A 223,188-nucleotide genomic window follows, 5' to 3' on the forward strand; every position below is an offset into this window, starting at 1 on the left:
AGCCGGCCAAGTGGGTCGCGCGGCTGCGCGCCACCATGACGGGCGGCGGGCCGGTGCTCCTGCGGATCAACATGGAGGCCGGCCACGGCGGCGCCGCCGGCCGGTTCGACCGGCTGGAGGAGGTGGCGCTGATCTACGCCTTCGCGCTCATGGCGGTGGGGAAGGCTTGAGCGCCGTCGTCCGTGCGGGCGCATGGCCCATGACGGCGATGACGGGGCCATGACGGGGCCATGACGGGGCGCGGCGCCTGAGGCGTTCAGAGGGGCCGGTCCCACGGAGATGGGAGCTGCCTCAGGATGCGGCCGGCCTCACGGTCGGACCTCGGCGGGAGCCGGCGGTTGGGCGATCCCCTCGTCCGGATTGCGGGCCCGCTTCGCCGCCTCCTCGGCGGCCTTCTCCCCGGCGGCCTTCTCCGCAGCCGCTTTCTCGGCGGCAGCCTTCTCGGCCGCGGCCTTGAGAGCCGCCGCGCGGGCCCGGTCCATCTCGATCCGGGCGCGGCGGCGCTGCCGCTCCACCTGGTCGGCCTCGGTCAGCTCGATCGTCTCCAGCTCGCGCTGCAGCACGAAGGCGGCGAGGCCGTTCGACAGGGTGCCGACATCCAGCACCCGCTCCGGCGCGCCGAGGGGCCCGGTCAGGCCGAACTGGACCGCGGGCGGGCCGGCATTCCAGCCCCGGGGGACCGGGCCGCCCACGAGCGTGCCGCGGACGTCGAGGCGGCCGGCGCGCAGGTCGTAGCCGACGGTGCCGGCCCAGCGGGCCGGGCCGAGATCGAGGTCGAACGGCCCGGCCCGCAGGACGCCGCCCACGATGGTGGCGGCGGCCCGGGCGGATCCCCGCGCCTGCCCGCCGCCCCGGGCGAGTTCCTCGGTGACCAGGGCCTGGAGCCGCCCCTCGCGGAGCGGGTCGTCCATCTCGGCCGCCCGGGCCAGCACCCGGCCGAGGGCCGCGGGATCGGCCGCGGGCAGGCTCAGATCGGTCAGGGTGAGCGCGCCGCTGCCCGAGAGGCTGTCGGCGAGGCCCGGCAAGGTCTCGGCCGTGGCGGCGAACCGCAGATCGGCGCTCAGGCGGCCGCCGATCGGGCCGCCGGCCAGCGTCGGGAGCGCCGCACCGTCGAGGCTGCCCGAGCCGGAGACCGCGGCGCCGGCCCCGAGACGGGCGATCGTCACCGAACCCACGAGCCGTCCCCCGGCGAGCTTGCCGGACAGGTCCCGCAGGATCAGGTTCCCGTCGGTGAGGCCCAGGGCGGCCGTCGCCTCCGTGGCGACGAGGCCGCGCCCGAGATCCAGGCTGGCGACGCGGGCGTCGAGGGACAGGGCCGGATGGGCCGTCGGCGGCCCGAACGTGCCGTTCGCCCCCGGCGGGATCACCAGGGCGGCGGCGAGCTGCGGCACGGACAGGCGGTCGAGGGCGAGGCGGCCGTGCAGGGCGCCGCCCGCCGCCCGCAGCAGCGTCCCGTTCACCCCCGAACCCGCGACCGTGCCGGCGATGGCGGCGGCGGCCTCGCCCTGCTGCCGCGACAGCGTGACGGTGAGGTCGGCCGGCCACGCGCCGGGGGCCAGGGTCGCGGCGCCGGCGAGCGTCAGGAACGGCGCCAGATCGGCCGTGTCGGCCCGGACTTCGCCGCCCGTGGGCACGAAGTCGGGACCGACCAGGATCGGGCGGCCGGTGGAGAGCCGGAGGCCCGCGACCGTGCCGTTCGCCGTCAGGGCGAGGGCCTGCCCGTCCGGCCGCTCGGCCGTCACGTGCAGTTCGGCGGGCTGCTGGAGGCCAACGATGTCGGTGCGGCCGAACCACGCCCCCGCCCGGGGCGCGGTGAGCGTGGCGGTGCCGCCCTCGATCCGCGTGCCGCGGCTCGCCAGGGTCAGGTCGAGGGTGCCGCCGCCGGCGCTGCCCCGCGCCTGGGTCCGCAAAGCCGCGGCCGCGCCGCCCGCCCGGTCGAGGGTGACGGCGAGGTCGAGGGGCGCGTCCCGCAGGACGGCGGGCAGCAGGCGGATCTCGCCCACCCAGACCCGCTCGAGCAGGCCGAGCAGCGGCGCCGCCGCCGGGGCCTTCAGCCGTCCGGAGACGCGGCCGGTCCCGTCCGCGCCGATCTGGCCGGACAGCCGGGCGCTGGCGCCGGCGAGATCGGTGACGTCGAGGCTGTCGACCGTGAGGCCGGCGCCGTCGGACTGGATCCGCGCCGCGATCGTCCCGGTGCCGGAGCCCGTGGCGCCGAACCGGACATCCTTCGCTTCCAGGGTCAGGGCGAGGTCGGTGTCGCGCAGGGTCCCGAGCGTCGTCCCGAGGGGCGGCAGGCCGGCGATGTCGAGGCCGCTGGCGCGGATCTGGGCCTCGAAGCGGCCGCGCTCGGTGCCCTCGGCGGCGGTGTAGCGGGCGTTGCCGGTGATCCGCGCCGGTCCGAGGCCGAGGCGCAGGTTGCGCAGGGACAGGCCGGTGGCGGCGGCCGACAGGTCGGCGGCGGCCTCGACCGTGCGCCCGTCGAGGAGCGCGACGAGGGGCCCCTCGGCGCCGAGGCGGCGCAGATAGCGGCCCAACGCCTCCGAATCGGGGGCGGTGAGCGCCACCGGGCCGGTGAAACGCAACGGGGCCGTCTCGACCTGCCCGCTCGCCGCGACGGTGGCGTCGGCCGGGCCCGTCACCGACAGGCGGCGCAGCAGCAGGCCGCCGGCCCGTTCCAGGGTGCCGGTGAGGGCGAGGTTCGACCAATCCTCGCCGCCGAGCACGGCGCTGCCCACCGTGAGGTCGAGATCGAGCATGGCCGGCAGGCTGCCGGCCGAGCGCGGCAGGCCGCGGCCGATCAGATTCTGGCCCTCCGCCGAGGTCAGGAAGGCGTCGAGGTCGAGGCGGCGGGCCTCGAGGGTCAGGCCGCCGCGCCACTGGCGCAGATCGAGCCGGCCGGTGCCGCCGAACCGCAGGCTCCGGCCCCCGGGATCGATGGCGAGGTCGACGCCCTCGAACCGCACCTGCGTGCCCCGGGCCTTGAAGGTGCCGGCCAGCGAGAAGGGCAGGTAGGCGCCCGCGGCCTGGGTCGGCGGCCCGACGACGAGGCGCGCCGAGCCCTCGGCCTCGACCAGGGAGCCGCCGGCTTCGCTCGGCGCGAGGCCGAAGCGTGCATCCGCCTCGAAGCGCGGAGCCGCGTCGCCGCCGCCGGAGATCTTGGCGGCGAGGCGCCCGTCGGGTCCCGGCGTGCCACTCACCGCCCGGAACGGGATGCCGCCGCTCGTCCCCTCGACCCGCCAGGGGCCGACCAGGGCCGGCGCCTGCAGGTGCAGGTCCTGGACGTAGAGCTGGTCGGTCCGCCCGGTGGCGGGCACCTGCGTGGTGACCAGGAACTGCTGGATCTGCAGGTTCTCGATCGCGAGGTCGCGGTCGCGCAGGGCGCCACCGAAATCGGCCGGCAGCTTCAGGGCGTCGGGGCCGGCGACCGGGAGCTTGATCTCGGCCCGGCCGATCCGGGTCTCGGTGAAGCGGAACTCGCCCTTCAGGAGCGGCGCGAGGGCGATCTCGGCCTTGACGAACCGGGCGTCCAGGCTCGGCCGGTCCGGATCGGCGCCGAGATGCAGGCGGTCCACGCGCAGCCGCGGCGAGGGCAGCAGCCGGACCTCGATCCGGCCGTCGGTCCGGACCGGGACGCCGAGGGACCGGGCGAGCGCCCGGTCGACGAGCGCGCGATGGGCCTGCCAGTCGACGAAGGGCGGAACGGCGAGCGCCGCCACGAGAACCAGGATGACGGCGCACGCCAGCGCGGTCAGAAGATCACGCAATGGTCCTGTTCCGCACCATCTCTCCGCGAGGCCGCGCCATCACCGTGCCGCCGTGCCCCGCGTGCCCCCGCGAGTCAGTTGTCACGGCCATAGCACGATAAGCCCCCGGGAGCGCCAGCGGCGATGCCACGGTCCGGAGCGGCTCTCGGCGCGCGCGCGGCGGCCCGCGGCACCCCGGGCCATGAGCTCCGGACCGGGCGCGGATCCCCTCTCCCGTGCGGGAGAGGGACAGGGTGAGGGATGCGACCTCTCCGGAAAGACCTGATCCCTCACCCCAACCCTCTCCCGCACGGGAGAGGGGGCTTGTCGCGCTCCGCCGCCGCTGTCGGCCCCTGATCACACAGGTGCCGATCCGCGGCCACCGGGGAGACGGGGGCGCCCCGCAGCCGGCCGCGGGCCCCGAAGGGCGCGGATCGTCCCGGCGCAGACAGCCGCGCTTCATGGCTCCGCGCCCCCTCGGCGGCGCGAACGGCCTCGACGCCGTTCGCGATTTGGTCCAGGGATGCGGGATGCAGAACCGCCCGCAAGCGCAGCCCGCCGGGGACGGCGCGCCCGCCACGTCCATCACCGCCCGCGCCATGGGCGCCCTCCGCCGCGACGCCGCCGGCTATCTCGAGGGGCTCAATCCCGAGCAGCGCCGCGCCGTCGAGACCACGGAGGGCCCGATCCTCGTGCTGGCCGGCGCCGGCACCGGCAAGACCCGGGTGCTGACCACCCGCATCGCCCACCTGATCGCCACCGGGCGGGCGCGCCCCTTCGACATCCTGGCGGTGACCTTCACCAACAAGGCCGCCCGGGAGATGAAGCACCGGATCGGCACGCTGATCGGCCCCGCCGGCGAGGGCATGCCCTGGCTCGGCACCTTCCACGCCATCGGCACCAAGATCCTGCGCCGCCACGCCGAGCTGGTTGGGCTCAAATCCGACTTCACCATCCTGGGCACCGACGACCAGCTCCGGCTGATGAAGCAGGTGATCGCCGACCAGAACGTCGACGAGAAGCGCTGGCCGGCCCGGGCCCTGTCCCACGCCATCGACGGCTGGAAGAACCGCGGCCTCGGCCCCGAGCAGGTGCCCCCGGGCGAGGCTGCCTCGTTCGCCTTCGGAAAGGGCGGCGCGCTCTACACCGCCTACCAGGCCCGGCTCGCGACGCTGAACGCCGTCGATTTCGGCGATCTCCTGCTGCTCTGCCTTAAGCTCTGGCGGGAGAACCCCGACGTCCTGGCCAATTACCAGGACCGGTTCCGCTACATCCTGGTGGACGAGTACCAAGACACCAACGTCGCGCAGTACCTGTGGCTGCGCCTGCTGGCGCAACAGCGCAAGAACATCGCCTGCGTGGGCGACGACGACCAGTCGATCTACGGCTGGCGCGGCGCCGAGGTCGACAACATCCTGCGCTTCGAGCACGATTTCCCCGGCGCGGTGGTGGTGCGGCTGGAGCGCAACTACCGCTCCACCGGCCATATCCTCGCCGCCGCCTCGGGGCTGATCGCCAAGAACGAGAGCCGCCTCGGCAAGACCCTGCGCACCGACGACGAGCCGGGCGAGCGCGTCACCGTCACGGGCGCCTGGGATTCCGAGGAGGAGGCGCGGATGCTCGCCGAATCGATCGAATCCCTCCAGGTGAAGCAGCATCCCCTGTCGGAGATCGCCGTGCTGGTGCGGATTTCCGCGCAGATGCGCGAGATCGAGGATCGGTTCGTCCAGCTCGGCCTGCCCTATCGGGTCATCGGCGGCCCGCGCTTCTACGAGCGCGCCGAGATCCGCGACGCCCTGGCGTATCTGCGCGCCACCGTGAATGTCAGCGACGACCTCGCCTTCGAGCGGATCGTGAACACGCCCAAGCGCGGCCTGGGCGACGCCACCCTGCAGCAGCTCCACACCTACGGCCGTGCCAACCGGCTGCCCCTGCGGATCGCCGCCGAGCGCCTGTGCGAGACCGACGAGCTGAAGCCCCGCGTCCGCTCGACCCTGCGGGCGCTCACCGAGAGCTTCGCACGGTGGGCGCGACTGGTGGAGGCGCAGCCGCACAGCGAGGTCGCGCAGACGATCCTCGAGGAATCCGGCTACACCGAGATGTGGCAGAAGGACCGCTCGGCCGACGCCGCCGGCCGGCTGGAGAACCTGAAGGAATTCGTCCGCTCCATGGAGGAATTCCCCGACCTCGCGGCCTTCCTGGAGCACGTCTCCCTGGTGATGGAGGCCTCCGAGGCGGAGGGCGCCGAGCGGGTCTCGCTGATGACGCTCCACGCCGCCAAGGGGCTCGAATTCGACACCGTGTTCCTCCCCGGCTGGGAGGACGGCCTGTTCCCGAACCAGCGGGCGCTGGACGAGAGCGGCCGCGCCGGCCTGGAGGAGGAGCGGCGCCTCGCCCATGTGGGCCTGACCCGGGCGCGCAAGCGGGCGAAGCTGTCCTTCGCGGTCAACCGGCGCATCCACGGGCTCTGGTCGTCGACCATCCCGTCGCGGTTCATCGACGAGTTGCCCGAGACCGCCGTCGACGTGGTCGAGGCCCCCGCCCACTTCTCGGCCGGCGCCTCGCGGTTCGACCGCAACCCGGCGCCGTTCGGATCGAGCTACGGCACGCCGGGGTGGCAGCGGGCGCAGGCCAACACCGCGCCGGGTGGCCGGTCCGGGTCCGGCGGCGGCTTCCGGTCGGCGGGCCCGGGGGGCCGCTCCGGCGGCCAGTCCGGCGGACCTCGCCAGATCGAGGGCGAGCTGATCGCCAAGTCGACGGGCGCGCCCTCGGCCTTCCAGGCCGGCCAGCGGGTCTTCCACACCAAGTTCGGGCCCGGAACGGTCGCGGGCGTCGATGGCAACAAGCTCACCGTTGACTTCGACAAGGCCGGCCAGAAAATGGTGCTCGACAGCTTCATCCAGGCCGGGTGAGGCCCGTCCCGCCGACCAAGCCCGGACGTTTCAGGGCGGCAGGGTCGGCCGGCTTCGCCCCTGCGGGCGGGGAGGATCGTGATCGTGCCGGATGCCGCGTCATCGCGTCTCCCCCGTCCCGAACCTGATGCATCCGCGCCAGCCGCGCGGCTTTTTCGAAGCCCCCTTGCCCACCGTCACCCCTTGGTCACACCCGGCGCGCATTCGTCGGATGCGAATCGCACTGGTGCGCCAGTTGCATCGTGTATTCGGCCGCGCACGGATCGTCGTGACGCTCTCCACAGGCGGACGAGCGCGGGGCGGAACCTTCGGCCTGGGGCCGGTATTAAGTTTCGCAAACGAATAGAACCGGGAGCACGCAGGTAAACGGCAGTTCAGATACAGATCCAGGTTGGCTAGTCCCGTTGGAGTGTACATCCATGAAGAGACGCCGCGCACGACTTGAACTGGTTGAAGACCGCACGTCCCGCATTCACCGCACACGCTTCGACGAAGAACGCAACCTCGCCCCCATCCAGCCGCTCACCGAACGCCAAGCCGAGTATCTCGACGCCCTCGCCCGCTCCCCGCAGGTCATCGTCCTGGGGCCGGCCGGCACCGGAAAGACCTTCATCGCCGGCACCCGCGCGGCGGACCAGCTCCGCCAGCGCCGGATCGCCAAGGTCGTCATCACCCGCCCGAACGTGCCCTCGGGCCGGTCCCTCGGCTACTTCCCCGGCACGCTGGAAGAGAAGATCGCCCCCTGGGTCGCTCCGCTGACCGAGGCTATGAAGGAGCGCATGGGCGCCGCCGCCTTCGAGATCGCCCTCAAGACCGGCGACATCGAGATCGTCCCCTTCGAGGTGATGCGCGGGCGGACCTTCAAGAACTGCCTCGTGATCCTCGACGAGGCCCAGAACACCACGATCAACGAGATCAAGATGTTCCTGACCCGGATCGGCGACGATTGTCAGGTCATCATCAACGGCGATGTGTCGCAGACCGACCTGCGCGAGACCTCCGGCCTGCGCACCGTCATGCACATGGTCAAGAGCCGGATGATGCCGATCCCGGTGGTGGAGTTCACCCGCAACGACATCGTGCGTTCGGGAATCTGTGCCGAATGGGTGAAGGCCTTCGAGGAAACGAATCTCTGACTTGGCAGTTGATGGCGGCGGGTCCTCGCAGACCCGCCGTGCCGCCCCGCGGCACGAGACGACTCTCCGCACCTCCCGTCCGGGAGGAGGAACCGGGCACCCGACCCGGCCACCAGAAAATTGGAGTCTCCTCGTGAGGAAACTGACCTTCGCCTTTGCCGTGCTGGCCTCCCTGGGCGGCGCCGCTCTCGTCCAGCCGGCCTCGGCGGCTCCGGCGATGCCCGGCGCCGTCACGGCGCCCGACGCCGTGACCCATGTCCGCATGACCCCGATGGAGCACCGCATGATGCACCGCCGGATGGAGCGCCGCATGATGCACCGCCGGATGGAGCGCCGCATGATGCATCACCGCATGCATCGCCGCATGATGCGCCACATGTGATCAGCCGGCGAAGCGGGGGCCTCGCGCCTCCGCCTCGCCGTCCCGGACCGACCGGGCGTTGCTCCCCATCGCGAAGATTCCTATCTCGTCCTCTCGAATCGCGCCGTCAGGCGGCCGCCGCGGCAGCCGGCCGATCCGGGAGACCTCGATGCCCCCCTCCAATCGACTGTTCGACGACCTCGCCCGCCTGATGACCGACGCGGCCGGCGCCGCGCAGGGCGTCCGCCGCGAGGCGGAGACCGTGGCCCGGGCGCAGCTCGAACGCGTCATCCGCGACCTCGACATCGCCTCGCGCGAGGAGCTCGACGTGCTCCGCGACCTCGTGACTCAGCTGCAGGCGCAGAACGAGGCCCTCTCCGCCCGAATTGCGGCCCTGGAGGCGAAATCCGGTGCCGCCGGAGCGGGCGCCGCGGGCCTGAGCGAGGCCGTCTGAGTCTCCGCGGCAACGCCCCCGGCTTTTACACAGGAAGCCGCGGCGACGATCCGGTTTCCTGTTCACCGATTGTGACCTGCACTTTGTGTCGCGAGTCACGGCCGGTCTATAGTCGGGCATAGGGTGATTCGGGGGCTGCAGGGCGATGTCCGCAGAGCTTCGACAGTCGATCGCATCACCACCGGCCTAGATCTGCCGATCGTTCCAGTTCTCGGAGTGTTCTCACGCTCCGGTTTCGCGTCACCGTCACGTCGGGCCGGATCTCGTCCGGGCCGTCCTTTTGGATCGTCATGCCGCTTCTCAACGTCGACTTCCACGACCCGGACCGGAACGAGCATCCGCTCGACGTCGTCGAGCGGCTGGCCTCCCTGCGCGATTGGATCTTCGACCGGGCCGAGACCGACGAGATGTCGGTCACGAGCCCCGGCCGGTGGACCGACTACAACGTGGCCTTCACCTGGATCGAGGATGTCGAGGCGCTTCACGTCGCCTGCGCCTTCGACCTCAAGGTGCAGGAGCGGCAGCGCACCGAGGTGATGCGCCTGATCGCGATGATCAATGAACAACTGTGGGTCGGCCATTTCGACCTTTGGACCACCGACAACGTCGTGATGTTCCGGCACGCCCTGCTGCTGACGGGGGGCGCGGTGCCGACCCACCCGCAATGCGCCACCATGATGAAGACCGCGGTGGACGCCTGCGAACGCTACTTCCAAGCGTTCCAGTTCGTGCTCTGGGCCGGCAAGAGCGCCCGCGAAGCGCTGGACGCTGTCCTGTTCGAGACCGAAGGCGAGGCGTGACCGGCCCGATGCCGATGCCCGCCTCGCTGGTCCTGGCCGGGGCCGGCAAGATGGGCGGCGCGATGCTGGCGGGCTGGCTGGATGCTGGCCTCGACCCGCGCCGGACGACGATCATCGACCCCGTGCCGTCCGGCGCGATCGTGGACCTCTGCACCGAACGGGGCATCGCCCTGAACCCCCCGGCCCCCGAGCCCGGCGCCGTTCTGGTCCTCGGCATCAAGCCGCAGGGTCTGGAGACGGCCGCCCCGGGGCTCGACCGGCTGATCGGCCGCGACACGCTCCTCGTCTCGATCCTGGCGGGCAAGACCATCGCGGATCTCCGCGCCCGCCTGCCGCGGGCGCGGGCCGTCGTCCGGGCCATGCCGAACCTGCCGGCGAGCATCGGCCGGGGCGCCACCGGCGCCTGCGCGAATCCCGAGGTGACGCCCGCGCAGCGCGCGGCCGCCGAGGCGCTGTTCGCGGCGAACGGCACGATGGCGTGGCTCACCGACGAGGCGCAGATCGACGCCGTGACGGCGGTCTCGGGCTCCGGGCCGGCCTACGTGTTCCTGCTCGCCGAGACCCTGGCGGATGCCGGCATCGCGGCCGGCCTGGATCCCGACGTGGCCCGCAACCTCGCCCGGGCGACGGTGGCGGGGGCCGGTGCGCTCCTCGACGCAGACCCGGCCGAGGCGGCGGACTTGCGCCGCAACGTCACCTCCCCCGGCGGCACCACGGCGGCGGCCCTCGACGTGCTGATGCGGCCGGACGGCCTCGGCGCGCTGATGCGGGAGGCCGTGGCGGCGGCCCGCAGACGGGCGGAGGACCTCGCCGGCTGACACGGTGCGGCGTCCGTGCGGCATGGCCGCGCGACGGCCCTGCCCTTCGCCGCCGGCTCGCCTACATGAGGCGACACGACCGACAGACCGGGCGACCGATCCATGACCGACAGCAGAGCCACCTCCAAGCGTCCCCGCAAGGGCGCGACGTCCCCCAAAGCGAGCAGCGCCACCGAGAGCGTCGCCCCCGCGGCCTCCGCTCAGGATGGCGCGGCGCGGAGCGCCGGTGCGGCGCCGGAGGATAGCGCGCCGAAGCTGCCGCCCCGGGAGGCCGCCGTCGAGGCTCTGATGCGGCTCGCCGCCGAGCAGCCCTGGAACGACATCGAGGTGAGCGACATCGCCCGGGAGGCGGGTCTGACGCTCGCCGAACTGCGCGACCTGTTCCCGTCGAAGGGCGCCGTGCTCGGCGGCCTGACCCGCATCATCGACCGCAAGGTCCTGGAGGGCGATCTCGCCGGCCTTGAGGAGGAGCCCACCCGCGAGCGGCTGTTCGACGTTCTGATGCGCCGCATCGATGCGATGGAGCCCTACAAGCCCGCCCTGCGCCGGATCGCCTACGCGCTGCGCGGCGAGCCGCTGTCGATGCTGGCGCTGAACGGCGTGATGCTGAACTCGCACCGTTACATGCTGGCGGCGGCCGGGATCGACACCGAAGGCCCCCTCGGACAGTTCAAGCTGCAGGGCGTGGTCATCGCTTTCGCCCGCGTGACCCAGGTCTGGCTCGACGACGACGACCCGGCCCTGGCCCGGACGATGGCGAAGCTCGACAAGGAAATCCGCAACGGCGAGCGCGTCATGGAACGCGCCGAGGATGTCCGTCGGTTGACGGCGCCCCTGCGCGCCCTCGGCCGCTCCTTCCTCGATCGACGCCCCCGCGAGCGGCGGTCGCGCGACGGCGACGAGACCGACACCGCCGCCATCTAGGCCGCCCTGGCCTTCACGCCGCCTGAATGTCGTCGAGGAAGCTGTCGACCTCGCGCTTGACCGTCAATGACTGGGTGGCAAGCTCGGACGCAGCGCTCTGGACCTGCGCGGCTGCGCTGCCGGTCTCGCGAGCGGCGGCCAGCACGCGCGTGACGTTGGCCGACACATTCTCCGTGCCCCGCGCCGCTTCACCGGCATTGCGCGAGATCTCGCTCGTGGCGGCCGTCTGCTGCACCACCGTCGCGGCGATGGCGCCGCTGATCTCGTTCACGGCGGCGATCGTGCGGCCGATCTGGGCCATCGCCTCCGCGGCCTGCCCCGAGGCCGCCTGGATCGCGGCGATCTGGCCGCCGATCTCCTCGGTGGCCCGCGCCGTCTGCGAAGCGAGCTCCTTCACTTCCGAGGCCACGACGGCGAAGCCGCGCCCCGCCTCGCCGGCCCGCGCCGCCTCGATGGTGGCGTTGAGGGCCAGCAGGTTGGTCTGGTTCGCGATGCCGGAGATCATGATCACGGCAGCGCCGATCTGCTCGGCGGCGGCGCGCAGGCTCGCCATGGCGGCGTTGGTCGCCTCGGCCTCGTGGGCGGCGTGACCGGCCACCTCGTTGGAGCGCACGACCTGCCGCTCGATCTCCTGAAGCGAGGAGACCATCTCCTCGGCGGCCGCCGCGACGGTCTGGACATTGGCCGAGGTCTGCGCGGCGGCCGAGCTCGATGTCACCGCCTGACTGTTGGTGTTGTCGGCCACCCGGGTCATCGCCTGCGCGGTCGCGTCGAGTTCGCTGGTCGCCGCCGTGACGATGGCGAGCGAGGCGGCGATCTTCGCCTGGAAGGCTTGGACGCGCTGCTCGACCCGCTCGGCCCGGCGGAGGCGAGCCTCCCGTTCGGCGGCCTGCGCCGCCTCGAGCTCCGCTCGGGCGACCGCGTTCTGCCGGAAGATGTCGACGGCCTTGGCCATCGCGCCCATCTCGTCGGCCGCGTCGCGGTACGGCACAACGACCTGAAGGTCGCCGCCGGCCAGCCGCGTCATCGCCTCCGTCATGCCGGCGATCGGCCGGATGATGCTGCGGGCCAGCATGAAGGCCAGGACGCCCCCGAGGAGCAGGGCCGCGCCGACGAGGCCGATCAGGATGTAGCGGGCCCGTGACGCGGCCGACGCGGTCTCCCGGGAAATCCTCTCGCCGGCGGCCACGATCCGGTCGCGCAGCGCGATGCCGAGCCGTTCGATCGCGTCGGTGTGGGGCTTGATCCCGGTTTCGAACGTCGCCTTTGCCGAAGCCACCGCCTGATCGTACGCACGGAAGCCGGTCGCGGCGGCGACCAGCGCGTCGCGAACGGCCCTGACCTGCTGCGCGAAGACCGCGCCGCCCTGCGTGTCCTTGAACGCATCCAGGGCCGCCAGAGCCTGCTCGACCCGCTGCTCGAAGGTGCTGCGGTCCTGCGGATCCAGGCCGATCACGAAGCGGGCCGATGCGATGCGGGACCGCAGGACGGCATTCTCGATGTGCTCGATCCGCGCCAGCATTGCCTCGCCGCCTCGGGCGCGCACGTCCGCGAGCAGGTTTCCGAGAAGAACGGTGAGTGTATTGCCGGTCTCGTAGAGTTTCGCCCTGGCTTCACGCAGGGTCGCGCCCGAGGCCGCGAGGCGCTCCAGCTCCGGCTTCATCGCGCGGGCGGCCTCCCGCACGTCGTCGTACAGCTTCCGCCCGCCGTCGGTCATGGCCAGCGAGAAGTACTTGTCGCAGGTCTGCTCGATCGCCCGCCGGGCCTGCTCCATCGCGACGATCAGATCGGGATCCGGCTGGAGCCGGTACCGTTCGGCGGTTCCGATGAGGCGTGCGGCGTGACCGTCGATCATCAGGACCGATTGCGCCCCCCGCTCCACCCGCTCCCGGAGCGCGTGGTCTTCGCTGATCACTCCTTGCTGGTAGATCGCTAATGCACCGATGATACCCGTGATCATGACGAGCATCGCAAATCCCGCGTAGAGGCGAGAGCGTATCCCAGTTCTCACAGGCGCATCTTCCACGGAACAGGCCAAGTTCTCGGCCGAACGATAGACGCCTCAATCATGACAACATCGTGTCACGCGATCAAGTTCAACTTGTACTATATATATTTGGCGGCAATGTATTGAGATATATTTGATATTCAGGCCAGGCAAGTCAGCCGCAGACGCAGGGCGGTACGCGCAAACGGCAATCGGGGCGTTCTCGTCGCGATGGACCAGTTCTGACAACGCGTCCTGGGCCGCCAGAAAGCTTCGACTTGCGCGTGTCCGCTGCTGAGCCGCGCTAAAACTGCGCGGGGATCCCTCTTTCACCGGATCACGCGGCCGCTGCATTTGGATTGCCGTGCGGCCCGGCCCGCGTTGCTGACATCGAGCGGGCCGTCCCGATTGCAACAGTACCGAACCGGCACGGAGGCGCGGCGACGTCGTGAGTCGCGTCGGCCGCGATTCGCTCGACGCCTTGCGAGGCCCCTCAGGCCGTCGCGCCGGACCTCAGGCCGCGCGGTTCGCCAGCGCCTCGCGCATCATCGTGGCGACCATGCCGTTCTGAAGCTGGTCGCGCGGGACGAGCAGCGCGTCGGGCACGCGGGCCGACGCCTCCGGCTCCATCGCGTCCACCGGGTCGCTAGCGAGGATGATGCGCAGGGCCGGGCGCAGGGCCCGCGCCTCGACGGCGAGCTGCGCGCAGCACAATCCCCCCTGGAGCGCGGTATCCACCACGATCACATCCACGGGGAGGCCGAGGGCCAGCACCGTCATGGCATCGACGCCGCGATCGCAGGCGGTGACCTGATAACCCAGCATCCGGACTTGCGCGGAGACCTCGTCGCGCCAGCGCTTGTGGCAGCCGACCACCAGAACCTGGATTCGATAGCAGCTGCCCTGGGGAAGGCTGCCCGAGGCAGTCTCGACGTCGGCTGGGGGCATTCCGCACTCGACCTCGCGCTGACTTTGCGATGCAGCATGCTAGGCTGGGATGCAATCCACACGCAAGCCCGACGCCGTGATACCGCCGTATTCGGCGCCGTCGGTGCACAAAACCGAAGCAGCTCGAAGCGTGGCCATAGGCTGAGCACACGGTTGACGCCGCAGGGGTCGCGCGGGCAACACCGGGCCGCCGCGGAACCTGAGCCGCGCGTGCCGGAGCCTGAGCCGATGTCATCCGCGAAAGCCCCTCCCGTCTCCCCGCTGGCGCCCACCGCGATGCCCGAGCTGCCCCCCCTGCCGGGCGTGCGCATCGCCACCGCTCAGGCGGGGATCCGCTACAGCGGCCGAACCGACGTGCTCTACGTCGCGCTGGAATCCGGCACCCGGGCCGCGGGGGTGTTCACCCGGTCGAAATGTCCCTCGGCGCCGGTGGATTGGTGTCGCGACGCCCTGGCCGACGGATCCGCGCGGGCGCTGGTGGTCAATTCGGGCAACGCCAACGCCTTCACGGGCCGGCTCGGACGCGACGCGGTGGCGCGCACCGTCGAGATCGCCGCGCAGGCGGCGGGCTGCCGCACGGGGGAGGTGTACGTGGCGTCGACCGGCGTGATCGGCGAGCCGCTTCCGGCGGAGCGGTTCGAGGGCGTGCTCGCGGAGTGCGCGGCCCGGGCCGAGGATGGACCGGCCGCCTGGAATGCGGCGGCCCGCGCGATCATGACCACCGACACCTTCCCGAAGCTCGCCACCCGCACGGCCGAGATCGCCGGCGTGCCCGTGACCATCAACGGGATCGCCAAGGGCGCCGGCATGATCGCCCCCGACATGGCGACGATGCTGTCCTTCGTCTTCACCGACGCGGCCCTGCCGCAGGACGTGCTGCAGGCGCTCCTGTCGGCGGGCACGAAGACGAGCTTCAACTGCGTGACGGTGGACGGCGACACGTCCACCTCCGACACGCTGATGCTGTTCGCCACCGCCAGGGCCGGCCATCCGGCCATCACGGATCCCGCCGACCCGCTTCTCGCCGGCTTCCGGGAGGCGCTCGACGGCCTGCTGATCGAGCTGGCCCAGCTCGTCGCCAAGGATGGTGAGGGCGCGCGCAAGTTCGTCACCGTGCGGGTCACCGGCGCCGAGAGCGACGCCTCCGCGCACCGCATCGCGATGTCGATCGCCAACTCGCCGCTGGTGAAGACCGCGGTGGCCGGCGAGGATGCCAATTGGGGCCGCGTCGTGATGGCCGTGGGCAAGGCCGGCGAGCCCGCCGACCGCGACCGGCTCGCGATCTGGTTCGGCGACGTCCGGGTGGCCGTCCAGGGCGCTCGCGACCCCGATTACAGCGAAGCGGCTGCCAGCGCCGTGATGCGCGAACCGGAGATCGAGATCCGGGTCGATCTCGGCCTGGGCGACGGCCATGCCCGCGTCTGGACCTGCGACCTGACCAAGGCCTATGTCGAGATCAACGGGGATTACCGCTCGTGAGGGCCATCCTGTCCGGCGCCCTGCTGGTCACGGTCCTGGCGGCCCCGGTTCAGGCCGACGACGCGGCGTGCAAGCGGCATATCAGCGTCGTCGGACGCGCGGCGGAGACGCGGGCACCGGACTTCGCCGAGGTGACCGTCGGCATTGAGGCGCGCGCCGCGACCGCGGCAGCCGCCCTCGACGCGGCCTCGAAGGCGGTGTCCGGCGTCTCGGCGCAGGCCCGTGCCCTCGGAGTCCCGCCGGCCGATATCGGGACGGCCGCCGTCACCCTGCAGACGGCGACCCGCACCGTCGCCCGGCCCGGAGGCGCCGTGACCGAGGAGCCCGACGGCTACCGCGCCAGCAACCTCGTCACGGTCCGCCTCGCCGATATGGACCGCCTCGGCGACCTTCTCCGGCAAGCACTGGACTCCGGGGCGAACCGCATCGACGGCGTGAGCTTCGGACTGCGCGACCCGGACAAGAGCGAAGCAGCCCTTCAGGTCGCGGCGACCCGGGACGCCCGGAGCCGGGCCGAGGCGCTCGCCGAGGCGGTCGGGGCCAAGCTCGGCGCGCTCTGCACGCTGACCACCACGGTCGGGACACCGTACCGCCCGGCGCTGGAGATGGCCCGCGCGGCACCGATGGCCGCCAAAGGGCGACGGGTGCCGATCGAGGCGGGCACGATACAGATGTCCTCAGAGGTCACGGCCGCTTTCGCGGTGGCGCAATGAGCGGGCTCGAAGGCGGCGCGCTGCGCCTGCTTCTGGTGGTCGCCGTGGCCCTCGTCGACGTCGACGGCCGGGTGCTGGTGAGCGAGCGTCCGGCGGGCAAGCAGCTCGCCGGCCTGTGGGAGTTCCCCGGCGGCAAGGTCGAGCCCGGCGAGCGCCCCGAGCAGACCCTGATCCGGGAGCTCGCCGAGGAACTCGGCATCCGGGTCGAGGAGCCCTGCCTCGCGCCGCTGACCTTCGCCAGCCATGCCTATCCGGACTTCCACCTTTTGATGCCGCTCTACGTCTGCCGGCGCTGGACCGGCACGCCGCGCCCGATGGAGGGACAGGCGCTCAAATGGGTCCGGCCGAAGGCGCTGCGCGATCTCGCCATGCCGCCCGCCGACGCGCCGCTGATCCCGTTCCTGGTCGACCTGCTGGGAAGCTGAACGCCTCAAGGTCCGGGTCGCTCGGTCCCGGTCCGCTCCGTCATCGCGAGCGCAGCGATCCAGGGTAGCGAGAGGCCAACCCGCGTCCCACGGCCTGAATGGCCGCCCTCCGCTCGAAGACGGCGGAGCCTCGGCGGGTTCGTTCTTCGGGCGCGGGCCCGCGCCCGGCCCTCACAAGGCCAGGATACCCTCGACGACCTCCTGCACGGCGAGCGCCTCCGCGAAGGTGGCGAGGGGATGGGGTTCGCCGCGGGCCATCCGGACGACGCCCTCAAGCTGTCGCCGGAGGGTGATCGGCCGCAGCCGCTCGTTGGGGATCGCGTCCGGCTCCGGCTCGAAGCGCCCGTCGGCGCCCCGACGCTCCGCGATGGCCCAGTCGCGCAGCCGGACGGCGCCCGCATCGCCCTCCAGCGTCCACGTGTTGTGGTCGTCGGCCTCGACGCCCCCGACCCGGCCGGTCAGGGTGACGGGAATCCCACCCGCGGTGAGCGTCACGTCGATCGCGCGCTCGGACCGGCCCGGCTCCGGGAACGCGATCCGTCCCGCGAGACCCTGGAGCGGGCCGAGTTGGCGGCGGGCCAGGAACAGGAAATGCGAGACCACCTCGCGGGTGAAGCCGCCCTCCGCCCGGGCGTCGAGCCAGTGCGCGGCGTCGGCCTGCCAGGGGCGCGGCCAGCGAGCGAATGCCACCGCGATGGTGAGCGCCCGGGGCGTGCCGACCGCGCCCGCCTCGATCCAGCGCTCGATCGTCGCCACGCCCGGCGACGAGGCGAACGGGAAATTGACCGCGCCGGCACCCGTGGTGTCCGCCACGAAGGCGCGGGCATCGGCCAGATCGATGGCGAGCGGCTTCTCGCAGAAGACGCTCCGGCCGGCGGCCAGGGCGGCACGGGCATAGCCGAGATGCGAGGCGGGCGGCGAGGCGACGTAGACGCAGTCGCTCGCCGCCACGACCGCGGCGGCGTCGGCTACGCGCGGCACCGCCGGGAAGGCCGCGCCGATCCGGGCCAGGGCCTCCGGGGCCGGATCCCAGATCGCCGCGACCCGCACGGGCGAATCCGCCGCCCCGTGGATCGCGCCGAGCAGGCGCTCGCCCATGATGCCCGCGCCGATGATCCCGAGGGCGAGGGGTGCGTCGGAGGTCGGCATGCGAGGATCCGTGCGGAGGTTCGGGTCTGACGGACCGCGGCGTGCGGCCCGTCGCAGGCTTTAGGAGCCCGGACCCGCGCGGGAAAGGCCGCCGGTCTCCTCAACCTTGGATGAAGGCGAGCAGGTCTGCGCTGAGCCGGTCCTTGTGGGTGGCGGCCAGCCCGTGCGGGGCGCCCGGATACTCCTTCAGCACGGCGTTCGGCACGAGCTTGACGGCGGCGCGCGCCGCGGCGTCGATCGGCACGATCTGGTCGTCGTCGCCGTGCACGAACAGGGTCGGCACGTCGATGCGCTTCAGGTCCGCGGTGAAGTCGGTCTCCGAGAAGGCCGCCACGCAGGCGTGCACGTTCCGCAGGCCGGCCATCATGCCCTGCATCCAGAACGTGTCCCGCAGACCGTCGCTGACAGCGGCGCCCGGTCGGTTGGCGCCGTAGAACGGGCCGCTCAGGTCCTTGAAGAACTGGGACCGGTCGCGGAGGACCGAGTCGCGGATGCCGTCGAACACCTCCCTGGGCTGGCCGCCCGGATTCGCGGGGGTCCGGACCATCTGGGGCGTCACGGCCCCGACCAGCACCGCCTTGGCGATGCGCGCCGTGCCGTGCCGCCCGATGGTGCGGGCGACCTCGCCGCCACCGGTGGAGTGGCCGACCAGCACCGCGTCGCGCAGGTCGAGATGGGCGATCAGCCCGGCGAGATCGTCCGCATAGGTGTCCATGTCGTTGCCGGACCAGGGCTGCTCGGAGCGACCGTGCCCCCGGCGGTCATGGGCGATGACCCGGAACCCGTGCTGCCCGAGGAACAGCATCTGATCCTCCCAGGCGTCGCCGTTGAGCGGCCAGCCGTGGCTGAAGACCACCGGCTGCCCGGTGCCCCAATCCTTGAAGTAGATCTGCGTGCCGTCCTGCGTGGTGAAGTAGGGCATGGTGGTCTCCCGATAGTCGCAACAGTCGAAGGACGGGTCAGGCCCGGCCCTGCCGCGCGTCGAGGCTGAACGGACCGGCCCCGAAGGCCGCGACCTGAAGCAAGCCGCCGGCCATGGCGAGGTTCTTCAGGAAGTGGAACATCTGGTTCTGGTCGCCGAGGGCCGCGTGGAAGGTCACCGCGGTGGCGACCGCGAAGAGCGCGAGGATCAGGGCGACGAGCCGGGTGCGGTAGCCGGCGATGAGCAGCAGCCCGCCGACGACCTCCACGCTTGTCGCCGCCGCGTAGGCGAGCGGCGGCAGCGGCAGATGGGCGGCCTCGATGGTGGCGAGCGTCGCGGCGGGGGCGGCGAGCTTGCCGGCGCCGCTCACGAGAAAGATCGCGCTCATCAGGACCCGGCCGGCCACCGGCAGCAGGGCGGTCGCGCCGGGAGAGGAAATCGGGGACATCGTCAATCGCTCCATCCTGTCGTCAGTTGCGGAATCAGGCCGCTTCGGGGCGTTGGAGGCTGCGAAGCCATGCGAGGGCCTGACTGACATCGGCCTGCGACAGGCCGTGGCCGGCCGGCAGGATCCTATGCTCCACGCGCGCCCCGGAGGCGGAAAGCTGCTGCGCGAGGCGCCTTGCATTCTCGACGGGTACGATCGGGTCCATCGCCCCGGAGAGGATCAGGACCGGCCGGCCCGCGAGGTCCGCGGCCGGGGGCTCGGCGAACGGCACCATCGGGCGGATCAGCACGGCACCCGTCAGGGTCTCCGGCCGGAGCATCAGCAGCGAGGCGGCGATGTTGGCGCCGTTCGAGAATCCCAAAGCCAGGGGGGGCCCGAGGCCGTACCGTTCCCGGGACGCCGCCACGAAGGCGGCGAGGTCGCCGGTGCGCCGACGGAGATCCGCCTCGTCGAAGACGCCTTCGGCCAGGCGCCGGAAGAAGCGCGGCATGCCGTTCTCGCTGACGCCGCCGCGCGGCGCGAGCAGGGCGGCCTCCGGCGCGACCATGCGGCCGAGGGGCAGGAGGTCGTTCTCGTCGCCGCCGGTCCCGTGCAGCAGCAGCAGGGGACGCGCGGTGTCGGGACCGGGCTCGAAGCGGTGGATGAAGCCGGTGGTATCCTGGGTCATGATGGCCTCACGGCTGATGGGGCGCGGTCCCGCCCCGCACGGATGCGGGGCGGGCATGATGGTGTCGCGGCTCAGGCGACCTTGGGCAGGACGGCCTCGATCTCGGCCCGGTGCGGCTCCAAGCCGGCGGGGAGCTTGAGCGCCTGGCCGAGGGCCTCGATCGGCTCGTCCACCGCGAAGCCGGGCGCGTCCGTGGCGATCTCGAACAGCACGCCGCCGGGCTCGCGGAAGTAGACCGAGCGGAAGTACTGCCGGTCGCGCTGCTCCGTGACGTGCAGGCCCCGCGCCGCGAGCGCCTGCCCCATCGCAGCCTGCGCGGCGTCGTCCGCCGCCCGGAATGCGATGTGGTGGACCGAACCCGCCCCCGGCCGTCCGGGCAGGAAGCCGCCCACCGCCCGCAGGGTGACGAGCCCGCCGAGTTCGGCGCTGCCCGCGAAGCGGATCAGGCTGCCCTCGCGGCCGACCTCCTGCAGGCCGAGCACCTCCGTGAGGATCGCGGCCGTGGGCTCGGCCCTGTCGAGGAGCAGCGTCACCCCGTGGAGGCCGCGGATCGCGTGCTCGGCCGGTACCTCGCTCGACGCCCAGCCCTCCGCATCGCCGACATCGACGCCCACCAGGGCGAGCATCATGCCGTCCGGATCGCGGAATCGCAGGGTCGGCGCGCCGAAGACCTGAACGAGCGGCTCGTGGGCGACGCCCTTCTCGATAAAGCGATGGGTCCACCAACCGATGGAGGCGCGGGGAACCCGGAAGGCGGTCTCCTGGGTCTCGCCGATCCCGACGCGGCCCGGCGCGGCGTGCTCGATGGGGAAGAAGGTCAGGATCGTGCCCGGGCGCCCGGCCGCATCGCCGTAATACAGGTGATAGGTGCCCGGATCGTCGAAGTTGACGGTCTTCTTCACCAGACGCAGCCCGAGGACGCGGGTGTGGAAGTCGAGGTTGCGGAGGGCCGGGCCGGAGAAGGCCGTGACATGATGGAGGCCGGTCTGAACCATGGCGATGTCTCCCGACAGGCCACCGCGGAGGGCGGCGTGTTTCGATGACGGGAATGTGCCCCTTGCCATGTCTCGCGAAAATAGAAACGATGGAAACCTATCGTTTCTGGAAATGACCGATGCGATTGCCCGATTTCGAGGCCTGGGCGGTGTTCGCCAAGGTGGTGGAGACCGGCTCCTTCGGTCGGGCTGCCACGGAGCTCGGCCTGTCGAAGGCCACGGTCTCGAAGGCGGTGAGCCGGCTCGAGGTCCGGATCGGTGCCCGTCTGTTCAACCGCACGTCCCGGAAACTCGCCCTCACGGCGGCTGGGCAAGGCGCCAAGGACAGCGCCGCACGCATCCTGGCCGAAGGTGAGGCCGCCGAGGCCCTCGCGACGGCGAGCGCCACAGAGCCGCGCGGCCTCGTGCGCCTCGCCGCGCCGATGACCTTCGGGGTGATGCACGTGGCGCCGATTCTGCCGGCCTTCCTGCAGCAATACCCATCCGTTTCGGTCGACCTGCACCTGTCCGACGCGGTCGTCGACTTGGTCGGGGGCGGATTCGATGCCGGGCTGCGCATCGCCGCCCTGCCCGACTCATCGCTGCGGGCGCGCCGGCTCTGCGGGATCCGCCGCTCGCTGGTGGCCACGCCCGCCTATCTCGACCGGCACGGCAGGCCCGAACATCCGGACGATCTCATCCATCACACCTGCCTCGGCTACGCCTACCTGCCGACGCCCGATCGCTGGCGATTCGTGGACGGAGCCGGGACCGAGGCCGTCGTGGTGCCCGCGGGCCAGCTTCGGGCGAACAATGCCGAGGCCCTGACACCGGCGCTTCGGGCCGGTCTCGGCCTCGCCCTGCAACCGGACTTCATGATCTGGGAGGACCTCGAGGCCGGGCGCCTCGAACGGGTGCTGCCCGCTTGGTCGCCGCCCCCGATCGCGCTGCATCTCGTCATGCCCCCCGGCGATCCGAGGCCTGCGCGGGTGACGGCGCTGATCGCATACCTGGGGCAGACCCTCGCCCAGTCGCCTTGGGCCGATCCGCACCACCGGCGCGATCCACCAGAACGATAGGCCGCGCGACGGGGCCGTGCCCCACCCGGTTTCGGTCCTGGTTTTCGCAATCTGGATCAGTGCCGTCCACGTCGGCGTGCGTTATCGGCGATCAGCAGGTGAGTCGCATGATGTTCCTGCTGGCTGAATGACATCGCGGGCGGGGGCCGAGACGTACAACCCAACAGCAGGGGCCCGTAAATTTGCAACCTCAAGTTCGATCAGGACAATCTGGCATTGGACATGCGAGCGTTTCCGCGGCATGACGGTGTCCTGCATAAATGTATACATTCGGCGAGGCGTTGATGTCCCCTGCGGTCCCCGGACGACCGGCGCCAGATCGGCTGCGGCACAAGACCGTATCCGCGGCCGTCGCGGACTCGTTGCGTCAGCAGATCCTGAACGGGGACCTGCCGCCCGGGGTGCAGCTTCGCCAGGATGCCCTGGCTGAGGAATTCGGGATCAGCCGGATCCCGATCCGCGAAGCTTTGCTCCAGCTGGAAGCCAGTAATCTCGTGAAGATCATGCCGCATCGGGGTGCGGTCGTGACGGGCCTGTCGCTGCAAGAGGTCGAGGACATCTTCCAGCTGCGCGTCCAGCTGGAGCCGCAATTGCTGCTGCTATCGGCCCCTCACCTGTCGCACGACGAGATCCGGGATCTCGACGCGCTCGCGCAGGAGTACGGCGCGGCGCTGGAGACGGGCGAGGTCCTCCGATGGGGCGACCTGAACAGCCGTTTCCATCTCGACCTGCTCCGCCACGCCAATCGCCCGCGGTCGCTAACGATCGTGTCCGGGCTGCTGCAGGATTGCGAACGGCCGACGCGGCTGCAGATCTCGACCTCCAACGACGCGACCCGCGCCCTCAGCGAACATGCGCAGATCCTCGACCTGTGCGAGGCGCGTAGGTTTGAGGAGGCCGCGGCCTGCCTGCGCGGCCATATCGAGCATGTCGGCACTTCCCTCATCGCCCTCTACCGGCGTGCTCTCGCCAGGGCCTGATCGGACCTGACAAAGCCGTGCGCCCCGGCGCATCCGGCCGACTCAGTCCGGCTTGGATGCCCGACCGCCGATCCGCCCCGGCAGACGGGTCAGGCGATCCTTCATCTCGAGCACCTTCTGGACCTTTGCGCCGAGGGTGAGGAGCTGGACGAGGCGCTCTGTTTCGAGGCGGCGCACGTCGGCGTACCAGCCCGCGAACAGCTCGAAGAGGTCATGCATCTCCTTGAGACGCTCCTGGGCGTGCCGCTCCTCCTCGGTGGCGGCGTCCTGCATCAGGAGCTCGCGCAGGAGGGTCAGCGTCGGATCGACTTCCCGCTTCTTGCGCTCCTCGACCAGCGTCCGAACGATCTGCCAGATGTCCTCGGGCGTCGTGAAGTAGTCGCGTCGGTCGCCCGGCCGGTGCTGGAGGCGCACGAGATTCCAGGCCTGCAGTTCCTTCAGGCCCATGCTGACGTTGGAGCGCGACACGCCGAGCCGTTCCACGATCTCGTCGGCGTTGAACGGCCGCTCGGCCACGAACAGCAGGGCGTAGATCTGCCCCACGGTCCGGTTGATGCCCCAGCGCGAGCCCATCTCGCCGAAGTGCAGCACGAAGGTCTGGACGAGGGGAGGCAGCTGCACGGCGAGGGTCCGACGCGGGGAAGGTACGGGGTCGCCCCCGGCTTATCAGGACTTGAGCCAGAACCGGAGGAGCGTCGCCACGAAGGCGAGGCCGACGACGCTCGAGGCCCAGAGCACCGCGAACCAAGCGAGGCGCTTCCAGAGGGGTTGTGCCGATGCGGGTGCCATCAGTGATATCCGTGCGCGTCGACCTTGCCGCGGAAAACCCAGTACGCGTACGCGGTGTAGGATAGGATGATCGGGATCAAAACCGAGGCGCCGGCGAGGAGAAAGATCTGGCTCGCCTCGGGAGCGGCCGCCTGCCAGATCGTGATCCGGCCCGGCACGATGTCGGGGAAGATGCTGATGCCCAGCCCCAGGAAGGTCAGGGCGAACAGGCCCAGCGCAATCAGGAAAGGCGCCCGCTCGGCGCCGCTGCGCAGGGCCCGCCACAGGGCGTACGCGGCGAGCGCCACGAGCAGCGGCACCTGCGCGGTGACGAGCACGTTCGGCATCGCCAGCCAGCGCTCGGCGTAGCGGCCCTGGAGGAACGGCGTCACGGCACTGACGAGGGCGATGGCCGCGACCGTCGCCACGGTGAGGCCCAGGGCATAGCGACGGGCCTGCGCCTGGAGCTGGCCCTCGGTGCGCATCACCAGCCACGTCGCCCCGAGCAGTGCGTAGGCGACGACCAAGCTCGCGCCGACGAGGATGCTGAAGGGCGTGAGCCAGTCCCACCAGCCGCCGGCATAGGCCCGCCCCTCGACGGTGATGCCCTGCAGGAGGGCGCCCAGCGTGATGCCCTGGGCCAGGGTCGCCACCAGCGAGCCGCCCGCGAAGGCCACGTCCCAGGCGGCGCGGTGGCGGGGATCGCGCCAGCGGAACTCGAAGGCGACGCCGCGGAAGATCAGGCCGAGCAGCATCGCGATGATCGGCGCGTAGAGCGCCGGCAGGATCACCGCGTAGGCCAGGGGGAAGACGGCGAACAGGCCGCCGCCCCCCAGCACGAGCCAGGTCTCGTTGCCGTCCCAGACCGGGGCGACCGAGTTCATCGCGGTGTCCCGCTCCGCGCCGGGCCGCAGGAGGGGGAACAGGAGGCCGATGCCGAGATCGAAGCCGTCCATGACGATGTAGGCGAAGACCGCGAAGGCGATCACGAACGCCCAGACCACCGTGAGGTCGAAGCTGTAGGCCATGGGTTCCTCACTCGGCCGGCTGGAGATGGCGGTCGGGATCGATCGCCGGGGCGGGGGTGAGGCCCGCCGTCCGGATCGGCACGCCGGGCTCGATGCCGCGCTCGCCGGCATGCGGGGGCTTGGCCATCAGGCGGAGGATGTAGGGGGTGCCCATGGCAAAGACCGCGAAGTAGATCACCACGAAGGCGGTGAGCGAGGCCGCCACCGCGGGCGCGTGGAGCGGCGAGGCGGACTGCGCCGTGCGCAGCAGGCCGTAGACCGTGTAGGGCTGGCGCCCGACCTCGGTGGTGATCCAGCCGGCCAGCACCGCCACGAAGCCGGCCGGGCCCATCGCCACCGCGAAGCGGTGCAGCGGCGGCCACGTGTAGAGCGTCCCGCGCCAGCGGGCGAGGAGGCTCAGGGCGCCGAGCAGCAGCATCAGCATCCCGAGGCCGACCATGATGCGGAACGACCAGAACACGATCGGCACCGGCGGCCATTCCGCCCGCGGCAGGCTGTCGAGCCCCTTCAGGGGCGCGTTCGGATCGTGCTTCAGCACCAGCGAGGACAGCTTCGGGATCTCGACCGCGTAGCGGACGGTGCCGGTCTCCTGGTCGGGCAGGCCGAACAGGATCAGCGGCGCGCCGTCCGGGTGGCTCTGGTAGTGCCCCTCCATGGCCATGACCTTGGCGGGCTGGTGCTCCAGCGTGTTCAGACCGTGCGCGTCGCCGGCGAGGATCTGGACCGGCGCCACCAGCGCGGCCATCCACATCGCCATCGAGAACATCGTCCGGGCAGCCGGATTGGACCGGTCGCGCAGGAGGTGCCACGCGCCGACCGCGCCGACCACCAGGGCGGTGGTGAGATAGGCGGCCAGCACCATGTGCACGAGGCGGAACGGGAAGGACGGGTTGAACACGATCGCCCACCAGTCGAGCGGCACGAACTGGCCGTCTGCGTTCGTGCCGTAGCCCGCCGGGGTCTGCATCCAGGAATTCACCGACAGGATCCAGAAGGCCGAGAAGAAGGTCCCGAACGCCACCATCAGCGTCGCCGCGAAGTGCAGCCGCGGCCCGACCTTCGTCATGCCGAAGAGCATCACGCCGAGGAAGCCCGCCTCCAGGAAGAAGGCCGACAGCACCTCGTAGGCCATCATCGGGCCCAGCACCGGGCCGGTCTTGTCGGAGAAGACTGACCAGTTCGTGCCGAACTGGTAGGACATCACCAGCCCCGACACGACGCCCATGGCGAAGGCGATCGCGAAGATCTTAATCCAGTACTTGAACAGGTCCATGAAGACCTCACGCCCGGTGGCGAGCCAAAGCCCTTCCAGCACGGCGAGGAAGCTCGCGAGGCCGATCGAAAAGGCCGGGAACACGATGTGGAAGGCCACCGTGAACCCGAACTGCATGCGGGCGAGGATCAGGGGATCGAGATTGGCGAGCACGTCGGGCCTCCGGCACTGAGCGCGACTCGGCATATAGCAATTTCAGAAATATCTGAAAAGTCAGAATGCAGAACGGCCGCGCGTCGGGGCGGCCGCGCGCGTCGGCCTCCGGGGCTGATCCGGGCGACGCGCGGGTCTGGACGTCCGCGCTTGAACGCGGCAGGGTCGCGGCCTTCCCCACAGGTCGGGATCCTGCAGGCGCTCCGGTGCATGCCGCGCCACGGCACGCCGCGTCCCGACGCAAGCAGAGCACGCGCCGCCATGGCCGATATCCCCGCATCCGCCGCGCCCGTCGATCTCGCCTCCGCCCTCTCGGCGCGCATCCGCGGCATCGGGACGAGCCAGATCGGGCTGGTGGCGGATCGTGGGCGGGACGACCCGGAGGTCGTGAAGCTCTGGATCGGCGAGGGCGATCTGCCGACCCCGCCCTTCATCGTCGAGGCGGCCCACAAGGCGATGCTCGCCGGGCACACCCGCTACACGACCTCGCTGGGGCTGCCGGCGCTGCGCGCGGCGCTCGGCGCCTATCACGCCCGCCATTGGGACGTGGAGATCCCGCCCGACCGGTTCGCCGTCACGGCGGGCGGCATGAACGCGATCATGCAGGCCGCCCAGGTGCTGCTGGAACCGGGCGACGAGATGATCATCCCGTCCCCGGCCTGGCCGAATCTCGGCGAGGCGGTCCGCATCGCCGGCGGCGTCCCGGTGACGGTCCCGTACCGCAGGCTGCCCGACGGACGCTTCGCGCTGCCGCTCGCCGATATCGAGGCGGCGCTCACCCCGCGCACCCGGGTGATCATGGTGAATTCACCCTCCAATCCCACCGGCTGGACCATGCCGCTGCCGGAGATGAAGGCCCTGCGCGACCTCGCCCGGGAGCGCGGCCTCTGGATCCTCTCGGACGAGGTCTACGCGCATTTCACCTACGGCAACCGGATCGCGCCGTCCTTCCTGCAGATCTGCTCGGAGGACGACCGGCTGATCGTCACCAACACCTTCTCGAAGAACTGGGCCATGACCGGCTGGCGCGCCGGCTGGGTGATCTATCCCCGTGGCCTCGCGCCCACCTTCGCCAAGCTCGGACAGTACAGCACCACCTCGATCCCGACCTTCGTCCAGCACGCCTGCATCGCGGCCCTCGAGGAGGGCGACGGCTTCATCCGCACCATGGTCGACCGCTGCGCCGAGGCCCGGGCGATCCTGATGGAGGGCTTGTCCCGTCTCCCGGGCGTCACGGTCGCACCGCCTGACGGGGCCTTCTACCTCATGGCCCGGATGGGCGGCGACGAGCCCAGCCTCGACCTGGCACTGCGCCTGCTGCGGGAGGCCAAGGTCGGGGTGGCGCCGGGGACCGCCTTCGGGCCGGAGGGCGAAGGTCTGGTCCGGATCTGCTTCGCCATCAGCCCGGCCCTGGCGCGAGAGGCGGTGCGGCGGCTCTCGGGCGCGCTCGGGACCCGCGCCCCGGCCGCGTCGGCGTATTGAGCCGGGCGGGTTAGGCGGCCCCGCTCGCCTTGCACGCGCGGCGACGTAGCAGGACGGTGAAGCAACGACGGTGAAGGCCTACGGGCCGTCCTTGCTCAGGGAGTCACCTGTCCGAGGCCGCAGCGCCCTCTCAGCGCCCCCAGCGCAGGACCAGCGCATCGTTCCGGCGCGCCAGTTCGATCAGCCCGGCGCGCGTGTCGGGGTGCAGCGGCTGGATCGGCAACCGCGCGGTCTCGTGGGCGATCACCCCGCCCTCGGCCATCAGCGCCTTGCAGGCCAGCAGCCCGCATTGCCGGTTCTCGTAGTTGATCAGCGGCAGCCAGCGCGCGTAGGCGTCCATGGCCTCGTCCCGGCGGCCCGCCGCGTAGGCGTCGGTGATCTGCCGGATCCCGTCCGGATAGGCCCCGCCGGTCATCGCTCCGGTGGCGCCGGCATCGAGGTCGGCCATCAGGGTGATCGCCTCCTCGCCGTCCCAGGGGCCCACCACCGCTTCGCCGCCCAGCGCGATCAGCTCGCGGAGCTTGGCTGCAGCCTGCGCCGTCTCGATCTTGAAATAGGCGACGTTGGCGATCTCCCGGGCCATGCGCGCCAGGAACGCGGCCGAGAGCGGCGTCCCCGAAACCGGAGCGTCCTGGATCATGATCGGGATCGAGATCGCGTCCGAGACCGCGCGGAAGAACTCGTAGATGCCGAGGTCCGGCACGCGGATCGTGGCCCCGTGATAGGGCGGCATGATCATCACCATGGCGGCCCCGGCCTCCTGCGCCAGCCGCGAGCGCTCGGCACAGACCTGCGTGGCGAAGTGGGTCGTGGTGACGATCACGGGCACGCGGCCGGCCACGTGCTCCAGCACGGCGTGCATGACGGTCTCCCGCTCCGCGTCGGTGAGGACGAACTGCTCGGAGAAGTTGGCGAGGATGCACAGGCCCTGGCTGCCGGCGTCGATCATGAAGTCGATCGCCCGGCGCTGCCCGTCGAGGTCGAGGGCGCCCGCGGCGTCGAAGACCGTCGGGGCGACCGGGAAGACGCCCCGGTAGGATTGGGCAGGCGAGGTCATGCGCGCTCCTTCCATCGAGAAGGCCGCGTTCCCCGGCGCGTGAATCGGTCCGGATTCGAGACCCGCTTCCTCCTAGCACGGAGCCGGCCTGTCCGCGGCCGCATCATATCCCCGGGACGATGCCCCTGTCGGTAGGCGTCCCGGGTTCCCCTTGATATGGGAAGCGCGGCCTTCCGGAGCGTGGCGCCATGCGGCGGCATTTCCTGACGGTCCATCAAGTCCCGGCCACGCGCTGGCCGCCCGAAACCTTTTCTGCGTCCCGCGTCGACAGCTGAGAGCGACCTCGGCGACAGCGGCAGGACCTTCTATCGCGCTGGAGCCAACCACGATGCGCTTTGTCTCGACCCGCCTCGCCCTGGTCCTCGCCGCTGCGGCATGCCTCCTCGGAATGCCCGCGCAGGCGGACGACCTCGACGCGATCCGTGCGTCCAAGACCCTGCGCATCGGGACGGAGGGCACCTACGCGCCGTTCACGTTCCACGACGCCTCCGGGGCGCTCGTCGGCTTCGACGTGGAGATCGGCCGCAAGGTCGCCGAGAAGCTCGGCGTCACGCCGCAATTCCTCGAAGGCAAATGGGACGGCCTGATCGCCGGCCTCGACGGCAAGCGCTACGACGTGGTGATCAACCAAGTCGGCATCACCAAGGAGCGTCAGGCGAAGTTCGACTTCTCCGAGCCCTATATCCGGGCGCGGGCCGTGCTGATCACACGCGCGGACCGGGCGGACATCACGTCCTTCGCCGACCTGAAGGGCAAGAAGGCCGCGCAGAGCCTGAGCAGCAACTTCGCGCGCCTTGCCGAGCAGTCCGGTGCCGAGCTCGTCGGCACGGACGGATTCGATCAGTCGGTTCAGCTCGTGGCCACCGGCCGCGCCGACGCGACCGTCAACGACAGCCTGTCGTTCCTCGACTTCCACAAGCAGAAGCCGAATGCGCCCGTGAAGATCGTCGCCGAGCAGACGGACGCGGACGCATCCGGGATCATCATGCGCAAGGACAACCCCGCGCTGAAGGCTGCCATCGACAAGGCGCTGGAGTCGATCAAGGCCGACGGCAGCTACGCGGCGATCGCCCAGAAGTACTTCGGCGCCGACGTCTCGAAGTAGCCGTCCGGAAGGGGCCCGTCGCGGCGCGCCTGCGGGTCGCCTGCAGGCCCCTGCAAGCCTGAAGGCTGCGAGGATCCGGGCGCGCCTCTGAAGGCAGAGCGCATCGGGATCCCTCCCCGAGGGGACGCGGGGATCCGCACATATCCTTCGGCGAAGGCCATGCCCCGAGGCCGACCCTGCGAAACCCGTAACCCTGTCCGACCGAAAGGAAACGTCGCCCCGTGCCGCACTGGCTCGACCTCATGCTCCAGTCGCTGGGGCCGCTGCTCGCGGCCGGCCTCCGCTTCACGGTCCCGCTGACCCTGATCGCCTTCATGCTGGGGCTCGGCCTGGGGCTCGGAACCGCGCTCGTGCGCCTGTTCGCCCCACGCCCGCTGGCGGCACTGGCCTGGTTCTACGTGTGGATCTTCCGGGGCACGCCGCTCCTCGTGCAGCTCTTCGTGATCTTCTACGGGCTGCCGAGCACCGGCATCCTGATCGACGCCTTCCCTGCGGCCGTGATCGGGTTCACGCTCAATGTCGGCGCCTACACGTCCGAGATCATCCGCGCCGCCATCGCCTCCATTCCGAGGGGACAATGGGAGGCGGCCTACGCCACCGGCATGACGCCCGCTCAAGCCCTGCGGCGCACGATCCTGCCTCAGGCAGCGCGGGTGGCGGTGCCGTCGCTCGCCAACTCCTTCATCGCGCTGGTCAAGGACACCTCGCTCGCGGCCGCGATCACCGTGCCGGAGCTGTTCCAGGCCGCCCAGCGCATCGTGGCCGTCACCTACGAGCCGCTGATCCTCTACATCGAAGTGGCGCTGATCTACCTCGTCCTGTCCACGTGCCTGTCCTGGCTCCAGACGCTGTTGGAGCGGCGGCTCGGGCGATACGGCGGATATCTGGAGGCGCGCGCATGATCGCCCTGTCGGCCATCGAGAAGAGTTTTGGCGGCAACGCGGTCCTGCGGGGCATCGATCTCGCAGTGCCCGAGGGCCGCGTCACGGCGCTGATCGGCCCGTCCGGCTCGGGCAAGTCGACGCTCCTGCGCTGCGTCAACCTGCTGGAGATGCCGCGGTCCGGTACGCTCGACCTCGGCGATATCCGACTCACCTTCCGACCGGACCGGCCGCCGACCCGGCGGGAGATGCTCGCGGTGCGCCGCCAGACCGGCATGGTGTTCCAGAATTTCCAGCTCTTTCCCCATCGCACCGTCCTCGAGAACGTCACGGAGGGGCTCGTCACCGTCGCCAAGTGGCCGCAGGCCAGGGCGCGGGCGCGGGCGCTGGAGTTGCTGGAGCGCGTCGGCCTCGCCCACAAGGCGGGGGACTGGCCTGCCAACCTGTCAGGCGGCCAGCAGCAGCGGGTCGCCATCGCCCGGGCGCTCGCCCCCTCCCCGCGCCTGCTCCTCTGCGACGAGCCGACCTCGGCCCTCGACCCGGAGCTCGCAGCCGAGGTGGTGGATGTGCTGGCCAGCCTCGCGGGGGAGGGCATGACCATGCTGATGGCGACCCACGACCTGCGCCTCGCGCGGCGCGTCGCCGACACGGTGGTGTTCCTGGAGAGCGGCACGATCGTCGAGCGGGGACCGGCGCCGGACCTGTTCGCCCACCCGAAGGATCCGCGCACCCGCCGCTTCATCCGGACTCTGCTCGGTGAAGCCGCGGAGGAGGCGTGAACGGCGATCCGGCCCGGATCAGATCGTCCAGCCGCCGTCGATCATGACGGCTTGGCCGGTCGTGTAGGTCGCGCCCGCCAGGTAAACGGCGAGGTCGGCGATCTCCTCGGCGGTACCCAGCCGCCCGATCGGCTGCCGCGCGATGAAGGCCGCGCGGGTCTGCGCGTAGTCGCCCTGCGCGCGGATGCGCTCTTGGAGCGACGGGCTCTCCACCGTGCCGGGGCAGATCGCGTTGCAGCGGATGTTGTGGCCGACATAGTCGGCCGCCACCGCCTTGGTCAGGCCGATCACCGCTGCCTTCGTCAACCCGTAGGCGAAGCGGTTGGGCACGCCCTTCACCGAGGAGGCAACCGACGCCATGTTGACGATGGCGCCGTCGCGGCGCTCCAGCATCCCGGGCAGAACCGCGCGGATCGTACGGATCATCGCCTTGACGTTGAGATCGAGGGCGACGTCGAGGTCGTCGTCGCGCATCTCCAGGATGGTGCCGGCGTGCACGATGCCGGCGCAGTTGAACAGGACGTCGACCACGCCGATCCGCGCGACCAGGGCGCTGACGGCGCCCGTATCGAGAACGTCGAGGATCGCGGTGCTGAGACCGTCGGCGCGCAGCCCGGCGAGGGCATCCGCGTTGATGTCGGTGGCGTGGACCCGAGCCCCGGCTTGGGCGAAGGCGAGCGCGCTCGCCCGCCCGATCCCCTGCCCCGCCGCCGTGATCAGGACCGTCTTCCCGGACAGATCTGCCATTGTTCGCTCCCAGCAGGCTGCACTTCGCCGCGTCGGCTCCCGGACCGGGATACGCCGGCCAGATCCGGGCATCCGGGCTGAGTGCCCCCCAGCGTTGTAGGTTCCGGATGGGCGGGGCTCCAGGCCCGATCGCCCCGTCCATCCGACCCGACGCCGCCGCCCGGAGCGACGCGATCCACCGACCGCGCGGGATGACCGGCCCGGCGGCGGATCTCTGGATGCCCGTCCGGCGTTCTCACGACGAAACCGTTTCGTGGAGGATCGCCGTGGGGCTTGCCGCCTTCGTCTTCTTCGTCGTGCCCTGGATGGCCGTGGCGATCTGGCTCTCGCTGCGTCCGTCCGGCGCCCGCCTGGGCGCCCCGGCTGCTCCCTGGCGTCCGCTGACGGATTATCCGCCGCCGACGCGGGACCAGCAGGACAGCGCAGAGACGCAGAGCCTGGATTCGGGTGCGGCGCATGACGGCAAGCACGCACCGATCCAGGCCGTGTAGGGCCCGCTGAGGCGGCGGATGGTGGAGGTGGGGATCTCCACTTCCCGGCCAACAAGCGCCGCATCATCCCATCCGCCGCGCCTGCCCTGCGCCTCGATCCGTTCGGACCCTGGGCGGCACCGAAGGGGGCGGCGGCGACGCGCATCTGGACCGGTCCGGACGGTCCGGCTCTCGGACGGGCCTGCCACGCGCCGACACGATCCTCAGGATCGTGAGCGCGCTTCGACGCGCCGTCCTGGCTCCTGTGAGGAGGTCGGGCGCGCCGGCTGCGGCGGGGGCGTGGTCCGCCGGCCTGCGGCGATCCATCCGGGAAATCCGTTGCGCTTCCGCGGTTGCACAGGTTCGTGGGCGCGACGTTGCGCGGCCGAGGGAGAGACCGGGACTTGCCCGAAGCCACCTATCCACCCCTCGACGTCCTCAAGCCGGTGGCCGATGGCGTCTGGATCGTCGACAGCGGACCGCTCCGCGTCCTCGGCATCCCCCTCCCGGTCCGCATGACCGTCGTCCGCCTAGGCGACGGCGGACTCTGGCTGCACTCACCGACACGGTTCGATCCGCACCTGTACCGCGAGATCGCCGCATTGGGGCCGATCCGGCATCTGGTCGCCCCCAACATCGCCCACTGGACCTTCCTGAAGGCGTGGCAGGCGCATTGCCCGGAGGCGCTGACCTGGGCGGCTCCGAATCTCCGCCAGCGTCGCCCGGTCCGCCGCTCCGGCCTCCGCATCGACCGGGTTCTCGGGGACGACGCTCCCTCCGATTGGGCGGCCGATTTGCGCCAGATCGTCGTGCCGGGCGGCTTCGGGTTCCGGGAGGTCGCGTTCGTCCACGGGGCGAGCCGGACGCTGATCCTGACCGATCTCGTCCTCAACCTGGAACCGGAGAAGATGCCGGCGCTCCTGCGTCCGCTCCTGCGCCTCGCCCGCATGACGCGACCGCACGGCCAGCCGCCACCCTACCTGCGCCTCGTGATCAAACTCCGCCGGCACGACGCCGCGAGAGCAGCGAGCGATCTTCTCACCTTGGCTCCCGAGCGGGTCATCTTCGCACACGGCCTCTGGTTCGCCGGGGACGGCGCAGCGCGCCTCAGACACGCGCTCCGCTGGCTCGCGAAAGGCCTCTGAGGGCGGGCGGTATCGGGATCACGCCGCAGCGATCAGCCGCCGCATGATCCAGGCCCGGGCGGCCGCGAGATCCGCGAAGAGCGGCGGACAAGCCGGTGCGAGCGGGCCGAATCCGGCCTCCAGGAACCACTTTCCGGTGTCCTCGCCGTGCTGCGCCGAGAGGCGGACCAACACCGCGACCAGAAATCCGTCGGCGAAGACGAGCTGGCTCTCGGTATCGTCGCTGCTGGTCGCGACCTGCACGGCCTGCAGGCTCAGGATCATTCGGCCATCGACTTCAAGGCGAAGACTTCGGCCGGATCAGTCCATCGCACGTTGGCGACGGGCGCAGATCTCCGTACCGATCCCTCTGGTCAATCGACCCTTCGCGCCGAAGTTCCGACGTCGATAGGGTCCGGCCGGCAGCCGCCCCCCGCGATGGCGCAGTCGGGGATCGCCCGCCCCGCGCAGCAGGCGTGCAGATGGATGACGGCCCGCGCGCCGATTCGGTCCGGGCTCGGCCCGGCGGACGCCTTCGCGCGGGGCACCGACGATGCGTCGACCGGGAGACGGGCGGCCGTTCAGGGCTCTTCCGGCGGGTCAGCCGCGACGGTGACGGCCCCCTCGATCGAGCGGGCGAGTTCGGTCAGCACCTCCTCCACCATCGGCGGCCAGGGTGCCTTCTCCTCGTCCATGAGGCGGGCAGCGCCGACCAGGGCGGCGATCTGCGCCTCATAGACGGGACGGCCGACGAGCTGCGCGTAGCGCACCCGCGCCGCAAGCGCCGTGGCGAGGCGCTGGACCTCCGCGATCTTCACGCTCGGCGCGCCGCTGCCGTCGCTCATCCGTCCATCCCTTCGGATCCTCGCCGATCCTCATAGGCCATGGGCGGGATACAGTCAGGACCGGCTACCAAGCCTGGAGGATCCAGCCGCAGGCGAGGGCGACGACGACGCCGGCCAGCAACGCCAGGGCGATGTCCCACAGCGGAGCGGTGAACGCTCCCGGCTCCGAGACGAAGCGTGTCAGACTCTCGGGCAGGACCGGTGCCGGCGGCCCGCGCCGCCAGCGCAGGCCAGTGCGGATGCGGCGCATGCGCAGATCCCCCGACCCTCTCAGGCGGTCTCGGCCAGGCGGCCGGCGGCGGCCTGCGCCTTCCGCGCCCCGCCCTTGGTGCGGACGAATTCGCCGAGCGGCTTGCAGGCCGGAAGGCCGATCACCTCCGCGGGCCGCATCCCGGCCGGCGGCACCGGATCGCACCGGGTCAGGGTGCCGGCGGCCTCCGCGGTCCCGGCGGATCCGCCATCCGCGCTCGGCAGGTCGACGCGATGCCCGATCAGGTACGCTTCGAGGTCGATCAGGCGGTGGCGCAGGCGCCAGATGTCGTTCTCGACGCCGTTGATCTGGACCAGCAGGTCGGAGACCGTGCCCTGGCGCGCCGCGATGGCCGACAGCACGGCGGCCCGCTCGTTCAGCAGAACGGCTTTGACGGTCGGGTTCATGACGCACGCCTCCGAATGTTACTGCGCCACGATCCGCCAATTCTGCCGGCGAAATACCTCTCAAAATTGATTAGCCATTACGCCCGAAGGTTAACCGCGGAATTCGACGGCATCGCCACGAAACGACGCCTCCGAATGCACCACATGCCGGCGCGGGCGCGGGAACTTCATGAACGGACAGGCGTCGGTTTCTCGCAGACCGACGCACGCAGTTCCGGGAGCTTCACATGCGCAGATCCGCAACCCTCGCCATAGCCGCCACCCTGAGCCTGGCTTCAGCCACCGCCTGGGCCGACCCCGTCGGCAGGACGGGAACCGGGGGCGGCCCCGATACGACCGCCAAGGCGCCCCACACCGCCGCGACCGGCCAGACGGTGCCCAACCCCGGCGCCCTCGGCCCGAGCGAGACCGGCAGCATCGAGCGGCGGGATGCCATCGAGGAGCGCAACGACGCGATCACGCGCGGAATCTGCATCGGCTGCAGCCGCTGAGACCGCAGGCCGTCCGGCCCCATCGCGCCCGGCTAGGCGGGCCATCTGCAGGGCGCCCCCAAGGGTATGACGAACCGTCATGGCCGGGGCGCCCTGTTCCGGGCGGGGGTTGAAGCCGCGGCCGCCGCGGCCCAAATCATCGGCCTTCACCCACCATGAACAGGAGTCGAAGCGTGGCGAACGAGTCTGTCGAACAGGCGACAGAGAAGACCTATTTCGGGCTGACCCTCGCGCAGCATGCGGAGCGGATCCGAAAGCTCGCGACCGAGCGCGGCCTCACCGGCGATGTCTTCGACCGCGTGACCGCGAAGGCCGTCGCGATGATCCCGACCGTCAAGGTGAACGACGCCGCCCAGCGGTGAGCCCGGACGGGCCGGATCAGCCTTCGGCCCGCAGGCCCTTGATGATGCGCCGGGCGATGGTTCGCACAGCCTCATCGTCCCGCGCCTCGCCCTCGACCGGATCCCACAAGTGGGCGAGGCTGCCCTCAAGCTCGTCCAGCAATTCCGGATGACGCTGCGCCAGAAACCGGACCGTCCCGAACAGCAGATGCTCGGTCGCCATCTCGCGACGACGGGCCTCGGCGACGGCATCGGGATGTGGCTTGGGATTCTGCGCGCTCATGGATGCCCAACGATCGGTGGCGGCGGCGGTTCGTCCCGCAAGGCGTGGTGCGACGCCGCGGAGCGGGCCTCAGCGAACGCGATATCCGCGACGGTTCGTGAGCGTTGCTGACACGCAGCGCACAAAATCGTGCCGGCCAGATCGTGCCGGCCAGGCGGGACTGGATCGGACGCGAGAAACGCGGCGCGGGGCGCCCTCAGCGCCGCAGCGCCCCGAACCAGGTGACAAGGGGCTCCGCGAACGCGGCCCAGGTCCGCGACCACACCGTGCCGGTGCGTGCGTCCGCCGGGCGGGCGCCGGCCATCAGGGATGCCACCAGGGCATCCTCGCGGGACTTGCACTCGTCGAGGGCGTTGCGCTCGTCCCCGGCGCGGCTCTGACCCGTCGGCTGATGCCCGGAGGCGTCTCGAAGGCAGCGGTGCCACGCGCGCTCCAGCTCGGCCGGATCGGACGCTCCGGCGACCGGACCCGCGACGGCAGGACCGGTGGTCAGGAGGAGCATCGCGGACAAGCTGAGCACCGGCATGCGCATGATCGCTTTATGCCCGATTCGCGCCCAGCTCGGATAGAACGTAGCAGCAACAGTGGCGGTGGCTCGGGACGGCGGCCGATCAGCCGTGCCGGCCGGACTTGGCCATCCGGCAGCTGTGATCCATCAGGTACTCGGCGCTGGCCTCCGGCTCCCGATAGGCCAGGAGGATCATCCCGCCCTGCGGATCCCCGGGATCCGCCTCCACCGCCGCGAAGCTCGCGTCGTGCAGATGCCCCTGCCAGCCCGGCACCCGGGCCAGAGCCGCGAACGGGTTGAACTCCGCCACCGCGTCCGGGGGAATCCGCAGCGCGACGTAACGCGCCTCCGCCAGCGGCACGGGGAACGGGGCCCAGGTCTCGCCGACGGCGCCGCCATGGGCCTTCAGGGCCGCCATGACGCTCCGGTGCATGCAGTCGAGATGGATGTGAAGCTGGTCCTGGCTGCGGCCGCCGACGGAATTCACCTCCAGACCCACCGCCGCGACCGGCAGCCGGCCCGGCAGCGCATCCGACACAAAGTGCCGGGCCGCGAGCGCCGCGCGCCAATAGGCGGCGCCCCGCGGTCCCTGGAGCACGGGCGCCTCGATGCCCGAGATGCTGTCGGTGGGCATCACCACCGTGTGGGTAGGCTGTCCCGGCGCGCGCAGCACCGCCGTCCCCGGGCGCGTACCATCGCCGAGGTCGACGGAGAGGCAGGGAAAGCTCCGGCCCGCCGCCTTCTTGGCGAGCACGCAGCCCTGCAGCGCCACCCAGAGCACGTCCCGCACCGGGTTCGCCGCGATGGCGGCCGGCACCGTGGCGAAGGCGAACAGGATCGCGGCGACCAGACGACGAAGCATGAGCAGATGTTCCGGTCCCCGGCCGCCGTTATGCTACAGGCGGCAGCGCGCCATCACTGTACGCGGGCGCCGTCGGCGCGAGGTTACGATTCCGCGATGCTGAGAGGGAAGGTGCCGCGGCTCGGCCTGATCCGGATCGCGGCCTGGATCCTGGTGGCCCTGATCGCCGCCGTCACGCTGGTGCCGATCGGGCTCCGCCCCGTCGTCACGGCCGAACCCAGCATCGAGCGCTTCGCCGCCTACGCGCTCGCCGGGCTGCTGATGGCCATGGGCTACCCGCGGCACGGGCGCTGGATCCTCGTCGGCAGCATCCTCCTCGCCGGCGGCCTGGAGTTTGGGCAGACCCTTACCGGGACCCGCCACGGCCGGTTCGACGATTTCCTCGTGAAAGCCGTCGCGGCCTTGGCCGGCGCGGTGGCGGGCCGCCTGCTCGCGGTCCTGGGCCGCGGGCGCCCGGACGACGCGACCTGCCGATAAATCCGGCCCGGCCGGACCGTCGCGGCGGACGCGGACGTTTGCACATGTCCCAATGCATGTCGCCGATGCATGTCTGCGCCGCCAGCCCGGCATCCTGCGGTCGGTCTCCGGCGGAAACCGCCGAGCTTGACCCACGTTGGCTCAGGGGGCTCTCACGCGAGGTGCGGCATGTTCGGCGCAGCCAAGCTCACGGGACGGTTCTGGTTTCGCAAGACGTGGACGGGCAAGCTGGTCCTGCTCGTCGAGGAAGAGAAGCCCCGGTGGCTCAGCCGGACCGGCCTCACCAAGCGCCGCTGGCGCGACGCGCGCCTTCTCGACCTGGCTGAAGCCCCGATGCACGCGCTGATGACGCTCGAGCGCGGTTATCGCGGAGATCCCGCATCCGGTCCGGCGCGGATTCTGCAATCGGTGGTCCCACCCGGGACGCGCGGCGCGATCGCCACGCCGATCGGGACCGCCGTCAACGCGTGAGCGCCGCAGGGGCGCGGGCCGAGCATGGAGGGGCAGGGCTCGGCCCGCCTGCCGTTCGGCTTCTTACCCCCAAAGCCGGAGCGACCCTGCCACTGATCACGGCAGGATTAACACTTCCTGAAGCCGCCCGCCCGGGCCCGCGCCGCAGGCCCCCGTGCGGACGATCCGAGGGAAGCCGCGCTGCCAGCTCCGACCGGAATGATCCAGCGGCAGAATCGCTACTGATCTATGTTGGTATTCGCCCAGACATTCGGTAGATAACAGCCATAATAGGTTATCTTCGCTCATATATGGACTTGACTGTCGAGAGGCGGATCAACGTTCATGCATCACTCCAACGTGAGAGGCGTTCATGGAAGATAGCAATCCCGCACCGCATCAGGATCCAGTCGATTTCGTGGAGCTGACGGCCGACATTGTTTCCGCTTACGTCGCCAACAATTCCGTCCCGGTCCCCGATCTGCCGTCGCTGCTGTCCGGCGTTCATGCCGCACTCGCCGGCCTGAGCCAGACGACGGTCTCGGCCGAGCCGGAATTCAAGAAGGCGACGCCTGCGCAGATCAAGAAATCGATCACCCCCGACGCCCTGATCAGCTTCATCGACGGCAAGCCGTACAAGACGCTGAAGCGGCATCTCACCGGCAACGGCATGACGATCGAGCAGTATCGGCAGCGCTACGGTCTGCCGCCGGACTATCCGACGACCGCATCCACCTACTCGGCGATGCGGGCCGAGTTCGCCCGCAATGCCGGCCTGGGCCACAAGCGCCGGAGCCCGGCCGCGAAGCGGGGCGAGCCTGCGGCGTCCGCCGCGGCGCCGGATGCGGACGGCACGAAGGTGGCCAAGGGCCGCAAGACCCGGAAGGCCGACGCGGAGGCGTGAGCCCTGAGGTTGCGGGCCCTGACGTGCAATCCCGGGGCCCGGACTCGGAATGACGGGATCGGGCGCGGCCAGGGCGGCCGCATCCACCCGTCAAAACCGCGGCGCGGAGTGCCGGAACGACGCCTGCGGCCATCCGTTGGCCCTGCGGAACGCCCGGCTGAACGCCACGGAGCCCAACGTGAACCGACCGATCCCCGCCCTTCTCCTCGCCGCCGCGACCGTGGCCGCCCTCCCGGCCGCAGCCTGGGCGCAGGATCGGCCCGGAACCGGACCGGCGCCCCGGACCGAGACCGCACCGAAGCCGGCGGCCGATACGAAGGATCCCGGCCGGACGGCGACGGAAGCCGTCACCCATCCGTCGGCCGTTCCGCCGACGGAGGGTCAGGTCGGCACCGGCAAGCCCCCGGCCACCGGGACCCCTCCGACGACGAGCCGCTAGCGTCCCGTCACAGCCCCGGCGCCCCCAGCCGAACTAGCGCAGCCGCACGGGCCTGTCCCCGCCGGGGCGCGACTTCGAGGGATATCGGTCCGGCGGGACAGACGCGGCGTGGGCCCGCCGCCGTGGCCGTCGCGCCCAGCGGATCGGGCCGCCATCACAGGCCGCGCCTGCCGGTGGGGCCAGAGCGGGTGCACGGAACCGGGCCCGTCTGCCGCGAGCGCTGCGGCACGCATCGGTGGAAACGACCCGGCCGGCCGGCGGTGACGCGATCGACGAGCTCCTTCAGGCTTCCGCTTGTCCCCCGCGCCCACCGTCCATAGATCCCGACGATGACGGCACTCCCCTTCGACAACAGCTACGCCCGCCTGCCGGAGCGCTTCTACGCGCGCCGGCCGCCGACGCCCGTGGCGGCCCCGCGTCTCGTCCGGCTGAACCGGGCGCTCGCCGCAGAGCTCGGCCTCGATCCGGACTGGCTTGCCGGCCCGGACGGCGTGGCGGCGCTTGCGGGAAACGCCGTCCCGGAGGGCGCCGATCCGATCGCGGCGGCCTATGCCGGACATCAGTTCGGCCAGTTCGTGCCGCAGCTCGGCGACGGCCGCGCGGTCCTCCTGGGCGAAGTGCTCGACCGGACTGGGCAGCGCCGCGATATCCAGCTGAAGGGCGCGGGCCCGACGCCGTTCTCCCGGCGGGGCGACGGGCGGGCGGCGCTCGGTCCGGTGCTGCGCGAGTATCTCGTCAGCGAGGCCATGGCGGCGCTCGGCATCCCGACCACCCGGGCGCTCGCCGCCGTGACGACCGGCGAGCCGGTGGTGCGCGAGACGCTCCTGCCGGGCGCGGTCCTCACCCGCGTGGCCGCGAGTCACATCCGGGTCGGGACGTTCCAGTTCTTCGCGGTCCGGGGCGATGTCGAGGGTCTGCGGGCGCTCGCCGACCACGTCGTGGACCGGCACTATCCCGAGGCCGCTTCGGCCGCGAACCCCTACCGGGCGCTGCTGGAGGGCGTCATCGCCGCCCAGGCCGAACTCGTCGCCCGCTGGCTGCATGTGGGCTTCGTCCACGGGGTCATGAACACCGACAACATGTCGATCGCCGGCGAGACGATCGATTACGGCCCCTGCGCCTTCCTCGACGCCTACGATCCCGGGACCGTCTTCAGTTCCATCGACCGCAACGGCCGCTACGCCTACGGCCAGCAGCCGCGCATCGCGCTGTGGAACCTGACGCGGCTGGCCGAGACCTTGCTGCCGCTGCTCGCCGAGGACGAGGCGGGCTCGGTCGCCGAGGCCGAGGCGGCGCTGGCCTCCTATGCGGCGCGCTTTGAGACGGCCTATCACGGCGGCCTCGCCCGCAAGCTCGGCCTCGCCAAGCCCCGGGACGGCGACGCCGCTTTGGCGGGCGACCTCCTCAAGCGCATGGCCGAGAATCGGGCCGACTTCACCTTGACGTTCCGCACGCTCTGCGCCGCCGCGGAGCGGCCGGAGGCCGACGCGGGCGTGCGCGACCTGTTCGTCGATCCAACGGCCTACGATGCCTGGGCGAAGGACTGGCACGGGCGGCTCGCGCAGGAGGCCCGCGACCCGGCCGAGACCGCCGCCGCAATGCGCCGGGTCAATCCGGCCTTCATCCCGCGCAACCACCGGGTCGAGGCGATGATCGAGGCAGCCGTGGAACGGGGGGATTTCGCCCCGTTCGAGACGCTGCTGACCGTGCTGTCCCGCCCCTACGTGGATCAGCCGGATCAGGCCGCCTTCGCCATGGCGCCCGAGGACGGTGGCGTCGGCTACCGCACCTTCTGCGGCACCTGAGGCGGCGCGCCGGCGGTCACTGCCGCGGCCAGGTGAAGATCTCGCGCACCCCGCCCTCGTGCCGAAACCAGTGGACGCGGGTGGCGGGGTTGAAACCGTGATCCCGGTACGACGTGGCTATCACGGAAACGAGAGTCTCCGCCGCCGACCGGTCGTGAATGTCGTAGGCCAGAAGTTTGGGAGCACCGCCAGGTTCGCGGGCGAGATCGCGGACCAGAATCGAATACGACATACTCCCCTCCTTTCGACGCAAACGATCTACTCAACATTATATCTCTAAGGCTAGGATTGTTCGCGTCAGGATCGCGTAAAGGTTAAACATTATTAACCGGAGTGCGTTGATTTGATACAGTCGAGGTCGGAGGCGCCGGGCGCGGAGGTCATCCCTGTCGTCACGAGCCTCGCGAGGGGACCGAGAGCGGCGCGGGAGCGATGAGCGGCGCGTGGCCGGATCCCTCAGCTGCGCGTGCAAAGGCGGCGAAGCCATCCCCATGAAACGGAAGTCGAATCGCGTCGCGACCGTGGCCGCCGGCCTGTCTCTCGGGCTCAACGGGATCATCGCCCGCCCCAGCCGGACATCGCGCGCGGCAGGCGCCCGCCGAGACCGGACGACGCGAACGGGGGATCCGAAGGCCAAGGTGAGGCGGATCCTCGCGTGGTTCGTCGCGCCGGCCCTGGCGCTGCTGGTCGCCCAATGTGGCCCGACGCCCGGCGCGCCGGCGGCCGGGATCGTCGTGGCCTCCAAGATCGACACGGAGGGCGGGGTGCTCGGCAACATCATCCTGCAGGCCCTGCAGGCCCGGGGCCTCCCGACGGTCGACAAGATCCAGCTCGGCGCCACCGCGATCGTGCGCCAGGCCCTGATCGAGGGTCAGATCGACATCTATCCGGAATACACCGGCAACGCGGCGTTCTTCTTCGGGAAGGCGGATCTCCCGGTCTGGAAGGATCCCGAGGCGGCCTACCGGACGGCCCGGGACCTGGATCGCGCGGCCAACGACCTCGTCTGGCTGACGCCCGCCTCGGCCAACAACACCTGGGCGATCGCGGTGCGCCAGGAGATCGCGCAGGCCGCGGGCCTGAAAACCCTGAGCGACTTCGGCCGCTACGTAGCGGGCGGCGGCGCGATCAAGCTCGCCGCCGCGTCGGAATTCGTGACCGCCCCGGGCGCCCTGCCGGCCTTCGGCAGGACCTACGGCTTCACCCTCAAGCCGGAGCAGCTCGTCATCCTGGCCGGCGGCGACACGGCCGCCACGATCGCCGCGGCGGCGCGGGGCACGTCCGGCACGAACGCCGCCATGGTGTTCGGCACCGATGGCGCCCTCGCGGTCGCGCGCCTCGTGACGATGGACGACGACAAGGGCGTCCAGCCGGTCTATCAGCCGGCGCCGGTGGTCCGCGGGGCGGTCCTCATGGCCCATCCCGAGATCGCCACGGTGCTGGATCCGATCTTCCGCAGACTCGACCTGGCGACGCTCCGGGATCTCAACGGCCGCGTCCAGATCGGCGGCGAGCCCGCCTCCGCGGTCGCGGCGGACTTCCTCCGGCAGAACGGATTCGTGCGCTGACACGCGTCGACAAGCCGAAGCTCTGCCGGCATGGGTTCTCGGCGGGTCGCGGGGACTCGTCGCGAGGCCGGCCACTTTTGCGCGGGCCCGCGCGCGCCGGCGCCGTCGGAGCTTGAGGATGGGGGGACATTCCGCGACGGGGCTGCTCCGCCCGGGCGTCGATCCGCTGGGCTCGGCCTTCGCGGCCCTGCTGGGACTGAGCCTGCTCGCCCTGCCGCTGATGACGACCCGGCCGAACCGGATCGCGGCCGGCACCGGGCTGACGGCCTGGTCCGCCCTCCCGTCGGGTGCGGTGCTCCTCCTCGGAGGCGTCGTCGCCCTCGGCCTGCCGCTGCTGGCGCTCCGGGCGGCGGCGCCCCTGCGCCTCGCCGCCGCCACCACGATCCTCCTGCTCCTCGGCCTGTCGGCCGGCTGGGCGGCCGATCACCTGACCCTGCCGGGCGACCGGTACGGCCGGGTCTCGCCGGATGCAGGCTGGTGGCTCGCCTTCGCGACGGCGGCCCTCGCCGTCGGCGACGGGCTGGCGCGGCTGCGGCCGGGACCGATCCTGCGGATCGCCCTGCTGGCCCTGCTGGTCGCCGCGACGGGCCTCGCCCTGCGGACCGGGTTCTGGAACAACCTCTCGGTGCTGCGGGAATATGCCAGCCGCTCCGACACGTTCGGCCGGGAGTTGCGGACCCATGCCGTTCTCGCCCTCACCTCGGTGGCGGCCGCCGCCGCTCTGGGGATCCCGGCGGCCATCCTGGCGCGCCCGGTTCCTGCGCTGCGGACGGGCCTGCTCGCGACCCTCAACGTCGTGCAGACCATCCCGTCCATGGCGCTGTTCGGGATGCTGATCGCGCCCCTGGCCTGGATCGGCCGGGCGGTCCCGGGCGCGGCCGCCCTCGGCATTGCGGGAATCGGCGCCGCGCCGGCCTTCGTGGCGCTGTTCGCCTACGCGCTCCTGCCCGTGGCCGCCGCGACTGTCGCGGGCCTCGATGCCGTGCCCTGGCCGGTGCGCGACGCCGCCCGGGGCGTCGGCATGACCGCGCGGCAGCGGCTGCTCCAGGTGGAGCTGCCCCTCGCCCTCCCGGCGATCCTGACCGGAATCCGGATCGTCCTCGTCCAGAACATCGGGCTTGCGGTGATCGCGGGGCTCGTGGGCGGCGGCGGCCTCGGCGTGTTCGTCTTCCAGGGCATCAGCCAGAATGCGGGCGACCTCGTCCTGCTCGGCGCGCTGCCGACCGTCGCCATGGCGACCGGCGCCGCGGTGCTGCTCGACGCGGTCGTCGATCTGAGCCGGGGCCGGGCGGCGGAGCGGGTTCCATGATCGACCTCGCCCAGGTGAGCCGCGTCTTCGAAGGACGCACGGTCGTGGCGGACGTGACCCTCCGGGTCGAGGCCGGGACGATCCTGACGGTGGTCGGCACCTCGGGATCGGGCAAGACCACCCTGCTGCGGATGATCAACCGCCTGATCGAGCCGAGCGCCGGCACGATCCGGATCGCAGGCCGCGACATCCGGGACGTGCCCCCGCATCTCCTGCGGCGCGGGATCGGCTACGCCATCCAGGGACACGGGCTGTTCCCCCACCGCACGGTCGCGGAGAACATCGCGGTGGTGCCGAAGCTGCTCGACTGGGACCGGAGGCGGATCGCCGCCCGGGTCGACGAACTCCTCAGCCTGTTCAACCTCGATCCGGCGGCCTACCGGGATCGCCTGCCGGCGGCGCTCTCCGGCGGCGAACAGCAGCGGATCGGCGTGGCCCGGGCGCTCGCCGCCGAGCCGCCGATCCTGCTCATGGACGAGCCCTTCGGCGCCCTCGATCCGATCATCCGCGGTCGGGCGCAGGAGGATCTGCGGACGATCCAGCAGCGCTACAACACCACGATCGTGCTCGTGACCCACGACATGGACGAGGCCCTGCACCTCGGCCACCGGATCGCCGTGATGGATGCCGGGCGCCTCGTGCAGGAGGCGCCGCCCGCAGACCTTCTCGGCGCACCCGCCACCGCCTTCGTCGGCACCCTCCTCGGCAGCGGCGACCGGGCCTTCCAGCTCATGGCCCTGCGCGTGGTGGACGATCTGGTGGAGCCCGGCCCGGCGCCGGGCCCGCCCATCCCGGCCGGGACCTCGGTGCGGGCCGCCCTCGCGGAGAGCCTGTGGTCCCGGCGCCCGGCCCTCCCGGTCAGCCGCGACGGCGTCATCCTGGGACGGGTGACGCGGGCGGCCCTCGAGGCGCAGGGCGGCCGGCCGTGAGCCGGGCCCCGCCTCTCGCCTGGGCCGCGTTCCTCGCCCTCCTCGGCGTGTTCCTGGTCGCTCCAGGCCGATTCGCGCCCCTGTTTCAGCCGTTCGCCCCCGGCGACACGCCGCCGATCTACGCGCAGACGCCGCTGCTGACCCTCGCCGTCAACCACCTCCTGCTGGTCGCCGCCGCGACCCTGACGGCCGCCGCGATCGCCCTCGGCCTGGCGGTCGCGGCCACCCGGCCGGCCGGGCGCGACGTGCTGCCGTTCGCCCGGTCGGTGGCCCGGATCGGGCAGACCTTTCCGCCAGTGGCGGTCCTGGCCCTGGCGGTGCCGATCTTCGGGTTCGGCGCCGTCCCGACCCTGATCGCCCTGGTGCTCTACGGGCTCCTGCCGATCTTCGAGACCGCGCTCACCGGGCTCGACGGGCTCGATCCCGCGCTGATGGAGGCCGCGCGCGGCATGGGCATGACCGACCGGCAGCGGCTCCTCCGCGTCGAGCTGCCCCTGGCGCTGCCGATGATCCTGTCGGGGATCCGCCTCGCTGCCGTCATCGGCCTCGCGACGGCGACCATCGGCTCGACGGTGGCGGCCAGCACCCTCGGCGAAGTGATCATCTCCGGCCTCCTCACCGGCAACACCGCCTACGTGCTGCAGGGCGGCCTCGTGGTGTCGGCGCTGGCTCTCCTGATCGATGCCGGCTTCCGCCATGTCGAGCGCAGGGCGGCACGCCGGGCTGGATTTCGTTCCTAGACGCGACTAAAACGCCAGCGGGGCCGTACGCGCGGCCCTGGGGCGTGGAACCCCCTGTCTGATGGTTGGTGCCGACCAGAACGGCACCCGCATCCTTGGCCATACGGTCGGGGAGCCTGCGACGCATGTCCAGGCGTTCCGGCGCTAAAGGTCGTAGGGACCGTTCAGACACGGTTTTCCAACTCCCCGACTCGGGATGGTCGAAGGCTCGTTCGCGGGGGCGCACCGCGGATCAGAGCCCGCCGGGGGGATGGACCATGGGCTCCAGCGATCCCGAAACGCGCAGACGTCAGCTCGCCCGGCTGCGCGCGGCCTACGAGGGCCGTCCGGGGCGGCCGGACCGCGCCGGCAGTGGCGAGCGGCACTCGCGGGCGCTCTTGGGACGGATCCTCGTGGTGCTCGGCGGCCTGCCGGACGGGACCGGCTTGCCGGTGATCGGTCCGGGCGGGGACGGACGCGCCCGCTCGTAGCATCGGCCCGCCCACGCGCCGGAATCGCGCGGCATCACCGGCCCCAGACGCGCGGCGGGCCAGGCGCATATGGACCGCCAGCCGGCCCGGCAGCGATGGCGACGCGCAGATCGAGCGACAAAAACTGTCAAACTCCAAACATATTGAATATTTAAACTCGCTATAACAATATTAACTCGACGCACACGATTCGTTCGGCCGTCGTCCAATTGCGCGATCGATGCCGACCGGTCTTGAAAGCGTCGGACTGGGAGGTCGCCATGACACGAAGGACCATCCACACAGCATTCGCCCCAGGACTCTCCGCTGTCGCGCTCGTCCTGATGCTGCCCGCTGCCATAACGGCCCGCGCCGAGGACATGCCGCGACAGGGCGATTTCAGGATAACTTACACATCGACAAATATCTCTGCGCCGAAACCTGTCACGATCGGCGACAACCGAACGGCTTCGGCAACGATCAACATGATGACCGCCGTCAACGAATCGGGCGGGCGGCTCCTGCACAACATGGCCGGACGCTGCACCTCCGCCCCGCTGATCGACACCGCCGCCAAGACCCTCGAGAATCACGGCTATTGCGACTACGTCGACGCCGACGGCGACCACGTCTTCGAGAAGTGGGACTATCCGGTCCAGCCCCTGGGCGCGGTCAACGAGGGCACGGGCGAGTGGATCGGCGGAACCGGCAAGTACGCCGGCATCTCCGGGACCATGAAGATCCGCTCCCGACGGCTGAACTCCCTCACGGACGGCGCCATCCAGGTGGTCGGCGAGAAGCTCGGCAGCTACAGCTTCACCAACGCGGTGGCCAGCGCGAAGCGGGACTGACGGGTTCGGGGCGACGGGACAGGCGGGCCGACTTGGCGGTAAGACGCCGTTCATGACGCCCGCCGACCGAGACCGGTTCGAAAAATGCCTCGCCCTCGCCGCCCAGGGCGCCACGATGGGCGAGCGCGCGGCCGCCCGGGCCGCCGCCGAGCGCATCGCCCGGGGCGCGGGCCTCACCTTCGCCGAGGCGGCCGAAGCGCTCCGGCGGACGGGACAGGAATCCGCCCACCGGGCGACCCGTCCGCCACCGCCCCGGCAGCCCTATCCCTGGGCGCAACCCAAGGCGCCGGTGACGCCCATCACGGTCGAGGAACTGCTCCGCCAGAAGGCCGAGACGGAGGCGTGGCAGAAGCGGTCGGCGGCCGCCGCCGACCGCCGGCGGAAGCGGGAGCGCGCCGACCAGGACGCCTACGTGGCGGAGCAGCGCGCCCGGCAGGCGGAGCGCGACCGGGACTGGGCCCGCACCCGCACGGATCCTCCGGCCGCGCCGGGGGACGAGGCCTGAGCGTCCCTCGGCCGGCGGAGAGCCGTCTCAGCGGCGGGGCTGCGGACGCGCGCTCCGGTGCGCCCGCGCCCGGCGATGGCGCGGGGCGACCCGCGGCGTGGCCTGCGGCGCCGCTGCGGCGGCCGGGGGACCGGGCGCGACGCCGTCATGGGCCGCGACGATCCGGCGGGCCTCCTCGACGCTCATGTCGCAGGCGCTCGTCATGCCCTGCAGGGCGCCCAGGGCGCGGTTGTATTCGGGAAGGTTGGTGCATCCGGGAACGCCCCACGCCCAGGCGGACGCCGGCACAATCCCCGCCGCCGCCAGCACGAGGGCGACAAGACCGTTCCTGATCGACACGGATGCTCCTCCGCTCCCCTAGACCCGATTCCGGCTCCCGGCGGGGAAACGCGGTCACACCGGTGGCGGGTTCACCGCCGCCGGGTCAGGCCCCGCCGCACATGTGCTGGGAGTCCGGCAGAGTCCAGGAATCCAGCGTGCGCAGGTTGGTCGTCGTATACATCTTGCCGCGATCGTCGCCCTTGGGGCAGCCGGTCGGCAGGGCCACGAGGCAGGTCATCACCCGATCGCCAACGCGCGACCGCGCGATCGCGTCGATATAGGCGTAGGAGATGCCGTAGACGCCGTTCTTGAGATCGACGCTCGTCCCCTCGTCGATCCCGTCGCCCTTCGGCTTCACGAGCTTGTCGCTGAACCGCGTCCCGATCCGCGAGATCGTGGTCGCCACGCAGGTGCCGACCCGTGTCGGCATCTGCGCCGCGGCGGTGCCGGGGGCGAGCCCGAGACCGACGACGAGCGCGCCCGCCAGAACCGCACCGGCCCGGCCCCCCATCAGGCGGCTTCGAGCAGGAAATTGGCCCGCCGGAACATCAGCTCGCGCCGGTAGAGGTAGACGCCGCCCCGCCGCATCGCCGCATGCGCCGCGTCCGCATCGAACCCGTACGGCTTGTCCCGCGCGGTATCGATGCAGCCGACATACATCCAGCGCACACCGTCGATGATCGCCGGGATCGGCTGGTCTTGTCGGACGGCGCAGAACTGCTCACCGTCCGTGGCCGCCACGAAAATGTAGAAGGTCTTCCGCGCGCACATCCGAACCTCCAGAGGTCTCGGGGGTGTAACCGCAAGGCAACGGTCAAGGGATAAACTGATTCCGCTGCAATAGTCAAGCTTCTGCCACATTTTCGTCACGCCCGAGACAGAACCGGCGCAGCCTCACACCCGCCACCCTTCGAAGATCGGCCGCGCCCGAGAGCCCGCCCCGTCCGGCGCGCCTCCCATCGCGAACGAGGCATGACCCGGCAAGGTCCGGCGCCGGCCTGGATCCATCGACGGCTCGGCCCCGTCGGACCGTCGCATCGGCCGCGCTCCTTCGCCCGGCTTCAGGCAGCCGCACATTCCCTGCGCCCGACGGTGGACCACCCCGGCGCGAAGGCCGGAAACCTCAGACAACAGCGCAGACCGATAAGCCTTCGGATCCGTCTCTCTAAGATCTCAATAAAATTTTGTATGCATAATAAAAGGGTTACCGGACATGCGAACAAGTATTGACAGGCCATAATGTACGAGTAGTCATAAGGACCGAGCGAGGTTGCCGGGACCAGAGATGCGATCGATCGCGTTGCCGAAAGACCAAGACCATCTCGAATCGACGATCAGCGAGGTCGCGGTGCGCGTCGTCACGGCCTACCTGTCGAACAACGCAATTCCTCACACCAGCCTGCCGCCGCTTCTGGCCACCGTGCACGGCGCCCTGTTCGCACTGACAGACCGGCCGAAGGCCGCCGAGATCCCCTACGAGCAGCCGACCCCCGCGCAGATCCATCGGTCGGTCCGCCCGGACGGCATCGTCAGCTTCATCGATGGCCGATCTTACAAGACCTTGAAGCGGCATCTCACGGCGCATGGGCTGACGCCGGCCTCGTATCGCGCGCGCTACGGGCTGCCGGAGGACTACCCGATGACCGCGCCCGGCTATGCCGAGCGACGTTCGGAAATCGCCAAGGCGATCCGGCTCGGCCGCAACGCGGCCTGACCGGCGCGATCCCCGGCGCCTTTCCCGGCTGCCGCGCGGCACCCCGACCGCGCCCGCGCACGATGGCCGGGCGGGCTCCCGCCGGGAGCCTCACCGGGCTCGGCGGACCAGCCTCGCGCTCGCTTGTGAACCGATCGTCCGCGTGGACGTAGATACCCTGGACTTATGACGCGCGCCGGCGATGCTGGAACCGTCCGCTGGGACGGCGCGATCAGGCGAGGGGAATGCGGGCATGAAGGGTCTGTCGGGCTGCGTCGTCATCCTGTCCCTGCTCGGCGGGGGAGCGGCCTCCGCACAGACCGTCCTGGCGCCATCCGGCGACTCGGCCGTGACGCAGCCCGGTGGGACGGCCGGTCGCTCCGCACGACGCAACATCCGGGAGGCCTACCGCAACGGCGACGTGATCGGCCATCGGCCCGGCCCGGTCGCTCCCGTATCGCAGCGCGATCGATCTCGGCACACGCAACCGCGCTTCTAGCCGGCGGCTGCGGACCCTATCAGCGCGGCGCGCGCCCAGGCCGGCTTCGCTCCGTCGGCGAAACGAGCGGGAGGCAGGGACGTCCGCGGCAGCCGGCCGGCCTGCGCGGCGCCGGATCTCGTGTGACCCGCGACAGCAGCGCATCGTGCGTTTGTGAGCGCCACCACGTTTCCCGGTTCGAGGCGCGCAGCTATGGCGGTGCGGCACCGGTTGCGCGCACGCTCCGGTCGGGAGAGGACAAACGCCCGTGATGGACGCCCGCCTGCAGGCCGCGACGCCCTCCCATAGCGCCGCGCCCGCGGCCGGATCGGTGGCGGTCGTCACGCGGCGGCTCGATTCCCTCCCGATCACGCGGCTCCACGTGGCGGCGCTCGCTGTCTGCACGCTGGGCCTGTTCACCGACATCGCCGAGGTCGCCTTGAGCAACGCCTTGGCGGCCATCTTCCTCGCACCGCCCCACAACATGCCACGGGGCAGCCTCTCGCTGCTCCTCGCCTCCGTCTTCGCCGGTGGGGCGGTGGGCGCCCCCTTCTTCGGGATCCTGGGTGATCGCTTCGGCCGCAGGCGCGCCCTTCAGGCCTCCCTGGCGCTGATGGCCGCCGGATCTCTGGCGGCCGCCGCGAGCCAGGGGCTCACGGCGCTGACGCTCGCCCGCACGGTCTCGGGTTTCGCGATCGGCGGGTTTCCGCCCCTCGTCGCGACCTACCTCGCCGAGGTGACGCCGGCGCGCCACCGCGGCGCGACACTGATGGTCTGTGCCGGGATCGGGCTCCTCGGCGGCTTGGCCGTCCTCCTCCTGGTGCAGGCGCTCGCACCGGGGGCTCCCCTCGGCGTCGAACCGTGGCGCTGGGCCCTGATCCTCGGGGGCGCCCTGGCGGCCCTGGGCAGCATCCTGTTCGCGGGGCTGCCGGAATCGCCGCGATGGCTGGCCTCGGTCGGGCGACCCGTCGAGGCCGACGGGGCCTGCCGCCGGTTCGAGCGCGCGGCCGGCCGGGCGCCGGTCGTCGGAGCAGCCGACCTCGCCCCAGCGCCGGCGATACACGGGCCGGCGATACACGGGCCGGCGGGCTTTCGCGCCCTGTTCACCGGGACGCGCCAGACGCGCCAGACGGCCCTGTTCGTGGGCCTCTTCACGCTCGCCCCCCTGGCGACGATCGCCTTCCCGCTGCTCAGCGCCGTCGTGATGGTGGAGAAGGGCTTCCGGGTCGATCAATCCCTCGCCTTCGCCGCGCTGTCGATGCTCGGCCCGCCGCTGGGCACCCTCCTGACCGCGCTGGTGATCGACCGGCTCGAGCGGCGCGCCTGCCTGACGGCCCTGGCGGCCGCGATGGCGGCCCTGGGCACGGCCTTCGCGGCGAGCGGCACGTTCCTGACGCTGGTTCTCGTCGGCATCGCCTTCAACACCGCCGCGGCGACCTACGGCAGCGTCCTCGCCGTCTACGCCACGGAACTCCTCCCGACGCCGCTGCGGGCCTCGGCCATGACCTGCGCCTGGGCCGGCGGCCGGGTCGCCGCCGCCCTGGCGCCGCTCATCCTCCTGCCGGTCCTTTCGGCCTACGGACCGCACGCGATGTTCGCGGTGATCACGATCGTCCTCGGGGCCAGCGCCGCGCTGCTGCTTGCCGGACCGCGCGGCCTGTCTGGCCGGGCCGTTGCATAGGCCGCGCGGGGACGCCCCGCATCGTCAGGCCCGATCGGCGTCGGTTGCCAATCCGGCAAGATTCACACGATAGAGTTGCACAGGCGCTGGGACAGCGCCGCCGGGCCGGACGGGAGTGTCACACGTGTTGAGCCCGGTGCTCGTCCCAAGCCTCGTCGAGACGACCAATCACGTCGAGCCCAAGCAGGCCTTCGAATTCTGGCGCTGCACGGCCCTGGCCGCTTTCGGCGACATCGGCCGGCGGCATCCCCGGGAGCGCTTCGCGGCCAAACGCCTGACCGTGGCGTCGGCCGGCTGGTCGCTGACCCATACGGTCAGCAGCCCGGTGGAGCTGGAGTTCCGGTCCCGGCACGTCGACCGGAACGCCCGCGCGATGGTGGTGATCGGCCTCGGGCTCGACGGCATCGGCTATCACGAGCAGCACGGCCGCGGCGCCCAACTGAACCCCGGTGATATCAGCTTCCTGTCGCGGAACCGGCCCTTCGTGGCCGGCACCCAGAGCGCCTACGGCGAGATCCGGCTCGCCGTGCCGCGCGAGGTCTTCGAAGCCTGGGTCGGCGATGCGGACGCCTTCGCGGGCCGCAGCCTCAACCCGCACCCGGCCGGGGTGGCGTTCCGGACGCGCCTGTGCACCGTGGCCGCCTCCATCGCCTGGATGTCCGAGGGCGAGGCACAGACCGCGATCGAGGGCGTGCTGCACCTTCTCGGCCACCTCGTCGACGGCACGGCCCGGCGCACGAAGCCCGCGGAGGTTTCGCAGGCGGCGGTGGTCTCGCTCGCCCGCGCCCATATCGCGCGCCGGATGCACGATCCCGACCTGACCCCGCAGGACATCCAGAGGGCGCTGGGCCTGTCCCGGACGAGCCTGTACCGCGCCTTCGCGGAGACCGGCGGCATCGCGACGGCGATCCGCGACGCGCGCCTCGACCTCGCGCGCCGACGGCTGGAAGCCGCCCGCGACGGCAAGGTGCGGATCGCCTCGATCGCCTATGCGTGCGGGTTCACCGACGTGCCGACCTTCAACCGCGGGTTCCGCAAGCGCTTCGGCCTGGCACCGGGCGACCTCCGGCCCGCGCAGCCTCAGGCGAACCGCGTCAGCCCGCGGCAGCCAGATCCGCCGCGCCCCTGACCTGGGCGGGGAAATCGAACACCGCGTCCGCATGGGCGATCGTCGCCGGGCGATGGGCCACGATGACCCGCGTCATGCGCAGGTCCCGCAGAGCCTCGGCGATCACCGCCTCGGTGGCCTCGTCGAGATGGCTCGTAGCCTCGTCGAGGAACAGGATCTCGGGCCGCCGGTAGAGGGCGCGCGCCAGCACGATGCGCTGCTTCTGGCCTCCCGACAGGGTCGAGCCCATGTCGCCGACGAGGCTCTCGAAGCCCATCGGCATGCGGCGGATGTCGTCCAGGATCGCGGCCCGGGCCGCACATTCGGCGATCCAGCCGGCATCCGGATGCTCGTCAAAGGCAGCGATGTTCTCGGCGATGGAGCCCGCGAACAGGCCGTCGTTCTGCATCACGCCGGCGATCCGGCGGCGGTAGGATCCGGCGGCGGTGCGGATGTCCTGGCCGTCGGCGGCGACGATCCCCTCGGTCGGGGGCGTCAGCCCCATCATCACCTTCATGAGCGAGGTCTTGCCGCATCCCGAGGGACCGGTGATCGCGAAGCAGGCGCCGGCCCGGACCGACAGCGAGACCCCGCGGAAGATCCAGGGCTCGTCCGCGCCGTAGCGCAGCGCCAGGCCTACGCCGGCGAGCGCCCCGACCTTCAGGGCGACGACCGGCGCCGCGGGCGGCGCGGCGGCGGCGAGATCCTGCTCCTCGGGCTCGCACAGCACGATGTCGGCGAGCCGGTCGGTCTGCACGTCGAGCATGCGCAGCTTGAACCACGCGTCGATCAGGCTGCCGATCCGCGTGGCGAACTGGTCGCGATAGGCCAGGAACGCCACCAGCATGCCGAGCGACAGCGACCCGCCGATCACGGCGCGGGCGCCCAACACCAGCAGGATCAGGCGGTCGAGGCCGAACAGGAACTCGTTCGCACGGCCGAACACGAGGTCGAGGCGCTGCAGCCGCAGCCGGGCGTTCAGGGCCGTGACGAAGTGGTTCATCCAGGCGCCGCCGCGCCGCTCGCGCAGGTCGAGGAGCTTGACGCTCGCCATGCCGCGGACCGTCTCGATGAAGTGCGTCTGCTGGCGGGCCTCGGCCACGAGGGCCTCCTCGCTGCCCTCGCGATAGGCGCCGTAGGCGAAGACCCGGAGGATCGCGTTGAGTGCCGTCGAGGCCAGAACCACCGCGACCAGCCAGCCGCCATAGACCATCAGCATGGCCAGCATCCCGATCGCCATGAGGCCGTCGAGGACGGCCTGGACGAGGTCGGTCGTCAGGCCCTTCTGGATGGTGGCCAGGGAGCCGAACCGGGAGATCACGTCGCCGACATGGCGCTTCTCGAAATAGTCGAGGGGCAGCCGCGACAGGTGGTCGAACAGGCCGGCCGACCATTGGTAGTTCAGCCGGGTCCCGGCCAGCATGATCGCCCAGGTCCGGGCGATGCTGAGGCCCAGCTGGAGCAGCAGCAGCAATCCGAGGCCGATCGCCACCACGAGGAGCAGGTCGTGGTCGGCATTCACGATCACCTCGTCGATCACGACCTGCGAGGCGATGGGCATCAGCAGGGCGACGAGTTCGATCCCCAGGGAGAGGGCCAGCACCTGGGCCAGGGCGGCGCGGATGCCGGCCATGTTGCGGAACAGGTCGCGCAGCCGCAGGCCCGGGTTGGCCCGCTCGCGCTTGAAGCCCGGGTTCGGCACCGCCTCCAGGGCGACACCGGTGAATTCCCGCGAGGCCTCCGCGAGGCTGATCCGGCGCCGGCCGCGGCCCGGATCGTTGATGACGAGGCCGCCGCGCTCGACACGGGTCAGCACCACGAAGTGGTTGAGGCCCCAGTGCAGGATGCAGGGGAGCCGGAGCCGGGGCAGATCCGTGAGCTCGACCCGCAGGGCGCGGGCGGTCAGGCCCTGGGCGCCGCAGAGGTCGATCAGGTTGCGCAGGGTCATGCCCTTGAGCGACAGGGGATGGCGCCGGCGCAGCGTGGCGAGGTCAAGCTGGCGGCCGTGATAGGCCAAGACCATGGCGAGGCAGGCCATGCCGCATTCGGCGGCCTCGGCCTGCAGGACGACCGGCACCCGGCGGCGAAGCCCGAAGTCCAGCCGGGCGGCACGGGATGGCGCCGTCACGGGGCCGCCTTCCGGACCGGCAGGGCGTCGAGGCCGCCGCGCGTGACGAGGGCGAGGCTTTCCCGGACATGCGCGACGGGATCGAGCAGCCAGCGGTAGAGCGACCGCTTCTCCAGGGCGATATCGGCCTCGACCCGCATGCCCGCCTCGAGGCTGCGCCGCTCGCCATAGGCCAGCACGGTGTCGGAATCGGGCCGGACGACGATGCGGTACAGGTCGGTCCCCTCCCCCCGGGCGGAGGCGCGTCGCGCGAAATCCGGGGCGTCATCGCTGCCCAGCGGCGCCCGCGTGACCTCGGTGACGACGCCGCGATGCAAGCCGAAGCGCTGGAACGGGAAGGCGGCGTAGCGCAGCATCACCGGCGCGCCGGCCTCGGCGAAGCCGATGGCCGACGAATCGACGAACAGGTTGGCCTGGAGGCGCCCCGCGCTCGGCAGCAGGGTCAGGAGCGTCGCCCCGGCCGCCACGGTCTGGCCGACCTGCGCGCGGATCGACGTCAGGGTCCCGGCCTCCGGTGCCCGGACCTCGATGGCGCGGCGCGCCTCGCTCTCGGCCTTCTGCTGCGCCAGCTGGGCGGCGGTCCGGTCGAGGTCGGCGAGGTCGCGGGCCAGCCGGTCGTCGTAGGCGGCGAGCTGGGATTTCGTGTCGGCGAGCTTGCCGTCGACCTGGAGGCGGCTCTGCTGGAACTGCGCGAGCTGCGCGCTCGCCTGCATGTAGAGGTAGTTCTGGCTCTGGAGATCGGCGGCGCGGGCGAAGCCGCGCGCCACGGCGTCGGCGAGCTCCTCGACCCGCGACCGGAGCGGCGGCACCAGCTTCTCCTGCAGGTCGATCTGCTTGGCGAGCTGGGCGGATTGCTCGCTCAGATTTGCCACCTGCTCCCGGAGGGCCTGGCGCTCCGTCCAAGCCAGATCGGCCCGGGCGGCCCGCTGCCGCTCCACGCTCTGCCGCTGGCGCTCCAGCTCGGCGATCACCCGTTCCTGCGTAGGCCCGCTCGCCGACACGGCGTCGAGGTCGATCGTGTACAGGAGCTGCCCGCGGGCGACCTTGTCGCCCTCGCGCACCCCCGTCGAGCCGACGCGGCCGGCGACCGGGCTGGCGAGACTGATCAGACCGATATCGGGCGCGAGCAGGCCGACGGCGTGGATGCGGCGGGTATAGGTGCCCTGCCAGGCATAGAGGCCGACGGCCGCCACCATGGCCACGCAGGACAGGGCCACGATGCGGATCGGCAAGGGCTGGATGATCTGCGCCTCGCCCAGCCACGCATTGCGTCGTGCCTCTATAACTTCCAGTCGAAAGAGCGGACTTGGCACCCGGCTAAAGCAACCTTCCCAGAACGAGACCACATCTTCGAGGATAGCGCGCCTCGACGTCATCCGGCTTGTTCGGTCGCATCGTACGAGTGCTGTGTCAACACTGCACGGGAATGCGAATTTTGTATTCCCGATGCCGCGTCAGATCGTCGCAATTTTCTACAAAAATTCAACGATCTCAATTGCTTGAACGAAATGAGGGTCCGGCTTGTTTTGCGACGCAAAACAAGGTCAATTTTTGCGCGCTCTCGTGCTGCAGCGCAAAGATCGCGTCTTCGCGATGCTGTCGAGAGGCACGCGGCCCCAGCGAAGACGGCGCTCGATGCGAAAGCGCCTGGAGCGCGCCCTGGGAAAGGCAAGCCCGGTCAGTTTTTGCGCATTCGCCGAATTCGAGAGAACTCGATACGTATCGGGAGCCAGATACCGATTGACACGAAGCACATCTCTGTAATCCTAAAGGCAGGCGCCGACGTCCAAGGCGCCTCGACGCTGCGATCAGACAATAGATCGAGCAGAATAAACTTCTTCTTGAATCTCAATCAGGAGAACGATCATGCAGGACAGCATCGATACCGTCCGCGAGCTGAGCGCCACCGAGCTTGACCAGGTGGGCGGCGGCCTCGGGGTCGGCCTCACCGTCGGCCTGGGGGTCGACGCAAGCCAGGAACTCGGTGCGGTCTCGGGGGTCGTCGGCCAAGCGGGCAGCCTCGTGAGCGGCTTGGTGGGCAGCGTGCTCGGCGCGGTTGGCGGCCTCGTAGGCGGCGTGACCGGCGCCCTTCGCTGACGGAGGAGAATCGGGAGGGCGGCCGCGAGGCCGCCCTCCTCAGGCGCCCGAGGGCGACGAAGCCGGAACCGACTGGCCCGCATGGACAGCACGCCCGAGACCATCACGTACGCCACCAGCGGCAGTTCCGGACATCTCTCCGGCCGTCCCGAGCTGACCTGCTGCGCGCCGGGCGACCGCGGTCTCCCGGAGATCACCTTCATCGATTTCCGCTTCGCCACCGGGGGCTGGAGCACGCATGCGGTCTCCGGTCTCGAAGTCGCGGCCAGCACGCAGCCCGCGGGGGCGCATCACGAGGTCGATTACGAGATCGCGGCGCGGTTGAGCGACCGCGAGGGCCTGCTGGTCCGGCGCCCCGGTCTGCACGGCACGACCCGGTGGGTCGGCCCGTATACCGGCCGGGTCCTGTCCTTCTCGGCGGCGGCCGTCGAGCGGCTCGCGGAAGCGCCGATCGGGAAGATCGCGTTTGCGACCGACGGGCGCGACCTCCGCGCCTGCCGGAGCACCTGTCACATCCTCAGCGCGCTGAGCTACGCGCATCGGGACGATCCTTCGCCAGACCCGCTTTTGATCGAGAGCCTCCATCTGGCGGTCCTGCGCTCGGTCATCGCGGTCCGCATGGCGGGCCGGTCGGCCGGACCCGATCTGTCGGCATCGCAGGCCGGGCGCGCCTGCGCGTATATCCGGGAGCACCTGGACCGGGAGATCACCGTGTCGGCCCTGGCCGGGATCGTCGGGCTCAGCGAGGGCTACTTCATCCGGGCCTTCCGCCAGAGCACCGGGGTGACGCCGTACCAGTACATCATGCGCGAGCGCGTCGGCCGGGCCGAGGCCCTGATCCGTTCCGGCGCGGGGTCCATGGCGGAGGTCGCCGCGCGGTCGGGCTTCACGAGCGCCGGCGCCATGAGCCGGACGTTCCGGAAGCTGGTCGGGCGCTCGCCGACCGGGCGCACGGCCGGCCGGCGCGCCTGAGCGCCTAGCCGGCGGCCCGCCCCGTCGCCCCGCGAAACAGGTCCTCCATCTCGCGCCGGACGCGGATCGCCTCCTGGTCGGCCTCGTACGCGACGTCGCTCCAGCGCACGGCCCGGCCGGCGGGCACGTCGGTCTTGAGGACCATGTTGTGGGCGAGCCCGATCGGCAGGGCGTCCTGCGCCAGGGCCTCCGCCGCCGGCATCAGCTTGCCGTAGACGGTGAACCCGCCCTCGCCGTCGAGCCGCTCGCCGGCCCGCAGGGCGCGCTTGGCGGTGGCGGCGACGTCGCCGCGCCAGTCGCCGGTGGCACCCGTGGCCTCGCCGCGGACCGCGATGGAGGCCACCGAGATCCCGAGTTCCAGCCCGATCAGGTGATAGGGCTTGTAGGTGGCGGCGAACCGGCCGCTGGCGTCGGTCTTGAGGCCATACTGGGCGAAGCAGTCGCGCACGTAGGGGCTCGGCGCCTCGAACACCGCGTAGACGCCCCAGCGCAGGTCCCGGAACACCGGCCGCCCGTCCCGCTCGACGGACGAGACCACCTCGACGGTGCCGCGCTCGGTGAGGAGGCCGCCATCCGCCACGGGCTTCAGGATGCTCGGCAGGTCGTCGACGCCGCAGGGCGGGAAGGCGAGGCCGTCGCGCGGGGGGGTGAGCCCGCAGGCATTGGCCACCGCGGCCATCTCCAGGGCCGACTTGGTGCCGTCGAGGAAGGAGTTGAACATCTGCGGGTTGAAGTCGCCGCCCGCGACCTGGCTCTCGCTGAAGCCGTAATGGCCCCAGACCGTGTCGGGCGTGGAGGCGTGGTAGGCCGGCAGGTACTTGGTGCCCTTGCCGGCGCAGATCACCTCCAGCCCGATCGTGCGCGCCCAGTCGACCAGCTCGGCGATCAGCGCCGGCTGGTCGCCCGAGGCCATGGAGTAGATCACACCGGCCTCGGCCGCCTTGCGCGCCAGCAGCGGCCCGGCCAGCACGTCGGCCTCGACGTTGACCATCACGATGTGCTTGGCCGCCGCGAAGGCCCGCAGCGCGTGGCGGATTCCGGCGGCCGGGCTGCCGGTGGCGTCGATGACGATATCCACGAACGGGCTCGCGATCATTGCGTCGGCATCCTCGGTGACGAGGGTCGTGCCGGCCCGGGCAGCCTCCTCCATTCCGCGCGCCGCGAACCGGGCCTCCTCCCAGCCGACCCGCCGCAGCGACGCGCGCGCCCGGTCAGGCGACAGATCGGCCACGGCGATCAGGTGGATCCCGGGCGTGCGTGGCGCCTGCGAGAGGTACATCGCGCCGAACTTGCCGGCCCCGATCAGGCCGACCCGGACGGGCCGGCCCTCGTCGGCGCGCCGCTGCAGCTTGGCGAAGAGGGACATGGGGCGTTCTCCCTGGGGGCGCACGGTCGGGCTCGGGTCCCGCCGCGTTTGCCGCGTTGTTTGGACCCGCACCTAGCGCGGCTCCCGATCCCGTTGAGACCCGCCGCATGACAAGACTGGCACAACCGTTTCGACCGGGGGGACGCGCGCCGGACCCTGCGCCGCCCGTGTCTCCGGGTTCCGGGCTCGCCTCCGGCGCCCCGGACCGACGGCGTGAGGCGCCCGCCTGTCGCCGAAGCGATCCGGCCGACGACGATCACCGCGCCAATGTCTTTCCGCGCCAACATCTTTCCGCGTCAGGCCGGAACCGCCCGGCTCTCCATCTCCACGTCGAGCAGCCAGCGGCGGAAGGCCCGGATCTTCTCCAGGGCCCCGTCGCGCTCGCGGTAGCAGATGAAGTGCAGGTCCCGGGACAGGCTCTCGAACCGCCCGCCGCCGAGGCGCACCAACTGCCCGGCGGCGAGTTCGTCCCGGGCGAACCGCAGGGTCTCCAGCGCCACGCCGAGCCCCTGGACGGCCGCCGAGATCACCAGCGAACCCCGGTCGAAGGCCGCGCCCGATGCCCCGGTCGGGACGGGCAGGCCGTTATGGGCGAACCAGTCCGGCCAGCGGATGGGGCTGAAGGACGAGTCCAGCCGTATGAAGGCCCCGGCCGACCCCGCGGCCCGGGCAACCTCCGGCGTGCACAGGGCGGCGATCTCCTCCGGCCCCAGGGACTCGACGGTCAGGCCGGGCCCGCGCGGCGGCCGGCCGTAGGCGATCAGGATGTCGATCTCCTCGTGCCGGGCGAGATCCACCGGGTCGGCGCTGGTGGAAAGGCGGATGGCGATGCCGGGATGCGTCTCCACGAAGGCGGGGAGCCGCGGCCCCAGCCACTTCGCCGCGAAGCTCGGCGTGCAGTGGACGGCCAGCGACGAGGGCGGCGGCGGGCTCAGCTCGGCACAGACCGCCTCGATGGCGTCGAAGGCGCTGGAGAGCCCCGCGAGCAGGCGCTGGCCGTCGGCGGTGAGCGTCGCCTGACGGTTCGCCCGCCGGAACAGGGCCCGTCCGAACCAGCGCTCCAGGGCGCGGATCTGGTGACTCACCGCCGAGGGCGTGAGGTGCAGCTCCTCGCTCGCCCGCGCGAAGCTGCCGAGGCGCGCGGCCGCCTCGAAGGCCCGCAGGGCGGGGAAGCTCGGGATCCGGCGCATGGGATAATCCGTGAATTGAATTCACGAAAAGCGTGAAAAATCGTCGTTTGTCAACGATTGGACGCAGCACGATAGTGCCGGCCGCGCCGCGCAGACGGTGGCGAAACGATAAAGTCTAGGGAGACATCGGAATGGCACAGGGGGTCATGACCCTCGTCGAGCCCAGTATCGACGAGACGACGCGGGTCTACCGCAAGGTTACGTGGCGCCTCGTGCCGTTCCTGTTCGCCTGCTACGTCGCGGCCTATCTCGACCGCGTCAATGTCGGTTTCGCCAAGCTGCAGATGCTGAGCGACCTGCAGTTCAGCGAGACCGTCTACGGCCTCGGCGCCGGGATCTTCTTTCTCGGCTACTTCCTGTTCGAGGTGCCGAGCAACATGATCCTCCACAAGGTCGGCGCCCGGATCTGGATCGCCCGGGTCATGCTGAGCTGGGCCGTCATCTCGGCGGCCATGATGTTCGTGACCTCGCCGACCTGGTTCTACGTCCTGCGCTTCCTGCTGGGCCTCGCCGAGGCGGGCCTGTTCCCGGGCGTGATCCTGTACCTGACCTACTGGTACCCGTCCGAGCGCCGCGGCGGCATCATCGCCATGTTCATGACCGGCATCCCGATCGCCGGCCTGATCGGCGGACCGGTTTCCGGCTGGATCATGAACGCGTTTGCCGGCACGGGCGGCCTCGCGGGCTGGCAGTGGCTGTTCCTGATCGAGGCGCTTCCGTCCGTCGTGCTGGGCTTCTGCGTCCTCGCCTATCTCGACGACGGCATCCAGAAGGCCAAGTGGCTGAGCGCCGACGAGAAGGCGCTGCTCGCCCACAACGTCGCCGCCGACGGCGCCTCCGTGACCGCGCACCGGTTCCGGGACGGCTTCACCAGCGGCTGGGTCTGGCTGCTCTGCGGGATCTACTTCTTCTTCATCATGGGCCTCTACGGCGTCGGCTTCTGGCTGCCGACCCTGATCAAGGGCGCGGGCGTCTCCGACCCGCTGCAGATCGGCCTCCTGACCATGCTGCCCTACGGCGCCGCCGCCGTGGCGATGATCACGGTCGGGCGCCTGTCCGACGCGGCCCGGGAGCGGCGCTGGCACATCACGGTGCCGGGCCTCGTCGGGGTGGCGGGCTGGCTGGTCAGCATCCGGTTCAGCACGGACCTCGTGATCGCCGAGGCGGCGCTCACCGTGGCGACGATCGGCGTGCTGGTGACGCTCGCCCAGTTCTGGTGCCTGCCGACCGCCATCCTGGCGGGGGCGGCCGCCGCCACCGGCATCGCGGTGATCAACTCGGTCGGCAACCTCGCGGGTTTCGTGAGCCCCTACCTGATCGGCTGGATCATCGACACCACCAAGTCCACGAGCCTCGGCGTCTACACCCTCGCCGCGTGCCTCGCCCTGGGCAGCCTCCTGGCGCTGACGGTGCCCAAGCGCCTCGTCAACCGCTGACGCCCTCCCCTCACCCGACGAAAGGATACGCCATGCTCGACGATCATTCCCACGACGCGCCCGTCGCCCTCGACCTGCCGGACGACGATGCCGGCCGCAAGCGGACCTCGATCTACCAGCCGGAGCAGGCCGGCCTGATCTTCCCGGAGATCCCGGAATTCGCCAACCACGCCGAGGCGCGCGAGTACCGCAAGAAGCACCTCGTGGCCGCCTGCCGCGCCTTCGCGATGCACGGCTTCGACTACGGCTTCGCCGGGCACCTGACGATCCGCGACCCGGAGCGTCCGGAGCTCTACTGGACCAACCCGATGTGCGTGCACTTCTCGCAGGTGCGGATGTCCAACCTGATCCTGGCCGACCACAAGGGCCGGGTGGTCGAGGGGCGCCACGCCATCAACCGGGCGGGCTTCGTCCTCCACGCCGCCGTGCACGACGAGTACCCCGAGGTCATGGCGATGTGCCACGCGCACACCACCTACGGCACCGCGTGGTGCGCCACCGGTCGGCCCCTCGACATGATCAGCCAGGACGCGGCGGCCTTCTACAACAGCCACGCGGTGATCGGCGCCTCGGCGGGCGCCGTGGCGGTGGAGAAGGAGAGCGGCCTCTCGGTCGCCCAGCAGATCGGCCGCAACCGCGGCGTGCTGCACCAGAACCACGGCCTGCTGACCTGCTCGCACCACAGCATCGACGACGCGGCCTTCTGGTTCATCGCCCTGGAGCGGGCCTGCAAGCAGCAGCTCCTCGTCGAGGCCTCCGGCATCAAGCCGCAGCTCCTCTCGGAGAAGACCGCCCGCTACAGCCGCGAGCATGTCGGCAGCGACTATATCGGCTGGCTGCACTTCCAGACGCTGTACAACCACATCGCCGAGACCCAGCCCGACATGTTCGCCTGAGGCCGGCCGGGCGCCGCCCCCGCGCGGACGGCGCCGCGACGCCCATCAGGGCCGGCCGCAAGGCCGGCCCTGCCGCTATGGGCCGGTATGGGCCGGCGCCCGGACGGCGCCGTCCGGATGGAGCGGGGAGCCGGTCCGTCCTGCCCATCAGCGGTACAAGATTGATTCATCCGTCGGCGGCCGCCACCCTGCACAGGTCATGTGAGGGCCGCGACCATGCGCAAGCGACACACCGACGAGGACGCCCTGCGGTCGATCTTCGCGGAGGCGCTGGCAGCCCTGGCGCTGCCGCCCGATGCCGGAGACCGGCTGACGGTCACCGGCACGGAGAGCCTGCCGTCCTGCTTCCCCGTCACGGAGCTGGCGACGGCGGCGATCGGTGCCGCCGGCCTCGCCGTCTCCGAACTTCTGGGCCTGTTCGGAGATGCGCCCGCCGTGACGGTGGACCGGCATCTCGCCTCGGCGTGGTTCGGCCCGTCGGTGCGGCCGCGCGGATGGACGATGCCGGCCGCCTGGGACCCGATCGCCGGCGACTACCGGGCGGCGGACGGCTGGATCCGGCTGCACACCAACTCGCCCCACCATCGCGCCGCCGCCCTCTCGGTGCTCGACTGTCCGGGCGACCGGCAGGCGGTTGCGGCCGCCGTGGCCCGGGAGACGGCCGAGCCCCTGGAATCGGCGATCCTGCGCGCGGGGGGCTGCGCCGCGGCGATGCGCAGCCTGGAGGCGTGGCAGCGACTGGACCAGGGCCGGGCGGTCCGGGCCGAGCCCCTCGTGGCGGTCACGGAGGCGCCCGGCCACGACTCCGGACGGTGGCGCCCGGACCCGGCCCGTCCCCTCGCGGGGATCCGGGTCCTCGACCTGACCCGCATCCTGGCGGGGCCTGTGGCCACGCGCTTCCTGGCCGGGCTGGGCGCCGACGTCCTGCGAATCGACCCGCCCGGCTGGGATGAGCCGTCCCTGGCGCCCGACGTCACCCTGGGCAAGGTCTGCACCCGGCTCGACCTCCATCGGGCCGCCGACCGACAGCGGTTCGAGGGGCTGCTCTCGGAGGCGGACATCCTCGTGCATGGATACCGCCCGGATGCCCTGGAGCGGCTCGGCTACGGGGAGAAGCATCGCCGGGCGCTCAATCCGAACCTGATCGACGTCACGCTCTGCGCCTATGGCTGGACCGGGCCCTGGGCCGGCCGGCGCGGCTTCGACAGCCTCGTCCAGATGTCGGCCGGCATCGCGGCGGCCGGACAGCGCTGGAAACAGGCCGACCGGCCGGTGCCGCTGCCCGTCCAGGCGCTCGACCACGCCACCGGCTATCTGATGGCGGCGGCGTCCATACGGGGCCTGATCGCCCGGTTGCGGGAGGGGCGCGCCGTCACCGCGAGGCTCTCCCTGGCCCGCACGGCGTTTCTGCTCACCGACCATGCCGGCGGCGCACCGGGGCCCGCCTTCAGCGGAGATCAGGACCGGGACTTCTTACCAAAGATCGAACACACGGCGTGGGGACCCGCCCTCAGGCTGTACGCGCCCGCGCGGATCGGCGGCGTTCCCCTGCGATGGGATAGGCCCGCCCGAGATCTCGGATCTACGGAGGCTGCACTGGTTTCCAATTTCGATAGCGCGCAATTTTCCAGCCCGAACAGCAGCCGCGCTATAAATTGATCAATCCATCTAATATTTTTGCACCGGCGACATTACGCGACCCTTGACATCGATCCGCGTCGTCTGGCAATCGGCACGTACGATATGCATGACACTATGTTAATATATACAACAATTTGCAAAAATGAAACGATAAATTCCTAAAAACCTCGATTTAGCAACAGTCCATCAAGCAACAGGGAATATTAATACGATTTACCTCAAAGCACATCCGTTTCGCCGACCCAGACTTGCTCTGTGCCATACGGTTCGACACCGAGAAGGATGACGATGCCCGCGTCTGCCCCGGACCATCCTGTCCTGCGCGAAATCCCGATCGGCATCTCCGCCACGGGGACACGCCGCGAGACGGATTCGATGGGGGCGATCGACGTTCCGGCGGACCGCTACTGGGGGGCGCAGACGCAGCGCTCGCTCCAGCATTTCTCGATCGGCAACGATCGCATGCCCAAGCGGGTCTATCACGCCTACGGCTACGTCAAGAAGGCCGCGGCCCTGGTCAACGCCGCGGCCGGACGCCTGGAGGACTGGCGGGCGCAGGCCATCGTCCGGGCCGCCGACGAGACGATCGCGGGAAAGCTCGACGCGCATTATCCGCTCTACGTCTGGCAGACCGGCTCCGGCACCCAGTCCAACATGAACGTCAACGAGGTGCTGTCGAACCGCGCGATCCAGCTCCTCGGCGGTGAACTCGGCTCCAAGAGCCCGGTCCACCCGAACGACCACGTCAACATGGGCCAGTCGTCGAACGACACCTTCCCGACCGCGATGCACATCGCGACGGTGCTGGAACTCGACGAGGTGCTCCTCCCGCAGGCGCACGCCCTTGCCGACGCGATCGACGCGAAGGCGCAGGCCTGGATGGATGTGGTCAAGACCGGCCGGACTCATCTTCAGGATGCGACGCCGTTGACGGTCGGCCAGGAATGGTCGGGCTACGTGGAGCAGATGCGCGACGCGCTGGCCCTAGTCGCGGCGTCGCGGGCCGGGCTCTACAAGCTCGCGGCCGGCGGCACCGCGGTCGGCACCGGCCTCAACGCCCCGGAGGGCTTCAGCGCGGAGATCGCCGGCCAGATCGCCGCGCTGACCGGCAAGCCGTTCGTCACGGCGCCCAACAAGTTCGCCGCCCAAGGCTCCCTCGACGCCATGGTCGCCGCCATGGCGGCGGTGCGCGGGCTCGCGGTCGCGCTGATGAAGATCGCCAACGACATGCGCTGGCTCGCCTCGGGGCCGCGCTGCGGTCTCGGCGAATTGCTGCTGCCCGCCAACGAGCCGGGCTCCTCGATCATGCCCGGCAAGGTCAACCCGACCCAGTGCGAGGCCATGGTGATGGTCTGCATTCAGGTGATCGGCGAGGACAACGCGGTCGCCTTCGCGGGCGCGCAGGGCAATTTCGAGTTGAACGCGATGCGCCCGATCATCATCAACAACACGCTGCACGCGATCCGCGTGCTGGGCGATGCCTGCGAGAAATTCCGGACCTACTCGGTCGCGGGCACGGAGCTCAACCGGAAGCGGATCGACGAGACCGTGAACCAGTCGCTGATGCTGGTCACGGCCCTGTCGCCGGTGATCGGCTATGACCTCGCCTCCAAAATCGCCCACCGCGCCAACGACGAGGGTACGACGCTGCGCGAGGCCGCCCTGGCCGAGGGCGTTCCGGCCGAGCGCTTCGACGCGGTGTGCGATCCCAAGACCATGACCGGCCACGGGCTGGCCGGCGCCTGAACCCGCCGGGACCATCCGTCGGGCCCTCTCAGCTGAGCGAGACACCATGAGCACGAAGGTCGCCGATCTGTTCGTCCGGGCGCTGGCGCAGGCCGGCGTGAAGCGCATCTACGGCGTCGTCGGCGACAGCCTCAACGGGCTGACCGAGGCCCTGCGCCAGGACGGCTCGATCGCCTGGATCCACACGCGCCACGAGGAGAGCGCCGCCTTCGCGGCCGGCGCCGAGGCGCACCTGACCGGCGACCTCGCGGTCTGCGCCGGCTCCTGCGGGCCGGGCAACCTCCACCTGATCAACGGCCTGTTCGACGCGCACCGCTCCCGCGTGCCGGTGCTGGCCATCGCGGCCCAGATCCCCTCGGCGGAGATCGGCCGGGGCTACTTCCAGGAGACGCACCCGCAGAACCTGTTCCAGGAATGCAGCCACTATTGCGAGCTGGTCTCCTCGCCGGCCCAGCTGCCCGGCGTGATCGAGACCGCGATCCGCGTCGCCGTCGCCGAGCGCGGGGTCGCCGTGGTGGTGATCCCCGGCGATGTCGGCCTCATGGCCATGCCGGGGAACGCGCCCGAACTCTCCGCCGCCCTGGTGCCGCCCCCGCCCGTGGTGCACCCGCGTGACGCCGACCTCGATGCGCTGGCCGGGATGCTCAACGATGCCGGCCGCGTGACCCTGTTCTGCGGCCGCGGCTGCGCCGGCGCCCACGCGGAGCTGCTGCAGCTCGCCGAGGCGCTGAAGGCGCCGGTGGTCCACGCGCTGGGCGGCAAGGAATACGTCGAGTGGGACAATCCCTACGACGTCGGCATGACCGGGCTGATCGGCTTCTCCTCGGGTTACCGGGCGATGCTCGACTGCGACACCCTGCTTCTGCTCGGCACCGGCTTCCCCTATCGCCAGTTCTACCCGGAGGACGCCAAGATCGCGCAGGTCGACCTGCGGGCTGGGAGCCTGGGGCGCCACTGCCGGATCGATCTCGGCCTGATCGGCGACGTCGGCGCGACGATCACGGCGCTGCTGCCGAAGCTGCAGGCGAAGACCGACCGGGCGCATCTCGACGACAGCCTCGCCCATTACCGCAAGGCCCGCGCCGGGCTCGACGCCCTGGCGGTGGGCAAGCCCGGCGGCAAGATCCACCCGCAATACGTCGCCCGGACGCTCAGCGAGGCGGCCTCCGAGGACGCGGTCTTCACCTTCGACGTCGGCACGCCGACGATCTGGGCGGCCCGCTACCTCGCCATGAACGGCAAGCGTCGGCTGATCGGATCGCTGAACCACGGCTCCATGGCCAACGCCCTGCCGCAGGCGATCGGCGCGCAGGCGGCCTATCCCGGGCGGCAGATCATCTCGTTCTCCGGCGACGGCGGCTTCGCCATGCTGATGGGCGACCTGCTGACCCTCAACCAGCACAAGCTGCCGGTGAAGATCGTGGTGCTGAACAACGGCACGCTGGGCTTCGTCGAGATGGAGATGAAGGCCGCGGGCTTCCTCGAGACCGGCGTCGAACTGGTGAACCCGGACTTCGCCGCCATGGCGCGCGGGGCCGGCATCTTCGCCCGGCGCGTCGAGGATCCGGCCGAACTGCCGGACGCGATGCGCGCGCTGCTCGACCACGACGGTCCGGCCCTCCTCGACGTCGTCTCGGCCCGCCAGGAACTGTCGATGCCGCCGAAGGTCGGCCTCGAGCAGGTGACGGGCTTCGGGATGTGGCTCGCCAAGGCGGTGATCGACGGGCGCGGGACCGAGATCGTCGACCTCGCCAAGACCAACCTCTGGCGCTGACGCGCCGATCCCAAGCTGGAGATCAGCCCGATGATCCGCTGCGTTCGCATCTGGACCGGTGACGACGGCAATTCCCACTTCGCGGAGGGCGTCATCGACCTGCCCCATGGCGAGCGCGGCGACCTCCTCAGCGGCACGACCGACGTGGTCTCGATCTCCTTCCGGGAGACGCAGGCCGGCGGCACCTACGCGTGGCACACGGCCCCGACCCGCCAGTTCGTCATCACCCTGCGCGGCACCCTCGACTTCCAGACGAAGGCCGGGGCGCATTTCACGATCCGCCCCGGCGACATCCTCATCGCCGAGGACACGGCCGGCTCCGGCCATTCCTGGCGCCTCGTCGACGACGAGCCCTGGTGCCGGGCCTACGTGATCCTCGCCCCCGGCGCCGAGGCCCGGCTGCCCTTCGTCCCGAACGCCCAGTGAGTTCCCCCGAACCGGTGCCAGGAGTTCAGCGATGGCCGGCCTAAGCGACGACGACACTCCCGACGTGGTGCTGATCGGCGCCGGGATCATGAGCGCGACCTTCGGCACCGTCCTGAAGGAGCTGGAGCCGTCGCTGCGGATCGCGATGTTCGAGACGCTCCACGACTGCGCGCAGGAGAGCTCGGAGGGCTGGAACAATGCCGGCACCGGCCACGCGGCCAACTGCGAGTTGAACTACACGCCCCAGCGCCCCGACGGCAGCGTCGACATCGCCAAGGCCCTGGAGGTCAACACCGAGTTCGACATCTCGCGCCAGCTCTGGGCGCATCTCGTGCGGAAGGGCGCGATCCCCGATCCCCGCGCCTTCATCCATCCCTGCCCGCACATGAGCTTCGTCTGGGGGGCCGAGAACGTCGCGTTCCTCAAGGCGCGCTACGCCGCGATGTCGGCGCACCATTGCTATCACGGCATGGAATACAGCGAGGATCCGCAGGTCATCGCCGGCTGGGCGCCGCTGATCATCGAGGGCCGCGCCCCCGGCGAGCCCATCGCCGCCACCCGGATCGTCACCGGGACGGATGTCGATTACGGCGCCCTCACGCACCTGCTGGTCAAGCAGCTCGCGGCGCAGCCCGGCTTTTCCGTGCACTACAACCGGAAGGTCGTCGCCCTCGACCGGGTCGACGACGGCCGCTGGGCCGTCACCGTCGAGGATACCTACGACGGCACGCGCCAGACCGTGACGGCGAAGTTCGTGTTCATCGGCGCGGGCGGCGGCTCGCTGCCGCTGCTGCAGGCCTCGAAGATCCCGGAGGGGCGCGGCTACGGCGGCTTCCCGGTCTCCGGCATCTGGCTGCGCTGCGACGTCGACGCGGTCAGCGCGCGCCACCACGCCAAGGTCTACGGCAAGGCGGCCTCCGGCTCGCCGCCGATGTCGGTGCCCCACCTCGACACCCGCATCATCGGCGGCAAGCGCTCGCTTCTGTTCGGACCCTATGCGGGCTTCTCGTCGCGCTTCCTCAAGCACGGCGCGCTCACGGACCTGTTCACCGCGCTGACCCCGCACAACATCGTGCCGCTGCTCGATGTCGCCAAGGACAACGTCGCGCTGACCGAGTACCTCGTGGGCCAGGTGCTCCAGAGTTCCGACCACCAGTTCGCGACCCTGAAGCAGTTCTTCCCCAAGGCGCTGAAGCAGGACTGGACATCGGCGGTCGCCGGCCAGCGGGTGCAGACGATCAAGCCGACCGGCCAGTCGAACCCGCTGGAGGAGGGCTACCTCGAGTTCGGCACCGAGCTCGTGGCCGCCGCCGACCACTCGATCTGCGCGCTGCTCGGCGCCTCGCCGGGCGCCTCGACGGCGGCCTTCATCGCGGTCGAGGTCCTCGAGAAGTGCTTCGCCGACCGGCTGACGCCGGAGGGCTGGCTGCCCCGCCTCAAGGCCGTGATCCCGACCTACGGCATCGACCTCAAGCAGGATGCCGAGGCCTGCCGGCGCAGCCGGGCCGAGACGGCGCCGATCCTGAGGATCGACACCGTCTGACACTTCCGCGAGGCGCGGTTCCCCGCGCCCCGCCGGTGGACATCTGAGGGTGCGACGCGCCCGAGCGGGGGCGGCGGACCGGCGAGCCTCGGCTGGAGAGAGGAACGATGGACATCTCCGCCCTGATGCTGTCGCGCATCCAGTTCGCCTTCACGGTCTCGTTCCACATCATCTTCCCGGCCTTCACGGTCGGGCTGGCGGCCTGGCTCGCCTTCCTCCAGGCGCGGGCGATGATCTCGGGCGAGCCGGTCTACGACCGCCTGTTCGACTTCTGGCTCAAGATCTTCGCGGTCGCCTTCGGGCTCGGGGTCGTCTCCGGCATCGTCATGGCGTTCCAGTTCGGCACCAACTGGAGCGAGCTCGCCCGCCGCACCGGGCCGATCCAGGGGCCGCTTCTCGGCTACGAGAGCTTCACGGCCTTCGCGCTGGAGGCCTCGTTCTTCGGCGTGCTGATGTTCGGCCGGCGGCGGGTGCCGCGCTGGTTCTACCTGTTCGCCTGCCTGATGGTCTGCCTCGGCACCAGCCTGTCGTCGTTCTGGATCCTCGTGAACAACTCGTGGATGCAGTATCCGACCGGCTTCGCCCTGCGGCCGGACGGCGTGTTCGTGCCGACCGACTGGTGGGCGATCCTCTTCAACGGGGTCGTCTGGGTCCGCTTCCCCCACATGGTCCTGGCCGCCTACGTCACCACCAGCTTCTGCGTGGCGGCGACGGGCGCGTGGTCCATGCTGCGGGGCCGGGACCGCGTCGAGGCCCGCGCCATGGTCCGGATGGGGCTCGGCCTCGCCGCGGTCCTCGTGCCGCTGCAGCTGTTCTTCGGCCACCTCACCGGCGACTACGTCGTCCGGCACCAGCCCTCGAAGATCGCCGCCATCGAGGGCCACTGGGAGAGCCGGGCGCCGGCCGGCGAGATCCTGTTCGCGTGGCCCGACGAGGCGCAGGAGACAAACCACTTCGTCATCGCCCTGCCCGCCCCCGCCGGCAGCCTGATCGACGACGGCACCCTCACCGGCAAGGTGATCGGCATCAAGGACATCCCCAAGGCCGACCGGCCGCCGGTGCTGATCCCGTTCTTCGCCTTCCGCATCATGGTCGGCTGCGGGCTGCTGATGCTGGCGCTCGCCTGGGGCGGGATGGCCTTCTACGCCACCGGGCGGCTGGAGCGGGCGCGCTGGCTGCAATGGGCGATCTTCCTGTCGTTCCCCCTGGGCTTCGTCGCGACGCTGACCGGATGGTTCACCGCCGAGGTCGGGCGCCAGCCCTGGACGGTCTACGGCCAGCTCCGCACTGCCGATGCGGCGACGCCGTTCCTGACATCCCCGCAGGTGGCGACCTCCCTCGCCGTGTTCGGCGCGGTCTACGCGCTGATCTTCGCGGCCGGCACCGTCTACATCTACCGCATGCTCAGGGCCGGCATCCTGCCGACGCCCGCGCATGCGGGGAGCGCCGCCAACCCCAAGCGGCCGCTCGCCGTGCCGGGCGACAGTCCCGGCACGCCCGGCGCCACGCCGACCGGCACACCGGCGGAGTAAGCGGCCATGATCGAATTCTGGGCCGCCGCCCTCGCCCTCACCCTGATGCTCTACGTGCTGCTCGACGGATTCGACCTCGGCGTCGGCATGCTGTTCGGGATCGCCCCGGACGAGGCGGCGCGCCGCCACATGATGCAGGCGATCGCCCCGGTCTGGGACGGCAACGAGACCTGGCTGGTTCTGGCCGCGACGATCCTGTTCGGGGCCTTCCCCGCGGTCTACGCGCTGCTGCTCTCGGCCTTCTACCTGCCGCTCCTCCTGATGCTCGCTGCCCTGATCCTGCGCGGTGTCGCCTTCGAGTTCCGCTACAAGTCCCGGCGGCTGCGGCGGGTCTGGGACGCGGGCTTCGTCGGCGGCTCCTTTTGCGCGGCCTTCGTGCAGGGCGTGACGGTCGGGGCGCTGGTGCAGGAACTGCCGGTCCGGGACGGGCTCTATGTCGGCGGGGCGTTCGGGTGGCTCACGCCCTTCTCGCTGCTCTGCGGGCTCGGCCTGTGCCTCGGCTACGCGCTGCTCGGCGCCGCGTGGCTGTGCGGCAAGACCGAGTCCGACGTGCGCGACCTCGGCTTCCGGCTGCTGCCGCGGCTCCTGCTCGGGGTGCTGGCCTTCCTGGGCGCGGCCTTCGTGTACGCGCTGGCGATCAACCTGCGGGTGCTGCACCGCTGGATCGAGCGGCCCGAGATGCTGGTCCTGCCCCTCGTGGGGGCCGCGGCCTGCGCGGGGCTCCTCTACGCGGCGCGGCGCCGGAACGACGCCCTGCCGTTCCCGCTGGTGGCGCTGATCTTCGCCGCCGCCTTCGCGACGCTCGCCGCCTCGTTCCTGCCCTACATGGTGCCGTTCAGCGTGACGGTGACCGAGGCGGCGGCGCCGGAGGCGAGCCTGTCCTTCATGTTCTGGGGCGCGGGGATCGTGGTCCTGCCGATCACCCTGATCTACACCCTGGTCGTCTACCGGGTGTTCAAGGGGAAGGTCGACGTCGCCGAGCATTATGAGTGAGCCCGCGACCGGGCTCCCCGACCCGCCCCGGCCGCTGAGGCCGCGCCGTGGCCGGTGAGGTCGCGCTCTCCGAGGACGCGCCGGGCCTCCTGCAGCGCCTCGCCGCGTGGTGGCCGCGGGAGGCGGCCGAGGCCGTGCGCATCGCGCTCACCGCCATCGCGGCGATCTGGCTCGCCATGTGGCTCGAACTGGCGCTGCCGCACTGGGCCGGCTGGACGGTCATCTCGGTGACGCTCGCCACCCGCGCGGCCTCCCTGCGCAAGAGCCTGTGGCGGGCCGGCAGCACGCTTGTCGGCGTCACCGTCGCGATGGTGCTGGTGGCCAATTTCGCCCAGGCGACCCTGGCCTTCGACCTCGCCCTGGCCCTGTGGATGGGCCTGCTCACCGCGGCCTCCAGCGTCGAGAGCGGCCAGCGCGCCACGGCTTCGCCTCCATGGGCTTCACGGTGCCGATCATCGCCCTGGCCGACGTGCAGAGCCCCGAGATGGTGTTCCAGATCGGCGTCGACCGCTGCTCGACGATTCTGCTCGGGATCGGCTGCGCCTACGCGTCGAACGTGTTCGTGGCGCCGGGCGTCCCCGCCGTCAGCCGCGCCCTGGCGGGGCGGCTCGAGGCGGCCGCGCAGGCCTGCGACGCCTGGATGGCCGCCCTGCGGCGGGGCGAGCGGCCGGGCCCGATGCCCATCGCCGCCGTGATGACGCTCGGCGAGGAAGTCACCGACACGTTCACCGAGCAGCCCTCCCTCCGTTCCGGCGGCCGGGGGATCCGCAACGCCGCCCCCCGGCTGCGGCGCGTGCTCGCCGCGGGCCTGCTGCGGGCCCTGCTGCCGGACCGGCCGGGATCGCGCTCGACCGACCTGATCGGGGCCGGCGGGGCGATCGCCGTCCGGCAGATCGGGCGCGTCCGGGTCTCGGCGCGGCTCCTGCGGGCCGGGGGCCGGGTGGGGCGGCGGCGCGTGCCGTTCCGCCCGCACCTGCTCCTGTGGAACGACCTGGACTGGGACGGCTGGCACGCCTTCGACAACGGCCTGCGCACCGCCGCCGCCGTCCTGCTCGTCAATGGCTTCTGGTACGTCACCGGCTGGTCGCACGGGGCCGGCGCCGCGACCTGGGCGAGCCTCGTCTGCGTCCTGCTCGCCGCCCATGCCGACCCGCGGGCGGAATCCCGCGCCTTCCTGATCGGCGCGCTGCTCGCCGCCGTGGTCGGGCTGACCCTGCGCTACACCCTGCTGACCACCACCGGGAGCTTCGCGCTCCTGGCCGCCGTGCTCCTGCCGGTGGCGATGCTGGCGGTGGTCGGCCGGGCCGACAAGCGCGCGATCTACGGCATCGGCTTCGGCTTCTTCGTCTTCGGCGTCCTCGATCCCAAGAACCCGATGACCTACGACCTCGCCGACTCGCTCAACACCGTGCTGGCCGAGCTGCTCGGGATGGCGGTGGCGGCGGTCGCGTTCGCCGCCCTGCCGCCGCCGGTGAGCCCCGCGACGCTGCGGCTGCGGGCCCGCCGCCGGCTGGTCCGGTCGGTGCGCGGCGCGGCCCTCGACCCGGCGCTCCTGCTGCCGCCCCGCGATCGCTATCTCGCCCGGGGTTTCGGCCGGCTCGCCCTCATCGGCGCGGATGAGGCGATGGCCCGGGGCGGCGAGCGCCTGCTCGTCATCGGGCTCCTGCTGCTCGCCCTGCGGGAGACGGACGACCGGGAAGGCCGCCGGGTCGGCCGGGCGGTCTGGGCCCGGCTCGCCGCGTCCCGTCCGGCAGAGGCGGATGCGGTGCCGGATCCCTTGCGCGAGCTCGCCGGCCGGGCGACCCTGCCGCTCCAGGCGGAGCGCATCGGGGCGCTGGCCGCCCTCGTGTCGGATCTCGACCGCGCGGGCTGGCCGAACCTCGATCCGGGGGTGCGGGCGTGATCGGATTGCGGGCGGTCGACGTGCTGGGGCTCTACGTCGAGCCCGCGGTGATCTGCCTGCTCGCCGCCCTGGTGATCACCTGGGGCCTGCGCTGGATCCTGGACTGGATCGGCATCAACCACCTTGTCTGGAACCGCGCCCTGTTCGACTTCAGCCTCCTGACCGCCGTGACGGCTCTGCTGATCCTGTCCCTGCGCGTCCAGGGTCCGTGACATGGCCACGACCCCGCGACCGTCCCTGCGCGACTGGCAGCCGCCGCCCGCCTACAACGTCGCCGCCACCCTGCTGGCGCTGGCGGCGGCCGTGGGCCTCGCCTACCTTGCCTTCCTCTACTACGCCTACACGCCCTGGACCCGGGACGGGCGCGTGCGCGTCTACACCGTGCAGGTGGCTCCCGAGGTCTCCGGGACGGTGGTGGCGGTCCGCGTCCGGGACAACCAGTTCGTCCGCAAGGGCGACGTGCTGTTCACGATCGATCCCGGCACGTTCAGGAACGCCGTGACCCAGGCGGAGGGCGCCCTCGCCAGCGCCCGGGCACAGGCCGGCTACCTCGCGGGGATCGCGCAGCGCACCGCCGAACTCGACGATCTCGCCACCACCCCGCAGCAGAAGCAGACGACCAGCGGCCAGGCGCAGGCCGCCCAGGCCAACGTGGTCCAGGCGGAGGGCGCGCTGGCGCAGGCGCGGCTCAACCTGGAGCGCACGACCCTGCGAGCCACCGTGAACGGCTGGGTCACCAACCTGCTGCTGCAGGAGGGCGGGTTCGCCGCCACGGGGCTGCCGGCGCTGACGCTGGTCAACGGCGACAGCTTCTGGATCGAAGGCTACTTCGAGGAGACTCAGTTGCCGCGCATCGGCGAGGGTGACGCCGCGCGGGTGTCGCTGATGGCGTGGCCGGACCGTCCGATCCAAGGCCGGGTGACCGGCCTCGGCCGCGGCATCAGCGTCGCCGACGCCGCCCCGGGCGTTCAGGGACTGCCGACGGTCAACCCGATCTTCACCTGGGTCCGGCTGGCGCAAAGGGTGCCGATCCGGATCGACCTCGACGACGTGCCGTGCCCGATCGTGCTGGCGGCGGGGATGACGGCGAATGTCGCGATCCTGCCCGAGAAGGCCGGATCCCCGGACGCCCTGCCGCCCGACCGGCGCACGGGCGCGGCCGCCGGCCAGCGCTGCGAGGGGGCGCCGGTCGTCGAGTCGCGGCGCTGACGCGCACGGCCCTGGTCGTGCCGTCCCAGCCTCCGGGAAAGCCGGGGCGGCGGCCGCGTTAGACCGGCAGGCGCGCCGACATGCGGCGCCCGCGATCGCGATGAGGATCCGATGGACTACAGGCAGTTCGGACGCTCCGGCCTTACCGTGCCGGTGCTCAGCTTCGGCACCGGCACCTTCGGCGGCACGAACGAGTTCTTCCAGCGCTGGGGCCAGACGGACGTCGCGGAGGCGACCCGCATGGTCGATCTCTGCCTCGATTCCGGGGTCAACTTCTTCGACACGGCCGACATCTACTCGGGCGGCGCCTCCGAGGAGATCCTGGGCCAGGCCCTCAAGGGCAAGCGCGACCGGGCGCTGATCTCCACCAAGGCGACGTTCCGGTTCAACGACGACCTGAACCAGGTGGGCTCCTCGCGCTACCACCTGGTCCGCGCCTGCGAGGCCAGCCTTAAGCGGCTCGGCACCGACCATATCGACGTCTACTTCATGCACGGGTTCGATGCGCTCACCCCCGTGGACGAGACCCTGCGGGCGCTGGACGACCTCACCCGCGCGGGCAAGATCGGCTACATCGGCGCCTCGAATTTTTCCGGCTGGCAGCTCATGAAGGCGCTCGCGACCTCGGAGCGCCACGGCCTCGCCCGCTACGTCGCCTACCAGGGCTACTATTCGCTGATCGGCCGCCACTACGAGTGGGAGTTGATGCCGCTGGGCCTCGACCAGGGTGTCGGCCTGATGGTCTGGAGCCCGCTCGGCTGGGGCCGCCTCACCGGCAAGATCCGCCGCGGACAGGCCAACCAGAGCGGCCGCATCGCCGCCGGTGGCGCCGAGGGTGGGCCGCCTGTCTCCGACGAATACCTGTTCGGTGTGGTCGACGCCCTCGACGCCGTGGCGGCCGAGACCGGCAAGACGGTGGCGCAGGTGGCGCTCAACTGGCTGCTGACCCGGCCGACCGTGTGCAACATCGTGGTCGGCGCCCGCACCGAGGAACAGCTGAAGCAGAATCTCGGCGCCCTCGGCTGGACCCTGACCGCCGAGCAGGTCGCCCGCCTCGACGCGGCGAGCCACGAGACGCCGATCTATCCGTACTGGCACCAGAAGGGCTTTGACGAGCGCAACCCGAAGCCGACGGTCTGGTAGCCCGCGGCGCGCGGCCGGGACCCTGAGGGCGGAAATCGGAAACGATGCGTTTCGATCGTTTCTGTTTCAACTCGTGCGGTCCCGGTCCAGGATGCCTGCGGATGGCGGGCCGATCCCGAACGATGTCGGCTCCGCCATCCGGGGCGCCGCGCAGCAGCCGATGGCGCTCCTCCCTCCCCCGCGCGAAGGAGCAAGGCGATGAGCTGGCACAGTGCCGAGGATCCGATCCCGGGCGACCATTTCAGCTGCGACGCGATCCGGACCCTGATCGTGCCCCGCTCGCGCGATCTCGGCTCCTTCGCGGTGCGGCGGGCGCTGCCCTCCACCGAGTGCCGGATGGTCGGCCCCTTCATCTTCTTCGATCAGATGGGCCCCTCCGAGTTCCTGCTCGGGCAGGGCATGGACGTGCGGCCGCATCCGCATATCGGCCTCTCCACCGTCACCTACCTGTTCGACGGCGAGATCATGCACCGCGACAGCCTCGGCACGGAGTTGCCGATCCGGCCGGGCGAGCTGAACTGGATGACCGCAGGCCGCGGAATCACCCATTCGGAGCGCACGGCCCCGACGCTGCGGCAGACTGGCTCCCGGCTGTTCGGCATCCAGAGCTGGGTCGCCCTCACCGACCGGGACGAGGAGAACGCCCCCGCCTTCGAGCATTACGACGCCGCCGCGCTGCCGGTCCTCACCGGCGAAGGCAAGACCGTCCGGCTGATCGCGGGCGAGGCCTTCGGCGCACGCTCGCCGGTGCGCACCTCGAGCCCGATGGTCTACGCCGACGTGGCGCTCGAGGCCGGGGCCGTCCTGCCCCTCGATCCGACCTACGACGAGCGGGCGATCTACACGGTGGCGGGCGCCATCGAGATCGCCGGCGACGGCTTCGGGCCCGGCCAGCTGCTGGTGTTCCGGCCCGGCGACCGCATCAGCGTGCGCGCCCTGGAGGGAGCCCGGTTCATGGTGCTGGGCGGCGAGCCGATGGATGGTCCACGCCACTTGTGGTGGAACTTCGTCTCCTCCCGCCCCGAGCGGATCGCGCAGGCCAAGGAGGATTGGCGCCAGGGCCGGTTCGACACGGTGCCGAACGACGCCGAATTCATCCCCCTGCCGGAGGATCCGCAGCCCGTCCGCTACCCCTGAGCCGACAGCCCGATCCGGCGGTCCGGCGTGCAGCGACAGGCGATCATGGCCGCTCGAACGCAACCCTAGCGCGAGTGTTAAGGAGTTGTTAACCATTTTCCATCGGTGTGGGACGGACACCGATGCCTCATCGGAGGCTTGCGCTGCACCCTGCCGGCAGGACGCGTGATGGAACAGACGAAGCACCCCAAGGCCGAGACGCTGACCCCGATCGAAGCCGCCGCGTGCGACATCCGCGAGCCGACGACCCGGATCCGGACCGGCAACCTGGTCCTTCTCGCCGCGGACGAGCGCGCCACCGCGCAGGGCCGGAACCCGAACCCGTCGCCGGTAGAGCGGTGGCCGGACCTGCTGGAGCGGGTGCAGGGCGCGGCCCGGTACATCCGGGACGTCGAAGACCGGGCGCAGGAGCAGGAGACGCACGTCCAGGATCTCCTGCGGCAGGTGCGGGCCGACATGGATGCGGCCCGCGCCCAGGTGCAGGCGGCCGAGCGGGAGACCCACGAGGTCCATGCGCAGGCGATCAAACTGATCCAGGCCGCCGAGGACCGGGCCGCGGCCGCCGAAGAGCGGGCTGCAGCGGCGGAACTCATGCTCCAACGCATCGCCGAGACGATCGACGCGGAGTTCGTGACGCAGGCGGGCCCACAGGACGCCCGGACCCGGGCCTCCGCCACCCGGGCGGCCTCGTGACCCGCGCGGGCCCGGCCGGATCGCGGCGGCGATGAACGCGGCCTTCTGGGCAGAGCTCGACGCACGCATCGCGCGCGCGGAGCCGGCCCCGTCGACCGCCGACGGCAATCCGGCGGTCGCCGGGCCGCTCCCGGTGGCGGCCTCCGGAGCGGGTCCCGAGACGCCGTCCGAGCCACCGTCCGAGCCACCGTCGCGGCCGGATGCGGACTGGAGCCAGGTTCTGGACACGCTGTCGGCCGCGAGCATCGCGGCCCAGGAGCAGGATCAGCGCCTGCGCCAGCGATCCGCCACCTGCGAGACCCTGTCTGCGGAGCTGCAGGCGGCCCGGCAGGAAATCGAGGCGCTGCGGGCGCATCTGCAGGAGGTGCAGACCCAGGCGGCACTGCGCGTCCGCGAGGTCGAGGCGCTGGCCGACGGGCGGGTCCGGGACGCCGACGAGCGCGCCGAGGCCGCGATCGTGCGGGCGGAGTCGGCCGAGGACTGGCTCAAGCGTATCGAACAGGCCAGCCGGGATCTGCTGCCGGACGGCCGGCATGCGGCCGCCTGAAGCGCGGGACGCCGGGCCTTTCGGAAACGCCGGTCTCCCGGTGGGTCATCGGCCCCGGGAAGACGGCCCGTTGCCCGGTCAGGAGAACCTCCTCGTCGGAATCCGAGGTGGGTCGGCCTCAGCCCGTCGGGATCCGTCTGCTCAGGCGGCCCGGTCGCGGGGCACGCCCTGGGCGATCGCACGCGCCAGCGCGGCCCGGCGTTCGGCATATTCCCGCGCGACCATCGGATAGTCGCCCGGCAGGCCGAAGCGGGCGCGATAGCTCTGCGGGTCCAGCCCATGCGCCGTCAGATGGCGCTTGAGGGTCTTGTAGACGCGCCCGTCGATGAAGCTCATGATGCCGTCGGGCCGGACCGAGCCGCGGACCTGTGCCGCGCTCGGCTTGTCGAGCCGCACCTGCAGATCCGGGGCCGCCGTCACCGGCCCGCCCCCGGGATACGCCAGCGCGCTGATCGCGCTGTGGCACTGCGCGATCAGGGCCGGCAGTTCGCTCACGGGGACCCGGTTATTCGACACGTAGGCAACGACGAGCCCAGCAACCAGCTCGATATTGGATTGGGGGCTCATCGGAGTCGATGGGGACACGGGGCGGCCTCCTGAATGGGATGAAAACCTTCATAGGTTGGTCCGTCCCATTGCGCTTGCCTGGAAGCGTGCTACCGTTTTCCTGAGCGCGCACGCGGGCGCCCGAATACAAGAAGTTGCAATGAGGACTTTGTTCTCGACGGCGGATTACGCGCCAGAAGACAGTTTCCGCTTCTGGCGTGAGACGATCTTCGATCGCATTGTGCCTGTCGAACTTACGCCCACCGCCGCTCACGGATTCGCCGGCTCCCTGGAGGCCGCCGAGGTCGGACCTCTGCTCATCACCCGGGTGACGCAGAGTGCCGTCACGACCGTCGCGACCCCGGACACGATCCGGCGGCACGGCAAATACGAGACGCTGAACGTCGCGATCACCCTGAAGGGCCGCGTGTTCAGCGCGCAGGACGATCGCACGGCGATCCAAAATCCCGGCGACATCGTCGTGATGGATCGGCGGCCAGCCGTCATGGGTTCGGATGGCGACACGCAGACGCTGTTCATCGAGATGCCGCGCGCGTGCCTGGAACGGGCGCTCGGCTCGACGCGCCGCTTCACGGCCCTGACGATCGGGGCCGACCAGGTCGGCACGTCGATGGTCACGACCTTCTTCCAGGAACTCGCCCGCACCGCCGGTCAGATGACCCCGGACATGGCGAACCGCATGGCCTCGATCGGCGTCGATCTGGTGGTCGCCAGCATCGCGGAGCGCCTCGCCCACGAGCCCCCGAGGAACATCCAGGGGATCCTCATCTTTCAACGCGCCTTGGCCCATATCGAGGCCAATCTGGGCGACGTGAATCTCGACCCCGCCCAGCTCGCGGCGGCGGTCGGCGTGTCGCTGCGCCACCTGCAGACGCTGTTCCGCGAGCAGGACCGCAACATCGCAGACTGGATCTGGCGGCGGCGTCTGGAGAGCGCCGCACAGCGGCTCACGGATCCCGGCTTCAGCCACCTGTCCGTGGGCGAGCTGGCCTATAGCTGCGGCTTCAGTACCCAGAGCCACTTCAGCCGACGCTTCAAGGAGAGCTACGGACTCTCACCGAGCGATTACCGGAGGGCGCCCGGGATCGCGGGCTGACGGCCGGCTATTGGGGACGGGCCCCCGCGGAGTTCGCCCGGATCCATCCCGGCGCGAGGATGTCGCCGTCCTCCGTGATGATCCACGGGCTGGCATCCTCGGCGTCGATCGCCGCGACCGCGGCGGCCAGGGCGGCCCGCAGCGTCGGGAAGCTGCGCGAGTCGGCGACCCGGGCGGGCGCGTAGCCCGGCCAGAGAGTCAGTTCGGCGGGTCTGTCGAGGTCGGTCGGCATCATGGCGTAGGCGGGTCTGGAGGGGCACGCCGCCGATGCCGCGGACGTGCAGGGGAAGCGAGCGGAGCGCGGGAGGCCTCCCGGGCCGCCCGCCGAGCGGAACGCGACGCGCGTTCAGGCGGCTTTCGGCTTCGGCCGGGGAACACGCACCTCGACGGTTTGTCCGGTCAGCGGATTCAAGATCAGCATGGCAGCACGTCTCCGGTGGAACTGCCCGTAGAACGCCGGCCGATCGCATCCGGATCGGGGCGGTCGGTGCAAGTTTGCCGATTGGGTAAACCAATCGTTCACCGTGGCGGCGGGCCGTCCATCCGCCCCGTGATCGCCCCAGGATAGATCCGGGTCGCCGCGCCGATGGAAGGCCGCGCGCATACCGCTTTAGGAGGAGGTCCGACCCGGGCGCAGATCGCGCGCAGATCGCGCGCAAGCGGGCCGACCGGGCGCCGCCGCGACGCGACCGCGCCGGCGGTGCGACGGGCCCCGCCATCCCGAGCGCGGCAGTCACGGGCCGAACGGCCCGGTTCGATCAGACCCGTTCGGGCTCCGCCAGCAGGATGGCGGCGCGGATCGCCGCCCGGCGCAGTCCGGTATCGGCCCAGGGCTGATCGATCAGCGTCCGGGCGAAGGGATGCGAGGCCACCGCCACCGCAGGGTCGATGCGGAAGCCGTCCCCGAACGCCACAGAGCCGGGCGTGGGATCGGCCAGATACGCGTCCACGACGGCCGAGACGTCGTCATCGACGATGTCGAGGGTCGTGAACAGGTCGAGGGTCATCGGGCGCTTCGCCATGGCGGCGCTATAGCGGCGTCTGCACGACAGGATCACGACTCCCGCCCCGGGCCGCGGCGCCCCGTTCAGTACGCGTCCGGCACGTACATCTCGGCGGGGACCGGACCGCGCACGTAATCCGCATGCCGCAGGCGGGCCGGCAGGTGGACCGGCGGGTGCTCCACGCTGCCGTACGGGATCTGGCCGAGCAGATGGCTGATGCAGTTCAGGCGGGCCCGGCGCTTGTCCACCGCCTCGACCACCCGCCAGGGCGCCTCGGGGATGTGGGTGCGCGCCAGCATGTCCTCCTTCGCCCGCGTGTAATCCTCCCAGCGCCGACGCGACTCGACGTCCATCGGCGACAGCTTCCACTGCTTGAGCGGATCGCGGATCCGCATCTGGAAGCGGAATTCCTGTTCCGCGTCGGTGATCGAGAACCAGTATTTGAGGAGGACGATGCCGGAGCGCACCAGCATCCGCTCGAACTCGGGCACCGAGCGGAAGAACTCCTCGACCTCCGCCTCGGTGCAGAAGCCCATCACCCGCTCGACCCCGGCGCGGTTGTACCAGGACCGGTCGAACAGCACGATCTCCCCGCCGGCCGGCAGGTGAGAGACGTAGCGCTGGAAGTACCATTGCGTCCGCTCGCGCTCGCTCGGGGCCGGCAGGGCGGCCACGCGGCAGACGCGGGGGTTGAGGCGCTGGGTGATCCGCTTGATCACGCCGCCCTTCCCGGCCGAATCGCGGCCCTCGAAGAGGACGACGACACGCAGCTTCCGATCCTGCACCCAGTCCTGGAGGCGGACCAGTTCGTGCTGCAGGCGCAGCAGTTCGCGGAAATAGACCTTGCGGTCCAGGCGCTCGGGCTGTGCGCCGTCGGCGGCGAGCCGATCGAGGCGCTCCTCCTCGAGCCCGAGTTCCACCTCCTCATCGTAGCTGTCGGCAAGGTCGCGCCGGATCGCCTCCAGGGCGGCATCCAGGGCAGCACTGTCGTCGAGCCTCATCGCGGGTCCCCCTGCGTGTCGGACGGCCGAGCTAGAGCAGCCTTCCGTGACAGGCCTGAGAAGCGATCGGCCCGCGGGCGGACGATCCGGTATCGCACCCGTGATCGTTCCGTCATACGCTTCGGCCACGGAGCACCGCGACCGGAGACGCGTCATGGCTGGAGAAGCGACGAAGCCCCCGCCGGGGCGGGCGCCGGACGATCTGGATCCGGCGCGGGCCGAAGGCGAGAAGGTCGGCGCCCGGATCGACGCGGCGTTCGAGAAGCTCGCCAGGAAGATGCGCGCCCGCGCCGACAAGGCTCATGGCAAGCTCGATGCGGCGACGCCGGCCGAGAAGCGCGCGGTCCTGCTCCGCCGCTACGAACTCTACGCGGATGCGGCGGCCTATCTCGAAGAACGGCTGGTGCAACGCGGGGAGCGGTCCACGTGATCTGCACCGACCCGGCCCGGCGCGTCGCCGCCGGCCGCAGCTGACGGCGAGGCCCGACCATGTTCGACGCGACCAAGATGCTCGCCGATGCCCTCGGCGAGCATCTCGCCGTCACCTACCAGCGGACCTTCGGCAGCCGGGAGCCGCGCTATGCCGAGATCATCGAGGCCTCGGCGCGCCTGACGATCGAGCGGATCGTCGGGAGCGATGCCCTCTACCATGACGGCGATCATACGGCCCTCGTCACCCTGGTCGCCCAGGACATCCTGCGCGGCCGCTTCCTGCACGAGGGTGTCACACCGGAGGACTGGCTGCACATGATCCTGGCCGCCCTCTACCACGACATCGGTTACGTGCGCGGCGTCTGCGCGGGCGACCGGGCCCAGGCCTTCGTCATCGACGCGCGGGGCGGGACCGTGTGCCTGCCCCGCGGGGCCTCCGATGCGGCGCTGGCGCCGTATCACGTCGAGCGCTCGAAACTCGCTGTCCAGGAGCGCTTCGGCACGCACGATCTCGTCGATGCGGGCCGGGTCATCCGGGCGATCGAGCTGACCCGCTTCCCGGTGCCGGAAGACGACGCGCATCGCGAGACCGGGACCGAGGCGGGCCTGTTGCGGGCGGCCGACCTGATCGGGCAGCTCGGCGACCCGCTTTATCCGCGCAAGTTGAATGCGCTGTTTCACGAATTCGCCGAGATCGGCGTCAACGCGGAACTCGGCTACGACAGCCCGGCCGACCTTGCCGAGCGCTATCCGTCCTTCTTCTGGGGCAAGATCGAGCCCGTGATCGGGGATGCGATCCGCTTCCTCGACCTCACGGTCGAGGGCCGGGGCTGGGTCGCCAACCTCTACGCCCATGTCTTCGCCATCGAACACGACCGCCGCCGCATGGGCCCGCATCCCGGATCGGGGCCCGTCTGAGGCCGGCGGGGCGTCCGGCGGGAAGACGCGGTGGGCCGGCCGGGCGAGGCCGCGGTCGCACTCGACGCGGCCGCCGGGGCGCGGCGTCCGGCCTATCGCCGCGGGCGCCGGTCGCTCACGGATGCCTGTGGATCGGATCGACCCAGTAGACGGTCTCGGGCGTCTCGGCGGCCTCGACATCGGGCAGGTTGACGACCACCGCCTCGTTGTCGGAGCGCACCAGCACGCAATGCAGGGGCTCGTCGGTCGAGGCGTTGATCTCCTGGTGCGGCACGAAGGGCGGCACGAAGATGAAGTCGCCGGGGCCGGCCTCGGCCACGTATTCGAGCTTGTCGCCCCAGCGCATCCGGGCGCGGCCGGAGACCACGTAGATCACGCTCTCCAGCTCGCCGTGATGGTGCACGCCGGTCTTGGCGTCGGGCTGGATCGCCACCGTGCCGGCCCAGATCTTCTGGGCGCCGACCCGGGCGGCGTTGACGGCCGCCTGCCGGAACATGCCGGGCGTCTGCGCGGTGTTGGCATCGAGCCGGTCGCCCGGGATGACCCGCACGCCGTCGTGCTTCCACCGCTCCGGGGCACCCGGCTCGTGGGCCTCGTCGTGCGCATGCGGGTGCGTGTGATCGTCGCCGCTGTCGTGCATGTCGAATCCTCCCGCGCCATCATGGCATGGCGGCGCGGGATCGCCGAGGAGGCCGGTCGCGGGATCGACGGGCGGCCGGACGGTTCCCCGCAGCCTCAGCCCCCCGCCACCGACGGGGCCGGGCCGACGGCCGGCGGCCGCGACGGGTGCCGGCCGATCCAGAAGACCAGGGCACAGCCGATGCCCGTGAGGGCGCAGAGCGGCAGCAGGGCGACGGGGAAGCTGCCGGTCTGCTCGCGCAGCACCCCGATCAGCGAGGTGATCGCTCCGGTCCCCAGATGCGCCAGCGTGTTGATCGCCGCGATGCCGGCCGCCGTCTGGGCTGGCGGCAGCGTCTCGGTCGCCAGGGCGAAGAACGGGCCCTTGATCGCGTAATTGCCGAGCAGGACCAGCGAGAGCAGGACCAGGGTGATCCAGAGGGAGCCCGTCAGCAGGGTCAGGGCGAAGCTCAGCGAGGTCAGTGCCAGCGGCAGGGCCGTGCTCCAGATGCGCTCGCCGCTGCGGTCCGCCCGCAGGCCCCAGACGATCATGAACACCGAGGCGATGCCGAAGGGGATCATGTTCAGCAGGCCGGTCTCCAGGTTGCTGAGGCCGAACCCCTTGAGGATCTGCGGCATCCACAGCGACAGCGTGTTGCTGGTGGCCGAGCTGCCCGCGTAGATAACGGCGAGGAGCCAGACCTGACGGCTGGCGAGCACCGCCCACACCGCCGCGAGGCCGTGGGCGTGGTGGGATGAACCCGCCTCCGCGGCGCGGCGCTCGGTCTCCAGCCGGTCCGCCAGCCATCGGCGCTCCACCGGGCTCAGGAAGGCCGCCTCGGCCGGCCGGCTCGGCAGCAGCGCCAGGGCGGCGATGCCGAGGAGAACGGCCGGGATCGCCTCCATGATCAGCAGCCACTGCCAGCCGCGCAGGGACGCGGCCCCGTCGAGGGTGAGCAGCGCCGCCGAGAGCGGCGAGCCGAAGAAGCTGGAGAGCGGGATCGCGACCATGAACATCGCCACGATCCGCGCCCGGTAGGCCTTGGGGAACCAGTAGGTCAGGTACAGGATCACGCCGGGGAAGAAGCCGGCCTCGGCCGCGCCGAGCAGGAAGCGGGCGGTGGCGAAGCTCGCCGGACCGGTGACGAAGGCCGAACCGATGCCGACGAGCCCCCAGGTGATCATGATCCGCGCGATCCAGATCCGGGCGCCGACCCGCTCCATGGCGAGGTTGCTCGGCACCTCGAACAGCACGTAGGCCACGAAGAACAGGCCGCCGCCCAGGCCGAAGGCCGCGGCGGAAAGGCCGAGGTCGCGGTTCATGGTCAGCGCCGCGAATCCGACATTCACCCGGTCGACGTAGGCGATGAAGTAGCAGAGCACGAGGAAGGGGATCAGGCGCAGGCCGACCTTCCGCATCGTTCGGCTCTCGAAGGCGGCCGCGTCCGCCCCGTGAGGCATGGTCGGTGTTGCCATGGTCCTGTCCTCGTTGAAATCCGGGCTGGCGCGCGCCGGGCGGCTCAGTGGTCGAAGCGGAAAAGGGCGGCGGGCGTCTCGCCCAGGATGATCCGGCGCTCGGCCGGGTCGGGTACCCAGGCGTCGAGGTCGCGCCGCGCCTCGGCGGGGCTGGCCTGGGTCTCGAACTGCGTGTGCGGCCAGTCGCTGCCCCAGAGCAGGCGCCGCGCACCGAAGGCACCGCGCAGGCGCTCGGCCGCCTGCAGCGCCGTCTGCCGGCCGGCCGCGCCGCTGCCGATGCGGTAGGCGCCCGAGAGCTTGACCCAGACGCGGCCGCCGCGGCCGAAGCCGAGGAGGTCGGCGAAGCCCGGATCGGCGATGCCGAGGGCGGGGTCGATCCGGCCGAAATGATCGACCACCACCGGGACGCCCGCTTCGATCAGCGGCGGCAGCAGATGCGCGAGGCGCCGCGCCTCGGCCTGGACCTCGATCTGCCAGCCGAGATCCGCCACGCGGGCGAGGTGGGCCCGCCAGACCGGACTGCTGAATTCCGGGTCCGGCCGGCCGATCAGGTTGAGGCGCAGACCGACGACGCCCTGGTCGGCGAGATCGCGCAGGGTGGCCGTCTCCGCCGCGGGGTCCAGCACCGCGATGCCGCGCAGCCGCTCCGGGGCGGATCGCAGGGCCGAGACCATGTAGCTGTTGTCGGTGCCGAGGAAGCTCGGCTGGATCAGCACGCCGCGCGCCATGCCGTTCCGGTCCAGCATGGCGCGATAATCGGCGATGCTCGCGTCGTAGGCCGGGGCGTAGCGCCGGTCCCCGACCAGGGTGAGGGTCCGGGTGAAGACGTGGGCGTGGGTATCCACCGCCGCCACGCCGTCGCGCGCGTCGAGGCCCGTCTCGGCCGCCCGGCCGCGGACGGGGAATGCGAGCGCGACGCCGCCCGCGAACAGGGTACGGCAGAACAGGCGCCGGTTCATCGGATCATCTCACGGTCTGGGGGAGCAGCGCGCCGCCGGACTGCCGATCCGGCAGGAGCGCGACGGCGAGGAGGACGAGCCCGTAGGCGCCGATGGCCGACAGTCCGATCGCCGTCCCAAGGCCGCAGATCTCGCTGAGCAGGCCGACGCCGAGGGGCAGCACCCCGGAGGCGAGACGGCCGGCATTGTAGCAGAAGCCCATCCCGGTCCCGCGCAGGCCGTCCGGGAAGAGCTCGCTGAACAGAGCGGCGAGACTCGCGGGGATCCCGGCCGTGCAGAAACCGAGCGGGGCGCCGAGAAGGAGCAGCCCCGTGCCGCCGACCGGCACCAGCAGGTAGAGGACGACCAGGGCCATGCAGCCGGCGGCGAACAACGCCACCGTCCGCCGGCGGCCGAGCCGGTCCACGAGGCCGCCCGCCACGAGGCAGCCCAGGCCGAAGGCCGCGATGATGATCGCGAGGTAGAGCCCGGTGCCCGCCACGGAGGCGCCGCGCTCGACGCTCAGATACGTGGGCAGCCACGTGAACAGGGCGTGGAAGCCCCCGTGCGCCCCCAGCCCGAGCAGTGTCCCGATCACCGTGATCCGGCGCAGGCCGGGCGAGAAGATCAGGAGCGGCCCGATGGCCGGCCGGATCGGTCCGGCGGCCGGTCGGACCGGCTCCGGGACCGAGCGGCGGAGGTAGAGGACGAGGAGCGCGGGCGCGAGGCCGCAGGCGAACAGAGCCCGCCAGGCGGTCTCCTGATCCAGGACGGAGAAGGCCGCGGTAGAGAGGAGCACGGCCGCGCCCCAGCCGAGCGCCCAGCCGCCCTGGACGGCGCCCAGCGCCTTGCCGCGATGCTCGGGCCGAATGGCATCCGCCATCAGGACCGCGCCGGCCGCCCATTCGGCGCCGAAGCCGATCCCCTGCAGCGCCTTCACGATCAAGAGCTGGCCGAAGCTCTGCGCGAAGGCCGCCAGGAAGGTCGCGACCGCGAACCACAGCACCGTGATCTGGAGGGCCCGGACGCGGCCGATCCGATCCGCCATGAGGCCGCCGAGCCAGCCGCCGATCGCCGCCGTGACCAGCGTGACCGCGCCGATCAGGCCGGCCTCCGGGCGGCTGAGCCCGAAGCTCGCGACCAGGGCGGGGATGGCGAGGCTGAACATCTGCACGTCCAGGGCGTCGAGCGACCACCCGCCCAGACAGGCCCAGAAGGTGCGACGCTCGGCCGGACCGACCTCACGGTACCAGCGGAACACGGGCTTTCCTCCGCCCTCTAAAGAGGACTAGTCATTTATATGACTTAATGAGCATGGGCCCGATGGCCCGTCAAGCCGGCGGCCTTTCACCGGATGTCGATGTGGTACCGGAAGTCCTTGGCGGCGCCGCGCGTCACGCGCCACTCGATCGGGCGGGCATCGAAGCCGAAGGCGAGGCGCGCGATCACGACGACGGGCTCGCCCTCCGCGATCCCGAGGCGCTCGGCGTCGGTCGCATCGGCGATGCCGACCGTCAGGGTCTCCTCCGCCCGGGCGACGATCTCGCCGCACAGGCGCTCGTAGGCGGGGTAGAGGAGATCGCCGATCTCCGTCAGCGGAGTCTCGAGGAGCGGTGCGAAGCGTGCGGCCGGCAGCCAGATCTCCTCGGACAGGATCGGTCGGCCCTGCAGGAGCCGCGTCCGGATCAGGCGGATCGCCTCGCCGCCTGCGTCGGGGCCGAGGGCTTCGCGCACGGCCGCGGGCGCCGGCCGGGCCTCGCGCAGCAGGATCCGCCCTTCCGGCACGGCCTGGCTCCCATCCGGCCCCAGATGCCGGAAGAACCGGAACAAGGATCGGTCGAAGCGCGGCCGGCGGACGAAGGTGCCGCGGCCCTGCTGGCGCTCCACCAAGCCGTCGGCGACCAGGACATCGATCGCCTTGCGCACGGTGCCGATGGCGACACGATGGGTCGCCGCGAGTTCCGCCTCCGTGGGAATCGGTTCGCCCGACCGCCAGACGTTGCGCGCGATCTGGAAGGCGATCGCGTCGCGCAGTCGCTGATAGAGCGGCAGACGGAGATCGGGCTGCGGCGCGGGCGTGAAGGTCATGTGTATGACTGTATGATCCTCGCGCATCGCCGCCAATGGGGCCGAGGGAGGCGGCGGTGCACAGCGTCGCAGGGCGGGACCCAGGCGCAGCGTCGCGGGTTTGAGCCCGGATGTCTGAAGACGGGCTCAGCGAGGAGCGGATGATCGAACGTCGCACGGCTCAGGAGAGCCGCCAGGGCCGGCGGGGCAGGCCGGTTCTCGTCGTGCTCGCCGTGAGTGTGGCGCTGATGATCGCCGCATGGGCCGGTCTGCTGATCTGGCAGGGCGCGGCATCGCCGCCCGATTACGTCAGCCAGAGCCAGGCCGCGGCCCGAAAGGTCGTGACCGGTTCCGAGACGGGCTCCGCCGGAGCCGCCCCGGCAGCCAGCGCGCGTCCGGCGCCCTGACGAGGAGCGGATTCACGCCAGAGGGTGCGCCAAGTGGTGCGCTGAGACGCCGAGACACAGATTCGCGAGGATCAGCGCCCCCCGGGCGGGTATCCGTGTCGACGTGGAATCCCCGCGCGCCCTCGGCGCCTGCGGCGGCGTGTCGGATCACGGCAATGTCATCGGCACTATTGCGAGGCCGCCTGCCCCGGTCCTTGGAAGGACTTCGCTGCTCCGAACTTGATCCCGGGAGCGACTGCCTCATTTCGTCACCAGCCTCGAGCGCGACGGGGATTCCCCGGAGGTTCGAACTGCCTGCACCGCCCCGCCGCCTTCGATGCCCGAGCCTCGGGCGGCCGGCGGCTTAATGCCTAGGGGACCACTGATGAGCGAGACGATCGACAAGACGGACACCACGACGTTCCCGATGGCGGGCAAGTGTCCGTTCGGCGGCGACCGGATCGGCGGCGCCCACGGCAACCGGCCGACGCTGGAGAACTGGTATCCCCATCGCCTGCGGGTGGAAGTGCTCCACCAGAACGGGCTGGCGGCCGATCCCCTCGGGCCGGATTTCGACTACGCGGCTGAGTTCGCCAAGATCGACTTCGAGGCGCTCAAGCGCGACATCAAGCAGTTCCTGACCTCGTCGGTGGACTGGTGGCCCTCCGACTACGGCAATTACGGCCCGCAGATGATCCGCATGGCCTGGCACTCGGCCGGCACCTACCGGATCGCCGACGGGCGCGGCGGCGCCGGCACCGGCATGCAGCGCTTCGCGCCGATCTCCAGCTGGTGGGACAACGGCAACACCGACAAGTCGCGCCGCCTCCTGCAGCCGATCAAGCACAAGTACGGCAACGCCCTGTCCTGGGCCGACCTGATGGTCCTGACCGGCAATTGCGCCCTGGAGATCATGGGCCTGCCGACCTACGGGTTCGGCGGCGGGCGGCTCGACGCCTGGGAGGCGGACAACGCCACCTACTGGGGCCCCGAGGTGGTCGAGATGGGCTCGGTCTCGAGCTTCGACGACATGGTGAACCGCGACAAGCGCTGGCGCGGCAAGAACGGCGACGCCGACTACGACCTGGAGAACCCGCTCGCCGCCTCCCACCAGGCGCTCATCTACGTGAACCCCGAGGGACCCTACGCCAACGGCGATCCGCAGGGGTCGGCCAACGACATCCGGGTGACCTTCACCCGCATGGCGATGAACGACGAGGAGACCGTGGCGCTGATCGCGGGCGGCCACGCCTTCGGCAAGAGCCACGGCATGACCCCCGCCAAGGAGATCGGTCCGCCGCCCGAGATGGCGCCGATGGAGGCGATGGGCCTCGGCTGGCACAATCCGAAGGGGTCCGGCTCCGGCAAGGACACGATGACCAACGGCATCGAGGGCAGCTGGACGCCCGATCCGACCAAGTGGGACAACGCCTATCTGGAGAACCTCTTCAAGTTCGAGTGGGAACAGACCAAGAGCCCGGCCGGGGCGCTCCAGTGGACGCCGAAGGACCCCAACGCGCCGAAGACGCCGGACGCCCATGTCGCGGGTCAGATGCACCCGCTGATGATGATGACGTCGGACATCGCCCTCAAGGTCGATCCCGAGTACCGCAAGGTCTGCGAGAAGTTCCTCAACGACTTCGACGCCTTCACCCAGGCCTTCTCCAAGGCGTGGTACAAGCTCACGCACCGCGACATGGGTCCGAAGCACCGCTATCTCGGCCCGGAGGTGGTGATCGAGGACGGGCTCCTGTGGCAGGATCCGCTGCCGGAGCGCGACTACGACCTCGTCGGCGAGGCCGAGATCGCCGTGCTGAAGCAGGCGATCGCCGGGACCGGCCTGTCGGTGTCCGATCTGGCCTTCACGGCCTTCTCGGCGGCCTCGACCTATCGGGACAGCGACAAGCGCGGCGGTGCCAATGGCGGCCGACTCGCCCTCGCCCCGCAGAAGGATTGGGCCGTCAACCGCCGGGCCGCGCCGGTGATCGAGGCCCTGCGCAACGTGATGTCGACCTTCAACGGCGGGCGCAGCGACGGGAAGAAGATCTCCCTCGCGGACCTGATCGTGCTCGGCGGCTGCGTCGCCGTGGAGAAGGCGGCCCGCGATGCCGGAGTCGAGACGCCGGTGCCGTTCACGCCGGGTCGGGTGGACACGACCCAGGCGCTCACGGACCTCGAGATGTTCGAGTGGCTGAAGCCGGTGGTGGACGGGTTCCGCAACTACGTCGATGACGGCTTCGGGCAGATGACCCGCACCGTCTCGCCGGAGGAGATGTTCCTCGACAAGGCCAACCTGCTGACGCTGACGGCCCCGGAATGGACCGTCCTGACTGGCGGCCTGCGGGCGCTCAACGCCAACCACGACGGGTCGAACCGGGGCGTCCTGACCGATCGGATCGGGGTGCTGACGACCGACTTCTTCCGCAACCTGACCGACGTCGATCTGGTCTGGGAGAAGGCGGATGCGGACGGGATGACCTTCGCGCTCAAGGACCGTGCGAGCGGCCAGACGAAGTTCGAGGCGACCCGCAGCGACCTCGTCTTCGGGTCGAACGCACAGCTCCGGTCGATCGCCGACGCCTACGCGGGCAGCGACGGCCAGCGGCGCTTCGTGGCGGACTTCGTCAAGGCCTGGGACAAGGTCATGATGCTCGACCGCTTCGACGTGAAGGGTCACAAGCGCTACGCGCCGATGGCGGCCTGACACCCGCCCTCAAGATACGCCCGCGCGACCTGCGCGGGCGTTATTCCGGAGCATGCGCCGCGGACGGACCGACGATGTCCGCGGCCGCGCCTTCCGTCCCGCAGACTCAGGTCCCGAGGCTGTGTGTGGCCAGTGCAGCCCAGTAGGCCGCGCCGACCGGCAGGGCCTCGTCGTTGAAATCATAGCCCGGATTGTGGAGCGGCAGGCTCGGCCGCGTCCCGTCGGTGCCGATCCAGGCATAGGCGCCTGGGCAGGCTTCGAGCATGTAGGCGAAATCCTCCGACGCCATGGAGGGGCCGACATCACCACGGCGCGCGGTGATGTCCGGGACGGTCCCGGCGGCCGCGAGGGCGGTGCCGACGGCATCGGCGGTGTTGACCGTGGCCGGGTATCCGAACCGGTACGCCACCTCCGCGCGGGCGCCGTGCGTGCCGGCGGTCCCGCCGGCGATGGCCTCGATGAGCTCCGCGACGCGCTTGCGCACCACCTCGTCCAGGCAGCGGACCGTGCCGCGGATGACGGCGTGGTCGGGAATGACGTTGTAGGCGTCGCCGCCATGGATCTGCGTGACGCTGAGCACGACCGGCTCCGTGGGGGCGATGCGGCGGCTGACGATGGTCTGCAGGGCGAGGACGATCTCGGAGACGACCACGAGCGTGTCGGTGCCGCGCTCCGGCATGGCCGCATGGGTGCCGAATCCGGTGACCGCGATCTCGAACGTGTCGAGGGAGGCCATAATGGCGCCGACCCGGGTCGCGAAGGTCCCGAGGGGCAGGCCCGGCCAATTGTGCAGCCCGTAGACGGAGTCGCAGGGGAACAGCCGGAACAGGCCGTCCTCGACCATCGCGCGCCCGCCGCCCTCGCACTCCTCCGCAGGCTGGAAGATAAAATGAACCGTCCCGGTCAGGTCGGTGCGGGCCGCGAGATGCCGCGCCGCCCCGAGCAGCATCGCCACGTGGCCGTCATGGCCGCAGGCATGCATCACGCCGGGCGTCCGGGAGGCGTAGGCGACGCCTGTCGCCTCCTGGATCGGCAGGGCGTCCATGTCGGCCCGCAGGCCGATGGTCGGGCCGTCGCCCCGGCTCAGGGTCCCGACCACGCCCGTGCGCCCGAGCCCGGTCTTCACGGACAGGCCGCAGGCGGCCAGTTCCCGGGCGACGAGATCCGCCGTGCGGACCTCCTGGTAGGCCAGTTCGGGATGGGTGTGCAGGTCGCGCCGCCACGCGACCATCCGCTCCACGGTCTCTGCCTCGATCCCCATGTGGTCTCTCACCCATGCCAGAGGCCGCCGGAGCGCCTCGTTCCCCCTGCCTCACCCTACGCCGGACGGCGCGGCGGTTCACCCCAGCGGCGGATGCATGAAGAACTGCGCGATCAGGGCCGCACCGAGGAACGTCCCGGCATTGGCCATGAACGAGACCACCACGATCCGCCAGCCGAGGCGGCGGAAGGCGGGCACGTCCTTGGCGACGGAGAGGCCCGCGAAGGTCAGGATCGGCGTGGCCAGGGCCAGGAAGTTGATCTTGCCGGTCAGGGCGGCGATCTCGGCGGCGTAGGGCGTGCCGGGATAGGTCAGGGCCATGCCGATGATCGAGACCCACAGGACCGCCGGCAGGCGCCGGCCGAGGAGCAGGTAGACGATCCAGCCGGCCAGCACGGTGCCGATGATGATCGCCATCCCGCCGACGACCTTCGCGTCCGGGACGACGCCGTAGGTCAGCCAGTTGCCGATGAGCCCGTAGGCACCGATCAGGATCCAGGCCAGGACGGTCTCGGCGAGGCCGATCCGCACCTCCTGATGGACCGGTGCCTCCGCCTGCGGGTCGACCGCCGCCGGGCGGGCGGCATCCGGCCGGTTGCGGCCGAGGATCGGCTCCAGCTTGCCGTAGGCCCAGATCGTGAAGGGCAACGACAGGAACAGGGTGAAGTACGTGCCGATCGTCGTGGTGACGAGGTTGCTGGCCGCCGCGAAGGTCGCGACATCCTTGGCGACCTCGGGGGTCTGCTGAGCGGCGATCGCCCCCGAGGCGGCGGCCATCATGCTGCCGGAGCCGACGCCGGCGCCCATCGCCAGGGCCAGCGGGTTGAAGACGCCCAGGCTGGCGATCAGCCCGGCCAGCAGGGCGATGAACACCGCGCCGAACACCGTGCCGGTCAGGTACTCCGCCAGCACGCCGCGGCCCTCCGGAGAATCCATGCCGTAGCGCTCGCCGATAATGGCGAGGCTCGGCTCGCGGCCGACCGAGAAGGTCGCGCCGATCGCCTCGCGCTTGATGCCGAGGAGGAGCGCCACCGGCAGGCCGAACACCATCGTCCCGAAGAAATGGCCGAATTCCTGGAAGGCGAGCGCCCAGCCCGAGGCCAGGATCTTCGGCAGCGAGCCCCCGACCAGCAGGCCGAGCTTGGCGATGAAGATCAGCAGCGCCGGCTGGAGATAGGCCCCGGCCGCGTTCTGCAGGGCGCCCGTCAGCCGCAGGGGCGCCGGGAGGCGCGGGCTCATCAGCCCCAGGGCCCCGCCGAGGAGCAGGGCCCAGAGCAGCGGCAGCAGGACGATCTTGCCGGCCCCCACCGGGATGCTGACGTTGCCGATCGCCTCGGCGATGATGACGATGACCAGGGCGAGCAGGAACAGCGTCAGCTTCCCGCCGCCGGAAACGGGCGGCGCGTCCGGCCGCGTGTTCGTCGCAAACAGTTCGCCCGCCATCGTCATCCTCCCCGCCCCTCCGGGGCTGCTCATCGCCCTGCCTGCCGGACTTGGCCGCCGGTCGTGTCGGTTGATCCCGTCCGTCGCCCCCCCGCGCCCGGCGCCTAGCCCACGTAGCCGAAGGTCACCGCCGGCTGGGCCGCGGTCTCGACCCAGACGCTCTTGGTCTGCGTGTAGGCCATCAGCGCCTCGCGGCCCGAGGAGCGCCCGAAGCCCGAGCGGCCGAAGCCGCCGAACGGCGAGGCCACGTTGATGGTCTTGTAGCCGTTGACCCACACCGTTCCGGCCCGCAAAGCCGCCGCGACCCGGTGGCCGCGGCCGCCGTCGCCGGTCCAGACCGCGCCCGCGAGGCCGTAGGGCGTGCCGTTGGCCAGCGCCACCGCCTCGTCCTCGCCGTCGAACGGCAGGACCGTGAGGACCGGGCCGAACACCTCCTCCCGGGCGATCGCCGCGTCCGGCGCGACGCCGTCCACGATGGTCGGGCCGAAATAGAAGCCGCCCGTGTCCCGCAGGGACGCGGGGCAGGCCCCGCCGGCCGCGATGGTTGCGCCGGCGCTCGCCGCGGCCTCGACCATGCCGGCGATCTTGTCGCGCTGGCGCCGGTTGTTGATCGGCCCGATCTGCGTCGCCGGGTCGGTCGGCGCCCCCACCGGGATGCGCGCGGCGGCGTGGGACAGGCGCTCCACGAAGGACGCGTGGATCGAACGGTGCACGAGGAGGCGGGAGCCCGCCACGCAGCTCTGGCCGGCGCCGCCGAAGATCGCGGCCTGCGCGCCGATCAGCGCCCGGTCGAGGTCGGCGTCGGCGAACACGATGTTGGCCGACTTGCCGCCGAGCTCCAGCACGCTCGGCACGATGGCGCGGGCCGCCGCGGCGGCGATCTGCGCGCCGGCCTCGGCCGAGCCGACGAACACGACGAGGCGGGTGTCGGGATGGGCCACCGCGGCGGCCCCCGTGGTCGGACCGGCGCCGGCGAGCACCGAGACGATGCCGCGGGGCATCCCCTCGGCGCGGTCGCAGAGCAGGCCCAGCGCCAGCGAGGTCAGCGGCGTCAGCTCGGAGGGCTTCAGCACCACGGCGTTGCCGGCGCAGAGGGCCGGGGCGATCTGCCAGCCGGCGGTGAAGATCGGTGCATTCCAGGGGGTGATCTGCACCACGGTGCCGAAGGGCTCGTGACGGGTGTAGTTCAGGTGCGAGGTCGGCACCGGGATGACGTCGCCGTGGAGCTTGTCGCACCAGCCGGCATAGTATTCGAACATCTCGGCGACCTTGGCGACCTCGCCGCGCGTGTCGCGGATCGGCTTGCCGGCCGAGAGGGTCTCCAGCTCGGCGAGCGCCCCGGCGTGCTGCCGGACCAGGGCGGCGACCGCCCACAGGGCCCGGCCCCGGGCGGCGGCGCTCATCCCCCACCACGCGCGCTGGGCGTCGCGGGCCGCCGCCATGGCGGCCTCGACCACCGACGGCCCGGCATCGGCGAAGGTCGCGAGCACACCGCCGTCCGCGGGGTTGACGAGGTCGAGGGCGGCGCCGGTCCCGGCGAGGACCTCGCCGGCCACGACGCTGCCGATGCGGCCGCCCGGCAGGAAGTCGGTCAGGAGGGCGGCGACCCGGTCGGCGGCGGGCGAGTGCGACGTGCCGGACATCAGTGGGCTCCCTTGGGATCGCGGTAATCGGCCATGCGGGTGAAGTCGGCCGTGTCGGGGATGGCGGCCTGCGTGGCCTGCCAGATCCGCTTCACCTCGGCGGAGAGCGGCAGGTCGATCCCGCATTCGGCGGCGAGCTCCAGGGCGAGGCGCACGTCCTTGCGCATCAGGCCGGCCGAGAAGCCGCTGTCGAAGGTGCCGGACTGGACCCAGCGCGGGACCATGACCTCGCTGATCGCGCTGCGGCCGGTGGCGGTGTTGACGACCTTGACCGCCTCGTCGGCCGAGAGGCCCGCGGCCTCCGACAGGCGCAGGGCCTCGCCGGTGGTCACGAGATGGGCCGCCACCAGCAGGTTGTTGACGAGCTTGACGATGTTGCCGGCGCCCGAGGGCCCGACATGCGGCGCGCGGGCCGACATGGCCTCCAGGACCGGCCGGGCCAGGGCGTAATCCGCCTCCGCCCCGCCGACCATCATGGTCAGGGTTCCCTCGGCGGCGCCGGACGGTCCGCCGCTCACCGGCGCGTCGAGGAGGGCGTGGCCGGCCGCGGCGAGGCGCTCGGCCAGGCGCCGGGTGGTGCCGGGATCCGAGGTCGAGGTGTCCACCACCACAACCTTCCGGTCGGTCCGGGACAGGAGGCCGCCCTCCGCGGTGACCACCGCCTCCACGTCCCGCGCCAGCGGCAGCGAGAAGACCAGGGCGTCGGCCGCTTGCAGGACCTCGTTGAGGGTGTTGAGTGTCGTCACGCCGGCGGCCTCCGCGGCCGGGCGCCGGGCCGGGCTGAGGTCGTAGCCCAGGACCGTGAAGCCCTTGCGGGCCAGGGTCGCGGCCATGCCCAGACCCATATTGCCGAGCCCGACGACCCCTACCGTTGCGATGGTCATGCCGATCCGTCCTCACGATGCGGCACTATCGTTCCGGCAATCGAGCGTTGCGACAACAACCGATTTCTGCACGATGCGTGCGGAAATTCAGCACGGTCCCGGTCAGGCCGGCGGCGGCCGGAACGCCACCATGTGGTCGGCCAGCCAGCCCAGCAGCCGGGCCGCCCCCTCGGGCAGCCGTCGCCCGGCCCGGATGACCAAGTGGGCGCTCGCCTCGGACAGGATGGCGTCGCGCAACGGCACCGCGTCCAGAAGGTCGGCGCGCAATTCGGCCGCGACCACGAAGCGGGGCAGGAAGGCCACCCCCATGGCCGCCATGACGAAGCGGCGGTGCAGCTCGAAGGACGCCGTCTCCAGCCGCGGCACCAGCCGGAACCCGCCATCCGCCTCGACGCGGCCGAGGAGCTGGCGCACCCCGTGGTCGGGCGGCAGCAGGGCGGCCGGCTCGGTGGCGAAGCTGCGCAGGGGAACCGGCGCCGACCCATTGGCGAGGGGGTGCCCCTTCGGCAGGACGGCGAGCAGGGGCTGCCGGGCGGAGACGACGCCGCGGACATCCGGATGCGCGGGCGGATTGTAGACGAGGCCGATATCCGCCTCACCCCGCGCGATCGCCGCGAGGATGCCGTCGGTGGTGCCGATCTCGACCTGATAGGCGATGCCCGGATGGTCCTGCGCGAAGCCCGCGAGGGCGTTGTCGAGGAGGTCGATCAGGAAGCCAGCGCCGCAGCGCAGGCTGATCGTCCCCCGCTGCACCCCGCGCAGGCGCTTGAGCTGGTCCTCGAGGAGCGCCGCCTCGTCGGCCTGCCGCTGCGCGTGCTCGGCGACCAGACGGCCGGCCTCGGTGGGGACCACGCCCCGGGGCAGGCGTTCGAGCAGCGTCTCGCCGACCTGCGCCTCCAGCTCGATGATCTGCCGACTGACGGCCGAGGCGGCGACATTCAGGCCCTCGGCGGCGGCCCGGACCGAGCCCGCGCGCACGACGGCGAGGAGATAGCGCAGGGCGCGGTCGTTCACGGCGGCGGGCCTCCGGCGGCCGCACCGTGCCGGTCGACCGCGACGGTCCCCCGCGCCACGACGAGCACGGGCGCCTGGCGCTCGACGATCACCTGGGGCACGTTGCCGGCGCGGAAGGCGACCAGGTCGGCCCGGGCCCCCGGCGCCACCACGCCCGGGCCCAGCCCCAGAACCCGCGCCGGGACGGTTGTGACGGGATCGAGCAGCGCGGCGAGCTCTCCGTCGGTGCGGAGATCGAACCGGTAGGCGGCGAGCTGGGCGCGGTCGACCATGCCGGTGACCGTGGCGGGATTCCAGCAGTCGCGGACATTGTCGGTGCCGAAGCAGACCGGGACGCCGAGGTCCCGCAGCCGCGGAATCGGCGGGCACCGGCGCCCGCCCGGCACGCTGCTGAGGATCGCGACGCCGGCCCGGTTCAGGCCTTCCGCGATCCGGCCGAGTTGGAGATCGTCGGCTTCCGCGAGGGCGAAGGCGTGGCTGATCGTGACCCGCCCGCCGAGGCCGGCCGCCGCCGTGCGGGCCGCGATCGCCGCGATCGTGTCGAGGCCGGCTTCGCCGCCGTCGTGAAGGTGGATGTCGATACCCCTTCCGTGACGCTCGGCCAGGGCGAAGACGATGTCCAGGTGACCGTCGCGATCGCCGTCGATGCCGACGGGATCGAGGCCGCCGACGAGATCGGCGCCCATCCGCAGGGCCTCGTCCAGGTCATCCGCGACCGGCGGGCATCCCAGGATCCCGCTCTGCGGGAAGGCGACGATCTGGATCTGCATCCGGTCGGACCAGCGCGCCCGCAGGTCGAGGATCTGGGCGAGGTGGTCGAGCCGCGTGACGTCGTCGATGTCGACATGGGTCCGCAGGCTCGTCGTGCCGCCGCGGAGCATGCGTTCGAGGAGGGCCTCGGCGCCCTGCGCGGCGAGCGGCACCCGCGTGGTCCGGCGGAAGGCCTTCTCGTCCGCGATGATCGCGCGGACGGATCCCTGCGCCCGGTGGGGGCGCCACGCGAGGCCGAGCAGGCACTTGTCGAGGTGGACGTGCCCGTCCGCCAAGCCCGGCAGCACCAGGGCGCCGCCGAGGTCGATCGTGCGTGCAGCGGGGGGCAGCGGCGCGCCGGGATCGTGCAGGATGGCCACGCGGCCGTCCCGGATGTCGATGGTCGCCCGGCGGCCTTCGGCGAGCGTGACATCGCGCAGGCGCAGGTCGCAGGGGGCTACCGTGTCAGAACCGGGACTCGACGTCATGCCGGGGCTCCTCTCGCATCCTGATCCGCGGCGGCCATCAGAGGGGCCGGCCCGCCGCCACGACGGTCCGGATGGCGAAGCTCGATTGCAGCCGGGCCACGCCGGGGAGACGCGACAGGACATCCTTGTGCAGCCGCTCGTAATCGGCCGCGTCGACCACCTTGAGCTTGACCAGGTAATCGGCCGTCCCGGTCATCAGATAGCAATCCTGCACCTCGGGACAGCGCCGGACGGCCGCCTCGAAGCGGTTGAGGTAATCCTCGGTCTGGCGGTCCAGGGTGAACTGCGTGAGCACCACGAGGCCCGGCGCGTCGGCGCCGCCGCCGATCAGCGCCGTGTAGCCCCGGATGATCCCGGATTCCTCCAGCAGGCGCACGCGGCGGTGGCAGGCGGAGGCGGACAGGCCGATTGCGGCGGCGAGGTCGGCATTGCTGATCCGGCCGTCGACGCGCAGGGCCTGGATGATGCGGCGGTCGATCTCGTCCACGGCGGGTCACGAAGGATCTTCGAAATCGCCGTAGAAAATTGCACGAGCCGCCAATCGTCGCAAGACGCTTCGACACATCGCACGCCTGTTCGACGATCCTCCGTATAGCTTGGCGGCAGCGCATCAGGGAGCCGCCCCGGGGGTCGCCATGAGCAGGATCGATCGCGATCACCGGCCCGATGCCGGTCCCGCAGGCACGGCAGCCGCGCTCCTGACGATCGACCTCGGGGCCATCGCCGACAATTACCGTGCCCTCGCGTTGCAGGCCGGGCCGGCCGTCTGCGCGGCGGTGGTCAAGGCGGACGCCTACGGGCTCGGCGCCGAGCGGGTGGCGCCGGTCCTGGCCGCCGCCGGCTGTCGGCACTTCTTCGTGGCGCAGGTCGGCGAGGGCGTCGCCCTCCGGGCGATCCTCGGCCCCGGCCCCGTGATCGCCGTGCTCAACGGCGCCTCCCCGGGCAGCGAGGCGGCCTGCGCGGCCCACGACCTCGTCCCCGTCCTCAATGACCGGTCGCAGCGCGACGGCTGGCAGGGTCTCGCCCGGCGCCTGGACCGGCGCCTGCCCGCGATCCTCCAGATCGATTCCGGCATGGCCCGGTTCGGCTTCGCGCCGGACGAAGCCTGCGCGCTCCTCGACGCGCCGGACGCGCTCGCGGGCCTCGACCTGCAGCTGGTGATGAGCCACCTCGCCTGTGCGGGCGAGTTGGACAGCCCCGTCAACGCGGCGCAACGCGCCGTCTTCGAGGTCGTCCGGCGGCGCCTGCCGGCCGTGCCCGCGAGCCTCGCGGCCTCCTCCGGGATCTTCCTCGGGCCGGACTTCCGGTTCGACCTGGTGCGCCCCGGCGCCGCCCTCTACGGGATCGCCCCGCAGGCGGACGCCCCGAATCCGATGCGGCCGGTGATCGGTCTGCGGGCGCGGGTGATGCAGACGCGCAGCGTCCCGGCCGGAACCCCCGTCGGCTACGGGCACGCGGCGACCGTCGGCCGGGACAGCCGCCTCGCCACCGTGGCGATCGGCTACGCGGACGGGTTCTTCCGCAGCACCGCCGGTGGGGCGGCCTGGTTCGGCGGCACGCGCCTGCCCGTGGTCGGGCGGGTCTCGATGGACAGCCTCGTCCTGGACGTCACCGACCTGGCCCCCGGCACGATCGGGCCGGGGGCGCTCGTCGACATCATCGGGCCGGAGCGCGACGTCGACGCCGTCGCCGCGGCGGCCGGCACGATCGGCTACGAGGTCCTGACCAACCTCGGCCACCGCTTCCACCGCGTCTATCTCGGAGCCTGAGGCCCGCCATGAACGTCCTCATCCTCGGCGGCGGCGTCGTCGGCGTCACCTCGGCCTATTACCTCGCCCGGGCCGGCCATCAGGTCACCGTGCTGGAGCGCCAGCCCGGCGCCGGCCTGGAGACCAGCTTCGCCAATGCCGGCCAGGTCTCGCCGGGCTACGCGGCGCCCTGGGCGGCCCCCGGGATCCCCGTGAAGGCGCTCAAGTGGCTGATGATGCGGCACCGCCCCCTGGTGCTCTGGCCGCGCCTGGAGCCCCGCCTCTACGGCTGGCTCACGCGGATGCTCGCCAACTGCACCGAGGAGGCCTACCGGCGGAACAAGGGCCGCATGGTCCGGCTCGCCGAGTACAGCCGCGACGTGCTGCGCGACCTGCGCACCGAGACGGGCATCGCCTACGACCACCGGGAGAAGGGCACGCTGCAGCTCTTCCGGACGCAGAAGCAGCTCGACCATGTCGGCGACGACACCCGCGTCCTCGACGCCTACGGCGTGCCCTACACGGTTCTGGATCCGGCGGGCTGCATCGCCGCGGAGCCCGCGCTCGCGGCGGTGCCGGACGTGTTCGTCGGCGGCCTGCGGCTGCCGGGCGACGAGACCGGCGACGCGCACCTGTTCACGCAGCGCCTCGCCGCGATCTGCGAGGGCCTCGGCGTCACCTTCCGCTACGGGACGGCGATCGCGCGCCTGCACCATGCCGGCGACCGGGTAACGGCGGTGGAGACCGCCGATGGTGAGCTCCTGCGGGCGGAGGCCTACGTGGCGGCGCTCGGCAGCTACACGCCGGCCCTGCTGCGCCCCCTCGGGATCCCCCTGCCGGTCTACCCGGTGAAGGGCTATTCCCTGACCCTGCCCATCACCGATGCGGCCGCCGCCCCGGTCTCGACGGTGATGGACGAGACCTACAAGGTGGCGATCACCCGGCTCGGCGACCGCATCCGCGTCGGCGGCACCGCCGAACTCGCCGGTTTCAGCAGCGCCCTGCGCCTGCCGCGCCGCGAGACCCTCGCGCGCTCGGTGCAGGACCTGTTCCCCGCGGGCGGCGACCTCTCCCGGGCCGCGTTCTGGACCGGCCTGCGGCCGATGACGCCGGACGGCACGCCGATCGTCGGGGGCACGCGGATCGCGAACCTGTTCACCAACACCGGCCACGGCACCCTCGGCTGGACGATGGCCTGCGGCTCGGGCCGCCTGCTCGCCGACCTCGTGTCCGGCCGGGCGCCGGAGATCGCGAGCGACGATCTGGCGCTCGACCGCTACGCCGCGTGAGCCGGCCGGGCTTTCCGCGCCGCGTGGTGACGGCGGTGCCGGCACGCGGCGCCCTGGGGACGTGGCGCACGGGCACAGCCTCGCCTCGTCCTGCGCCGGGCCGGCCCCGACCCTGCCGGCGCCGAAGCGGCCGCCGCGAGCGGTCGCCGCGAGTGGTCGCGAAGCCCTGCCACGGGCCTGCCCAATGATTCGGCACTCTTCGCGACACGACTGCAAGTTGATTACATCGCGTTCATGAAGCGCCGATGTCCGACATCACCGGACGACTTCACAACGGCCTGAGCAACCCTTCGCATCCCGTCGAGTTTAGGATCTGAACCAACGATCCGGGTGCGCAGATGAGTTTCATCGTCGTACAGGGCAGGGAAGATCAAGAGCAGGCGGATGCCGTGCTCAGAGGCGTCGCCGACGGGCTGGCCAGCCTGTTTCCCGTGCCCGATCATCCGCCCGGTGTTCAGGACCTGCTGGATGCCCGGACACAGGAGGCCGGCATCCGCGCAGGCAGCATCGCAACGTCGAGCGGGCGGAGTACGAAGCGCGCGAAAGCGGGTGCGCGCCGCAGCGGGGATATGGGGCCGCCTCCGGCCCGCTCCGTGAAGACTGCTCCCGCCGGGGCGCTGCGCGGATCGCCTCCGCAATACAGCCGCACGCGGGCGCGGCGGGCGAGATCCGAGGCGAAGTCCGAGCGTCGCGACCAGTCCTGAGCCCGAGGCCGGCGGTCACACCGGCCTCAGCGCGGCCCCGCCACGGTCAGGCCGAACCGCCGGATCTCCCCGGGCATCTGCTCGAGCGGCAGGACCTTGGCGGCCGCGCCGCGATCGATCGCCTCCTTGGGCATCCCGAACACCACGCAACTCGCCTCGTCCTGCGCCACGGTCTGCGCCCCGGCCCGGCGCATCTCCAGCAGGCCGTTGGCGCCGTCGTCGCCCATGCCGGTCATCAGGATGCCCAGCGCGTTCGCGGCCGCCGCCCGGGCGGCCGACCGGAACAGCACATCGACGGATGGGCGATGGCGCGCGACAAGCGGACCGTCCTTCACCGACACCGCGTAGCTGCCGCCCCGGCGCTCGACCATGAGGTGCCGCCCGCCCGGGGCGATCAGGGCCCGGCCCCGCAGCACCGGATCGCCGTCCTCCGCCTCCTTGACGGTGATCGCGCAGAGCCCGTTCAGGCGCTTGGCGAAGGCCGCCGTGAAGTGCTCCGGCATGTGCTGCACGATGACGAGGCCGGGGGACTCGGCGGGCAGCACCTCGAGCACGTCGCGCAGGGCTTCCGTCCCGCCCGTCGACGCGCCGATGCAGACGATCCGGTCGGTCTCGACCACGACGCGTCCGGGCACGGGCGGCGGCAGGACGACATCGGCCGAGAGCTTCGCTTCGACGAGCTGTCGCGGCGGCCGGCTGCCGCGCAGCTTGGCCCGGGCGGCCGCGCGCACCGCGTCGCAGACCCGCACCGTGGATTCGAGCAGGAACTGGCGGGTGTCGACCCGCGGCTTCGGCAGCACGTCGACGGCGCCCGCCTCCAGCACCTCGAACAGGATCCGGGAACCCGCCTCGGTCAGGGTCGAGCAGACGATCACCGGGAGCGGCTTCTGCGCCATGATCTTGCGCAGGAAGGTCAGGCCGTCCATGCGCGGCATCTCGAGATCGAGGATGATGACGTCCGGGATCTCCTCCTGGATCCGGCGCGCGGCGATGAACGGATCGGCCGCGGTACCCAGGACCGCGATGTCGGGCGCCGTCTCCAGGATGCCGCACAGGGTCTGGCGGACGGAGGCCGAGTCGTCGACGATGAGGACGCGGATCGGTCTCGACGCATTCACCGGCCGGAATCCCTCAGCTTGCTGAAGACGGTCGAGGACATCTGGTCGAGGCCCGCCACGCCGACGCCCGCCATCGATTCGGAATGGCCGACGATCAGGTATCCGCCGGGGCGCAGGTGCCCGGCCAGGCGTGCGACCACGGCCTTCTGGGTCGGCTTGTCGAAGTAAATCAGCACGTTGCGGCAGAAGACGAGGTCGACGTCCCGGTCGATCGGGTAGCTTTCGTCCATCAGGTTGAGCCGCTGGAACCGCACCCGGGCGCGCAGCTCGGGCACGATCCGCCCCTCGCGCCGGGCCGGATCGCGCGCGACCATCACGTAGCGCCGCCGCAGGTCCGGCGGCACCGCCTCCAGCATCTCCTCCGGGTAGATCGCCGTCCGGGCGCGGTCGAGCACCTCCGAGGAGATGTCGGTCCCGAGGATGGCATAGCGGAACCGGTCGGCGGCCATGTCCTGCAGGACCATCGCCAGCGTATAGGCCTCCGCCCCGGTCGAAGCCGCCGCGCTCCAGACCTTGAGCAGCGGCCGGTCGCCCCGCGCCGCCAGCCGCGGGACGATCGTCGTGCGCAGCAGATCGAAATGCGCGGGCTCGCGGAAGAAGTCGGTCTTGTTCGTCGTCACGCAGTCGACGAGGTGCGGGAACTCGTCCGCGAGATGGCCCGCCTCGAACAGGTGGTGGCCATAGGCCTCGAGGGTCGGAAGATCGAGGGCGCGCATGCGCTTGCGCAGCCGGCCCTCGACCATGGTGCGCTTGGCCGGCGGCAGCTGGATGCCGGCATGGTGCTGGACGAGGTCGGCGACCGAGCGGAAATGCCGGTCGCTCAGGTGACCCGGATCGGTCTCCATGGGCCCGGGTCCGCTCAGGCGGCCTGGGGCGACGCGGCGAGCGCGGGCCCGTCGCCGTCCATGAGCGCGACGAGGTCGAACACCACCACGAACGCCTCGCCCCGGCGGCCGATCCCGGCGATGTAGCGCGCGTTCCAGCGGCCGCCGACCTCGGGGGCCGCCTCCATCTCGGTCCCGTCGAGTTCCGTCACCTCGATCACCCGGTCGGCCACGAACCCGACCCGCAGCGCCCGGCCCGGCATCGGCACGTTGAGCAGGATGATCCGCGTCGCCGGCGTGCGCGCCACGGGCGGCAGTCCGAGCTTGGTGCGCAGGTCCACCACCGGGTAGCTCTGCCCGCGCACGTCGATCATGCCGAGCAGGAAGGCCGGCGCCTGCGGCAGGGCCGCCGGGACCCGGTAGTCCAGGATCTCGTGGACGTGCTCGACGTCGATCCCGAAGGTCTCGGCGCCGAGACCGAGGGTCAGGTACTGCCACACACTGGACATGCAGGGTCTCCGGATGGACTGCGACGCGCGCCGACGGCGGGATCCGCGCGGGGACGAGCGCCGCGCGGATCCGGGCCTCGCCCGACAGGTCGGGCGACCTGTCGGATGACCTGTCGGGCGAGGTGTCAGGCGACGCGGGTGAAGGCGGCGTCCTGCGCGTCGCCCTCGCCCATGTCGAGGGCGAAGCCCCCGGCCGCGGCCGGGTTGCGCCCCACCGCCCGCTTCGGGCTCGGCGAGCGGATCGCCGCCGAGGGCGCGCCCATCCGCGTCGCGGTCGCGCGCAGCCGCGTCACCGCCTGATCGACACCGGCCAGAGGCCCGACCGGTGCGGCCGCCTCGGTGATGCGGAAGTAGGCGATCGTCGCCTGCAGCTTCTCGGCCTGGGTGGCCAGTTCCTCGGAGGTGGCCGAGACCTGCTCGGAGGCGCTGGCGTTCTGCTGGGTCACCTTGTCGAGCTGCTGGATCGCCTGATTGATCTGGCCCGAGCCGACATCCTGCTCGCGGCAGGCGGCGGTGATCTCCTCCACCAGGCTGGCGGTCTTCTTGATGTCGGGCACGAGCTTGCCGAGCATGTCGCCGGCCTGCTGGGCGGCCTTGACGGTGTCGGACGACAGCGTGCCGATCTCGGCCGCGGCTGCCTGGCTGCGCTCGGCGAGCTTGCGCACCTCGCTGGCCACCACCGCGAAGCCGCGGCCGTGCTCGCCGGCCCGGGCCGCCTCGACGGCGGCGTTGAGGGCCAGCAGGTCGGTCTGGCGGGCGATCTCCTGCACGATGGTGATCTTCTGCGCGATGGTCTGCATGGCCTCGACGGCGCGGCCGACGGCGACCCCGCTGGCCTCCGCGTCCTGGGCCGATTGCCGGGCGATCGTCTCGGTCTGGCTGGCGTTCTCGGCGTTCTGCTTCACGTTGGCGGCCATCTCCTCCATCGAGGCCGAGGCCTCCTCGGTCGAGGCCGCCTGCTCGGTCGAGCCCTGCGACAGCTGCTCGGCCGAGGCCGACAGCTCCTGGGACCCCGCCGACACGTTGCTCGCCGCCGCGCTCGCCTCGGCCACGACGGCGCGCAGCTTCGTCAGCATGGTCTGCAGGGCGATGCCCATCGTGTCCTTGTCGGAGAGCGGCCGGGCCTCGACCCTGAGGTCGCCCTGGGCGATGGCGTTGGCGAGCGCGGCCGTCGCGTTCAGGTTCTCGGTCATGCGGCCCATGGCCCCCACCAGGTCGCCGAGCTCGTCGTTGGAGGTGACCTTCGCGGTCTGGCTCAGGTCGCCCATCGCCACCGCGTCGGCGAGGGTCACGGCGCGGCCGAGGCCACGGGAGATCGAGAAGGCGAGCCAGGTGGCGATGCCGAGGCCGAGGAGGAGCGCCGCCGCAACGGTGGCGAGCAGGATCGTCTGGCCCTCGCTCGCATCGGCCTTGGCCCTGCCGACGGCGTCGATCATGCGGCGGTTCTGGAATTCGGCCAGCGCGTCGAAGGCCCGGTTCGCCGCGAGGCTCAGCGTCGCGTATTCGCCGGAGGCGAGGTCGGCGGCCTTGACGGCGGCCCCCGTCTCGATGGTCGCCAGCGCCTTCTGGAACGAGGCCGACCAGGCGGCGTATTTCTGGCGCACCCCCTCGGTCGAGATGCCCTGCGCGGCGCTCGCGCGCAGGAGGTCGTCCATGGCGTGCGCGACCTCATCCCGCACCTGCTTGGCCGCGTTCACCCGCTGCTCCAGCACCTCGAGGGTCGTCGCACCGGTCGCCGATTGAAGCTGTCCCCAGGCCCGCTCCATGCGGATCTGGAAGGCGGCCGCAGACTTGGCCAAGTCGTCACCCGATGTCTCGCCCGAGCGGCCCTTGGCCAAGGTGTCGAGTTCCGAACGGAGCGCCGCCGTCGCCGGCCGACCCGTCGTGTTGATCTCGGCCCAGGTCCTGACGCCGGAATTCTGCTTCGTCAGATCGATGATCTTCCCGGCCAGGGCGCGCTGCTTCTCGTACTTGTCGGACAGGTCATCCAGCAGCCGCTTGCCCTCATCCGCGACGATGTAGCCCTTCGCCTTGGCCAAGCCCGCCACGGCGTCGTTGCGGTTGTCCGCAGCGCGCTTGCTGAACTCCGTCATCTGGGCGTCATCGGTGCTGATCACCGCCGCCCGCACGTTGCTGACGCCATTGATCGCGTGGCCCTTCGCGTCCAGCACGAGGGCCTGCAGCTCGGCGCGGCTGATGACGAACTTCATCGACTCCTCGGAAGACATCAACTTCTGATAGCCGACGCCGCCGGCCGCGGCGGTCAGGAGCAGGACGGCGCCGAAGCCGCCTGCGAGCTTGGCCTTGATCGAGAAACGCATCGTACTCACCCCACGCACGCAACACTTGGACAGGACAGCCACAAGACTTCAGTTGAGGATCTGCTCGAGTTCGGGGACGATGATGAATTCATCCCTCGCCTTGACGATCGACCGGATGTATTCAGGGCGCCACGTCGTGCCGACCGGCGGCACCGCCTGGCAGCTCGCCGGATCGATCTCCGTCACCGCGAACACCTTGTCGGCCACCAGCGCGACCACCACCGGATCGCCCCCCACCGCAACCTCCAGCACCAGGAAGCGCGTGTCCGGGCTGTCCGCCGCCGCCGGCATCCCGAACCGCTCGCGGATGTCGGCCAGGGGGATGACGTTGCCGCGCACGTTCACGATCCGGTCGATATGCGGCCGTGCCCCCGCCACCCGCGTCGCCGGGATCGGATCGATGATCTCGCGCACCATCCCGGCATCCAGCGCGAAGCTCTCCGTTCCGATCCGGAACATCACCACCTGCTGGCCGCCCCGCGACCCCGCCTGCGGTCCGGTTCCGAGAGAACCGCTCGTCACGCCGCCGCTCATCACGCCACCTCCTGATACGCGCGCGCGCCCTCGGCGCCGCCGCCGCTCACCAGCCGGCCGACATCGATGATCAGCGCCGCCGTGCCGTCGCCCAGGATCGTCGCCCCCGAGAACGTCGCCACGTCCGCGTGCAGCTTCGACAGCGACTTGATCACCGTCTGGTGGTTGCCGATGATCTGGTCCGCCACCAGCCCGACCCGGGCCTCGCCCGCCGCGACGATGATCACCTTCTGGTGCAGCTCCGGCTCGCCCGCGGCCCCGAACAGGCTGCGCAGCCGCAGGAACGGCACCAGCGCGCCCCGGATGTTCAGGAAGTCCCGCCCGCGCCCGCCGCGCTCGCCGGCGGGCAGCTCGACGCATTCCTCCACCGCCGCCAGGGGGATGACGTAGCGCCCCTCCCCCACCCGGATCAGCAATCCCTCGATGATCGCCAGCGTCAGCGGCAGGCGCAGGGCGACCGTCGTGCCGCCCCCCGGCTCGGTCGCGATGTCGATCGTGCCGCGCAGGCTCTCGATCGTCTTCTTGACGACGTCCATGCCGACCCCGCGCCCCGACAGGGCCGAGATCTCCTGGGCGGTCGAGAAGCCCGGCGCGAACAGGAACTGGTAGACCTGCTGGTCGGTGAGCACCGCGCCGGGCGCGCACAGGCCCTTCTCCTCGGCCTTGGCGCGGATGCGTGCCGCGTCGAGCCCGGCGCCGTCGTCGCGCACGCTCACCAGCACCTGGGCGCCGACATGCTCGGCGGTCAGCGTGATACGCCCGGTCGCGGCCTTGGCGGCGGCGGCCCGGCGCCCGGGCGCCTCGATGCCGTGGTCGATGGCGTTGCGGATCAGGTGGACGAGCGGGTCGGCCAGCCGCTCGATCACGGTCTTGTCGAGTTCGGTGTCCTCGCCGCCGGTGACGAACTCCACCGGCTTGCCGAGATCGCGCGAGAGATCGTGGATCAGGCGGCGGAAACGGCCGAACAGCGCGCCGATGGCGACCATGCGGATGCTCATCGTGGTGTCGCGCAGCCGCGCCGACAGGCGCTCGATCTCCTCCGCGATGCCCTTGAGGCCGGGATCGGCGCTCAGGCCGGCGAGCTGGCTCAGCCGGGCCTGGGCGATGACCAGCTCGCCGACCCGGTCCATCAGCTCGTCGAGCCGCTCCGCCTCGACCCGCACGCTGCTGGCCGGCCGCTCCTCGGCCCGCCGCGCCGGGCTCCGCTCAGCGGTCGGGGCCGCGGGCGCGATCGCCGGCGGCGCGACGGGTGGGGCTTCGACGGAGGCGATGGCGGCGAGACCCGCCGCCGGAGCCGTGACGGTCGGCGGCGCAAACGGCCCGGGCGCGGCCTCGACCGGTTCGGGTGCGGCGTCCGGCTGCGCCGGCGAGACCGGGACCAGGGTCAGGGTCATCTCGTCCCGCACGAACAGGAAGACATCCTCGATCGCCTCGCGGGTCACGGCCGCGCGCAGCGTGACGTCCCAGCCGATGGCGAGGCTCTCGGGATCGAGGCCCGGCAGTTCGGGCAGCGCGTCGAGGCGCGGCACGATCGTGCAGGCGCCGAGGTCGCGCAGTTCGTCGAGGAGCGCCAGGGGATTGGTACCGTTGCGCAGCACGTCGGGCGCGAAGGCGATGCCGATCTGCCAGCCGCCCTCCACCATCGGGATGGGATCGGCGACCGGCTCCGGATGGGGGGCCAACGGCGCGGCGGCGGGGCGGCCGGTGGTGCCGAGGAGCTGCTCGAGTTCGGCCAGGATGGCCTCGCCGATGATGGGCGCGCTGGCCTCGGGCTCCTCGATGAGGCCGCGGATATAGTCTTTGGCCGAGAGAGAGACGTTGACGAGGTCGTGGCCGACCGGAACCTCGCCGCGACGGACGCGGTCGAAGGCGGTCTCGAAGTCGTGGGTGAAGGCGGCGACCTGCTCGAAGCCGAACATGGCGCCCGAGCCCTTGATGGTGTGCAGGGCGCGGAAGGCGGTGTCGATCAGGGCACGGTCCTCGGGCCTGTCGCCGAGGTCGAGCAGGGTCGTCTCCAGGCAGGCCAGAAGCTCGGCGGCTTCGGCCCGGAAGACGTCGGCGGGATCGAGAGCAGTCATGGGACGGTCGGACCCGCTCACGCTAGACACAGATGCAGAATGAACCGCCCGGCTTCGAGCGAACGCGAAGACTTCGACTTTGTCACCGGGCGAATGTCTTTGAACTCAAGCGTTCGGCTGGATTGCCGAGTCGCGCCGCACCCTCACGGCGACGCGAAACGACGATCATCCGCCGCCCGATTTCGCCGGTTGTATATAATCCGACTAAAAATTTTCGGTTAACGCCGAGGTTTCGATGCCTGACGGACAGTATATCCGCCCATTGCCCAGAGGATTTGATTATCGGATACTGAGATCGCGTGAGCCGTGGATCACAGGATCGCCGTGTCCGGCATCCTGCGCCGGTCGGTCCGGCACGGGCTCTCGTCGTGCATCCCATGCGGATGCGGGCCGCGGCCCTGCTGGGTGCGGCCGGCGGAGAGACGGGGATGAGACGTGGGGCCGGTCGCGGCAGATCCGACGCCGAAGCCCCGGCCGCGGCGCAACCGCCGACCGGGCCGGACCGGATTGCCCGCGGACCGCGCCTGGCGGCGCGCTCGGGTTCAGAACAGGTCGATGCCGTCCAGATCGTCGGCGGCCGGGCGCTGCGCGACCGGGGCGACCCCGAGCAGTCGCTCCGTCAGGCGCGCCCGGACCTCGCCGAGGGTGCAGCGCGCGATCGCCGCCTCGATCCAGGCCGGGTCGGCGCCGGAATCCGGCACCGCGCCGTCGCCCGCGCTCGCTCCGGAGAGACGGCCGAGTTCCGCACCGGCCGCGCGCAGCAGGCCTTCGACGTTCTCGATGCGCTGCTTGGCCCGGTCCTGGAACTGCATCGCCACGATCGCCGCCGACACGTCCTCGGTGATGGCCTGCGTCGTCTCGGCGGTCTGGCGCAGGACGCCGGCGACCTGGGCGTTCTGCTCGACGAGGGCCCGCATCACCATGCGGACGCGCAGCTCGGCGGTGCGGCTCTCCTCGGACATGTCGATCGCCGCGATGTCGCCCAGCAGGGCGTGGCTGCTGCGCAGGTCGGCCGCCATGGTGCCGATCTGCTGCTTGATCACGTCCGACAGGGCGTTGATGGTCGTGGCGAGGCCGCGCACCTCGTCGGCGACCACCGCGAAGGCCGCGCCGCTGCTGCCGGCCCGGGCGGCCTCGATCTTGGCGTTCAGGGCAAGCAGGTTGGTCTGGCGGTTGATCTTCTCGATCTCCGCCACGCTGCCCTCGACCGACGACAGGCCGTCGAGCGCCCCCGCCAGCCCCTGCGCGAGGGTCGTCCCGCGGGAGGACATCAGCGTGATCCGCGCGATCAGCGCGGCGAGCGTCTCGCCGAGGCCGGCGGCGACATCTCCGAGGTCCAGGGTCTTGTCGTCGATCCGTACGGTCTGAACCGAGGCGACGAGGCCGCGCACGATCTCCGACTGCTCGCAGGTCGAGGCCGCGATGTTCTGAAAGCGGTTGGACAGGCCGTGGACATTCGCCTCCACATCCGCGGAGACGATCCCGAGCTCGGCGATGAGGGCGTCGAGCAGCGTCCGCTGCTGCGCCGAGAGGCCGAGCCAGGCCTGCAGCAGATCGGCCGACCGCGTGGCGGCCGCCGGGTCGGCCGGGATCTCGATCTGCGGCGCCGGCGACGTATCGGCGGCAGGGGATGCCATCGTCTCGGGACGATCCGGCGGCGCGAGCGCGGAGCCGGACACCGCGCCGGATCCGCGCCGTCCGTCGGCCCGCCGGAAGCGGGCCGGGACCTGCCTGAGAATGTCGTGGGCAGCTTGGAAGGACATCAGATGTCGGATCTCTCGGCGTCGACCGTCGCGCGCCGGTCAAGCCGCAAACCGATGGACGGCGTCGGCCCGACAGTAAGGATCGCCGTTAAAGAAAGCGTTATCACCGGCAATGAAGCGCAAGAGCGAGACAACATATTTCTGTATTGACGCTTGAATTCCGTTCCATGCTGAATCGAATTCCAGCTGTGCAGCGTCCGGCGGCGGCGGCAACAGCGGTGGATTGGTCTGCCGTCGGTCAGAAAGAATTTACCCGCCGCGGTGTTGTCTCCGCCGGAGAGGCGCAGCGGCGCCCAATCCTGTCGTCGAGGGCCTGAACCCGCATGTCCGAGGCTTCCGTCCTCACGCTCGAATCCGACTGCACCATCCGGACGGTCCGGTCGCTGCAGGGCGCTTTGGCGGCGGCCCTCGCCGGCGCGACGCGCCTCACCCTGGACTGCGCGGCGGTCGAGCGCGCGGACATCACCTTCGTCCAGATCGTGCTCGCGGCGGACAAGGCGGCACAGCGTCAAGCCACGGAGATCGCGCTGGCCAATGTGCCGCCGGCGGTCAGCGGCGCGTTCCAACGCGCTGCGATCGCCCTCCCCGGCCAGGCACTCCGCTAGGCCCACGCTTCAGGCACAAGAACGGAATCCTTGTCATGGCCACTGTCCTCGCCGTCGACGACTCGCCCAGCATCCGGCAGATGATCAAGGTCGTCCTCGGCCCGGCCGGCCACACGGTGATCGAGGCCGGCGATGGCGCCGAAGGCTTGGCGAAAGCCAAGAGCGCCAGCCTCAACCTCGTCATCACGGATCTCAACATGCCGGTGATGAACGGGCTGGAGATGATCAAGCAATTGCGGACGTTGCCCGCCTGCACGGGCGTTCCGATCCTCTTCCTGAGCACGGAATCGGACGAGGGCATCAAGCAGCAGGCGAAGGCGGCCGGGGCGACCGGCTGGATCACCAAGCCGTTCAAGCCCGAGCAGCTGCTGGCCGTCGTGTCCAAGCTGGTGCGCGCCTGAGGGCGCGGGGCCGGTCCCGGCGGCGCGGCCTTCCGGGACGCCGGCCCCGAGACGTCGGCGCCATCCCCCGCACCGCGAGCGGGGACGCGCGTCGCCGTCACTTCAGGTGATAGGCGACCCCCGCGATCAGCGCCTTTTCCTCGGTGTTGATGGTGCGCCGCGGGTCGGCGCCGAACTTGTTGCGCCAATACTGGAACCCGGCGAAGACCTCGACCCGGTTGGGGGTCCCGGCGAGCAACTGCCCGACATCCAGGACAAGGTTCGTCTGTGAGGCGAACTCTAATTGCGTGTCGTTCTGGTTGATCGTGCCGTAGCGCCCCTTGGGCAGGATGATCGTGTTGAAGCCGGCCAGGGACAGCGGCAGCCCGGTGAACGGCAGCGGGATCGTGTAGGTGATCTCGAATTCCGGGGTCAACTTGAACTCGACACTGCGGAAGTGCGAGTAATCGAAGCCCGGCACGGCGCCATTCCCGGGAATGCCCGGCGTGGGCCCGTTCCCCGCAAAGCCGTTGCGGGAGAAGTCCTTGTAGCCCTGGACCTTCAGGTTCACGAACCCGGCCGGCACGTCGAAGGCGAAGCTGAGGCCGAAGGTGCCGGCCCGCTTCTCGGCGTCGAAATACGTGTCCTTGGTGTTGATGTCGGCACCGAACGACAGGCCTACATCCTTGACGAAGCCCGGAATCGCGAAGGTCTCGGTATCGAAGATCTTGTTAAAGCTCAGGACGCCGCGATAGATCAGGTAGATTTCGGTCGCGCCGTAATCCTTGAACGGGCGCCGCTTGTCGCCCGCAGGATCCTGGGAGCCGGATGTGAGGATGTCGAGGGAGATGAGGTTGGTGCCGTAAGCCCATGAGTCGGCGTGAAACACGTTGACGACGTTCTTCGGCACCTCGCGCGGGGCGAACCCACCCTGCGCCGTGCCGTCGGGACGCCGCACGAAGAGCCCGGGCTCCGCCGACGGGCCCTGGAAGCGGTAGCTGACCACCGTGTCGGAGAAGCCGAGGTACGAGGGCGGCGGCGCCGCCATCACGGTGGCGGCCGCCACGGAAATTCCGGCCTCCTGGCGCTCCGCGCGGGCCGGAGCCCGCGCCCCGGGAACGCGCGTGCCGCCTGCCGCCCCGGCGATCTCCGGAGCCGGGGACGTGGCCGAATCCGGCGAAGGCTCGGCCCGGGCCGGCTCGACCGGCCCGGATCCGCAGGCCAGGATCAGCAGACCCGCCGCGGAGAACGGCCTCATCCGGGATAGCAACCGGAGCCCGGTCAAGACAGCTTCCAGAAGGCAAGGATCATGATCGCGTAGGCGGCGATCAGCAGCGCAGCGCCCTGAAGGTTGGCCCGGGCCCGCCGCCCCGGAGCCGGCGACAGCCACCAGCCCAGCCGCCGGGCCGTCCAGGGCACCATCTGCGCGGTGAGGAGCACGCTGAACACGTTGCCGATGAACAGGGCGACCGGGAAATCCAGCTTCAGCATCCCGGAGAGGATCGGCGTGCCGACCAGGACCCCCCACAGGAACACGGTGGGGTAGAGCGTCAACACGACGATCATGTTCATCTTCCACGCCGCGGGCGCCGGGCCTCCGGCGGGGGCGACGGTGCGGAACCATTGCTCGAAGCCGCTCTGCACCGTCCGCGTGTGGAATTCCGCGGTCAGCGGCGCCGCTTCGGCGACGAGGGCCCGCCGCTCGGCCGAGTCCATCCAGGTTTGCAGGTTCGCCTCGCCGTCGAAGCGCAGGATCGCGACGTAATCCTCCTGCACCCCCGGCACGGCCGGTTCGAACCGGTAGCCCTGCATGCCGGGCGCCTTCGACTGGGCGGCGGCGATCTTCTGCTCCCACTTGAGGTAGGCGGCCTCCAGGCCGGGCTTCACGCGGGTGCTGATCACCGCGCTGACCGGCGACGTGCGGGCTGCACTGGCATCGTCCTTGACGATATGGACGTCGTCGCGGCCCACGAGCATGGGCGTGGCGCCCTCGATCCGGGCCTGCCGCTCGGGCGAGGCCAGCCACGCCCGCGCCTGCTCCAGGCCGCTGAAGCGCTGCAGGATGACCCAATCCACCTGCAGCGGCGGCCGCGGCGGGATGAGCTGCTGCTCGATGAAGCCCGGAAAGGTCGCCACGACGGCATGGGTGTCGGACTGCCATCGGGCGAAGGCGTCGGCGCTCTCCGGCCGGATGGTCGTCTGCGTCACGATGGTGACGGACGTCGAGGCACCGCTCATGAACCGACGCACTTCCGTTGCACGACGCCCTGCCCTCGCCCGCTCGTGCGAAGCGGGGTGCGGCCCTCGGCGCTAAACCGAGCCACACCGCCGGGCGGATCGAAGCATCGGTTCGGGGACCATCACACCGCGACCGCGGCAGACTTGAAGAAGCCTTCCGCCCACAAAAGACGAGGAGGAACAGCCGAAGATTGGTCTCGCATCGCATAGCCGCCGTTCCGCCGGCGGCGTCGCTCTGCATGCTCCCATCAGCAAGCCGACACCAGTTAAAGTCAAGGCCTTGGCAGAAAATGCCAATGTAAATATTGTAAATATAATACAATACAGGTATAGATCGTTCTTTGAACCAAAACATCGAAAGGATAGTTATATCTCGGGGACGCAGCCAGAATCGCCGGACTTTTCCAGCGCGCCGGCGCCTCGCGTGCCGCAGGTCTGGGACGGAGCGACAACAAAAAGGCGGCGCGCTGGCCAAACGGACGAGGCGGAGGCGGAAATATTTTTTCTTGTTCCTGCGTCTCAGACCGAGCGCCATCCGACTTCGCGAACTCCACGGCGCGACTGCAACGCCTCGGATCTGCTGCAGGAACCGGGACCCCGGCGAATCTGATCGTCTATGCTTCAGATATTTATTGCATTCGTGAATATTTACAATTCAATTGCGGCGGATGTCTTGACGGCGTTGACGCGTCTCGCGGTGCCATGTCTAGTCAGATCGTCGTCGGATCATGACCATCCGGTATTGGCGAACGGACATGCGCTTCACGGGACGCACGGCCTTGGCGGGACGACCTGATCTGCGAGAACCATCGCGGCGGATGCGGGCGCGGCTCGATCCCCCCCCGCAACCTGCGCCGTTTCATCGACCCACGAGACCATCTGTCCCGAACCGAAGGCGATGCCGGTCTCCGAGGCAGGATTCTTGATCATACGGCGCCAAGTTCAAATCCGTTGATCGACGATCATACCCCCGGACATCGACAAGAACATCGCCGCAGATCATAGTCGCACTTGGCCTGAAAACATGACGAAGCAGAGGATTCGATGACCGAAAAACACGAACAGTTCATGGCCCGCGCGATCGCGCTGTCGGAGAAGACGTCGCTGGTCGACAGTGCCGGCGGCGTGTTCGGCTGCGTGATCGTCCAAGACGGTGAGATCATCGCGGAGGGCGCCAATCGCGTCGTCGCCGAGAACGATCCGACGTGGCACGGGGAGATCGAGGCCATCCGCAAGGCCTGCAAGTCGCAGGGTACCTTCAAGCTGCGGAACGCGACGCTCTATACCAGCGCCGAGCCTTGCCCGATGTGCATGGCGGCCGCGTATTGGGCCGGGATCAAAAATGTCTACTATGCGGCTCAGGTCGAGGACGCGCTCGAATACGGCGGCTTCGACGACAGCATGATCTACGCCGAGCTCAAGAAGGATGTCGGGGAGCGCTCGATCCCGACCCAACAGATCATGCGCGAAGAAGCCGTCGAGGTGTGGAAGAAATACGCCCAGAAGGCGGACCGCGTCCCCTATTGAGGGTCGGGCCGGGCGACCGCCCGCAACCTTGCACCCGCTCAGGCAGATCGGTCCGGGCGGGTTCCTCGCTCGTGCAGGGCTTGGCCATGAATGCTGAGGATCTGAGGACGCTCTGCAAGGGTCCCGTCATCGACGCGGGCGATGCGCAGTTCCGGAACGCCCTTCATGGGAATCTGTGGAACCGGCTGATCCCGGACCGGGCGCCGCGCATGATCGTGAAGGCGGCCGACGAGGACGACATCATCGCCACCGTAAAGTTCGCCCGCGCGCATGGCCTCAAGGTGGTCGTCCGCGGCGGCGGCCACAACTGGTGCCAGCCGACGCTGCGCAACGGCGGCATCCTGATCGACCTCGAACGCCTCAACAGGATCCTCTCGATCGATGTCGAGCATCGCAGGGCGGTCATCCAGCCCATCCTCAGCAATCGCGAGATCCAGACGGCGCTCAACGCCCACGGGCTCGCCTTTCCGACCGGCCATTGTCCGCAGGTCAAGGCCAGCGGCTACTTCCTCGGTGGCGGCATGGCCTGGAACCCCACGGTCTGGGGATACGGCACCGAGAGCCTGGAGGCGATCGAACTCGTCACGGCCGAAGGCGCGCTGATCCGGGCGAGCGAGTCCGAGAACGCGGATTTCTTCTGGGCCGCACGCGGCGCAGGCTCGGGTTTCTTCGGCATCGTCACGAAATACTTTCTGAAACTTCACCCGCTGCCGAAGGCGATTCATGGCAGTCAGTCCTTCTATCGGCTCGCGGATGCCCCGGCTGTCGGCACCTGGCTGGGGCAGGCCGCACCGGCGATCTCGCCCAGCGTCGAGCTGACCCTGTTCCTCGTCCAGCCCCCGCCCGCGCTGGCGGACAGGGCGGCCGGCAGCAACGGCTGGGTCTGCATGGTCACCGCGACCGCCTTCGAGGACGATCCGGAAGCGGCCCGGCGCGCCTTGCAGCCGCTGGACGATGCGCCGGTCGAGCCGCTGTCGCGTTCCCGGGTCGCGCCCCTCGATTTCGAGCAGCTCTTCGATGCCTCCGGCGCGCTTTTCCCGGAGGGCGTGCGATCCAGAGTCGAAGCCACCTATTCCGACCACTGCCCCGGCGCGGTGATGGCGGCCATCCTGCCGGCCTGGCAGCGGGCCCCCTCGGCGATCTCGGTGTTCCTGACGACGATCTTCTGCGGGCCCCATGTTCCGGGGCCGCAACGGGACATGGCGCGCTCGATCACCTCCAAGATCTATGGCGGCCCCTGGACGATGTGGCACGATGCGGATGCCGACGCCGTCAATGCCGAATGGCATCGGGCGGTGACCGCCGTCTTGAAACCGTTCAACGTCGGGTACTACATCGGCGAGACCAACACGGTCGAACAGCCCGAGATCGTCGCCCAGGCCTTCACGCCCGAGAAGTGGCGGAGGCTGTGCGACCTGCGGGACAGGTACGATCCGGACCGCGTCTTCTTCGATTATTTCGACGGCCTCACCGCCGAGCCGAGTCGAGAGGTCGGATAGGATCGGACGTCGCGACGGTCGACCCGACGACGCAGGCCGGCCGCGCGATCGGACGAGGCCCTAGGCGTCGACCTTCGTCAGGAAGTCGAAGTCGCAGCCGTGCGGGGCCTGCGTGACGGTGCGGCGGTAGAGGGCCTTGTAGCCCCGGGCCGGGGCCGGCGGCGGCCGGTGGTCAGCGAGCCTGCGGGCGATCTCGTCGGCCTCGACCAGCAGGTCGACCCGCCTGTCCCGGATCGACAGGCGGATCCGGTCGCCGTCGCGCACCGCCGCCAGCGGTCCGCCCACCGCCGCCTCGGGCGCCACGTGCAGGACGATCGAGCCGAACGCCGTACCGGACATCCGGGCGTCGGAGATCCGCACCATGTCCGTCACTCCCGCCCGGGCGAGCTTCTTCGGGATCGGCAGATACCCGGCCTCCGGCATGCCGGCGGCGTGGGGACCGGCGTTCTGCAGCACGAGGATATCGCCCGGCTCGACGTCGAGGTCGGGATCGTCGATGCGGGCGGAGAGATCCTCCAGGCCGGTGAACACCACCGCCCGACCCTCGGATTCGAACAGCGCCGGGGTCGCGGCCGCGCGCTTGAAGATCGCTCCGTCCGGGGCGAGGCTGCCCGACAGGGCGACCAACCCGCCCACGGCCGAGACCGGCTCGGCGAAGGGGCGGATCACCGTGCGGTCGACCCAGCCGGCGGGCTCGTCCAGGCGCTCGGCGAGGGTGCGGCCCTCCACATCGACGGTGTCGAGGTGCAGGAGCGGCCGCAGCTCGCGCAACAGCGCCCCCATGCCGCCGGCGGCATGGAAATCCTCCATGTACCCCTGACCCACGGGCTTCAGATCGACCAGAACCGGGGTCTCGTCCGAGATCTGGTTGAAGCGCTCGGGGGAGACCCGGATGCCGAGCCGCCCGGCGATCGCCGTGAGATGCACGATGGCGTTGGTCGAGCCCGAGACCGCCATCAGCACCCGGATCGCGTTCTCCACCGACTTCTCGGTGATGACCTGGGAGGGCCGGATCTGCGTCTCGATGAGACGCACGGCGGCCCGGCCGGTCTCCTCGGCGGCCACCAGCCGGTCGGAATGCACCGCGGGGATCGCCGCGGTGCCGGGCAGCGATAGGCCCAGCGCCTCGGCGATGCACGCCATGGTCGAGGCCGTGCCCATCACCGCGCAGGTGCCCTGCGTGACCGAGAGCCGTCCCTCGACTTCGGCGATCTCCTCCGCATCGACGGTGCCGGCCCGGTACTTCGCCCAGAAGCCCCGGCAATCCGTGCAGGCGCCGAGCCTCTGCCCGCGGTGGCGCCCGGTGGACATCGGCCCGGTGACGAGCTGGATCGCCGGCAGGTCGGCGGAAGCCGCCCCCATGAGCTGGGCCGGCACGGTCTTGTCGCAGCCGCCGATCAGCACGACCGCGTCCATGGGCTGGGCCCCGATCATCTCCTCGGTGTCCATGGCCATCAGGTTGCGATACATCATGCTGGTCGGGTTGAGGAAAACCTCGCCGAGCGACACGGTGGGGAAGGGCCGCGGCAGGGCGCCGGCCGCCAGCACGCCGCGGGAGACCGCCTCCACCAGCTCGGGCATGCCCCGGTGGCAGTTGTTGAAGCCCGACGGCGTCATCGCGATGCCGACCACCGGCTTGTTCAGGAGTCCGACCGAGATGCCCATGGAGCGGGCGAAGGACCGGCGCAGGTAGCGCGCGAAGTCGCGGTCGCCGTAATTGGTCAAGCCGCGATCGAGGCCGTGCGGTTCGTCGGTCATCGTCGGATCCTGTTTCGAAGGCGCGGATGTCTGCGGTGTCGTCCCGGGCCTCGGGCACCCTGTCGGTCATGCCCTTCGCGACCGGAGACCGTGCCGGCCGTCGGAGCCTTCGCGCAGCCGATCCGGCCGGGCGCGGCCCGGCATCCGGAGGTGCGCGCCGAAGCCTTCGGCAGGTGGACCGGGACCGCTCGTCCGGACCGGGCCCGGCGGGAGGCTACCGCATGGCGTTTGCCCTGGGTAGCCGGAAGACCCGCTTCGGGCGCTGCCCGGCGCGGGCCGCCGACCCAACGCCCCGCGCGGCCGGAACCGGTGGCGTGTTCCGCCCGGCAGACACCCCGATCCGCGGCGCCGCGCGCGCATAGGCAGACCGTCACCGTGTCCCAGTCGAACCGCGCGGGACGAGACAGCCGCTGAGGACCACGCGCCGGACCGGCTGATCCGGCCTCTCGATCCGCTCGAACAACAGGCGCATCGCCTGGGTGCCGATCTCGGCGACCGGTTGCTCGATCACGGTGAGGCCCGGTTCGGCGAGTTCGGTCCACGGCTCGTTGTCGAAGCCGGCGAGCGCGAGATCCCGCGGGAGCGCGAGATTCAGGGCACGGGCCGCCCGCACGGCCCCCATCAGGATGAGCCCGTTCGAGACCACGAGCGCCTCCGGCCTGTCGGGCTCCTGGAACCAGCGCGTGGCCTCCGCCATCGCCGCGGCCGCGTTCGGGGGCACGCTGCGGATCTGCGGCGCCAAGCCGTGCCGCCCCATCGCCTCCAGATAGCCGGCACGGCGCTCCTGCGCGGTCGAACTCGTCGAGCCAAACAGGCCGCCGATCCGCCCGTAGCCCTGGGCCGCCAGATGATCGACGAGGGTCGCGCAGGCCGCCACGTTGTCGAGGACGACGCTGTCGTAGGCCCCCGGCGGTCCGGCCCGGTCGATCAGCACCACCGGGAAATCGAACCGGCGCGCGCCGAGCCCCCCGCGGTCGGCGGAATCGACGCCATGGCGCCGGACCACGCGGGAACCCTGGGCTACGCCCTCGGGCAGATCGGCGCCAAGGCGGCCTTCGCCCTGATCGTCCCGGCGCTCGCCGGCTACATCGCCTACTCGATCGCCGACCGGCCCGGGATCGCCCCCGGCATGATCGGCGGCATGCTGGCGGCCAATCTCCAGGCCGGCTTCCTCGGCGGCATCGCGGCCGGGTTCATCACCGGCTACACCGCCCGCTTCCTCAACACGCATATCCGGCTGCCCAGGAACCTCGAGGGCCTGAAGCCGGTCCTGATCCTGCCGCTCCTCGCCACCACGATCACCAACCTCCTGATGATCTACGTGGTCGGCGTGCCGGTCGCGGCGGTGCTGTCGGCGCTCACGACCTGGCTCAAGGGCATGCAGGGGGCGAGCGCCCTGGTGCTCGGGCTCGTCCTCAGCGGCATGATGGCGGTCGACATGAGCGGCCCGATCAACAAGGCCGCCTACGCCTCGGCGGCGGCCCTGCTCTCCTCCGGCGTCGACGCGCCCATGGCGGCGGTGATGCTCGGCGGGATGACCCCGCCGCTGGGCCTCGCCTTGGCGACCCGCCTGTTCCCGGCCCGCTTCACGCAAGCCGAGCGCGAGGCCGGCGGCGCCGCCGCCGTGCTGGGGGCGGCCTTCATCACCGAGGGGGCGATCCCCTTCGCGGCGGCCGACCCCCTCCGGGTGATCCCGTCTCTGGTCGCGGGGTCCGCGGTGGCGGGCGCCCTGGCGCTCACCCTCGGCGTGACCCTTAAGGTGCCGCATGGCGGCCTGTTCGTCCTGCCGATCCCGAACGCCGTCACGAACCTGCCGGGCGCCGTCCTGGCGCTCGCCGCCGGCACCCTGGTCACCGCGCTCACGGTGGGCCTCATCAAGAAGCGCCCGGGCTGAGGCCCCGATCCGGAGCCCGGCGCACGACCGGGCCCGGACACCACAGAGCGTCACGGGGGGATCCGTCATGAAGGGTTTGGCGACGCGCGCCGCGCTCGCGCTCGCGTTGGGCTTGGCGCTGCCGCAGCCCGGATGGAGCCAGGAGGCGGGGGCCCGCCGCGCCGTGCCGGCCACGGCCGTCGGCCCGGTGCTGCGGCGCCGGGCCAGCCGCCCGCCGCCGCGATCGGACGGCCCGGGCTCCGACGGGGCCGACAGCGCGGCCGGCGCCGCCGACACGCTCGGGCAGACCGCGACGCCGCCGACCCTGCCGCCCGGCACCCTGGATCTCGGCAACGGCCTCAGTCTCCTGGCCAATTACACCGGGCAAGGGGCGATCAACCCGGTCGGCGGCCTGCGGCAGGGCGCGGCTTATGCCGGCCAGCTCGTCCTCGGCATCGACGGCGACCTGCAGCGCCTCGCCGGGATCGAGGGCGGCGCATTCCACGTGGCGGTGACGAACCGGCACGGACGCAGCCTGTCGAACGATGTCATCGGCAACAACACCAGCGTGCAGGAGATCTACGGCGGCGGCCAGACCACCCGGCTGACGCTGCTCTCCTACCAGCAGAAGCTGTTCGACAATCGCCTCGACGTCGAGGCCGGCCGCTTGGTCGCCAATATCAGCTTCCTGAACTCGCCGCTTTATTGCAACTTCCAGTCTAATTCAGCCTGCGGCAACCCGACCTTCGTGTTCAAGACCTCGAATTTCACCTTCTGGCCGGTCTCCAGTTGGGGAGCGCATGCCAGGGCGTGGCTCACCGACACGACGTTTTTCCATGTCGGCGCCTACGAGGTGAACCCGCGGCATCAGCAGCCGGGCGACAACGGCCTCGACTTCTCGCTCGAGGGCGCGACGGGCGCCATCGTGCCGTTCGAACTCGGCTACACGACCACCTTCGCCAACGACGTGCTGCCCCGCAATTACGGGATCGGCGGCTGGTACGACGCCTCGGATTACGCCGATCCGGTGCGCGACGTGACCGGGCGGCCCGCGGTGCTCACCGGCCTGCCGGCGATGACCCGGTTCGGCCGCTCGGGTGTCTACGCCCGGTTCGACCAGATGGTGTGGCGGCCGGATCCGAAGGCGATCCAGGGCCTGACGCTGTTCGGCGTCGCGATGGCCGGCACCTCGGGCCGGCTCGTCGAGGACCACTTCCTGGAGATCGGCGCCCTGCAGACCGGCACCTTCGCGGGCCGGCCGTTCGATACGGTCGGCTTCGTCATCAACACGCAGGCCTTCAGCCGGCTCGCCCTGTCCAACATCGCCCTGGCGCAGGGCACGCTCGGCCTGTTCCGCAAGATCCCGACGCAGCAGGTGATGATGGAGCTGAACTACGGCATCCAGGTCAATCCGGCGATCCGGCTGACGCCGAACCTGCAATACATCGTCGGTCCGGACCAGACCCGGTTCCCATTCTACCGCAAGACCATGCCCGACGCCTTCGTGGTCGGCGCCAAGCTGTCGATCGATCTGTTCACCCTGGCGGGGCTCGCGCGCGGTCCCGGCAGCCGGTGACCGCCGGCCGGGTGTCCCGGTCGGCCCAGCATCGCGCAGGCCGGCGGCGTCTGGGCCCGGCAGGTTCTCCGGCGCGCGCATGTCGATCCCGCGGGCCGCGATGTCGGTGTTTCCAGGCGGGATAGGGCTGCATCACGCCCGTCGGCTTGTCCGTCGACTTGTCCGTCGCCTTGCCCGTCGTCCCGCCGGTGAGCGCGATGGCCTGCGGGCCGAGGCGTGGCTGCGGGTGGAGGCGCGGCGCCGGGTCGGCATCGCCCCGCGCGAGGCCGCCCGCCGTTCCCGGTCCGTCACCCGGATCTCGGCCGCGTTGTTCTCCGGAGAGGGCGGGAGCCAGGCCTTCCCCGCCGCCGTGCACCACGCCGCGCCGTGCGCGACATGGCCGGAGCCGCAGATACCGACACACGATTGCGAAAACGCCGATCGACCACCTGTGCCCGGACAAAACCCTTCATGAATACTGCATTTTAGTTGCATATTCAAAACATGTAACAGATTTTTGGACAATATTGATCCAGCGCAATGCCGCCGGGAGGACAAGATTTTGAATTGAGCCCGAATTGGAGAAATGGGATTTGTGCAATGACCAGTCGCCTCGCTCTCGCGCGCGAAGACTCTTGTGACAGTCTCGAATTCTTCCACCCATCGGATGCGGGTCTTTCCCCCGCTGTCAAAACCGTTCATGGCGGCGTCGCGAGCGCGACCCGTGCCGCTCTCCGGGAACTCGGCGCCGATCCCGTCCACATCCTGCGCGAGGCCGGTTGCGATCGCTGGGCGTCCGGAGACGATGCCAGCCCGATCTCGAACGCCGCGCTCGGCCGCGTGCTCCAGTTGGGGGCGAACCGCACGCGGTGCGGCCATCTCGGCCTGCTGGTGGGGCAGCGCATTGCCCTCGCCAAGCTCGGGCCCAGCAACATCCTGATCCGGAACGCGGCGACCATCGGCGACGCCCTCCATGTGCTGGAGACCCGGCCCTGGGCCTGGACCTGCGGCTCGGCGGTCCGACTCTTCGTCGAGGCCGACTTGGCGCTGCTTCATTACTTTCCCTACGAGACCGGCGCGACGGCGGTCGGCCTGCAGGCGGAGGGGGCCCTCGCCACCGTCGTCAATATCGTGCGCGCCCTGTGCGGCGCCCGCTGGTCCCCGTCGGAGCTTCTGCTGCCGCGGGCACCGCCGGAGCAGACCGATCCCTATTGGCACTTCTTTCGCGCGCCCGTCAGGTTCGATCAGGAATGGGCGGCCCTCGCCTTTCCGGCGCGCCTTCTGGAGCAACCGGTCCCGGGCGCAGATCGGACGGCACACCGGATCGCCGAAGGCTGCATCCGACAGGTCGGGGCGGCAGCTCCGCTTCCGATGTCGGACCGGTTGCGGCGGCTGCTCCGCGCGGAGTTCATCCAGGATCCGTGGTCCGGCCAAGCCGTCGCGCGCCATCTGGCGGTGCATCGGCGCACCCTCAGCCGCCGCCTGAGGGCCGAAGGCACGAGCTTCCGGTCGGTGGCCACCCAGATCCGGTTCGAGACGGCGCAGCAGCTCCTGGCCGATACCAACATGACGCTGGCGCAGATCTCGGCCTGTCTGGGCTTTTCCGAAGCCGCCGCCTTCACGCACGCGTTCAGACGCTGGTCCGGTACGACGCCCAGCATCTGGAGGCGTGGGAGCCGGCCTCCGGATACGGCAGCCGATCCGGGGCCGCCCGATCCCGTACCCCTTCCTGAATGGACGGAACGGACCGGCCTTTCAGGCCGCCCTTGGGCGCCAAGGCCGCGATCGCCGGACGACCGCTTTCCCATGGACGGCAGACAGCATTGGTCAATCGAGCACAAGAATCCGGATTGCATGGCATCACCCGGCGAATTCAGGAGATCCCGATGAAAGCGACACGGACAATCTCGCTCGCAGCCCTCACCCTGGCTGCCATGCTGGGCCTGCCTCCCATCGGCTCGGGCGGACTCGGCATTGCGGCCGCGCAGGCCGCCGGCGGCTGTGGGCCCGGATTTCATCGGGGCCCCTACGGCGCCTGCCGACCGAACGTTTCCGGCGCACCGGGCTACTATGGGCCCCGGGGTGGCGGCGTGTACGGATACCGCGGCGGCGCCCGCTACGGATACCGCGGCGGCGCCCGCTACGGATACCGGGGCGGTGCCGTCTATCGGGGTGCGCGGGTGTATCGGGGGGGCCGCGTATACGGGGGCCGCGCCGTTTACGGACGGCGCGTCGGCGGGTTCCGGGGCGGCTTCCGCCGCTGACCGCGCCGGCCAGACTTAACCGCGCCGGCCGGACTTGGCTGCCCCGCAGCCTTGTCCGGCCGACGCAACCGGAGGTCGTGCCCTAATAGGCCCTAATAGGCGCGGTAGACGGCCCGATGGACGCGAGCCGGAGGAACGTCGTAGCGCACGGAGGCCGGAATCCGCACGGCCACCGGGGCATTCGGGTCGAACGGCAAGATCGCGGCCCCGGCTGCGATGAAGCCCGCCAGGGCGCGGATATCGTCCGGCTGCCGCAGATCGCGCGCGATGCGGTCCGTCTCCCATTGAAGCCGCAGATTGCAGGCCCGTGACGGCAATCCGCCGACGGGGGTGCAGGCGTCATGACGCGCACAGGCGGCATCGAGCGCATCGACGGGCGGCAACGGGGCATTGCTGCCGAGGCCACAATAGTTGCCGTGAATGAGCGCCGCAGGCTGCTGCAAGCCGGACGGCTGCGCCAGGGCTGGTGTGCTCAGGCAGGCGGCGAGGAGGAGCGGGGCGACGATTCGGGAGGTCATGGCTTGAGCCGAACCCATTCTGGGGCCACTCTGCCGGGGCGGGCCGCCGGCTCGGGCCGGATGATCGGGGGTTGGGGGTCGGGGTCTGCCGGCCTCGACCCTCTCGCGGCAGGATCAATACGGGCGGCAGACGCCCGCATAGGCATCGTAATAGGCGTAGGGTCCGCAGCGGCCGTAGGTGGCACCGTATCCGGTGGCGGCGGCAGCGCCCACGGCAGCCGCGCCCAGGCCGTAGCCGTAGGGACGGACGCCGTAGCGGCCATATCCGTATCCGTAACGGCCAACCCCGCCGTATCGGCCGACCGCGCCGTAGCGGCCGACCGCGCCGTAGCGGCCGCGATAGCCCATCCCCCCGCGATAGCCGCCGACCCGGACGCCCTGGACGCCGCCCGCGCGGAAACCACCGCCGCGGAAGCCCCCCCGGCCGCCGTAGAAGCCACGCGCTTCGGCCACCATGCCGCTCATGATCAGGGCGGCACAGGCCACCGACGCAATCTGCAGAGTTCTCATGGATGGTCTCCGTTCAGGAGAACGACCTGCCGAGGGGCGCCGGACACGAAGCCCTGCGGCCCCTCGGACACGTCTCGGCCGTACCGTACGCCGAGCTGCCGACGCCGCTTGATCCGCGGGGACTCGCGTGCCGGTGAACCGGCGCAGCCGCGTTGCGCCGCTCGGACCGCAGCGTTCCATCCTGAACGTCGCTTCCGTCCGGCGCCCAGGCGGCCCGAAGCCGTTGTCAATCGCGCCGGCGGCCGGTGTCTTCCCCGATCAAGCATGGGATCGCCGCGACTGCATAATGGGCCCTCCGCTTCGGTGCGGTGAGGCAGGGAACTGACCTTGCGTGCCCGGTCAGGGCGCGACCGATCGGGCTTCCTGGCGGTCGGCGCGTTCCGCACATCCCGGCGATCGGAAGAACGCTGCCTCCGGTCCGCTCAAGGACGCGCGAAGCGGTCTCGGCATTTGAGAGATGCCTCGGTTGATCACGATGCAGCGTGAGGAGATGACCATGCCGATCAAGTCACCGAAGGAGCTTTTCGTGCGCATGTTGAGCGATGCGCGGCATCACGCGGAGCGCGCGACGAAGATTTACGAGGAGCTGGGCCAAGCCACGCAGGATCCGGCCATCCAAGAGGCGCTCCAGTCACGCGCCTTCATCCAAGAGAAGACGGTCAAGTCGCTCGATCGCTGCTTTCAGCTGATCGGCGAGAAACCGATTGCCTCCAACGGTCGGCTTCAAGAAGTCTTCCTCGAAGACTTCCGGCGCGAGCTGGCCGAGATCCAGGCCCCGGCCGCCAAGGCCCTGTTCATCCTGATCAAGGCCAATCACCTGATGCATCTGCGCATCGCCGAGTATGTCGCCCTCGTCGCCATGGCCGATGTGAGCGGTCACTTCGGGGTCGGCGTCCTGCTGGAGAGCTGCCTGGCGGACAAGATGGCCTTCACCGAGCGGACCCGTCGCCTGATCCGGCGGACGATCGAGAGCAAGCACGCCGTCAAGCTCGCGGCCTGACCCGCGGCCTGTCAGACCCCGGACCGGGCAGCCCGGTCCGGGGCTTCGGGTGCGCATGCGGAACCGGCCCATGGTCCACGCGGCCGGCGCGCGGACCATGGGCGCACGGGAGCCGCGGAGAACGAGCCATGCCCCCTGTCACGTCTCGAGAGGCGTTGGCGGCTGCCCCTGCCCCGCGGGAGCTGCCGGGTGCCGACGGGCGCGCAAAGTCCCGATCCCTGGGACGTCGGGCCGCCGCCGAAGCGAAGCGCTACCTGGCCTTCGCGATCTACCTGATCGTCGTTTTCGGTACCCTGATCCTGTTCAGCATCAACATCTACGCACGGGTCGATCAGGATATCCCGCACTATCCGAGCTATCACTTCTACGCACTCGGGCTGATCAACGCCCTGGTCCTGGCCAAATTCATGCTGATCGCCGAGGCGGCGAAGCTCGGATCCCTCCGCCTCGGCCGGCGCATCACGCGCGGCCCCCTCGTCTACGGGATCCTGTATCGCTCCCTTCTGTTCACCGCCGTCCTGGTGGCGGCCTACGGACTCGAAGAGGTGCTGGTGGGGGCCTGGCACGGGAAGGCGCCGGGCGCCGTTCTTCCGGAGATGGCCGGCGGCCCGCGGGGCGTGCTCACTTTCGCCTGGGTGATGTTCGTGGCGCTGCTCCCGTATTTCGCCTACCGGGAGATCGGCCGCGTGCTGGGCGGCGGTCGCCTGCGCGTCCTGCTCCTCCGCACGCCGGCGGCGCGCTAGAGCGCCTTCACGGCTTCGGTCGCTCGATCGCCGGCCGCAGCCGGCCCGAGCCACCGCCCGGGCCCGGGCCCGCCGTCAATGGGCGACCACGAGCGTCGGCGCGGACGGGAGCGCCGTCTCGGGGCCGAGGCTTGCGCGCCGGCGGTCGAGGGCGTCGCGCGCATGGGCCAGGGCCGTCGCGAAGGCCGACAGGCAGTCGGTGCTGACAGCCCCGGTCGTGCAGCCCAGCATCGCCGTGACGATCGCCCGAAATTCGCCCTCCAGGGCGGCGAGCTCCGTACGGTCGGCGCCGGGCGCCGCGTCGGCAATCTCGACCAGGCGCCGGACCGGGCGCCATTCCGCCTCCGATCGGCGCCGGGCCCAGCCCGCCGAGGCGGCGGCGAGGAGCGATCCGGCGAGGCTGATCACCACGCCGCCGAGATAGAGATATTGCTGGGCTTGGTCGAAGAAGCTCTGGTCCCCGTTACTGAGATAGGACGCGACCCCCGGATGGACGGGCAGGATCGGGCTCTTGTCGTCCGGATCAGGCGCCTCGATCTGCGCGGCGAGCGGCGTCACGGCCGTGAGCTTGGCCTTTGTGGTCAGGATCGACCGGGCGATGGCGGCCGCGACGACGTTGGGCATCAGCTCCGAGGCGGCGAACCGATAGGTGACCGCCAGCGTCGTGACCGACTCGCTGGGCGTGGCGGGACGCGCCCGGAACGCCCCCACGGGCACGTCGATCGCCTCGAAGCCGGGGAACCGCTTGCCGATCGCCTCCGCCTCGTCGAGCGCGAGGATGCCCGGCGTGCCCTTCGTGGCGCGCGCGACGGCGGCGACCCCATCGACGATCTCGCCCGGCGCCATGGGACCGACCGCCAGGATGGCCGCCACCTTCTTCTGCCGGACGGCCTGGGCCAGCGCGTCGATCGGTAGAATGGCCCTGCCGACATCCTTGGCGGGGATGTTGAAGTAGCTCAGCACCATGTCGAGGACACGCGTGTTAGTGTCTTGCAGCGGCCCGGCCACGAGGCCGACGGTCTTGCCCGCCAGGTTGGCGACCGAGCTGACAGGGCTGTGCGGGGGCACGATCAAGGCGACCACGTCCCGGCGCAGGATGACGATGGTCTGTGCGTTGGCGGGTGCCCCCGCGTCGCTGCGCACGATGGCGAGATCGGTCCGGCGCTCCTCCAGAGCCTTGGCGCTCCCCGCGAGGTCGTCGACCCGCACGAGGTCGAGATTGACGCGGGGATGCTGCACCCGGGAGACGGACACGAAGGCTGTGATGAACCGCTCGGCCGTGCTGCCGGGGGGGCCGAGCGTGATGCGCAGGTTGGCGTGCGGCGACCAGACATGCGCAACCGCGAACGCGCCGGCGGCCACGAGCAGGATGGCGACGGCCACGAGCGCCCGGCTCCACCGCCGGGGCGGCTTGGCGCGGTGCCGCGGGCTTTCCGATCCCGTCCGGTCGGGATCGACAGCGACAGGCTTGGCATCCTGCATCGTGACCTCACACCGGGATTTCGGACCGGGGGCGTGTCGCGCGGAGGCGCCGGCCGGAACCGTTCAGCACGCCTCGCAGGCGCCCCCCTCCCCCGGGAGCCTGCGGTCGTTGCGGCGATCCCGCGGGTCCCGATGCCGCCTCTGCGTGCCCGGTTCGACGCCCGGCGGAGGATCGCTCACATCGAGGGGAGGCGTGGTGATCGCCTCGCGTTCGAGGGGGTTGAGCTGCGCCTCGCTGGGGATGGCGATGCCACCCTGCGCGAGGCGGATCTGCGCTTCCCCGCGGGTGGCCGCACCCGCGACTCCGCTGGGAAGGGCGAGCATCAGGAGGGCGGCCCCGGCCCGTGAAAACGGTGAAAACGCCATGGCGACCTCCTCGGCAGCCGCTGAACGGACGATACTCCGCTCACATAGCCCGTCTCGGCGGGCGCTCCTTGACCGAACCGGACAGGGACTGCGCTCACCGCGCGACGCGCGCCGTATTCGGCGATGTGTCCTGGGAGGCGACCCACGAAGTCCCGCGCACGCCGAGCGCCCGACCTGATGGGGAGATCGAGCTGGCGGCTTGCGCGAAGCGGCCATTTCCCGCCGCGGCGTTCGGGGCGGGCCTCATGGCCGATGCGCGGCCCTCCGGGCGTGGCGAGGGCCGCCTCTCCGGATCTCAGGCCGAGGCGCGGATCGGACGAGCGGCGACCGTGACGAATGTCACCGGAGCCGCCCGGCGCAGGCGCCCGATCTGAGCCGGCGCAAGCCGTTCGACGATGTGCGGCAGAGCATCACCCCGGCCACCACGCACCGCGACACGGCCGGATCCACAGAGCACTTCAGGGGGACGACTGGCGGAGAAGGGGGACGCTCCGCACTTCCGGCCAAGTTCCTCGACACTCCGCCAAATCCGCTCCGGACACGCAGCGGAGGGTATAATGGAATGTGCATTGCGTTGGCGCGGAGCCCTGCAACTGCTCGGTTCCACTCTAGGGTGTGAACCGAACCAAGCCATTGCACTGTTTGGCATTTTATGATTCCAGGCGGCCGTTTGCGGCTTGGAGGTAACGATGGCGAACCTGTTTTGGCTCTCGGACGAGCAGTGGGCAGTGATCGAGCCGTTCATGCCCAGGGACCAGCCCGGACCCGAGCGGAAGGACGACCGGCAGATTATCTCGGGCATCCTGCATGTCCTGACGTCGGGCTGCCGCTGGCGCGATTGCCCGGCCGCGTTCGGCCCGCGCACCACGGTCTACAACCGCTTCAATCGCTGGTCGCGGCGCGGCTTCTGGAAGGCGATGCTGACCGCGCTGGCCAAGGCTGGGTGGGCTGGCGATGCGGCGGCTCTCGACAGCAGCTACGTCCGGGCTCACCGGTCTGCCCATGGCGGGAAAGGGGGGCAAGGGCGCAGGCTATCGGCCCATCGCGCGGTGGTCAAACGACCAAGATCCACGCACTCACCGATATCCTCGGCCGGCCCGGCGTCCTCCTGCTGACGCCGGGCAACGCCAGCGACGTGACGACTGCCCCAGCGGTGCTGGCCGAGGTGCCCGGCCGGATCCGCCGCCTGAGTGCCGACAAGGGCTACGACGCCGATTGGCTGCGCACCGACCTGCGCCGGAACGGCATCACGCCCGTCATCCCGGGCAAACGCGGCCGCAAACGCCGGATCCGCCATGACAGGTCCCGCTATCGGGAGCGCTGGCGCATCGAGGCGATGTTCAACCGCCTCAAAGACTTCCGTCGCATTGCCACGCGCTACGACAAGCCCGCCCGCAACTACGCCTCAGCCATCGCTCTGGTCGCCGTCGTCGCGTTCTGGTGCTGATCGAGTCCAGACCCTAGAGCGCGATCCGAGCGAGTTGAGTCGTCTGGGGTTTTGGCACGGACGGAGATGTGATTCGATGCACGGCTTTCTGATCAGGAGAGCCGGATGCCCTGTCCGCCGATCTGCGTGAACGCGTCGTGACGGCCATCGAAGCGGGAGCCTCGCGCCGTGCTCTAGCCTGACCGTCTGGCGGGAGCCCCTCGGCCAAGCCTCGGGTCAAATCTCAATCCAGGCCGACCGCGAGTTTTTCAACGAAATCGGTCGTGAGCGGGCGGAACGGTGACGTCCGCTTCATCGCGAGGCCGGTGTTTCGGTTGCGACCCGATGCGGTCATGTCGCGACACGCGTTGCTGTCCTGTTAGCAGACACCCCCGCTGCCGTGTTGCGGATCAGTGACACTGAATTGGCTGACTTTGGCGACGGCCTCGCAATTGCGCTACGCAGCTTTCAGCTGGCGGAGGTCGAACTCGGCGTGAACGCCTCCGGGCTTCGCCATCCGTTCCTCGCGATAGGGTCGCCTCGGCGTTCCTGGTCAATCGAATGAGCCACCTCATGGCGCATAGATCCGGCACCGGGCTCTCGCGTGGTAAAATTGAATTTTTCCGCGATACTTACGCCACCTTATTCTTGGAATGCTCGACTTTAAATAGGGCATCGACTTCCTGCGCAGGGCGCGGAGGACTGAACAGAAAGCCCTGCATCTCATGAGCCCCCTCGGAGAGGACAGCGTTACGCTGGATGTCCGTCTCGATACCCTCCACAAGGGTCGTCATATTGAGGCTCTGGCCGAGACCGATAATAGCCCGAATGATCGCGGCCGCCTCGGGCTTCTCGCCGATCTCGCGCACGAAGGACCGATCAATCTTGATCTTGTCAAAGGGGAACCGACGCAGGTAGCTGATACTGGAATAGCCGGTGCCGAAGTCGTCCATGGCGATGCGGATACCAAAACTGCGCAAGACGTGCAGCGTCTCAAGGTTCGAATCGGTTTCTTCCAGAAGTACGCTCTCGGTGATTTCCAGTTCGAGCCGGCTCGGATCGAGGCCGCTTTCTGATAGAATCGAGAACACCATCGTCGCGAAGTTGCGCTGGCGCAGCTGATGGGCCGATACGTTGACCGCGACACCGACGTGAGCGGGCCATCGCTTGGCATCCTCGCACGCCCGCCGCAACACCCACTCGCCCAACGGTACGATCAAGCCAGTTTCTTCTGCGATGGGAATGAACACCGCAGGGCTCACGAGGCCCCGCTCGGCGTGCCGCCACCGAACCAGGGCTTCAACGCCAGTTACGTCGTTGCTGCTGAGTTTGACGAGCGGCTGGTAGTGTACCTCAAAGCGCTCATTGGTCAGCGCCTCGCGCAGTTCCCGCTCCAAGTTGAGGCGGGCTCGTGCGCTTTCGTCCATCTGGGGTTCGAAGACCCGAAACGTCCCCCGCCCGTCCGATTTTGCTTGGTAGAGCGCCAGATCGGCGTTCTGCAGAAGCTGAGTGACGTCACGATCCATCTCGCCGGACAACACAATTCCGGCACTCATACCGATCTCAACCCGCAATCCGTCGAGCTCGTAGGGCGCGCTGACTGACGCGATCAGTCGCCGCGCCAGCGCTTCCGCCGCCTTCAGGTCCTTGACCCGGTGCAGGACGACGAACTCGTCTCCCCCCATCCGCGCGACGGTAGTTCCTTCACGAACTTCTCGCTGAAGCCGCTGAGCGACACACCGTAGAAGTTGGTCGCCCACCGCGTGGCCGAACCCATCGTTGACGAGCTTGAACCGATCAAGGTCGAGACACAGCACGGCGAGGGAACGACCCGGCATAGGCTGCCCCAGCATTCCGTTGCCAAACTCATGCAAGGCCATGCGGTTGGGCAAATCGGTCAGGGCGTCGTGCCGCGCCATGTAGGTAATACGGTCTTCGTTGCGGCGGCGCTCAGTCACATCCTCGAAAGTTGCGACCCACCCGCCGCCGCTCATCGCCCTGTGAGTCGCTGAGACCGTTCGCCCATCCGCGAGCTCCCGCAGGATTGACGTAGCCTGCCCCTCGATAAGCGAGGTCCGAGTGCCTTCACTCAGAGCATCGACCGTGGTGCCAGCTGCGTAACGTCCGAGGCCAACCAAGATCTCGATGATCTGTCGCTGGCTCATTCCGACATGCAACTGGTCAGCCTCAAGTCCGAAGATCTCCAGATATCGCTTGTTCCAGACCAACAAACGTCGGTCCGCATCGAACATGCACAAGCCTTGGTTCATATTCTCCAAGGCCGCATCGAAGCGTCGATTTTGTTCAATCAGTTGCTCGTGCGGCACAGAGGACTGACTAAGCCACGGCACGAAGGCAGCTGTGGCATTGGAATACCAACACCAAATGCCACAAGAGGTTGGTAATTCCCAAGCATCGAGAGCAGACATGGAATGCGGTCAGCGTGTTGAATTTGGCATACGATAAGATAGATATCTTAATTTATTAGCTGCCCACTCGATGGGCATATGCACTTACAATCATCAACTTAGCGAACCAAAGACAGGCGCTTACTACAGCTTGTCCGATTGTATCACGGGCCGGCCTCTGCACGATGCGCACCGGCAAGCGCTGCAGCGTCGGGAGCGGGACCCATCCGGTCGTCTGCTTTTGCCTTGCTCAGTAAAGGAAGCGGAAGAGCTGAAATTCACCCCGAGCCGCCATTCCGGAAGCGACCCAAGCCGGCCGTGCAGGCCGTTGTTAGGTTTTTCCGAAAGCGGTCCTTTGCAGGAACCCATCGACCTTGGCTCGCGGTATGGCGCGAACCGAGACATAGCGGCTGGATAGGGCCTTGACTTAGAGCGCACTCAAACTCCTAGCCTCAGATGCGTCGTGGCGAGAACGGTGCTCATGAAGATTGGTGAACTGGCGAAGCGTTCGGGACTGTCCGCTCACACCATCCGCTATTACGAGCGGATCGGACTGCTTCCCTATGCCGACCGGGACCAATCGAGCCAACGTGACTACGACGCATCGATCCTGATTTGGATCGCGTTCCTCGGCCGTCTCAAGACGACCGGAATGCCGATCCGGGAGATGCTGCGCTACGCAGCCTTGCGGGAGAGCGGCGTCGTCACCGAGGCTGAGCGCCGGGACATGCTGGAGAAGCACCGCGAGCGCGTCCGCGCCCACGTGGCTGACCTGCAAGCCTGCCTCCTCGTCCTCGACACCAAGATCACCGGCTACGCCGGTCCGGACGAGAGGACACAGGCCTATGACGAAATTCCCCCACAGCGGCGGCGAAAGCCGGCTCGAACGCGGACGACGGGCACTCGCTGAGATCGACGGCGAGGCCGGAGAGAAGGTCGTCGCCTCGCTCGCCGACATTGCCCCCGACTTCGCGACCTACCTGTTCGAGTTCCCCTTCGGCGACATCTACAGCCGCCCCGGCCTCGACCTGCGCGCCCGCGAGATCGCCACCATCGCGGCTCTGACAGCGATGGGCAACGCGGCCCCGCAGCTCAAGGTCCACATCGAGGCGGGCCTTAATGTTGGTCTCTCGCGCGACGAAATTACCGAGATCATTATGCAGATGGCCGTCTACGCAGGCTTTCCTGCGGCACTCAATGGCCTGTTCGCTGCCAAGGAGGTATTCGCGAAATGATGCGCCGACCGATGTGATTGCGGCGGGTCGAACGCAAACGTCATAACGAGGTCCGCTTCGAAGCGTTTGTCGCCCTAAAGCGGACCAGCGGAAAATCACCGAGAGCCGCCATTCCTATAACGACCCAGATCGGGCGTCATGGACATGTCCCGGGCTTCTTGAAAGCCGTCAGTCGCCGGCTGCCACACAAAGTCGGCTCAGGGGGATTGCGGGCCTAGACGCATGCCGAGCTTGCTCGTGTCGTTCTTCGAGAGCGAGCAACCGTGATCTACACTGTGATACCGCGTCCGGCCCTTCAGTCGAGCCGACCCTGTCGGCAGAAACAGATCTCACGGTTGCGCGATACCCGTAGCCGTTTAGGCAGGTGGTAACCCTTGCTGGATGGTATGCCATCGGACGCCTCGTAGCGTTCCACTATCCGCCGGATCATCGATGCGTATCTCGATCAAGGCCGCGCTTGCCGGCCTTTTTGCTTTACTGGCAGTCATTATAGCCGGCGAGAGTGCCCTCACGCTGCTCAAGCTCAGCGCGATCCGTCACAGCGCGACCGAAGTCGCAGGCAACTGGCTGCCCTCCGTTCAAACGCTCGGCGAGCTGAACTCAGCCGTCGATAAGGCTCGCGTGCGCCAGTACCGGCTCGTAGCCGCGACGCGTGACACACAGCAACTGGCCGAGCATCGTAAGCAGTACTTGTCGGCAATCGAAGCCGCTGAACAGGTCAGCAAACGCTATGAAGCGCTTATCTCCTCGCCCCAGGAGCGCGCTCTCCACGATCGGTTCGTGCAAGAGTGGACCGAGTTCGGAGCCATCGGCAAGCATGCGGTCGAGCTGATGGATGCAGGCCGCCAGCCGGAGGCGCTAACCGAGATGACGCAGCCTGAGATCGTGAGGCTCTACTCAGGCCTGTCTCAGATCATCACACAAGCTGTGGCCCTCAATCGAAAGGGTGCTCAAGACGAGGCGGACACGACCGTGTCCAACGTCGACGAAACAGCACGCGTGACCTACGTCGCGATGGTCGTCGCCCTTGTCCTTGCGCTTGCAGCGACGCTGTTCAGCCTCCTCCGCGTCGCGCACCCGATCACCCGCATGACGGCCACGATGGGCACGCTCGCGGCCGGCGATACCTCTGTCACGGTTCCCGGAGCCGACCGACGCGACGAGCTTGGCGCGATGGCCGCCGCCGTACAGGTGTTCAAGGACAACCTGATCCGCACCCGGCAGCTTGAAGCAGAGACTGCCCAGGCCCGTTTGGCTGCCGAGGAACAACGCAAGGCCGGCATGCGGCAGATGGCCGACAGCTTTGAGGCCGCCGTCGGCGGCATCATCGGCCTGGTGTCGTCCTCAGCGACCGAGCTGCAGGCGACCGCGCAGACCATGACCGCCACGGCGACGGAAACGGCGAGCCAGTCGACCACGGTGGCTGCGGCCGCCGAGGAAGCCGCCTCGAACGTCAACACCGTCGCTGCGGCCGCTGAGGAACTCGGTTCGTCCGTTCAGGAGATCGGTCGGCAGGTGGCCGGCTCGGCGGGTCTCGCGCGGACCGCTGTTACCGAGGCCGGTCAGACCGGCGGACTTGTCCAGGAGCTGAGCGCCGCGGTGTCGCGCATCGGCGATGTGGTCACAATGATCTCCTCGATCGCTGGGCAGACGAACCTTCTGGCTCTGAACGCGACGATCGAGGCGGCGCGCGCCGGCGCGGCAGGGCGCGGCTTCGCGGTCGTGGCGTCTGAGGTCAAGGCGCTCGCTGAGCAGACCGCCAAGGCGACGGGTGAGATATCGGGTCAGATCGCTCAGATCCAGGCCTCGACCGGTCAAGCTGTCACGTCGATCACCGGGATCACCGAACGGATCCGCGAGATCAGCGGCGTTGCGACCTCGATCGCCGCAGCCGTCGAGGAACAGGGTGCGGCGACTCAGGAGATCGTCAGGAATGTCTCTCAGGCGGCGCAGGGCACCGGTGAGGTGACAAGCAACATCGCGGGTGTTGCCGGTGCGGCCGAGGAGACGGGCGCGGCGGCGAGCCAGGTCCTCGGCGCGGCCTCGGAGTTGTCGCGCCAGTCAGAGCACCTCAGCGCTGAGGTTGCGCGCTTCCTAGCCACCGTGAGGGCGGCATAGAGCCTAACGAGGCCGTGCTTTTCAGGAGCACGGCCTCAACCATGCTGTCCGCTTCGCCACATCCCCTTACGAAAGCGGATCGGCTTAAAGCCGCCCGCTCAGCTCGAAGGTCTCGGCTGCAGGAGCTAGGGCGATCAGCGCCGTGGCGGTGATCGGACCGATACCTGGGATGGTCATCAGCCTGCGCGCCATCTCGTCCTCGCGAGCACGCTCGGCGATCTCGCGGTCGAGACTCGCAGGCCTGGATCTCCTCGCCCGAGACGTAGCCCCGGTCCGCGCCCATTACGAAGCGTCCATCCCGCCCTACCACCCTGGCGGACACTCTTAACAACCCAGGCGTTTCCCCACAGCCATTGTCGAGACCAGCCGTAAATGTCGGTTTGTGAAAGGCGTACGCAAATCGCCCGGACGTTCAGGGCGGCAACAACGTAATGAGAAAAAGGCCACTCCCGAAGGAGCGGCCCAAGTCAGGGAGGAAACGCCCACAAATGGGCTGCACGGTGTTGAGACGTGCGCCGCAGCAACTTTTATGCACTGCGGCGGTTCCGGAATGAACCATGCGGGTGACGGTCGACTGAGCGACGGCGCGCGTCCATGATCCGTTCTGGTCGACCGAACAGGTATCCCTGCAGCTCGTCGCATCCCTCAGCGACAAGGAAATCGCGCTCCTCGACGGTTTCAACCCCCTCGGCGAGCACCGTGATGCCCAACGCGTGACCCAGGGCGATGGCGGCGCGCATGACGGCGACGCCCTGGCTGCCATTCGACAGGTTCCGAACGAAGGTCTGGTCGATCTTGATCTTGTCGAACGGGAAGCAACGCATGTAGTTTAACGAAGAGTAGCCCGTACCGAAATCGTCCATGATGATGGACACGCCCATCCGATGCAAAGCCTTCAGGATCTCCAGGTTCGTCAGGTCGTCCCGAAGGAGCACGCTTTCGGTGATCTCGAGCTCCAGCAGCTTCGCCGGCAGATCCGAACGTGCGAGTGCGCGTTCCACCACGGCGACGAGTTCCTTCTCTCGGAACTGCACGGCCGAGAGATTCACGGCCACGCGCAGGCCGGGCAGCCAACCGGCGGCGTCCTCGCAGGCGCGCTGTAGGACCCACGAGCCGATCTCGCGGATGAGGCCGGTCTCCTCGCAGATCGGAATGAACGCGGCGGGCGGGACGAGGCCGCGCGTGGGATGGCGCCAGCGCAGCAGCGCCTCGTACCCGGTCACCGCGCGGCTCGCCGCTCCGACGATGGGTTGGTAGTGCAGCTCGAACTGACCCTTCTCCAGAGCACAGCCGAGATCCTCCTCCAGCCGCCGCCGTTCACGGTTCTCGCATTCCATCTGCGGTTGGTAGAGGCACCATGTGCGCCTGCCGGAGGCCTTGGCCCGGTAAAGGGCGATGTCGGCGTTGCGCAGTAGCGTTTCGGGCGAGCCGTCCGCCACGTCCGCCCGCGCCACTCCGATGCTCGTCCCGATCGAGAGGTGGACGCCCTCGATAACGAACGGGGTTCCGAGAGCGGAGACGATGCGTTCGGCCAGTCGAACGGCATCCGCCTCTTCGTCCTGCCCGAATCGCACGACGGCGAACTCGTCCCCGCCGAGGCGCGCCAGGACGTCGGGGGCGGCGATCAGAGCCGAGAGCCGCGCCGCGACCGCCCGAAGCAGCGCATCGCCGAGGGGATGGCCGTGGACGTCGTTGACCTGTTTAAAGCCGTCCAGGTCGAGCAGGAGCAATGCCCCCCCGCCGCCATCCATCGGCGTGCGCCCGCGTTCGGCCAGCAGCCGACCGGTGGCTTCCTGCAACAGGACGCGGTTCGGCAACCCGGTCAGCGCGTCGTGATGCGCCATATGGGCGATCATGGCCTGGGCGCGGTGCCGTTCCGTGATGTCCTCGAAGGTGCAGACGATGCCGCCACTCGGCACGGCTGCGGTCGTCACGCCGACGATGCGGCCGTCGGTCAGATCGCAGACCAGTGCCGCCGGGCGGCTCTCCCTCACACTGGCGGCGAGGATATCCGACAGTCGATCTCCCTCGGCCTTCGACATGGAGGCGATGATCTGACGGAGCAGGACATCGAGAGGGCTACCCGCTTCGCGTAGGAGCGGAGGGATGTCGAACAGCTCGGTCATGCGGGCGTTCAGGACGACGAGCCTGCTCTCGTGGTCGAGCAGCAGCACCCCCTGGCTCATGCTATCCAATGCGGTCCCGAACCGGGCGTATTCGTCCCGCAGGCGGCGGTCCGCCGATGCCCTTTCCTCGGCGGCAGCCTGCGCCGCGCTGGACGAGGCGAGGCGCTCTTGGGCGCGAAGCTGCGCCTTGGCGATCCTGACGATGAAAAACACGCCGCCGACGAGCAGCGCCACCGTCGCGGTCAAGGGCAGGGTCTGCGCCCGCCATGGGGTCAGCGTCGCCGAGATGGTGCGGCTCGTGCCCATGATGATCGGATAATGCTCCATGAGCTGGGCCGCGACGATCCGATCCTGCCCGTCGATCGGTGTCGTCATGCGTTCCACGCCGGAGGTGGGACGTTCCGCCCCTTGGACCCGCATCCATTTGAGCGGCGGGACCTTGCGTCCGATCGCGCCGGGCGGACGCGGATGGCGTGCCAGCATGGTCAGATCCGTGTGGACGAACGAGATGACGTCGGCCTCGTCGGGGGAGACCCTGGCATAGAGCCGCTCGAAGTAGCGGAGGTCTACGGCTCCGATCATGTAGCCGACGGATCGGCCATCGATGTCCGCGATGCGGTGGGCGACGATCAGATCCAGGCCTGAACCGTCCGGCCGGGCCGTGCCGGCGACGATGATCTTCCGTTCGGAGGGATCACGGCCGAGATCTTCGAGGAAAGAAGGACGGGACGATTCTTTATCTGCAGGCCGGTCGATCGAGGAGTTGATCGTCCTGCCCTGGAGGTCGATGATTGATATCTCCTTGACCTGGGGTAGGGCCGAGACGCTGGCACGAAGCTTGTCGTGCATGGCCGTGCTCGAGCCAAGCGACGCGAACGAGCGGTCGGCCGACGATCGAGCGCTGGCAAGCTCCCTCGCCACGTCCAGCTGAATGACCTCCATCGCCTGCATCGACCTGTCGGCCTGCTCGGAAAGCAGGGTCGTGAGGCTGACAAGGCTTCGCTCGGTGCTGCGGATCTCCAGGTCGTAGAGCTTTTGCGCCACGAGGATCCCGGCCCCGGTGAGGACCACGGCAAGGACGATGCCTGCAGTCGTAAGCGACGTTGCGGACAAGGTTGGATGTCGTGCCAATCGGATCGCCCGGCGCGCTCTGGAGGATCCTCGCAACGTCCAAGTCGAAGGCATGTCCGCTTAGCGTCCGTCTGGGCAGTTGTTTGACACAAGCTCGACGAAGCGCCTTGCCATCCGTGCGGCTTCACCGTGGCATCCCGAAGTTGAGGCGGTGTGAACAGCGTCGACCCTCGACCAGACTGAGAATTCCGAGCCCGTAGAGCGCCGCGAACAGGCAAGCGACCGCCGGCGCGCTGCTGTCGCGACCACTCGTGACGCGAGTGCAGCCACCGTTAGACTCAGCTCGCAGAGCGCAGCCCCAACAATGCCGGTGGTGAGCTTCCGGCGTCGCACGCCCGGAGCATCGATGCCGTCGTCCGGTTTTCCGGATGCGGCGGAGGCGGGCTGGAGGGCAAGGTCGAGGCTCTATGCCGCGGGCAGAACATTGCCCGCAACGACCATCGAGGCGTGTCGACCAGCGTCCGCTTTTTCATCGGTGCGTCTGGAAGCAGATGGCGTGGATGGCGCCCGCTCCGACTGACGGCACCTGAGTGCCACGATGTGGTCGCTGTCGACGCAGCAGCCACGCGGCTGCAGGAGCCATCCCCCTGGAGATTACCACCGTCGTGGTGACCGGGCCGGCCGATCAGATCGGCGCCGTGCAGATCCCGCTCACCCGGCTCGAGAAGGCGCTGCTGGCCTGGCATCGGGACAGTGACCTGTCGCGGCGCCTGGCGACGATCCCCGGTCTCGGCATCGTCTCGGCGACGGCGACGGCGCTGGCCGCTTCGGTGAGTGAGCCCGAGCGCTTCCGCAATGGTCGACGGTTCGCCCCCTCGCTGGGCCGGACACCGCTGCAGAACTCCAGCGGCGGCAAGGAGCGCCTGGCCCGGGTCTCGCGCATGGGCGACCGCGACCTGCGCCGCCTGCTCGTGATCGGCCTGACCCCTCTGGTCCGGCGCGCGAAGGCGATGCCGACCTCGATCGACCCGCGGCTGCCGGCGCTGCTCCAGCGCAAGCCGGTCCGCGTTGTGACTGTTGCGGCGGCCAATCGCACCGCACGGGTCGCCTGGGCGATCATGACCCGCGGCGGTAGCGACACCGCATACCGGCGGCCATTGCCGCCTGACGGCACGGCGAGGAGACTTTTCCAGGTTGCGCGGACGATGAGACTTGATGGCGAACCGGTCAGACCGGGAGGCGGGACACCCCGGAATACGTCGTCGGCGTCATGGCCCGCAAAGCAGAGTGGGACCCAGCGCGCGGATACCATCAGGGCCAGCGGTCAACATCAATGCCTGCATCGACAGGCCGGACACAAGACTGCACCCGACCAACGCGTCCGAAGCCCAACTCGTCACTTGCAATGCGGGCGCCTTCCACACAGGACGCTCCACCTTCGATTGTCGAAGAGCGTGTCAGCCCGCGAGTTTGCCTGCGATCCCATAAGGTCCGATTCCGCCATGATGTGGATGCTGTCCTGTCCTGCGATCGTCTGCTCGGCCAGGGTTGCCAGCATTCGTGGCGACGCCCGCCACTTCCGCGGCTCAAGCGAACGAACTACGCTTCGATCGGCTCAGGGCGCGGCATGTTCGATTGGAATGACCTAACCTTCTTCCTGGAACTCGCCCTCACGGTCGGGGGAAGCGGGTTTTCGGCTTCATCTGCGCCGTGGCGTTCGCGACGATGCTTGCGGTCGTCGCAGGACTGACGCTGTCCGGGGTGGCGACGGTCTGCCACGACCTCTGGGTCAACGTCGTTCGCCAGGGGCATTCCTCCGAGTCCGAGCAGCTCACGGTCGCGCGGATCGCGACGGTCGCCATCGCCGCCCTGGCGGTGTTCCTGGGCATCGTCTTCGAGGGTCAGAACGTCGCGTTCATGGCCGGGCTCGCCTTCGCCGTCGCGGCCTCCGCGAACTTTCCCGCGCTGCTTCTGTCCATCACCTGGAAGCGGTTCATGACCCCGGCGGCGGTCGCCAGCATCGGCGTCGGGACGTTCTCCGCCCTCCTGATGATAGGGCTGCCACCCACCGTTCAGGTGGACATGCTCGGGAAGAACCTCGCCGACGCCTCGCGAGCCTGGTGGTTCGTCCCGATGAAGAACCCGGCCATCATCAGTATGCCGCTGTCCTTCATCGTGGCGGTCGCCGTCTCGCTCCTCACTCGAGAGGACGGCGTCGCGAGCACCTTCCGCGAGATGCGCCACCGGATCATGTTCGGGAAGGCGCGGGAAGCCTATCCGGAACGCTGACTTCTGGTCTCCGACGCAATGGGATGGGGTGTCGATTGACGCCCTGTCCCCGCGTTCAAGCTCCGGCGGACGGTCTGTCGGTATCAAGAGGCCTGAGAGGGACGGAGAGCGTTCTCGTCGCTGAAGGCCAGCGTGCGTGCGAGACCCTCCGACGGGACACCATGCTTGGTAGGACCGCACCGTGGCCCGGTTCACTGCCGCGGCGTCGTGATCGTTGTGTGGATTGTCTGCCGTCACGACGCCCCGCCTGCGCCTCGTCCCGTCGCTTCCGCCGATGCCGCGCTTCCGATTTTTGACCGATCTGTGAGATTGATTGGCATCGACCTTGCGAATGTCCTTTGCGCCCGCTTCCGGTCACCGGACCCGAAGCGCGACGTCGAGAGGAGTTCGGGGGATGAGTGCGATGGACCGTCGAAAGGTGCTGAAACTGGCGATGGCGTCCGCAGCCGGCACCGTCGCGATGCCGTTCGTCGCGCGGAAGGGCCTCGCCGCCGAGCCGATCAAGCTCGGCAGCCTGCTCGACGGATCGGGCGCGCTGGGCCTCGAAGGCAAGCGGATGATCGAGACCACTGAGTACGCGGTCGAGCAACTCAACAAGGCTGGCGGGCTGCTGGGGCGGCCGATCCAGCTCATCGCCTACGACACGCAATCGTCGATGCAGCTCTACACCCAGTATGCCCAGCAGCTCGCGCTCAAGGACAAGGTCGACGTCATCCAGGGCGGCATCACCTCGGCTTCACGCGAGGCGATCCGGCCCATCTTCGACCGCGCGAGGACTCTCTACTTCTACAACACCCAGTACGAGGGCGGCGTCTGCGACCGCAACGTGTTCTGCACCGGGTCGACCCCCGCGCAGACCGTCAACCACATCGTCGATTATGCCCTCAAGACCTGGGGCAAGAAGGCCTACATCATCGCGGCGGATTACAATTACGGGCACATCACCGCGAGCTGGATGACGAAATTCATGAAGGACGGCGGCGGCTCGGTGCTGGGCACCGACTTTTTCCCCCTCGACGTCACCAACTTCTCGTCCGCGATCAGCCGCATCCAGCAGGCGCAGCCCGATCTCGTCCTCTCGGCACTGGTCGGCGCCAACCATTCGGGCTTCTATCGCCAATGGGACGCGGCGGGCATGAAGTCCAAGATCCCGGTCGGGTCGAGCGTGTTCGGGCTCGGCGACGAACTGACGACGATGGATCCCTCCACGACGAACGGGATCATCACCTGCTACGGCTGGTACAACGACCTCGACACACCCGCGAGCAAGGCCTTCGTCGCCGGCATGCAGGCGAAGTTCGGCGCCGACGTCACGGATCTCAGCGAGCTCGACACCGCCACCTACGAAGGCATCCTGTTCTGGGCCGAGGCGGTGAAGAAGGCCGGCTCGATCGAGCGCGACAAGGTCATCGCCGCCCTGGAGAGCGGCCTGTCGATCGAGTCCCCGACCGGCAAGGTCACGATGGACGGCGCCACCCACCACACCATCCGCAACACCTATCTGGCCCGCCCGAAGGACCGGAAGTGGGAGATCCTCGCCACCTTCCCGAACTCGTTCCCGGCCGATACCGGCGGCGCCTGCGATCTGATCAAGAATCCGCGCACCAACAAGCAGTTCACACCGGACCTGAAGGGCTGAGGGCGATGGATCTCGCCGGACTGCTCGCCTTCAACGTCATCACCGGCATCGCCACCCTGGTCCTGATCACCCTCGGCCTCGGGGTGATCTACGGGATGATGCGCATCATCAATCTCGCCCACGGCGAATTCATGATGCTCGGCGCCTACACGGCGGTCATGGCGAGCGGCGCCGGGGTCAACATCTGGATCGCGATGCTCGTCCTGCCGCCCCTGGTGGTCGGCGTGATCGGGCTGATCCTGGAGCGCACCGTCATCCGCTTCCTCTATGGGCGGATGATGGACACGATGCTCGCCACCTGGGGCATCAGCCTGGGCTTGATCGGGCTGATCACCACGCTCTACGGCAACGTGGTGCGCGGGGTCTCGACGCCGGTCGGCAGCTTCGACATCGGGCGCTACGGGGCGAGCCTCTACAGCCTCGTCATCGTGGCGACGGCACTGGCCGCGCTGGGAGCGATGTTCCTGGTGCTGCGCTTCACCAAGTTCGGCCTGATCCTGCGCGCGACCATGCAGAACCCGCGTATGGCCGCGGCGCTGGGGGTGCAGCCGAACCGCATCTACATGGCGACCTTCGCCCTCGGCGCCGCCCTGGCGGGCCTTGCCGGCGGGGTCCTTGCCCCGATCTCGGGCGTCTCCCCGGCCATGGGCGCGGCCTACATCGCCCGCGCCTTCATCACGGTTCTCGGCGGCGGCCCCGCCATCGTTACCGGCACCGGCCTCGCCTCCAGCCTGTTCGGCGTCATCAACGAACTCGTCTCGTTCAAGACGACGCCGGTCATCGGCGACGTCGCCCTCCTCGTCGCGGCGATCCTGCTGATCCGCGTCCTCCCGCAAGGCATCACCGGCCGCTACCTGAGGCGCAGCCTATGACCTCCGCAGCCCCCGCCCGCCGGCTCTCCGCCGCGGGATTCCTGGCGACCCTGGCCCTCGGCCTCGCCATCCTGTTCGGGGCGCCGCACGCCCTCGATACGTTCGGCCTCGTTCAATGCACCGGCTTCGCGGCGCTCGCGATGTTCGGCCTCTCGCAGGGCTTCGTCTGGGGCTTCGCGGGGGTGATGTGCTTCGGGCAGGCGGCCTTCCTGGGGCTCGGCGGCTACGCCTACGCGGTCGCGGTCCTCAACATGGGCGACAGCAGCGTGCCGGTGCTGCTGTCGATCCTGGTGCCGATGCTGTTTGCCGGCCTGCTCGGCTACTTCATGTTCTACGGCCGGATCAGCGACGCCTATATCGGCGTCATCACGCTCACCGTGTCGGTGATCCTGTTCCAGCTGGTCAACGCCACCTCGGGCAGCCAGTACCGGATCGGCGTGGCGGAACTCGGCGGCTTCAACGGCATCCCGGCGATCCCCGCTCTCAATGCGCCCGGCCATCCCGACGAGCCCCTGGACATCGAGGGGATCTGGTACGCCGCGATGGGCGCGCTGATCCTCGTCTACGCCCTGCTGCGGGGGATCCTGGCGAGCCGCCTCGGCCGCGTGGTGGTGGCGATCCGCGAGAACGAGACGCGGGCGCAGCTGATCGGCTACGACCCGCGCCTCTACAAGCTCATCGCCTTCATGATCGCCGCGGGGGTCGCGGGCCTCGCCGGCTGCCTCTACGCCAACTGGGGCGGCTTCATCAGTCCGACGGTCTTCGCCCTGCCGATGTCGGCGCAGGTGATCATCTACGTGCTGGTCGGCGGTCTCGGCACCCTGATCGGGCCGATGCTCGGCGCGGTGCTGATCCAGGCGCTGATCATCGCCGCCGGCAGCCAGAGCGCGGTGGATTCCAACCTCGGCCTCGGTCTCGTCCTGGTCGGCTTCGTCCTGCTGGTGCCCCAGGGCCTCGTCCCGGTCGCCCGCAGCCTCGGCCTGCGCCTGCTGGAGCGGCGGCCGCGCAGGGTCGCCGGCACGGCGCAGGACGGGTTCGCCACGGGGAGCGCACGATGAACGCCCCGAGCCCGCTCACGGGCCATCACGGCGCGCCGCTGCGCCCCCTCGTCGAGGCTCGCGGCGTGACCATGCGGTTCGGCGGCGTGACCGCGGTCGCCGATGTCGACTTCACCCTCGGGGAGGTCGAGCTGCGCTGCCTGATCGGCCCCAACGGCGCCGGCAAGAGCACCTTCTTCAAGATCCTGACCGGGCAGCTCAAGCCCACCGAGGGCCGGGTCCGCCTGCGCGACACCGACATCACCGGGGCCGAGCCCCACGCCATCGCGCGGCTCGGCGTCGGCATCAAGACGCAGGTGCCCAACGTGTTCAACGGCCTCTCGGTCCACGAGAACGTCTTCGTGGCGGCCGGGCGGCGCAAGTCCATCGCCCGCACCCGCCGCATCGTCGACGAGACGCTGACGCGCCTCAACCTCACGGGCATCGCCGGGCGGACCGTCGGCCAGCTCGCCCACGGCCAGCGGCAATGGGTCGAGATCGCTACCGTGCTGGCCCAGGAGCCCGAGCTGATCCTCCTGGACGAGCCCGCCGCCGGCATGACCCACGAGGAGGTCCACCGCACGGCGGAGCTGATCCGCGAGATCAACCGCACCCACGCCCTCATCGTGGTGGAGCACGACATGCCGTTCATCCGGATGATCGCCAAGACCGTGACGGTGTTCAACCAGGGCCGGATCCTCATGGAGGATACGGTGGACGCTGTGCTGGCCGATGCCCGCGTCCGCGACGTCTATCTCGGCAAGCAGGCCGCCTGACATGACCGCCTCAGCCAGCCCGCCGCTCCTCTCCGTCGAGGGCCTGCATTCCGGCTACGGCCGCATCCCGATCCTCGGCGGCGTCACCCTCGCGGTGCGACCGGGGGAGTTCGTCGGCATCCTCGGCCACAACGGCATGGGCAAGACCACGCTGCTGCGCACCCTGATGGGCTACCTGCCGGCCACCGCCGGGGAGGTCCGGTTCGAGGGGGCCGACATCACCCGGCGCAGCCCGACGGCCCGGGCCCGGATGGGCCTCGGCTACGTCCCCCAGGGCCGGGAGATCTTTCCGGCGCTAAGCGTGCGCGAGAACCTGCGCATGGGCTGCCTCCTGTCGAAGCGCGGCGAGGACGAGACCATCGCCGACATCCTCGCCACTTTCCCCCGGCTGAAGGCCTATCTCGACCGGCCCGGGGGCGCCCTGTCGGGCGGCGAGCAGCAATTGCTGGCGCTCGCCCGCTGCCTGTGCGGCGGGCCGACCATCCTGCTGCTGGACGAGCCGACGGAGGGCATCCAGCCCTCGATCATCGAGGAGATCATCGAGATCCTCCTGCGGATCGGGCGCGAGCGCGGGATCGCGCTGCTCCTCGTCGAGCAGAACCTCACCTGCATCACCGGCCTCTCGGAGCGCATCCTGATCCTTCAGAAGGGCGTCATCACCCGCGAGGTCCCGCCCGAGGTCGCACGCGACCGATCGCTGATCGACGAGTTCGTCGGCATGGCCTGAGCCGCCGACGCCCCGCCTGTCCGTCCCAAGCCCGGAGTTTCCGATGGATGCCGCCCCGACCGACGCGCCCGATCTTGCCGGGATGCTGTCCGAGATGACCGTCGCCGACGCCCAGGCCGCCTTCGCGCGCGGCGTGACGGCCGAGGCCCTGACCCAAGCCTTCCTGGCCCGGATCGAGACCTACAACCCGCGCTACAACGCGGTGATCTTCCTCAACCCGCACGCCGTCGAGGAGGCGCGGGCGATCGACCGCCGCCGGGCCGCCGGCGAGGCCCTCGGGCCGCTGGCCGGGGTGCCGGTCGTGATCAAGGATACGATGGACGTCGCCGGCCTGCCGACCACGGCCGGCTGGCACTTCCTCTGCGCCAAGGCCGGGGGCGTCGACCTGATGCCCGCCACCGACGCGCCCGTGGTGGCACGGATGCGCGCGGCCGGCTGCGTCATCCTCGGCAAGACCAACGTGCCCGTGCTGAGCGCCACGGGCAGCCACGCCAACGACAGCTGGGCCGGCCCGACGCTCAACGCCATGGCGCCCGACCTCCTGCCCGGCGGATCGAGCGCCGGCACTGCGACCGCCGTCGCCGCCAGCCTCGCGGTGTTGGGGCTCGCCGAGGAGACCGGCGGCTCGATCCAGAACCCGGCCTCGGCGCAGGGTCTCGTCGGCATCAAGCCAACCTTCGCCCTGGTGCCCAATACCGGGGTGGTCCCGCTCGCCGGCAGCACGCGCGACGTGGTCGGGCCGATCGCCCGCTGCGTGCGCGACGCGGCGCTGACCCTGGATGCCTTGGCCGGCTACACCGCGGCCGATCCGAAGACCGTGGCCGGGATCGGCCGCCGTCCGAAGGGCGGCTACGCTGCCAAGCTCTCCGAGACGGCCCTGCGGGGCAAACGCCTCGGGCTCTACGGGCCGGGCTGGCGCGACCGGGCCCTCTCCGCGGAGACGATCCAGCTCTACGCCCGGGCCCAGGATGAGATTGCCGCACGGGGCGCCACCCTGGTGGCCGATCCCTTCGCGGGCAGCGGCTTCGCGGAACTCGGCCAGCCCGTCGCCGGCCTCGATCACTACGATGCCCGGGGCATCGAGAGCGTGCTCTACGACCTCCACCACTATCTGCAACGGCTCGGTCCGCAGGCCGCCTACCGGACCCTCGCCGAATTCGATGCCGCCACGAAGGCGGAAGATCCCCTGGCCCCGGGCGGCGTCCTCGACTGGATGAATCAGGTGCCGGCCTTCGCGGCCTGTCGCGCGGATCCCCTCGCCCCGCCGGATCTCTCGGATTTCCTGGCGGCGCGCGAGCGCTACCTCGACATCTTCACCGCGGTCATGGCGGAGCAGGGTCTCGACGCCCTGGTCTTCCCTCAGACCCGCGACGCGGTGCCGGCCCTGCACGGGTCGGAGACGATCCACGAGACCACCGTGTGCGAGATCAACATCGCCGGGCTGCCGGGCGTGGTCGTGCCGGCCGGCCGCTACGCCTCGGGCTCGCCCTTCTGCCTGATCTTCGTCGGGCCGCTCTGGAGCGAGGCCGACCTCCTCGGGCTCGCCTACGATTACGAGCAGGCGACCCGCCACCGCGCGGCCCCCGACCTCCGGGCTTGAAGGGATAGCGCCCCGCCGTGAAGGCGGCGGGGCTACCCGGCCGGCAGAGCCGGCGTCGGCTCGGCGGGATCCTCCCGGCGCAGCGCGACGCCGCTGGTGCCCTGGGCCAGCATCGCCCGCAGCAGCGCCTCCATCTGCCCGGCGGCCGCCTCGACCGAAAGGCCGCCCTCCCGGATGTTCGAGATGCAGTTGCGCCGGGAATCGGGCAGCCCCGGCTCCGGGCCGAACGTGACGTAGCAGCCGAGGCTGTCCGAGGCCGACAGGCCCGGCCGCTCCCCGATTAGCACCACGACGCAGCGCGCCCCCAGCCGCGCCCCGATGGGATCGCCGATCGCCACCCGCCCCTGGCTCGCGACGACCACCGGGGCGAGGCTCCAGCCCGCCCGGCGCACCCGCGCCGCGAGCGCCGTGGCGGCGGGGACCGCGTTCAGCGCGACCGCCGTCGCCGAGAGCCCGTCCGCGATCACGATGGCGACGTCGAAGCCCGGCCCGTGACCGTCGAGCACCGTGGCGGATTCCGGAGCGAGGCTGCGGCCCCGGTCCGGCCGGCGCAGGTACTCCGTCCGGTCGGACACGGCGGAGCGGACCTCCACCGACTCCAGGCCCTGGGCCCGCAGCGCTGCGCCGATCGCGGCCGCGTCGAGGGGCGTCCAGACCGCCTCGCGGGCGCGGGCATGGTCGAGGCCGAAGGCGAGCGCCGCGCCGGTGGGAAGGCCGGCGCCGTGCGCGCCCAGGGCGATGCGGGCCTGGGTCAGCCCGCGCAGATCGCGCAGCGTCGGGGTGCCCGCGTGGGCCGGCTTGGCCGGCTCGGTCGGGTCGCTCACGCGGCCCGCCCGGGCAGGAGCCGGGAGGCCGCGGCGAGGGCCGGGGGCAGCACGCCCGTGGCGCTGGTGAGCCGGCCCTGCGCGTCCGTGATGCGCACGTCCCGGAGCCACGCCTCGAATTCCGGGGCCGGCGGACGGCCCAGGGTCTCGCGGGCGAAGACCGCGTCGTGGTGGGACAGCGACTGGTAGTTCAGCATCACGTCGTCCGCCCCCGGCACGGTGATGACGAAGTTGACGCCGGCTGCGCACAGCAGGGTCAGGAGCGCGTCCATGTCCTCGCCGTCGGCATCGGCGTGGTTGGTGTAGCAGACGTCCACGCCCATCGGCAGGCCGAGCAGCTTGCCGCAGAAGTGGTCCTCCAGCCCGGCCCGGATGATCTGCTTGCCGTTGTACAGGTATTCGGGGCCGATGAAGCCCACGACCGTGTTGACGAGGAGCGGGTCGAACTCGCGCGCCACCGCGTAGGCGCGCGCCTCCATGGTCTGCTGGTCGACGCCCCAATGGGCGTCGGCCGAAAGGGCCGAGCCCTGGCCGGTCTCGAAATACATGACCTGGCCGCCCGCCGGGCAGCGGCCCAGCGCCCGCGCCGCCTCCGAGGCCTCGCGCAGGACGGCGAGGTCGACGCCGAAGCCGGCATTGGCCTTCTGCGAGCCCGCCACCGACTGGAACACGAGGTCGACAGGTGCGCCTTTCGCCATGGCCTCGATCGCCACGGTGACGTGGCCGAGGCAGCAATGCTGGATCGGCACGTCGAGGCGCAGCCGCAGGGTCTCCAGAAGCTCGACGATGCGGATGTAGTCCGGCAGGGAATCGGTGGCCGGGTTCACGCCGATGACCGCGTCGCCCGAGCCCATCAGCAGGCCGTCGAGGGCCGAGATCAGGATGCCCTCGGACGAGTCGGTCGGATGGTTCGGCTGGTTGCGGGTGGCAAGGCGTCCGGGCAGGCCGATCGTGGAGCGGAAGCGCGTCACGACCGGCCGCTTGGCGGCGACGGCGACGAGGTCCTGCAGCCGGCAGATCTTGGAGACCGCCGCGACCATCTCGGGCGTGAGGCCGGGCGAGAGGGCGGCGAGCGCCTGCGCGTCGGCGGCGGGGGAGAGCAGCCACTCGCGGAAGGCGCCGACCGTGAGGGACGAGACCGGCGCGAAGGCCGCCGCGTCGTGCCGGCGGGCGATCAGATCGGAGACCTCGTCCTCCTCCGAGGGGATCAGCTCCTCGGCCAGGAAGGTCTTCAGCGGCAGGTCCGCCAGCGCGATCTGCGCGGCCAGGCGCTCCACCGGCCCGTCGGCGCAGAGGCCGGCGAGCTGGTCGCCGGACCGCTCCGGCGTCGCCTTGGCGAGCAGGCGGCGCAGGTCGGGGAAGGTGAAGCGTGTGCCTTCGATCGTCGTCGCGTAGGCCATGGCGGGCGCTCCCGGCGCGCTGTCGGACGTCAGGGAACCCGATCCTGCAGCATGTCGAGGGCGGCCTCGTGCAGGTCGGGCGTGGCGGCGGCGAGCACCCGCCCGTCCGAGTCGAGGGTCAGCGCGGAGCCCGCCCAGTCGGTGATCACACCGCCGGCCGCCTCGATCACCGGGACGAGGGCGAGGTAATCGTAGGGCTGGAGACCGGTCTCCGCGACCAGATCGCAATGGCCGGAGGCCAGCAGACCGTAGGCGTAGCAGTCGCCGCAGAACCGCCGGATGCCGACGCGGTCGACGAGGCGCCGGTAGCGCGCCGCGTCCGAACCGGAAAAGCCGTCGGGCGTGGTCGTGAAGAACCGCGCCGCGGCGAGGGACCGGCAGGTGCTGGCCCGGGTCGGCGCCCCGTTGAACGTGGCCGCGCCCGGCATGCCCGCCCAGCGCTCGCCGAGGGCCGGCATGTCGATGACGCCGACCACCGGCCGGCCGCCGTCGAGGAGGGCGATCAGGGTTCCGAACAGCGGCAGCCCGGTCACGAAGCTCTTGGTGCCGTCGATCGGGTCGATGACCCAGACTGGGCCCTGGCCCGGCGTCACACCCATCTCCTCGCCGACGATGCCGTGCTCCGGAAAGCGCGCCGCAATCCGCTCGCGCAGGAGCGTCTCGATCGCCCGGTCCGCCAGGGTCACGGGGCTCGCATCCGCCTTTGCGATGATGTCGAGTTCCGTGCGGAAGTGGCGCATCGCCACCGGTCGGGCCGCGTCGGCGAGCCCGGTCGCGAAGGCCAGAATCTCGCCTGCGGAGGGAAGCGCTTCCGGCATGGTTAGAGCGCCTTCAGGAAAGCAGGCCACCGCGTGTCGTTCATGATCGAGCGGGCGCGCATGTGTTTCCAGATGCCGTACTTGTAGAAATCGAAGTCGAGGTCCGAGATGCGGTTCTGCACCATCGCCCAGGTCGACCATTTCACGTCGGCCAGAGCTTTGTGCACCATCAGCCGAGCGAAGAGCTGGTCGCTGTACCGACCGAAATACATCTCGATCACCGTGCGATCGACGTCCTCGGAGAAGAACATTTCTCCGCTCCAGATCGCGAGGTCGTAGAGGCGATCGTTGTTGGAGGCGTATTCGAAGTCGATCAGCAGGATCGAACCGTCCTCGCCGATCAGGAAGTTGCCGGGCATCGGATCGTTGAAGCAGGGCACGAGGTCGATGCCGGAGGCCTCCAGGGCAGCCCGTGCGAGGCGCGTCTGACGGGTGAGCCAAGCCTGATCGGGCGGCAGCAGCGCGCCGAGGTCGACGGCCTGACGGTCGTGCTCGTCGATCATGTCGAACACCGTCTTGGTGAGCGGCAGCAGAGGCGCGTCGTGGAAGCGGCGATAGAGGGCAATCGCCTCGCTGCGCACGGCCGCGTCGGCGAAGTCGCGATTGGTGGAGGGCCGGCGGCCCTCCACGAACTCCGCGATCTCCACGTCTTCCGCGTCGAGATAGTCGAAGGTGCGCGGGCCGAGGCCGATCGCCTCCGCCTGCCGGCTCGCGGCGCGGGCGGCGGCCCGATCGATGAACATCTCGGTGCCCCGCCCGGGCATCTTCACGAAATAGGGGTGCGCCTCGCCCGCGACCTCGACGCGCCAGTTCGTGTTGCTGATGCCGCCCAGGACCGGCCGATAGCGCATCGGCCGCCCCTGCCACGGGGCAACCCGGTGAAGGGTCGCCTCGAAGGCTCGCTCGGCCTCGGTGCGTCCGCCTCCGAAAGGGATCATGCCGCGCTCCTCACAGCGTCCTCAGGGTTTCCTCGAAGTCCGGGCGGCTGACCCGCGTGCGGCAGCGCAGAAGTCGCCAGCTCGCATATTTCCGGAACTCCAGGCTGCGCCGGGGCGAGACACGGTCCATCGCGAGCGCCCGCAGACCCCAGTACAGATCATCGGCGGCAGCGTAGGCGCGGCAGCGGCTGAACACGTCCGCCCGGCAGGTCCCCTCAGCGATTTCGATGCCAAGTCGCATCTCGCTCTCGAACGGACAGGCCTCGTTGAGGAAGGCGCCGAGCTGATGATGCGGGTCGGTATCGCAGGCCATGTCGAAGTCGACGAGGCGCAGCGCGCCGTCCGGCGCGAACAGCAGGTTGGAGGCGTGCGGGTCGGCGTGAGCCGGACGGCACCCGGTCCCGGCGGCGGCGAGCGCCGCCTCGATGGCGTCGCCCCAGTCGAAGAGGAACCACGCATCCGGCGGCAGGTCCGCCGGCAGGGTCTCGCCCTCGGCGCCGAGGGCCGCGCGCAGGGTCCGGATGCCGTCGAAGACGCTCCACCGGCGGCCGAACGGTGCGCCGGCGCCGATGCGGTCGAAGGCCCCGATCACCGCCGTCATGGCATCGGGCTGGCGCAGGCGGTCGAGGGAGGCCGGGCGCCATTCGGGGCCGAGGCGGCGGAACAGGATCGCCCCCTGTGCCTGCGCCAGATGCAGCGGCTCGGGGCCGAGCCCCAGCGCGGCGATCCGCGTCGCGGCCTCGAACGCGGCGGCGGGGTCGATGAGAGCGGCCGCGGCCGGCTCGGTGATCTTGAGGAAGTAGTCCGGGTCCGCATCCGGCGCCGTCGCCACCAGGAAGGTGGCCGACTCGACGCCGTGGTACGACGGCGACGCCGCGCCCGGGCACGCCACGCCGTAGCGGACCGGCCGGTTCGCCAGGAGAGGGATCGCCGCGAGGGCTTCCTCGGCCAGCCGCTCGTGAGCGCCGTCGGGCGCGCCCGGCGCCTTCACCGGACCTCTCCCCCGGTGCCGAGGGCCGCGAGACCCTCCGTGGCCAGCAGCATCAGCATGTCGGCCAGGACCTGGGTGCCGAAGGCCTGATCCTCCGGGGCGGCGAACTCGGTCGGATGGTGCATCACCCCGTCCCGGCAGGGCACCGCCAGCACGATCGCCGGGCAGACCGCCGCCAGGCTGATCGCGTCATGGCCGCCGATCGTGTCGAGGGGCCGGGGCGGCGCGTCATTGCGGGCGCCGGCCCGCTCCGCGAGCCGGACGAGGCCGGGATGCATGGCGCCCGCGGGCCGCAGATCGATGGCGCGGACTTCCGATTCGACGCCGGCCCGCGCCGCCGCCGCGGCGATGAACGTCCTGAGCCGTGCTTCTGCCTCCTCCAGGATCGCCGGCGCGCCGGAGCGCAGCTCGATGAACAGCACCGCCTCGCTCGGGACGGTGTTGGGCGAGTTCGGGAAGACCTCCAGCCGCCCGACCGAGGTGTGCAGGTCGAGCCCGTAATCGGCCACCATGTCCTTCAGGTCGGCGATCAGGTAGGCGGCCGCCAGCAGGGCATCGCGGCGCTCGGCCATCGGGGTCGGGCCGGTATGGGCCTGCCGGCCGAGGAAGGCGAGGCGGTACTTGGTGGCCCCCCAGTAGCGGGTGAAGGCGCCGAACCGCTTCCCCTCGCGCTCCAGCACGGGGCCGCCCTCGATGTGGAGCTCGATGAAGGCGTCCGGCACCGGGACCGTGTCGGTTCCCGCATAGCCGATCGCCGCCAGGGCCTCGTCGACCGCGATCCCGGCGCCGTCGCGCCGCTCCAGGGCCCAGGCCAGCTCGGCCTGGCCGGCGAACACGCTGCTGCCGAGGAGGCTCGGCTGGAAGCGGGCGCCCTCCTCGTTGGTCCAGTTGGCGACGACGAAGTTGCAGGCCGACCTCAGCCCGCGCTCCGCGAGGGACGCACGCACGGCACGGATCGCCTCGCAGGCCGCGACGACGCCGAGGGCACCGTCGAAGCGGCCGCCATTGGGCTGGCTGTCGAGGTGGGAGCCGACCATGATCGTCGGCGCGTTGCCCCCGGCGAGGTCGACGCGGCCGAACTGGTTGCCGATCCGGTCGACCTGCGGCGTGAACCCGTTCTCCCGGAACCAGGCGCCAAGCCAGTCGCGGGCGGCGCCGTCCTGGGCCGAGAGCGCGAGGCGCGTCATCGACCCGTCGCCGCCGCCACCGAAGCGCGATACGGCGTCCATCATCCCGTGGAGGCGTGCGGCATCGATCCGCACGGAGGACGGCGACGGTGTCTCAGGCATGGAGCACATCCACGTTCAAGTGTCGGAAGGCGTCGGCGAAGTCGCTCGCCAGCGGCGCGTTGGTGACGAGCGTGTCGACGTCGCCGAGACCGAGGGTCCGGATCGTGCCGAGCCGCCCGAATTTCGAGCTGTCGGCCAGGATCACCGAGCGCCGGGTCTGCTCGACGGCGGCGCGGCGCAGGACCGCCTCCTCCTGGCCGAGATCCATGAAGCCGTGCTCGCGATGCACGGTCACGATGCCCATGACGGCGAGGTCGTAGACGTGCTCGCGCACGGCCGCGACGGTGCGGTGGCCGAACAGCCCGCGGTAATGCGGCTTCATCTCGCCGCCGAGCACGGTCACTTGCGATTGCGGATCGTCGGCGAACAGGGTGGCGATGCCGATGGAATTGGTATGGATGGTGATCCGCCGGCCGACCAACTGCCGGGCGAAGGCCAGGGTCGTGGTGCCGGTATCGATGAAGACGGTCATGCCGTCCTCCACCAGCGCCAGGGCGGCTGTCGCGATGCGCGCCTTCTCGCGCATGCCGACGCGCGCCCGCTCGTCGAAGGGCTGATCGTCCTTCTTCTGGTCGATGACGGCGCCGCCGTAGACCCGGCGGGCATGCCCGCGCATCTCAAGGTCCCGCAGGTCGCGCCGGACCGTCTCGGTGCTGATTCCGAGGCGGCTCGCCAACTCGTTGACCGATACGCGACCGTCGCGCTGCAACTCCGTCAGGATCAGTTGCAGGCGCGGCTCGGTTATACTCATCGGCGTCCGTCTCCCCAGGGTTGTAATCCCTCGTGACGGGACGCAACCTAGGAACGGGTTGGCATGGTCCTCGACGGGCCGCAATTCATCGGACTGCGTCATCTGTTAACCTGCAGCGTCGACGTGGACCGGCCGCGCGCCGGAAGCCGTGACGCGGTGGCAGGCGGCGAGCGCGCCCGCGCCGCGCGTCACGAGGTGCGGCCCCTCGGCCGCGCAGGGCGCGAAGGCGCGGGGACAGCGCGAGCGGAAGGCGCAGCCGGCCGGAAGGTCGATCGGGCTCGGCGGCTCGCCGTCGAGGAGGCACTCCTCGGGGCGGTAGCGGCGCTCCTCCAGGGTCGGCATCGCCGACAGCAGGGCCTTCGTGTAGGGGTGGCCCGGATCGAAGAACAGGCGCTCGTTGTCGGCGAGTTCCACGACCTCCCCCAGGTACATGACGGCGATGCGGTTGCAGGCTTTGCGCACCATCGCGAGGTCGTGGCTGATGAAGATGTAGGTGAGGCCGTGTGCCCGCTGGAGCTTCTCGAACAGGGCGAGCAGCCGGAACTGCTCGGTCTGGTCGAGCGACGAGAGCGTCTCGTCCATCAGAAGTATCTCGGGCTCGAGCACCATCGCGCGGGCGACGTTGATGCGCTGGCGCTGGCCCGCGGACAGGCCCACGGGCAGCGCGTCGTAGAGCGCGGGGCTGAGGCCGACATCGTTCATGACCGCGCGGACGCGCTCGCGGATACGGCCGGCATCCCGCCATCCGTGGGTGCGCAGGGGCGCCTCGAGCATCGCGCCGATGCCGGTGCGGGGTGGCAGCGAGTTGAACGGGTCCTGCAGCACGAGCTGGAGCTTGCGGCGGAACCCGAGGAGTGCCGGTCCCGCGAGCGGCGCGATGTCCTGCCCGTCGCACAGGATCCGGCCGCCGCTGGGGCGCTCCAGGCGGCTGAGCAGGCGCATCAACGTCGACTTGCCGCAGCCGCTCTCACCGACCACCGCGAAGCTGTCGCCCTTGTGGATGTCGAAGGTCACGTTGCGCACGGCGCGGAGCGCGCTCGTCTCCGCGAAGGTCCCCCGCTCCCGCACCCGGTAGGTCTGCGACACGTCCTCCAGGCGGATGACCGGGCTCGATTCGGACCGGTCGCACGCAGGCTCGCCGGTGCGTGGCAACGCGGGCGAGCGGGTCCAGATGGTCGGGATCTGGGCGACCAGATCGCGGGTGTAGGCGTGCCGCGGCCGGGCGATCAGGGCCTCGGTCGGCTGCTCCTCGACGAGGCGGCCGGAATCGATGACGAGCGTGCGCGACGCGGCTTCCCGGGCAACCGGGAGCGACGAGGAGACGAACAGGATCGCCGTCTGGAAGCGCTCCGTGAGCTCGCGCATCAGGCGGATGACCTGAGCGGCCACGGTCACGTCGAGGGGCTGGGTGACGTTGTCGGCGACGAGGAGCGCCGGATCCGAGATCATCGCGTCCACCAGCAGCGCGCGCTGCATCATGCCGCCGGAGAACTGCGACGGGTAATCGTGGAAGCGCCGGGCGGCAGAGGGTATCCGGACCGCGTCGAGCAGCGCGACGACCCGGCGGCGCGCCTCCGCCGCCGCGACGGCGGGATTCACGGCCCGCATCTTCTCGGCGATCTGGTGGCCGACGGGCAGCGTGGGGTCGAGCGCGCCCATCGGGTTGGCGCCGACATAGGCGATCTCCCGGCGCAGGGGCCGCATCGCGCGCGGGGCGAGATTGAGGATATCCTGCCCGCGGAAGCGCACCGTTCCGCGCGCGGTGAGCGGCGGCTCGAGGCCGTTGACCAGGGCCTTCGCCAGGACCGTCTTCCCCGCGCCGGTGGCGCCGACCACGCCGACGATCTCCCGCGGCGCGACGTCGAACGCGATGGCGTCGAGGATCCGCCGCCCGCCGATGGGCCCGGCGAGGTCGACGCTCAGATCGCGGACGGACAGGACCGGCGGCGTGTCCATCAGGCGCCTCCGTGGATCGCGTTGCGCGCGCGCTCGCACGCCGCGCCGATCAGGTTGAGGCCGATGAGCGTCAGGCCGAGGAACACGCCCGGCATGGTGGCGATCCACCACGCGTTCAGCAGATACTTCCGGCCGTCCGCGATGATGTTCCCGAAGGTCGGCGTCGGCGGCTGCACGCCCAGACCGAGGAAGCCCAGCGTCGATTCGAAGATCATCATCCGGGCGATGTCGAGCACCGACGTGAACAGGATCGGCGGCACGAGGAGCGGCGTCAGCAGCGTCAGCACGATCCGGGCATGACTCGCGCCGGAGACCTGCGCGGCCCGGACGTACTCGCGACCGCGCTCGGCCATCGCGACGGAGCGCATCACGCGGGCGTAGACGGGCCAGTTCGACAGCCCGAGCACGAGGATGATGGCGGGGATCGTCGGCCGGGACACGCCGAGCACGGCGATCGCCAGGATGATCATGGGGATCGAGAGCTGCGCGTCGGTGATGCGCATGAGCACCGCGTCGGTCCGGCCGCCGAAATAGCCCGCGACCATCCCGAGCGCACAGCCGATGACGAGGGTCAGCGCGGTCGAGGCGACGCCGATCAGGAAGGAGTAGCGCAGGCCGATCAGGCAGCGGACGAGCATGTCGCGGCCGATCTGGTCCGTGCCGAGCGGGTGCGCCCAGCTCCAGTGCGGACCGGCGAAGAGCGGCGGCAGCAGGCGGGCGCGGACATCCATCTTGCCGGGATCGAGGCCGCTGAGCTCGGGATAGAGGACGGTGGCCACGACCAGGACACCGAGCAGACCGAGGCCGATGCGGAACCCGGTCGCCCGGGCCGCCCGTCCGAGGATGCGGCGCCCGATCGAGCGGGAGCGTCCCGTATCGACCGGGACGGACCCGAGGGTGAGGCTCGACTCGACGCCCATCAGTAGGCGAGCCTCGGATCGATGATCGTGGCGGCCAGATCGACGAGGATGTTGATCACGACGAAGATCGCGCTGGTGACGATGGCGATGCCCTGGATCAGCGGGAAGTCGCGCTGGAGCACGGCGTTGATGGTAAGCAGGCCGAGTCCGGGATAGTCGAGGATGTATTCGACGATGATCACGCCGCCGAGCAGGCTGGAGAACTGGACGCCGAGGAGATTGAGCAGCGGTACGGCGGCGTTGCGCAGGACATGCGCCCCGACGATCCGCGTCTCCGTGAGACCGCGGATGCGGCCGACCGCGACATAGGCCTCGCCCATCTGGGCGGCCACGGCGCCCGAGAGGGTGCGGATCAGCACCGGCGACAGTTCCACCGCCAGCACGATGGCCGGGAGGATCGTGTAGGAGAAGCCCCCGTAGCCGACCGCCGGGAGCCAGCCGAGCTTCACCGAGAACAGCAGCGCGAGCACGATCGCGAGCCAGAAGTTCGGCAGCGAGATGAAGATCGACGAGACCGCGAACGCGAACCTGTCCGCGAGGCCGCCCGGTCTCAGCCCCGCGGCGATGCCGACGAGCGACGAGAAGGCCAGGGCGAAGGCCAGAGCCAGGGCAGCGAGTTGCAGCGTCATCGGGAGGGCCTCGCCGATGAGGGCGGCAACGGGAGCGCGCTCGGCCCGGGTCGCGTCGTCGAAATTCGCGCCGCCCGTGGCCGCGCCGTTGGCGGGCCGCACGAAGCTGTGGCCGAGGTCGCCGCGCACCACCTGCCCGGCGTAGCGGCCGAACTGGACCAGGATCGGATCGCGCAGGCCCATCCGGTTGGCGATCTGCTCCACGAGGGAATCCGGCGCCATCCCGCCGACCATCAGGCGCACCGGGTCGCCCGGAACGACGCGCAGGAGCGTGAAGATCAGGAGCGAAACCAGGGTGATGATGATCGCCCCCTGCGCGAGGCGCCGGGCGAGGAAGCTGAGCACGAACATCGGGCGATGGGGCTACGGGTGACGCGCCGCCGGAGGCGGCGGGGATGGGATGCAGATCAGGCCGTGCGCGCGGCGTCGATCGAGCCGTCGGGATAGATGAAGAGGCCCTTCAGGTCGGCCTGCATCGCGTGGATCATCGCCGAGGTGAAAAGCGAGAGGGCCGGCGCCTTGGCGGCCAGGAGCGGCATAGTCTCGGTCTGCAGGATCGTCTTGCGTGCCTCCAGGGTCGGCGCGTTCCGCTCCTTGTCGAGGCTCGCGTCGACCTCCGGATCCTCCAGACCCGTGATGCGGTGCGACGACGCGTGGAAATGCGTGCGCAGCACCAAGTCGGGCTCGGGCGATCCGGTCGACCAGCCGCAATCGATCATGTGGCCCGGCCCGCCGCCGGGGCGATGATAGAGGCGCTCGTTCCAGGCCGCGGGTTCCAGCACGGTGAGGGTGACCGGAAAGCCCTGTTCGTTCAGCATCGCGGTGATGATCTCACCGTATTCCTTGGTCTTCGGGTAGAAACCGACCGAGGTGATGTATTCCAGCGGCGGCAAGCCCTTCCCTTTCGGGAAGCCGGCCTCCGCCAGCAGCGCCTGCGCCTTGTCGGGGTCGTAGGCGGGATAATTCCTCAGGTCGACATAGCCGAACTTCACCGGCGAGACGAAGTTCGACGAGGCGTGGCCCGCGGAGCCGAGGACATCGAGGATCACGCTCCGGTCGATCGCGTGGCAGGCTGCGAGGCGCAGGCGGACGTCGTTGAACGGCGGCTTGGAGCAACGGAACCACAGATACTTGTTCTCGACCGAGACGATCCGGCTGACGGCGATCTTCGGGTTGCCCTTGACGGTCTCGACCTGCTCGGGCTCCAGGCGCTCGACGATGGAGGCCTGCCCGTTCATCAGGGAGAGCATCCGGGTGGTCGAATCCGCCGTGAAGGTGAAGTCGATGCCGGGAATCGCCGGCTTCCCCTTGAAGTAGCCCTCGTGGGCCTTGAGCACCGTGGTGTTGCCGCGCTGCTCGACGAAGCGGAACGGGCCTGTGCCGTTGAGGCGCTTGGCGAGGACGCCGCCGGGGCCCTCGGCCACGTCCTTCGCCGACATGATCGGCAGGAACGAGGCCAGGAAGACGAAGAGGTGCGCCGGGTAGCCGCCCTTCGTCGTGTCGACGATCACCGTACGGTCGTCGGGCGTCGTGATCGTGAGCGTGTCGGTCGGTCCGGGATACCATTGCGCCGGTCGATCGGGCTGCGCGCCGTACTCGAAGGTCGCCTTCACGTCCTCGGCCTTGAAGGGCTTCCCGTCGTGGAATGTGACCCCGTCGCGCAGGGTGATCTGCAGGCGGTGCGGGTCGAGAAGCTTGATGTCGGTCGCCAGTTCGTAGACCACCTTGCCCGGATCATCGAGCGTCATCGGTGTGCGGGTGAGGAATCCCATCACGAAACCCTCGATGTTCTTCTGCGAGAGCGTCGTGTGGGCCGTCGGGTCCCAGTTCCCGGTGATGTTCTCCGCCGACAGGAAGACCAGAGGCCGCGCGCTCTGGGCGAAGGCCGAGGCGATCAGGAAGTCGGGGTTGATCTGCGCGCACGCGGCGATCGTACCGAACCGCTGAAGGAACCGCCTGCGATCCATCCCGTCGCCCTCCACCTTCGAACCGACGACACACATCGGTCAAAAACCACACAGCAAGCCACGTGCCAGTGTCGTGCATTGCCGGAGTACGGCGGACCCGCGATCGTCGCCGCGCGTAGACGCGACGGTGCGTGACGTGTGAGCACCGTGCTCACAGAGTAAACACGCTGCCGATTATCGGTCCGTTGGCGCCGAAGATGCCCATGCGGTGAGCAAAATCGCCCTCGACTTCATGTATCGAGCCGATCCGAGACGCGAACTCGCGAATATACAACGCAAAGTAGACGGTCTTCCGGCGTCTTTAGCAAAAGTAGCGGGATTAAATCGCAGTTCCACCATGACGGGTCGATGCCGCCCTCCCACGCTCAACTGTGGCCGAAAAATCTCGACTCGGTCAGACTACACAAAAACCATGCACGCCCCATTGACGATGCAGAATCTCTCATGACACGTTGAGGCAGCGATGAGCTCGGACCCGCAAGAGTAGCGGTGTCCTTCGGCGAGACCGGATTCGGCTGACGACCGAACCGTGATCGGCCCGTCATCGAGAAGGCGCGCAGAACGCCGAACCAGTCACACCACCGGCACCGAATGGGTCCCGACGGCTCCCGGCCGCTCGGCCTGCCGCCCCGCGGCCGGTCCGCGCCCGGGCATGCGCCGGCCGGACCCCCGAACGGAGATCACGATGATCGGGGACATTTCGCGCTTCGCCTCACCATCCGGGACCGGCGCGGTCCTGGGCCTGCTCGTGCTCGGATCGAGCCTGACCGCACTTCCGGCGGCGGCTCAGACCGCGACGCCGGTGGAGACATTGAGCGACCAGACGCAGGCGCGGACGAACCCGGATATCGCCGCAAAGGCGACATCGCCAATCCGCGTCGGTCCGCTCGCGCCTTGGGCGACCGAGATGGCGGCGGCCGGCTTCACCTTCGACATCAACATGTACGACTTCTACCAAGCCAACCCGTCCGCGGGTCTGCGCACGGGGCAGCAATCGAACTCCGCCTATTTCGTCCTGTCGATGACGGCGGACATGCAGAAGCTTGCCGGCATCGCGGGCGGCAGCATCAATTTCACCGAGACGCTCTTCAGCCTGGTGCGCAACCTCAACATGGCCGGCGACATCGGCGATACCACGATCGGGTATCAGCCGCCCTACAATCCGAACGACAACCGCCTGTCGCTCCTGACCTATCAGCAGAAGCTGTTGGACGACCGCCTCGTCATCGAGGTCGGCCGCACCCATCCGGGCCGCTATTACGCCCTGCCGCCCTGCAACTCGATCAACTCCTGCTTCCAGGACATCCTGTATTTCAATGCAGGCTGGACCTCGCCGCTCTACTCGGTCTGGGGGGCGAACTTCGCCTACAAGACATCGCCGACCACGTACATCCAGGCCGGCGCCTTCAGCGTGAATCCCGGAACCAACGTGCTCTCGGGCTACGATTGGGGCTATGAGCGCCTGTCGGGCGCCCTCGCCATGTTCGAGATCGGCCGCGTGACCGATTACACGCAGGAAGCCTATCCCGGACGCGCCTCGTTGACGGGTTTCTACAACTCGGCCGATCATGACGACAACTTCAAGACCGTCTTCGGCACGTCCAAAGGCCTCAATCCCGGCACGCCGGTCCTCCAGAAATCCGGGACGTCAGGGATTGTGCTGACCGGCACGCAGACCCTCTGGCGGGCCGATGGCGGACGCGAGGTCAATCCCCACCCGACCGCGATCTCGGTCTATACCGGGACCGGATATGCCTTCGATCCGACGATCCCGATCCGCTTCAACAGCTTCGTCGGATTGCTCCTGCAGGCGCCGGACCAGGGCCGTCCCCTCGACACCTACGGCATCAAGATCAACTGGCAGCGCCTCAACGAGAACTACACGCGCTTCCTCGCCGACGCGAATTTCATCTCGGGCGGGTCGGGCGCTCCCTTCTCCCGAGACAAGTTCGTATTCGAGCTCAATGCCCATTTCGCCATGCCGGGCGGCGTGATCCTTGAGCCGGTGGTCCAGTACCTCGTGAACGGCAATTCCTACTTCAATCCCTACACGGCGCGCCGCCCCAAGGACGGCTTCTACGGCGGCTTCACCCTGTCGGTCCCACTCGGCACGCTGCTCGGGTTGGCTCCAGGCTGAGGCTTGCCAATTCTGGCCGAGCGACGGGCTCGGCCAGCCCCTCTCCGGCGACGGCGTGACAGTCTTGTCTGCCGCGCCGCACCGAGTCCGGCCGCAAGCGAACATTGCAAAGGCGGCCGTCGCACAGCGCCAAGCGCAGGCGGAAGCGTCATCTGCGGCCGCTTCAGGGAAAGGACGATGGAGGGGCAGTTGGTCGAGGCAAGCAGCATCGAATCGAGGAATTAGCCCCGTCGCTGAGGCTGATGAGCCGGCGCGTTGGCAAGGATGTGCTGCTTGATCACGAATTCGTCAGATATTTCACAACGATCAGTCGAGACTTCTCATCCAAGAACATCTTCATACTTGGATGACTGCGAGGCCTCGCGCGCACCTCGGTTCAATCTGGGCACCCGACAAAGAACACCTGTTCTGCACGGGCTTCTTCAGCAACGTGTCTGCTCACCCGCTCCAGCAAAATCGTCTTCTGAAAACTTTCAACGGAAACAAGGCGCAAGCCGGAATCTGCCTTTGGCGGATGCGGCCATCCCATCGCAGCAAACACTCACATCGGTGCGTTTGCTCAGAAAGACGTCGTACTGCGAGAGCTCATAGGGTCCATCAAGGTCGGAAGATGAACCGTCGGGCCCGCTCGGACTGAGGATTGGTGAAGAAATCCGTTGGCGCCGCAATCTCTCGGATGCGGCCCCCGTCCATGAAGACGATTGTGTCGGCGATTTCGCGCGCGAAGCTCATCTCATGGGTTACGATCACCATGGTCAGCCCCTCCCGCGCAAGCTCGCGGATGACGCTCAGCACCTCTCCGACCATCTCGGGGTCGAGGGCGCTGGTGGGCTCATCGAAGAGGATGACCTTGGGCCTCATGGCGAGCGCGCGACTGATCGCGACGCGCTGCTTTTGACCGCCGGACAGCGTGTGCGGGTAGACGTCGGCCTTCTCGGTGAGGCCGACACGGGCCAGGATCGCGCGGCCCTCCTCCTCGGCCTCTCGCTTGGGACGGCCGAGGACGTGGACCGGCGCCTCGGTCACGTTGCCGAGCACGGTCAGATGCGGCCAGAGGGCGAAGTGCTGGAACACCATGGCGATGCTGGTTCGCGTGGACGCCAGCTCGCGCCGTGCCATCGGCCTCGTGGCCCTGCCATCCCCGCTCCGCCCGATGGGCTTGCCGTCGATGTGAACGGAGCCCGCGCTCGGCTCCTCAAGCCAGTTGAGACAGCGCAGAAAGGTCGACTTGCCCGAGCCGCTCGGCCCCAGGATGCAGGTCGTCGTGCCGGGCGCGAGGTCGAGGTCGATGTCACGCAGGACTTCGAACCCATCGAAATCCTTGCACAAACCCCGGACCGAGATCGCGGCGTCAGTCTCAGCCATAGCGTCCCTTCCTCACCCGCTCCATGCGGCGCACGCCCGCCTCGACCACGAACGACATGAGCAGGTAGAGACCGACCGCGGCGGCGAACGGCGCGAAGGGCGTGAAATGGTTCGCACTGACGAAATTCGCCGCGAAGGTCAGTTCCTGCACCGTGATGATCATGAGGAGCGCGCTGTCCCGGATGGTCGTGATCACTTGGTTCCCGATCACCGGGGCAGCGGTTATGGCGACCTGGGGCAGGATGATGCGCCGGTAGATCAGGCTGCGGGACAGGCCGAAGGCGTGCGCCGCCTCGATGTTGTCCGGAGCGACGGCGCGGAAGGCTGCCCGAAAGATCTCCGCGAGGTAGGCCGTCGTGTAGACCGTGAGCGACATCAGTCCGGCCCACCAGGGATCGAGTCTGAGGCCGAGCTCCGGCAGGCCGTAGTAGACGACGTAGGCGAGCAGCAGGAACGGCACGCACCGCAGGAGATCGACGGCCTCGGCGAACAGGCGGCGCAGCGGATCCGGCGCCTCCGTGAGCACGACGGCGCCGAGGATGCCGATCGGGATGCTGAGCAGGAGGCACCCCAGTACGAGCGACAGGGTGTTGGCCGCCCCCCAGAGGAAGACATCCCGGCTCTCCCAGACGACCAGAAGTCCGTTCACGGGCGCGCCAATCCGAAGCGCCGGGCGATCCTGCGCTCGACGACGCGCTGGCCGCGCACGAGCGTCGCGATCAGCGCGGTGTAGATGAGCGTCGCGACGAGGAAGGGAGGCAGCGGCTCGTAGGTCTCTGCGCCGATCCGGCCGGCTGCGCGGGTGATCTCGACCACCCCGATAACGGCCACGGCTGGGGTGCACTTCAGGAGGATCGTGACCTCGCTGACCAGGGGCCCGAGATTGGCCCGCCAGATTTGCGGGAAGACGATGCGGATGAAGGTGGCTCGCTCCGACATGCCGAAGGCGGCAGCCGCCTCACGTTGATCCCGGGGAAACGTCACGAGTGCCGAGCGCCAGATCTCGCTGCTGAACGCCGCCGTATTCAGCGTGAGCGCGACGATGGCGGCCGGAACCGGTTCGAGCTCCAATCCGGCCGCCGGCAGGACGAAGTAGACGAACAGGACGAGCGTTACGAACGGCGTCGCCCGGACGAGGCTGACGAAAGCGGCGAGAAGAGCCGGGACCCCGGGGATGCGGCCTTCACGCAGGAGCGCGAGGAGGAGGCCCAGGGGCAGGCTCAGAAGTATGCTGAGCGCTGCCAGCGCGGCAGTAACCACCGCGCCGTCGAGGATGGTGCGTATCGCTGGCCACGTCATGGCCGTCACTCTCCGCGTCCGGGTCTGTCGCCCCGCGCTCCCAGGCTACTTGGTCGGTGCGGACGGCATGTCCTTGAAGGCCCGGCCGAGCCACTTCTCCTGCAGAGCGTAGAGCTCTCCACTCGCGCGCACCTTCGCCATGAACTGGTCGAGGTAGGCCAGGAGGCCGTCGTTCCCCTTGGCTACGGCCCAGGCCGCATAGGTCGGCGCGCCGACCGCCTCGCCCATCCTGAAGCGCTTCGGCTGGTCCTTCGTCAGGCTGACGAGGTTGACGACGCCATTGATCACGTAATCGAGCCGGCCATTGGCGAGGTCCTGATATGCCTCCGGCAGCGAAGTGTACTGCACCACCTTGCCGAGCTTTCCACCTGTCTTCGCCAGCGTGGGTTCGAGATCGGCCAGGGCCGCGTAGGACGCGCCGCCGGATTGCACGCCGACCGTCTTGCCGGCCAAGTCGGGGACACCCTTGATCCGGGTCTCGTCCGCGCGGACGACGTAGTATTGCGTCGCTTCGGCGATCGGCATCGTGAAGCTCAGGCTCTGGATCCGATCGGGGGTGATGACGGCCGCCGTCAGGGCCACGTCGTATTTCCCGGTCGCGACCCCGGCCAGAAGCCCCGTCCAGGGTATGATCTGCTGGTCGATCTTGAACGGCGCCTCCTTGCGCAGCAGCGCGAGGAGGTCGTGGTCGAGGCCCATCGGCTTGCCGTTCTCGACGTACTCGAACGGCTTGTAGCTGTCCTCGGTCGCGACGACCATGGACCCCTTGGCCTTGATGTCGTCGAGGCTCGCCGCAGAGGATTGGGACGCCCCGACGCTCAAGCTCAGCGCCGCCGCGGCGGCGATGGCGAGGATCTTGTCCCGAACGGAAGCCATGGCTCAGTCCTTTTGCTCGCTCGACGAAAGGGATGGCGCGGCGCCCCGACGGGCGATCAGGTCGATCTCGACCAAGGCATCGTAGGCGAGCCCCGTCGTGCCTACGCAGGTTCGCGCCGGCAGGCGGTCGTGCGGGAAGAAGGATTTGTACGTCGCGTTGAACGCCGCGTAGTCGCGCTTGAACTCCGTCAGGAAGGCCCGCGCGACGACCACGTGCTCCAATCCCAGGCCGAGCCCGGCCAGGATCGTTGTGAGGTTGGCCATGACGTTGCGGGTCTGCGCCTCGATGCCGTCCGGCAGGAGGCCGGGGTTGGACGGCGTGTCTGGCATCTGCCCCGTGACGAAGACGAAGCCGTCGACCTCGACCGCGTGACTGAAGGGAGCGACCGGCTGCGGCCCGTCGGAGACCATGTGGAAGAGCATGGCCGACGGGTCTGATTCTGGCTTCGGCACCGCGATCTCCGTTCCGCAGGCTTGACCCGCGTGATGTCCCGTACCCAGGGTCGGGACCGTATTGTCATGATCAAGTTAGGCGACATTGTCGGACCTGGCGCGCGGATATGAGCGGCATCGCGCTTGAATTTCGGTCGTGGCTGCGGTCCGACCGAGACAATGTGTGGGACAATCGGTGCAGGTATGAGTCGACCCGGATGGATCGATGCCGTCGAGCGGACGGCCGGGGCTCGCTATTCGGCCATCGTCGGCGCGGTCGAGATCGCGCTGCGGGCCGGCGTCTTGCGACCGGGCGATCGGCTGCCGCCGCAACGCGACTTGGCCGCATGGCTGTCGCTCAACATCGGGACGGTCAGCCGGGCCTATGCCGAGATGCAGCGGCTGGGCCTTGTCAGAGGCGAGGTCGGCCGCGGCACCTTCCTCAACCCAGTGCAGGATCCGGACGGACCGCCATCCCTTCGGGAGCCGGTCCCACGCCAGACCTTCGTCGACCTGTCCCACAACTTCCCGGCGCATGCGATGCATCACCCTGCGCTGGCGCTGATCCGCCCCGAACTCGACGGCGCCGTCGATCTCGGGGGCCTGCTCGCGAGCCAAGTCGACGTCGGTCTTCTCAGGCATCGGACCATTGCAGCACGATGGCTCGGTCGCTTCGGGATTGAAGCCCGGGCCGACGAGGTGCTGGTCACCTGCGGCGGCCAGCACGGCCTGCTGCTCTCCCTGATGGCGCTGACGCATCCGGGCGATGCCGTCCTGGCCGAGGAGCTGAGCTTCTACGGCCTGAAATCCGCGGCCGGCATGCTGGGTCGCTCGCTGGTTGGGGTCCGCATGGATCGCGAAGGCATCGTGCCCGAATACCTCGACGTGGTCTGCCGCCGGACCCGAGCGAAAGTCCTCGTCTGCACGCCGACGCTGCACAACCCGACCACCGCCACGATGTCGGACGAACGGCGGCGGGAGGTGGCCGAAATCTGTGCGCGCCACGACGTCCTGATCGTCGAGGATGATGTCTACGGCTTCCTGCCCGACCCAATCCTGAGACCGCTGGCTGCATCAGCGCCGGACCGGGTCGTGCACATCTCAAGCTTGTCGAAGCTTGCGGGCCCGGGATTGCGTATCGGCTTCCTGCGGGTGCCCCGCCAGCTGGTCTCTGCTTTCGGTATCGCGCTGCGTGCGACCACGCTGATGGCATCGCCATTCAACGCGGAATGGGCGACGCGCCTTCTGGAGTCGCGGCGGATCGATCAAGTCGTCGCCGCGATGCGTGCGGAAACGCAAGCGCGGCAGGCACTCGTGGCTGGTCTCCTGCCTCGGCAAGCCATCCTCACCCAACCGAACGCGTACTATTTCTGTCTGAAGTTGGGGAACGGCTGGTCGGCGGGAGCCTATACGCAGGCCGCGGAGGAAGCCGGGGTCGGGGTTACGCCGATCAGCCTGTTCGAGGTGTCGTCGTTGCACCAAAGCGATACCGTCCGGGTCTGTGTCAACGCAGCGCCCGATCGCGAAACGCTTCGAGAGGCACTGGAGAAATTGGCGGGCCTGCTTGAGGCGGGTGCACCGCCTACGGTTCGATTCAGGGGCGCGGTATGAGACGGGGCTCCACCGCTTTGGTCCCCTGACGACGAGTCACGGGGCGTCGACATCACGCCGGAGCGATCGCGCGCCCTTCGAATTCCTGCGAATCTCCGCCAACCAGCACGCCGCCGACGCGGTGCTCCGGCCCGCCCTGACCTGTGATCTGTCTGGCTCGACGTCCGCTTCGGGGGCGTTGTCCATCGGTTTTGACCGTCCGGGTTGGGCGCATTGCTCCCGGGCTGGTTTCGAAGCCCCTCGCCATTGAAGCCGAGGGGCCGGAACACGCAAATCTCAGGTCTTTCGGCTGGGTGTGGACCGAACCAAGGCGTTGCAGAGTTTGTCGTTTTGTGATTCCGGGCGGCCGTTTTGCGGCCTGGAGGTGGCGATGGCGGACCTGTTCTGGCTCGTCCGATGAGCAGTGGGCGGTGATCGAACCGTTCATGCCCAAGGATCATCCCGAACCCGAGCGGAAGGACGACCGGCAGATCATTTTCGGCATCCTGCACGTGCTGACATCGGGCTCTCGCTGGCGCGATTGCCCGGTCGCCTACGGCCCGCGTACCACGGTCTACGCCCGCTTCAACCGCCGATCGCGGCGCGGCTTCTGGAAATCCACGCTCGCCGCGCTGGCCAAGGCCGAATGGTCAGGCGATGCAGCCGCCCTCGACAGCAGCCTCCAACCGCCTCAAAGACTTGCGCCGCATTGCCACCCGCTACGACAAACTCGCCCGCAACTACGCCTCGGCCCTCGCTCTGGCCGCCGTCATCGCCTTCCGGTGCTGATCAAGTCCACACCCTAGAGCGTCACTTGCCTCCGCCGCTCCCGGTCGAACCGACGCGTGAGGGCTGTGCTTCATTGCCGGCGGCGGCCGAGTCCGTTGCGATGCCATCTTCCGCTCGGCCGGACGGCGAGTAGGTGAACGCATCCTCATCGCCGGTGGAGCCCGGCTGACGCGTGATCACGCCTGGCGCGCCAGGCGGGACGACGACGGTTGTGCTGGTCGGCGTCTCGATCACCGCCTGTGCGACGGCAGGGGTCGCGAGGATTGCAGCGAAGACTGCACATAAAACGATCTTTTTCACAGAATGCACCGTAGAGAAACGTGGGGCATTATCCCCTGGGTGGTGTCAAACACGGATTGGCCACTATCGATCCGGCCTGATCGGTCGCACCTTGAACGCAGTGTGCCAATGCACACAGCATGACCGTACATTGAACACAATATCGCGATCGATGTTGCCGATTCATTTCTGCATGAAATTCGTCAGATCCGCGCGCTAAATCTTTTATATATTCATGCCTCTCCCAAAGAGTATTTGGACCTTGCCCAGGCCCTTTCGGAGAGCATCGGGCGGCGATGGATGTCGGCGCTGCCGCATTGCCGCATTGTCGCATCGTCGGACACAAAAAACCCGGCACAAAGGCCGGGTGAGTAAGGTCCCTTTGCACGGGGACATCAAGACCGGGAAGCTTTGGAGATAACCGGTCTCGATCTGGAATTAGAAATCGCGTTGGACGCGGAAACGAACCTGAGAGATCGAGTCTTTCGTCGCGGTGGCAACAGCGAAGGTTCCGTTGTTGATGCCGGAGATGTTGGAGTAGGCCGTCGGGCTCTTGTCCAAATCGATAGCGCGGCCGCTCTTCAGTCCGATTTGCGTGTAGAACGCCTCGACGCCGATATCGAGGTCTTTGACCGGCGACCAGATGATGCTGCCACCAGCGACGAACTGGTAGGTGTCGCGCAGCGCTTGGCTCAGCTGGTAGAACCGAGTGCCTGGCACACCGACGGCGTTGGAGCCGAAGGCATTCGTACCGTTGGGGTTTTCTAGGCTGAAGATGGCACCTTGCGCAAGGCGGGCCCCATTCGAGAAGCTCTGCTCGCCATACGAGCCGAAGAAGGCCGAGCGCCATTCCGGCGTCCAGTAGTGCAGATACGAGATCGTGGTCGTGAAACTCGTTGACGTCTCAAGCTGACCAGTGAATGGATTGAGTGTAGCGTCGGCAAAATACTGATTGAATTTCTGGCCCTGAATGGTCTGCGTGCTCTGCGTGTAGCAGCCGGTATAGGCGCAGTACCCGGTGTACATCTGCGCGCCATTTCCATAGGCCCCCTGCAAGTAGAGGGAGTCGCCCGGCGCGATGAATGGCGTGTTGATCTTCAAGCCGCCCTGTACGGCCCATCCGTACACACTGTTGGTGTGTGGGATGCTCACGTTTGAGCCCGTGCCCGTACCGGCGCCGTTGGCGACGTCGCCGACGTTCAACTCGTGCGCCGCAGCTGAGAGCTGGGCCGTGCCCCAGGCTTGATCGACGCGCAGGACGCCGACAAAGTCGGGCATCCGCTCGCGCTGGATCACATCGACCTGACTATAGCGGGTTGGAATACCGTTAGTATAGCCGATGAACACCGGAGCTGGCGAATTGCTTTGTGCGAAGTTCGCAACGCTGGCGTTGACCGTGACACCAGCTGGGTTGTTCGTCGGCGAGAAGATCGGGGTTCGACGGAACACAGGGTCTTCTATGGACAGGGTCGCCGACAAACCATTGCCGAAGGTCGCCGTGTAGGCCAGCAGATTTGTAGAGAACACGTCGGATCCGAGAGTGGCGCCGGCGAACTCGAAATCGTGGGCGTAGAAATCGAAGAATGAGGAGGCGCGACCAGCGGTGAGCCCTGCGAACTGAATGAATGCCTTGTCGACATTCACATACTGCTGATCGCGGCCGAACTGATCGATGCCGAGACCGGGAAAGGCTTGACCGATGCGCTGCTGGGTCCCTGAAGTGCCGACACCAGAGTAGCCCGTCCGGGCGCCGGCATCGAGGCGCACGAAGGCTCGCAGGGTCCCATAAGCAGTTTGCGTGCGGGCATCGAGATTGATGCGCAGGCGCCCCTGGTATCCCGAGGTGTCACCACTGTTGGTGCCGCTTTGGCGGGTGTAGCTGGGCTGGTAGCCACCTTCGAACCGCGCACGGCCTCCGATACGGAGGCAAGTGTCAGTCCCAGGAATGTAAAAGAAGCCGGCGCCATAGGCGCCACAGACGCGGACGTACTCGACGGGGACAGCCTTATTGACCGGCAGGTCTGCGGCATGGGCCGCCCCCGCCGCTATGAATGCTGCAGCAGACGCAAGCAGCGCGCTTTTCAAGACACTCATCGATATCCTCAAAGCTTCGAGACCCGTGGTGCGGCAGCGCCCGTTTTCCGGATCTCGCCGCGAAGTGCATCGCCGCCTGCATCTGAAGGCAGGCTTGTACGGGGCGTTGGACTGCGATGCCCCGATGCAGGATCAGGATGCGCGGGTCGGCACGGTTGAGCAATGAGGCTCAATCCAGCTCAAGAACAGCGCGAATAATATGTGGCTATTTGGCAACAAAATACCCCTGTTTATCAGAAACAATCGAGCAATTTGGATGCAAATCGCGTTTCTCTTTGTTTCCTTATCTCTGCACTGCCCCAAAAATGATTCCAAAAATGACCATCGGTGGCAATTTAACTCGCAGGCAGGATCAAATAGACGTGACTTTATGCCATGAACTGCCATTTTTGTTTCGGTTCTGGCGATAAATTTCAATCGCTACACATTCTCGTTAGGCAAGGGATCGCAGGCTCTCCGTGACCGGGGAACACATCGTCGCTGAGCCCGTCGCCCAGCATCAGCCAGGCCACGCGTCGCCGGCCTGCCGCCACGCCCTGTTCGTGCAGCTCGTGCGTCACACGGGGCTGCCATAGGTCTCGTGCGAGAGCGCGAAGGTGGAGCGAACAGGGGTGAGCAGCACGAGATCCTCGCGCTGCCGCCTCACAGCCGGGCGGCTCTTCCAGGCGAAGAAGCCGTTCGGGCAAGCGTTTAAGGCGACGCCGACACCAGGCCGCTCGGGCCTGATCTCACAGAATCGGCCCGGCGCCCGCATGGGTGAGATCGGCAGCCGGGACAGAGACCCGGGACAGGTCTAGCGCCGGTGTCGGACCCGCCGGGAAGGTGCTTTCCCAGCCGCCTCCCAGCGCCTTCGACAGAGCCACAAAGTCAGTCGACATCGCCGCCGTCGCCTGGACGAGGTTGGTCTCGGCCTGCAGCACGGTCTGAGAGGCCTGGAGGACGGTGGTGAAGATCTCGACGCCCTGCGTGTACCGCGCCCGGGACAGCGCCAACGCCTGCCGCGCATCGGCCACCTGCCGCGCCAGCCGCGCCCGGCGGCCCTCGTCGCCCCTGAGCGCAGCCAGCGCGTTGACGACGTCGTGCCAGCCCTGGAGCACCGCCTTCTGGTAGGCGATCGCCGCCTCCTGCTGGCGGGCCCGCTGGAGGACGAGGTTCGACTTGAGCCGCCCGCCCTCGAAGAGCGGGATGGAGATCGACGGCCCCACATTCATGTATTGCAGGGACGAGCCCCGGAAGATCTTGCCCGGATCGACCGCGTTGACGACCGGGCTCGCCGACAGCGTCACGGAGGGGAAGAACTGCGCCTCGGCGACGCCGATCTCGGCGACCGCCGCGTGCAGGTTGGCCTCGGCCCGCCGGATGTCGGGGCGGCGCAGCACGAGGCTCGACGGTACCCCCACGGGGATTCGCGGCGGCACCGGCGGGATCGCGCGGCCGGTCACCAGCTCCTGCGACAGGGAGAGCGGCGGCTCGCCGAGCAGCAGCGCGATGGCATTGATCTGCTGGATCTCCTGCTGCTGGAGCTGCGGCAGCTGCGCCTTGATCGCTTCGACCTGCTGGGCGGCATTCGCCGTGTCGAGGCCCGTGACGAGACCCCGCTGCTGGCGGATCCGCACCACGTCAAGGATCTGCTCGTTGACCTTGATGTTGGCGAGGTCGATCCGGATCTGTTCCTGCGTCCCGCGTAGCTGCACGTAGTCGCGTGCGAGTTCCGCCTGGCTCGAGACCAGCGCGTCGCGCCGCTGCTCGGCGGCCGCGTCCGCCTGCGCCTGGGCGGATTCCACCGACCGGCGGACCTTGCCCCACAGGTCGAGTTCCCAGGAGGCGTCGAAGCCCAGCGTATAGCTCTCGAAGCCGTTGGTCAGCGGCGCCGTCAGGTCGCTGCTGGAGGCGCTGGAGCCGCTGCCACCCGTGACGCCGCCGAGGGAGTTGGACAGGAGGCCGATCGTGCCGTTCTTGCTGAATTGCTGCCGGTAGACACTGCCCTGGCCGTTGAGGGTTGGCAGGCCGGCGGCGGCCGCGGTGCCGAGCTGGGCCCGGCTCTGGAACAGGCGCGCTGTGGCGGTCTGCACGTCGAGGTTCTGCGCCGCGACGCGGTCCTCGAGCTGCGCCAGGATCGGATCGCGGAAGGCGAGCCACCACGTCACCGCCGGCTCCACCGCGCTGGTGTGGGCGAGAAGCGGCAGCGGGGTCCGGGCCGGCTGGCCGGTGTCGAGGTAGTCGCTCGATTCCGCGAGCGGCGCCGCGGGGGGCAGGAAGTTCGGTCCGACTGTGCAGGCCGTCAGCCCGGATAGGGCGAGGGCCGCGCCGCCGCGCAGCCACGGGCGGGGCCGGGAGGAGATGCGGGAGGAGATGCGGGAGGTCATGTCAGTGTCCTCCCCCGCCGCCCTGCGCGGTCTTGGCCGAGATCAGGAAGCAGAGCGGCACGACCATCAGGGCGATGACGGCCGTGTACTGGAAGATGTTGCTGTAGGCCAAGACCTGCGCCTGCTTCATGTAGGTCTGGTAGGTGTGGGCGACCGCCTGCTGATGCACGACGGAGGCTGCGCGGCCGAGTGAGCGGAGGGTGTGCTCACTCTCCTGGATCAGCGTGTTGTAGCCGGAGCGCAGCGGCGTCATGAACCCCGACAGGTGCGCTTGGTCGGCCTGCGTGCGCTCGGTGATGGCTGCGGTCGAGAGCGAGATCCCCAGCGACCCGAACACGTTCCGGAACATCGAGAACAGGGCCGCGCCGTCGCTGCGGTATTTCTGCGGCAGGGTCAGGTAGGCGATGGTCGAGATCGGCACGAACAGGAAGCCGAGCGCCGCGGTTTGGAGGGAGCGCATCAGCACCAGGGTCCTGAAGTCGATGTCGGGGGCGAGCCGGCTGGAATAGAACAGGGCCGCGCCCATGAAGGCGAAGCCGAACATGACGATGAAGCGTGTCTGGACGACCTTCATGAGCTGCCCGACGATGGGGATCAGGATGATCACCACGATCCCGCCTGGCGACAGGATCAGGCCGGATTTCAGCGCGGTGTAGCCCAGCACGTTCTGGGCGAATTGCGGGATCACCACGGCGCTGGCGTAGAGGGCGAAGCCCATGGCGCCGATGAGCACGCAGCCCATGGCGAAGTTCTTGTCCTTGAACACGTCGAGGTCGATGATCGGCTTCTTCGCCGTCAGCAGCCAGCAGATCGCCCCGAACACGCCGAGGAAGCCGATCGTCGCCATGATCCGTATGAACGGCGAGCCGAGCCAGCCGTCGTCCTCGCCGCGGTCGAACACGATTTGCAGGCAGCCGATGCCGATCACGATGAGGGACAGGCCGATATAGTCGATGCCGCGCTTGGTCTTGCGCTTCTCCTGCTCGGAGGGCGGGTCCTGCACCAGGATGCTGTTGGCGATCACCGCCAGGATCCCGACGGGGACGTTGACGAAGAAGATCCAGCGCCAGTCCAGGTGCTCGATCAGGTAGCCGCCGAGCGTCGGCCCGAGCACGGGCGCCACCACGGTCGCCACGGCGGTCACCCCGAAGGCCGCCCCGCGCTTGGCGGGCGGGAACGTGTCGAGAATGATTGCCTGCTGGCTCGGCTGCAGGCCGCCGCCGAAGAAGCCCTGCATCAAGCGGAACACGATGATCTGGCCCAGGCTCTGCGAGATGCCGCACAGGAAGGACGACACCGTGAACATCGCGATGCAGATCAGGAAGTAGCGCTTGCGCCCGATCGTGTCGGAGAGCCAGCCGGCGATGGTCAGGACGATGCCGTTGGCGACGAGATAGGCGGTGAGCGTGTAGGTCGCCTCGTCGCTCGAGGCGGCGAGCGACCCCGCGATGTAGGGCAGCGCCACGTTGACGATCGTGGTGTCGAGGATCTCCATGAAGGCGGCGAGCGTCACCGTGATGGCGATCAGCCAGGGGTTGTAGGCGGGTTTCCAGCCTTGGTTCGGATCGCCGCTCATTTCAGCAGCACCGTCGGCTCGACGCTGACGCCGAGGGGCAGGGGCTCGTCCTTCTTCAGCCCGGAGTCGATCACGATCTTCACCGGCACGCGCTGGACGATCTTGATGAAGTTGCCGGTGGCGTTCTCGGCCGGGAAGGCTGAGAACTTCGAGCCCGAGCCGCGCTGGACCGAGTCCACATGGCCATGCAAGTCGAGGTCGGGATAGGCGTCCACCGTGATGGTGACCTGCTGGCCGGGCCGCATGCCGTCCAGCTCGGTCTCCTTGAAGTTGGCCGTGATCCAGACGTCGGTGGTGACGAGCGACATCACCTGCTGGCCCGCCGTCAGGTAGTCGCCGGCATTGACGTTGCGCCGGGTGACCCAGCCGTCCTGGGGCGCGCGCACGACAGTCCACTCGACGTTGAGGACGGCTTGGTCCAGCTGGCCCTTGGCCTGCTCGGCCTGCCCCTGGAGCTGGTCGACCTGCTGCTCGGACTGGCCGATATTCTGCTGGACCGGCATCGCCTGGATGACCCGGGCCTCGGCCTGCTCGACCTGCGCCTTCGCCTGCTGGTAGTTCGCGGCGGTCGTATCCACATCCTGCTGGGTGGTGGCCAGCTTCGGCAGGCTCTTCTGCCGGTCGTAATTCGCCTGCTGCAGGGCGAGGTTGGCCTTGGCCGAGGCGAGGTTCGCCTGCGCCAGCGCCAGCGCGGCCGGGAAGTTCTTCTTGGCGATCTCGACGCCGAGTTTCTGATTGGCGATCTGCGCTTTGCTCGCGTCGAGCTGACCCTGGGCCTGCTCCTGTCGGTAGACGTATTGCCGGGCATCGATGCGGAACAGCGGGTCGCCCTTGTGGACGAACTGGTTGTCGGTGACATCGAGGGAGATCACCTGCCCGGCGACCTGGGGCGCAATGCTGACGATGTTGCCGTCGGTATAGGCATCGTCGGTCGAGGCCTTGCCGCGGGTCGACAACCAGAAATAGAGGCCGCCAGCCACCATCAGAAGGACCACGACCGCGCCGATGCCGATCACGAGCGGTCGGCGCTTGCTGCGCCGTTCAGCATCCTGATCCCGGCCGCCCTGTTCCGCATTGCCGGTCCGCCCATCGCGGCCCGATCCGTCCTGCCCGTCCGATCCTTTGCCGCGGGGGTGCTCTTCGTTCTGCTGACGCCCGCGGCGATCGTCATCCGCCGATCGATCCGCGTCCCGACGCCCGCGATCTCCTACGGATTCGCCTCCGTCATCGTCCTGATCGTCATCGGGATAATTGTCCTGCGCTTCGTCCCGGGCGCGGTCGGAGCTGCGGCGGCGGCTGGTCTCGAACGCCACGGACCTTGCACCGTCCCACCGTTCCTCGCGGTCGGATGCGCGTGCCGCGCGGCGCCCGCGATCATCGGCTTCGGAGCCGAGATCGATATAGTCGCGGCGGTCGCGCGGGCGGCCACCGGAGCGCGATCGACGGTCAGTATCATCGTCGGCCATGAATCGGATTCGCAACCCTATCGACCGCGCAGCCGAAGGAACACTCGATCACGCGGCCCACTTGCCTTAGACGCGGTCAACATAACCGAACCCGGCGGTTCGGATGTGCGAGGGTGGACGGAGCGATGTCAAGCGCCGCAGAGGTCGATCAGAAGGCCGCGCGTGGGCCAATCCCGCGCGGGGCGCGGCGCCGCGCGGAGATTGCCCAGGCTGCCGAGAAGGTATTCCTCGAGCACGGTTTCGCTGAGACGACGATGCAGATGGTCGCTCTCGCGGCTGGGTCGTCCAAAGAAACGCTCTATCGGCATTTCGGCAGCAAGGAAGATCTGTTCATCGAAGTGGTGGACAACCGGAACAACGAAGTCCGACAAGTTCTCGACTCAACTCTGGAGAGCGATGGGCCCATTCCAATCGTCTTGCAATCGGTCGGCATCGCACTTTTGGAATGCATGTGCAGCCCCATGGTGGTCGCGCTGGCTCGCATGATCGTGAACGAGACTCACAGGCATCCGGCGCTCGGGGAGGCCTTCTACGCGATGGCGCCGGGCCGTACCCTGCAGAAGCTCACGGGCTACTTGGCCGAGGCCCGGACCCGCGGAGAATTCACCGGCGACGATCCGGCGCGGGCGGCGGAGATCTTCACCGGCAGCATCATGGGCAAATTCGTTCCGCTGATGCTGTTCACCCCGCACACCTTCGCCATCGACCCCGATCAGATCAAGGACCATGTCGCCGAGGCGGTCTCTGTGTTCGCGAAAACTTATGTCGCAAAGGATCTTTAGCGGATAGATTGTTTTTTGACCCAAAAAATCCAATCTTATTTGAAATCAACAAACTATAAAACATTTCACCTAACAGTATATTCAATTATTTGTCCAGATCGACTAGAGATTTTTCGGAATGCGCTGAATCGGACGGTTGGGGTTCACACCGGGCATTTGGGCTGATTCATTGCGCGCTCCCTGTGAGGAGCACGGCATGGGCCGACCCGACAGCCAGGATCTGCGTGAGCGGGTGGTTGACGCGGCAGGCGCGACCTCGCGCCGGCAAGCGGCCAAGCACTTCGGGGCGGGTGCTGCGACCGCGATCCGCTTTATGACGGCACTGGCCACGACCCGGACGGTGGCGGCCCGTCCGCAAGGTCGGGCACGCCGCTGCAAGCTCGATCCGCACGAGGCGTTCTTGCGGGCCCTGATCGCCGAGCGGGATGACGTCACCCTGGAGGAGATGCAGGTCCGCTTGAAGGATGAGCACGACCGAACGGTTGGGTTGCGCACGCTGTGCAGTTTCCTGACGCGCGCGGCCTGACGTACACAAAAAGACAGCCCACGCCACGGAGCACGACCGTCCGGACGTGAAGGCCGCCCGCGAGGCGTGGTTCGAGGGCCAGCCCGATCTCGACTTCGCCCGCCTCGTGTTCCTCGACGAGACTTGGCCCTCGACCGACATGGCCCGCACCTGCGGCCCCCCCGCGGCAAACGGCTTCGCTCGAGCGTGCCGCACGGTCACTGGAAGACCACGACCTTCGTGGCGGGCCTGCGCCTGTCGGGCCTCGCGGCGCCGTTCGTGCTGGACGGTCCGATCATCCGCGACGCCTTCCAGACTTCCGTCGAGCGCGTGCTCGTGCCCGAACTCGCTCCCGACGACACCGTCGTGACGGACAACCTCGGCAGCCACACAGGGCCGGCCGGCGCGCGGCTGCTCTTCCTCCCGCCCGGCTCGCCCGACTTCAACCCGATCGAGATGGCCTTCTCAAAGCTCAAGGCGCTGCTGCGCAAGGCCGCCGCGCGCACTGTCGAGGGATTGTGGGCAGCCATCGGTCGGCTCATCGATACGATCACGCCCGATGAGTGTGCCACCTTCTGCGCCGCCGCAGGATATGAGCCAGATCAAATCGAAAATGCTCTAGCGAAATCCATCGCCCGCCGGAACACACGCATTGGATGCGAAAGGGCATCCTCCTGCCCCATGTCTCAGCAGTAGATGCGGCTCAGCCTGTACAGGAGCGCGGCGGGTTCCAGGCCTGCCACGATCGGATCGCGAGGCATCGAATTGCCAGGGCGAACAGTCCTTATTTATCGATGACGCACGCGCATCAGCGACAAATTATGATGAGATCGTAGCCGGAAACGCCCCCAAAAACGAAAATCTATGGCGTGCGTCAGGGGCGACTGGCGGAGAGGGGGGGATTCGAACCCCCGATGCCCTTGCAGGCATGCCGCATTTCGAGTGCGGTGCATTCAACCGCTCTGCCACCTCTCCGCAAGGTGCCTCGATGAGACCGGGGGTGCCTAGCACGCGCGGCGCAGCTTCACAAGCGCGACGTCGCCCGCCTGCGCCGGATCAGACCACCACCGTGATCGCCTGCGCGGCGCGGGTCAGGCCGGTGTAAAGCCAGCGCGCCCGGTGCTCGCGGAACGCGTAGGATTCGTCGAACAACGTCACCCGGTCCCATTGCGATCCCTGGGCCTTGTGCACCGTCAGCGCGTAGCCGTAGGTGAATTCGTCCGTCTCGCGCCGCAGGAACAGCGGGATCTCCTCGTCCGAGCCGGTGATCATCGCCCGCAGCACCTTGATGTCGGTGGGCTTCCGGCGCAGGGCCGGATCGTCCTCCGGCACCACGTCGAGCCGGATCAGATCCGGCCGCGGCGGTGCGCGCAGCGCCTGGACCGTCCAGGTCGAGCCGTTGAGCAGGCCCTTCACCCGATCGTTGCGCAGGCAGACCAGCTTCTCGCCGATCGCCGGCATCGGATCCGTGTGGCCGGCGAGTTCCCGGAGCCGGGCATTGTAGAGGCGGCGCGTCTTGTTGAGGCCGACCAGCACCTGATCGCATTCGAGCACCTCGGCCGGATCCAGGGTGCGGCGCGACACGACCCGGCTCTGCCCATAGCTGCCGAGTTCCAGCCGGCCGCCCTCGCGGATCGTCATCGCCATCCGGACAATCGGGTCATCCTTGGCCTGCCGATGCACCTCGGTGAGCATCACGTCGGGCTCCGCCTCGGTGAAGAAGCCGCCGCCGCGCACCGGCGGCAGCTGCGCCGGATCGCCCAGGACCAGCACCGGCCGCTCGAACGACAGAAGATCGTGGCCGAGATCGGAATCCACCATCGAGCACTCGTCGATGATGATCAGATCCGCCTTGGCGGCCGGCCCCGAGCGGTTCAGCGTGAAGGTCGGTCCGCCCTCCTCCGCCTCCTTGGTGCGGTAGATCAGCGAGTGGATCGTAGCGGCGTCGTAGCAGCCCTTCTGGCGCATCACCGAGGCCGCCTTGCCGGTGAAGGCCCCGTAGACCACCGTGCCGTCGACATCCTCGGCGATCCGGCGGGCGAGCGTGGTCTTGCCGGTGCCGGCATAGCCGAACAGCCGGAACACCTGGGATCCCCCGTCCCGCCGCCACGCGGCGATCGCCTTCAGCGCCGCGTCCTGCTGCGGGGCGTAGGCGGCCGGCAGCCCCGCACTCACGGCCAGCGCACGGTCGGCGGCATCGAGGAGAGGATCGAGGCGACGTTGCCGCCGGTCTTCAGGCCGAAGATCGTGCCCCGGTCGTAGAGCAGGTTGAACTCGACGTAGCGGCCGCGCCGCACCTGCTGCTCGTGGCGGTCCGCCTCGGTCCAGGGCGTGGTGACGTTGTCGCGCACGATCTTCGGATAGGCCTCCAGGAAGGCCTGTCCGACGTCGCGGGTATAGGCGAGGTCGGCCTGTGGATCGCCGCTCCAGAGATAATCGTAGAAGATCCCGCCGATGCCGCGCGGCTCGTTCCGATGCTTGAGGTGGAAATACTCGTCGCACCACGCCTTGTAGCGGGCGTGATCGATGCCGTGCGCCGCGCAGGCCCGCGCCAGGCAGGCGTGGAAATGGCGGCTGTCCGGATCGGCCTGATTGCGGCGCCGGTCGAGCACCGGCGTCAGATCGGCCCCGCCGCCGAACCACGCCCGCGTCGTCGCGACGAACCGGGTGTTCATGTGAACCGTCGGCACGTGCGGATTCCACGGATGGGCGATCAGCGAGATGCCGGTGGCGAAGAAGCGCGGATCCTCGGCGGCGCCGGGCATCTGGGCCCGGAATTCCGGCGCGAACTCGCCATGCACCGTCGAGATGTGCACCCCCGCCTTCTCGAAGACGCGGCCGCGCAGCATCGCCATGACGCCGCCGCCGCCGGGCCGGCCGGTATGGTCGGTCCGGTTCCACGGGGTCTTCTCGAAGGTTCCGGGGCCCTCGGGCGCATCGGGATGGAACGGGCCCGTCGCCTCCGCCTCGATGGCCTCCAAGGCCGCGAGGATGCGATCGCGCAGCGTCTCGAACCACGCCGCGGCCTCGGACTTCATGGCCGCCACGTCGGCCTCTGAGGGAGGCGCAGCCAGGGCTGCGCGCGCGTCATCCGGCATCGTCATGACACAGGCTTTTCCACCGTGCCGGGCGCACGTCAATGCGGGCGCGGCCCGACGTGACCGCGCAGGCGTCCGGAGCCGCAACCCGCCGCGGCGGCGCGGGCGGCCTACGCCGGGCCCGGCCGCTCGCCGACGGGCTTGAGCAGCCCCGTGGCCGTCGCCACCAGATCCCCCGCCGCATCCCGGATCTCGGCCTCGCAGAAGATCACCGACCGCCCCGCCCGGGTCACCCGCCCCTCGGCGATCAGGATACCGCGCCCGGGGGCGAGGAAGCGGGTCTGCATGTCGAGGGTCACCACGGGGCGCCCCGCCTGCAGCCGGGCCGCCGTCCCGAGGGCGACGTCGAGCAACGTGCAGAGCGCGCCGCCATGGGCGATGCCGAGATTGTTGGCGTGCTCCGGCCGCAGGGCCAGGCGCAGGCGCGTCCGGCCGGCGCGCACGTCGAGGGCCTCGATGCCGCAATGATCCACGAACGGGATGGTGGCGCCGAAGACGGTGCCCGGTTCCGATTGCTGGTCCACGTCGATCGCCCCGGATCCCGTCTCACCCGGACGTTTATGGCCCAGATGCGCCCGAGGCCAGGACCGGCCCCGCGCAGATCACGTGACAGTCCGGCCGAAACGTTCATCCCGCGTCGACGCGCTGACGGGACATCGCGGCGGGCCGCCGCGTGAAGTTCCGGGCGTCTCATCAGACCCGAAACGGATCTTCGCAGAGGAAGCCCGCCGCTAGATCGCGACAGAAGGCATAATCGGCGCCCGTCCGCAGGCCGCGGCCACATCCAACCTCGCCTCCGGCATGTCGGTTTGCTCGACCAACGATTTCAGGTCGACCCACGGCTTCAACAATATGCGTGTTCATGACCGGGGCATTGTGTAGGGAAATGCTCGACGACGACTTGATTTTGCTGCACAGACGTTAGAACCGTCTCACCACGGTCGGATAGAGGGAATCATCGATGGACGACACCGCCACTGAGCAGCAGCAGACCTTTATCGAGCAGGCGTCGGACATCGTCTCGGCGTATGTCTCGAACAATTCGGTGCCCATCAGCGAGTTGCCCGGTCTGCTCGCCGGCGTTCACGCCGCGCTGACGAAGCTTTCGGCCCCCGCGGCGACCGTGACAGAGACGGCCGACAAGCCGACGCCGGCCCAGATCCGCAAGTCGGTGACGCCGGACGCGCTGATCTCGTTCATCGACGGCAAGCCGTACAAGACGCTGAAGCGCCATCTGTCGCGCAACGGCCTGACGATCGAGCAGTATCGCGAGCGCTTCGGCCTGCCGCGCGACTACCCGTCGACGGCTGCGAGCTACTCGGCCCAGCGTTCGGAACTCGCCCGCAGCCTCGGCCTCGGCCAGCAGCGCCGCAAGTCCGCTGCGCCGGCGCCGGCGCCGGCTCCCGAGCCCGTCGCGGAGGTGGCCGAGAAGCCCAAGCGCGTGAGCCGCCCCCGCAAGGCCAAAGAAACGGCCTGAGCCCGGCCCCTCGGCCGGGCCCCTGGGACCCGGCCGGCCCGCAGCCCGCGTGCCGGCCGGATCACGCGAAGTCGGCGAGATCGTCGGCCACGTCGCCCGCGGCGACGTCCGTCTCGGCCCTGTGCCGCTCGACCGCTTCGGCCTCTTCGGCCGTCCCGGGTCGCGGCACCGACCGCTCGGTCTCCGGATGCGCCTTGACGGCCGTCTCATCGGGGGATTGATCCGTCACCCGACCCGCCATGCTGCGCGCTCCCCGAACTTGAACGGGTAAGCAAAGCGTCAAAGCCCGTGCGTGTTCCGCCCCGCGAACACTCCCGCGAACACTGCGGGTGACCCCGCCGAAGCCCGGTCCGGCGCTCGTTCGCCTTCCTGAAGACGCTCTCCAGATCCCGTCGAAGGACGAGGCCGAGGGCCACGACGGCACCGGCCTCGACGCGGCCCGTGCGGGCTGCGCCCGCGGGGGACGGATCGCGATGCGCCGCGTTGCACGTCCGGGCCGGCCGATCAGGAGCGGAATTTGGGCACTCGCTACGGGCTGGAGATCCGCGCTGCCGCGAGTCCCGACGCCGCCGGGCTCGCGGCCCTGCTGGGTGAGGCGGGGATCGCGGTCGGCGCCGCGGACCTCGCGACCCGGCTCGACGCCCTGCAACAGGACGGCGGCACCGCCCTCGTCGCCGTAGAATGGGGACCGCCGAGCGGCCTCATCACCGTGTCCCCCGTCCGGACCCTCGAGGCGCCGCGGCCCTTCGGCCTGATCACCAGCCTCGCGGTCGCGATCGAATCCCGCCGCCGGGGCATCGGCCGGGTGCTGCTGAAGGCGGCCGGCCGGGCGGCGCGACAGGCGGGCTGCGACCGGCTGCTCCTGGCCGCGGCGCCGGACCAGGAGGCCCTGCGCGCCTTCTGCAGGGCGGCCGGCTTCACCGATGCGGGGCAAATGCTCGCGCGGCCGCTGCTGAAGCGCGGCGCCGGAGAGGCCTGAAAGCCGCGACATCCTGGCCGCAGCCGACCGGGCCCATCGGGCGTTGTGACCGGAGACTGGAGTCCCCCCGATGACGCTGCGATCCGAGACCCCGCCGCCCCCTGCGAACCTGCCCTGCGATCCGCCACCGGATTCCGACGCGCCGACCGCCGCGCAGCTCAAGGGTGACATCGACAGCGGCCGCACCGCCGACAAGACCCCGCACATGGATATCGGCGCGGCCCCGCTCGGGACCTGCGAGGAGGCCGGCGGGACGCCGCCGACGCCCCAGGAGGTCCGGATCGCCCGGCAGAACGAGCGGGCCCCCTCGGAGCGGGCGGCGAAGGGCTACGTGCACCAGCGGCAGCCCTGGGTCCTGCCGCTCTATGTCGGCATCATCGTCGCGGCGGCCGTGGGGCTCGGCCTCGTTCTCTGGCTGACGCGCTGAGGCCGAAGCGGGGCCGGGCGCGGGCCACCATGATGCAGGACGGCACGGTCGCGGCGGAGGCGGTTTAAAGGTCGATTCACGTCGATGCGGTTAGCGTGACCTTACTGCAGTCTTGCGTAACCGATCCTCCATGCCCCCATCCGTCGATGCTCCGCCGGACCTGTCCGGGCTCCTCGAACTCTCACGCATCGAGAATCTCGATCTCAAGCCGGTGATCCTCCGGGTTCAGACCGACCTGTTCGTCCGGGCGGCGGCCCGGGACAGGACCGAGATCGAGATCTTCGAATCGCTCGCCTGCGGCCTGATCCCCACGGTGGATGAGGAGACCGCCCGGGTGGTGGCCCGCAAGCTGGCCCCCTGCCCCGAGACGCCGCCGGCGGTGCTGGAGGCGCTCGCGCTGCGCGGCGGCGAGGCCCGCGACGCGGTGGTGGAACTGGCCCCGACCCTGAGCCATCGCCTGATCGAGGCGGCCCTGGCCGAGGGATCGGATATCGCCGCCCGCATCGCCGCCCGGGCCGGGTTGAGCCGCGAGGCGGTGGACGAGCTCTCCCGCGAGGGCCGCCCCGAGATCGACCGCGCGCTGGCCGCCAATCTCGGCCACACCCTGCGGGGGGCAGCCCTGGCGCGGCTCGTGAACCGCGGCCGCGGCGCCCCCGACCTCGCCCGGCTTCTCCTGGTCCGGCCCGACGTCTCGGCCGCCGACCTCGTGCCCCTGTACCTGCACGCCGATCCGATCCGCCGCACGGTGATCGGCCGGGCCGTCGAGGCGACCGCCGCCCTGCGCCCCTGCCCGCCGGCGCCCCGCGGCCTCGGCGAGACCCTGACCGGCCTGTCCGCCGCCCGCGACGTGCCGGCCTTCATGGCGGCCCTGGCCGACGGCCTCGGCCTGCCGCGCGATTTCCTGACCGTGGTCGCCGACGCCAGCGCCCGCTACGACCTCCTGACCCTGGGTCTGCGGGCCGCCGGCCTGCACGAGGAGGAGGCGGTCTACATCTTCCTGACCCTCAACCAGGGTGTCGCGCGCTCGGCCGAGCGGGTGGCCGACCTCGTCCGGCTGTTCCGCACCGTGAGCCGGCCAGCCTCCCGGGACCTGATCGCCGCGATCCTCGACCGGCCCCTCGCCGAACGCGGGCGCGGCGAGGCCCATCAACCGCTGCACGGCCCGGAGGCGAAGCTGCGCCAGGGCGCAGAGCGCGTCGCCGCGCAGCGCCCCTCCCTGCCGGTGCGCTCCCGGGCGGCGGGCGGCGGGGAGCCGGCCTGACGGGCCGGACGTCAGCGGGGATCCACGGGCGGATCGCGCTGCGGATCGGCGCCCCGCCAAGCGGGCTGCCGATCGGTCTCCTCAAGGGTGTCGGTTGAGGCCGTCGGCTCCGCGGCGCGGCGGCTCAGTTCGGCCATCAGGCCGCGGGCCAGGACGGCGCGCACCGCCCGCTCGCGGGCCTCGGCTGGCACCGCGTCGAGGGCCGCCGGCAGCGCCGCCTGGGCGCTGGGCACCGCGTCGGCGAGCCGTCTCGCCTCGGCGGCCGGATCCGTCCCGGCTCGCAGCAGGGCAAAGTAGGAGAGCACGCCGATCACCAGCGCGGCGCGCAGCAGGACGGTCATGAGACGATTCCTCCGCTCGAGATCAAGCGGAAGCATTCGACGGATTTCCTCAACCGGGCCTCAACCGACCCGAGCTTTTCCGCGCGATGGTGAATGAAGCTTGTCCGCAATCGGCTGGTTACCTCGCGGAAAGCATCCCGATCAATCGGACAAGTCCCGCAACACTCGTTTAAGCCGGCTCTGCGACCGTCCGGAAGTCGTTCGAAGTCGAACCGGAGGCGCGACGGATGCGGGAACGCATTCTGCGCGGCGCGTGCCAACCTTGACCATTAAGACTGTCCTGACGTCGTTGATCGACGACCGGCTCGCGGGTCTCGTCCACGAATCCGTGGCCGACAATGCGCCGGCCCGTGCGCGCCACCAGCGCTTCCTGGTGTCGCGGCTGGCGACCGGCGCCGTCATGATGGTCGGTCTGCCGCCCTATCTGCTCTGGCGCGGGGTGCCGTCCGGCTTCGAGGTCCTGGCGATCGCGAGCCTGCTGCTGCCGGTCTTCGCCGCCGTCCTGCTCGCCCGCACCGGGTCCCTCTGGATCGCCCACGCGGTCTCCTCGGCGGGCCTGACCGGCCTCGTCGTCGCCCTGGCGGGCGTCACCGGCGGCGCCGCATCGCCCGCCGCGGTCTGGCTGGTGGCGATCCCCCTGGAGGCGCTGGTCTCCGGCTCGCTCCGCGCGACGATCGCGGCCTCCGTCATGGCGGTTCTCGGCGTGCTGACCGTGGTGGCCCTCGGCGCCTGGGCCGGCGCCCTGCCGGTCATGGACATCTCGGCGGGGATCGCGCTCCCGGCCTTCGCGATCACCGCGATCGGCCATGTCGCCGCCCAGGCTCTGGAGCACATGCGCAACGAAGGCGTCTGGCGCGAGCGGCTGCGCGACAACGAGGCCCGCGACCGGCTGCTCCTCTCGGCGATCGACGATCTCGTGACCTGGCACGACCGCAACGGCCGCGTGCTGGAAGCCTCGGTCTCGGCCACGCGGCTGCTCGGCAGCGACCCGGCCCGGCTGCGCGGCCATGGGCTGCTGGAGCGGGTCCATGTCGCCGACCGGCCGGCCTTCCTCAAGGCGGTGAGCGACGTGGCGGCGACCGGGCGGCCCGCGACCCTGCCCCTGCGCCTGCACGTCGAGGCCGAGGCCGGCCGGCCCGACGGCGCGAGCCTGATCCACGCCGAGATGCGCGCCCACCGGATCGAGCACGGGCCGCACGAGGCCGCCATGGCGGTGGTGGCGGTCACCCGCGACATGACCGAGCACCACCGGCATGCCGTGGAGCTGGAGCGTGCCCGCGCCGAGGCCGAACGCGCCGACGCGATCAAGGGCCGGTTCCTGGCCAACGTGACCCACGAGCTGCGCACGCCGCTCAATGCGATCATCGGCTTCTCCGAGGTCCTGGCGGGCCAAGGCGCCGTCAGCCTCGGCCCGGACCAGGCGCGGGAATATGCCGGCATTATCGGCGCCTCCGGCCACCATCTGCTCGGCGTGGTCAACACGCTGCTCGACATGAGCCGGATCCAGAGCGGCAACTTCGACTGCGCCCCCGAATGCTTCGACATCGCGGGCCTGCTTCGGGCCTGCTGCGACCTGATGCGCCTGAAGGCCGACGCCGCCGGCATCGTCCTCACCGTCGCCCCGTCGGGCCCGGTGGAGATCACCGCCGATCCCGCCGCCTGCCGGCAGGTTCTGATCAATCTCATCTCGAACGCGGTGAAGTTCACCCCGCGCGGCGGCCGGGTCGACCTGTCCCTGCGCCGCGGCGCGGGCAGCCTGGACATCGTCGTGGCCGATACCGGCGTCGGCATCGGTACGGACGACCTGCCCAAGCTCGGGACCCCGTTCTTCCAGGCGGGCAGCGGCGGCTACAAGCGCCAGCACGAGGGGACCGGCCTCGGACTCTCGGTGGTGCAGGGCCTGGTCGGCTTGCACGGCGGCGCCCTGCTGATCGAGAGCGCCCCGCAGGCCGGGACCGTCGTGACCGTAACCCTGCCCCTCGTCTGCCCGGCTCCGGCGGCCGACCATGGGCCGGCCCCGATCCGCACCGCCGTGCGGGGCGCCCCGGTGTCGCGCCGCGTGGTGCGCCTGCCGCTCGGCCTGTTCGACGCGGAGCCGAGCGCCGCCTCGGTCCCGGCCGACCCGGTCCTGCGCCGCACCGCCTGATCGGCAGATCCCCCGGAAGGAGACATGATGTCAGGCTACCGCGAGATCACCGTACCGGGCGAACCCAGCCGCGCACGCCGTCCCGCGCCGCGCCGCGCCGCCGTCCAGGGCGACTGGCGTGCCGTCCTCGTCGGCGCGCTGAAGGCGACGGGCGCCACCTGCCGGACCAGCCCGGGCACCGTTCTCGGCAGCCTCGCGGCCCTGTGCGCGGCGGGCTTCGTCTGCGTCAACGCCCTCGGCTACCAGACCGGGCGCCATCCGGCGCCGATTCTGCCCAAGCTCGCCCAGAAGGCGCCTGCCGCGCGCGAGGCGGCCCCGGCCGCCAAGGAGCCCGTCCGGGAGGCGGCCCGGGATCCGGTGCGCGTCATCGATCCCGAACGCGTCGCCGCGCCGGCGCCCGCCAAGCCGGCGGCCCGGGACGCGATCGGCGAGCTGATCCGATCCGATGAGACCACCGCCTCGGTCACCCCGAAGGCGTCGCCGGTCCGCCCGGCCGCGAAGCCGGCTCCGAAGGAGACGAAAGACGCCGCCAAGACCGCCAAGCCCGAGAAGGACAGTGATCCGGTGATGCGGGCCCAGAAGGCGCTGTCGAAGCTCGGCTACGCGGTGAAGCCCGACGGCGCGATGGGACCGGGCACGCGGGCGGCGATCGAGAAGTTCGAGCGCAGCGCCAAGCTGCCGGTCACCGGCGAGGCGACGGGCCGGACCCTGCGCGAGCTGATGGCCCGGGCCGGCCACGGTTAGCGAGACAGGGCGGCACCCCCGCCGCGCTTGCGGCGCGGGTGCCGATCGGCGTGAGAGCGCGGAGGCGGGCCCTCAGTATTGCGTGCCGGTGAACCGGCAGATCGTCTTGCAGCGTGGACCGCCATTGGCCTGCCAGGACTTCGCGTGTCCGATCGATCCGGTCATGTCCTGCGTGGGATTACCCCCGGGTCGATGCACGACGATGTTGCAGCGATCCTGCGGCGTCCGCTGGTAGCGCGGGCAGGATGCGGAATCGCGGTTGCCCAGTAAATCCATGAGCGTCTCCTGACGGGCGTGGGCCGACGGCACAACACCGCACAGGCCGGCGACGATCAGCGCCGCAAGCGAGGTCATTCTCCACATCGGAGTGCTCCTTAAATCATCGTGAGATGCAAATTCGGGCGCCCTTTGCTCAGATAATCAGCAAACAATACTATAGATGTGCGTTGTCGCACATCGAACAATGCTATTTTAATCCCGATAAATACTCGATTTTCTGAAGGAATATTCCGCCGCCTGAACCGTTATGGAGATGCCGGGCCGTGCACCGGCGGTTGCCCGGACCGGCGCTTTCGCGCATGGCGGAGGACGCGCCACCCGGCGCTCGCAGGGTTCCGGATCCGGCTGATCCGCCGGGACACAGGCCCTGCGGCGAACGGATCCTCACAGGGCTACAGACGCATGCGCCTGCGCTCCGATTTCTGGGTTTCGGCCCATCTGCGGCGGCTGGATGTCGCCGGCATCCCGGCCGTGCTGCGGCGGCGCGGGTCCGCGGAGGCGGGTGCGATCTTCGTGAAGGTCGACCGGCTCGACGGCAGCGCCGACCTCTACGGACCGGCGCCGCAAGCCCTGTTCGAGGCCGAGGAGAGCGGCGACCGCCGTTTCGCCGGGATCGTCACCGGCGGCAGCCCGCTCGACGTGGAGGAGCGCCTGACAAAGGAGATCCGGTTCGATTCCGATCTCTGGATCATCGAGATCGACGACCGCCAGGGGCGGCATTTCCTGGACTTGGCGGAGTGATGGAGGGCCGCGCCCGGTCGGGCTGCGCCTGACGGAGGGCCCTCCCACACATCGCCCGCATCCTGAGGTGCTGCGCAGCGGCCTCGAAAGAGCCCTCCGGGGATCGCGCGGCTGGCTGTAACCCTCCTTCGAGGCCTCCGCTGCGCTCCGGCCCCTCAGGATGAGGGGAGGGCCGGAATGACCGAAGGCCAGAACGCCGTGTCCCGTGACGCGAGGCGCTCCGGGGGAGCGGCTCCAGCGCCCGCTCGCCGTCGTTGCGAACGCAGCGAAGCAATCCAGCGACGCCACGGCCGCCGATGTCGCGCGACCTGAATCGCTTCGCTGCGCCCGTGATACCGGGGCGGAGCGAAGCGACGGCGCCCGTCAGCCCTCGATGATGCGCTCGTCGAGCTTGCGGTCGACGGTCTCGACGGTGCGGTCGATCTCGGCGTTCGGATCACCGAGCTGGTGCGAGATCAGCTTCACCAGCAGGTCGACGCGCTCGATGTAGGGCGCACCGTTGGCCACCGCGCGCGCCGCCGAGGACGGCTTCAGCAGGCTCTCGGCCGCCTTGGCGTATTTCTCGAACGGCACCTGATCGGCCGGATCGGCGCCGAGCTTCCGGGCGATCCCGTCGACATGGTCGTAGATCGCCCGCGAGCGCGCGAGGTCGCCGTGGACGGCGTCGTGGATCGATTGCGGCGCGCCCGGGGTGATGCACCGGTAATTGCCGGTGAGCAGCATCGACCACTTGGCCAGCGGCACGAACAGCGAGTCGAACACCTTCAGCTTCACCGGCACGTCGTGCCCGTCGAGGCGCACGGCGTCGATGTCGGCCTCCAGCTCGCGGAGAAGCGTGTTGTGCGCCTCGTCGGCGAAGGTCGCGGCCTTGAAGTTGGTCGGCAGGCCGACATGGAGGACGTTGGCCTCCTCCTCCGGCGGCCGGAAGGCCTGCGGGTCGGGGGAGCAGAGCGACACCAGCCCCGGCTCGAACCGGTCCCAGACGCCGGCATTGGTGTAGGCATCCTCAAGATCCATGGCGGCGAGCGCCGGGATCCGCTTGAGGTAGGGCAGCGGCGGCATGTTCATGATCGACAGGCACGGCAGCTTCGCCGCCGCGATCTTGATCATCAGGACGCGGATCGTGTGGTTGTTGTACTGCGGCTCCTGCATGGCGAGGCCGACGAGGTCGTAGCGCGACACGTCGACGTCTTCCGGCGGCATGGCGTCGACCTTGCCGGGCAGGTCGCGCGAGTGGATCGCGCGGTGCTCCTTCTCGTCGCGGAGCTTGATCCGGACCTCGGTGCCCTCGCGGTTGATCAGGTCGGCGGTCTTCCTGCGGCAGACCAGGGTCACGTTGTGACCGGCCATCAGGAGCTTGGTCCCCAGGAGCGAGCCGTAGGAGGCCCCCAGGATCAGGATGTTTCTGGCCACGTCGTTCCTCCCCAGCATTGAAGACTGCTGTTGTGTTGTCTGGCTGCGGGGAACAGCGCGTCCACGCCACGGCCCCATCGCACCGCCGATGGATGGCAGCCGGGCGGGCGGAACGCAAGCCTTCTGGTATACCTAATCCCAAACCCATTGTGACGCCCCGCCGGTGACAGGCGAGGCGAATCCTATCCCCACAGCTCCGGCGTGGGCGGGTGCATCAGGCTGCCTTCGTAGCGGAGCGGCGGGTCGCGGTCGCGGGCGAGCAGCAGCGGCCCGTCGAGATCGACGAACTCGGCGCCCTCGGCGAGGAGCGCCGCCGGCGCCATGCCCAGCGAGGTGCCGAGCATGCAGCCGACCATGATCGCGAGCCCCCTCCCCTTCGCCTCGCGGGCGAGCAGCACCGCCTCGGTCAGGCCGCCGGTCTTGTCGAGCTTGATGTTGATCGCGTCGTAGCGCCCGGCGAGCGCGTCGAGGCCGGCGCGGTCGTGCAGGCTCTCGTCGGCGCAGACCGGCACCGGATGCGCGATCTCGGCGAGCAGGGCATCGGCGTCGGCCGGCAGCGGCTGCTCGATCAGCGCGACGCCGGCCTTCAGGCAGGCGGCGAGGTTGGCCTCGATGGTCTCGGGCCGCCACGCCTCGTTGGCGTCGACGATCAGCCGGGAATCGGGCGCGCCGGCCCGGACGGCGGCGATGCGCTCCGGATCCCCTACCCCGCCGAGCTTGACCTTGAGCAGGGGCCGGTGGGCCGCCTTGCGGGCGGCCTCTTCCATGCTCTCCGGCGTGCCGAGGCTCAGCGTGTAGGCGGTGATGACCGGCTGCGGCGCCGGCAGACCGGCGATCGCCCAGGCGGGGCGGCCCTGAAGCTTCGCCTCGAGGTCGAACAGCGCGCAGTCCAGGGCGTTGCGCGCCGCCCCCGCTTTCATGCGGGTCATCAGCGCATCGCGCCCGATCCCGGCCGCGATCGCCTCCGCCTGCCCTTCGATCAGCGCGCTGACGCTCTCGACGCTCTCGGCATAGCGCGGATAGGGCACGCACTCGCCGCGCCCGACCGTGTCGCCGTCCGTGAGCGTCGCCACCACGACGGCGATCTCGGTGCGGCTGCCGCGGGAGATCGTGAAGGCGCCGGCGATCGGGAAGCGCTCGACGGCGAGGCTCAGGCGACGGGCCATGTCAGATCTCCGGGAACTCGGCGACGATCCGGTCGACCAGCCCGTCGACGCCGAAGCGCACCGGGTCGGTGGCGGGCAGGTCGTGCTCGGACGCGAGCGTCTCGAGGAGCGCCCGCGCCTCGCCCTCGGCAAGCGCCTGGGTGTTGACCGCGATGCCCACCGGCCTGATCGCCGGGTTGGTCAGGCTGCCGAGCTGGACGGTCAGGTCGATCACCTGGCGGATGGTGGGGAGCGGGTGCTTCACGCCGCGCATCGTGGTGCGGGTCGGCTCGTGGCAGACCACGAAGGCGTCGGCCTGGGCGCCGTGCAGCAGGCCGAGGCTCACCCCCGCGAAGGACGGGTGGTAGAGCGAGCCCTGGCCCTCGATCAGGTCCCAGTGGTTGGAGGCCGCCTCCGGCGAGATCGTCTCGACGGCGCCGGAGATGAAGTCGGCCACCACGGCGTCGATGGCGACGCCCCGGCCGGAGATGAACACGCCGGTCTGGCCGGTGGCGCAGAAATCGGCGTCGAGGCCGCGCTCGCGCATGCCGCGCTCCAGGGCGAGCACGGTGTACTTCTTGCCGACGGAGCAGTCGGTGCCGACGGTGAGCAGGCGCCGGCCCGACCGCTTGGTGCCCTTGCCGGTGGGGAAGCGCTCGTCGGTGTGGCGGACGTCGTGGAGCTGGCGGTTACGCCGCGCGGCGGCCTCCGCGATGGCCGGAATCGTACCGAGCTTGACGTGCAGGCCGCTCGCCACGTCGAGCCCGGCCTCGATCGCCGCGACGATCTCCTTGACCCAGTGATCCGGCAGCACGCCGCCGGCATTGACGACGCCGATCACAAGGGTCCGGCAGCCCTTCGCCAGGGCCTCCGGCAGGGTCATGTCGGGGATGCCGAGATCGGCGGCGCAGCCCGGCAGGCGCATCTGGCCGACGCACCATTCGGGGCGCCAGTCCTTGATGCCGTAGGCGGTCTTGGCCGCCAGCGTATCGGGCACGTCGCCCAGGAACATCAGGTAGGGCGTGGCGATCTGCATCGGTCGAGCAACCTTCTCCGGGAGGCCGGCGGACCGTCTATGCGGGATCGCGGGCGCCGGGCGCAATGCACGAGACCGGCCAAGCGGGTGGACGCGGCCGCCGTCGCGGGCATGACCGGGTTGCGCCATCTAGAAGGGACGCCCCTCCGACCCTCTCCGCAACCCGAGGTGCCGCAGCGCAGGGAGGCCGCGAAGGAGGCCTCCAGGGCTCGCGCGGCTGGCTCGAGGGCTCCTTCGAGGCCCGCTCACGTGGGCACCTCAGGATGAAATCGCGTTGGGGAAAGCCGATCTCACCCCTGCGGCGCGTGGTGTCCCCGTTCAGGCGGCGCGTCGTCGCGCCACCCCCGCCTCGTTGGCCACCGCGCCCACCGGCGACAGCACACCGGTCGCCCGGACCATCCCCTCGACGCCCGCCAGAGCGCCCGCGCGCAGCTCGAGACCGAGGAAGCGCTCGCGCTCGAACGGCCCCGGCAGGGTCAGGCCCTCCGCGAGCGCCCGGTCGAAGCCGAAGCGGGCGTAGTAGGGCGCGTCGCCGACCAGCAGCACGGCGCCGTGGCCGAGGGCCTCCGCCCGGCCGAGGGCCGCCTGCATCATCACCGAGCCGAGCCCCTGCCCCTGGATCGCCGGATCGACGGCGAGCGGGCCGAGCAGCAGTGCCGGGCGAGCGAGCCCGGCCTCGACGTGCCACAGCCGCAGGGTGCCGACGAGGCGGCCGCCCCGAATCGCCGCGAAGGCGAGGCCGCGGGCCGGCCGACGGCCTTCGCGCAGGCGCTCCGAGGTCTTGGCATGGCGGTTGCCGGGAAAGCACGCGTCGAGCAGGCGCTCGCGCGCCGGGACGTCGTGGACATGCTCCGCGCGGATCTCGATCATGGCTGTGCCCTCCCCGGGCCGGCAAGCGGGAGAAGCGGTGGGTTCCGACGGACGGCCGAAGGCGATCCGTCGATGCGACAGCGGGAGATCGCTCGCGGCAGCGACACGCTGCCGGGAGGTTCTGCAGCAGGTCAGATGACGATCTGCTGAAGGGGCGGGAAGCCGTTGAAGGCCACCGCCGCGTAGGTGGTGGTGTAGGCGCCCGCACCCTCGATCAGCACCTTGTCGCCGATCGAGAGCGAGACCGGCAGCGGATAGAGCTGCCGCTCGTAGAGCACGTCCACCGAGTCGCAGGTCGGGCCGGCGATGACGCAAGGCTCGGTCGCGTCGCCGTCCCGGGCGGTGCGGATCGGGTAGCGGATCGCCTCGTCCATGGTCTCGGCCAGCCCGCCGAACTTGCCGATGTCGAGGTAGACCCACCGGACCTCGTCGGCGTCCGCGGACTTCTTCGACACGAGCACGACCTCGGCCTCGATCAGGCCGGCATTGCCGACCATGCCGCGGCCCGGCTCGATGATCGTCTCGGGGATCTGGTTGCCGAAATGCTTGGTCAGGCCCCGGAAGATCGCCTCGCCGTAGCTCTCCACGCCCGGCACCGCCTTGAGGTACTTGGTCGGGAAGCCGCCGCCGAGATTGACCATCGACAGGCCGATCCCGCGCTCCGCGCACTCGCGGAAGATCGCCGCCGCGGAGCCGAGCGCCCCGTCCCAGGCCTCGGTGTTGCCCTGCTGCGAGCCGACATGGAACGAGATGCCGTAGGCCTCCAGCCCCTGGCGATGGGCGTGCTCCAGCACGTCCGCGGCCATCTCGGGCACGCAGCCGAACTTGCGCGAGAGCGGCCAGTCGGCGCCCGCGCCGTCGCACAGGATGCGGCAGAACACCCGGATCTCGCCGGTCGGCACGTCCGTGGCCACGGCGGCCCGGGCGATCTTCTCGACCTCGGCCTGGCAGTCGACCGCGAACAGGCGGATGCCGAGCTTCAGGGCGCGGCCGATGCAGCGCTCCTTCTTGATCGTGTTGCCGAAGGAGATCCGGTCGGCGGTGGCGCCGGCGGCCAGCACCATCTCCATCTCGGCGACGGAGGCGGTGTCGAAGCACGAGCCCATCTCGGCGAGCAGGCGCAGCACCTCGGGGGCCGGGTTCGCCTTCACGGCGTAGAACACGCGGGTGTCCGGCAGGGAGCGCGCGAAGGCGGTGTAGTTGTCACGCACGACGTCGAGATCGAGGACCATCACGGGGCCCTCGTCCTGACCGAGGTCGCGGCGCACGCGCAGGAAGTCACGGATGCGGTCGGTCATAGTCGTCTCCCGGCACGGGTTCGCGAGCGCCCTACGCGGGGCGCGCTGTCGAAGATGACGGCCAGGACTGGCCGTCGGCGTCAGGGGGCGATGCGTCGCGCGGACCCACGCGCTTTGGAGACGCGTGCGTCAGTGCGGGCGCAGAGCACCCGGAAGCTGCCGTGGATTGGAAGGGATGACCCCCACCGCACGCCGGGCAAAGAGAAACAAGCCTCTTCGGTGCCGGCCTGTGGAGGGCCGACGAGACCAAAAAAGCCCGTTCGTCGTTGCTTTAAGCTGCGTCCCCCGTGGAGAGCGGGGTTCGCCGGTTTCGCCTCCGGCTGCCGGTTGTTGTCGGGGTCCGGTGTTGCCACCTGGATGCCGGCCGTAGGGATCCACCCTTGCGACCATCGATCCTTTAAGACCCCTGGCGGCTGTCCGGCAGTTGACCGGATGCCCACCAACCGACACGCGGCCACAGGCACGTGCGAAATTGGGCACGGCGCATATACGGAGACAGGCCCGGCCCGGCAAGGGGAAGATGCCCCGGACCGCCCGCTTTTCCGCCCGGAATCCACACCCCGTGCGGCCCGTTGCAAAAACGACGCAGCCCGACCGGGCCGAAGGCGCCGTGCGGGCTTCCCAAGCGGGGCGGAAGCGGGCATCTGACCGGAGCGGGCAGAACACGCAGGTAAGCAAGCGATGGCCGGGCCGACCAGATCCACCGCGACGGCGCGGGCGTGAGCGCCCCCCTGCGCAACCCGGTCGGCGACGGGCTCCCCGAGCCGACGATCCGGACCGCCACGCTCGCCGATCTCGACGCCCTGGTCGCCCTGGAGCACGCCGCCTTCGCCACAGACCGGGCGGAGCGCCGGGCGATCCGCCACGCGATCCTGTCGCCCACCATGGACGTGCTGGCGGCGCTGATCGACGCGCCGGATGCGGACCCGACGCCGGTCCTCGTCGGCGCCGCGGTGCTGGAGCGGCGGTGCAGCAGCCGGATCGCCCGGCTGGCGTCGATCGCGGTGGCGCCGAATCGCGGCGGCCTCGGCCTCGGCGGCCGACTCCTCGACGCGGCGGAGGCGCAGGCCCGCAGCCAGGGCTGCGACCGGCTCCGGCTGGAGGTGCGCGCCGACAACGGCGCCGGCATCCGCCTCTACGAGCGCCGGGGCTATACCCGCTTCGCCGTGCGGCCGGACTATTACGAGGACGGGATGGAAGCCTGGCGCTACGAGCGCGGGCTGTAGGCGTCGCGCAGGGCTGCCGCCGATACGCGGGCCGCCTGCGGGCCGGCAGCCATCACGTTGACATCCGGATGCGATCGAAGCCGTCCGCTCCCGCGGCCCTGTTCGTCGTCACGAGGGGACGCGGCGGCCCGACGGGCAGGACACCGAGCAGGCGAGCCCCGCCCGGGACTGCTTCGCCGCACGCTCCCGCAGGGTGCCGGCAGGCCGGCCGCGCTCGGCCTCGGGCCGTTCGCGGATGCGACCGCAGGGCGCCAGATCCGCCTCGCGCCGTTCGACCGCGGGGAGCAGCCCCGCCGCGCCGCCCAGGCCACGCTGATTTCAGCGCTTATAAATTCGGCACAACCCCCGTAAATTGACTCGCCTCTCAATCAAATTCGCGTTCTATTATAAAATCTCGATGACAATATCCGTATAAAATCGCAATTATACAACACATGATCCGCCGATTGCCTGACAAAACCTAACGTTTTAAGACAAAGCATCGCAGACCTTGAGACTTTACCCATGATTCGCTGGCTGGGGCGCTTCTCGATCCGGACGTTGCTGTCCCTGGTGATCGTCATCATGGCCTGCATGGCGCTGGCCAACGCCACCAGGACACTCATCGACGAGCGGGCGCAGGCGATGGGTGCGGCCAGGGCGGTGACCTTAACGCAGGCGAGCCAGGGACTCCTCCGGACCATCCTGCCGCTGCGGCTGGAGCGCGGATCGACCCTCGCCCTCGGGGGTGAGGCGCCCGCGGACGCGAAGACCCTGTCGACCATCGCGGGCAGCCGGCAGGCGCTGATCGAGAATTACCGCCAGGCTCAGCGCAGCCTGAGCGATCTGGCCGAGCCGACGGTCAGCGCGACGCTCGATCGCCTGAACGCGGCCCAGGAGGCGATGGCGGCCCTGCGCCCCCGCATCGACGCGGCCCTCAGGCTGCCGAAGGCCCGTCGTGAGCCGGCGCTGCGGGACGCCGCGATGGCCGCCTTCCAGGACCTGCTCGAGGCCCTGACGGCCACGCTGAAGGCGGTCGACGCGGCCATTCCCCGGTCCGATCCCGTCCTGGAGCGCTATCTCGCCCTCAAACAGGCGGCCTGGGACACGCGCGTCGCCAGCGGCAACGTCGCGGTGCGGGTGCAGACCTCCCTGATCGCCGGAACGTCGTGGTCCCTGCCCGAGACCGTCGCGGCGGCTGAGGAGCGGACCGAACTACTGTCCGCGTGGCGGCGCACGACCGAGGCCGCGACCGACGTCTCGGAGACAGTGCGGGCCGCGTTCGAGCAGGCGAAAGCCGACAATTTCGAGGGCGACACCAAGGCCATCGCGCAGGCGGTCTTCGACGCGCTCAGCACGCACACGCCCCCGCGCCACACCTTCGCGGAGCTGCGCGACCGCAACACCGAGAACCAGCGCTCCCTCGTGGCCCTCTGCGACGCGGCCCTCGACGCGATGGTGGCGCGCGCCGAGACTCTCGCCGACGCGGCCCGGACCGACGTCGTGCACAGCGTCGCGGCGCTGCTGGCGGTGATCCTGCTGGTGGCCCTCGGCCTGTGGACCCTGTTCGGCGGCGTGCTGCGCCCGCTCCGGGCGCTGACGGCGACGATGCAGGCGCTGGCGGACGGGGACGCCTCCGCCATGGTCCCGGCGCGCGCCTACCGCAACGAGATCGGCGCGATGGCGCGGGCCGTCCAGGTGTTCAAGGACAACCTGATCCGCAGCCGCCAGCTCGAAGCCGAGGCCGCCGAGGCGCGGCTGGCGGCGGAGGCGCGGCGCCGGTCCGACCTGCGGGCGATGGCCGAGCGCTTCGAGCAGACGGTCGGCGGCATCATCGCTCAGGTCTCGGACTCGGCCACCGCCCTGCAGGGTACGGCCCAGACCATGACGGCCACCGCGACCCAGACCGCGAGCCAGTCCAGCACCGTGGCGGCCGCCGCCGAGGAGGCCGCCGCCAACGTCAACACGGTGGCGGCGGCGGCCGAGGAACTCGGGGCCTCCGTGGAGGAGATCGGCCGGCAGGTCGAGGGATCGACCAAGCTCGCCCAAGGGGCCGTCTCGGAGGCGGGACAGACGGGCACGCTGGTCCGGGACCTGAGCGGCGCGGTCGCGCGGATCGGCGACGTGATCGGGCTGATCGCGGCGATCGCCGGCCAGACCAATCTGCTGGCGCTCAACGCGACGATCGAGGCCGCCCGCGCCGGCGAGGCCGGCCGGGGCTTCGCGGTCGTCGCCAGCGAGGTGAAGGCGCTGGCGGCGCAGACCGCGCGGGCGACCGAGGAGATCGCCGGCCAGATCGCCGGCATCCAGGGCGTGACCGGCCGGGCCGTCACGGCGATCGGCGCGATCACGGGGCGGATCGAGGAGATCAGCGGCGTGGCGAACGCGATCGCCGCGGCGGTGGAGGAGCAGGGATCGGCCACCCGGGAGATCGTCCGGAATGTCGGGCAGGCGGCCGTCGGCACCGGTGCGGTGACCAGCACCATCCTGGGCGTCGCCGGGGCCGCCGAGGAGACCGGCCGGGCCGCCGACGCGGTGCTGGCGGCGGCGTCCGCGCTGTCGCGCCAATCCGCGACGCTCACGGCCGAAGTCACGCGCTTCCTCGACACCGTCCGGGCCGCCTGACCGGACGGTGTCGGAGGCCCCGCGGGTCTCCGCCCCGATCTCGCCCGGTTAGGGGAGTCTTACGGCTCGCGCGCTACAGCGCGGGAACGGGCGGGGCGACCCCGCCGCGCATGAGACGCCGTCCATGGCCGTGATCGCCGCCTTCGTCATCAATGCGGGGCTCAACTTCGTCCTCGGCCTGCTGATCGCCAAGCTGCTGGGGCCGGCCGATTTCGGCCGGTTCGCCCTCGCGACCACCGGCGCCATCGTGCTGAACACGGTGCTGTTCGAGTGGCTGCGCCTCTCGGCGACGCGGTTCTACTCGGGACGGGTGCGCGTCGACGAGCCGTGGATCCGCCATGGGCTCGACCGGGCCTATCTGCGCATCGGCCTGCTGCTTCTGGCCGCCGCCGCCCTGTGCGGGGCCTTCGGCTTCGCCGGCGGCGCCGACGGACGCGAGGCGGTCCTGTGCGGAACCGGCCTCGCGGCGCTCGGCATCGGCGTGTTCGACTACCACGCGGCCCTCGCCCGGGCCCGGTTCGACGGCAAGCTCTATCTCGGCCTCGTCGCGGTGAAGAACGTCCTGTCCTTCGCCCTGATGGCGGCGGCGGCGTGGTGGCTGCCCCAGCCGGCCTGGGTGCTGGCGGCGGCGGGGCTCAGCCAGCTCCTCGCGGTGCTCCTGCTGCGCCACCCCCTGCGCGACCCGCACACGCCCTTCGAACGGCCGCGCCTGTCGGCGACCTGGAGGGTCTTCGCCCGCTACGGCCTGCCGCTCATCGCCGCCAACACCGCCTATCAGTGCCTCGCCTTCGTGAACCGGGGCGCCATCGCCAGCCATGCCGGCTTCGCCGAGGCCGGCTACTTCGCACTGGCCGCCGACGTCACCGCGCGCGCGATGACGACGCTCGGCACCGCCCTCGACCTGCTCCTGTTCCAGCTCGCCGTCCAGGCGGAGGAGCAGAGCGGCCGCGCCGCCGCCGAGGCGCAGGTCGCCGCCAATGCCGGCACGGTGTTCGCCCTGCTGGCACCCTGCGCGGTCGGTTTCTGGGCGGTGCTGCCGGCCCTCCAGGGACTGGTCGTGCCGGACGCCTATCGCGGGCCGTTCGAGACCTACAGCACCGTGCTGATGCCGGGCCTCTTCTGCCTGTCGATGATGTTCTACGCCCTCAACCCGGTCTTCCAGATCCGCCGCCGGACCCTGCCGGTGGTCGCCGCCGCCCTGGTCGGCCTCGCGGTGAACGGCGCCGGCCTTCTGATCCTGCCGGACCGGATGGGCGGGATCGGCGTCGCCCTGGCGCAGACCGCCGGGCTCGCCGCCGCGGGATTGTGGCTCGGCTGGCGCGCCCTCACCGGCGCCGAGCGGATCGTGCTGCCCTGGGGGGAGATCGGCGTCGCGGCCCTCGCCTGCGCGGCGATGGGCCTCGCGCTCGCCCCCTTCCGGCACCTGCCGCCCGCCACCGCGCTGGCGGTCCTGGTCCCGGCCGGGACGGCCCTCTACGGGGCGCTGGTCTGGATCTTCGACATCGCCGGCCTGCGCCGTCAGGTCCTGGCGCGTCTGCGTCCCGCGCGGACCCTGGCGGCGGAGCAGGGTTCCAGGCCCCAGGCAGGCGCCTTCGCGGCAGCCCCGCACAGGAAACCCGCCCGCTGAAACCCCGCGACTCCACCTCCGCTTGAATCCGCCGCCGGATCCGGCGACACCCGTCCTGGAATGGATACAAACAGGACCGGGACGGAAACGATGGGCGTGTACGAGCCCGGCACCGAGGCGGAGGCCGGGGAGATCGTGCGGGCGGCCGCCGGGCGCGGCGAGCGCCTGCGGCTCGCGGGCGGCGGCACCGCCGCGGGGCTCGGTCGGCCCGCGCAGGACAGCGCGACGCTCTCCGCGAAGGCGCTGACCGGCGTCACGCTCTACGAGCCCGCCGAGATGGTGGTGGCGGCCCGGGCGGGCACGCCGCTGGCCGAGGTCGAGGCGCTGCTCGCCTCCCGGGGCCAGATGCTGCCCTTCGAGCCGATGGACCTGCGCGGCCTCTACGGCAGCTCCGGCGCGCCGACCCTCGGCGCGGTGGCGGCGATCAACAATGCCGGCCCGCGCCGCATCAATGCCGGGGCGGCCCGGGACAGCCTGATCGGCGTGCGCTTCGTCAACGGGCGGGGCGAGGCGATCAAGTCGGGCGGGCGGGTGATGAAGAACGTCACCGGGCTCGACCTCGTGAAGCTGATGGCCGGCGCCCACGGCACGCTGGGCCTGCTCACCGAGGTCACCTTCAAGGTGCTGCCGGCCTGCGAGCGCGTGGCGACCCTCGTCTTCTCCGGGCTGGACGATGCCCGGGCGGTGACGGCCCTTTCGGAGGCCCTCGGCTCGCCCTTCGAACTCACCGGCGCCGCGCATCTGCCGGCGGGGATCGGCGCCCCGGAGGCGCGGACCCTGATGCGCCTCGAAGGCTTTTCCGACTCCATCGACTACCGCACGGGCGAGCTGCGCCGCCTGCTCAAGCGCTACGGCCAGCCCGAGATCGTGGACGGCGAGGCCGGCGCCGCCCTCTGGCGGTCCGTGCGGGACGCCGCGCCGCTCGCCGAGCCGCGGGAGGCCGCCCTCTGGCGGATCTCCACCGCGCCGACCCACGGGCCGGCCCTGGCGGCGGCGGTGGCGGCGGAGCGCCCCGCGCGTTGGTTCTTCGACTGGGGCGGCGGCCTGATCTGGCTCGCCACCGGTGCCGAGGGCGATGCCGGCGCCGATGCGGTGCGCCGGGCCGTGAAGACCCAGGGCGGCCACGCCACGCTGGTCCGCGCCCCCGACGCCGTGCGCGCCGCCGTGCCGGTGTTCCAGCCGCTGGCCGAGCCGCTGATGCGGCTCACCGCCGGCATCAAGGCGGCGCACGATCCCGCCGGGGTGCTCAACCCCGGCCGGATGTACGCGCAGGTTTGAGGTTCATCCCCTTCCCCCGCGGGGAGGGGCCAGGAACGGGGTGGCTGAGGACCGGGCGCAACGGTGCCTCCTGCGCCACCCCCACGCGGGATCCGCGATCCCGGAACTCCGCCCCGCAAGGGGGGCGGAGAGCAGGCAGGAAGAGACCGTGCAGACCAATTTTGCCCCCGCCCAGCTCGCCGATCCCGCCATGGCGGCCTCGGAGAAGATCCTGCGGACCTGCGTGCATTGCGGTTTCTGCACGGCGACCTGCCCGACTTACCTGCTGCTCGGCGACGAGCTCGATTCGCCGCGCGGCCGCATCTACCTGATCAAGGACATGCTGGAGGGCGGCAAGCCGGCCTCGCAGGAGGTGGTCAAGCATATCGACCGCTGCCTCTCCTGCCTGTCGTGCATGACCACCTGCCCGTCCGGGGTGCACTACATGCACCTCGTCGACCATGCCCGGGCCCATATCGAGAAGACCTACGCGCGACCGGCCGGCGACCGGTTCCTGCGGACGCTGCTCGCCCAGGTCCTGCCGTACCCGAACCGGTTCCGCCTCGCCCTCGCCGCCGCCAAGCTCGGAAGCCCGGTCCGCGGGCTGGTGGCGCGGCTGCCGCGGGTCGGCAACCGCCTCGCCGCCATGCTCGACCTGGCGCCCGCCGGGATGCCGCCCCGCGAGCCGACCAACCGGCCGGGCCGATTCCCGCCGACGGGCGGCCCGGCGACCAAGCGCGTCGCCCTGCTGCGCGGCTGCGCCCAGAGCGTGCTGCGGCCGGACTTCAACGCGGCGGCGATCCGGCTGCTCAACCGGCACGGGATCGAGGTGGTGCACGCCAACGAGGGCTGCTGCGGGGCGCTGACCCACCACATGGGCAAGGAGGATTCCGCCCACGCCCATGCCAAGCAGACGATCGACGCCTGGGACGCCGAGATCGCCAAGGGCCTCGACGCGATCTTGGTCACCGCGTCCGGATGCGGCACGACCATCAAGGATTACGGCTTCATGTTCCGCGACGACCCCGCCTATGCCGAGAAGGCGCGGCGCGTGTCGTCCTTGGCCAAGGACGTCACCGAGTATCTGGCGTTGCTCGACCTCGCTCCGGTGGCCGAGAACGACCTCGTGGTGGCCTACCACTCCGCCTGCTCGATGCAGCACGGCCAGGGCATCCGGCTGGAGCCGAAGACGCTGCTCAAGCGGGCGGGCTTCACCGTGAAGGACGTGCCCGAGGGCCATATCTGCTGCGGCTCGGCGGGGACCTACAACATCCTGCAGCCGGAGCTGGCTGCGAAGCTGCGCGCCCGCAAGGTCGCCAACATCGAGCGCGTGCGCCCCGACGTGATCGCCACCGGCAACATCGGCTGCGCCACGCAGATCGGGAAGGGCACCGGCATCCCGATCGTCCACACGGTCGAGCTGCTCGACTGGGCGACCGGCGGCCCGAAGCCCGCCGCGCTCGCCGGGGTGGCACCGCGGATCGCGGCGGCGGAATAGGATCCTCCCGGCCGGATCGCCGCCCCGGCATCGCGCGCGCACGCACCGGGCCCCGGGGATGCGCTACGACGCAGGACCGCGCACGCAGGGACGGCGGCTCCGCCCTCGCGCGCCATGACAGCCCCGTGACATCTATTCACGCTTGACCCTTGCCAAATCCGCACAGCGGTCTGTAATGATGAGGACCCCTCTCCGGTCCCGCCGGTCGCCGCAACGGCCCGCGGACGTGACCGAATTCCTTGCGAAAACGGTCGCGGTGTCGCGGCGGGCCGTTTCGGTCCGCCTGACGGCGACGGGTGTCGCCCGTGATCGGGCAGGTGTCACACGACGCGGCGGAGCTTCTCCGCCGCACCCCAGAATTCACGGCCGATCCCCATCGGCCGAGATTGTTTCGCGAGGTCGGGACCACGATGGACGGACGCACGGCCCAGCATAGAGCTGCGCGTGCCCCGGAGGCGCAAGAGGCGCGTCGCACCGGTCCGTCCCTCCTCCCGGCCTGTTTCAACCCCAGGCGCCCAGGGCGCCGAACGGCGGTTGACGGCAATTTCCCCTCGAACCCATCCGCCTCGGCGACGAGGCCGGCACCCCACCCGACAGGTTTGACGTCGGGCGAGGCGCCGCCGGGACCACGGGCACGGAGAACGACGTCGGCCGCCATGCCGAGAGTCCGACATGGCCAACAAAATGCTGATCGACGCGATGCACCCGGAGGAGACCCGGGTCGTCACGGTCCACGGGTCTAGGGTCGAGGAGTTCGATTTCGAAGCCGCCAACCGGCGTCAGCTGCGCGGCAACATCTATCTCGCCAAGGTGACCCGGGTGGAGCCGTCGCTCCAGGCGGCGTTCGTGGAGTATGGCGGCAACCGCCACGGCTTCCTGGCCTTCAACGAGATCCACCCCGACTACTACCAGATCCCGCTCGCCGACCGGCAGGCGCTCCTCGAGGAGGACGCCCGCGACGCCGAGGAGCACCGCGAGCGTGAGGAGCGCCGCCGCCGGTCGCCGCGCCGCTCCCGCGGCCGCCGCGCCGAGGCCCGCGCCCGCGGCGCCGACGAGACCGTGAGCGCCGAGGACGGGCACGAGGCGTCCCAGACCGAGGATCAGGCCGAGATCCGGACGGAAGCCGGTTTCGATCCGGCCGCCGAGCCCGATACGCTCGCCGAGCATCCCGAGGCCGTGCGGGAGGCCCTCGCCTCCGAGACCGCCGCCGGCGACATTCCCGTGGCGCAGGACGAGCCGGCACGGGACGAGCCGGCGCAGGCCGCCGAGCCGGCGGCCGAGGCGCCGTTCGACGCTGCCCCCGCCGAGGCCGCCCCTGCCGAGGCGCAGGCGGCGCACGACATGGCCGGGCCGGTCGCTGACGACGCCGCCGCCGAGCAGGACGCCCCGGTCGAGGCCGAGGCCCGCATCGCCGTGGCGGGGGCGCTGACCGTCGCCGAAGCGCCGGCCGAGTCCCTCGCGGAAGAGACCGCCGAGCCGGCGGACGCCGACGAGGCGGATGACGCGTCCGACGAGGACGACGAGGAATCCGACGACGAGGATGAGGACGAGGACGAGTCGGAGGACGACGAGGACGAGTCCGACGAGGATGAGGACGAGTCGGACGAGGATTCCGACGATCCCGACGCCGAGCCCAAGATCGCCCAGGTCGGCGGCAACGGCGACGCCCTGGCCGAGATCCCCGAGCGGCCCCGCCACTACCGCCGCCAGTACAAGATCCAGGAGGTGATCAAGCGCCGCCAGATCATCCTGGTTCAGGTGGTCAAGGAGGAGCGCGGCACGAAGGGCGCGGCGCTCACCACCTACCTGTCGCTCGCCGGCCGCTACTCGGTGCTGATGCCCAATACCGGTCGCGGCGGCGGCATCTCCCGGAAGATCACCTCGGCGGCCGACCGCAAGCGCCTCAAGGAGGTCGTGCAGGATCTGGAGGTGCCCGAAGGGATGGGCGTCATCCTGCGCACCGCCGGCGCCTCGCGCTCCAAGCCCGAGATCGCCCGCGACTTCGAGTACCTGATGCGGCTGTGGGAGTCGGTCCGCGAGCTGACGCTGACCTCGATGGCGCCCGCGCTGGTCTACGAGGAAGGCTCGCTGATCAAGCGCGCCATCCGCGACCTGTACAACAAGGATCTGGACGAGGTTCTGGTCGCCGGCGAGGACGCCTACCGCGAGGCCAAGGACTTCATGCGGATGCTGATGCCCGGCCAGTCCAAGGTCGTGAAGCCCTACCGCGACCCGACGCCGATCTTCGCCCGCTTCGGCGTCGAGCAGCAGCTCGACGCGATGTTCTCCAGCCACGTCTCGCTGAAGTCCGGCGGCTATCTGGTGATCAACCCGACCGAGGCCCTGGTCTCGATCGACGTGAACTCGGGCCGCGCCACCCGCGAGCACGACATCGAGGACACCGCCCTCAAGACGAACCTGGAGGCCGCCGAGGAGGTTGCCCGTCAGCTGCGCCTGCGCGACCTCGCGGGCCTGATCGTCATCGACTTCATCGACATGGAGGAGAAGCGCAACAACCGCGCCGTCGAGAAGAAGCTGAACGAGTGCCTGAAGAACGACCGCGCCCGCATCCAGGTCGGCCGGATCTCGCCCTTCGGCCTCATGGAGATGAGCCGCCAGCGCATCCGCACGGGCGTGCTCGAATCCTCCTCGATCCCCTGCGCCCATTGCGGCGGCTCGGGCTTCGTGCGCGCCACCGCCTCGGTGGCCCTGCACATCCTGCGCTCCATCGAGGAGGCGTTGCTCAAGTCGGCGAGCCACAACCTCGTGCTGCGGACCCGCACCGAGGTCGCCCTCTACATCCTCAACCAGAAGCGCGGGCACCTGCGCGAGTTGGAGATGCGCTTCGGCGTGACCATCACGATCGCGGCCGACGAGCGGCTGGCCGCCACCGCGGCCTTCCAGCTCGACCGCGGCGAGCCGGCTCAGCGCGCCGAGGGTCCGGTGACGGGCGTGCGCGCCCAGGCGATCTCGCCCACCACGGAGTTCGAGGACGAGGACGAGGAGGCCGACGAGGTCGAGGCCGAGGTCGAGGCGGATGCCGAGGGCGAGGCCGAGGAGGGCCGCGCCGAGACGCGCGAGGAGTCGACGCGCGAGGAGGGTGAAGGCCGCCGCCGGCGCCGCCGCCGCCGCCGCCGGGGCGGGCGTCAGGACGGTCGCGCCGAGGAGGATCGCGGCGACGATGATCGCCAGGAGGGCGAGCGCTCGGACGAGGACGGTCGGGACGAGGACTGGGACGGCGAGGAGCCGGCCGCAGCCGAGGCGCCGGCCGAGGCCGTCGCAGCTGAGGCCGGGGAGACCGACGAGGCCGTGGCCGGCCCCGACGAGGCGGCCCGCGCCGAGGACGAGGGCGGACGCCGCCGCCGCCGCGGACGCCGCGGCGGTCGCGGACGGAGCGAGGGCCGCACGCGGGACGCCGCCGAGACGGAGGATGTTCCCGAGGCGGTGGGCGAGACGGTGGCCCTGTCGGCGGAAGAGCCGGTGAGCGCCCAGGCGGTGGCGGAGGCGGTCGAGGCCGCCCCGGCGGCCGGCCGCACCGAGACCGCCGTGGATCTGCCGGTGGCGGAAGCCGAAGCCCCTGCGCCGGCCGACCGGGAGCCCGCCGCTGCGCCGGACGCCGCGACCGCTGGCCCGGCGGAGGTCCCCGCGGAGCCCGTGGCGGTGGTTCTGACGCCGCCCGCCGATCCGGACCGTCCCAAGCGCGCGGGCTGGTGGTCGCGCACCAAGGCCGCTCTGACGGGCGAATGAAGCATTGCGCCTCCAGATAGATCCATATCTGGAGGCGCAACCTCTGGCAGCGCCGCCGATTGCACTTCCGCAGAGTGCTATATCGGCGGCGGGCAGATCCGGTTATCCTTCACCATTGATTGAAGGTTCTGTGCGAGGGTCCGCTTCGATTCGGATATCGGAGTGTCCCGCATGTTCAGTTTGCGTCGGCAGCGTCACGTTTCTGACGCGGTCGCAACCCCGGTCATAACGCCTGCGCCGTCCACGATTCCGGCGGCGGCGCTGGTCGTGGAACCTCTGCGTCCCGAACCCGAATCGACCGTCGATCGCGAGTGGCTGTCGCTCCTGGCGCGCCTGTCTGCCTCCGCCTCCGACGCCGGGACCTCCATCGGCTGGATGACCCACGACGCCTCCGGCACCGCCGAGCAGGCCCGTCTGATCGCGGCAGCGAGCGAGGAACTCGCCGCGACGACGGGGGAGATCGCCGCCCGCTCCTCCTCGGCGGCCGAGACTGCCGAGACGGCCCGGGCCGGTATCGTCACCTGCGTGGGCGACCTTCACCGCGCCACCGAAGGCATGCGCGGGATCGAAGAGGGGACCGAAGAGATCGGCAGCCGGCTCGACAGCTTCTCGACCGCCGCCCTGCGGATCGAGGAGATGGCCGGCACCATCGCGGCGATCTCGGCCCAGACCAATCTGCTGGCGCTCAACGCCACCATCGAGGCGGCACGGGCCGGCGAGGCCGGCCGCGGCTTCGCGGTGGTCGCCGCGGAGGTCAAGACGCTGTCGGCGCAGACCGCCAAGGCGACCGACGAGATCCGGGCGCGGGTCAGCGGCCTGCGCGAGGAGATGGCGGCGATGCAGGCCGCGGTGACCCGCAGCCGCAACGCCGTCGAGGCCGGCGCCTCCGCGATGATGCGGGCCAATGCCCGCGTCGAGGCCGAGAGTGGCGCCGTGGCGAATGTGGCGGCGCAGATGCGCGAGGCCTCGGAGATCCTCGGCCAGCAGATGCAGGCCACCGGCGACATCGCCCAGAATGTCGGCCGCATCGCGGAAGGCACCGACAAGGCGCGCCGGGAGATCGGTGACGCCCTGGCGCAGCTGAGTCGGATCGAGGATCTGGGGCGCACCCTGCTCGATCGCCAGATCGGGACCAGCGCGGATCAGCAAGTGATCCGCCTTTCGGCGGATTGCGCGGCCTGGCGCCGCGCAATCGCGGCGACGCTGGTCGGGATGCGCTCGACCGACACGCCGCCGGAGGGGATCCCCGCCGATTCGACGCGCGCCGCCGCCATCGAGCGGCCGCTGGCGCAGGCCCGCGAACAGGCAGCCGCCCTGATCCGCCACGTGCGCAGCCAGGCCTGGGATCAGGCGACCACGGCCTTCGTCGCCTTCGAGGCGGCCGTGAAGGAGGCCCGGTCGGCGATCGAGGCCTGAGACCCGGGCCGGTTCCGCGACCGCCGCGTCGTAGGCCGTCTCACGGCGTGATCAGGCGGTCCAGGCGCATCCGGGTGATCTGGGCGACCTCCTCCAGCGCGGTCGCTTCCTCGACCGCCGGATCCCGGCCGAGCCGAGCCTCGAAGATGGACCGGATCTCGGCCCGTCCCCGGCCCCGCACGGCGATGATGAACGGGAAGCCGAAGCGCGCCCGGTAGGCGGCATTCAGGCGGTCGAAGGCTTGCGCGTCGGCCTCGCCCATGCGGTCGAGGCCCGCACTCCCCTGCTCGCTCGCGGAATCCGCGGTGAGGCTGCGGGCGCGGGCCTCGGGCCCGGCGAGTTCCGGATGGCCGTTCAGGAAGGCGCGGCGGGTTTCGGCGGGGGCGGCACGCACCGCCGCCATCATCGCCGCGTGCAGATCGGCGATGCCGGCGAAGGGCCGCCGGGCCCAAGCGGCCCGAGCCACCCAGGGCGCATGCTCGAAGACGCTGCCGAGGAGCGCCTCGAAGGCCGGCGCATCCATGTCGTTCAGGGCGGCGAGACCGGTCACGCGACCAGTCCCGTCTTCGCACCGGGCCGGGCTCGGGCAGCGGGGACGGAGGGCTTCAACGGGGGCTCCTGTCGCACGGGTGAGCGGACGGCCCGTTGCGGTGGAGACCGGGCCTTCGGGGCCGAAAGTTTCTCATGGCGCGCGACCGCGCAAGGCCCAGCGCAGATCGCGCCCTGCGCGTTGCGCGGCCATGCGGGCGATCCCCCGCGACCTTGTGGTGGCCCTCCACCGATCTCGCACAGGCCGTCCCCGCCGACCAGATGCCGCGGCCCGGGCGGCCTCATCCCGGGGGCTGTCATCCCGCGCCGCCTGGTCGATGGCGGATGATGCCCCGGTCTCGCTAGACCGCCGCTCAGGCCGGCGGCGAACCGGATGCCGGATGGTTCGGCCGATCCGCGCTCTTCCGACGCTCCCGCTCCTTGCGCAATTCCCGCTCGGCCAGCAGCCAGAACTCGATCTCGAAACCCTCCGGCCGGTGGTTGCGCTCCCAGAGTTCGTAGGCCCGCTCGCGGATCTGCTCGAACGTGAGGGCATCGGGCGACCGGGCCGGAGGCTGGGTTACAGCGTCGTCGGATCCGGACGAGGGCCCGGGCTCGACCGACGGCGTCACCGCCGCCGGAAGCTCCGGAGGCGGTCGGAAATCGGGGGGCACGTCCACGATGCCACCGCGCTCAGGAGGCCGGCTTGTCGAGATAGGCGGCCACGCTCGTGATCCGGCTTCCAACCATGGTCACAGCCTTGCGCAGCCGCTCCTCGCTGACGCCGAAGCGCTGTGCCCACTCCTCGCGGATGGCGCGGTCATAGATGTCGATATGCGTCTTGCCTCTGAATTCGGTGGACATTCTGTGCCCGCTCCGGTTCGCCGTGAGCCGCGGACATGCCGGGCTCTCCGCAAGGACAACCGGGGTCGAAGCCTTCGGTTGCGGCCGGTCGCACGGCGAGCGCCGCCGGCTCGCGGACCGTATCCCGTACCGGGTGGACAAGGCCCTGTGACGGGCCGGAGCGGCCAGACGCCGGAGCGGGCGGGCTGTTCGGCGCCTGGGCATCGACCCCGTCGCCTGCTGCTTCAGCTGAAACAGGCCGGGATCGCGACCTTCACCGCGCGTCCGCTCCACGCCCCTCCGCCACCGACTCACAGGCGAAGGGTGACGGCGGCGCCTCGACGCCGCGCCAGCGGCCATAGGTCCAGGGGCGGTACCACGCTGCCCTCGCGGGCAGCTGCTCCGGCACGAGATCGATCCCGTGGGTTCCGAACGGGCCGCAGCGGCAGATCCGGGCGACGCCCATCCAGCCGCCGGGCCAGACCCCGTGCCGGGCGATGGCCGTGTCGGTGTATTCGGAGCAGCTCGGCCAATGACGGCATTGGCGGCCGATCAGACCCGACAGGGTGAGCTGATACAGGCGGATCGCCCAATGGGCGGCGCGCCGGACCATGCCCTCAGGCGGCCCGTCGCTTGGCGGCGATCTGATCGAGGGCGTCCACCACCGCGTCGAAGGTCAGGAGCGTCGAGGCATGGCGCGCCTTGAACGCCCGCACCGGCTCCAGCACCGCGAGGTCCGCCCAGGCGCCGTCGGGCGCAGGCCCGTTCTCCTTGAGCATCGCCCGCATGGTCTCGCGGACGCCGCGCAGCTCCTCCGCCGTGGTGCCGACCACGTGCCGGCCCATCAGCGACGAGGAGGCCTGGCCCAGGGCGCAGGCCCTCACCTCGTGGGCGAAATCCGTCACCCGGCCGTCCTCGCCGAGGACGAGGTCGACCGTCACGGTCGAGCCGCAGAGGCGGGAATGGGCGGTGGCGCTGGCATCCGGGTTCTCCAGCCGACCGAGCCGGGGGATATCGGCGGCGAGTTCCAGGATACGGCGGTTGTAGATATCGTCGAGCATCGGGTCCTCAACCGGAGGCGTCAATCCCATCGGGACTCTGCCGCGTGCATCGCGCATTGCGCGTTGCCCCGCGAACGATGATATAGGCGCCGTACGGTCGCTTCGCGAGGAGGCGGGCCGTCGACCAGGGTCGCGCCCACGGCCACGGTGGTGCTCACGGCTTTAGACCATCCCGGGGCGCCGGCTTGAAACCTTTTCGAGCCCGGGAACTTCCCTCGAACGCCCGACCCGATCCGACGATGTACGCAAAGCCCGACAGCACCCCGATGAAGTCCCGCATCGCGCGGGCCGGAGATGCCATGGATGCCGCGCTCAAATCCTTGTCCTACCAGGGCGATGGCCAGGGTTTCGGCCGGAACGGGAGTGATGGGCAAGGGCTGAACGGCATGCGCAATGACAATCGGCCGGTGGATGACGGGCGTCCCATCGAGGTCGCGCCCGAGCCGGCTTCCGCCACCCGCGTCCCGGACGGGATCGAGACCGGCCGCCCGAGCCGCGCCGAGGCCGAGGCCGCCGTGCGCACGCTCCTGCGCTGGGCCGGCGACGATCCGACCCGCGAGGGCCTGCTCGACACGCCGGCCCGGGTCACCAAGGCCTACGAGCAGCTGTTCGGCGGCTATGGGGTCGATGCCGAGAAGCTCCTCGAACGCGTCTTTGAGGAGGTCGAGGGCTACTCGGACATCGTGCTGGTGCGCGACATCCCGTTCCACTCCCATTGCGAGCACCACATGGTGCCGTTCATGGGCCTCGCCCACATCGCCTACTACCCGACCCGGGGCGTGGTCGGCCTGTCGAAGCTCGCCCGCGTGGTCGACACCTTCGCCCGCCGCCTGCAGACCCAGGAGACGATGACCGCCCAGATCGCCGACGTGATCGAGAGCATCCTCAAGCCCCGCGGCGTCGCCGTGATGGTGGAGGCCGAGCATCTCTGCATGGCGATGCGCGGCGTCCAGAAGGCCGGCGTCTCGACCATCACCAGCCAGTTCCGCGGCGTCTTCAAGGACAATGCCAACGAGCAGGTCCGCTTCCTGACCCTGGTGCGCGGCGGCGCCAAGTAGCCTCAGGCGACGACCTGCCCATGACTGCCCGCGACATCGCTTTCGCTCCCCCCGGCACCCGCGCCGAGGTCGAGGAAGGTACGGCCCTCACGCCCCGATTCGACCGCGACGGGCTCGTCGCCTGCATCGCGGTGGACGCGCAAGACGGGCGGGTGCTGATGCTCGCCCACATGAACGCCGAATCGCTGGCGCGCACGCTCGAGACCGGCGAGGCTTGGTACTGGTCGCGCTCGCGGGGCGAACTCTGGCACAAGGGGGCGACCAGCGGTCAGATCCAGCGCGTGGTCGAGATGCGGGTCGATTGCGACCAGGACGCCCTGCTGATCCGCGTCGAGGTCGGGGGCGACGGCGGCTGCTGCCACACCGGCCGGCGGGACTGCTTCTACCGCAGCGTCGTCCGTGAGGCGGACGGCCGGGTCGTCCTGAAGGCCGCCGGGCGATGAACCACCCTCTTGCCACACGGTGGCAAGACGAATCCGCCGATCCCCATTTCCTTCCCGGAACCGTCGAGCCGGTCCGGCCGTCGCCGAGTGCCGGACCGCGGGTCGGGCTCGCGCTCGGCGGCGGCTCGGCCCGGGGCTGGGCGCATATCGGGGTGATCCGTGCCCTGGAGGAAGCCGGCATCCATCCGACCGTTGTGGCGGGCTGCTCCATCGGCGCGGTGGTCGGCGCCTGCTACGCGGCCGGGCGCCTCGACCGGCTCGAAGCCTTCGCCCGGGCGCTGACCCGGCGCCGCGTCGTCGGGCTCATCGATCCCCGTCTGCCGGGCTCCGGCCTGATCGCCGGCAACCGCCTGCGCCAGCGCCTCGCCGCGGATCTCGGCGCGCGCCGCATCGAGACGCTGCCCATCCGCTTCGGCTGCGTCGCCACCGAGTACGGCACCGGCGACGAGATCAGCCTCACCGAGGGCCCGGCGGTGGATGCGGTGCGCGCCTCCTACGCGATTCCCGGCCTGTTCCCACCGGTGGCCCACGCGGGCCGCGTGCTGATGGACGGGACTCTGGTCAACCCGGTGCCGGTGGCGTTGGCCCGGGCGCTGGGTGCCGACCTGGTCATCTGCGTGAACCTCAACGGCGATACCGGCGGTCCGGTGGTGCGCGAGGCGCCGCACCCGCCCCCGCGCCGGGGCCTTCTGCAGGTGGTGCGCGGACGCCTGCCGGGTTTCGACCGTCCCGAGCCCGAGCTCGCTGTACCGGGCATCGCCCGGGTGGTGCTCGACGCCTTCAACACTACCCAGGATCGGATCTCGCGGGCGCGGCTGGAACGCGACCCGCCGGACGTCGCCATCGGCCCGGATCTCGGCGCCTTCGGGCTGTTCGATTTCCACCGCGCCGCGGAGGGCATTGCTCTGGGGCACCGCGCCGCCCGGGCCGCCCTGCCCCGGATCCGCACTATGCTGGAAGGTGCCGCGGCTCGGGCGTGAGGCTGTCGGGACCCGATCCAGCCCGCCTGCGTGCCCGCCCGTCATCCGGCTGTCGCGACCGCCTGCGATGGGCGCCCTGCATACTGGAGGGCTTCCAATGTATACGAGTCGCCGTCAGATCCTGCTGTCCGGGGGCGCGAGCCTCGTCGGGCTGGCCTCCGGCCTCGGGCGCCCCGGCCTGAGCCGTGCCGCCGACCGGCCGGTCCTCACACACGGCCTGCAATCGGGCGATGTCGGCACCGACTCGGCGGTCGTCTGGGCGCGCTCCGACCGGCCCGCCCGGGCGATCGTCGAATGGGCGACCACCGAGAGCTTTTCCGACATCCGCGGCGGCGTCTTCGCCGACGCCCTGCCCGAGACCGATGGCACCGTGAAGGTGGCCCTGACCGGGCTGCCGGCCGGCCAGGACGTGTTCTACCGGGTCCGCCTCCAGGACATCGCCACCCCGACGATCGTCGGACCGGCTCAGATCGGCCGGTTCCGTACCGCGCCGGCGGACAGGCGCACGGTGTCGTTCTGCTGGTCGGGCGACACGGCGGGCCAGGGCTGGGGCATCGACGAGGCCCGCGGCGGCATGACGATCTACTCGGCCATCCTGAAGAACCGGCCGGACTTCTTCATCCATTCCGGCGACACGATCTACGCCGACGGGCCGATCCAGTCCGAGGTGAAGCTCCCCGACGGCAGCCTGTGGCGCAACCGGGTCACCGAGGAGGTGGCCAAGCCCGCCGAGACGCTCGCGGAGTTCCGGGGCCGGCACAAGTACAACCTCACCGACCGGAACGTGCTGGCGATGAACGCCACCGTGCCGATCCTGGCGCAGTGGGACGACCACGAGGTCACCAACAACTGGTGGCCGGGTGAACCCCTCACCCGGGCCGAGCACCTCAAGAAGAAATACTCCGACCCGAACGTCCTGGCCCTGCAGCTGCGGGCGGCCAAGGCGTTTCACGAGTACATGCCGATGCGCTTCGAGCCGGCGGAACCCGGCCGGGTCTACCGCAAGATCGCCTATGGCCCGCTGGTCGACGTGTTCATGCTCGACATGCGCTCCTACCGGGGCCCGAACGGCGAGAACAAGCAGACGGAGTACGGCCCCGAATCCCACTTCCTCGGGCCGCAGCAACTCGCGTGGCTGAAGCAGGCGCTGCTCGACTCCCGCGCGACCTGGAAGGTGATCGCCGCCGACATGCCCCTCGGCCTCGTGGTGACCTACGACGTCGACCGGAATTTCGGCTCGGAGGCGGTGGCGCAGGGCGACGGGCCGCCCCTGGGGCGCGAACTGGAGATCGCCGACCTCCTGCGCTTCATCAAGAGCGCGGGGATCCGCAACACGGTCTGGCTCACGGCCGACGTGCACTACACGGCCGCCCACTACTACGACCCCAACAAGGCGCAGTTCCAGGATTTCGACCCGTTCTGGGAGTTCGTCTCCGGCCCGCTGCACGCGGGCACCTTCGGGCCGAACGCCCTGGACAACACGTTCGGGCCGCAGCTGCGCTTCGTGAAGGCGCCCGACAAGGGTCAGGTGAACCTGTCGCCGGCCGCCGGCTACCAGTTCTTCGGCCACGTGGCGGTGGACGGTCGGACCGAGCAGATGACCGTGACCCTCAAGGACGCGGCCGACACCGACCTCTGGCACGTCACCCTCGATCCCATGAAGGCGTGAAACGGACCGCGGGCGATCATGGGCTTGAGCTGTCGGCCCGCTCGTCCGTCGACGCGGAGGCGCGCAGGTCCCCTCTCCCATGCGGGAGAGGGCGCGCGTCGCGCTCCGGCACCGCCGGCCTGCTCTGAACCGGTGAAGCCCGGGGGCGGAGGGCGCGAGAGACGTGAGGCTTCGCGCCCCTACGCCATCGTGATGTAGTCGCGCAGGGCCTGCTGCTCGGCCTCGACGGAGGCGATCTTGCGCGCCACCACGTCGCCGATCGAGACCAGGCCGATCAGCCGCCCGTCCTCGCAGACCGGCACGTGGCGGAAGCGCCCGTCGGTCATCAGCGCCATGACCTCCTCGATCGTGGTGCTCCGACCGCAAGTCGTGACCGCGGTGGTCATATGGGCCGAGACCGGCGCGTCGAAGGCCGAGCCTCCGTGCCGGGCCAGCGCACGCATGATGTCCCGCTCGGAAATGATGCCCGCCACCGTCCCGTCGGCATGGGCGGCCACCAGGGCACCGATCCGCTTGTCGGCGAGGATCTGGATCACGTCCTCCAATGTCTTGTCGGGGCTCACGGTGACGACGGAGCTTCCCTTCTCGGCGAGGATGCGTGCGACGGTCATGGCTCTCTCCCTTGTGACGCGTCCGGTACGCCGTCAGCCCGCGGCGCCCTGATTGCGTTCTCGGCCGGGTTGAGCCCGGCGCGTTCACATTGTGGCGAGTGTGTGACCGATCCGGCCGGATGGCAAGGTGCTCAGTGCCGCCGCGGCTCCCGAGGGTCGACGAGGGGGAACAGGAAGAAGCCCGCGATGAAGCCGCCGAGATGCGCGTCCCAGGCGATGGCGGCGTTCTCGCCGACCAGCGGCATGCTGACGAGGCCGAAGAGCAGGTTGGTCAGGAGCCAGATCACCAGGAACGACACGGCCGTCCGGTTGCGCAGCAATTCGGGGATCGTCTCGGCGGGCCGGACCGGCGGCACCTGCCAGGCCGGCGCGCCGTAGCCGGAGACCGGCGGCTGGAACACGAAGCGGGCGGCGGCGGCCATCAGGGCCGAGATCCCCGCCGAGGCGCCGACCAGCGGCCCGGCGCCCAGGGGATCGATCAGGATGTGGAACAGGCCCCCGGCCGCGGTGCCGGCAAGGGCGAGGACGCACCAGCGCAGGGCGCCGCAGCGGCGCGCCACCGGGGCGCCGAAGGCCGCGAGCCAGACGCTGTTGAAGATCACGTGCATCCACGAGCCGTGCAGCAGCGCGTAGGTGACGAGCGTCCAGGGCTGGAGGGCGTGCTCGCCCACGATGTAGCGGGCGAAGGCCTCGCGGGCCGCCTCCAGGCTGGGATCGCCCGTATCGGCGGCCGCGCGGATCACCTCGGTGGCTTGGCCGGGATCGAACCAGAGGGTCCAGCGCGCCGGGATCAGCGCCAGGTCGAGGACGAGGCGGATGTCCCAGGTGTCCGGCAGCAGGAACTCGCGCACCGCCTGGATCGCCAGAAGAAACCCGATCGCGAGGGTGACAACCCCCGGCATGTTGAACACGGGCACGCGGCTCTGCCGCGGAAAGTCGGGGGAGGCATCCATCGCGGCACCATGTCGGGGCACGGCGCGACTGGGCAAGCCCCGGCGACGTATTGAAGCTCGCAAAGACGCAGAGGATACCAGTCCATCACACGGCGCCCATCTGTCTTCGCACCGGTTCCGCCCCGGATGACGGCTGAGCGCCGCGCGGGGTGCGACGATTGTGTCGCCGGCCCTGACGCGCTAACCCCCGGGCCGCGCGTCGCCGGTCGGTCCAGCGATGCGCGGACGCACCGGGCCGGCACGGCCCATGCGCCCAGACGCGGTGAGCGCCCGGATCGGCCCGTCACACCCGCGCGGATGTGCCAGAGTGATCCGGGGATGAACCACAGGCGTTGAGAATCGGGACACCGATGAAACATCCCACCAGCCGCATGCTCCACGCCTACTGGGAGCGCCTGCGCGGAGAGCGGGCTGCTCCGGAGCGCGCCGAGATCGAGCCGGGCGAGATCCGGCACCTTCTCGCCGACAGCCTGATTTTGGAACTCGACATGCTCGCCCGTTCCGCGACGATCCGGCTCGCAGGGACGCGGGTCTGCGCCCTGTATGGCCGTGAACTGAAGGGTGAGCCCTTCGCCCGGCTCTGGGGCTCCCGGGCCCCGGATCCCTGGCGGATCGTCGAGATCGTCGCCAGCGACACGCTCGGCGTCGTGGCGGGCCTGCGCGGCACGAATGCGGCCGGCGAGGCGGCGGACCTCGAACTCCTGCTCCTGCCCCTGCGCCACCGCGGCCGGACCCAGGTCCGCGCCCTCGGCACCCTGAGCCTCGACGGTGCGCCGCACTGGCTCGGCCTGCGCCCGCTGATGGAAGCCGAGACAACCTCCCTGCGCATCCTGCCCAGCCGCCGTCCCGAGGCGGGGCCGCCCGCCCGCACCGCCGTGCGCACGAGCGCCACCTATCCCGGACCGGTGCGCCACGGCCACCTCCTCGTCCACGCCGGCGGACGCGCCTGAGGATTGTATTCATTCAAAGATTCACTGGGATGACGCTCGCTGCCACGAGCGGATCCGCGCGGGAATCCGAGAACACCGTCACGGCGAAAGTCGATCGCGCCCGTCGAGGCAACGTCCGATAGTGAATGCTTCTACAGGGCCGAAACACGCAGAAGCAGGAAAAAAGGGTTTCGTAACAGTCCGAGCTTAGTCTGTACCGGCCTTTATCTCGGCGTAGGACCTATCTCGGAATGATCGCGGTCGCGGCCACCGCCGGAACAGATCGACGCGGGGCGCCCCCCGAGCCGGCGCGCGGTGCGGCCGACCAGCGCCGGCACCAGCGCGTGCGGGTCGCCGTGCTCGGCCGCTACATGCTGGCCGATCGTCGGGAGTACCCCTGCCAGACGGTGGACATGTCGCCGGGCGGCGTGCGGCTGACCTGCGCGGTGCAGGGCGAAGTCGGCGAACGCGTGGTGCTCTACCTGGAGCATATCGGCCGGATCGAAGGCGTGATCGCCCGCCCCTGCGCGGACGGCTTTGCGGTCCAGCTCAACGCCACGCCGCGCAAGCGGGACAAGCTCGCCTCCCAGCTCACCTGGCTGGCCAACCGGGAGATGCTGGGGCTGCCGGAGGGGCGCTCGCACGAGCGTCTCGTCCCGACCAACACGGCCGTGATCCTGCGCGTCGAGAGCGGCCGCGAGATCAGGGCACGCCTCATCGACATCTCGATGTCGGGCGTGGCGATCTCCTGCCCGGTGCCGCTGCCCCTCGGCGCCGCCGTCACGGTGGGCAGCACGCCGGGGCGGCTGGTCCGCTATTTCGAGGGCGGCTTCGGCGTGCAGTTCCTGCTGCCCCTCTCCCCCGACCGCTTCCATGCCGGGATGACGCTGTAGCGCGTCCCCGGCCGGACCGCACCGCGCTCAGATCTTCCTGGCGAGCTGCGCAGCGACCTCGTCGGCCGGCCGGGTCAGGTCGAGGGCGCCGAGGAAGTGGTTCTGCGCGTCCATGATGTACACCAGGGCGGTATGCTCCATCGTGTAGTCGCCGTCCTTGGCCGGCACCTTGCGGGCATAGGCCCGGTACGCCTTCTCGGTGGCGGTGACCTGCTCGGGGGTCCCGGTGAGGCCGGTGATGCGCGGATCGAAACTCGACAGGTAGGTCTTCAGGCTCGCCGGATCGTCCCGCTCGGGATCCACCGTGATGAAGGCGACCCGCATCGCCTGGCCCTTCGGCCCGAGGGCGGCCAGCACGGCGGAGATCTGCTGCAGGGTGGTCGGGCAGACATCCGGGCAGTGGGTGAAGCCGAAGAACACGAGATGGGTGGCCCCGGCGAAATCGCGCTCGGTGACGGTGCGTCCGTCCTGGTTCACGAGGGTGAACGGGCCGCCGACGCCGGGTACGCCCACCGGCGCCTTGTCGGGCAGGAACGCGAACACCGCCGCCCCGGTGAGGCCCACGAGGCCGAGGCAGAAGGCGAGAAGCGGGACGAGGGCGCGGCGCATGGGACGGGTTCCGACCTCCGGGGGAGGCCGGCACAGCACACAACGGCGCGCGGAAGCAAGCCGGCGCGGTGCCGCCGGCCGCCCGGCCCCGCGCCGTCGGCGCGGTCAGGGCTTCTGCGCCGGCTCCCCCGCGGGGCTCGCCGGAGCGGCGCCCTTCGGCGGCTCCTTGCCGAGATAGACGTATTCCGGCGCCGCCCGGAGCTGGTCCTTGGTCGTGTCGATCCGTGCCTGAAGGGTCTTGCCGTCGGTGCGGTCGAGCTTGAGCACGGACGGGTCGACCGCGACGTATTTCGAGCCGATCCCCAGGAAGCCGCCGACCCCGATGATCCAGGCCTTCACGGCGCCCTTCTGGTCGAGGACGAAATCGGCGATCTGCCCGATCGTCTCGTTGGCGCCGTTGACGACGCTGGAGCCGATCAGCTTGCTGGCGACCATGTCGTCGGGGGTCTGAGCCACGAAGGTCGGGCGCAGGTTGTCGGCCATGGTGGCGGGTGCGCCGGGAACCGGGGTCGCGGCGCTGCCGCCGTCCGGCTTGGTGCCGTCGGTCTGCGCCGAGGCGGTGGCGAGGCCGGCCAGCAGGAGGGCCGAGGCGAGGAGCGGGGTGCGCATCGGAGCAGGTCTTTCAGACGGGGGCCGAACATGGGGTGGCGCCGCCTCAAGGTTCTGGCGGGGCTTAAGTTCCGCCCGGTCTCGGCGTCGGCGGGGGCCGCCGCGGCGGTTTGCCGGCTGTGCGTCGTCGGCGCGGGCCTTTGACGGCGCGGGCCCCACCCCGCACAAGGCGGGTGTCATGCTCCGCCTCGCCCTCTACCAGCCCGACATTCCCCAGAACACCGGCACGATGCTGCGCATGGCCGCCTGCCTGGGGCTCGC

General features: G+C 70.2%; 211 protein-coding genes, 1 tRNA gene and 8 pseudogenes (2 of these 220 only partly in view). 114 read left to right on the forward strand and 106 right to left on the reverse strand.

What is annotated here, in order from left to right:
- On the forward strand, positions 1–170 hold the 3' end of the coding sequence (locus ABIC70_RS01915; RefSeq protein ID WP_354438722.1) for a S9 family peptidase. 1,966 nt of this gene lie to the left of the window's left edge; 170 of the gene's 2,136 nt are visible here — the last part of the coding sequence; its start codon lies off the left edge, out of view; it ends in the stop codon at positions 168–170.
- 138 nt (positions 171–308) lie between these two features.
- On the opposite strand, the gene ABIC70_RS01920 is transcribed toward ABIC70_RS01915, so the two are convergent.
- Complete coding sequence (locus ABIC70_RS01920; protein WP_354438724.1) at positions 309–3,764, reverse strand: AsmA family protein; 3,456 nt, start codon at positions 3,762–3,764, stop codon at positions 309–311.
- Between the two features lie 509 nt (positions 3,765–4,273).
- Between ABIC70_RS01920 and ABIC70_RS01925 the strand changes: the two genes are divergently transcribed.
- The 7 genes from ABIC70_RS01925 (at position 4,274) to ABIC70_RS01955 (ending at position 11,148) form a co-directional block, all read left to right on the forward strand.
- Positions 4,274–6,655, forward strand: a complete 2,382-nt coding sequence (locus ABIC70_RS01925; protein ID WP_043389230.1) for an ATP-dependent helicase — start codon at positions 4,274–4,276, stop codon at positions 6,653–6,655.
- A gap of 419 nt (positions 6,656–7,074) precedes the next feature.
- Positions 7,075–7,791 carry a PhoH family protein gene (locus ABIC70_RS01930; RefSeq protein WP_012321860.1) on the forward strand — a complete coding sequence of 239 codons (717 nt, stop codon included), beginning with the start codon at positions 7,075–7,077 and terminating at the stop codon, positions 7,789–7,791.
- Positions 7,792–7,924: 133 nt separating this feature from the next.
- A complete protein-coding gene (locus ABIC70_RS01935) occupies positions 7,925–8,173 on the forward strand; it encodes a hypothetical protein (protein ID WP_043346996.1) in 249 nt (82 codons plus the stop codon).
- A gap of 148 nt (positions 8,174–8,321) precedes the next feature.
- Positions 8,322–8,606, forward strand: coding sequence for an accessory factor UbiK family protein (locus tag ABIC70_RS01940; RefSeq protein ID WP_043346993.1), 285 nt, complete (start codon positions 8,322–8,324; stop codon positions 8,604–8,606).
- Positions 8,607–8,896: 290 nt separating this feature from the next.
- Positions 8,897–9,406 carry a type III secretion system chaperone family protein gene (locus ABIC70_RS01945; protein WP_043346992.1) on the forward strand — a complete coding sequence of 170 codons (510 nt, stop codon included), beginning with the start codon at positions 8,897–8,899 and terminating at the stop codon, positions 9,404–9,406.
- 8 nt (positions 9,407–9,414) lie between these two features.
- Positions 9,415–10,224, forward strand: coding sequence for a pyrroline-5-carboxylate reductase (gene proC, locus ABIC70_RS01950; RefSeq protein WP_502915943.1), 810 nt, complete (start codon positions 9,415–9,417; stop codon positions 10,222–10,224).
- Between the two features lie 102 nt (positions 10,225–10,326).
- Positions 10,327–11,148: a TetR/AcrR family transcriptional regulator gene (locus tag ABIC70_RS01955; protein WP_354438727.1), complete on the forward strand. Its 822-nt coding sequence runs from the start codon at positions 10,327–10,329 to the stop codon at positions 11,146–11,148.
- Between the two features lie 13 nt (positions 11,149–11,161).
- On the opposite strand, the gene ABIC70_RS01960 is transcribed toward ABIC70_RS01955, so the two are convergent.
- Both ABIC70_RS01960 and ABIC70_RS01965 read right to left on the reverse strand, forming a co-directional pair.
- Complete coding sequence (locus tag ABIC70_RS01960) at positions 11,162–13,108, reverse strand: methyl-accepting chemotaxis protein (RefSeq protein ID WP_354438728.1); 1,947 nt, start codon at positions 13,106–13,108, stop codon at positions 11,162–11,164.
- 540 nt (positions 13,109–13,648) lie between these two features.
- Positions 13,649–14,083 carry a response regulator gene (locus tag ABIC70_RS01965; protein ID WP_354438730.1) on the reverse strand — a complete coding sequence of 145 codons (435 nt, stop codon included), beginning with the start codon at positions 14,081–14,083 and terminating at the stop codon, positions 13,649–13,651.
- A gap of 228 nt (positions 14,084–14,311) precedes the next feature.
- On the opposite strand from ABIC70_RS01965, the gene argJ reads away from it, so the two are divergent.
- The 3 genes from argJ to ABIC70_RS01980 are packed head-to-tail and all read left to right on the forward strand — an operon-like array spanning position 14,312 to position 16,700.
- Complete coding sequence (gene argJ / locus ABIC70_RS01970; protein WP_354438731.1) at positions 14,312–15,562, forward strand: bifunctional glutamate N-acetyltransferase/amino-acid acetyltransferase ArgJ; 1,251 nt, start codon at positions 14,312–14,314, stop codon at positions 15,560–15,562.
- Entirely contained in the window at positions 15,559–16,275 is a 717-nt protein-coding gene (locus tag ABIC70_RS01975) for an SIMPL domain-containing protein (RefSeq protein WP_354438732.1), read from the forward strand. Before argJ ends, ABIC70_RS01975 begins: the two co-directional genes overlap by 4 nt.
- Positions 16,272–16,700, forward strand: a complete 429-nt coding sequence (locus tag ABIC70_RS01980) for a (deoxy)nucleoside triphosphate pyrophosphohydrolase (protein ID WP_043346979.1) — start codon at positions 16,272–16,274, stop codon at positions 16,698–16,700. Before ABIC70_RS01975 ends, ABIC70_RS01980 begins: the two co-directional genes overlap by 4 nt.
- 171 nt (positions 16,701–16,871) lie before the next feature.
- Here ABIC70_RS01980 and ABIC70_RS01985 read toward each other — a convergent pair whose 3' ends face one another.
- From ABIC70_RS01985 to ABIC70_RS02005, 5 genes are all read right to left on the reverse strand, one after another.
- Positions 16,872–17,849: a Gfo/Idh/MocA family protein gene (locus ABIC70_RS01985; RefSeq protein WP_053609262.1), complete on the reverse strand. Its 978-nt coding sequence runs from the start codon at positions 17,847–17,849 to the stop codon at positions 16,872–16,874.
- A 100-nt stretch (positions 17,850–17,949) separates the two neighbouring features.
- Positions 17,950–18,771 carry an alpha/beta fold hydrolase gene (locus ABIC70_RS01990; protein ID WP_043346975.1) on the reverse strand — a complete coding sequence of 274 codons (822 nt, stop codon included), beginning with the start codon at positions 18,769–18,771 and terminating at the stop codon, positions 17,950–17,952.
- Between the two features lie 37 nt (positions 18,772–18,808).
- Positions 18,809–19,219: a DoxX family protein gene (locus ABIC70_RS01995; RefSeq protein ID WP_043388964.1), complete on the reverse strand. Its 411-nt coding sequence runs from the start codon at positions 19,217–19,219 to the stop codon at positions 18,809–18,811.
- Positions 19,220–19,253: 34 nt separating this feature from the next.
- Positions 19,254–19,886, reverse strand: coding sequence for an alpha/beta hydrolase (locus tag ABIC70_RS02000; RefSeq protein WP_354438733.1), 633 nt, complete (start codon positions 19,884–19,886; stop codon positions 19,254–19,256).
- 71 nt (positions 19,887–19,957) lie between these two features.
- Positions 19,958–20,881: a ring-cleaving dioxygenase gene (locus ABIC70_RS02005; protein WP_043346971.1), complete on the reverse strand. Its 924-nt coding sequence runs from the start codon at positions 20,879–20,881 to the stop codon at positions 19,958–19,960.
- 119 nt (positions 20,882–21,000) lie between these two features.
- Here ABIC70_RS02005 and ABIC70_RS02010 point away from each other — a divergent pair, with 119 nt between their 5' ends.
- On the forward strand, positions 21,001–21,939 hold the full coding sequence (locus tag ABIC70_RS02010) for a LysR family transcriptional regulator (protein WP_354438735.1): 939 nt from the start codon (positions 21,001–21,003) through the stop codon (positions 21,937–21,939).
- A 284-nt stretch (positions 21,940–22,223) separates the two neighbouring features.
- On the forward strand, positions 22,224–22,919 hold the full coding sequence (locus tag ABIC70_RS02015; protein WP_043346988.1) for a GntR family transcriptional regulator: 696 nt from the start codon (positions 22,224–22,226) through the stop codon (positions 22,917–22,919).
- A 42-nt stretch (positions 22,920–22,961) separates the two neighbouring features.
- Here ABIC70_RS02015 and ABIC70_RS02020 read toward each other — a convergent pair whose 3' ends face one another.
- Genes ABIC70_RS02020 through ABIC70_RS02035 form a run of 4 tightly spaced genes read right to left on the reverse strand, consistent with a single transcriptional unit; the run spans position 22,962 to position 26,141 of the window.
- Positions 22,962–23,540, reverse strand: a complete 579-nt coding sequence (locus ABIC70_RS02020) for a GbsR/MarR family transcriptional regulator (protein ID WP_075381225.1) — start codon at positions 23,538–23,540, stop codon at positions 22,962–22,964.
- A gap of 45 nt (positions 23,541–23,585) precedes the next feature.
- On the reverse strand, positions 23,586–23,708 hold the full coding sequence (locus ABIC70_RS02025) for a DUF2474 family protein (protein ID WP_043346965.1): 123 nt from the start codon (positions 23,706–23,708) through the stop codon (positions 23,586–23,588).
- Positions 23,708–24,715 carry a cytochrome d ubiquinol oxidase subunit II gene (cydB, locus tag ABIC70_RS02030; protein WP_179697600.1) on the reverse strand — a complete coding sequence of 336 codons (1,008 nt, stop codon included), beginning with the start codon at positions 24,713–24,715 and terminating at the stop codon, positions 23,708–23,710. The genes ABIC70_RS02025 and cydB (ABIC70_RS02030) overlap by 1 nt, the downstream gene beginning before the upstream one ends.
- Before the next feature lie 7 nt (positions 24,716–24,722).
- Complete coding sequence (locus tag ABIC70_RS02035; RefSeq protein WP_354438736.1) at positions 24,723–26,141, reverse strand: cytochrome ubiquinol oxidase subunit I; 1,419 nt, start codon at positions 26,139–26,141, stop codon at positions 24,723–24,725.
- A 261-nt stretch (positions 26,142–26,402) separates the two neighbouring features.
- On the opposite strand from ABIC70_RS02035, the gene ABIC70_RS02040 reads away from it, so the two are divergent.
- Complete coding sequence (locus ABIC70_RS02040; protein WP_354438737.1) at positions 26,403–27,623, forward strand: pyridoxal phosphate-dependent aminotransferase; 1,221 nt, start codon at positions 26,403–26,405, stop codon at positions 27,621–27,623.
- A 130-nt stretch (positions 27,624–27,753) separates the two neighbouring features.
- On the opposite strand, the gene ABIC70_RS02045 is transcribed toward ABIC70_RS02040, so the two are convergent.
- Entirely contained in the window at positions 27,754–28,680 is a 927-nt protein-coding gene (locus ABIC70_RS02045) for a dihydrodipicolinate synthase family protein (protein ID WP_043357464.1), read from the reverse strand.
- Between the two features lie 388 nt (positions 28,681–29,068).
- On the opposite strand from ABIC70_RS02045, the gene ABIC70_RS02050 reads away from it, so the two are divergent.
- The 3 genes from ABIC70_RS02050 to ABIC70_RS02060 all read left to right on the forward strand — a co-directional run bounded on the left by ABIC70_RS02050 (position 29,069) and on the right by ABIC70_RS02060 (position 31,445).
- Entirely contained in the window at positions 29,069–29,785 is a 717-nt protein-coding gene (locus tag ABIC70_RS02050) for an amino acid ABC transporter substrate-binding protein (RefSeq protein WP_374701391.1), read from the forward strand.
- A gap of 221 nt (positions 29,786–30,006) precedes the next feature.
- Positions 30,007–30,687 (forward strand): amino acid ABC transporter permease, encoded by a 681-nt coding sequence (locus ABIC70_RS02055; protein WP_043760078.1) that lies wholly within the window; start codon positions 30,007–30,009, stop codon positions 30,685–30,687.
- Entirely contained in the window at positions 30,684–31,445 is a 762-nt protein-coding gene (locus tag ABIC70_RS02060) for an amino acid ABC transporter ATP-binding protein (protein WP_354438739.1), read from the forward strand. Before ABIC70_RS02055 ends, ABIC70_RS02060 begins: the two co-directional genes overlap by 4 nt.
- 18 nt (positions 31,446–31,463) lie before the next feature.
- Here the strand turns inward: ABIC70_RS02060 and ABIC70_RS02065 are convergent, their stop codons facing one another.
- On the reverse strand, positions 31,464–32,192 hold the full coding sequence (locus ABIC70_RS02065; RefSeq protein WP_354438741.1) for an SDR family oxidoreductase: 729 nt from the start codon (positions 32,190–32,192) through the stop codon (positions 31,464–31,466).
- A gap of 266 nt (positions 32,193–32,458) precedes the next feature.
- On the opposite strand from ABIC70_RS02065, the gene ABIC70_RS02070 reads away from it, so the two are divergent.
- Positions 32,459–32,683, forward strand: coding sequence for a hypothetical protein (locus tag ABIC70_RS02070; RefSeq protein WP_075382059.1), 225 nt, complete (start codon positions 32,459–32,461; stop codon positions 32,681–32,683).
- Between the two features lie 383 nt (positions 32,684–33,066).
- Positions 33,067–33,807: a DUF4336 domain-containing protein gene (locus ABIC70_RS02075; RefSeq protein WP_354438742.1), complete on the forward strand. Its 741-nt coding sequence runs from the start codon at positions 33,067–33,069 to the stop codon at positions 33,805–33,807.
- Positions 33,808–33,825: 18 nt separating this feature from the next.
- Here the strand turns inward: ABIC70_RS02075 and ABIC70_RS02080 are convergent, their stop codons facing one another.
- The 4 genes from ABIC70_RS02080 to ABIC70_RS02095 all read right to left on the reverse strand — a co-directional run bounded on the left by ABIC70_RS02080 (position 33,826) and on the right by ABIC70_RS02095 (position 35,288).
- Positions 33,826–34,071 carry a hypothetical protein gene (locus ABIC70_RS02080; protein ID WP_043357477.1) on the reverse strand — a complete coding sequence of 82 codons (246 nt, stop codon included), beginning with the start codon at positions 34,069–34,071 and terminating at the stop codon, positions 33,826–33,828.
- 296 nt (positions 34,072–34,367) lie between these two features.
- Positions 34,368–34,631, reverse strand: a complete 264-nt coding sequence (locus ABIC70_RS02085; RefSeq protein WP_043357480.1) for a hypothetical protein — start codon at positions 34,629–34,631, stop codon at positions 34,368–34,370.
- Positions 34,632–34,695: 64 nt separating this feature from the next.
- Positions 34,696–34,881, reverse strand: a complete 186-nt coding sequence (locus ABIC70_RS02090; protein ID WP_043357482.1) for a hypothetical protein — start codon at positions 34,879–34,881, stop codon at positions 34,696–34,698.
- A gap of 20 nt (positions 34,882–34,901) precedes the next feature.
- Positions 34,902–35,288, reverse strand: coding sequence for a hypothetical protein (locus ABIC70_RS02095; protein ID WP_043357484.1), 387 nt, complete (start codon positions 35,286–35,288; stop codon positions 34,902–34,904).
- A gap of 227 nt (positions 35,289–35,515) precedes the next feature.
- On the opposite strand from ABIC70_RS02095, the gene ABIC70_RS02100 reads away from it, so the two are divergent.
- Entirely contained in the window at positions 35,516–35,779 is a 264-nt protein-coding gene (locus ABIC70_RS02100) for a hypothetical protein (protein ID WP_354438744.1), read from the forward strand.
- A gap of 173 nt (positions 35,780–35,952) precedes the next feature.
- Positions 35,953–36,141 carry a hypothetical protein gene (locus ABIC70_RS02105; RefSeq protein ID WP_043357488.1) on the forward strand — a complete coding sequence of 63 codons (189 nt, stop codon included), beginning with the start codon at positions 35,953–35,955 and terminating at the stop codon, positions 36,139–36,141.
- A 16-nt stretch (positions 36,142–36,157) separates the two neighbouring features.
- On the opposite strand, the gene ABIC70_RS02110 is transcribed toward ABIC70_RS02105, so the two are convergent.
- From ABIC70_RS02110 to ABIC70_RS02120, 3 genes are all read right to left on the reverse strand, one after another.
- Entirely contained in the window at positions 36,158–36,403 is a 246-nt protein-coding gene (locus ABIC70_RS02110; protein WP_170861824.1) for a hypothetical protein, read from the reverse strand.
- 196 nt (positions 36,404–36,599) lie between these two features.
- Complete coding sequence (locus ABIC70_RS02115; RefSeq protein ID WP_236952769.1) at positions 36,600–36,929, reverse strand: hypothetical protein; 330 nt, start codon at positions 36,927–36,929, stop codon at positions 36,600–36,602.
- A gap of 85 nt (positions 36,930–37,014) precedes the next feature.
- Entirely contained in the window at positions 37,015–37,773 is a 759-nt protein-coding gene (locus ABIC70_RS02120; protein WP_279900068.1) for a CDP-diacylglycerol diphosphatase, read from the reverse strand.
- A gap of 96 nt (positions 37,774–37,869) precedes the next feature.
- Here ABIC70_RS02120 and ABIC70_RS02125 point away from each other — a divergent pair, with 96 nt between their 5' ends.
- The 5 genes from ABIC70_RS02125 (at position 37,870) to ABIC70_RS02145 (ending at position 41,848) form a co-directional block, all read left to right on the forward strand.
- On the forward strand, positions 37,870–38,250 hold the full coding sequence (locus tag ABIC70_RS02125) for a hypothetical protein (RefSeq protein WP_279900066.1): 381 nt from the start codon (positions 37,870–37,872) through the stop codon (positions 38,248–38,250).
- 168 nt (positions 38,251–38,418) lie between these two features.
- Positions 38,419–38,721, forward strand: coding sequence for a hypothetical protein (locus ABIC70_RS02130; RefSeq protein WP_043357496.1), 303 nt, complete (start codon positions 38,419–38,421; stop codon positions 38,719–38,721).
- Positions 38,722–39,073: 352 nt separating this feature from the next.
- Complete coding sequence (locus ABIC70_RS02135) at positions 39,074–39,604, forward strand: Ros/MucR family transcriptional regulator (RefSeq protein WP_043389007.1); 531 nt, start codon at positions 39,074–39,076, stop codon at positions 39,602–39,604.
- Between the two features lie 178 nt (positions 39,605–39,782).
- Positions 39,783–40,043, forward strand: coding sequence for a hypothetical protein (locus tag ABIC70_RS02140; RefSeq protein ID WP_043357512.1), 261 nt, complete (start codon positions 39,783–39,785; stop codon positions 40,041–40,043).
- Positions 40,044–40,372: 329 nt separating this feature from the next.
- Entirely contained in the window at positions 40,373–41,848 is a 1,476-nt protein-coding gene (locus tag ABIC70_RS02145) for a protein adenylyltransferase SelO (RefSeq protein WP_354438746.1), read from the forward strand.
- Positions 41,849–41,864: 16 nt separating this feature from the next.
- On the opposite strand, the gene ABIC70_RS02150 is transcribed toward ABIC70_RS02145, so the two are convergent.
- On the reverse strand, positions 41,865–42,080 hold the full coding sequence (locus tag ABIC70_RS02150; protein ID WP_043357502.1) for a hypothetical protein: 216 nt from the start codon (positions 42,078–42,080) through the stop codon (positions 41,865–41,867).
- A gap of 442 nt (positions 42,081–42,522) precedes the next feature.
- Between ABIC70_RS02150 and osmF the strand changes: the two genes are divergently transcribed.
- The 7 genes from osmF (at position 42,523) to ABIC70_RS02185 (ending at position 48,199) form a co-directional block, all read left to right on the forward strand.
- Positions 42,523–43,416, forward strand: coding sequence for a glycine betaine ABC transporter substrate-binding protein OsmF (osmF, locus tag ABIC70_RS02155; RefSeq protein WP_043389235.1), 894 nt, complete (start codon positions 42,523–42,525; stop codon positions 43,414–43,416).
- Positions 43,417–43,534: 118 nt separating this feature from the next.
- A complete protein-coding gene (locus ABIC70_RS02160) occupies positions 43,535–44,725 on the forward strand; it encodes an ABC transporter permease (RefSeq protein ID WP_354438747.1) in 1,191 nt (396 codons plus the stop codon).
- Entirely contained in the window at positions 44,722–45,654 is a 933-nt protein-coding gene (locus ABIC70_RS02165) for an ABC transporter ATP-binding protein (RefSeq protein WP_043389016.1), read from the forward strand. The genes ABIC70_RS02160 and ABIC70_RS02165 overlap by 4 nt, the downstream gene beginning before the upstream one ends.
- Positions 45,651–46,394 (forward strand): ABC transporter permease, encoded by a 744-nt coding sequence (locus ABIC70_RS02170; RefSeq protein WP_354438749.1) that lies wholly within the window; start codon positions 45,651–45,653, stop codon positions 46,392–46,394. Before ABIC70_RS02165 ends, ABIC70_RS02170 begins: the two co-directional genes overlap by 4 nt.
- A gap of 257 nt (positions 46,395–46,651) precedes the next feature.
- Entirely contained in the window at positions 46,652–46,864 is a 213-nt protein-coding gene (locus ABIC70_RS02175) for a hypothetical protein (RefSeq protein WP_354438750.1), read from the forward strand.
- 464 nt (positions 46,865–47,328) lie between these two features.
- Positions 47,329–47,694, forward strand: coding sequence for a hypothetical protein (locus ABIC70_RS02180; RefSeq protein ID WP_236952768.1), 366 nt, complete (start codon positions 47,329–47,331; stop codon positions 47,692–47,694).
- 52 nt (positions 47,695–47,746) lie between these two features.
- The gene (locus ABIC70_RS02185) at positions 47,747–48,199 is read left to right on the forward strand and encodes a hypothetical protein (protein WP_043389021.1); all 453 of its coding nucleotides are present in this window, start codon (positions 47,747–47,749) and stop codon (positions 48,197–48,199) included.
- 27 nt (positions 48,200–48,226) lie between these two features.
- Here the strand turns inward: ABIC70_RS02185 and ABIC70_RS02190 are convergent, their stop codons facing one another.
- From ABIC70_RS02190 to ABIC70_RS02200, 3 genes are all read right to left on the reverse strand, one after another.
- Positions 48,227–48,538, reverse strand: a complete 312-nt coding sequence (locus ABIC70_RS02190) for a hypothetical protein (RefSeq protein ID WP_354438752.1) — start codon at positions 48,536–48,538, stop codon at positions 48,227–48,229.
- An 85-nt stretch (positions 48,539–48,623) separates the two neighbouring features.
- Positions 48,624–49,031 (reverse strand): hypothetical protein, encoded by a 408-nt coding sequence (locus ABIC70_RS02195; RefSeq protein WP_354438753.1) that lies wholly within the window; start codon positions 49,029–49,031, stop codon positions 48,624–48,626.
- Entirely contained in the window at positions 49,031–49,291 is a 261-nt protein-coding gene (locus ABIC70_RS02200; RefSeq protein ID WP_043760054.1) for a hypothetical protein, read from the reverse strand. Before ABIC70_RS02200 ends, ABIC70_RS02195 begins: the two co-directional genes overlap by 1 nt.
- 529 nt (positions 49,292–49,820) lie before the next feature.
- Here ABIC70_RS02200 and ABIC70_RS02205 point away from each other — a divergent pair.
- From ABIC70_RS02205 to ABIC70_RS02220, 4 genes are all read left to right on the forward strand, one after another.
- On the forward strand, positions 49,821–50,234 hold the full coding sequence (locus ABIC70_RS02205; RefSeq protein ID WP_043389239.1) for a Ros/MucR family transcriptional regulator: 414 nt from the start codon (positions 49,821–49,823) through the stop codon (positions 50,232–50,234).
- 232 nt (positions 50,235–50,466) lie between these two features.
- Positions 50,467–50,712, forward strand: a complete 246-nt coding sequence (locus ABIC70_RS02210; RefSeq protein WP_043357529.1) for a hypothetical protein — start codon at positions 50,467–50,469, stop codon at positions 50,710–50,712.
- A gap of 250 nt (positions 50,713–50,962) precedes the next feature.
- A complete protein-coding gene (locus ABIC70_RS02215; RefSeq protein WP_210274656.1) occupies positions 50,963–52,372 on the forward strand; it encodes an MFS transporter in 1,410 nt (469 codons plus the stop codon).
- A gap of 124 nt (positions 52,373–52,496) precedes the next feature.
- Positions 52,497–53,501: a helix-turn-helix domain-containing protein gene (locus tag ABIC70_RS02220; protein WP_354438754.1), complete on the forward strand. Its 1,005-nt coding sequence runs from the start codon at positions 52,497–52,499 to the stop codon at positions 53,499–53,501.
- Here ABIC70_RS02220 and ABIC70_RS02225 read toward each other — a convergent pair.
- Both ABIC70_RS02225 and ABIC70_RS02230 read right to left on the reverse strand, forming a co-directional pair.
- Positions 53,467–55,608, reverse strand: a complete 2,142-nt coding sequence (locus tag ABIC70_RS02225) for a peptidase domain-containing ABC transporter (protein WP_354438756.1) — start codon at positions 55,606–55,608, stop codon at positions 53,467–53,469. The genes ABIC70_RS02220 and ABIC70_RS02225 overlap by 35 nt on opposite strands.
- Positions 55,605–56,921 (reverse strand): HlyD family secretion protein, encoded by a 1,317-nt coding sequence (locus tag ABIC70_RS02230; RefSeq protein ID WP_274927697.1) that lies wholly within the window; start codon positions 56,919–56,921, stop codon positions 55,605–55,607. Before ABIC70_RS02230 ends, ABIC70_RS02225 begins: the two co-directional genes overlap by 4 nt.
- Positions 56,922–57,474: 553 nt before the next feature.
- On the opposite strand from ABIC70_RS02230, the gene ABIC70_RS02235 reads away from it, so the two are divergent.
- The gene (locus ABIC70_RS02235) at positions 57,475–57,705 is read left to right on the forward strand and encodes a hypothetical protein (protein ID WP_043357549.1); all 231 of its coding nucleotides are present in this window, start codon (positions 57,475–57,477) and stop codon (positions 57,703–57,705) included.
- A gap of 81 nt (positions 57,706–57,786) precedes the next feature.
- Entirely contained in the window at positions 57,787–58,677 is an 891-nt protein-coding gene (locus ABIC70_RS02240) for an AraC family transcriptional regulator (protein WP_354438758.1), read from the forward strand.
- Positions 58,678–58,681: 4 nt separating this feature from the next.
- Here the strand turns inward: ABIC70_RS02240 and ABIC70_RS02245 are convergent, their stop codons facing one another.
- The gene (locus tag ABIC70_RS02245; protein ID WP_043760044.1) at positions 58,682–60,043 is read right to left on the reverse strand and encodes an NAD(P)H-dependent oxidoreductase; all 1,362 of its coding nucleotides are present in this window, start codon (positions 60,041–60,043) and stop codon (positions 58,682–58,684) included.
- 296 nt (positions 60,044–60,339) lie between these two features.
- Positions 60,340–61,233 carry a LysR substrate-binding domain-containing protein gene (locus ABIC70_RS02250; RefSeq protein WP_354438759.1) on the reverse strand — a complete coding sequence of 298 codons (894 nt, stop codon included), beginning with the start codon at positions 61,231–61,233 and terminating at the stop codon, positions 60,340–60,342.
- Between the two features lie 131 nt (positions 61,234–61,364).
- Here ABIC70_RS02250 and ABIC70_RS02255 point away from each other — a divergent pair, with 131 nt between their 5' ends.
- The 17 genes and pseudogenes from ABIC70_RS02255 to ABIC70_RS02335 all read left to right on the forward strand — a co-directional run bounded on the left by ABIC70_RS02255 (position 61,365) and on the right by ABIC70_RS02335 (position 79,852).
- On the forward strand, positions 61,365–62,669 hold the full coding sequence (locus ABIC70_RS02255) for an MFS transporter (protein WP_053609664.1): 1,305 nt from the start codon (positions 61,365–61,367) through the stop codon (positions 62,667–62,669).
- Between the two features lie 32 nt (positions 62,670–62,701).
- Positions 62,702–63,565 carry a class II aldolase/adducin family protein gene (locus ABIC70_RS02260; protein ID WP_053609663.1) on the forward strand — a complete coding sequence of 288 codons (864 nt, stop codon included), beginning with the start codon at positions 62,702–62,704 and terminating at the stop codon, positions 63,563–63,565.
- 216 nt (positions 63,566–63,781) lie between these two features.
- Positions 63,782–65,224, forward strand: a complete 1,443-nt coding sequence (locus ABIC70_RS02265; RefSeq protein WP_354438761.1) for a CoA transferase — start codon at positions 63,782–63,784, stop codon at positions 65,222–65,224.
- A 270-nt stretch (positions 65,225–65,494) separates the two neighbouring features.
- Complete coding sequence (fumC, locus tag ABIC70_RS02270; RefSeq protein WP_043389241.1) at positions 65,495–66,952, forward strand: class II fumarate hydratase; 1,458 nt, start codon at positions 65,495–65,497, stop codon at positions 66,950–66,952.
- A 46-nt stretch (positions 66,953–66,998) separates the two neighbouring features.
- Complete coding sequence (poxB, locus tag ABIC70_RS02275) at positions 66,999–68,726, forward strand: ubiquinone-dependent pyruvate dehydrogenase (RefSeq protein ID WP_354438763.1); 1,728 nt, start codon at positions 66,999–67,001, stop codon at positions 68,724–68,726.
- A 30-nt stretch (positions 68,727–68,756) separates the two neighbouring features.
- On the forward strand, positions 68,757–69,152 hold the full coding sequence (locus tag ABIC70_RS02280) for a cupin domain-containing protein (RefSeq protein ID WP_053609660.1): 396 nt from the start codon (positions 68,757–68,759) through the stop codon (positions 69,150–69,152).
- A 31-nt stretch (positions 69,153–69,183) separates the two neighbouring features.
- Positions 69,184–70,695: a malate dehydrogenase (quinone) gene (gene mqo, locus ABIC70_RS02285; RefSeq protein WP_043389053.1), complete on the forward strand. Its 1,512-nt coding sequence runs from the start codon at positions 69,184–69,186 to the stop codon at positions 70,693–70,695.
- Positions 70,696–70,802: 107 nt separating this feature from the next.
- Positions 70,803–72,227 carry a cytochrome ubiquinol oxidase subunit I gene (locus ABIC70_RS02290; RefSeq protein ID WP_053609659.1) on the forward strand — a complete coding sequence of 475 codons (1,425 nt, stop codon included), beginning with the start codon at positions 70,803–70,805 and terminating at the stop codon, positions 72,225–72,227.
- Between the two features lie 6 nt (positions 72,228–72,233).
- Positions 72,234–73,220 carry a cytochrome d ubiquinol oxidase subunit II gene (cydB, locus tag ABIC70_RS02295; protein ID WP_043389059.1) on the forward strand — a complete coding sequence of 329 codons (987 nt, stop codon included), beginning with the start codon at positions 72,234–72,236 and terminating at the stop codon, positions 73,218–73,220.
- A 176-nt stretch (positions 73,221–73,396) separates the two neighbouring features.
- Positions 73,397–73,962, forward strand: a pseudogene (locus ABIC70_RS02300) (FUSC family protein); the annotation flags it as partial.
- 213 nt (positions 73,963–74,175) lie between these two features.
- Positions 74,176–75,123: an FUSC family protein gene (locus ABIC70_RS02305; protein ID WP_354438929.1), complete on the forward strand. Its 948-nt coding sequence runs from the start codon at positions 74,176–74,178 to the stop codon at positions 75,121–75,123.
- The gene (locus tag ABIC70_RS02310; protein ID WP_236952766.1) at positions 75,120–75,335 is read left to right on the forward strand and encodes a DUF1656 domain-containing protein; all 216 of its coding nucleotides are present in this window, start codon (positions 75,120–75,122) and stop codon (positions 75,333–75,335) included. The genes ABIC70_RS02305 and ABIC70_RS02310 overlap by 4 nt, the downstream gene beginning before the upstream one ends.
- Before the next feature lies 1 nt (position 75,336).
- Positions 75,337–76,332, forward strand: a complete 996-nt coding sequence (locus ABIC70_RS02315; protein ID WP_354438765.1) for an HlyD family secretion protein — start codon at positions 75,337–75,339, stop codon at positions 76,330–76,332.
- Positions 76,333–76,443: 111 nt separating this feature from the next.
- A complete protein-coding gene (locus ABIC70_RS02320) occupies positions 76,444–77,475 on the forward strand; it encodes an aldo/keto reductase (protein ID WP_179697584.1) in 1,032 nt (343 codons plus the stop codon).
- Between the two features lie 198 nt (positions 77,476–77,673).
- Positions 77,674–78,612 carry a pirin family protein gene (locus tag ABIC70_RS02325; RefSeq protein WP_043389064.1) on the forward strand — a complete coding sequence of 313 codons (939 nt, stop codon included), beginning with the start codon at positions 77,674–77,676 and terminating at the stop codon, positions 78,610–78,612.
- A 168-nt stretch (positions 78,613–78,780) separates the two neighbouring features.
- Entirely contained in the window at positions 78,781–79,305 is a 525-nt protein-coding gene (locus tag ABIC70_RS02330; RefSeq protein ID WP_051045126.1) for a hypothetical protein, read from the forward strand.
- Positions 79,306–79,336: 31 nt separating this feature from the next.
- On the forward strand, positions 79,337–79,852 hold the full coding sequence (locus ABIC70_RS02335; RefSeq protein ID WP_075381206.1) for a hypothetical protein: 516 nt from the start codon (positions 79,337–79,339) through the stop codon (positions 79,850–79,852).
- Between the two features lie 141 nt (positions 79,853–79,993).
- On the opposite strand, the gene ABIC70_RS02340 is transcribed toward ABIC70_RS02335, so the two are convergent.
- Positions 79,994–80,437: a Ros/MucR family transcriptional regulator gene (locus tag ABIC70_RS02340; RefSeq protein ID WP_502915936.1), complete on the reverse strand. Its 444-nt coding sequence runs from the start codon at positions 80,435–80,437 to the stop codon at positions 79,994–79,996.
- A 121-nt stretch (positions 80,438–80,558) separates the two neighbouring features.
- Between ABIC70_RS02340 and ABIC70_RS02345 the strand changes: the two genes are divergently transcribed.
- Positions 80,559–81,515 carry a helix-turn-helix domain-containing protein gene (locus tag ABIC70_RS02345; protein WP_043357887.1) on the forward strand — a complete coding sequence of 319 codons (957 nt, stop codon included), beginning with the start codon at positions 80,559–80,561 and terminating at the stop codon, positions 81,513–81,515.
- A 7-nt stretch (positions 81,516–81,522) separates the two neighbouring features.
- Here ABIC70_RS02345 and ABIC70_RS02350 read toward each other — a convergent pair whose 3' ends face one another.
- The 3 genes from ABIC70_RS02350 to ppk2 form a co-directional block, all read right to left on the reverse strand.
- Positions 81,523–81,750: a hypothetical protein gene (locus ABIC70_RS02350; protein WP_043357889.1), complete on the reverse strand. Its 228-nt coding sequence runs from the start codon at positions 81,748–81,750 to the stop codon at positions 81,523–81,525.
- 523 nt (positions 81,751–82,273) lie between these two features.
- Positions 82,274–82,522, reverse strand: coding sequence for a hypothetical protein (locus tag ABIC70_RS02355; protein WP_124262955.1), 249 nt, complete (start codon positions 82,520–82,522; stop codon positions 82,274–82,276).
- 80 nt (positions 82,523–82,602) lie between these two features.
- Positions 82,603–83,520 carry a polyphosphate kinase 2 gene (ppk2, locus tag ABIC70_RS02360; protein ID WP_043357892.1) on the reverse strand — a complete coding sequence of 306 codons (918 nt, stop codon included), beginning with the start codon at positions 83,518–83,520 and terminating at the stop codon, positions 82,603–82,605.
- 154 nt (positions 83,521–83,674) lie between these two features.
- On the opposite strand from ppk2, the gene ABIC70_RS02365 reads away from it, so the two are divergent.
- Together ABIC70_RS02365 and ABIC70_RS02370 are read left to right on the forward strand one after the other, a co-directional pair.
- On the forward strand, positions 83,675–83,950 hold the full coding sequence (locus ABIC70_RS02365) for a hypothetical protein (protein ID WP_043357894.1): 276 nt from the start codon (positions 83,675–83,677) through the stop codon (positions 83,948–83,950).
- 59 nt (positions 83,951–84,009) lie between these two features.
- Complete coding sequence (locus tag ABIC70_RS02370) at positions 84,010–84,870, forward strand: hypothetical protein (protein ID WP_043357896.1); 861 nt, start codon at positions 84,010–84,012, stop codon at positions 84,868–84,870.
- A gap of 115 nt (positions 84,871–84,985) precedes the next feature.
- Here the strand turns inward: ABIC70_RS02370 and ABIC70_RS02375 are convergent, their stop codons facing one another.
- The 5 genes from ABIC70_RS02375 to ABIC70_RS02395 all read right to left on the reverse strand — a co-directional run bounded on the left by ABIC70_RS02375 (position 84,986) and on the right by ABIC70_RS02395 (position 89,990).
- A complete protein-coding gene (locus ABIC70_RS02375) occupies positions 84,986–85,510 on the reverse strand; it encodes a cupin domain-containing protein (RefSeq protein WP_043389080.1) in 525 nt (174 codons plus the stop codon).
- Between the two features lie 95 nt (positions 85,511–85,605).
- The gene (locus ABIC70_RS02380) at positions 85,606–86,964 is read right to left on the reverse strand and encodes an MFS transporter (protein ID WP_078947142.1); all 1,359 of its coding nucleotides are present in this window, start codon (positions 86,962–86,964) and stop codon (positions 85,606–85,608) included.
- A 44-nt stretch (positions 86,965–87,008) separates the two neighbouring features.
- On the reverse strand, positions 87,009–87,923 hold the full coding sequence (locus ABIC70_RS02385; protein WP_354438767.1) for an amidohydrolase family protein: 915 nt from the start codon (positions 87,921–87,923) through the stop codon (positions 87,009–87,011).
- Positions 87,924–87,927: 4 nt separating this feature from the next.
- Positions 87,928–89,163, reverse strand: coding sequence for an MFS transporter (locus ABIC70_RS02390; protein WP_075381203.1), 1,236 nt, complete (start codon positions 89,161–89,163; stop codon positions 87,928–87,930).
- A gap of 86 nt (positions 89,164–89,249) precedes the next feature.
- Positions 89,250–89,990 carry a GntR family transcriptional regulator gene (locus ABIC70_RS02395; protein WP_279900030.1) on the reverse strand — a complete coding sequence of 247 codons (741 nt, stop codon included), beginning with the start codon at positions 89,988–89,990 and terminating at the stop codon, positions 89,250–89,252.
- Between the two features lie 140 nt (positions 89,991–90,130).
- Between ABIC70_RS02395 and ABIC70_RS02400 the strand changes: the two genes are divergently transcribed.
- Positions 90,131–90,376, forward strand: coding sequence for a hypothetical protein (locus ABIC70_RS02400; protein WP_354438768.1), 246 nt, complete (start codon positions 90,131–90,133; stop codon positions 90,374–90,376).
- 364 nt (positions 90,377–90,740) lie between these two features.
- Positions 90,741–93,059 (forward strand): catalase/peroxidase HPI, encoded by a 2,319-nt coding sequence (katG, locus tag ABIC70_RS02405; RefSeq protein WP_354438769.1) that lies wholly within the window; start codon positions 90,741–90,743, stop codon positions 93,057–93,059.
- 106 nt (positions 93,060–93,165) lie between these two features.
- On the opposite strand, the gene ABIC70_RS02410 is transcribed toward katG, so the two are convergent.
- The 7 genes from ABIC70_RS02410 to ABIC70_RS02440 form a co-directional block, all read right to left on the reverse strand.
- Entirely contained in the window at positions 93,166–94,320 is a 1,155-nt protein-coding gene (locus ABIC70_RS02410; protein ID WP_043357914.1) for a M20 aminoacylase family protein, read from the reverse strand.
- A gap of 78 nt (positions 94,321–94,398) precedes the next feature.
- Positions 94,399–95,763 carry a DUF3100 domain-containing protein gene (locus ABIC70_RS02415; protein ID WP_236952765.1) on the reverse strand — a complete coding sequence of 455 codons (1,365 nt, stop codon included), beginning with the start codon at positions 95,761–95,763 and terminating at the stop codon, positions 94,399–94,401.
- A gap of 104 nt (positions 95,764–95,867) precedes the next feature.
- Positions 95,868–97,406, reverse strand: coding sequence for an aldehyde dehydrogenase family protein (locus ABIC70_RS02420; RefSeq protein ID WP_354438771.1), 1,539 nt, complete (start codon positions 97,404–97,406; stop codon positions 95,868–95,870).
- A complete protein-coding gene (locus tag ABIC70_RS02425) occupies positions 97,406–98,290 on the reverse strand; it encodes an NAD(P)-dependent oxidoreductase (protein ID WP_043760013.1) in 885 nt (294 codons plus the stop codon). The genes ABIC70_RS02420 and ABIC70_RS02425 overlap by 1 nt, the downstream gene beginning before the upstream one ends.
- Before the next feature lie 102 nt (positions 98,291–98,392).
- Positions 98,393–99,304, reverse strand: coding sequence for a LysR family transcriptional regulator (locus ABIC70_RS02430; protein ID WP_043354113.1), 912 nt, complete (start codon positions 99,302–99,304; stop codon positions 98,393–98,395).
- Complete coding sequence (locus ABIC70_RS02435) at positions 99,301–100,542, reverse strand: amidohydrolase (protein WP_274926412.1); 1,242 nt, start codon at positions 100,540–100,542, stop codon at positions 99,301–99,303. Before ABIC70_RS02435 ends, ABIC70_RS02430 begins: the two co-directional genes overlap by 4 nt.
- A 37-nt stretch (positions 100,543–100,579) precedes the next feature.
- Entirely contained in the window at positions 100,580–101,029 is a 450-nt protein-coding gene (locus ABIC70_RS02440; RefSeq protein WP_043354111.1) for an Lrp/AsnC family transcriptional regulator, read from the reverse strand.
- Positions 101,030–101,177: 148 nt separating this feature from the next.
- Here ABIC70_RS02440 and alr point away from each other — a divergent pair, with 148 nt between their 5' ends.
- From alr to ABIC70_RS02455, 3 genes are all read left to right on the forward strand, one after another.
- Positions 101,178–102,311: an alanine racemase gene (alr, locus tag ABIC70_RS02445; protein WP_354438774.1), complete on the forward strand. Its 1,134-nt coding sequence runs from the start codon at positions 101,178–101,180 to the stop codon at positions 102,309–102,311.
- Between the two features lie 8 nt (positions 102,312–102,319).
- A complete protein-coding gene (locus tag ABIC70_RS02450) occupies positions 102,320–103,579 on the forward strand; it encodes a D-amino acid dehydrogenase (RefSeq protein ID WP_053609641.1) in 1,260 nt (419 codons plus the stop codon).
- Between the two features lie 338 nt (positions 103,580–103,917).
- Positions 103,918–104,283, forward strand: coding sequence for a hypothetical protein (locus ABIC70_RS02455; protein ID WP_287089720.1), 366 nt, complete (start codon positions 103,918–103,920; stop codon positions 104,281–104,283).
- Between the two features lie 26 nt (positions 104,284–104,309).
- Here the strand turns inward: ABIC70_RS02455 and ABIC70_RS02460 are convergent, their stop codons facing one another.
- The 7 genes from ABIC70_RS02460 to ABIC70_RS02490 all read right to left on the reverse strand — a co-directional run bounded on the left by ABIC70_RS02460 (position 104,310) and on the right by ABIC70_RS02490 (position 113,430).
- Complete coding sequence (locus tag ABIC70_RS02460) at positions 104,310–105,401, reverse strand: protein-glutamate methylesterase/protein-glutamine glutaminase (RefSeq protein WP_043389114.1); 1,092 nt, start codon at positions 105,399–105,401, stop codon at positions 104,310–104,312.
- On the reverse strand, positions 105,398–106,246 hold the full coding sequence (locus tag ABIC70_RS02465; protein ID WP_043354100.1) for a CheR family methyltransferase: 849 nt from the start codon (positions 106,244–106,246) through the stop codon (positions 105,398–105,400). Before ABIC70_RS02465 ends, ABIC70_RS02460 begins: the two co-directional genes overlap by 4 nt.
- A 14-nt stretch (positions 106,247–106,260) precedes the next feature.
- Positions 106,261–106,734 carry a chemotaxis protein CheW gene (locus ABIC70_RS02470; protein ID WP_043354099.1) on the reverse strand — a complete coding sequence of 158 codons (474 nt, stop codon included), beginning with the start codon at positions 106,732–106,734 and terminating at the stop codon, positions 106,261–106,263.
- 125 nt (positions 106,735–106,859) lie between these two features.
- Complete coding sequence (locus ABIC70_RS02475) at positions 106,860–109,055, reverse strand: HAMP domain-containing methyl-accepting chemotaxis protein (protein WP_043760008.1); 2,196 nt, start codon at positions 109,053–109,055, stop codon at positions 106,860–106,862.
- Between the two features lie 48 nt (positions 109,056–109,103).
- Complete coding sequence (locus ABIC70_RS02480; RefSeq protein ID WP_043354088.1) at positions 109,104–109,589, reverse strand: chemotaxis protein CheW; 486 nt, start codon at positions 109,587–109,589, stop codon at positions 109,104–109,106.
- Positions 109,589–111,667, reverse strand: coding sequence for a chemotaxis protein CheA (locus ABIC70_RS02485; RefSeq protein WP_043760006.1), 2,079 nt, complete (start codon positions 111,665–111,667; stop codon positions 109,589–109,591). The genes ABIC70_RS02480 and ABIC70_RS02485 overlap by 1 nt, the downstream gene beginning before the upstream one ends.
- 542 nt (positions 111,668–112,209) lie before the next feature.
- Positions 112,210–113,430 (reverse strand): methyl-accepting chemotaxis protein, encoded by a 1,221-nt coding sequence (locus ABIC70_RS02490; RefSeq protein ID WP_354438777.1) that lies wholly within the window; start codon positions 113,428–113,430, stop codon positions 112,210–112,212.
- Positions 113,431–113,433: 3 nt separating this feature from the next.
- On the opposite strand from ABIC70_RS02490, the gene ABIC70_RS02495 reads away from it, so the two are divergent.
- The 3 genes from ABIC70_RS02495 to ABIC70_RS02505 all read left to right on the forward strand — a co-directional run bounded on the left by ABIC70_RS02495 (position 113,434) and on the right by ABIC70_RS02505 (position 114,436).
- Positions 113,434–113,580, forward strand: coding sequence for a hypothetical protein (locus ABIC70_RS02495; RefSeq protein ID WP_354438778.1), 147 nt, complete (start codon positions 113,434–113,436; stop codon positions 113,578–113,580).
- Positions 113,581–113,753: 173 nt separating this feature from the next.
- Entirely contained in the window at positions 113,754–114,035 is a 282-nt protein-coding gene (locus tag ABIC70_RS02500; protein WP_043389130.1) for an STAS domain-containing protein, read from the forward strand.
- Between the two features lie 35 nt (positions 114,036–114,070).
- Entirely contained in the window at positions 114,071–114,436 is a 366-nt protein-coding gene (locus ABIC70_RS02505) for a response regulator (RefSeq protein ID WP_043389132.1), read from the forward strand.
- Positions 114,437–114,533: 97 nt separating this feature from the next.
- Here ABIC70_RS02505 and ABIC70_RS02510 read toward each other — a convergent pair whose 3' ends face one another.
- Complete coding sequence (locus ABIC70_RS02510; RefSeq protein WP_354438779.1) at positions 114,534–115,673, reverse strand: hypothetical protein; 1,140 nt, start codon at positions 115,671–115,673, stop codon at positions 114,534–114,536.
- 23 nt (positions 115,674–115,696) lie between these two features.
- Positions 115,697–116,653, reverse strand: a complete 957-nt coding sequence (locus ABIC70_RS02515; protein ID WP_043389137.1) for a putative antibiotic biosynthesis monooxygenase — start codon at positions 116,651–116,653, stop codon at positions 115,697–115,699.
- 1,044 nt (positions 116,654–117,697) lie between these two features.
- On the opposite strand from ABIC70_RS02515, the gene ABIC70_RS02520 reads away from it, so the two are divergent.
- A complete protein-coding gene (locus ABIC70_RS02520) occupies positions 117,698–118,180 on the forward strand; it encodes a nucleoside deaminase (protein ID WP_043389139.1) in 483 nt (160 codons plus the stop codon).
- Between the two features lie 86 nt (positions 118,181–118,266).
- Positions 118,267–119,679, forward strand: coding sequence for an FAD-binding oxidoreductase (locus ABIC70_RS02525; protein ID WP_354438781.1), 1,413 nt, complete (start codon positions 118,267–118,269; stop codon positions 119,677–119,679).
- Between the two features lie 60 nt (positions 119,680–119,739).
- Here ABIC70_RS02525 and ABIC70_RS02530 read toward each other — a convergent pair whose 3' ends face one another.
- Together ABIC70_RS02530 and ABIC70_RS02535 are read right to left on the reverse strand one after the other, a co-directional pair.
- Positions 119,740–121,437, reverse strand: coding sequence for an IlvD/Edd family dehydratase (locus ABIC70_RS02530; RefSeq protein WP_354438782.1), 1,698 nt, complete (start codon positions 121,435–121,437; stop codon positions 119,740–119,742).
- 370 nt (positions 121,438–121,807) lie between these two features.
- Positions 121,808–122,443 (reverse strand): substrate-binding domain-containing protein, encoded by a 636-nt coding sequence (locus ABIC70_RS02535; protein WP_354438783.1) that lies wholly within the window; start codon positions 122,441–122,443, stop codon positions 121,808–121,810.
- On the opposite strand from ABIC70_RS02535, the gene ABIC70_RS02540 reads away from it, so the two are divergent.
- The 4 genes from ABIC70_RS02540 (at position 122,429) to ABIC70_RS02555 (ending at position 127,129) form a co-directional block, all read left to right on the forward strand.
- Positions 122,429–123,331: a PTS fructose transporter subunit IIC gene (locus ABIC70_RS02540; RefSeq protein ID WP_354438785.1), complete on the forward strand. Its 903-nt coding sequence runs from the start codon at positions 122,429–122,431 to the stop codon at positions 123,329–123,331. The two genes, ABIC70_RS02535 and ABIC70_RS02540, sit on opposite strands and share 15 nt — an antisense overlap.
- Positions 123,332–123,398: 67 nt before the next feature.
- Complete coding sequence (locus ABIC70_RS02545) at positions 123,399–124,886, forward strand: carbohydrate porin (RefSeq protein WP_354438786.1); 1,488 nt, start codon at positions 123,399–123,401, stop codon at positions 124,884–124,886.
- Between the two features lie 579 nt (positions 124,887–125,465).
- Complete coding sequence (locus tag ABIC70_RS02550) at positions 125,466–126,755, forward strand: AraC family transcriptional regulator (RefSeq protein WP_354438788.1); 1,290 nt, start codon at positions 125,466–125,468, stop codon at positions 126,753–126,755.
- The gene (locus ABIC70_RS02555; protein ID WP_354438789.1) at positions 126,752–127,129 is read left to right on the forward strand and encodes a GCG_CRPN prefix-to-repeats domain-containing protein; all 378 of its coding nucleotides are present in this window, start codon (positions 126,752–126,754) and stop codon (positions 127,127–127,129) included. The genes ABIC70_RS02550 and ABIC70_RS02555 overlap by 4 nt, the downstream gene beginning before the upstream one ends.
- A gap of 92 nt (positions 127,130–127,221) precedes the next feature.
- Here the strand turns inward: ABIC70_RS02555 and ABIC70_RS02560 are convergent, their stop codons facing one another.
- Both ABIC70_RS02560 and ABIC70_RS02565 read right to left on the reverse strand, forming a co-directional pair.
- Positions 127,222–127,647, reverse strand: a complete 426-nt coding sequence (locus ABIC70_RS02560) for a phospholipase A2 family protein (protein WP_043354070.1) — start codon at positions 127,645–127,647, stop codon at positions 127,222–127,224.
- 114 nt (positions 127,648–127,761) lie between these two features.
- On the reverse strand, positions 127,762–128,157 hold the full coding sequence (locus ABIC70_RS02565; protein WP_274926426.1) for a hypothetical protein: 396 nt from the start codon (positions 128,155–128,157) through the stop codon (positions 127,762–127,764).
- Positions 128,158–128,632: 475 nt separating this feature from the next.
- On the opposite strand from ABIC70_RS02565, the gene ABIC70_RS02570 reads away from it, so the two are divergent.
- Both ABIC70_RS02570 and ABIC70_RS02575 read left to right on the forward strand, forming a co-directional pair.
- Positions 128,633–129,157 carry a DUF892 family protein gene (locus ABIC70_RS02570; RefSeq protein ID WP_043354056.1) on the forward strand — a complete coding sequence of 175 codons (525 nt, stop codon included), beginning with the start codon at positions 128,633–128,635 and terminating at the stop codon, positions 129,155–129,157.
- Positions 129,158–129,312: 155 nt separating this feature from the next.
- Complete coding sequence (locus tag ABIC70_RS02575; protein ID WP_251982384.1) at positions 129,313–129,900, forward strand: hypothetical protein; 588 nt, start codon at positions 129,313–129,315, stop codon at positions 129,898–129,900.
- A 75-nt stretch (positions 129,901–129,975) separates the two neighbouring features.
- Here ABIC70_RS02575 and ABIC70_RS02580 read toward each other — a convergent pair whose 3' ends face one another.
- Together ABIC70_RS02580 and ABIC70_RS02585 are read right to left on the reverse strand one after the other, a co-directional pair.
- The gene (locus ABIC70_RS02580) at positions 129,976–131,283 is read right to left on the reverse strand and encodes a TAXI family TRAP transporter solute-binding subunit (protein ID WP_354438790.1); all 1,308 of its coding nucleotides are present in this window, start codon (positions 131,281–131,283) and stop codon (positions 129,976–129,978) included.
- A gap of 162 nt (positions 131,284–131,445) precedes the next feature.
- On the reverse strand, positions 131,446–131,748 hold the full coding sequence (locus tag ABIC70_RS02585) for a hypothetical protein (protein WP_354438791.1): 303 nt from the start codon (positions 131,746–131,748) through the stop codon (positions 131,446–131,448).
- 689 nt (positions 131,749–132,437) lie between these two features.
- Here ABIC70_RS02585 and ABIC70_RS02590 point away from each other — a divergent pair.
- Positions 132,438–133,195 (forward strand): IS5 family transposase gene (locus ABIC70_RS02590; RefSeq protein WP_354438793.1). Its coding sequence is split into 2 segments (ribosomal slippage): positions 132,438–132,768 and positions 132,768–133,195, totalling 759 coding nucleotides; the frame shifts between segments, so codons are not numbered across the junction.
- Between the two features lie 611 nt (positions 133,196–133,806).
- On the opposite strand, the gene ABIC70_RS02595 is transcribed toward ABIC70_RS02590, so the two are convergent.
- Complete coding sequence (locus tag ABIC70_RS02595; protein ID WP_354438794.1) at positions 133,807–135,603, reverse strand: putative bifunctional diguanylate cyclase/phosphodiesterase; 1,797 nt, start codon at positions 135,601–135,603, stop codon at positions 133,807–133,809.
- Positions 135,604–136,063: 460 nt separating this feature from the next.
- Here ABIC70_RS02595 and ABIC70_RS02600 point away from each other — a divergent pair, with 460 nt between their 5' ends.
- From ABIC70_RS02600 to ABIC70_RS02610, 3 genes are all read left to right on the forward strand, one after another.
- Positions 136,064–136,492 carry a MerR family transcriptional regulator gene (locus tag ABIC70_RS02600; RefSeq protein WP_053610308.1) on the forward strand — a complete coding sequence of 143 codons (429 nt, stop codon included), beginning with the start codon at positions 136,064–136,066 and terminating at the stop codon, positions 136,490–136,492.
- Positions 136,428–136,817 (forward strand): carboxymuconolactone decarboxylase family protein, encoded by a 390-nt coding sequence (locus tag ABIC70_RS02605; RefSeq protein WP_354438796.1) that lies wholly within the window; start codon positions 136,428–136,430, stop codon positions 136,815–136,817. Before ABIC70_RS02600 ends, ABIC70_RS02605 begins: the two co-directional genes overlap by 65 nt.
- A gap of 432 nt (positions 136,818–137,249) precedes the next feature.
- The gene (locus ABIC70_RS02610; protein ID WP_354438798.1) at positions 137,250–138,935 is read left to right on the forward strand and encodes a methyl-accepting chemotaxis protein; all 1,686 of its coding nucleotides are present in this window, start codon (positions 137,250–137,252) and stop codon (positions 138,933–138,935) included.
- Positions 138,936–139,040: 105 nt separating this feature from the next.
- Here ABIC70_RS02610 and ABIC70_RS02615 read toward each other — a convergent pair.
- Both ABIC70_RS02615 and ABIC70_RS02620 read right to left on the reverse strand, forming a co-directional pair.
- Positions 139,041–139,172, reverse strand: a pseudogene (locus tag ABIC70_RS02615) (transposase); the annotation flags it as partial.
- 290 nt (positions 139,173–139,462) lie between these two features.
- Positions 139,463–142,174: a bifunctional diguanylate cyclase/phosphodiesterase gene (locus tag ABIC70_RS02620; RefSeq protein WP_354438800.1), complete on the reverse strand. Its 2,712-nt coding sequence runs from the start codon at positions 142,172–142,174 to the stop codon at positions 139,463–139,465.
- A 623-nt stretch (positions 142,175–142,797) separates the two neighbouring features.
- Between ABIC70_RS02620 and ABIC70_RS02625 the strand changes: the two are divergent.
- From ABIC70_RS02625 to ABIC70_RS02660, 8 genes and pseudogenes are all read left to right on the forward strand, one after another.
- Positions 142,798–143,300, forward strand: a pseudogene (locus ABIC70_RS02625) (transposase); the annotation flags it as partial.
- A gap of 495 nt (positions 143,301–143,795) precedes the next feature.
- Positions 143,796–144,421: pseudogene (locus ABIC70_RS02630) on the forward strand (solute symporter family protein); the annotation flags it as partial.
- A 403-nt stretch (positions 144,422–144,824) separates the two neighbouring features.
- Complete coding sequence (locus ABIC70_RS02635; protein ID WP_091994908.1) at positions 144,825–146,060, forward strand: urea ABC transporter substrate-binding protein; 1,236 nt, start codon at positions 144,825–144,827, stop codon at positions 146,058–146,060.
- 5 nt (positions 146,061–146,065) lie between these two features.
- Positions 146,066–146,932, forward strand: a complete 867-nt coding sequence (locus tag ABIC70_RS02640) for a branched-chain amino acid ABC transporter permease (RefSeq protein WP_043389184.1) — start codon at positions 146,066–146,068, stop codon at positions 146,930–146,932.
- Complete coding sequence (locus tag ABIC70_RS02645) at positions 146,929–147,990, forward strand: ABC transporter permease subunit (RefSeq protein ID WP_354438802.1); 1,062 nt, start codon at positions 146,929–146,931, stop codon at positions 147,988–147,990. The genes ABIC70_RS02640 and ABIC70_RS02645 overlap by 4 nt, the downstream gene beginning before the upstream one ends.
- A complete protein-coding gene (locus ABIC70_RS02650) occupies positions 147,987–148,745 on the forward strand; it encodes an ATP-binding cassette domain-containing protein (RefSeq protein WP_354438803.1) in 759 nt (252 codons plus the stop codon). The genes ABIC70_RS02645 and ABIC70_RS02650 overlap by 4 nt, the downstream gene beginning before the upstream one ends.
- 1 nt (position 148,746) lies before the next feature.
- Entirely contained in the window at positions 148,747–149,472 is a 726-nt protein-coding gene (locus tag ABIC70_RS02655) for an ABC transporter ATP-binding protein (RefSeq protein WP_182591349.1), read from the forward strand.
- A gap of 43 nt (positions 149,473–149,515) precedes the next feature.
- Positions 149,516–151,072, forward strand: coding sequence for an amidase (locus ABIC70_RS02660; protein WP_053610316.1), 1,557 nt, complete (start codon positions 149,516–149,518; stop codon positions 151,070–151,072).
- A 32-nt stretch (positions 151,073–151,104) separates the two neighbouring features.
- Here ABIC70_RS02660 and eutC read toward each other — a convergent pair whose 3' ends face one another.
- The 11 genes from eutC to ABIC70_RS02715 all read right to left on the reverse strand — a co-directional run bounded on the left by eutC (position 151,105) and on the right by ABIC70_RS02715 (position 163,555).
- Positions 151,105–151,896 (reverse strand): ethanolamine ammonia-lyase subunit EutC, encoded by a 792-nt coding sequence (gene eutC / locus ABIC70_RS02665; RefSeq protein WP_354438804.1) that lies wholly within the window; start codon positions 151,894–151,896, stop codon positions 151,105–151,107.
- Entirely contained in the window at positions 151,893–153,296 is a 1,404-nt protein-coding gene (locus tag ABIC70_RS02670; protein WP_354438806.1) for an ethanolamine ammonia-lyase subunit EutB, read from the reverse strand. Before ABIC70_RS02670 ends, eutC begins: the two co-directional genes overlap by 4 nt.
- 29 nt (positions 153,297–153,325) lie before the next feature.
- On the reverse strand, positions 153,326–154,114 hold the full coding sequence (gene hisN, locus ABIC70_RS02675) for a histidinol-phosphatase (protein WP_354438808.1): 789 nt from the start codon (positions 154,112–154,114) through the stop codon (positions 153,326–153,328).
- Positions 154,115–154,116: 2 nt separating this feature from the next.
- Positions 154,117–155,052 carry a phosphotransferase gene (locus ABIC70_RS02680; RefSeq protein ID WP_179697553.1) on the reverse strand — a complete coding sequence of 312 codons (936 nt, stop codon included), beginning with the start codon at positions 155,050–155,052 and terminating at the stop codon, positions 154,117–154,119.
- Between the two features lie 10 nt (positions 155,053–155,062).
- Positions 155,063–156,043 (reverse strand): phosphotransferase, encoded by a 981-nt coding sequence (locus tag ABIC70_RS02685; RefSeq protein WP_043387989.1) that lies wholly within the window; start codon positions 156,041–156,043, stop codon positions 155,063–155,065.
- On the reverse strand, positions 156,040–157,332 hold the full coding sequence (locus ABIC70_RS02690; protein ID WP_354438809.1) for a Zn-dependent hydrolase: 1,293 nt from the start codon (positions 157,330–157,332) through the stop codon (positions 156,040–156,042). Before ABIC70_RS02690 ends, ABIC70_RS02685 begins: the two co-directional genes overlap by 4 nt.
- A complete protein-coding gene (locus ABIC70_RS02695) occupies positions 157,325–158,083 on the reverse strand; it encodes a DeoR/GlpR family DNA-binding transcription regulator (RefSeq protein WP_043347193.1) in 759 nt (252 codons plus the stop codon). The genes ABIC70_RS02690 and ABIC70_RS02695 overlap by 8 nt, the downstream gene beginning before the upstream one ends.
- A 105-nt stretch (positions 158,084–158,188) precedes the next feature.
- Positions 158,189–160,039 (reverse strand): ABC transporter ATP-binding protein, encoded by a 1,851-nt coding sequence (locus tag ABIC70_RS02700; RefSeq protein WP_354438811.1) that lies wholly within the window; start codon positions 160,037–160,039, stop codon positions 158,189–158,191.
- Positions 160,039–160,959 carry an ABC transporter permease gene (locus ABIC70_RS02705; RefSeq protein ID WP_354438812.1) on the reverse strand — a complete coding sequence of 307 codons (921 nt, stop codon included), beginning with the start codon at positions 160,957–160,959 and terminating at the stop codon, positions 160,039–160,041. Before ABIC70_RS02705 ends, ABIC70_RS02700 begins: the two co-directional genes overlap by 1 nt.
- Positions 160,959–161,939 carry an ABC transporter permease gene (locus tag ABIC70_RS02710; RefSeq protein WP_043347197.1) on the reverse strand — a complete coding sequence of 327 codons (981 nt, stop codon included), beginning with the start codon at positions 161,937–161,939 and terminating at the stop codon, positions 160,959–160,961. Before ABIC70_RS02710 ends, ABIC70_RS02705 begins: the two co-directional genes overlap by 1 nt.
- Before the next feature lie 56 nt (positions 161,940–161,995).
- Positions 161,996–163,555 carry an ABC transporter substrate-binding protein gene (locus ABIC70_RS02715; protein ID WP_354438814.1) on the reverse strand — a complete coding sequence of 520 codons (1,560 nt, stop codon included), beginning with the start codon at positions 163,553–163,555 and terminating at the stop codon, positions 161,996–161,998.
- 685 nt (positions 163,556–164,240) lie between these two features.
- Between ABIC70_RS02715 and ABIC70_RS02720 the strand changes: the two genes are divergently transcribed.
- Positions 164,241–165,692 (forward strand): carbohydrate porin, encoded by a 1,452-nt coding sequence (locus ABIC70_RS02720; RefSeq protein ID WP_354438816.1) that lies wholly within the window; start codon positions 164,241–164,243, stop codon positions 165,690–165,692.
- 597 nt (positions 165,693–166,289) lie between these two features.
- Here ABIC70_RS02720 and ABIC70_RS02725 read toward each other — a convergent pair.
- Genes ABIC70_RS02725 through ABIC70_RS02745 form a run of 5 tightly spaced genes read right to left on the reverse strand, consistent with a single transcriptional unit; the run spans position 166,290 to position 169,655 of the window.
- A complete protein-coding gene (locus ABIC70_RS02725) occupies positions 166,290–167,057 on the reverse strand; it encodes an amino acid ABC transporter ATP-binding protein (RefSeq protein ID WP_354438817.1) in 768 nt (255 codons plus the stop codon).
- Entirely contained in the window at positions 167,050–167,706 is a 657-nt protein-coding gene (locus tag ABIC70_RS02730; RefSeq protein WP_075381171.1) for an amino acid ABC transporter permease, read from the reverse strand. The genes ABIC70_RS02725 and ABIC70_RS02730 overlap by 8 nt, the downstream gene beginning before the upstream one ends.
- On the reverse strand, positions 167,703–168,356 hold the full coding sequence (locus ABIC70_RS02735) for an amino acid ABC transporter permease (RefSeq protein ID WP_354438818.1): 654 nt from the start codon (positions 168,354–168,356) through the stop codon (positions 167,703–167,705). The genes ABIC70_RS02730 and ABIC70_RS02735 overlap by 4 nt, the downstream gene beginning before the upstream one ends.
- A 45-nt stretch (positions 168,357–168,401) precedes the next feature.
- The gene (locus ABIC70_RS02740; protein WP_043346418.1) at positions 168,402–169,232 is read right to left on the reverse strand and encodes a transporter substrate-binding domain-containing protein; all 831 of its coding nucleotides are present in this window, start codon (positions 169,230–169,232) and stop codon (positions 168,402–168,404) included.
- Between the two features lie 3 nt (positions 169,233–169,235).
- Positions 169,236–169,655: a RidA family protein gene (locus ABIC70_RS02745; protein ID WP_051044636.1), complete on the reverse strand. Its 420-nt coding sequence runs from the start codon at positions 169,653–169,655 to the stop codon at positions 169,236–169,238.
- Positions 169,656–169,868: 213 nt separating this feature from the next.
- Between ABIC70_RS02745 and ABIC70_RS02750 the strand changes: the two genes are divergently transcribed.
- The 3 genes and pseudogenes from ABIC70_RS02750 to ABIC70_RS28385 all read left to right on the forward strand — a co-directional run.
- Positions 169,869–171,275, forward strand: coding sequence for an aminotransferase-like domain-containing protein (locus ABIC70_RS02750; RefSeq protein ID WP_354438819.1), 1,407 nt, complete (start codon positions 169,869–169,871; stop codon positions 171,273–171,275).
- Positions 171,276–171,645: 370 nt separating this feature from the next.
- Positions 171,646–171,958, forward strand: a pseudogene (locus tag ABIC70_RS02755) (transposase); the annotation flags it as partial.
- A pseudogene (locus ABIC70_RS28385) lies at positions 171,942–172,043 on the forward strand (IS5/IS1182 family transposase); the annotation flags it as partial. The pseudogenes ABIC70_RS02755 and ABIC70_RS28385, both read left to right, overlap by 17 nt.
- Before the next feature lie 21 nt (positions 172,044–172,064).
- Here the strand turns inward: ABIC70_RS28385 and ABIC70_RS02760 are convergent.
- The 6 genes and pseudogenes from ABIC70_RS02760 to ABIC70_RS02785 form a co-directional block, all read right to left on the reverse strand.
- A complete protein-coding gene (locus ABIC70_RS02760; protein WP_075381168.1) occupies positions 172,065–172,343 on the reverse strand; it encodes a hypothetical protein in 279 nt (92 codons plus the stop codon).
- Between the two features lie 417 nt (positions 172,344–172,760).
- Positions 172,761–174,416 (reverse strand): porin, encoded by a 1,656-nt coding sequence (locus tag ABIC70_RS02765; RefSeq protein WP_279901079.1) that lies wholly within the window; start codon positions 174,414–174,416, stop codon positions 172,761–172,763.
- Between the two features lie 482 nt (positions 174,417–174,898).
- Positions 174,899–175,098 (reverse strand): annotated as a pseudogene (locus ABIC70_RS02770) (IS3 family transposase); the annotation flags it as partial.
- 46 nt (positions 175,099–175,144) lie between these two features.
- Positions 175,145–176,782: an efflux transporter outer membrane subunit gene (locus ABIC70_RS02775; protein ID WP_354438820.1), complete on the reverse strand. Its 1,638-nt coding sequence runs from the start codon at positions 176,780–176,782 to the stop codon at positions 175,145–175,147.
- A 1-nt stretch (position 176,783) separates the two neighbouring features.
- The gene (locus ABIC70_RS02780; RefSeq protein ID WP_043388087.1) at positions 176,784–178,358 is read right to left on the reverse strand and encodes a DHA2 family efflux MFS transporter permease subunit; all 1,575 of its coding nucleotides are present in this window, start codon (positions 178,356–178,358) and stop codon (positions 176,784–176,786) included.
- Positions 178,355–179,374, reverse strand: a complete 1,020-nt coding sequence (locus ABIC70_RS02785; protein ID WP_236961860.1) for an HlyD family secretion protein — start codon at positions 179,372–179,374, stop codon at positions 178,355–178,357. The genes ABIC70_RS02780 and ABIC70_RS02785 overlap by 4 nt, the downstream gene beginning before the upstream one ends.
- A 575-nt stretch (positions 179,375–179,949) precedes the next feature.
- Here ABIC70_RS02785 and ABIC70_RS02790 point away from each other — a divergent pair.
- Both ABIC70_RS02790 and ABIC70_RS02795 read left to right on the forward strand, forming a co-directional pair.
- On the forward strand, positions 179,950–180,606 hold the full coding sequence (locus ABIC70_RS02790; protein WP_354438822.1) for a TetR/AcrR family transcriptional regulator: 657 nt from the start codon (positions 179,950–179,952) through the stop codon (positions 180,604–180,606).
- A gap of 196 nt (positions 180,607–180,802) precedes the next feature.
- Positions 180,803–181,714, forward strand: a pseudogene (locus tag ABIC70_RS02795) (IS630 family transposase); the annotation flags it as partial.
- Between the two features lie 282 nt (positions 181,715–181,996).
- Here ABIC70_RS02795 and ABIC70_RS02800 read toward each other — a convergent pair.
- The 4 genes from ABIC70_RS02800 to ABIC70_RS02815 form a co-directional block, all read right to left on the reverse strand.
- Positions 181,997–182,086, reverse strand: a tRNA-Ser gene (locus ABIC70_RS02800).
- Between the two features lie 81 nt (positions 182,087–182,167).
- The gene (locus ABIC70_RS02805) at positions 182,168–183,286 is read right to left on the reverse strand and encodes an ATP-dependent DNA helicase (RefSeq protein WP_354438824.1); all 1,119 of its coding nucleotides are present in this window, start codon (positions 183,284–183,286) and stop codon (positions 182,168–182,170) included.
- On the reverse strand, positions 183,283–184,215 hold the full coding sequence (hemF, locus tag ABIC70_RS02810) for an oxygen-dependent coproporphyrinogen oxidase (protein ID WP_043379138.1): 933 nt from the start codon (positions 184,213–184,215) through the stop codon (positions 183,283–183,285). Before hemF ends, ABIC70_RS02805 begins: the two co-directional genes overlap by 4 nt.
- A gap of 104 nt (positions 184,216–184,319) precedes the next feature.
- Positions 184,320–184,733, reverse strand: coding sequence for a hotdog fold thioesterase (locus ABIC70_RS02815; RefSeq protein ID WP_182591366.1), 414 nt, complete (start codon positions 184,731–184,733; stop codon positions 184,320–184,322).
- Between the two features lie 437 nt (positions 184,734–185,170).
- Between ABIC70_RS02815 and ABIC70_RS02820 the strand changes: the two genes are divergently transcribed.
- Positions 185,171–185,686 carry a Ros/MucR family transcriptional regulator gene (locus ABIC70_RS02820; protein WP_043355409.1) on the forward strand — a complete coding sequence of 172 codons (516 nt, stop codon included), beginning with the start codon at positions 185,171–185,173 and terminating at the stop codon, positions 185,684–185,686.
- A 61-nt stretch (positions 185,687–185,747) separates the two neighbouring features.
- Here the strand turns inward: ABIC70_RS02820 and ABIC70_RS02825 are convergent, their stop codons facing one another.
- Positions 185,748–185,927 carry a hypothetical protein gene (locus ABIC70_RS02825; RefSeq protein WP_053609300.1) on the reverse strand — a complete coding sequence of 60 codons (180 nt, stop codon included), beginning with the start codon at positions 185,925–185,927 and terminating at the stop codon, positions 185,748–185,750.
- A gap of 276 nt (positions 185,928–186,203) precedes the next feature.
- On the opposite strand from ABIC70_RS02825, the gene ABIC70_RS02830 reads away from it, so the two are divergent.
- The 3 genes from ABIC70_RS02830 (at position 186,204) to ABIC70_RS02840 (ending at position 188,353) form a co-directional block, all read left to right on the forward strand.
- Entirely contained in the window at positions 186,204–186,665 is a 462-nt protein-coding gene (locus ABIC70_RS02830) for a GNAT family N-acetyltransferase (protein ID WP_043379130.1), read from the forward strand.
- Between the two features lie 70 nt (positions 186,666–186,735).
- Positions 186,736–187,092: a hypothetical protein gene (locus ABIC70_RS02835; RefSeq protein ID WP_043355404.1), complete on the forward strand. Its 357-nt coding sequence runs from the start codon at positions 186,736–186,738 to the stop codon at positions 187,090–187,092.
- Between the two features lie 130 nt (positions 187,093–187,222).
- On the forward strand, positions 187,223–188,353 hold the full coding sequence (locus ABIC70_RS02840; RefSeq protein ID WP_354438826.1) for a DUF2336 domain-containing protein: 1,131 nt from the start codon (positions 187,223–187,225) through the stop codon (positions 188,351–188,353).
- Positions 188,354–188,364: 11 nt separating this feature from the next.
- Here the strand turns inward: ABIC70_RS02840 and ABIC70_RS02845 are convergent, their stop codons facing one another.
- Positions 188,365–188,694 (reverse strand): hypothetical protein, encoded by a 330-nt coding sequence (locus tag ABIC70_RS02845; protein ID WP_043355398.1) that lies wholly within the window; start codon positions 188,692–188,694, stop codon positions 188,365–188,367.
- A gap of 253 nt (positions 188,695–188,947) precedes the next feature.
- Here ABIC70_RS02845 and ABIC70_RS02850 point away from each other — a divergent pair, with 253 nt between their 5' ends.
- Positions 188,948–190,840, forward strand: a complete 1,893-nt coding sequence (locus tag ABIC70_RS02850) for a sensor histidine kinase (RefSeq protein WP_053609302.1) — start codon at positions 188,948–188,950, stop codon at positions 190,838–190,840.
- A gap of 27 nt (positions 190,841–190,867) precedes the next feature.
- Entirely contained in the window at positions 190,868–191,584 is a 717-nt protein-coding gene (locus tag ABIC70_RS02855) for a peptidoglycan-binding domain-containing protein (RefSeq protein ID WP_179698922.1), read from the forward strand.
- A gap of 72 nt (positions 191,585–191,656) precedes the next feature.
- Here ABIC70_RS02855 and ABIC70_RS02860 read toward each other — a convergent pair whose 3' ends face one another.
- On the reverse strand, positions 191,657–191,947 hold the full coding sequence (locus ABIC70_RS02860; RefSeq protein ID WP_179697541.1) for a hypothetical protein: 291 nt from the start codon (positions 191,945–191,947) through the stop codon (positions 191,657–191,659).
- Between the two features lie 318 nt (positions 191,948–192,265).
- On the opposite strand from ABIC70_RS02860, the gene ABIC70_RS02865 reads away from it, so the two are divergent.
- A complete protein-coding gene (locus tag ABIC70_RS02865; protein ID WP_043355392.1) occupies positions 192,266–192,604 on the forward strand; it encodes a DUF1491 family protein in 339 nt (112 codons plus the stop codon).
- A gap of 363 nt (positions 192,605–192,967) precedes the next feature.
- Here the strand turns inward: ABIC70_RS02865 and ABIC70_RS02870 are convergent, their stop codons facing one another.
- The 5 genes from ABIC70_RS02870 to ABIC70_RS02890 all read right to left on the reverse strand — a co-directional run bounded on the left by ABIC70_RS02870 (position 192,968) and on the right by ABIC70_RS02890 (position 198,366).
- On the reverse strand, positions 192,968–194,017 hold the full coding sequence (locus ABIC70_RS02870; RefSeq protein WP_043355391.1) for a ketopantoate reductase family protein: 1,050 nt from the start codon (positions 194,015–194,017) through the stop codon (positions 192,968–192,970).
- 182 nt (positions 194,018–194,199) lie between these two features.
- A complete protein-coding gene (gene dgcA / locus ABIC70_RS02875; protein ID WP_354438827.1) occupies positions 194,200–195,183 on the reverse strand; it encodes an N-acetyl-D-Glu racemase DgcA in 984 nt (327 codons plus the stop codon).
- A gap of 1 nt (position 195,184) precedes the next feature.
- On the reverse strand, positions 195,185–196,198 hold the full coding sequence (dgcN, locus tag ABIC70_RS02880; RefSeq protein WP_043355388.1) for an N-acetyltransferase DgcN: 1,014 nt from the start codon (positions 196,196–196,198) through the stop codon (positions 195,185–195,187).
- 318 nt (positions 196,199–196,516) lie between these two features.
- Positions 196,517–197,068 (reverse strand): GNAT family N-acetyltransferase, encoded by a 552-nt coding sequence (locus ABIC70_RS02885; protein WP_075381145.1) that lies wholly within the window; start codon positions 197,066–197,068, stop codon positions 196,517–196,519.
- A 131-nt stretch (positions 197,069–197,199) separates the two neighbouring features.
- Positions 197,200–198,366 carry a type III PLP-dependent enzyme gene (locus ABIC70_RS02890; RefSeq protein WP_043355385.1) on the reverse strand — a complete coding sequence of 389 codons (1,167 nt, stop codon included), beginning with the start codon at positions 198,364–198,366 and terminating at the stop codon, positions 197,200–197,202.
- A gap of 719 nt (positions 198,367–199,085) precedes the next feature.
- Between ABIC70_RS02890 and ABIC70_RS02895 the strand changes: the two genes are divergently transcribed.
- The 7 genes from ABIC70_RS02895 (at position 199,086) to ABIC70_RS02925 (ending at position 211,741) form a co-directional block, all read left to right on the forward strand.
- A complete protein-coding gene (locus ABIC70_RS02895; RefSeq protein WP_354438828.1) occupies positions 199,086–199,592 on the forward strand; it encodes a GNAT family N-acetyltransferase in 507 nt (168 codons plus the stop codon).
- Between the two features lie 504 nt (positions 199,593–200,096).
- A complete protein-coding gene (locus ABIC70_RS02900) occupies positions 200,097–202,196 on the forward strand; it encodes a methyl-accepting chemotaxis protein (RefSeq protein WP_354438829.1) in 2,100 nt (699 codons plus the stop codon).
- Positions 202,197–202,320: 124 nt separating this feature from the next.
- The gene (locus tag ABIC70_RS02905; RefSeq protein WP_051045044.1) at positions 202,321–203,823 is read left to right on the forward strand and encodes a lipopolysaccharide biosynthesis protein; all 1,503 of its coding nucleotides are present in this window, start codon (positions 202,321–202,323) and stop codon (positions 203,821–203,823) included.
- A 90-nt stretch (positions 203,824–203,913) separates the two neighbouring features.
- A complete protein-coding gene (glcE, locus tag ABIC70_RS02910) occupies positions 203,914–205,101 on the forward strand; it encodes a glycolate oxidase subunit GlcE (RefSeq protein ID WP_354438830.1) in 1,188 nt (395 codons plus the stop codon).
- 148 nt (positions 205,102–205,249) lie between these two features.
- The gene (gene glcF, locus ABIC70_RS02915) at positions 205,250–206,578 is read left to right on the forward strand and encodes a glycolate oxidase subunit GlcF (RefSeq protein ID WP_043379110.1); all 1,329 of its coding nucleotides are present in this window, start codon (positions 205,250–205,252) and stop codon (positions 206,576–206,578) included.
- Between the two features lie 672 nt (positions 206,579–207,250).
- Positions 207,251–210,325 carry an Rne/Rng family ribonuclease gene (locus tag ABIC70_RS02920; RefSeq protein WP_354438833.1) on the forward strand — a complete coding sequence of 1,025 codons (3,075 nt, stop codon included), beginning with the start codon at positions 207,251–207,253 and terminating at the stop codon, positions 210,323–210,325.
- Positions 210,326–210,592: 267 nt separating this feature from the next.
- A complete protein-coding gene (locus tag ABIC70_RS02925; RefSeq protein ID WP_236952758.1) occupies positions 210,593–211,741 on the forward strand; it encodes a methyl-accepting chemotaxis protein in 1,149 nt (382 codons plus the stop codon).
- A 40-nt stretch (positions 211,742–211,781) separates the two neighbouring features.
- Here the strand turns inward: ABIC70_RS02925 and uraD are convergent, their stop codons facing one another.
- The 5 genes from uraD to ABIC70_RS02950 all read right to left on the reverse strand — a co-directional run bounded on the left by uraD (position 211,782) and on the right by ABIC70_RS02950 (position 214,173).
- Positions 211,782–212,291: a 2-oxo-4-hydroxy-4-carboxy-5-ureidoimidazoline decarboxylase gene (gene uraD / locus ABIC70_RS02930; RefSeq protein ID WP_043379102.1), complete on the reverse strand. Its 510-nt coding sequence runs from the start codon at positions 212,289–212,291 to the stop codon at positions 211,782–211,784.
- A 352-nt stretch (positions 212,292–212,643) separates the two neighbouring features.
- On the reverse strand, positions 212,644–212,949 hold the full coding sequence (locus ABIC70_RS02935; protein ID WP_043379099.1) for a DUF2934 domain-containing protein: 306 nt from the start codon (positions 212,947–212,949) through the stop codon (positions 212,644–212,646).
- 13 nt (positions 212,950–212,962) lie between these two features.
- Positions 212,963–213,133, reverse strand: a complete 171-nt coding sequence (locus ABIC70_RS02940; RefSeq protein WP_075381142.1) for a DUF3606 domain-containing protein — start codon at positions 213,131–213,133, stop codon at positions 212,963–212,965.
- 253 nt (positions 213,134–213,386) lie between these two features.
- Complete coding sequence (yidD, locus tag ABIC70_RS02945; RefSeq protein WP_075381141.1) at positions 213,387–213,725, reverse strand: membrane protein insertion efficiency factor YidD; 339 nt, start codon at positions 213,723–213,725, stop codon at positions 213,387–213,389.
- Between the two features lie 4 nt (positions 213,726–213,729).
- Positions 213,730–214,173 carry an iron-sulfur cluster assembly scaffold protein gene (locus ABIC70_RS02950; protein ID WP_043355362.1) on the reverse strand — a complete coding sequence of 148 codons (444 nt, stop codon included), beginning with the start codon at positions 214,171–214,173 and terminating at the stop codon, positions 213,730–213,732.
- A gap of 386 nt (positions 214,174–214,559) precedes the next feature.
- On the opposite strand from ABIC70_RS02950, the gene folE reads away from it, so the two are divergent.
- From folE to ABIC70_RS02970, 4 genes are all read left to right on the forward strand, one after another.
- Positions 214,560–215,231 carry a GTP cyclohydrolase I FolE gene (folE, locus tag ABIC70_RS02955; RefSeq protein WP_483129542.1) on the forward strand — a complete coding sequence of 224 codons (672 nt, stop codon included), beginning with the start codon at positions 214,560–214,562 and terminating at the stop codon, positions 215,229–215,231.
- A gap of 20 nt (positions 215,232–215,251) precedes the next feature.
- Complete coding sequence (gene hisI / locus ABIC70_RS02960) at positions 215,252–215,674, forward strand: phosphoribosyl-AMP cyclohydrolase (RefSeq protein WP_053609312.1); 423 nt, start codon at positions 215,252–215,254, stop codon at positions 215,672–215,674.
- Entirely contained in the window at positions 215,671–216,654 is a 984-nt protein-coding gene (locus ABIC70_RS02965; protein ID WP_043379096.1) for a patatin-like phospholipase family protein, read from the forward strand. Before hisI ends, ABIC70_RS02965 begins: the two co-directional genes overlap by 4 nt.
- A gap of 97 nt (positions 216,655–216,751) precedes the next feature.
- A complete protein-coding gene (locus ABIC70_RS02970; RefSeq protein ID WP_354438836.1) occupies positions 216,752–218,323 on the forward strand; it encodes an alkaline phosphatase D family protein in 1,572 nt (523 codons plus the stop codon).
- Between the two features lie 179 nt (positions 218,324–218,502).
- Here ABIC70_RS02970 and ABIC70_RS02975 read toward each other — a convergent pair whose 3' ends face one another.
- Together ABIC70_RS02975 and ABIC70_RS02980 are read right to left on the reverse strand one after the other, a co-directional pair.
- On the reverse strand, positions 218,503–218,934 hold the full coding sequence (locus tag ABIC70_RS02975) for a CBS domain-containing protein (protein WP_043355353.1): 432 nt from the start codon (positions 218,932–218,934) through the stop codon (positions 218,503–218,505).
- A 131-nt stretch (positions 218,935–219,065) separates the two neighbouring features.
- Positions 219,066–219,887, reverse strand: a complete 822-nt coding sequence (locus ABIC70_RS02980) for a rhomboid family intramembrane serine protease (protein WP_354438838.1) — start codon at positions 219,885–219,887, stop codon at positions 219,066–219,068.
- A gap of 350 nt (positions 219,888–220,237) precedes the next feature.
- Here ABIC70_RS02980 and ABIC70_RS02985 point away from each other — a divergent pair, with 350 nt between their 5' ends.
- Together ABIC70_RS02985 and ABIC70_RS02990 are read left to right on the forward strand one after the other, a co-directional pair.
- Positions 220,238–220,837: a PAS domain-containing protein gene (locus ABIC70_RS02985; protein ID WP_043379090.1), complete on the forward strand. Its 600-nt coding sequence runs from the start codon at positions 220,238–220,240 to the stop codon at positions 220,835–220,837.
- Positions 220,838–221,067: 230 nt separating this feature from the next.
- Positions 221,068–221,709 (forward strand): PilZ domain-containing protein, encoded by a 642-nt coding sequence (locus ABIC70_RS02990; protein ID WP_043355343.1) that lies wholly within the window; start codon positions 221,068–221,070, stop codon positions 221,707–221,709.
- Between the two features lie 27 nt (positions 221,710–221,736).
- On the opposite strand, the gene ABIC70_RS02995 is transcribed toward ABIC70_RS02990, so the two are convergent.
- Positions 221,737–222,318, reverse strand: a complete 582-nt coding sequence (locus ABIC70_RS02995; RefSeq protein WP_043355341.1) for an SCO family protein — start codon at positions 222,316–222,318, stop codon at positions 221,737–221,739.
- A gap of 105 nt (positions 222,319–222,423) precedes the next feature.
- Complete coding sequence (locus ABIC70_RS03000; RefSeq protein WP_043355339.1) at positions 222,424–222,927, reverse strand: PRC-barrel domain-containing protein; 504 nt, start codon at positions 222,925–222,927, stop codon at positions 222,424–222,426.
- A 178-nt stretch (positions 222,928–223,105) separates the two neighbouring features.
- Here ABIC70_RS03000 and ABIC70_RS03005 point away from each other — a divergent pair, with 178 nt between their 5' ends.
- A protein-coding gene (locus ABIC70_RS03005) for a tRNA (cytidine(34)-2'-O)-methyltransferase (RefSeq protein ID WP_043355337.1) crosses the window boundary here: on the forward strand, positions 223,106–223,188 show its start. The gene runs 388 nt beyond the window's last position; 83 of the gene's 471 nt are visible here — the first part of the coding sequence; its start codon is at positions 223,106–223,108; its stop codon lies off the right edge, out of view.

Source organism: Methylobacterium sp. 1973, assembly GCF_040545035.1.
Taxonomy (GTDB): Bacteria; Pseudomonadota; Alphaproteobacteria; order Rhizobiales; family Beijerinckiaceae; genus Methylobacterium; species Methylobacterium fujisawaense.

Bases quoted from the DNA above. Each gene is read 5' to 3' on its own strand.
- ABIC70_RS02050 (WP_374701391.1), top strand. From the start codon at position 29,069: ATGCCCGCGCAGGCGGACGACCTCGACGCGATCCGTGCGTCCAAGACC.
- ABIC70_RS02365 (WP_043357894.1), top strand. From the start codon at position 83,675: ATGGCTGGAGAAGCGACGAAGCCCCCGCCGGGGCGGGCGCCGGACGAT.
- ABIC70_RS02210 (WP_043357529.1), top strand. From the start codon at position 50,467: ATGAAGGGTCTGTCGGGCTGCGTCGTCATCCTGTCCCTGCTCGGCGGG.
- ABIC70_RS02080 (WP_043357477.1), bottom strand. From the start codon at position 34,071: ATGATCCTGAGCCTGCAGGCCGTGCAGGTCGCGACCAGCAGCGACGAT.
- ABIC70_RS02940 (WP_075381142.1), bottom strand. From the start codon at position 213,133: ATGTCCACCGAATTCAGAGGCAAGACGCATATCGACATCTATGACCGC.
- ABIC70_RS02245 (WP_043760044.1), bottom strand. From the start codon at position 60,043: ATGTCCCTCTTCGCCAAGCTGCAGCGGCGCGCCGACGAGGGCCGGCCC.
- ABIC70_RS02400 (WP_354438768.1), top strand. From the start codon at position 90,131: ATGATCGAACGTCGCACGGCTCAGGAGAGCCGCCAGGGCCGGCGGGGC.
- ABIC70_RS02855 (WP_179698922.1), top strand. From the start codon at position 190,868: ATGTCAGGCTACCGCGAGATCACCGTACCGGGCGAACCCAGCCGCGCA.
- ABIC70_RS02425 (WP_043760013.1), bottom strand. From the start codon at position 98,290: ATGACCATCGCAACGGTAGGGGTCGTCGGGCTCGGCAATATGGGTCTG.
- ABIC70_RS02095 (WP_043357484.1), bottom strand. From the start codon at position 35,288: ATGAACCCGACCGTCAAAGCCGTTCTGCTGAACGAGCGGGCCGCCGTG.
- ABIC70_RS02180 (WP_236952768.1), top strand. From the start codon at position 47,329: ATGATGACCGCCGTCAACGAATCGGGCGGGCGGCTCCTGCACAACATG.
- ABIC70_RS02125 (WP_279900066.1), top strand. From the start codon at position 37,870: ATGCTGAGAGGGAAGGTGCCGCGGCTCGGCCTGATCCGGATCGCGGCC.
- ABIC70_RS02195 (WP_354438753.1), bottom strand. From the start codon at position 49,031: ATGGGGGGCCGGGCCGGTGCGGTTCTGGCGGGCGCGCTCGTCGTCGGT.
- ABIC70_RS02415 (WP_236952765.1), bottom strand. From the start codon at position 95,763: ATGGCGGGCGAACTGTTTGCGACGAACACGCGGCCGGACGCGCCGCCC.
- proC (WP_502915943.1), top strand. From the start codon at position 9,415: ATGCCGATGCCCGCCTCGCTGGTCCTGGCCGGGGCCGGCAAGATGGGC.
- ABIC70_RS02540 (WP_354438785.1), top strand. From the start codon at position 122,429: ATGGCGCCGGACCACGCGGGAACCCTGGGCTACGCCCTCGGGCAGATC.
- ABIC70_RS01990 (WP_043346975.1), bottom strand. From the start codon at position 18,771: ATGCCCTACTTCACCACGCAGGACGGCACGCAGATCTACTTCAAGGAT.
- ABIC70_RS02550 (WP_354438788.1), top strand. From the start codon at position 125,466: ATGACCAGTCGCCTCGCTCTCGCGCGCGAAGACTCTTGTGACAGTCTC.
- ABIC70_RS01995 (WP_043388964.1), bottom strand. From the start codon at position 19,219: ATGTCCCCGATTTCCTCTCCCGGCGCGACCGCCCTGCTGCCGGTGGCC.
- ABIC70_RS02110 (WP_170861824.1), bottom strand. From the start codon at position 36,403: ATGAGCGCGCAGAATCCCAAGCCACATCCCGATGCCGTCGCCGAGGCC.
- ABIC70_RS02380 (WP_078947142.1), bottom strand. From the start codon at position 86,964: ATGGCAACACCGACCATGCCTCACGGGGCGGACGCGGCCGCCTTCGAG.
- ABIC70_RS02995 (WP_043355341.1), bottom strand. From the start codon at position 222,318: ATGCGCCGCGCCCTCGTCCCGCTTCTCGCCTTCTGCCTCGGCCTCGTG.
- ABIC70_RS02890 (WP_043355385.1), bottom strand. From the start codon at position 198,366: ATGACCGACCGCATCCGTGACTTCCTGCGCGTGCGCCGCGACCTCGGT.
- ABIC70_RS02985 (WP_043379090.1), top strand. From the start codon at position 220,238: ATGAAACATCCCACCAGCCGCATGCTCCACGCCTACTGGGAGCGCCTG.
- ABIC70_RS02100 (WP_354438744.1), top strand. From the start codon at position 35,516: ATGCGCAGATCCGCAACCCTCGCCATAGCCGCCACCCTGAGCCTGGCT.
- ABIC70_RS02765 (WP_279901079.1), bottom strand. From the start codon at position 174,416: ATGAGTGTCTTGAAAAGCGCGCTGCTTGCGTCTGCTGCAGCATTCATA.
- ABIC70_RS02120 (WP_279900068.1), bottom strand. From the start codon at position 37,773: ATGCTTCGTCGTCTGGTCGCCGCGATCCTGTTCGCCTTCGCCACGGTG.
- ABIC70_RS02450 (WP_053609641.1), top strand. From the start codon at position 102,320: ATGAACGTCCTCATCCTCGGCGGCGGCGTCGTCGGCGTCACCTCGGCC.
- ABIC70_RS02980 (WP_354438838.1), bottom strand. From the start codon at position 219,887: ATGGATGCCTCCCCCGACTTTCCGCGGCAGAGCCGCGTGCCCGTGTTC.
- ABIC70_RS02085 (WP_043357480.1), bottom strand. From the start codon at position 34,631: ATGAGCGACGGCAGCGGCGCGCCGAGCGTGAAGATCGCGGAGGTCCAG.
- ABIC70_RS02610 (WP_354438798.1), top strand. From the start codon at position 137,250: ATGCGTATCTCGATCAAGGCCGCGCTTGCCGGCCTTTTTGCTTTACTG.
- ABIC70_RS02565 (WP_274926426.1), bottom strand. From the start codon at position 128,157: ATGAGAACTCTGCAGATTGCGTCGGTGGCCTGTGCCGCCCTGATCATG.
- ABIC70_RS01960 (WP_354438728.1), bottom strand. From the start codon at position 13,108: ATGATCACGGGTATCATCGGTGCATTAGCGATCTACCAGCAAGGAGTG.
- hisI (WP_053609312.1), top strand. From the start codon at position 215,252: ATGACTGCCCGCGACATCGCTTTCGCTCCCCCCGGCACCCGCGCCGAG.
- fumC (WP_043389241.1), top strand. From the start codon at position 65,495: ATGCCCGCGTCTGCCCCGGACCATCCTGTCCTGCGCGAAATCCCGATC.
- ABIC70_RS01965 (WP_354438730.1), bottom strand. From the start codon at position 14,083: ATGCCCCCAGCCGACGTCGAGACTGCCTCGGGCAGCCTTCCCCAGGGC.
- ABIC70_RS02650 (WP_354438803.1), top strand. From the start codon at position 147,987: ATGAACGCCCCGAGCCCGCTCACGGGCCATCACGGCGCGCCGCTGCGC.
- ABIC70_RS02920 (WP_354438833.1), top strand. From the start codon at position 207,251: ATGGCCAACAAAATGCTGATCGACGCGATGCACCCGGAGGAGACCCGG.
- cydB (WP_043389059.1), top strand. From the start codon at position 72,234: ATGATCGAATTCTGGGCCGCCGCCCTCGCCCTCACCCTGATGCTCTAC.
- ABIC70_RS02775 (WP_354438820.1), bottom strand. From the start codon at position 176,782: ATGACCTCCCGCATCTCCTCCCGCATCTCCTCCCGGCCCCGCCCGTGG.
- ABIC70_RS02320 (WP_179697584.1), top strand. From the start codon at position 76,444: ATGGACTACAGGCAGTTCGGACGCTCCGGCCTTACCGTGCCGGTGCTC.
- ABIC70_RS02790 (WP_354438822.1), top strand. From the start codon at position 179,950: ATGTCAAGCGCCGCAGAGGTCGATCAGAAGGCCGCGCGTGGGCCAATC.
- ABIC70_RS02500 (WP_043389130.1), top strand. From the start codon at position 113,754: ATGTCCGAGGCTTCCGTCCTCACGCTCGAATCCGACTGCACCATCCGG.
- ABIC70_RS02315 (WP_354438765.1), top strand. From the start codon at position 75,337: ATGGCCACGACCCCGCGACCGTCCCTGCGCGACTGGCAGCCGCCGCCC.
- ABIC70_RS02435 (WP_274926412.1), bottom strand. From the start codon at position 100,542: ATGACGTCGAGTCCCGGTTCTGACACGGTAGCCCCCTGCGACCTGCGC.
- ABIC70_RS02240 (WP_354438758.1), top strand. From the start codon at position 57,787: ATGGACAGCACGCCCGAGACCATCACGTACGCCACCAGCGGCAGTTCC.
- dgcN (WP_043355388.1), bottom strand. From the start codon at position 196,198: ATGCAGATCGCCACGCCCTACCTGATGTTCCTGGGCGACGTGCCCGAT.
- ABIC70_RS02520 (WP_043389139.1), top strand. From the start codon at position 117,698: ATGACCGAAAAACACGAACAGTTCATGGCCCGCGCGATCGCGCTGTCG.
- ABIC70_RS02420 (WP_354438771.1), bottom strand. From the start codon at position 97,406: ATGTCCGGCACGTCGCACTCGCCCGCCGCCGACCGGGTCGCCGCCCTC.
- mqo (WP_043389053.1), top strand. From the start codon at position 69,184: ATGGCCGGCCTAAGCGACGACGACACTCCCGACGTGGTGCTGATCGGC.
- ABIC70_RS02465 (WP_043354100.1), bottom strand. From the start codon at position 106,246: ATGGAGACCGATCCGGGTCACCTGAGCGACCGGCATTTCCGCTCGGTC.
- ABIC70_RS02725 (WP_354438817.1), bottom strand. From the start codon at position 167,057: ATGGCTGAGACTGACGCCGCGATCTCGGTCCGGGGTTTGTGCAAGGAT.
- ABIC70_RS02860 (WP_179697541.1), bottom strand. From the start codon at position 191,947: ATGTGGAGAATGACCTCGCTTGCGGCGCTGATCGTCGCCGGCCTGTGC.
- ABIC70_RS01985 (WP_053609262.1), bottom strand. From the start codon at position 17,849: ATGCCGACCTCCGACGCACCCCTCGCCCTCGGGATCATCGGCGCGGGC.
- ABIC70_RS02715 (WP_354438814.1), bottom strand. From the start codon at position 163,555: ATGGATCGCAGGCGGTTCCTTCAGCGGTTCGGTACGATCGCCGCGTGC.
- ABIC70_RS01945 (WP_043346992.1), top strand. From the start codon at position 8,897: ATGCCGCTTCTCAACGTCGACTTCCACGACCCGGACCGGAACGAGCAT.
- ABIC70_RS02740 (WP_043346418.1), bottom strand. From the start codon at position 169,232: ATGGCTTCCGTTCGGGACAAGATCCTCGCCATCGCCGCCGCGGCGGCG.
- ABIC70_RS02250 (WP_354438759.1), bottom strand. From the start codon at position 61,233: ATGCGCCGGATCCCGAGCTTCCCCGCCCTGCGGGCCTTCGAGGCGGCC.
- alr (WP_354438774.1), top strand. From the start codon at position 101,178: ATGAGCAGGATCGATCGCGATCACCGGCCCGATGCCGGTCCCGCAGGC.
- ABIC70_RS02235 (WP_043357549.1), top strand. From the start codon at position 57,475: ATGCAGGACAGCATCGATACCGTCCGCGAGCTGAGCGCCACCGAGCTT.
- ABIC70_RS01955 (WP_354438727.1), top strand. From the start codon at position 10,327: ATGACCGACAGCAGAGCCACCTCCAAGCGTCCCCGCAAGGGCGCGACG.
- ABIC70_RS02605 (WP_354438796.1), top strand. From the start codon at position 136,428: ATGACGAAATTCCCCCACAGCGGCGGCGAAAGCCGGCTCGAACGCGGA.
- ABIC70_RS02175 (WP_354438750.1), top strand. From the start codon at position 46,652: ATGGGCTCCAGCGATCCCGAAACGCGCAGACGTCAGCTCGCCCGGCTG.
- ABIC70_RS02840 (WP_354438826.1), top strand. From the start codon at position 187,223: ATGCCCCCATCCGTCGATGCTCCGCCGGACCTGTCCGGGCTCCTCGAA.
- poxB (WP_354438763.1), top strand. From the start codon at position 66,999: ATGAGCACGAAGGTCGCCGATCTGTTCGTCCGGGCGCTGGCGCAGGCC.
- ABIC70_RS02750 (WP_354438819.1), top strand. From the start codon at position 169,869: ATGAGTCGACCCGGATGGATCGATGCCGTCGAGCGGACGGCCGGGGCT.
- ABIC70_RS02825 (WP_053609300.1), bottom strand. From the start codon at position 185,927: ATGGCGGGTCGGGTGACGGATCAATCCCCCGATGAGACGGCCGTCAAG.
- ABIC70_RS02260 (WP_053609663.1), top strand. From the start codon at position 62,702: ATGCTCGACGATCATTCCCACGACGCGCCCGTCGCCCTCGACCTGCCG.
- ABIC70_RS03000 (WP_043355339.1), bottom strand. From the start codon at position 222,927: ATGCGCACCCCGCTCCTCGCCTCGGCCCTCCTGCTGGCCGGCCTCGCC.
- ABIC70_RS02045 (WP_043357464.1), bottom strand. From the start codon at position 28,680: ATGACCTCGCCTGCCCAATCCTACCGGGGCGTCTTCCCGGTCGCCCCG.
- ABIC70_RS02475 (WP_043760008.1), bottom strand. From the start codon at position 109,055: ATGCGTTTCTCGATCAAGGCCAAGCTCGCAGGCGGCTTCGGCGCCGTC.
- ABIC70_RS02655 (WP_182591349.1), top strand. From the start codon at position 148,747: ATGACCGCCTCAGCCAGCCCGCCGCTCCTCTCCGTCGAGGGCCTGCAT.
- ABIC70_RS02530 (WP_354438782.1), bottom strand. From the start codon at position 121,437: ATGACCGACGAACCGCACGGCCTCGATCGCGGCTTGACCAATTACGGC.
- ABIC70_RS02780 (WP_043388087.1), bottom strand. From the start codon at position 178,358: ATGAGCGGCGATCCGAACCAAGGCTGGAAACCCGCCTACAACCCCTGG.
- ABIC70_RS02900 (WP_354438829.1), top strand. From the start codon at position 200,097: ATGATTCGCTGGCTGGGGCGCTTCTCGATCCGGACGTTGCTGTCCCTG.
- ABIC70_RS02555 (WP_354438789.1), top strand. From the start codon at position 126,752: ATGAAAGCGACACGGACAATCTCGCTCGCAGCCCTCACCCTGGCTGCC.
- ABIC70_RS01940 (WP_043346993.1), top strand. From the start codon at position 8,322: ATGCCCCCCTCCAATCGACTGTTCGACGACCTCGCCCGCCTGATGACC.
- ABIC70_RS02490 (WP_354438777.1), bottom strand. From the start codon at position 113,430: ATGTCCTTCCAAGCTGCCCACGACATTCTCAGGCAGGTCCCGGCCCGC.
- ABIC70_RS02145 (WP_354438746.1), top strand. From the start codon at position 40,373: ATGACGGCACTCCCCTTCGACAACAGCTACGCCCGCCTGCCGGAGCGC.
- ABIC70_RS01930 (WP_012321860.1), top strand. From the start codon at position 7,075: ATGAAGAGACGCCGCGCACGACTTGAACTGGTTGAAGACCGCACGTCC.
- ABIC70_RS02165 (WP_043389016.1), top strand. From the start codon at position 44,722: ATGATCGACCTCGCCCAGGTGAGCCGCGTCTTCGAAGGACGCACGGTC.
- ABIC70_RS02645 (WP_354438802.1), top strand. From the start codon at position 146,929: ATGACCTCCGCAGCCCCCGCCCGCCGGCTCTCCGCCGCGGGATTCCTG.
- dgcA (WP_354438827.1), bottom strand. From the start codon at position 195,183: ATGGCCCGTCGCCTGAGCCTCGCCGTCGAGCGCTTCCCGATCGCCGGC.
- ABIC70_RS02505 (WP_043389132.1), top strand. From the start codon at position 114,071: ATGGCCACTGTCCTCGCCGTCGACGACTCGCCCAGCATCCGGCAGATG.
- ABIC70_RS02510 (WP_354438779.1), bottom strand. From the start codon at position 115,673: ATGAGGCCGTTCTCCGCGGCGGGTCTGCTGATCCTGGCCTGCGGATCC.
- ABIC70_RS02545 (WP_354438786.1), top strand. From the start codon at position 123,399: ATGAAGGGTTTGGCGACGCGCGCCGCGCTCGCGCTCGCGTTGGGCTTG.
- ABIC70_RS02455 (WP_287089720.1), top strand. From the start codon at position 103,918: ATGAGTTTCATCGTCGTACAGGGCAGGGAAGATCAAGAGCAGGCGGAT.
- ABIC70_RS02990 (WP_043355343.1), top strand. From the start codon at position 221,068: ATGATCGCGGTCGCGGCCACCGCCGGAACAGATCGACGCGGGGCGCCC.
- ABIC70_RS02585 (WP_354438791.1), bottom strand. From the start codon at position 131,748: ATGGCGTTTTCACCGTTTTCACGGGCCGGGGCCGCCCTCCTGATGCTC.
- ABIC70_RS02965 (WP_043379096.1), top strand. From the start codon at position 215,671: ATGAACCACCCTCTTGCCACACGGTGGCAAGACGAATCCGCCGATCCC.
- argJ (WP_354438731.1), top strand. From the start codon at position 14,312: ATGTCATCCGCGAAAGCCCCTCCCGTCTCCCCGCTGGCGCCCACCGCG.
- ABIC70_RS02410 (WP_043357914.1), bottom strand. From the start codon at position 94,320: ATGGGGATCGAGGCAGAGACCGTGGAGCGGATGGTCGCGTGGCGGCGC.
- ABIC70_RS02705 (WP_354438812.1), bottom strand. From the start codon at position 160,959: ATGGGCGTCGAGTCGAGCCTCACCCTCGGGTCCGTCCCGGTCGATACG.
- ABIC70_RS02000 (WP_354438733.1), bottom strand. From the start codon at position 19,886: ATGACCCAGGATACCACCGGCTTCATCCACCGCTTCGAGCCCGGTCCC.
- ABIC70_RS02950 (WP_043355362.1), bottom strand. From the start codon at position 214,173: ATGCTCGACGATATCTACAACCGCCGTATCCTGGAACTCGCCGCCGAT.
- hisN (WP_354438808.1), bottom strand. From the start codon at position 154,114: ATGCCGGAAGCGCTTCCCTCCGCAGGCGAGATTCTGGCCTTCGCGACC.
- ABIC70_RS02350 (WP_043357889.1), bottom strand. From the start codon at position 81,750: ATGATGCCGACCGACCTCGACAGACCCGCCGAACTGACTCTCTGGCCG.
- ABIC70_RS02670 (WP_354438806.1), bottom strand. From the start codon at position 153,296: ATGGCCTACGCGACGACGATCGAAGGCACACGCTTCACCTTCCCCGAC.
- ABIC70_RS02595 (WP_354438794.1), bottom strand. From the start codon at position 135,603: ATGTCTGCTCTCGATGCTTGGGAATTACCAACCTCTTGTGGCATTTGG.
- ABIC70_RS02330 (WP_051045126.1), top strand. From the start codon at position 78,781: ATGGAACAGACGAAGCACCCCAAGGCCGAGACGCTGACCCCGATCGAA.
- ABIC70_RS02570 (WP_043354056.1), top strand. From the start codon at position 128,633: ATGCAGCGTGAGGAGATGACCATGCCGATCAAGTCACCGAAGGAGCTT.
- ABIC70_RS02290 (WP_053609659.1), top strand. From the start codon at position 70,803: ATGGACATCTCCGCCCTGATGCTGTCGCGCATCCAGTTCGCCTTCACG.
- ABIC70_RS02130 (WP_043357496.1), top strand. From the start codon at position 38,419: ATGTTCGGCGCAGCCAAGCTCACGGGACGGTTCTGGTTTCGCAAGACG.
- ABIC70_RS02495 (WP_354438778.1), top strand. From the start codon at position 113,434: ATGTCGGATCTCTCGGCGTCGACCGTCGCGCGCCGGTCAAGCCGCAAA.
- ABIC70_RS02480 (WP_043354088.1), bottom strand. From the start codon at position 109,589: ATGAGCGGCGGCGTGACGAGCGGTTCTCTCGGAACCGGACCGCAGGCG.
- glcE (WP_354438830.1), top strand. From the start codon at position 203,914: ATGGGCGTGTACGAGCCCGGCACCGAGGCGGAGGCCGGGGAGATCGTG.
- ABIC70_RS02710 (WP_043347197.1), bottom strand. From the start codon at position 161,939: ATGTTCGTGCTCAGCTTCCTCGCCCGGCGCCTCGCGCAGGGGGCGATC.
- ABIC70_RS02150 (WP_043357502.1), bottom strand. From the start codon at position 42,080: ATGTCGTATTCGATTCTGGTCCGCGATCTCGCCCGCGAACCTGGCGGT.
- ABIC70_RS02200 (WP_043760054.1), bottom strand. From the start codon at position 49,291: ATGTGCGCGCGGAAGACCTTCTACATTTTCGTGGCGGCCACGGACGGT.
- ABIC70_RS02005 (WP_043346971.1), bottom strand. From the start codon at position 20,881: ATGGTTCAGACCGGCCTCCATCATGTCACGGCCTTCTCCGGCCCGGCC.
- ABIC70_RS02660 (WP_053610316.1), top strand. From the start codon at position 149,516: ATGGATGCCGCCCCGACCGACGCGCCCGATCTTGCCGGGATGCTGTCC.
- ABIC70_RS02695 (WP_043347193.1), bottom strand. From the start codon at position 158,083: ATGAGTATAACCGAGCCGCGCCTGCAACTGATCCTGACGGAGTTGCAG.
- ABIC70_RS02560 (WP_043354070.1), bottom strand. From the start codon at position 127,647: ATGACCTCCCGAATCGTCGCCCCGCTCCTCCTCGCCGCCTGCCTGAGC.
- yidD (WP_075381141.1), bottom strand. From the start codon at position 213,725: ATGGTCCGGCGCGCCGCCCATTGGGCGATCCGCCTGTATCAGCTCACC.
- ABIC70_RS02635 (WP_091994908.1), top strand. From the start codon at position 144,825: ATGGACCGTCGAAAGGTGCTGAAACTGGCGATGGCGTCCGCAGCCGGC.
- ABIC70_RS02160 (WP_354438747.1), top strand. From the start codon at position 43,535: ATGGGGGGACATTCCGCGACGGGGCTGCTCCGCCCGGGCGTCGATCCG.
- ABIC70_RS02370 (WP_043357896.1), top strand. From the start codon at position 84,010: ATGTTCGACGCGACCAAGATGCTCGCCGATGCCCTCGGCGAGCATCTC.
- ABIC70_RS02525 (WP_354438781.1), top strand. From the start codon at position 118,267: ATGAATGCTGAGGATCTGAGGACGCTCTGCAAGGGTCCCGTCATCGAC.
- katG (WP_354438769.1), top strand. From the start codon at position 90,741: ATGAGCGAGACGATCGACAAGACGGACACCACGACGTTCCCGATGGCG.
- ABIC70_RS02470 (WP_043354099.1), bottom strand. From the start codon at position 106,734: ATGTCCAGTGTGTGGCAGTACCTGACCCTCGGTCTCGGCGCCGAGACC.
- ABIC70_RS02720 (WP_354438816.1), top strand. From the start codon at position 164,241: ATGATCGGGGACATTTCGCGCTTCGCCTCACCATCCGGGACCGGCGCG.
- ABIC70_RS02515 (WP_043389137.1), bottom strand. From the start codon at position 116,653: ATGAGCGGTGCCTCGACGTCCGTCACCATCGTGACGCAGACGACCATC.
- ABIC70_RS02865 (WP_043355392.1), top strand. From the start codon at position 192,266: ATGCGCCTGCGCTCCGATTTCTGGGTTTCGGCCCATCTGCGGCGGCTG.
- ABIC70_RS02115 (WP_236952769.1), bottom strand. From the start codon at position 36,929: ATGCCGGTGCTCAGCTTGTCCGCGATGCTCCTCCTGACCACCGGTCCT.
- ABIC70_RS02060 (WP_354438739.1), top strand. From the start codon at position 30,684: ATGATCGCCCTGTCGGCCATCGAGAAGAGTTTTGGCGGCAACGCGGTC.
- ABIC70_RS02375 (WP_043389080.1), bottom strand. From the start codon at position 85,510: ATGCACGACAGCGGCGACGATCACACGCACCCGCATGCGCACGACGAG.
- ABIC70_RS02700 (WP_354438811.1), bottom strand. From the start codon at position 160,039: ATGGACACGCCGCCGGTCCTGTCCGTCCGCGATCTGAGCGTCGACCTC.
- ABIC70_RS02040 (WP_354438737.1), top strand. From the start codon at position 26,403: ATGGCCGATATCCCCGCATCCGCCGCGCCCGTCGATCTCGCCTCCGCC.
- ABIC70_RS02010 (WP_354438735.1), top strand. From the start codon at position 21,001: ATGCGATTGCCCGATTTCGAGGCCTGGGCGGTGTTCGCCAAGGTGGTG.
- ABIC70_RS02680 (WP_179697553.1), bottom strand. From the start codon at position 155,052: ATGATCCCTTTCGGAGGCGGACGCACCGAGGCCGAGCGAGCCTTCGAG.
- ABIC70_RS02265 (WP_354438761.1), top strand. From the start codon at position 63,782: ATGCGCAAGCGACACACCGACGAGGACGCCCTGCGGTCGATCTTCGCG.
- ppk2 (WP_043357892.1), bottom strand. From the start codon at position 83,520: ATGAGGCTCGACGACAGTGCTGCCCTGGATGCCGCCCTGGAGGCGATC.
- ABIC70_RS02905 (WP_051045044.1), top strand. From the start codon at position 202,321: ATGGCCGTGATCGCCGCCTTCGTCATCAATGCGGGGCTCAACTTCGTC.
- ABIC70_RS02885 (WP_075381145.1), bottom strand. From the start codon at position 197,068: ATGATCGAGATCCGCGCGGAGCATGTCCACGACGTCCCGGCGCGCGAG.
- ABIC70_RS02025 (WP_043346965.1), bottom strand. From the start codon at position 23,708: ATGGCACCCGCATCGGCACAACCCCTCTGGAAGCGCCTCGCTTGGTTC.
- ABIC70_RS02485 (WP_043760006.1), bottom strand. From the start codon at position 111,667: ATGACTGCTCTCGATCCCGCCGACGTCTTCCGGGCCGAAGCCGCCGAG.
- ABIC70_RS02845 (WP_043355398.1), bottom strand. From the start codon at position 188,694: ATGACCGTCCTGCTGCGCGCCGCGCTGGTGATCGGCGTGCTCTCCTAC.
- ABIC70_RS02385 (WP_354438767.1), bottom strand. From the start codon at position 87,923: ATGAACCGGCGCCTGTTCTGCCGTACCCTGTTCGCGGGCGGCGTCGCG.
- ABIC70_RS02600 (WP_053610308.1), top strand. From the start codon at position 136,064: ATGAAGATTGGTGAACTGGCGAAGCGTTCGGGACTGTCCGCTCACACC.
- ABIC70_RS02335 (WP_075381206.1), top strand. From the start codon at position 79,337: ATGAACGCGGCCTTCTGGGCAGAGCTCGACGCACGCATCGCGCGCGCG.
- ABIC70_RS02090 (WP_043357482.1), bottom strand. From the start codon at position 34,881: ATGCGCCGCATCCGCACTGGCCTGCGCTGGCGGCGCGGGCCGCCGGCA.
- ABIC70_RS02970 (WP_354438836.1), top strand. From the start codon at position 216,752: ATGTATACGAGTCGCCGTCAGATCCTGCTGTCCGGGGGCGCGAGCCTC.
- ABIC70_RS02820 (WP_043355409.1), top strand. From the start codon at position 185,171: ATGGACGACACCGCCACTGAGCAGCAGCAGACCTTTATCGAGCAGGCG.
- ABIC70_RS02325 (WP_043389064.1), top strand. From the start codon at position 77,674: ATGAGCTGGCACAGTGCCGAGGATCCGATCCCGGGCGACCATTTCAGC.
- ABIC70_RS02395 (WP_279900030.1), bottom strand. From the start codon at position 89,990: ATGACCTTCACGCCCGCGCCGCAGCCCGATCTCCGTCTGCCGCTCTAT.
- ABIC70_RS02975 (WP_043355353.1), bottom strand. From the start codon at position 218,934: ATGACCGTCGCACGCATCCTCGCCGAGAAGGGAAGCTCCGTCGTCACC.
- ABIC70_RS02185 (WP_043389021.1), top strand. From the start codon at position 47,747: ATGACGCCCGCCGACCGAGACCGGTTCGAAAAATGCCTCGCCCTCGCC.
- hemF (WP_043379138.1), bottom strand. From the start codon at position 184,215: ATGACGATGCCGGATGACGCGCGCGCAGCCCTGGCTGCGCCTCCCTCA.
- ABIC70_RS02135 (WP_043389007.1), top strand. From the start codon at position 39,074: ATGGAAGATAGCAATCCCGCACCGCATCAGGATCCAGTCGATTTCGTG.
- ABIC70_RS01980 (WP_043346979.1), top strand. From the start codon at position 16,272: ATGAGCGGGCTCGAAGGCGGCGCGCTGCGCCTGCTTCTGGTGGTCGCC.
- ABIC70_RS01925 (WP_043389230.1), top strand. From the start codon at position 4,274: ATGCAGAACCGCCCGCAAGCGCAGCCCGCCGGGGACGGCGCGCCCGCC.
- ABIC70_RS02835 (WP_043355404.1), top strand. From the start codon at position 186,736: ATGACGCTGCGATCCGAGACCCCGCCGCCCCCTGCGAACCTGCCCTGC.
- ABIC70_RS02280 (WP_053609660.1), top strand. From the start codon at position 68,757: ATGATCCGCTGCGTTCGCATCTGGACCGGTGACGACGGCAATTCCCAC.
- ABIC70_RS02690 (WP_354438809.1), bottom strand. From the start codon at position 157,332: ATGCCTGAGACACCGTCGCCGTCCTCCGTGCGGATCGATGCCGCACGC.
- ABIC70_RS02355 (WP_124262955.1), bottom strand. From the start codon at position 82,522: ATGACCCTCGACCTGTTCACGACCCTCGACATCGTCGATGACGACGTC.
- ABIC70_RS02255 (WP_053609664.1), top strand. From the start codon at position 61,365: ATGGCACAGGGGGTCATGACCCTCGTCGAGCCCAGTATCGACGAGACG.
- ABIC70_RS02735 (WP_354438818.1), bottom strand. From the start codon at position 168,356: ATGACGTGGCCAGCGATACGCACCATCCTCGACGGCGCGGTGGTTACT.
- ABIC70_RS02345 (WP_043357887.1), top strand. From the start codon at position 80,559: ATGAGGACTTTGTTCTCGACGGCGGATTACGCGCCAGAAGACAGTTTC.
- ABIC70_RS02745 (WP_051044636.1), bottom strand. From the start codon at position 169,655: ATGCTCTTCCACATGGTCTCCGACGGGCCGCAGCCGGTCGCTCCCTTC.
- ABIC70_RS02215 (WP_210274656.1), top strand. From the start codon at position 50,963: ATGGACGCCCGCCTGCAGGCCGCGACGCCCTCCCATAGCGCCGCGCCC.
- cydB (WP_179697600.1), bottom strand. From the start codon at position 24,715: ATGGCCTACAGCTTCGACCTCACGGTGGTCTGGGCGTTCGTGATCGCC.
- folE (WP_483129542.1), top strand. From the start codon at position 214,560: ATGCGCAATGACAATCGGCCGGTGGATGACGGGCGTCCCATCGAGGTC.
- ABIC70_RS02015 (WP_043346988.1), top strand. From the start codon at position 22,224: ATGTCCCCTGCGGTCCCCGGACGACCGGCGCCAGATCGGCTGCGGCAC.
- ABIC70_RS02640 (WP_043389184.1), top strand. From the start codon at position 146,066: ATGGATCTCGCCGGACTGCTCGCCTTCAACGTCATCACCGGCATCGCC.
- ABIC70_RS02065 (WP_354438741.1), bottom strand. From the start codon at position 32,192: ATGGCAGATCTGTCCGGGAAGACGGTCCTGATCACGGCGGCGGGGCAG.